The sequence below is a fragment of the Azoarcus sp. Soil_N_20 genome, from assembly GCF_057656155.1.
The window spans coordinates 1-230,686 of the sequence record NZ_JBDGKX010000003.1 but is presented as its reverse complement, the minus strand read 5'-3'; the positions used below and the strand labels follow the sequence as shown (position 1 = coordinate 230,686).

Sequence of the window (230,686 nt, the reverse complement as noted above, 5' to 3'; positions counted from 1 at the left end):
CGGACTGTCGCCTAGCAACAGTGCTACCAGCTTAGACAGCTGAGGCCGCGAGTGCCAAGACTAATCTTTACCGTTTGATGAAATCATTTTTTGCGTAACAGAAGCGATTTCCCGTGATCACGCTGTGCCGTGATATCGCTCCCCACCGCCTCAGAACACACCCATTGCAGGCCAGCAGATCGTCGGTGCCGGCATCGAAGGCGCGCAGCATCACGGTGTCGGCTTCATCCACCCGTTGGGCGCCGCGCGATACGGCGTGGGCGAGCGTGCCGGTATTGCCCGGCTGGGTGTGATAGACGATGAGCAGACGTGCGCGGGCAGTCATGACAGACCCCGCGTAGCGCCACGCAGGCGTGCCTCGCCTGCGGCCGGGTCGAGCCCGTAGTATGAACTCAGCTGCGCATAGACGGCGGGGAAGGCCGCCTGCAGCACGCCCGGGGTTTCGAAGAAGGCCTCCGAGGCGACTGCAAAGAACTCGCCGGGATGTTCGGTCGCATAGGGGTCGAGCGCGGTGGGCTCGCCCGCGTCGACCTGGGCGCAGAGGGTCTCGTAGGCGGGGGTGAAGGCCGCGGCCCAGTCGCGCCGCGACATGTGCTCAGGCAAGGGAGGCAAACCGTCGACGCCGCCATTTTCCATGTCGAGCTTGTGGGCGAATTCGTGGATCACCACATTCACCCCGGCAGGCGCGTCGTCTTCGCCGAACCAGGACACCAGCACCGGCCCGCCCTCCCACGCCTCGCCCAGTACCTCGTCGTCGTATTCATGGACCACTCCGGCATCGTCCATGTCCTTGCGCGGCACAATGAAGTCGCCCGGATAGACGATGATCCCGACCCAGCCGCGGTAGGCCTGCAGTCCGATATTGAGCACCGGCAGACAGGCCTGAACCGCGATCCCGAGCATGATCTCGTCGGTCAACACCAGGCCCTGCGCGCCATGAAATTGTTTCTCGGCCAGGAAACCGTGCGCCATCAGGCGCAGACGCTTCCGATCTGCGGGGTCGAGGAAGTCGAGCAAGGGGAGCCTTGCCTCGACCCGCGCCCACAGTGCATCCGGGATGGCGATCGTCGGTTTGCGGAAACCGAGCCAGTGTTGCAGGCGCTCGAGCACGGGATCAGGCGGCCGGGCGCCGGGTGGTCAGCACGATGCCGAGGAACACCAGGCCGATGCCGATGAAGTGGTAGGCAGAAGGGCGCTCGCCGAGAAAGATCGCGGCAAGGATGATGCCGAACACGGGCATCAGGTGGATGAAGAGCGACCCCCGGCTCGGGCCCACCGCCGCGACCCCGGCATTGTAGAAAACGTAGCCGAGGAAGCCCGGAAAGATGCCTGTGTACACAATCCCGCTGATCGCCGCAAACGACGGTTGAATGCGACGTCCGCTGTCCAGTTCCCACCAGTAGATTGGCGCGAGCACTGTCAGGCCGACCACGGTCATCGCCGCCAGCATCAGCATCGGATCGACGCCTGGCGGTCGCCACTGGAGACCGACGGTGTACAGCCCCCAGGTGACCACCGCCATCAGCATCCACAGGTCGCCGGCGTTGAGGCTGAGCCCGAGCAGGGTATCCAGGTTGCCGCGGCTGACGATGGTGATGACGCCGGCAAGGGATAACACCACTCCGCTGCCTTCGAGGGCGCTCAGCCGCTTGCCGAACAGCAGAAAAGCAAGCGCGATGGTGGCGATCGGGATGAAGGAGTTGAGCAGGGTCGCGTTGGTTGCCGTGGTGTATTGGAGTGCGATGTAGGCAAAGGTGTTGTAGCAGCCGACGCCGAGCGCGCCGAGCAACAGGATCGGGCGCCAGGCCGCGCGCAGCTTGGGCCACTGCTCGCGCAGATGCGGCAGTGCGAACGGCAGGACCAGTGCGAACGCGATCGTCCACCGCCAGAACGCCAGCGCGATCGGCGGGACATCGGCGCGGATGCCGCGCCCGAGCACCATGTTGCCCGCCCAGAACAGCGCGGTGAGGGTGAGCAGCAGGTAGGGGTTGGCCGACAGACGTTTCATTGCGTCAGGCTTGTGGTTGTGGAGGCCGGATGATGGCACACCCCGCGGGCCGGCCAAACAGGAGAATTCCTGACCGCCGGCGCTTCAGCCGGCGTTGCCCTCGGCCGCCGGCGACGGGCAGGATCCGGCGCCGGTCAGCATGGGTTTGAGCAGGGGCGCAATGCCTTTCGCGAGCAGTTGCACTGCAAGCGAACTGGTGAACTGGTAGTCGGCCGCATGTGGCTCGCCCGCGTAGGCGGTGAGCGTGCCGTAGAAGCGGTCGCCGACCAGGAACACAATCGTTGCCGACCGGGTGACCACGCGCGAGTTGAGCAACTGCCCGCCGCGTCCATAGGTGTCGAAACGATGGTCGCCGGTACCGGTCTTGCCGCCCACTGCAAGCGCGGTGCCATCATCGGTGACGAATGCCCCCGCGAGGCGACGGGCAGTGCCGAGGGTCGCGACGTCGATCATCGCGTCGCGTGCTACCTGCGCCACTTCGGGAGGCAGCACCTGTACGGCTTCGCCCGGCACCCGGGTCAGCTCGGTCTCGTAGGGGGTGTCGGCGGCGAAGTGGAGGCGCTCGATACGAACCACCGGAAGGCGGCGGCCCTCGTTGATGAGGATCCCGGTCAGCTCGGCGAGCGCCGCCGGACGATCCGCGGAACTACCGATCGAACTGGCATAGGAAGGGGTCAGGGTTTCGAACGGATAGCCCAGACGCCGCCATCTGCGGGCGATATCGATGAAGGCCTCGACTTCGAGCAGACTGCGGATGCGGACATCCTGGGCGTTGCGATGCCGGGTCCGGAACAGCCAGGTGTAGACCTCGATGCGCTGATCTCCGCTCGCTTCGATGATCTGGGTCTGGGTGGCGCCCGGATGATCCTGCAGGAAACCGACCAGCCACAGTTCGAGCGGGTGTACTCCGGCAAGATAGCCGCGATCGGGCAGCGAGTGGCTGTCCGGGCCCAGGCGGGCGTAGAGCCCACGCAGGTCCGCGTCGCCGAACTGGGTGCTCTTGTCGAGATGGGTACGCATGGCCGTCTCGAATTCGGCTTCGCTGGCTTGCGGCCGGACCGAGCGCAGGATGACGGCGAGACGTCGCGGCGTGACCCGGATGCCGTCGAGCAACAGGGTGAGCGCTTCGTCGCCGCTACGCCCCTGATACTTGCGGAAGAAGCCGTTGAGGAAGACCTTCCCCTCACGGTCGGCGAAGCGCATCAGGTAGTCGCGGCGTCGCGGGTCGTCGGGATCGTCGAAGATGTCCGCCGCCGCCGGATTGCTGCCGATGGTATAGCGGACGATGTCGCGCATCATGCGGATGAAGACGAGGTTGACCGAGTGGCGGAAGGCGAGCCGCACACTCATGGTCTTGCCATCATCGTCGCGGCTGAAGTTTCCGAAACGATGCAGGCCGCCGCCGGTGAAGAACTGCTCGGCGGGGCTCGCCGAGTAGTTGCGTTCCATTGCCGCGTCGAGCATGGCCCGCAGCGAGCGGTCCTGCGCACCGATGAGATAGTCGAGCGCCCAGTTCGCCAACGGATTGCTGCCAGGGCGCGCGGTGTTTCGCAGTTCCGCAGTGGAATGGCTGCCATAGAGCGCATGCAACTCGGCCACGATCTCGAGATAAGTCACCATGGTGCGCAGCTTTGCGGTGGAGCCGAGGTCAAGCTTGGCGCCCTCGTTGATGTCGAATGGCTGGTCGTAGCTGTCGGTCTGGATGCGCAGAAGATTCGCCCCTGGCGTGCGCTCGTAGAGGGTGAAGCTGAGCAGCACGCGCGACGGATCCTGGCCCTGAGCGAACATGCGCGGACCGATCAGCCCGAGCTCGGCGGCGCGCGCCGGATCCGCGACGTCGCGGAGCAGCGTGGTGACCGCCGCCTGGACGTCGCCCCGCAGCGTGCTGGTTGCGCTGAGGTCGATCCGGTCGAGGTCGTAGAAGCGGGCAATGCCGAGCTGACTTGCCAGATGGGTTCTGAGGGCATTGCCTGCCTTGCGGGTTACGAATGCAGCCGGGGGGGGCATCGCCGGGCCTGCGCGCAACTCCAGCGGCAGCGCGAGTGCCGCGTCGCGCAGCGCCGGCTGGATGAATCCCGCTTCGGCGAGCAGACGGAGGTAGCTGTCGGTGAGGCTGCCGAGACTGCGTGCGTTGCCGGCGAGATAGAACGACGGCCGTCGCTGCGCGATCATCAGCGACAGTGCCTGCTTGTATGCAAGGGCACGTGCCAGCAGGTCCTCGGGTTCGCCCGTGTGGTTGTTGTCACCGTCTGATTCGGGTGTTGGCCGCCGTCCAAGGAGGCGGTTGACCTCGCCGAAATCGCGCCCGTACCAGGCCCATAGCCCGTCGCCGATGCCGTTGACTTCGCCGAAGCCGGTTTTCGCCGACAGCGGCACCGTATTGAGATAGTCGGTGACGATGCGTTGCCGTGCCGCGAGTGTCTCCTCGCCGTCGAGATAGGCACGCACCGACGCACTGGCCATCTGCTTGAGCTTTTCCTCGCGCGTGGCGGTACGACCATCCGGGGAGTGGCGATATTTTTCGATCTGGGTTGCCAGCGTGCTGCCACCGGGCGCGCTGCGGTCTTCATCGATCATGCCGATCGCCTGATCGACCGCGGCGCGGGCGAAACGGTCCCACTCCACGGCAGGGTTGCGGGTGGGCCGTGCCACGTCGAGCAGTTCGCGGTTCTCGATGAACAGCAACGCATCGACGAGCAGGGGCGGGATCTGGTCGAAGCTGGCATAACCCCGCTCGGGATAATGCGAGACATGCAGCGTCCGCGACTGACAATCGAGCAACTGGAGACCACCCTGATTTTTCTCGCGGTAGATCGGAAACAGGCCCAGGTCGGTCAGCTCGACCATCCGCGCAGTGGGGCGCGCCTGACGGGCGACCGCATAGCCACGTTCGCTCAGACGGCTGACGAACGCCGGCATCTGGGTGTAGCCCAGACGGGTGTCGTACGGCCCGCCAGGCGCCGGCAGCAAGGTGCCCACTCCGGCGTCGATGTGAAATCCGGTCTCGGCGGCAAGCGCGGAAAGGTAACGGGCCTGCAGTCGTGAGGTGCGGAGCTCCTCGGCGAGCAGCCAGCCCAGTACCGCGACCAGTGCGAGAATAACGGGGAGCACGAGCCACCGAAGGCGAAAACGGCGGGGGCGGGCAGGTAGGTTGGATGTTTGTTGCATGTGCAGGACCGGCAGGGCGTGAATGCGATGCTTAATGCATCGTCTTGAAGTGGTGCTGATCTTAGCACTGCGGCGCATCCGATATGGGATAATCCGCCGCATGGTCTCCGTCACACATGCGATTTCCCAGGATGCGGCCGCGCCGCCGGTCGACATGCTTGCCGAAGGGCTGTCCGTCAGCGAGCGTCGCAGGATCGAGCAGGCGCTCGAGCTCGCAGCCGAAGGCTACGAGGGCAGGGTGCTCGGTACCGGGGAGTCGGTGTGGACACACGCGCTGGGAATGGCGCTGATCGTCGCCTCGCTCAGGCTCGATGCCGATACCCGTATTGCTGCGCTGCTGTTCGCGATCTGTGAATATGTGGACGATGCCTCCGAGCAGGTCGAGGCGCGTTTTGGGGGGACGGTCAAGCACCTGGTCGAAGGGCTGCGCAGGCTCAATGGCCTGCGCGTGATCACGCGCATGACCACCACCGCATCCGCCCCCGAGATCCGCGCTCAGACCGAAACCCTGCGCAAGATGCTGCTCGCAATGGTCGAGGACATCCGGGTCGTGCTGCTGCGCATCGCCTCCCGCACCCAGACCCTGCGCTATTACACCGAAGTGCCTGGCGATACCCGCAGCGATGTCGCACGTGAAAGCCTGGATATCTACGCCCCGCTGGCCAATCGGCTCGGGGTGTGGCAACTGAAATGGGAGCTGGAGGACCTTTCCTTCCGTTTTCTCGAACCGGACACTTACAAGCGCATCGCCAAGATGCTCGACGAGCGGCGGTCCGAGCGGGAAGAGTTCATCCACAGCGCGATCGAACGCCTGCGCAAGGAGATTGCCGCGGTCGGCATCAAGGCCGAGATCTTCGGTCGGCCCAAACATATCTACAGCATCTACAACAAGATGCGCGCCAAGCGCCTGGACTTCTCGCAGGTTTACGACATCCGCGCCCTGAGGGTGCTGGTTTCCGAAGTCCGCGACTGCTACACGGTGCTCGGGCTCGTTCATCAGATCTGGCAGCCGATCAGCAAGGAGTTCGACGACTACATCACCAAGCCCAAGGGCAACAATTACCAGTCACTGCACACGGCGGTGCTGGCCGGTGACGGACGTGCGCTCGAAGTGCAGGTCCGCACCTACGACATGCATCGCCACGCCGAACTCGGTGTCGCTGCACACTGGCGCTACAAGGAAGGCAGCGGTCACGGCGGCGATTACGACGACAAGATCGCCCTGCTGCGCAATCTGCTGTCGTGGCGTGACGAAGTGGCCGACTCGGCACAGTGGCTGGAGCAGTACAAGCGCGCGTCGCTGGACGATACCCTCTACGTGCTGACACCCCAGGGACGGGTCGTGGACCTGCCGCGCGGTGCAACTCCGATCGATTTCGCCTACCGTCTGCACACCGATGTCGGCCATCGCTGCCGGGGCGCCAAGGTAGACGGCCACCTGGTGCCGCTCAATACCCCTCTCGAGAGCGGGCAGACGGTCGAGATCACTGCCGCGAAGGAGGGTGGGCCGTCGCGGGACTGGCTCGACCCGCGTCAGGCCTATGTCGCCACCTCGCGCGCGAAGACCAAGATCAAGCAGTATTTCAGTGCGCAGGACGAGGAAGACCTGCTTGCGCGGGGGCGCAGCTTCGTCACCCGCGAGATGCAGCGCGACGGACACGCGCAGGCGAACATCGAAGGCCTTGCCGGCAGATTGGGCTTCAAGAACGCCGATGCGCTCTTTCTTGCCGCCGGACGTGGCGAGATCGGGCCGCGTGCGGTGCAGATGGCGCTGCGTGAGGCGGATGCGCCGGTGGAACCGGTGGTCGAGCCCGAAATCGTCGTCAGCCGCAGCCGGTCGGGCGACAACTCGGACAAGATCCTGATCGTCGGTGTGGGCAAACTGCTGACCTCGCTATCGCGCTGCTGCAAGCCGGCACCGCCGGATGCGATCGAGGGCTTTGTGACCCGCGGTCGCGGGATTTCCATTCACCGGGTGGATTGCCACGATTTCCAGCTGCTGGCGCAACGGCACCCCGAACGGGTGATCGGCGCGGAGTGGGGCGATCAGGCCTACAACAACCGACAGGCCGTGTTCCCGGTCGATATCGCGGTCCAGGCCGGTGACCGCCAGGGGTTGTTGCGCGACATCTCCGAAGTGCTGTCGCGCGAGAAGCTCAACGTCACTGCGGTGAACACGCTAACCAAGAAAGGGACGGCCTACATGCGCTTCACCATGGAAGTGGGCGGGGTGACCCAGTTACAGCGCGCGATCACGCTGATTCGCGAGGTCAATGGCGTGATCGACGCGCAACGCAAGTAGGACGTCAGGTCACGCGCGCAGGCCTGGCGCCGAACGATGCCTCAGCCTGCAGACAGTTCTCCAAGCAGGATGAGTTGCGCCGCCCGCCGCGTACCCCGCGGCGTCTTGCGCCGGTAGCTGCCGCTGGGCAGCATTTCCCACGACTGACAGTTGTCGCCGAGGTAGGGGCGCAAACCTTCCTTCATCACCCGTCGCTTGAGGCGCGGGTCGAGCACCGGGAAGGCGATCTCGATGCGGCGAAAGAAGTTGCGGTCCATCCAGTCCGCGCTCGACAGATACATCTGGTCCTCGCCGTCGGCATGGAAGTGGAAGATACGGTGATGCTCGAGGAAACGGCCGATCACCGAGCGTACGCGGATGTTGTCCGACAGGCCGGGCACCCCGGGACGCAGTGCGCAGGGGCCGCGGATGATGAGATCGACTTCGACGCCGGCCTGCGATGCCTGGTACAGCGCTTCGATGGTTTCCGGTTCGAGCAGGGCGTTCATCTTGGCAATGATGCGCCCGCGCCGTCCGGCAGCGGCAATCTCCGCTTCGCGCTTGATCGCGGCGACGACGTTGGGTTGAAGCGAGAACGGCGCCTGCCAGAGGTGGGCCAGCGTGGTCGCCTTGCCCAGCCCGGTGAGTTGCTTGAAGACGTTGGCCACGTCCTCGCCGATTTCCTCGTTGCAGGTGAGCAGGCCGAAATCGGTATAGAAGCGGGTGGTGCGCGGATGGTAGTTGCCGGTTCCAAGGTGAAGGTAACGACGCAGGCCGTCCTCCTCGCGGCGCACGAGCATCAGCAGCTTGGCGTGCACCTTGTAACCGAACACGCCATATACCACGTGGACGCCGACTTCTTCCAGGCGGTTGGCCCAGGAGATGTTTGCCTCCTCGTCGAAGCGTGCCATCAGTTCGAGGACGACGGTGACCTCCTTGCCTTTCTGCGCGGCGCGCGACAGATGTTCCATCAATACCGAATCGGTACCGGTGCGGTATACCGTCATCTTGATCGCGACCACCTGAGGGTCGTCCGCCGCCGCCTGCAGCAGGTCGATCACCGGGGCGAAGCTCTGGAACGGGTGGTGGAGCAGGATGTCCTGGCTGCGGATGGCGGCGAAGATGTCATGGCGCTTGTCCAGCAGCTTGGGCAGGCCGGGCTGGAAAGAGCCATATTTGAGATCCGGCCGTTCGACCCAGTCGGGCACCTGCATCAGGCGGACGAGGTTGACGATGCCGGGGGTGCGGTAAAGATCGGTGCGACCGAGGCGGAAGTGCTGCAGAAGGAAGCTGGCCATGTCCTCCGAACAGTTGTCCGCCACCTCGAGCCGAACCGCATCGCCGAAATGGCGCTGCTGCAACTCGCCCTTGAGCGATGCGCGCAGGTCCTTGACCTCTTCCTCGTCGACGAACAGATCCGAGTTGCGGGTGACCCGGAACTGGTAGCAGCCGAGCACGTTCATGCCACTGAACAGCTCGCCCACGTGCGCATGGAGCACGGACGACAGGAAGACGAAAGTGTAGGCGTGATCGCCGATCGCATCCGGAAGGCGGATCACGCGGGGCAGGGCGCGCGGCGCCTGCACGATGGCGGCACCCGAATCACGCCCGAACGCGTCGCGGCCCTCGAGTTCGACCGCAAAGTTGAGGCTCTTGTTGAGCACACGCGGGAATGGGTGTGCTGGATCGAGCCCGATCGGGGTGAGGACCGGCATCACCTCGCGATGAAAATACTCCCTGATCCAGGCGCGCTGTGCATCGTTCCATACGCTGCGGCGCAGAAACACGACTTCTTCGGCGGCGAGCGCGGGCAGGATGTTGTCGTTGAGCAGGCTGTACTGCTCGGCGATGATCTGGTGCACTTCGGTGCTGACCCGGGCCAGGAGTTCTGTAGGCGCAATGCCGTCGTTGCCCGAGGCGTGACTGCCGAGTCGGATCTGCTCCTTGATCCCCGAGACGCGGATTTCGAAGAACTCGTCGAGATTGCTGGATACGATGCACAGAAAGCGCAGGCGTTCGAGCAGCGGCACGGTCTCGTCTGCGGCCTGGGCAAGCACCCTGCGCTGGAACTGCAGCAGGGAGAGTTCGCGATTGATGAAGTGTTCGGTAGGGAAATTGGTGTTATTGGCCGGTCTGTACATGTTTGTTCCACTGAAGTGCCATCACGTGATTATGTGACATTTCCATTTCATTTCAATGACAAAAGCGGTGTCAGTTCAAGTATTTTAGAGAAACATGGCTGCGCCGGTGCAGATGCTAGAATGCAGCCTTTCCGGCGCTTTCGGGGCGCAGCCACCTGCCCACCATGATGCAAGACTTGATCGCCGCGATTGACCTCGGTTCCAACAGTTTTCGCCTCCAGGTCGGGCGTATCGTCAACGACCAGATCTACCCGCTTGATGGGTTGAAGGACCCTGTGCGCCTGGCCGCCGGGCTGTCGCCTGAGAAGTGGCTGGACATGGCGTCCCAGCAGCGTGGGGTCGCTGCGCTGCAACGCTTCAACGAGCGCCTTAGCGGATTTTCCCCGGATGCGGTTCGGGTGGTGGCGACCAACACCCTGCGCGTGGCCAAGAATGCGTCCGAGTTTCTGATTCGGGCCGAGGCTGCGTTGGGTTTTCCGATCGAGGTCATCGCCGGGCGCGAGGAGGCGCGGCTGATTTACGTCGGTGTCGCCCACACCTTGCCCGACCCGCACAAACAGCAGTTGGTGGTGGATATCGGCGGCGGATCGACCGAGTTCATCATCGGCAAGAGCTTTGAGCCGCTGTTGCTCGAATCACTCTACATGGGGTGCGTCGGGTACAGCCTGAAGTACTTTCCGGACGGTCAGGTCGACAAGCGCGGCCTTAAGGAAGCAGAACTGGCCGCACGACGCGAACTGCAGGCAATCGCCCATGTCTATCGCGAAACGGGCTGGGAAGAAGCAGTGGGCTCGAGTGGCTCGGCCAAGGCCTTGCTCGAGGTGCTGGAGCAGAACGGTCTATCGCCCGGCGGAATCACCCGCGACGGGCTCGAGAAGCTCAGGACGATCTTTCTGCGGGCCGGCCACATCGAAGCGCTGGATATTCCCGGGCTGAAGGGCGACCGGATACCGGTCATCCTCGGCGGCTTCGCAATCATGAGTGCCGTGTTCAAGGAGTTCGGTCTGGAACGCATGGAGTTTTCCGAAGGGGCGCTGCGTCAGGGCGTGCTCTACGATCTGCTGGGGCGCTATCACCACCATGATCTGCGCGATGCGACCGTGACTGCGTTTGTCAGTCGCTACCGGGTGGATACGAAGCAGGCGGATCAGGTTGCCGCGACGGCCTGTCATCTGCTGGAGCAACTCGATCCGGCGGCCACCCAGTCCGATCACCCCGATCGCCGCTTTCTGCGCTGGGCGGCGCTGTTGCACGAGATCGGAATCTCGGTGGCGCACTCCAGCTATCACAAGCACAGCGCCTACATCCTGGCCAATGCCGATATGCCCGGTTTTTCGCGCATGGACCAGGGACGGCTGTCGCGTATCGTGCTGGCCCATCGCGGCAAGCTCGAACGTGTTGCCGCGATCGATCCGGCAAGTTCGGACTGGCTCTTGATCGCCTGCCTGCGTCTGGCGGTGGTCATCCATCGTGCGCGCGATTCCCGCGGGGTGCCGCCGATCACCATGGCGCGCGAGGGCCGGGGGTTTTCGGTCAATACGCCGGCGGGTTGGTTGCACAAACTCCCCTTGACGGCGGCTGCGCTCGATGAGGAGCAACGGCAGTGGATGTCGGTGGGGCGCGGCCTTTACGTACGCTCGATCAGCAGCCGTCCGCTGCCAGCCTGAGCCCGGATGGTCCGCATTACCCAGCCCGTGATTGCTGCCGACCCGGCATCCGGGCTGTGGTGCGTACGCGGCGACTGGACGCTCCGTGCGCTGTCGCCACATATCCGTTCGATCCGGGTGTTGCTGCGGACCCTGCCGGCGGATGCGCGCTGGAATCTTGATGACCTGGGTCGTATCGACAGCTTCGGGGCGAGCCTGTTATGGGGTGCCTGGGGACAGCGCTGGCCGGCCGACATCGAGGTGTCAGGCCCCCACCGGGTGACGATCGAGCGCGTAGCGACTGCTACCGCCAACCTGTTGCCGGCCCCGCCGGCCTACACCGTACTCGATGCGCTCGCCGGTCTGGGGCGCGGCGTGTTTGGCTTTCGCGACCATGCGCTCGCCTTTGTCGCCCTGCTCGGGCAGCTATGCCTCGATGTCGCGCACCTGATCCGGCATCCGCGCGAATGGCCGTTGCTCGAGATCTCGGCCAACCTGTTCAAGGTCGGGGTCAAGGCCATGCCGGTGACTGCGCTGGTCGGCTTCCTGATCGGGGTGGTGCTGTCCTATCTTTCGGCGCTGCAACTGAAGGCCTTCGGCGCGGATATCTTCATCGTCGATATCCTTGGGCTCGGCATCATCCGCGAACTCGGCCCGGTACTGGTTTCGGTGTTGGTCGCCGGGCGCTCGGGTTCGGCAATGACCGCGCAACTCGGGGTGATGCGGGTGACCGAAGAGATCGATGCCCTGGCCGCGATGGGCGTGTCGCGAACCCAGCGCCTGATCCTGCCCAAGGTCCTGGCGCTGACGCTGGCAATGCCGTTGCTGGTGATGTGGACCTCGGCGGTTGCGTTGTTTGGCGGTATGGTGTCGGCCTGGATCGAACTCGGGCTGAGTTTCGATTTCTTTCTCGCGACCCTGCCCAGGGTCGTCCCGATTGCCAATGTCTTTATCGCCCTGGCCAAAGGCGCCGTGTTCGGTTTGCTGATAGCGCTGGTAGCCTGCCACTTCGGTCTGCGTGTGCGGCCCAATACCGAAAGCCTGTCGGCCAACACCACGGCTTCGGTGGTGTCGGCCATCACCATCGTGATTCTTGCCGACGCATTGTTCGCCATTGCCACGCGCTCGATCGGGGTGCCGTTGTGAACGCCGGTGCTGAATCGGGTCCGGTGATCTCCCTCGCGGGCGTGGTGACACGGTTCGGTCGCAACCTCGTCCATGACGGTATCGATCTGGATATCGCGCGCGGCGAGATCGTGGCCCTGGTGGGCGGTTCGGGCAGTGGAAAGACGACGCTGCTACGTCATATCATTGGTCTGACCCGGCCTGTGGCAGGCACCGTGAGTCTGTTCGGCGAACCCCTGCATGGCGGATCAGTCCATGAGCAGATTGCGCGCAGACGGCGGTTTGGTGTGTTGTTTCAGCAAGGCGCCTTGTTTTCGGCCTTCAACGTGGGCGAGAACATCGCCTTTCCGGTCCGGGAGGAACGTGTTGCCACCGAGGACGAAATCCGGCAACTGGTCGCTCTGAAGCTGGCGATGGTCGAGATGGAGCCGCAACATGCGCTGTTGATGCCCGCCGAATTGTCCGGCGGCATGGTCAAGCGTGTCGCGCTCGCGCGCGCCCTGGCTCTGGAACCCGAGCTCCTGCTGCTGGATGAACCGACCGCGGGATTGGACCCCGATCGCAGTTCGAGCTTCGTGCAGCTGATCCTCGCCCTGCGGCGCGAACTCGGGCTGACCGTGGTGCTGGTCACGCATGATCTGGACACCCTCGCCGCGATGTCGAGCAAGGTCGCGGTACTGGCCGATCGGAAAATTGTGAGTTACGCCGCACTGGAAGATACGCTGGAGGTGCATCACCCCTTCATCGAGCGCTTCTTCCATGGCGAACAGGGCCGCCGTGCACTTGCGCGGGCCCGGGGAGAGAGCTGATATGGAGAACCGAGCCCACGCGATCGCGACCGGTTTGTTCGCTATTTTCATGGGGATTGCGCTCGTCCTTGCACTGTGGTGGTTCGCGGAGGACCGGGAGGCCACCCGTGACTACCTGCTGGTGTCCGACAGCTCGGTCGACGGACTCAATGTCGAGGCCAGAGTGCGCTATCGCGGTATCTCGGCCGGAAGTGTCAGCGACATCCGGATCGACCCCGAAGACCCGCGGAAGATCCTGGTGCAGATCCGTATCCGTGCCGACCTGCCGGTGACGCGCAGTACCCGTGCCTCATTGGGTACCCAGGGCGTGACCGGACTGGCGTACGTGCAACTCGATGAACGCGGAACGGATACGACGCCGTTGCAGGGCGAGAGCGGAGATCTGCCCCGGATCGTGCTCGAGGCCGGTCTGATGGATCAGATTGCGGACAGTGCGCTGGCCGCGGCGAAGCAGTTCAAGGAGGTCGCCGACCGCATCTCGGTGTTGTTCAACGATACCAATGCCGAACGTCTCCGGGTGTCGCTCGAGCGACTGGAGTCGGCAATCGCGGGTATCGATCAGACTTTTGGCGATGCGCCCGCCACGCTGGCCGCGATCAAGGCGGCGTTCAGCGACGACAACGTCGCGCGACTCTCGGAAACACTGGAGAACCTCGAACGCACAACCGGTGCGGCCGAGCCGGCAGTGGTCGAACTGCGCGCATTGCTCGAGCGCGTGTCGGGAATGGCGGAGCGGGTCGATCGCGCTGCGGTGGCCGCCGGCGATGGTCTGATCGATGGCACCCTGCCGAAGCTGAACGAACTGCTGCGCGAACTGACCGTCACCTCACGTCGAATCGGGCGTTTGGTCGAGGAGGTCGAGACCACTCCGCAAGTCTTGCTTACCGGCCCTGCCGACCGTATTCCGGGACCCGGTGAGCCCGGCTTTCAGCGCCGCGAGGCGCCGTAGGCACCTCGCCAACCGTCGCAATCCCGAAACAGTTACGAGACACCATGCAACGCTTCCTGAGCCAATTCATCCTGTTGACCTCGATCATGCTGTTGGGCGCCTGCAACGGCATCGGCATCCCGCCCAAACCGGTCGCCATCTACGACCTCGGGCTGGTTGCCGCCCAGCCATTGCCGGCCGAGGCGGTGCCATCCCAGATTCAGTTTCTGGCACCGACCTGGCTGGAGGTCAGGGCAATGCAATATCGGCTCGAGTGGGATCAACCGCTGCGTCGGCGCGCGTTTGCCGATAGTCGGTGGGCGGCCAAGCCGCCCGAGCTGCTGGCACGAACGCTCGACCGCGCCATTCGCAGCAATGGTACGAGCACCAGCGAGTGCAGACTGCGCATCGAGCTCGACGAATTCATCCAGGTTTTTGGATCGGAGGACGCCAGTCGGGTGGATATCGTCGCCCGCGCCAGCTGGTTGCCGGCGCGCACCGAGGCGGCGTTGGCGCGCAAGGAGTTCAGGCTGTCGCAGCGCGCCACCCCCCCCACTGCGGAGGGCGGTGTCGTTGCGTATCGGGAACTGGCCGAGGCGTTTTCGGTAGCGCTGTCGCAGTGGCTGACCGAGCTTGACCGGGCGCGTGCACAGGGGTTGAATAGGAGCACAGCCTGTCGTGCGTGAATGGTGACCGTGGACGCATGGCGACGGCATCACGAGTAGACCGTTTTCAATGGGAGCAATGATGGCCGAGAGCAAGCAGTCGCCCTACGATGTGGGCCTCGAGAAGAATGCCGCAAATCATGTTCCACTCACGCCGCTGACCTTCCTCGAGCGCAGCGCGTACATCTATCCCGATCGACTGGCGGTCATCCATGGCCGCCGCCGCTACACCTGGCTGGAGTGCTACACGCGCAGTCGTCGGCTCGCTTCTGCGCTGAAACAACTCGGAGTGGACAAGAACGATACCGTCGGCGTGATTCTGAACAACACGCCCGAGATGTTCGAGTGCCATTTCGGTGTGCCGGCCTGTGGCGGCGTCTTGAATACGATCAACACCCGACTCGATGCCGAAGGTGTGGCCTTCATCCTCAATCATGGCGAGTCGAAGGTCCTGATCACCGATCGCGAATATTCGCGCATGGTCAGGAAGGCGATTGAGCTGGCCAATCGGCCCGACATGATCGTGATCGATGTGGACGACCCGGAGTACACAGGGCCCGGCGAACGCGTCGGAAGCCTGGAGTACGAATCGGTGCTCGCCACTGGCAGTCCGGATTTCGTTTTCGAGCAACCCGGCGACGAGTGGGACGCGATCTCGCTCAACTACACCTCGGGCACCACCGGCAATCCGAAGGGTGTGGTCTATCACCATCGCGGCGCATATCTGAATTCGATGTCCAACATCGTTTCATGGGGCATGCCGCCACATGCGGTGTATCTGTGGACGCTGCCGATGTTCCATTGCAACGGCTGGTGCTTCACGTGGACGATGGCGGCCAACTCCGGCCTCAATGTGTGTTTGCGCAGAGTGGAGCCGCGGCTGATCTTCGACGCGATCCGCGAGCACAAGGTCACTCATTATTGTGGTGCGCCGATCGTGCATTCGATGCTGGCCAATGCCCCGCAGGAGTGGCGCAAGGGGATCAATCACAAGGTGGCCGGCCTGGTTGCAGCAGCACCGCCTCCGGCGGCGGTGATCGAGGGGATGGCGCAGATCGGCTTCGACCTCACCCATGTGTACGGATTGACGGAAACTTACGGCCCGGCGGCGGTGTGCGCCAAACATGACGAATGGGCCGATCTGCCGCTGGCGGAGCAGGTGGTGAAAAATGGTCGCCAGGGGGTGCGCTATCACGCCCAGGAAGGGATCACGGTGCTTGATCCGGAGACCATGGAGCCGGTGCCCTGGGACAACGAGACCATGGGCGAGATCATGTTCCGCGGCAATCTGGTGATGAAGGGCTACCTGAAGAACGAGAAGGCCACCGCGGAATCCTTCCGCGGAGGGTGGTATCACACAGGTGATCTCGCCGTCATGCAGCCCGATGGATATGTGAAGATCAAGGACCGCTCCAAGGACGTGATCATCTCCGGGGGCGAGAACATCTCGTCGATCGAGGTCGAGGATGCCTTGTATCGGCACCCTGCGGTGATGGCTGCAGCGGTGGTCGCGGCACCCGACGAAAAGTGGGGCGAGGTGCCGTGTGCCTTCATCGAACTCCGGGACGGATATACCGCCACCGAGGATGAGATCAGGGCGCATTGCCGCGAGCATCTCGCGGGCTTCAAGGTGCCGAAGAAAGTCGTGTTCTGCGCGTTGCCGAAGACCTCGACCGGAAAGATCCAGAAATTCGTGCTACGTGAGCAGGCCCGATCCACCGCTTCGTTCGAATAGGTGCGTTTGCGTTTGATGCGTGCCGGATGGTCCGCGTGGAACGTTCGCGTTACCATGGGCATCCGTTGACGTTAACGTAAACAAAAAGGAAGAGACATGAGCGCCATCTCACTGCAGGCCGATGCACCCATGCTGATGCGTCGCGACGAGGCCGGCGTCACCACCCTGACGTTGAACCGCCCGTCGCAGTTCAATTCGTTGTCCAAGCCGATGCTCGATGCCTTGATCGCCGAGATCGATGCCATCGCGCGCGACAGCAGCGTACGTGTGGTGGTACTGGCTGGCGAGGGCAAGGCATTTTGCGCCGGTCACGACTTGAAGGAAATGCGCGGCAATCACACGCTCGCGTTTCAGCAGGAGCTGTTCCGGCTGTGCGGCAAGTTCATGATGAAACTCACCGAGATGCCACAACCGGTCATCGCCCGCATCCACGGCATTGCGACCGCGGCCGGTTGCCAGCTGGTATCGATGTGCGATCTGGCGGTCGCTTCGGACGTGGCGCGTTTTGCCGTGTCCGGTATCAATGTCGGTCTGTTCTGCGCCACGCCCAGCGTCGGTCTGTCGCGCAACATGGGGCGCAAGCAGGCGTTCGAGATGCTCGTTACCGGAGACTTCATCGATGCGCACGAGGCACAGCGCCGCGGCCTGATCAACCGGGTGGTGCCGCTCGAGCACCTTGATGAGGAGGTTGCGCGCCTTGCCGCAGCCATCGTAAGTAAATCGCCGCTGGCGATCGGAATGGGCAAACAGATGTTCTATCGCCAACTGGAAATGGGCATGGATGCGGCCTACCAGATGGCGGCCGAGACCATGGCGTGCAACATGATGACCGATGACGCCGCGGAAGGCATCGATGCCTTTGTAGCCAAGCGCAAACCCGAGTGGGTGGGGCGCTGAACGGGCAACAACGGCGTCGATCATGCTGATCGATACCCACCTGCACCTCGATGCGGCCGAGTTCGATGCCGACCGCGACGGGGTGTTGGCCGCGTGTCGTGCGGCGGGTATTGGTGGTTTCGTGGTGCCTGCCGTGGACCGCGACAGTTTTGCCCGGGTCGCTGCCCTGGCCGAAGAGAATCCCGATGTCCATGCGGCATTCGGCATTCATCCACTGTATGTCGGTGACGCCGCGGATGCCGATCTCGGGTTGCTGGAAGCCAGACTGCAGGCCGGCGGATGCGTGGCGGTAGGCGAGATCGGGCTCGATCATTATGTGGGCGATGTCGACCCGGATCGGCAGTTGCAATTTCTTGCCGCGCAGTTGCACCTGGCTCAGCGTTTCGAACTGCCGGTGATCATTCATCTGCGACGTGCTCAAGACGAGGTACTCAAGCAGCTGCGGCGGATCACAGTGTGCGGCGGCATCGCACATGCCTTCAACGGCAGCCGGCAACAGGCAGATGCTTTCATTGGGTTGGGTTTCAAGCTCGGATTTGGTGGAGCGATGAGCTTCGAGGGCTCGCGGCGTATCCGGCGGCTGGCGACCGAATTGCCGCTGGAGGCGATCGTACTCGAGACCGATGCGCCCGATATGGCTCCGGCCTGGGGGCAGGGGCGGCGCAACGAACCGGCCAATCTGGTGCGTTATGCACAGGTGCTGGCCGATCTGCGGGGTCTATCGGTCGAAGAAGTGATCGACGCGACCGGACGCAACGCGGTCGCGGCCTTGCCGGCGATCCGGCCGGGCTGATGGTACTTCGCCCGAATCAGACGGTTGCGTGAGCCGAGCGGGCGATCAGGTCGGCGATGTCGCGCTTGAGTCGGGCCACATCGGTGTCGAACTTCTCGTAGATCATCAACGATACGCCAAATACATAGGCGTAGAGCAACATGCAGCGACTGGAGGCCTCCTCCATCGGTACGCCGCAGGCAAGAAACAGGGCGCGGGCGCAGCGTAAGCGCACATCGTCCACCTCGGCGACGATTGCCCCTGCTTCCGCATCACGGCGGGCCCAGTCACGTACGGCCAGTTCGATCATCATGCCGCGACGGCTACGGTTGGTGCTGTAGACGTCGATGACGTGATAGATCTGGGCAAGTTCGTTGCCCTTTTCGGCCGTTGTCTGCTTGATGATGTCGCGAATCCGGCCATCCTTCCATTGCTGCAGGACGGCGATCAGAAGATCTCGACGATCCTGGAAATGCCAGTAGAAGCTGCCTTTCGTAACCTTTAAACGCTTGGCCAACACCTCGACCCGCAGGCCGGCGATGCCTTCCTCGGCAAGAATCTCGGTGGCAGCATTGACCCAGGCGTTGCGGTCGAGCTGGATGCGTGGTTTATTGGGGTTTGTCTCCATACGGAATAGTATTGACGATTCTTCGTCCATACGCTACCGTATGCAAGCCATACCGAGCCGTATGGATGAGCTCTCGCGGGCATTCCGGAAGGGTGTCATTGGGCACCCGCGGTGACATAATGACCCGATTCGACTGTACCCGGTCGAGCGTGGAGACAACGAACATACAAAGGAGCGCGACATTGAAGATACTGGTCCCGGTCAAACGCGTGGTTGACTACAACGTGAAGGTCCGCGTGAAGGCGGACGGCAGCGGGGTGGACATCGCCAACGTGAAGATGAGCATGAACCCGTTCGACGAGATCGCGGTGGAAGAGGCGGTGCGGCTGCGCGAAGCGGGGGTTGCCACCGAGGTGGTGGCGGTGAGCTGCGGCGTCATCGCCTGTCAGGAAACGCTGCGCGCGGCGATGGCGATCGGCGCCGACCGCGGCATCCTCGTTGAAACGGATGTCGAACTGCAGCCGCTGGCGGTGGCCAAGCTGCTCAAAGCCCTGTGCGACCAGGAAGGCCCGGCGCTGGTGATCTGCGGCAAGCAGGCGATCGACGACGACGCCAACCAGACCGGCCAGATGCTCGCGGCACTCTTGGGCTGGCCGCAGGCGACCTTCGCCTCCAAGCTGGCGCTCGAGGATGGCCAGGCCAAGGTGACGCGCGAGATCGACGGCGGGCTCGAAACACTTGCGATCAAGCTGCCGGCGGTGGTCACCACCGACCTGCGCCTCAATGAGCCGCGCTACGCCACCCTGCCCAACATCATGAAGGCGAAGAAAAAGCCGCTCGACACCGTGAAACCGGCCGAACTGGGCGTCGACGTCGCCCCGCGCCTGACCACGCTCAAGGTCACCGAGCCCCCGAAGCGCAGCGCCGGGGTGCGCGTGCCCGATGTCGCGCAGCTGATCGACAAACTCAAGAACGAAGCGAAGGTGATCTGACATGGCAATCCTGGTCATAGCCGAACACGACAACCAGGCCATCAAGGCCGCCACCCTCAACACCGTCAGTGCCGCCGTCGCGATCGGCAGCGAGATCCACCTGCTGGTGGCCGGCGCGAACTGCGCCGCCGCGGCCGACGCCGCCGCCAGGATCGCCGGGGTGGCCAAGGTGCTGGTCGCCGACGCCCCGCACCTCGAATCCCAGACTGCGGAGAACGTCGCCGAACTGGTCAAGGGCCTGGTCAAGGACTCCGCCGCGGGCTATGGCCACGTGCTGGCGCCTTCCACCGGCGCGGGCAAGAACATGCTGCCGCGGGTCGCGGCGCTGCTCGACGTGGCCCAGATCAGCGACATCGTCGCGGTCGAAGGGGCGGACACCTTCGTGCGCCCGATCTATGCCGGCAACGCGCTGGCCACGGTCAGGAGCGCGGATGCGGTGAAAGTCATCACCGTGCGCACCACCGCCTTCGAAGCGGCCGCAGCCGAAGGTGGCAGCGGCGCGATCGAAGCCGCCGCCGCCGGCGCCGACCTCGGTCTCGCCACGCTGGTGAGCCGCGAGATCGTCAAGAGTGCACGGCCCGAACTCGGCGCGGCCAAGATCATCGTCTCCGGCGGGCGCGGCGTGGGCAGCAGCGAGCACTACCACGCGCTGCTCGAGCCGCTCGCCGACAAGCTCGGCGCGGCGCTGGGCGCGAGCCGTGCGGCGGTCGATGCGGGCTACGTCCCCAACGATTACCAGGTCGGCCAGACCGGCAAGATCGTCGCCCCCCAGCTCTACATCGCGGTCGGCATCTCGGGCGCGATCCAGCACCTGGCCGGGATGAAGGAGTCGAAGGTGATCGTGGCGATCAACAAGGACCCCGAGGCACCGATCTTCCAGGTCGCCGACTACGGACTGGTGGGCGATCTGTTCGCGCTGGTGCCGGAGCTGAGCGCGGCGCTGTAAGCCCCGCCCGGCAGGGCGTACTTCCTCTGGCGGGTAGTCTCCTCATCCTCTTCTGCCCGCCTGTTCCGCTCACCCGCCGCGTCTGTGGCGAGGTGGGCATTTTTTTCACGGTACTCCGCGCCTGCCTTTGCCGGTGACCACCGGCTGCCCTTCCGTGCACGCGCTATTCAGGCAAGCTGGCCGGGCTCTACCGGGAAGTCGCCCGGCGGGCCCTGATCTGCGACGAAGTGCCGGGCGCCCTGGGGACATCGACATGAAGTTCGGTGTGAGCTTCGGCATTCAGTCGCCGACGGGGCCGTTCCTCAATGCACCCCGTACTTCGTCGAGCAGCCCCTGGGCGTCGTACCCCTTGGCAGCGGTCTCCTTGACCCACTCGGTGACGACCTGCGCGCTCGCCTGCTGCCACCGTCCGGCTTCGTCGGCGGGCAGCACCTCGATCGCGTTGCCGCGTTCCCGTGCCAGCGTACGCGCCGCGTCGCGGCCCTGGTCGAGGACACGGCCGCCCCAGGCCGAAGTCTCGGCGCCGCTGTTGGCGTCGATCACCTGCTTCAGCTCGGGCGGCAGGGCGTTGTAGCGGCGCTTGTTCATTGCCAGCACGAAGACCATGTTGGTGAGCATCGGGGTCGGGGAGGCCGTTTCGGTGTGGTACTTCACCACTTCGTGCAGCTTGAGCGAGGGCATCACTTCCCACGGCAGCAGGGCACCGTCGACCACGCCGCGCGACAGCGCCTCGGTGACCTGGGGCACCGGCATGCCGATCGGCACCGCGCCGAGTGCGGTGAGCAGTTTCGTGCCGAGGCGGGTCGGGGTGCGAATCTTCAGGCCCTTGAGGTCGGCGAGGGTGCGCACCGGGCTGCCGTTGGTGTGCAGTTGGGCGCCATCGTGGACGTGGAAGGCGAGCGGATGCACCTGCTTGTATTCGTCCTTGGCACGCCGCGTCAGGATGTCCCAGGCGACCCGGCTGCTGCGCTCGCCATCAACGGTGATGAAGGGCAGGTCAAAGACTTCGGTGAGCGGAAAGCGGTTGGCCTGGTAGCTGGGGATGGTCCACACCACGTCGGCGACGCCGTCGCGCACCTGGTCGTAGAGCTGCGCCGGGGTGCCGCCCAACGTCATCGCCGGGTAGAGCTGGCATTCGATGCGGCCGGCGGATTCGGCCTTGATCTTGGCGCACCAGGGTTCGATGAAGTTCTTGTGGGTGCCTGAACTGGGCGGCAGCTGGTGATGGACTTTGAGCACCACTTCTGCGGCGCCGGCGGCGAAGGAAGTGTTCAGAATGGCGAGCGTCGCGGCAAGGCCGGCGAGCGGGCGGAAGCGGGCGGTGTGGGGGAAAGACATGGTTTGTCTCCTGTCGGGGCGGGTTGTGGGTGCCGGGCATGTCGGCGCGGTTGCGTCCGCTGCCGGCTTTGCAGGTGGTGGCCCGCTTGTGCTTGGAATGGGTTCGGGTCGTGCGTGGCCGCGACTAGGCGTCCACCACCAGCACCGGGGTTCGCGAGCGCGACACGCAGGGCGTGAAGCAGGTATTGGCGGCCTGCTCGGCGCTGCTCAGGAAGCTGTCGCGGTGGTCTGGGCAGCCTTCCACCACCCGGGTCACGCAGGTGCCGCAGACCCCGACCTCGCAACTGGTCTCGATCTCGACCCCGGCGGCACGCAGCGCGTCGAGCACGCTCTGCGACTCCCCGATCGCGAGTTCGCGGCCGCTGCGCTGCAGGCGCAGGATGAAGCGCGATCCGTTGCCGATCTCGATCGGGCCGAACGACTCCTGGTGGAACTGTGTCGCCGGCAGCGTGACGAGCGCCTGTTCGCGCACCGCGTTCATGAACGGTGCGGGGCCGCACGTATAGCAATGCGCATCCGGTGGCGCGGTGGCCAGCAGTCTGGCAAGGGCGGTGGCGCTTTCGGCAGGCGACAGGCCGCACAGGATGTCGCACCGGCCGGCCAGTGGCGGCGCCTGCAACTCGGCGGCGAAGGCCACGCTGGCCGGGCTGCGGCTGAAGCAGGCGAGGCGGAAGTCTTCGCCGCGCGCGGCCAGTTCGTAGGCCATCGCCAGCAGCGGGGTGAGGCCGATGCCGCCGGCGAGCAGCAGATGGCGACCGGCCGACGGTGCCAGCGCAAAGGCACAGCGTGGGCGGCCGATGGTCAGCACATCGCCCGTGCGCACCTGTTCGTGCAGTCGTCGCGAGCCGCCACGCGAGGCGGGCTCGCGCTTGACCGCGATGCGGTAGCGGCCGTCGTGGCGGTCCGCGCCGCACAGCGAATACTGGCGGGTGAGCCCGTCGGGCAGGTGCAGGTCGATGTGGGCGCCGGGCTCGTAGGCGGGCAGGGCGCTGCCGTCCGCCGCGGCCAGCGTGAACGCGCGGATGTCCTCGGCCTCGTCGTGCAGCGCGACGACGCGGACCGCGATGGTGTCGGTGCGCATGGTCTCAGCCCGCCGCGGCCTGGGTCAGGCGCTCGATGATGCGCCGCGCGCGGTTGGGGCCGGCGTCCACATGGATGTCGATCTGTGGCTTGCCCGGAAAGCGCCGCATGTTGGCGTACTGCGCCTCGATCACGGTCTTGTCCTCGTCGAAGGTGGCTGCGGTCTGGCGGTAGACCTCGTCGATGATGGACGGCCGGTCGGTGCAGCGATTGGACGCCATGGTCCACAGGTAGTGACAGCTGGTGTCGGTTTCCGGCGTGATGCAGTGCAGGCCGCGCATGTGGAAGCCGCCGCGCGCGGGATCGGTCACCGCATCGGTGCCGGCATCGACCGCGCCGGTCCAGATCCGCAGGTGGCTCGGGTGGAACTCGATCTCCTGCCAGCGATCGACGCGGTCCTTCAGCGGCCAGGCGGCGGTGTAGGTGGGGGGTGGTACCGAATCGAGCATGTGGCGCACCACGCGCACGCTGTCGCCAACGGATTCGACCGTGGTCGGCGCATTCATGTGCAGGCGGGCGTTGCCGCCGATAGTCTTCAGATGCACGTAGCCGAGGTGGCTGAGATCGAGCAGGTTGTCGTGGATCAGCTGCCACGGCGCGTCGTAGTGATACACCCCGCCGCGGAACTCGTAGCGCGCGTCGTCGTGGATCGGGTAGGCCGGCGGTTCGCAGTCCGGCGCGCTGGCGGGCGTGGCGCCAAACCAGATCCAGATCATGTGGTCCTGTTCGCGCACCGGGTAGGCGCCGACGCGGGCCTTGTCCGGCACCCTGGCCTGGCCGGGGATCTCCAGGCAGCGGCCGCCGCCGTCGAACAGCAGGCCGTGATAGCCGCAACGGATGCCGGCTTCCTCGACCGTGCCGCAGGACAGTGGCAGGTTGCGGTGGCAGCAGCGGTCTTCGAGCGCGCCGACCTCGCCGCGGGTGTTGCGAAACATCACCACCGGCTGGTTGAGCAGGGTACGGGCGAGCGGGCGGGTGTCGAGTTCCGACGAGAACGCGCCGACGTACCATTGGTTGAGCGGAAAGACCATCATCTCCTCCTGTCAGGCTGTTTGTCTGTCGCCAGCTCGATATCGGCTGGGCGTGAGCGCATGATTCAACAGCAGGCCGATGAGGCACAATCCATCAGTTTTGATATGGACGATCCAAATTTTGGATGACTTCGATCTCAACCTGCTGAGGATCTTCGGCGCGCTGTGGCAGAAGCAGCACGTCGGCCGCGCGGCGACCTCGCTCGGTCTCAGCCAGCCGGCCTTTTCGTATTCGCTCAAGCGGCTGCGCGTACAGTTCGGCGACCAGCTCTTCATCCGCACGCGCACCGGCATGCAGCCGACCGCCGAGGCCGAGCGCCTGGCGCCGACGATCGCGGCCATCCTGGAGCAGGTGCGCGGCCAGCTGCTGTCGGTACAGCCCTTCGATCCGGCAAGCTCGACGCGCACCTTCACGCTGAGCATGTCCGACCTCGGCGAGATGGTGTTCCTGCCCAAGCTGCTCAAGCGCCTGACGCGGGTCGCGCCGGGGGTCAATATCCGCACCTTCGCCGGGCGTCCGGGCGATCTGATGCTGGCGATGGAGAACGGCGAACTCGACCTGATGATGGGTTATTTTCCCGACACCCGCGGCTCGGACATGTTCCAGCAGCGCCTGTTCTCGCACGGTTTTGTCTGCCTCGCGCGCGCTGGCCATCCGGGCGTGGGCGACGGCATGGACATGGCGGCGTTCCTGGCCCTGCCGCACGCCTCGATTCGCGCCGAGGGCCGCAGCCAGGAAATCGTCGAGCAGTATTTCAAGGAGCATGGCATCCAGCGCCGCCTGCAGTTGCAGACCCATCACTTCCTGAGCATTCCCTTCGTCGTCGCGGCGACCGACATGGTGGTGACCATCCCCGAGGCGGTCGGCGAGATGTTCAGCCAGCTCGCGGGCATCCGCACCTTCCGCCCGCCGGTGACGCTGCCGAGCTTCGACATCAAGCAGTACTGGCACCGCCGCCAGCACAACGACGTGGCCAATCGCTGGCTGCGTGGCGTCACCCAGGACCTGTTCTCGGGCGAAGAGGCGTGGCATCTGGGCGAAGATCGATGAAGGGTGCCACTTAGGCAGGCGCGCCGAACGCCGTTGCCTGCCCGTTTCCGTGGGCGCCTGCTTGCGCTGCAGTCCGATGGATTATTTTCTGGCTTCACGCCGCAAGTGCGTCCTTGTGCTGTTCCCGATCGCCGGGCTCCGGTTTGCGTGCGGCACCGCGCAACAAATCGCCGGGCACTGATTGCGTGCGCCGTGGTCTAGATAAGCAAACAAGGAGGGGGCCATGACCACCGCCGGCCAGTTTGATATCGACTACACCCGTTATCTCGATCCCGACGGCGCCGCGACGCAAACCCTGCCCGACTTCGCGACCGCACCGGAGCGACTGATTCCACTCTATCGCGCGATGCATCTGACGCGCATCTTCGACGCCAAGGCGATCGCACTGCAGCGTACCGGCAAGATCGGCACCTTCGCGTCGGCGCTCGGCCAGGAGGCGATCGGCGTCGGCGTCGCCGCCGCGATGCGCACGGAGGACGTCCTGGTCCCCTCGTATCGCGATCACGCCGCGCAGTTCATGCGCGGGGTGACGATGACCGAGAGCCTGCTGTACTGGGGTGGCGACGAACGCGGCAGCGACTTCGCCGCGGCGCGCGAGGACTTCCCGATCTGCGTGCCGATCGCCACCCAGGTGTGCCATGCGGCGGGCGCGGCCTATGCGTTCAAGCTGCGCAAGGAGGCGCGCGTCGCGGTGTGCATCCTCGGTGATGGCGCGACTTCGAAGGGCGACTTCTACGAGGCGATGAACTTCGCCGCGGTGTGGCAGGCGCCGCTGGTGATCGTGATCAACAACAACCAGTGGGCGATCTCGGTGCCGCGCAGCACGCAGAGCGCAGCGCAAACACTCGCGCAGAAGGCGATCGCGGCCGGCATCGACGGCCACCAGGTCGACGGCAACGACATCGTCGCGATGCATCACGTCGCGCAGCAGGCGATCGACAAGGCGCGCGGCGGCGGCGGGCCGACACTGATCGAGGCGATTACCTACCGCCTCGGCGACCACACCACCGCCGACGACGCCAGCCGCTATCGCGACCCGGAAGCGGTCGAGCAGCAGTGGCAGTTCGAACCGATCTTGCGCCTGCGCAATCATCTGCTGCGCACCGACGCATGGGACAAGGCGCGCGAGGAAGCCCTCGTCAGGGAATGTGCCGATGCGGTCAACGTCGCGGTCGAGGCCTATTTCGCCAGCCCGCCGCCGACCACCGACGCGATGTTCGACCATTTGTTCGCGACCCTGCCGGCATCGATGGCGAGCCAGCGCGACACGGCACGGTACTTCGCGCCTGCGCAAGGAGACGACCATGGCTGAGCTCAATCTTGTCGAGGCGGTCAATCACGCGCTGGCCTGGGAGATGGCGCACGACTCCGCGGTGGTGCAACTGGGCGAGGATATCGGCGTCAATGGCGGCGTGTTTCGCGCCACTGTCGGCCTGCAGGCGCGTTTCGGCACGGAGCGCGTGATCGACACGCCGCTGGCCGAGACCGCGATCGCCGGCACCGCCATCGGCATGGCGGCGATGGGACTGAAGCCGGTGGCGGAGATCCAGTTCGCGGGCTTCATCTATCCGACCATCGATCACATCCTCAACCATGCATCGCGGCTACGCCACCGCACCCGCGGGCGCCTCGCCTGCCCGATGGTGATGCGGGCGCCGATGGGGGCCGGGATCCACGCCCCCGAGCACCACTCGGAAAGCCCCGAGACGCTGTTCGCGCACATCCCGGGGCTGCGCGTGGTGATCCCGTCGTCGCCGGCGCGTGCCTACGGCCTGCTGCTCGCGGCCATCCGCGACCCCGACCCGGTGATTTTTCTGGAGCCCACGCGGCTGTACCGCCTGTTCAAGGAAGAGGTCGCCGACGACGGTGCGGCGCTGCCGCTCGACGTGTGCTTCACGCTGCGCCCGGGCACCGACGTGACCCTGGTGAGCTGGGGCGCGATGTTGCAGGAAACGCTGGCCGCGGCCGACGCGCTCGCCGCGGAAGGCGTGATGGCCGAGGTGATCGACGTCGCCACGCTGAAGCCGCTGGACATGGAAACCATCCTCGAATCGGTGAGCCGCACCGGGCGCTGCGTCATCGTGCACGAGGCGGTGCGCAGCGGTGGCTGGGGCGCCGAGATCGCCGCGAATCTGGCCGAACATGCGCTGTACGTGCTGCTCGCACCGGTGCAGCGCGTCACCGGCTATGACGTCGTTGTTCCGCTGGCAAGGCTCGAGCACCAGTTCATGCCGAGCGTCGAGCGCATCCTCGCCGCAGTCAGGAAGACCCTGGAGGGATCATGAAGATCTTCAAACTGCCGGATCTCGGCGAAGGCCTGCAGGAGGCCGAGATCGTCGAATGGCACGTCAAGGTCGGCGACGAGGTGCAGGCCGACCAGCCCCTGGTGTCGGTCGAAACCGCCAAGGCCATCGTCGACATCCCCTCGCCCCACACCGGGCGTATCGCCAAACTGTTCGGCGACGGCGGGCAGCTCATGCATGTGGGCGCGCCGCTGGTCGGCTTCGAGGGCGCCGGCGACGAGGCCGATGCCGGCACCGTGGTCGGCCGGGTCGAGGTCGGCGACCAGCTGCGCCAGGAAGCCCCGGCTGCGATCGGACGCGCCGCTGGCGCGCTCAAGGCGACCCCGGCCGTACGTGCGCTGGCACGGCAGCTCAATGTCGAGCTCGCGATGGTAACGCCGTCCGGACCCGACGGCCTGATTACCGCGGCCGACGTACAGCGCGTCGCCAGGATTCTCGCCGCGGTCGGTCCGCCCGAGATCCTGCGTGGCGTGCGCCGCGCGATGGCGCAGAACATGGCCCTGGCGCAAAGCGAGGTTGCCGGCGCGACCGTGATCGACGACGCCGACATCGACGCCTGGCCATCGGGTGCGGACATCACGATCCGCCTGATCCGCGCCCTGGTCGCCGGCTGCCGCGCCTCACCCAGCCTGAACGCCTGGTACGAAAGCCACACCATGGGCCGCCGCGTACTTGAAAAGATCGACGTCGGTATCGCCGTCGACCTGCCCGAGGGCCTGTTCGTGCCGGTGCTGCGCGACGTCGCGAAGCGCGATGCCGCAGACCTGCGCCGGGGGCTCGATCGCATGCGCGCCGACCTTGCCGCGCGCAAGATCCCGGCCGAGGAACTGCGCGGGCACACGATCACGCTGTCGAACTTCGGCATGATCGGCGGCAAGTACGCGGCGCCGGTGGTGGTGCCGCCCACGGTTGCGATCCTCGGTGCAGGGCGCGTGCACCAGCAGGTGGTCGCGGTGGAGGGCAAACCCGCGGTCCACCGGGTGCTGCCCTTGAGCCTGACCTTCGACCACCGCGTGGTGACCGGCGGGGAAGCGGCGCGCTTCCTGGCGGCGGTGATTGCGGATCTGAATGCGGCCGCCTGATGCGCCGCTGGCCGGAGCGGCCAGGCGCGCGCGGTGTCGCCCGGGTCGCACCGACTTCGCGTTCGAATCGAGTTCGGCCTTCATCGCCGCCTTCCGCACGAGGCTCGGCCCGGCACGCTGCTGCACGCGGGGACAGCGCACGCGATCAGCGCCAGTAGCGTGGATAGCTGCCGCGTTGACGCAGGTTGTTCGCCAGCAGCGCCACCAGCACGATGGTCGCCGACCCGGCCAGTACCGGGGTCAGCAGGAAGTCGGCCCCGGCGTGGCTGGCCAGCACCACCAGCGGATCGGCGCCGGCCGGGGCGTGCACCGTGCGGGTCAGTTGCATCAACGCCAGGGCCACGCCGACCGCGATCCCGGCGGCCAGCCAGCCGTCGCCCAGGGTGTTGAGTACGATCAAGCCGACCACGCTGGCAACGAGGTGGCCGCCGACGATGCTGCGCGGCTGGGCCAGCGGGCTGTCCGGCAGGCCGAAGGCGAGCACGCAGCTCGCGCCGAAGGGCGCCATCTGCCACGGATAGCCGGACAGCTGGGTGAGCCAGCCGGTGATCGCGATGGCGGCAATGGCGCCGAGCATGGAGGTCAGCACGAAGGCGGGGGAGGGGGCGGCCGGGGCCGCGGAGGTGGCGAGGCGGGCAAGACGGGACATGGGCATCTCCGGTGAGGGTGGCGGGTGACCGGGTCAAAATGAAGTACACCGATCTGTCTACAAAGATAAACCGATCGGTGGACTTTTGTCTACCGATCGGTTTACTTTATTCTGGCCCGACCCCATACTGAAGTTGTTACCACCCGCCGGATCCGCCATGAACAAGCAGGAACAGCTCGTCGACAGTGCCATGCGGCTTTTCTACCGCCAGGGTTTCCACGCCACCGGGGTGGACCAGTTGAGCAGGGAGGGCGACGTCACCAAGCGCACGCTCTACCGCTACTTTCCGACCAAGGATGAACTCGTGCGGGCGGCACTCGAGCACCGCGATGCGATATTCACGGCGCGGATGCGCGCCCACGTCGAGGCCCTGCCGCTGAGGGCGCGCCCCGTCGGCTACATCGAGTTCATCCTCGCCTGGACGCAGGAGCCGGATTTCCACGGCTGCGCCTTCATCAATGCCGCTGCCGAATATCCGGCCAGGGGCGACGCGGCGCATGCCGTCGCCGCCGCGCACAAGGAGGCGCTCCGCGGCTACCTCGAGCGCATATGCGTCGAGGCCGGTCTGGCCGAAGCGAAAGCCGCCGCCTGCCAGCTCTTCCTGCTCGGCGAAGGCCTGACCGTGGCGGCGCAGGTCGGCGGCTACGATGATGAGTTGGCGAAATCGGCGCTGGCACTGGCGGCCACGCTGGGCGCCGGCTGAACCGGCGGGTGGCGATCAGCCGGCCTTTTCGAACAGGGTTTCGAGAAAACCCCGCCCCTCGCGCCGCAGCCGGCGGCGGGTGGTGACGTCGGCGATGACCTGGTGGTCGTCGTTGCGCACGATCTGGGCGTGGTGCCTGAGCTGTGCACCGTGGCGCTCGAATTCGCACAGCTGCAGGCTGAGGGCGCAGCCGACGTCGGCGTTGCCGTGATAGAGGGTGTGGCGCTCGGTGGTGACGCAGGGCGCCGCTGCCGGGCCGAACCAGGCGGCCTCGGCCTGATCGACCATTTCGTGGAAGCGGGCGAAGTACAGGAAGCCGGCGCCATTGAAGTGCACCGAAGGGCAGGGCCGCAGCAGCAACGGCGCGTAGCTGTGGTTGGGCCGGCCGTTGCGGGCCGCGTCCTGTTGGCGCCGGGTCTGCAGCCAGGCGCGGTTGTGCTCGGCGAAGCGCTCGCCTTCGTCCAGCTCCGGCACGGCGTCGAAGCCGGCCACCGCGCTGCGCACGGCCGAGGTGTTGACCCCGGCGGTCTCGCGCGCGACGAACACCGACAGCATGTCCAGCACCGCCCGCAGGCCATGTCCGGCAGATACCACGTGCTTGCTGTAGAACTGGGTGCGGCTGACGCGACCGAGGCTGCTGGCGATCTCCAGCACGTCGTTCTCGGCCACCGCATCGAGTTCGGCATGACGCAGCCGAACCGAGCGGAAGGCCGGATAGACCCGGCGCTGACGCGCGTCGCACAACTGCGCGATCGGCTGGCCGCAGGCCTGGGCCAGCAGCTGCCAGTGGCGGTCGCCGCACTCGGCCAGCAACCAGCTTTCCGACAAGCCGTTGAGGCCGAGCTGCGGCATGCCGACACGGTAGCGGCCAGGCAGGGCCGTCGGCACGGCGGGTGGTTCGACGAGGCGCGGTGCGAACGGCGGGGCGAATGCGGTGGCGTCTGACATGCTGCGGTCTCCTGGGGGCGGGGGTCAGGCGACCGCGGCCTGCGGGGTGTCGCCGGCACCGTCGCTTGTACTGTTGGACAGGCGCGCTGCGATCACATCGGCCAGATGACGCGCATCATCGGCGACGCCGAGGAAGCGACCCGAGCCCCAGGTATTGAGCCAGGGCAAACCGACGAAGTAGAGGCCCTCGACCGGTGCCACGCCGCGGGTGTACTTCGGATTGCCGCGGCCGTCGAAGGCGGGCAACTCGATCCAGCGGTAGTCGGGACGAAAGCCGATCGCCCACACGATGCAGGTGATCCCGGCGCCGTCGCAGTCGAGCGCCAACGGGTCGGCCCCGGGCGCCCACACCTTCTCGAACGGCGCCTCGACCGGTGCATCGATGCCATTGGCGGCGATGTACTTGTCGATGTCGCGACGGATGCTGACATACACCTCGTCGGCGTCGTCGAGGTTGCGGGTCAGGTCGGGCAGGAAGGCCACCCCGCTGCCCTGGATGTCGGCCATGCTGCCGTAGAGCCTGACCCCTTCGAGGGCGAACTTGCGCAGGTCGATCTCGTGGCCGCCGTCGCGCCCGGTCATGTAGTGGTTGGTCTTCTCGCGCGCCTTCTCGCCCAGCGGGTGACGGTCGATAGTGAGCTCGTAGTAGCCCATCTCCATCAACCACTCGGTGGCTTCGCGGCCGCGGTACATGCGCGGCGAACGCGGTGCCGGGCCGACGCACAGATGCACCTTGCGTCCGGCCAGGTGCAGGTCTTCCATGATCTGCACGCCGGACTGGCCGGAGCCGACCACCAGTACCTCGCCCTCGGGCAGGGATTGCGGGTTGCGGTAGTCGACCGAGTGGATCTGCCTGATGTGGGCCGGCAGGCTGGCGGCGTAGGCCGGCACGATGGGGATGTCGTAGCCGCCGGTGGCGACCACGATGTGCTCGGTGCTGAACTGGCCGGCGCTGGTCGTCACCTCCAGCTTGCCCGATTTGCCGCGGGTCACGTGCTGCACGCCGACGCCTTCGACGATGGGCGGCGCGATCCTGCGCGCGAAGGCCTCGACGTATTCGGCGATCGCGTCCTTGAGCATGAAGCCCTGCGGATCGTCACCCTGGTAGGGGAAATCGGGCAGGCGGCACTGCCAGTTCGGCGTGACCAGGCAGAAGGTGTCCCAGCGGTCATTGCGCCAGGAATGGGCGACGCGATTCTTCTCGAACACGATGTGCTCGATGCCGTTCTGCTGCAGGCAGTAGCTGACCGACAGGCCGGCCTGGCCACCGCCGACGACGATGACGGGGTAGTGCGAGCGTGACAGCAGCCGGGTGGATTGGGGGAAGAGGGTGTTCATGACGACTCCTGCATGATGCGAAGGTGGATGGGTATTTGCAGGGCAATCAACAGTGCGATGTCGGTTCCGACGCATAGGAGGGGGTGCGGCGTGCGTCTAACCCATCCCCACCCCAGCCCTCCCCTTGAAGGGGAGGGCGTGTCTGCGCCGCGCTCAACTCGACATCGCGTAGTCAATTACCGTGTTGACTCGGGCGCTCAGCGCGCGCCGGGCTTGAAGGCCTCGACGGCGACGCTGCCGTCGGGGGTGGATTCGAAATCGCGCGCGCGCTCGCGGATGCGGCCGAGCTGGTCCATCGCGCTGGAGCAGGTGTAGCCGTACTTCTGGCGGACCCGTTCGCTGGCTTCGGTGAGCGCCTGTTCGCAGCGGGAGACGAATTCCGGTACGGGATAGCTGTGGCCGGGCGCGAGGTAATCGCCGATCACCAGCGAGGGCGAGTAGCAGTTCTCTTCCTGGCCGTCGGGCCAGCGGACGTGGAAGTACATTTCAGGCATGGTCGAACTCCATTCGGGTTGCGGGGTTGAGCAGGGTGGCGTAGGCGGCGAGGTGCCGGCGGGCGCAGGCGGACCAGTCGTGACGGGCGGCGACGCGGCGACCGGCGGCGGCGAGTCGGGCGCGGGTGCCGGGCATCAGCGCGTGACACATCGCATTGGCAATGGATTCGGGATCGGTCGGCTCGGCCCATAGGCAGTCGTCGGTGCCGAGAAAATCGGTGAAGGGGGCGATCCGCGACACCACCACCGGCGTGCCGCTGGCCATCGCCTCGACGATGGCGAGGCCGAAGCCTTCGAGCAGGGAGACGAACACCAGTGCGTCGGCCAGGCGATAGAGCGCCGGCATCTCGTCATCGGTGAGCACGCCGGCGAGGATGACCGCTTCGCCCGGCCCGGTCGCGAGGCCCTCATCCTTGAGCGCGGCGTCGAACTGGCGGCGGTAGGCGCCGTGGTCGAGCAGACTGGCGCCGCCGGCGATCACCAGCTGCGCGGCGCCCAACGTGCGGTGCAGGCGGGCGAAGGCGCGCAGCGTGGCGATCGTGTTCTTGCGCGCCTCGATGCCGCCGACGGCGAGGAAGACCGGGCCCAGGTTCTGGCCATGGTCCGAACCCTGAGCGAGGCCGAGGCGGGCTGCCAGTTGCGCGTCGACGGTGCTGGCCACAGGCGTGAAGCGTGCCGTATCGACGCCGTTGCCGACAATGTCGGCGGCGAGGCCGAAACGTTCGCGCAGCTCGCACTGCCAGGTCGGACTGACGCATAGCAGGCGGTCGGCGCCGCGGATGGAGCGGGCCTCCAGCGCGTCGACCACGGCGTCGCCATAGCTCGCGTCGAGGTGGTGCACGGTGCGCACATAGCCGGGAATCAGGCCGCGCTGGCGCAGCTCGAGCAGCGCGTTGGCGCCGATGCCGTCGTGGGCGTGGAAGATGTCGAAGTCGGCGTTGCCGGGGGTGGCAAACCAGTCGATGAAGCGATCGATGCGGGCCTGGACCAGCGCGCGCAGTCCGCCCGTCGTCGGCTGCTCGGGAATCAGCCGGGTTGCGCAGCGGGTTTCGCGGAAGAAACCGGCGCCCGCCGGACCGGGTGCGTGCACCGTCACCGCGTGGCCGAGCGCAGTGAGCGCCTCGGCGAGTTCGAGACAATGCACCACACCGCCGCGCGGGTTGATCGAGTGGGTCAGCAGCGCGATGCGCAGCGGGCGCTCAGCCGGCATGGCAGGCCTCCTCGCAGCGCCGTGCAGCGGGCGCGACGCCCATCAGCGGGGCCTGCGCCAGATCCCAGAACAGCGCGTGCGCGGTGAGGTCGCCATCGACGAGGCTGAGTTCCAGGCGGCTGCCCGGGGTGATGTCGCCGATCGCCGCGGCGCCGATGTCGCGCGCACGGAAGCGCTCGACCAGCGCATCGGCCTGCTCCGGGCGGCAGGCCAGCAGGTAGCCGAAGCTCGGAAAGCTGCGCAGCCAGCGCTTTAGGTCGATGCCCTCGGGGCGGGGAATGTGGTCGAGCGCGATGCGGGCGCCGACCCCGGAGCACTCCATCAGCATCAGCGTGGTGCCGAGCAGGCCGGCCTGGCTGATGTCCTTGGCGGCGTGCGCCAGCCCGGCCTCGGCGATCGCCGGCAGCAGCGCGAGATCGGCGCGCAGGCGTGGCGGCGGTGCGCTGGTGGCGGCGTTCCAGTTGTCGAAGGGTTCGCGGTAGGCGCCGCGCAGGTCGATGGCGGCGACCAGTCTGTCACCCGGGCGGGCGGCAAAGCTGCTCAGCAGCGGGCCGGCTTCGCCGAGCACCGCCACCGCGAGCTGCATCTGCGCGCTGCGGGTATTGCTGTGGCCGCCGACGATGGGCACGCCGAAAGCCTGCGCCGCCGCCGCCATGCCGGCCATCACCGCCCGGGCCTGTTCGTGGCCGTCGCTCCATAGCGCATCGACCACCGCCAGCGGCCGGCCGCCCATCGCGGCGATGTCGGACAGATTCACCATCACCCCGCACCAGCCGGCGAACCACGGATCGTGGGCGACGAACTCGTTGATGAAGCCTTCGATCGCGAACAGCAGGTGGCCATCGTCACGGGCGATGGCGGCACAGTCGTCGCCGAGCCAGGCGTTGGCACCGGGCAGTGCCGGGGTGCCCAGCGCCTGCAGCACGCTGTCGATGTCGCGCTTGTGGGCGATGCCCTTGTGCGCGCGCAGGTTGGCTGCGAGGGTGGCAAGGTGGTCGCGGAGGGCGGCGGATGTCATCAGCGTCCCCGCCGCAGCTCGACCTGCATCGCTTCGCCCGCCGCAAAAGCCGGGTAGTGGGCGAGCTCGGCCTCCATCAGCCGGTGCGGTTGACCGTGCAGCGTGATCGCGTCGACACTGCGCCAGTGCAGGCGCTCGAACAGCGGCACGTTGCGTTCCTGTACCTGGGCGACGAAGCGCTCGCAGCCGAGCGTGTTGGCGCTGCGCACCGCAAGCTGGATCAGCGCACCGCCGATGGCGCCGATGCGGCGAAAGTCCGCCGCCACCGCCAGCCGCGAGCCCTGCCATACGCGGGCTTCGAGGCGGTGGATGCGCACCGTGCCGACCACCGGGCCGAGCGTGTCGGCGGTCTCGTTCTGCACCGGGCGCGCGACCAGGGCGATGGCGTGGTCGTCGATCGCATCGACATCGTCGCCGGCGAACAGGCCCTGTTCGTCGCAGAACACGGCGCGGCGCAGGCGCAGCGCGTCGGCGCGGGTGGCGGCGTCGGCGTGAGTCACCCGGTAGTGGCGCGGCAGCTGCAGCCGGGTGGCGAGTGGCAGCGGCGCGTTCATTTGCGGACCTCGTAGCTCGACAGCGCCGAGCACGCCCCGCACTTGCCGCAGCCGGCCTTCATCGCGCCGGCGGAGAGGCCGCCCCGGTGCAGCAGGTCGGCGAGCGGCGCGAGCACCGAATCCATGAAGGCGGCGTCGGGGGCCGGGTGGTCCTCCAGCGGCGTGCCGGAGATCGGCACGAAGGGCACGACGAAGGGATAGACGCCGATGTCCACCAGGCGCCCGCACGTGTCGAGGATCGCTTCCCTGCTGTCGCCCAGGCCGGCAAGGATGTAGGTGGACACCTGGCCACGGCCGAACACCTCCACCGCGGCGGCGAAGGCGTCGAAGTAGCGTTCGACCGGGATCGTCGCCTTGCCCGGCATGATGTGCTGGCGCAGCGCCGGGGTGACCGCCTCCAGGTGCATGCCCAGGCTGTCGACCCCGGCGTCGCGCACCCGGCGGAACCAGGCGAAATCGTCGGGCGGCTCGAACTGGGCCTGCAGCGGCAGATCGACCGCGGCGCGGATGGCCTCGGCGCTCTCGCACATGATCTGCGCGCCGCGATCCGCGGTGGGCGGGGTGCCGGTGGTCATCACCATGTGGCGCACGCCGTCGAGCAGCACCGCCGCGCGGGCGACTTCGGCCAACTGTTCGGGCGTCTTGCGCGCCACCGTGCGACCGGCAGCGAGCGACTGGCCGATACTGCAGAACTGGCAGCTCTTGGTCCGGCTCTGGTAACGGATGCAGGTCTGCAGCACGGTGGTGGCGAGTACGTCGGTGCTGTGCAGGGTGGCGATCTTGCTGTAGGGAACACCGTCCAGCGTCTGCAGCCGGTAGAAGCGCGGCGGGCGGGTGAAGGCGATGCGCGCCACGGTGTGGCCGTCGCGGCGGATCGTGGCGTGGCCGTCGGCGTCCGGCTGCGAGGCCTGGTAGGGCGAATTCAGCGCGCGGGCGGTGTGGATCGGGATCATCAGCGGGCGCCCGTCCATGACGATCGCGGCGTGATCCGACGGCCCGGCGCCGCCGCGCCGGCTGTGGACGTCGCCGGGTACGCCTTCGAGGCGGAAGCCGTGGCTCTGCAGCTCAGAGATCAGCTGATGCGGGCGCAATGCGGTCATCGTCGACATGCTCGGCTCCTGTCGGTTGGGGGAAGGGGAGGGATGGCTGCTGGGCGTACAGTGGCGTCTTGGGCGCAAGGTCGGCTTGCAGCGACAGCAGTTCCGGCCGCGCGTAATGGCCGACCGAATCCATCATCCGTTTGCGCTTGGTGATCAGCGCCATGTCGAGGTCGGCGATCAACATGCCTTCGCCCTCGGTCAGCGGCGGGCACAGGTAATTGCCTTCCGGCGACACGATGGCCGTGTGGCAGCCACCGCGCAGCGCCCGCTGCATGGCCGGATCGGGGGTGATCGATTCGATCTGCGCGTTGCTCAGCCAGCCGGTGGCGTTCACCACGAAGCAGCCGGATTCGAGCGCGTGGTGGCGGATGGTGACCGCCATCTGGTCGGCGAAGATCTGGCCGACCATCGAGCCGGGGAATTGCGCGGCGTGGATTTCCTCGTGCTGCGCCATCAGCGCATAGCGCGCGAGCGGGTTGTAGTGCTCCCAGCAGGCGAGCGCGCCGATGCGGGCGATGCCGGTTTCGACCACCCTCAGGCCGCTGCCGTCGCCCTGGCCCCAGACCATGCGTTCGTGATAGGTCGGGGTGATCTTGCGGCGCTTGAGCACCAGTTCGCCGGTTTCGTCGAAGATCAGCTGGGTGTTGTAGAGCGAACCGTGGTCGCGCTCGTTGACCCCGAGCACGACGACCGCAGCGGCCCGCCGCGCCGCTTCGCCGACAGCCTGGGTGACCGGGCCGGGCACGGTCACCGCCCGCTCGTACAGCACGAGATGGGCGGCGCCCATCGTCACTGCCGGCTGAACGAAGGAGAAATAGGGGTAATAGGGCACGAAGGTCTCGGGAAAGACCACCATGCGCGCCCCCTTCTCGCCGGCTTCCCGGATGGCGCGGCAGACCTTGTCCACCGTGCCGTGAGCGGATTCCAGGTCTGGCGCCATCTGCACTGCGGCGACGCGGACGATGCGTGCGGTCGTCATGCTCAACTCCTCGCGGCCGCTCAGAGCGTCCAGGTGTGGACGACGAAGGCGTCGTCGCGCTTGTGCAGCAGCTGGATGTCCATCACGTCGAGTGGACTGATCGGGCGGATGCCGGGAATCAGCGCCGGTTCGCCGTGGCCGTAGAGCGCCTGCAGGGCGAAGCGGCACGCATAGACCTTGCCGCCCTCCTCGATGAACTTGGCGATCTGCTTGTTCATCGCCAGGTGGCCGGGGAAGGCTTCGTCGCCGAGGCGGGGGAAGCCGCGCTGCACGCCCAGCGTCACGCCCGGGCCGTAGAGCAGGATGGTGGTCTCGAAGCCCTTGCGCTGCAGGCGCGTGGCCTGAAGCAGGTTGACCAGGCCGATCGAACCTTCGAAAGCCACGGTGTGGAAGGTCACCAGCGCCTTCTGGCCGGGTTCGGCCTTGACGTCCTCGAACACCTTCTCTTCGTAATCGACGAAGAAGTCACCGGCGGCATGGGGGGGCAGGGTCACAGCAGGCATGTCAGTTCCTCTATCAGTTGGGGTTGGATGCGTGCCGCGAGCGGTGCCCGGTGAGCTTGTTGGCGGATCCCGCTGGCGGTGCGCAGGATCAATTTAGCAATCAGCGTGCCATCAAGGGTGCTTTATTGTATGCATACAATAAATCGCAGTGCTGGTAAGGGAATGGGTCGGCGAAGGTGGCGTGTCCTACGCTCAAAGGCTTTCCGGTAAAGGAGGGCGACGCACTTCGAGCGTGCATGAAGGGGGTGTGGACGCACATCGATTGTGCATGCATTGTATGCATGCAATCAGATGTGGCCGTTCTGGAGGCGCGTGCGCAAGGGGAGGCGAGGGCGAGCTATTGGCCCGGCAATCGGGAAGCTGAGGTCAGTGTTGGCACTTTATTCCTCCCCCTTCAAGGGGGAGGTTAGGAGGGGGATGGGTTAGGGCGACGCCTGCTAAACCCATCCCCACCCCAGCCCGGGAGTCTTCGCTGCGCTACGCCGCTCCGCAGGCGGCGAGCGATGCTCGCCGAATTCCCTGCTCCGCCCCCTTGAAGGGGAGGGAGTCGCCGCGCCCCACTCCACTCGGCATCGTCCGATTGACTGTCGGGTTAATAGGAGACGGCGAGCGAGGGGCGCAGGGCGGCGATGCCGCCTGCGCCGTCGCGGTCAGACGATGGAGGAGTAGATCGCCGGCGGGTGGGACAGCGCCGAGCCGACGAGATCCATCGCGTGGCTGACGTCCGCCCGCGTGGCGGTGCCGCCGAGGCAGATGCGCACCGCTTCCACCGCGGCGCCGCCGACCAGGAAGGCGTCGCTGGTGACCACGCCGATGCCGCTGGAACGCAGGTGAGTGGCGAAGCTGACCCGGCTCCAGCCCTCGGGCAGCGGCAGCCACAGGTGGAAGCCGTCGGCTGCGGCGAGGTAGTCCACCGCGCCCAGCGCCTGCGCCGCGAGGTGCTGGCGGGCGCGCGATTCTTCGCGGATGAAGTGCACCAGCGCGTCGGCGGTGCCGTCCATGATCCACTCGCTGGCGATCGCCATCGAGATCGGCGGCGCCATCACCGAAACCGCGCGCAGCATCGCGCCGAGGCGCGGCGTCTGGCGCGGATCGGGAATCACCAGATAGGCCACGCGCAGACCGGCGCCGACTGTCTTGGACAGGCCGCAGACATGATAGGTGAGCTCCGGCAGCAGGCTGCAGAAGCTGGGCGGCGGGTTCTCGGGCAGCAGTCCGTAGGGGTCGTCCTCGATGATGGGCACGCGATGGCGCGCGGCGACCTCGGCCAAGGCCTCGCGCCGAACGAGCGACATGGTGACGGTGGTGGGGTTGTGCAGCGTCGGGTTGCAGTACAGCGCGGCCGGTTTGTGGTCGCGGCAAACAGCCTCGAAGGCCTCGGGCAGGATGCCGTCGCGGTCCGCGGCCAGCCCGATCAGGCTGATCCCGTGCAGCGCGGCGAGCGCGCGCACGCCGGGGTAGGTGACGTTGTTGCAGCAGATGCGCCCGTCGCCATTGCCGACCAGCAGGGAGAACAGGGCGTTGAGCACGCTGTGGGTGCCGGGGCACACCAGCACCCGTTCCGGCGTGGTGGCGATGCCGCGCCGCGCCAGCCACTGTACCGCGGCCGCGCGATCCTCCGGCCCGCCGCCGAAGGGCTGGTAGCGCAGCAGCGCACGGATGTCGCCGCACAGGGTCTTCATGCCGGCTTCCATGCGCGCCAGCAGTTCGGGCCGGTCGGGCTCGGGCGGCAGGTTCATCGACATGTCGATCAGCGGTGCGCGGGCTGCTGCCGGGCGCGCGCGCGGGCAGGCGTCGGCCCGCACGAAGGTGCCCTGGCCGACCCGGGCGTCGAGCAGGCCGCGGCGCTGCGCCTCGGCGTAGGCTCGGCTGATGGTGGTGAAGTTGTAGCCGAGCGCGTCGGCGAGCTGGCGCTGCGGCGGCAGTTGCGCATTGGCAGCCAGCCGCCCCTGGCGCACGTCATCGCCGATGGCGTCGGCGATCGCCAGGTAGGCGGGCTTGTCGGCGGCGATTGCCGTGGGGGTCCAGATCGGTTTGGAGAGACGCATCGGGGCATACAAGTGGATGGATTGCTGACATTGTATGCATCGATTGCGCACAAGTCATTGCCTTCGGCGAGGCCGCGCCTGTCGGCGCTCTCGCCGGCCTGCCGGTGGCAGATCCACGCCCTCCCTGGAGCAGGTCCGAACTGCCGCGGCCTATTCGCGGGGGCCGTGGCGCTCCGTCCCGCGGGACATTCGACGGAAGTCGGGGCCGAAGTGCACGGCGAGCACCAGCAGCGCGAGCGCTGCGGGCAGCCAGGACAGATCGGTTGGCACTGGTACGCGTCGCGCGAAGCGGGTATCGCGCATCGCCTGACCAAGTGAGGCTTCGTCCGTGAGGTGCCCGTACTCCAGGCCGAGCTCGCGGGCCAGTCCGCGCAGGTACGCTTCGCGCAGCGCCGACAAGTGCTCGCGGCTCAGGCCCGGCGTGTCTTGCGAGGGGTCGTGATCGGGCTGGATGACCTCGTCGGCGCTCCAGAAGCCCAAAGGCCGTCCGTCCGGGTCGGTCTTCGGAATCGGGCGGGGGGTATGCTTGCCGACCCCCAGCAGCCAGCCCCGAATCGCCCCCGGCTTCAGATCGTCGAAACGAGGCAGGCCGGACCCCCTCAGCGGCGGCGCCTCGTGTCCGTCGGTGAGGAAGACCAAATTCGCCTCATCGCCCAGATCGCGGGTCGCGCGCAAGGCCCAGAACAATCCCTTGCTGACCTCGCTGGCATTTCCCCATCGCATTCGGGCGTTGATGTTGTCGAGGGAGGCTAGTAGATCGTGATAGCCGCCGCACACCTCGATCGGCGCAAGGACGACCACGGTCCGGTACTCGGCGAAGGCGCCCAGCCCGACCCGTGAGCCGCAGGGCAGCGTGTGCAGGATGGTCCGCAGGCTATGGCGCGCATACGCGAGCCGGCTCGCGGGGGCGCCATCGAGTTCGTAGTCCTCGACGTTCATGCTCTGGGTGAGGTCGAACACGACGACGTAGCGGAAGGTGTCGCGCGCAAGCTGGATGCTCGGCATCCACAGCGCGACGAGCAGAAGCAGCAGCGCGATGCCGATTCCGGCAGCGTCCTTTCCGAGCACAGCGCGCAGCAGCCGTCGCGCCCTCATGGCAGTTCGATCTTGTCGCGCTGCATGGTGGTCAGCGCGCGCTCCCGTTCCGGGGACTTCTCCTGCGCGAACTCGGCAACGTACTCCGGCGCGAGCCACAAGGCACGTTCCAGGTTGTAGCGGGCGTCCCAGTCGTTCGGGGCCTCGCGCAGCGCATTGCGATAGCTTTGCTTGGCCAGCTCGATCAGTGGCAAGGACTGGGCTGCATTTCCCGGGCCGTTCCTGATGGCCTCGCGCAGGCGCAGGTTGCCGAGGTTATAGCGCGCAGCCGGACGAAGGTCGGCGCGGTCGCCTTGAATGATGGCTTGATATCCCTTCGCCGCGCCGTCGTGGTCGCCTGCCCGGGCGAGGGCCAGGGCCTGCGCGAAGCGAGCTTCCGGGAGGAGGCCGACGTTGGCCTGGGCTGCGTCGGCCCGGGCTGCGCCGGCCATCGCGCGGTTGGTGTCCTCGGCGCGCTCGAGGCGCACGAACTGGGAGGCCGCGAGCAGTGCGCAGGCCACGGCGGTGGTCGCGAAAGCGAGGTGGACACGGCGTCGTTTCATGACCAGCTCCGCAGTTGCACCGCGCGATAGGCGAGGAGCCCCACGCAGAAGAACGCCGCGGCGGCGAGGAAATGACGGCTGTAGTCCTGGCGCGGGATGCGCTCGAGGAATTCGAGGGGGAAATTCTGTTGCCGATCCACGTCGGCGACCGCCTCCGCCAGATCCTCCGGGCTTTCCGCCTGATAGGCGCGGTAAGGCGTCGGCAAGCCGGCGAAAAAGCGGTGCAGGGCGATTTCCGGGATGTTCTCGCTTCCGCGGTCGCGGGTATCGAGATCCGGGCCGGCGACCGACTTCAGGTAGAACCAGTTCAGGGTGATGCGGTTGCGCAGCAGGCCTTGCTGGATTTCGTGGCGTGAATCGGGATCGAGCCGGGCGCCGCCATCGGACACCAGCAGGATGATGCGGCTGCCCGAATACACCCGGCGGTCGAAGGTCTCGATCGCCGCGAGGAGCGCGCGGCCGACGTCGGTGTTGGAGAGGCCGCGGCCGATGCCACCGGCGGTGATGCCGGCCTGGACGACTTCATTGTGCTGGGTGAACGGGACGACGTGTAGGGGGCTGGCACTGAAGAACATGATCGAGAAACGATCGTCGGGCCGCCGTGCCACGAAGCTGGACAGGAGCTCGCGTGCGGCCTTGCCCTTCTGTTGCCCGCGCGCTTCGGTCTGCCCGCGCAGCAGGTGCGGATCGATGCTCTGCCAGTCGGCCGGCAGCATGTGCTCGTCCATGCTCCGACTGCGATCCATGAGCAGCAGAATCTCCGCGCCGCGCCCGATGCGCGGCACCTGCGTCTCGGAGCGGCCGGGCCCTGCCAGCGCCAGCACCACGCTCAGCATCGAGAGCAGCGCGAACGCGTGCCACAGGAAACCGGCAATGCGGCCTGCGCGATCCTGCGGCAGCCAGGGCAGGTGGGAGAATGCGAGCGTTTCACGCTTCCTGCGCAGCAGCGGGAGCAGTGCGAGGGGCAGCAGCACAAGCGCCCACGGCTGGGCGAGATCGAAGCCCGTGTTCATCGCTCGCGCCGTTTTTCGATGCGCCGCAGATCGCTGCATAGCGTACGCAGCGGCAGCGGGTCGGCGGGCAGCCCGGCGCCGAAGAAGCGCTCGCGCGACTGGAGATAGAACAGCTCGATGCGTGGGCGCAGCGCTTCGAGCTGCGGCGCGCGCCGGAACAGTTCGGGCAGGGTCGCGGTGTGGACGACGCGCCCGGCGGTGCGGTCGAACGCACGGTGCAGGGCCTGCCAGGCTTCGGGCGCGGTTTCATCGGTGCGCTGCATCTCGCGCAGCGCGCGGGCGAAAGGCTGCGTCGCCGAGGCGCGCCAGTTGCGCTGCAGCCACCACGCGAGCCATGCCACCAGGGTGAGCGCGAATGCGGAGGACCAGATCGCGATCTGGCGCCGGATCGGTTCGGTCGCTACCGTGGGCGCCGCGTGGTCGGGTCTCAACTCACCCAGGCCACCTACCGTGAATGCTGCGCGGGGCGTGAGCGGAGCCACGCTGATCGGCCACTCCCCGATCCTCAGTACGGCGGCGCCCGAGGCGGAGGCGATGTCCCAGGCTGGCAGGGTCACCGTCCGCAGCGCCTGCGGCGCGTTGATCACCTGGTACTCGACCACCATCCAGCGGCGCCCGTCCGCACTCGACTCGATGCGCGCGGGCCGCCGTTCGAACCACACGCCGATACGCTCCAGGCCGGGTAGGGCGGCGGGCTCGAAGTCGCGCTCCCCGGCGCTCAGCAACACGCGCTGGGTGAGCAGGTCGCCGATCGCGTAGCCGAAAGGACGCGGCTGCTCCACCGCCGCCTCGATCTGCACCGGCGCCGCTTCCCCAGCCGCGGGAGACGGCGTCGCGACGAGTGCTGCGGCGGCCAGGGCCACTGCCGCGAGCGCGCGCCCGGCGGCGCTTCCCGAGGTGAGGCGTGCTCGGGTCATGCGCCCGCCTCGAAGAAATGACGGGACATCGCCTCGCCGTCGAATGCGCCGCTCAGGTAGAACGGACGAATCCCCCGCGCCGCGAAGAATCGGTCGATTTCGGCACGTCGTTGCGCCACCGCTTCGCGCCATCGGGCACGCAGGCTCGGACGCATCCACAGCGTGCGGCGCACGCCGGACTCCAGGTCGCGCAAGGGGGCAAGGCCGTCGCGAAGCGGTGGCTCGATCTCGGCCGGGTCCCACGCCACGATCGGCACCACATGGGCGCGGGCGAGAAGATCGAGCACGGCGGCCAGACGATCGAGCGGCCAGTGGAAATCGGAGGCCAGGAAGACCAGCCCCCGGCGTCCCGCCAGATGCAGCACCGTCTCCTCCAGGCCTTCGATGCCGCCCGGCCGGCCTACGCAGTCTCGCAGCAGTGCCGCCATGATCTCGCCGCCGCCGCGGTTCAACAGCGCCGGCACGAAGAGATCGGCGCGCTCGGTGGCATCGAAGGCGAGCATGCCGAGTGGATCGCCGACGCGAAAGGCGCTGCGGCCGAGGGCTTCGGCGAAGTCGGCCACGACGTGGAGCTTGGGCCTGAGCCGTCCGAAGCACATGGAGGCCGAGCAGTCGACCACGACATGGACCGGAGTTACGGCGCGCTGGCGGTCGAGCCGCACCAGCCAGTCGCCGCGCAGATCGCGCACGCTGGCGCGCAGATCGAGGCGGCGCGGGTCCGGACGGTCGTGAAGACTGACGTGCGAGACGAATTCACCGCCACTGCCGAGGCCGGAGCCGGCATGCGAACCGGGACGGCCGCCGCCCACACGATGGGGCAGGCGATAGTGGAAGTCGTGGAGGGCATTCATCGCTAGCGCGGGGTGGGGACCTTCTCCAGGATCTGCGCCACCAGCGCGTCCGCGATCGGTCCGCGGCGCATCTCGTAGACGGGCGTGAAGAAGATCCGGTGCCCCAGGGTCCACGGAGCGATGGTGTGGATGTCGTCGGGAACCACGTGATCGCGGCCCGACAGCCAGGCGAGCACGCGCGCGGCGCGCATCAGCGTCATCATGCCGCGCGGGCTGGCCCCGGCGAGGATGAGCTTTTCCATGTCTACCCCTTCGATCCGGATCCCGAACTTCAGCGGGGTGTGGCTCGCATCCCACAGATCCATTACATAGCGCTCGAGCGCCGCGCTGGTGCGGATGCGGCGTTGAACGGTGCTCGCGATATCGTTCAGATCCCGCCACGGCAAGACGCCGGGCGATACGCGCTCGAGCAGTGCGTCGACATCGTGGAACTCGGGTTCGAACACCAGGGCGCGGCGGACCGCCTCGTCGGTGGGCGTGGTCATGCGCAGCTCGAACATGAAGCGGTCACGCGCGGCCGATGCGAGTTCGAAGGTCTCTTCCTTCTCCACCCGGTTGCGGTCCGCGAACACGGTCATGTACGGGAAGCGGTACTCCTGGTTGAAGGCGGATACGGTCCGTTCCGCCATCGCACGCAGCAGGAGCGACTGCACCTGCGGGCGGGCGCGATTGATCTCGTTGAAGAAAAAGGTCACCAGCCGGTCGCCGTGACGCAGCAGCGGGCCAGGCTCGATGCGCGGCTTGCCGTCCGCATCGACGTAGGTGTGATACACGAGATCGCCGGGCATCAGGTCGATCGTGCCCTCGACGCGCTCGAACTCACCCCCCACGGCGCGCGAGAACGCACGCAGGATGGTGGTCTTGCCGACGCCGACATCGCCTTCCAGAAGCACGTGGCCGCGGGCGAAGAGCGCCACGTTGATCGCCCGCACCGTTTCATGCTGGCCGATCACCGCCTTCGCGACCTCTGCCTCCACCTGTAGCGCGCGGCTGCGCCAGTCGTCCAGCTGCTCTTCGGCAATCATCCGGCTCTCTCGTCGGCAAGGCGGGCGGTCGGCTGCAAACGACCATGGCGCTCGGGCTCGTTCATGGATTTCCGCTGTCCCGGCACGATCGATAGTAGTGACCGTGGGGCGCGGCGGTCAAGCCGCAGGAAAGATCGCGGCCTCAGGCTGCGATCGGGATCCCGTCACGCAGGGCAGCCGGGTGACGGACGACGATGGCCACATGGATCTTCGTCAGCCCGAGGAGCTTGGCCATCGAGAGCCGGTGTTTCCCGTCGAAGAACAGAAGTTCACCGTCCCTGCCCAGATCCACCAGAATCTCGTTCTCCATGACTTCGAGAAAATCCCGTCTGTTCCGGTTCGCCGTGACGATCGCCCGGGTGGACTTGAAGCCATGGTCACGCATCGCGGTGAACACCCGATCGAGCGACTCCCATTTGCGGCGTATCGCCTCCGGGTTCGCATAAGAGGGCCAGTTGTGATGAGGTGCGGCGGTGATCATCTCGCGGATGAACGCGGTTTCTTCCCACGCCGCGCCCTCGATGAAGCGTTGTCGTAGGGAAGCATGGAGCAGCGTGTCATCGAAGGTCTGGGCCAGCGAGTCGTCGAACGCGTTCGCCAATCGAAGGGCGATGCACTCGGACTCCGACTGGCGTGCCTTCACGCCTGAACGGTCCCAGTCGCCGTCGAGAATTCGACCGAAGTCGCGAAAATCGTCAACTTCACTGCGGTTGCGTCCGGAAAACCGCCTGATGGTGCGGGGATCAACCTCGTACAGACGGTAAGGATTGATTCCCCACGCATCGACATCATGTGACCTGAGGCGATGGATGAGCTCCATCGCCCTGTAATAGGCTCGGAAGGTCGTCTCCCGTTTCATGGTGTGTTTGAGGGCGCTTAGCATAGGGCCGAGCGCTAGCGAAGCAGGGACCGGGTGCGGGCAATGGCGATCACGTTGTCCCGAAACCACGGCCACAGTGCGTAGATCACGGCCAGCGCCAGCGTGAATGCTGCGACGCCGACCGCAAGACGCCCGGGCAACGATTCGGCAAGGTGGGCGGACGCGAGCGCCGATACCAGGGCACACAGTCCGTGGGCTGTGATCAGCCGCAGGCCGTTAGTGAACATCGCCCTCACGGGCGCACCCGAGTCGCGTAGCCAGAATAGCCCCACTCCCCATTTTGTCGCCAGCGCACACACGTAGGCGATCGCGACTCCGCCGACGCCCCAGTTGGCACCCGCGAGAACCGCTGCGACGATAACCACGCGCGTCGTCAGCACATAACGCAGTTGGGAGCCGGTGAGGCCTTTCGACAGGAACACCCAGTAGCTGGCATAGGCCGCCGCCTGGAAGATGCCGCCTATCGCAAGAATCTGGAAGAGCGGAACCGCGGAGCCCCACTGCTCGCCGAGTACCAGCAGGATCAGCGGTTCGGCCTGTGCACACGCGAAAGCGAAGATGGCGATCACCAGATGCAGAAGGGCCGACTGGCCATGCAGGAGGAAGGCGTCGTAGCGCGCGGGGTCGGACTTGAGTCGGGACAGCACCGGCAGGGCGATCGTGGTTGCCGGGGCATTGATCTGGTTGAGCGGCATCATGAGCAGCTGATAGGCGCGGTTGTAAAGACCGAGCGCGTCGGTCCCGAACCGGTAGCCGATCACAAGCGCGTCCACGTTGCGGCTGAGGTACGCGATCAGTTGCGTGTTCATCAGATTCCAGCCGTAGGTCAGCAACCCACCCATTGGCACACGGCGGCGGGGCAGGCCCGGCCGCCAGCGGGCAAACGCCATCATCAGGATCAGCGCGATCGCGGCGTGGCCGATTTGTTGAACGACCAGCGCCCAATACCCGAATCCATTCAGCGCCAGTGCGAGGGCAGCGGCCAGTCCGCCGGCCTGGGCGCCGATTTCTGCGGCGGCGAGCTCGCCGAAGCGCATGTCGCGGTTGAGTTGCGCGCGATACTGGGTGGCAATGCCGGTGAGGACGAAGGTAAGCGCAAGCGCCTGCGCAACCGGGATCAGCAGTGCCTGGTCATAGAAGAGGGCGATCCACGGCGCGGCCAAGTAGGTCGCAGCGGCCAGGGCCGCTCCGATGGCGGTGTTGATCCAGAACAGATTGCTGCGTTGCTCCGGGGAAAGGCTTTCCGCCTGAATCGACGCCGCCGAAAGCCCGAAATCGCGCAAGACTTCGCCGAAGCCCACGATGGCGACGACCATCGCCAGAAGTCCGTAATCTGCGGGCGAGAGTAGCCGGGCGAGGATGACGATGCCGCAGAACTGGAGCAGGATCCTGCCCCCCTGACCACCCATCGTGACCAATGCGCCGCGGGCGGCCAATCTGCCGAGGGGTTTTGCCGGAGGCTTGGCTGTCGCGTCGCCGGCTGCCGATTCCGGTTGCATTCAGGCCCCGGAGACGGCGTTGTCGATGGGGGCAAGATCGGCCGGGTCGTGGCGCCTGTCCGTAGCGGACCCTTCGTGACGCGGCACATCGGGTGTCGGTGAGCCCTTGTCCTCGCGTACCCGTTGAAGAACGGACGCCGGGAGCTGATTCGATTGCAGCACGTGTACCGGCTGTGGTGAGCCAAGGCGGAGGTGTGTCGTAATGGCCATTTCGAACTTCCTGGTCATGCCACGATGGCGTTGCGTCCCATCCGTCCGGATGGTGCGCCGCAACAGATCGAATCATGTTACCGCGAGAGGTAATAAAAAATTCACGAAAACCCCCCGTAATTTACATTTCGAGCAGATGTTGGCGGACGCGCGCGTCGCCGGCCGCCGGGACGGATCGTGCCGCGTCCGTCGCGCCCGCGATGCTTCGGATCCGCCGCATCAGGACTGCCGCATCAGGACTGCCGCGCGGGCTCCGCACGTTGAAGCGCACCGAGCGCGGCGCCTGCCGATACCACCACGATCCCGATCCCGACCGTCAGGCTGATCGACTCGCCGAGCAGGAAGTAGGCGCCGATCGCCGAGACCGCAGGCACCAGCGCGAGCATCATCGATGCTTGGCTGGCGCCGATCTTCTGGTTGGCGTAGCTGTACATGCCGGCCGCGAGCAGGGCGGCGATCACACCCTGGTAGCCGCCCTGCAGCAGGAGGTCGTTCCACCCGGCCTGTTGGATCGTCTTCGGCAGCCACATGAAATAGACCGGCAGGTAGGTGATGGCGGAGAAACTGGCGATGCCGAGAATCGCGCGTTGCGGCTTGATCTGCCAGCGCCGCATCAGCAGGCCGAACACGGCCCAGGTCCAGGCGGCGGCGAGGAACAGTGCGTCGCCGATCCACTCGTTGCCGTCGCGTGGTGCGAGCAGGCTCGCGGATCCGATCAGCACCAGGCCGGTGGTGGACAGCAGCAGCGCGATCAGCACCCTGCGCGGGATGCGGAAACCGGCGCCGACTGCGAGCATGATCACGGTCCAGAACGGAATGCCGCCATTGACGAACACGCCTGCATGCGCGCTCGGCGCGAACTTGAAGCCCGAATAGACCAGCAGCCCGTAACCGAGCCCGCCGAACAGTGCCAGCACCATGTAGCGCGGCCACTGGCGTGCGGGCACCAGCCAGATGAAGAGCGGCAGTGCGATGAGCCCCGAGACCCCGTAGCGCAGCGCGGCCAGGTCGAAGGGCGTGAATGCGCCGGTGCTGCCGAAACGGGAGACGATGTTGAAGCCCGACCAGCACAGCACGACCACGACGCCCGCAAGGGCGCCCTTGTGTACGTCGGACAGCGCGGGCCGCGAGGGTGGGTGAGCCGCTTCAGCTTTCATGTTCGCCTTGTTCTTTGTGCTGCATGGAAGGCAGCGACATCCGGAATCGTGGATCCCGGACTGCAGGGGGTGAGGGGCCGCTTGATGACTTGGTCGTGTTTTGCCACCGATGATAGGGGCATCGCGATCCGCAGCCTATTGGTAACTCACCGAATAGTCGCTGAAGGCCCGCAGTGCCTGCTCCGCGTCCTGGTCGGCGCGCAGCGCGAAGGCGTCGAAGCCGCAGCGGTGCAGGAAGTAGAGCTGGTCGCGCAGCACGTCGCCGATCGCGCGCAGTTCGCCGCGGTAGCTGTGGCGCTCGCGCAGCAGGCGGGCGATCGAATAGCCGCGGCCGTCGGTGAAGACGGGGAAGTGGACCGCGATCAGCGCCAGGCGGTCGATGTCCGCCAGCAGCGGCTCGAAATCGTCGTCGGGCTGCATCCACACGCCGGTGTCGGGATGGGGCTCGACGCCCGCGGTGCGCCATTCCATCCAGCGCGCCAGCGACACGATGGCGGCGACGCCGCTGTCGGCCGGGGTTTCATCGGCGAGGACCGGACGCGGGTCGCAGAAGATGCGTTCAGCCTTGATCACGCGGCTCATGGGCGGCTCCGTAGAGGTGTTGCTTGAAGGGTTCGTGGCCGACGCGGCGCAGGGTGTCGATGAAGTTCTCGCCGTCATGGCGCTGCAGGCGATACACCCTGACCACCTTGTCGACGACGTCCGGGATGTCGCCGGCCTGGAACGAGGGGCCGACAATCCTGCCGATCGCCGGCGGCGCATCTTGGCTGCCGCCGAGGGTGACCTGGTACCACTCCTCGCCGTTCTTATCGACGCCGAGAATGCCGATGTTGCCGATGTGGTGGTGGCCGCAGGCATTGACGCAGCCGGAGATGTTGAGCTCGATCGGGCCGAGCGCATCGAGCGCTTCCTCGTCCGCGAAGTGCTGCTGGATGGCCTCCGCCACCGGGATCGAGCGTGCATTGGCGAGCGCGCAGAAGTCGCCGCCGGGGCAGCACACCACGTCGGTGAGCAGGCCGACGTTGGCGGTGGCGAGGCGGTGCTGCAGCGCCTGCTGCCACAGCGCATGCAGATCGGCGATGCGCACCTGGGGCAGCACCAGGTTCTGCTCGTGGCTGACCCGGATCTCGCCCGCGCTGTACTGCTCGGCAAGATCGGCGACCGCGTCCATCTGCACCGCCGCGGCGTCGCCTGGCGGGTTGCCGGCGGGCTTCAGCGACAGGGTGGCGATGGCATGGCCGGCGAGCTTGTGCGGGCTGACGTTGCGCGTCAGCCAGCGCCGGAAGGCCGGTTCCTGGTGGTGGGAAAGGCTGCTCTCGAGCGTGTCCTCTGCCCGCAGTTCGGGGCCGCGGAAATGACGCTCCATGGCCTCGAAGCGGTCGTCGGCGATCATCGCCGGGCCGCCGCGCAGGTAGGCCCATTCCTTGTCGACCTCGGCGGCAAAGACCGCGGGGCCGAGCTCCTTGACCAGGATCTTGATCCTCGACTTGTACTTCTTGTCGCGCCGGCCGTGGCGGTTGTACACGCGCAGGATGGCGTCGAAGTAGCCGAGCAGCTCGCGCCGCGGCAGGAAGGACTGGATGCGGTGGCCGACCATCGGCGTGCGCCCGAGACCGCCGCCGACGAAGACCTCGAAGCCGATCTCGCCATCGTCGCGGCGCAACGCGCGCGCACCGATGTCGTGGAAATTCACCGCGGCCCGGTCGTTCGGGCTGCCGGTGAGGGCGATCTTGAACTTGCGCGGCAGGAAGCTGTATTCCGGCGACAGCGTGGACCACTGGCGCAGGATCTCGCAGTAGGGGCGGGGGTCGAGCACCTCGTCGGCAGCGACGCCGGCGAAGGGGTCGGTGGTGATGTTGCGGATGCAATTGCCCGAGGTCTGGATCGCGTGCATCTGCACGGTCGCGAGCTCGGCGAGGATGTCGGGCGTGTCCTCCAGCCGCACCCAGTTGTACTGGATATTGCAGCGGGTGGTGAAGTGGCCGTAGCCGCGGTCGTATTCGCGGGCGATGCGGGCGAGCATGCGCAGCTGCGTGGCCGACATCGTGCCGTAGGGGATCGCGACCCGCAGCATCGGCGCATGGCGCTGGATGTAGAGTCCGTTCTGCAGGCGCAGCGGACGGAAGTCGTCGTCCGACAGCTGTCCAGCGAGGAAGCGGCGCATCTGGTCGCGAAAGCGCTCGACGCGCTCGTCGACCAGGCGTTGATCGGTTTCGTTGTATTGGTACATGGCGGGTCTCGTGTCGGGGGCGCGGACGCCCGGTTCAGGGCAGCAGGAAGGCGCTGCGCTCGGTGATCGCGGTCGGCGGGCCGTCGACGGCCTCGATATGGAAGCGGATCTCCTGCGCACCGGAGCGGGCCGGAACCGGGTCGGCGGCCACCGTCATCGGTACCGGCAGCACGCTGCCGCTGGCGACGTGGAAGGTGTCGGCGCCGACGATGCGCGCGCCGGCCGGGCCCTCGACCCGGATGCGGAAGACGCGCGGCGCTTCGAGCATGTTCATCAGCTTCAGCGTGTAGGTGTTCTCGATAGACCCGTCGGTGGCTTCGCGCAGCAGCGCGTGGCGGTCGCGCAGCACGTCGACCTGCAGCGGGATGCGCTCGGCGACCAGCCAGATGCCGGCCACGATGAAGGCCACGAGGAAGCCGAGATAGGCCATCGCGCGCGGCCGCCACAGGGCTGCGCGGATGGGCGAGCCGGGTTCCGGCGTGGCCGCCGGCGCGGCGAGCTCGCTTTCGGAAGCGAAGCGGATCAGGCCGGTGGGGCGGGCGATGCGGGCCATCACCTCGTCACAGGCGTCGATGCACAGGCCACAGTCTATGCACTGGTACTGGAGGCCGTCGCGGATGTCGATGCCGGTTGGGCACACCTGAACGCACAGGCTGCAATCGACACAGTCGCCGCGCGGGCTGGTTTCGCCACGGGCCGTGGTGCCGGGTGGCTTGGCGTCTGCCGTTGCCGTGGCAATCGTGGCCGTGGTACCGCCTGCAGCCTGGCTGCGCAGCTTGCGCGGTTCGCCACGGGCGCTGTCGTAGCTGACGGTGACCGTGTCGCGATCGAACATCACGCCCTGGAAGCGCGAGTAGGGACACATGTGGGTGCACACCATCTCGCGTGCAAAGCCGGCCTGCAGGTAGGCGAAGGCGGCGTAGAAGAACACCCAGAAACCTTCCCACGGGCCGGGCTCGCCCGCGCCGAGCTTGCGCAGCAGCTCGCCGATTGGGGTGAAATAGCCGACGAAGGTAATTCCGGTCCACAGCGCGATTGCCAGCCAGATCGCATGCTTGCCGCCCTTCAGCGCGATCTTGCGCAGGCCGGGGGGCGCCTGGTCCAGCCGCATGCGGGCGAGGTGGTCGCCTTCGACGCGTTCTTCGACCCAGCGGAAGATCGCGGTATAGACCGTCTGCGGGCAGGCGAAGCCGCAGAACAGGCGCCCGGCCACCGCGGTGACGAGGAACAGCGCGGTCGCCGAGATCATCAGCAGCAGCGCCAGCAGCATCGCGTCCTGCGGCCACAGCACCAGGCCGAACAGGTAGAACTTGCGCTCGGCGATGTCGAACAACAGGGCCTGACGGCCATCCCAACTCAGCCAGCAGCTGCCATAGAACACGAGCTGAGTGATCCAGACCATGGCCCAGCGCAGGCTGTCATAACGGCCGCGGGTACTGCGCGGGTGGATCTTGCCGGTCTTGCGGTAGAACTCGATGCGGGCACCCTGTGCCCGGGTCGATGGCGTTTGCATGAGAGCGTCCCCCTGCGACCCGCACCGTGCTTGGTTCGCGGTGTCCGGGGCAGTGATCGGAAGTAGACCACTCGGGCGCGGAGCGTAACAGTCTCAGTTCTCGTGATTCACAGGCGTAACAGTTCGGTGGGTTTGACCGTACACGTCGTTCGTGGCCCAAGTGTTCGGCGGCGCGCGGCCCCGACCCGAGATGGCATACCGGCAACAAGCGCTCCTCATCACCTTGCAGATCTTCGGGCCCGGATCGGGAGGCTGCGACAGTGGATACAATCGGTGTTTTGTGTGGTCATAGATGCCATGAATATCCATGCCGTGGACCTCAATCTGCTCAAGGTTTTCGAGGCCGTATACCTGGAGCGCAGCGTAAGTCGTGCGGCGGTGCGTCTCGAACTGACCCAGCCCTCGGTGAGCCACGGGCTGACCCGGCTGCGCCTGTTGTTCGGCGATCCGCTGTTCGTCCGCACGCGCGCCGGGGTCGAGCCCACCATGGTCGCCGAGCGTATTGCCGGCCCGGTGCAGCAGGCGCTGCGCGTGCTGCAGGCCACGCTCGACGAGCACACCCACTTCGACCCCGCCAGGTCGAGCCGCAGTTTCCGGCTGCACATGAGCGATTTCGGCGAGGTCATCTTTCTGCCGCAACTGATGCGCGCGCTGCAGCAGCGGGCCCCCGGGGTGCGCATCGAGACCCGCCAGCTCGCCGGCGCCGAACTGGCGGGCGCGCTCGACAGTGGCCAGATCGACCTCGCCATCGGCTATCTGCCGGCGCTCGAGGAGGGTTTCGACAGCCGCCACGTGGTCACCGACGAGTACGTCATCCTTGCGCCGCGGAGCCCGGGACGGACGGGCAGGGCCGCGGTAGACGCGCTCGATGGCATGGACTACATCGCGGTGACCTCGCATCCGCAGACGCTCGCAATCCTGCGCGAGTGCGGCCTGCTCGAGCGGGTGAAGCTGTGGGTACCCCACTTCATGGTGGTGCCGGCGATCCTCGCCGAGCGTGATTTCGCCGTGGTCGCGCCACGTCAGGTGGTGAACGCGTTCCGCCCGCGCGGACGGGTGCGCGCCTTTCCGATTCCGGTGCCGCGGCGGGCGATGGATGTGAACCTGTACTGGAACCGGCGCTATTCCGGCGATCCCGGCCATGGCTGGATGCGCGACCTGATCGCCGAACTGTTCGACAAGGGCTGATCCGCCCGACCTTGCGCCGTCGCGCGGTTCAACGGGTTCTTCGATGTTATCGATGCGGTCTATATCAGACGTATAGCCAGCCCAATTGCCGGCTCCGGCATGCCCTCCTAAGGTGGCGGTCACCCCGACCCAGCTTCCACCCAGGAGACGAAAGGCATGTACACCACGGGCACCGCATTTCTGGAGGCGCTCTACGAGCGCGGCATCCGCTACCTGTTCGCCAATCTCGGCAGCGACCATCCCGCGATCGTCGAGAGCATCGAGGAGGCCAAGGTCGCCGGCCGGCCGATTCCCGCCGTGATCACCTGCCCCAACGAGATGGTGGCGCTGAGCGCGGCGCAGGGCTATGCCCAGGTCACCGGCCAGCCGCAGGCGGTGCTGGTGCATGTGGAGTGCGGCACCCAGGCGCTGGCCGGTGCGGTGCACAACGTCGCCAAGGCGCGCGTGCCGGTGCTGATCTTCGCCGGCGCTTCGCCTTTCACCCAGGAAGGCGAACTGCGCGGCAGCCGCAACGAATTCATCCAGTGGATCCAGGACGTGCACGACCAGCGCGGCATCGTCCGCGGCTATACCCGCTACGACAACGAGATCCGCACCGGGCGCAACGTCAAGCAACTGGTCTACCGCGCGCTGCAGATCGCGTGCAGCGACCCCAAGGGCGCGGCCTACCTGACCGGCGCGCGCGAGGTGATGGAGGAGGAGGTGCCACGGGTGGAACTCGACCCCGCGTTGTGGCAGCCGATTGCCCCCTGCGCCCTGCCCGAGGACGGGTTGCAGGCGCTGCTTGCGGACCTGGTGACGGCGCGCAATCCGGTGCTGGTGACCTCCTTTGTCGGACGCAACACCGAGGCGGTAACCGAATTGGTGAAGCTGGTGGACCGGCTGGCGATTCCGGTGCTGGAGTCGGTGCCCTCGTATGTGAACATCCCCACCGATCACCCGATGTACCTCGGCAACCAGTGGAACGCGCCGCGCCAGAACGAGATCCTGGCCGAGGCCGACGTGGTGCTGGTGATCGACAGCGACGTGCCGTGGATCCCGCTGGTCAATCGTCCGAGCGAAGGCGCGCGCGTGTATTACATCGACGTCGACCCGCTCAAGGAGCAGATGCCCTTGTGGTACATCCCGTCGCGCTGTGTGTTCCGCGCCGATGCGCGGACCGCGCTCGCCCAGCTCAACGCCGGTGTCGGCGGCCTGGCGGTGGACGAGGCGCTGGTGGCAGCACGGCGCGACCGCATCGCTGCGCGCCACCGCCTGCGCGACCAGGAGCTGCGCGCCCGTGAGGTCCAGGGCGACACGATCACGCCCGAGTTCCTGACCGCCTGCGTGCGCGAGTTCATCGACGACGACACCATCGTCTGCAACGAGGGCATCTCCAACTACGATGTGATCATCAATCACCTCGGCATCCGCAGGCCGGGCGGGATGATCGCCAGCGGCGGCGGCTCGCTGGGCTGGAACGGCGGCGCGGCGATCGGGGTCAAGCTCGCCCATCCGGACAAGACCGTGGTCGCGCTGTGCGGCGATGGCAGCTACATGTTCACGGTGCCGTCGAGCGTGCACTGGATGGCACGCCGCTACGCCACCCCCTTCGTGCAGATCGTCTACAACAACGGCGGCTGGAAGTCGCCCAAGTTGTCCACCCTGGCCGTGCATCCCGACGGCCATGCCAGCCGCTCCGCCGACCTCGGGGTGAGCTTCGACCCCCCTTCCGATTACGCCGGCATCGCCGCCGCGGCCGGCGGCGCGCTGGCGCTCACCGTATCGAGCCCGCAGGCGCTGCGCGGGGCCCTGGCCGAGGCGTTTGCCGCGGTTCGTGCGGGCCGCTGCGCGGTGCTCGACGTGCACCTCGACCGCCTGTAGTCCGCCCCGGACGCAGGTGCCCACCCCCAAAACACCTAGAGGAGACACGAACATGAGCACCCTGATGAACCCGGCCCTGTGGCAGGGCAAGGTCCTGTCCGACGGATGGCAGACGGCGGACGACAGCGCGGCGGTCATCGACAAGGCCAGCGGCGAGCAGATCGGCACCATCGGCGTGGCCGACGCCGCGACGGTGAGCCGCGCCGCCGCGATGGCACGCGCTGCACAGCCGGGCTGGGCCGCGATGCCCTACGAGGAGCGCGCGGCGATCTTTCGCAAGGCGGCGCGCCTGGTCGAGGACAACCTGGATGATTTGGCCACCTGGATCATGCGCGAGACCGGTGCGATCCGGCCCAAGGCCGACGTCGAGTTGAAGGCCGCGATCGGTATCCTGCACGAATCGGCGGGCATGCTCACCGAACCACAGGGCCTGATGCTGCCGAGTAATGCAGGGCGGATGAGCTTCGCCCGGCGGGTGCCGCACGGCGTCGTCGGCGTGATCGCGCCGTTCAACTTCCCGCTGATCCTTGCGATCCGCGCGGTGTCCCCGGCGCTGGCCACCGGCAACGCGGTGGTGCTCAAGCCCGATACCCGCACCGCGGTCGCGGGCGGGGTGCTGATCGCGCGCATCTTCGAGGAGGCGGGCCTGCCGCCGGGCCTGCTGCACATGCTGCCGGGCGGGGCCGACGCGGGCAGCGCGCTGTGTTCCGATCCGAATATCGCGATGGTCGCGTTCACCGGTTCGACCGCAGTGGGCCGGATTGTCGGCGAGCAGTGCGGTCGCCATCTGAAGAAGGTGTCGCTCGAGCTCGGGGGCAAGAATTCCCTCGTCGTCCTCGAGGATGCCGATCTCGATCTCGCCGCCGGTTGCGCCGCTTTCGGCGCCTGGTTGCACCAGGGGCAGATCTGCATGGCCACCGGCCGCATTCTGGTGCACGAGTCGATCGCCGAGCAACTGATCGCCAAACTGACGGAAAAGGCCGATCACCTGCCGGTGGGCGACCCCACCACCGGCCGGGTCGCGCTCGGTCCGATCATCAGCGACGGCCAGTTGCGTCAGATCGATGCGATCGTCAAGGACAGCGTGGCCGCAGGTGCCCGGCTGTGCGCCGGCGGCACCCACGACAAGCTGTTCTATCGCCCCACCGTGCTGGCCGGCGTGAAACCGGGCATGCGTGCGTTCGAGGAGGAGGTCTTCGGTCCGGTGGCCACGGTGGTCACTTTCCGCGACGACGACGAGGCGGTGGCGCTGGCCAATGCGACCGAGTACGGCCTGTCGGCGGCGGTGATCTCGCGCTCGGTCGGGCGTGCGCTGGCGCTGGGCAACCGGCTCAACACCGGCCTGTTGCACATCAACGACCAGACCGTGGCCGACGAGCCGCACATCCCCTTCGGTGGTCGCGGCGCCTCGGGCAACGGCGGTCGCATCGGCGGGCCGGCCAACTGGGAAGAGTTCACCCAGTGGCAGTGGGTCACGGTCAAGGACACGCCGCCCGCCTATCCGTTCTGAGCCGCGTGCCCTGCACCGGCCGGTGCCGGGCGCACGCGGCCCCATTCATCACCCGGTTTCAGAACCCGGTCGCGCTCGTCCGTGGCCGGTATAACGCAAGGAGACAAAAAATGAACGTCATGAAGAATGCGGTCGTGGCTGCCGCGATGCTGGGCTGTTTCGCCGGTTCCACGTTTGCCGCGGACGAGGTGGTGCTGAAGGTGCATCACTTCCTGCCACCGGGCGCGACTGCGCACAAGCATTTCATCGAACCCTGGTGCGCGAAGATCGCCACCGAGTCGGCGGGCCGTCTCAAGTGCCAGATCTACTCGGCAATGTCGCTGGGCGGCACGCCGCCGCAACTGTTCGACCAGGCCAAGGACGGCATCGCCGACATCGTGTGGACGGTGCCGGGCTACCAGGGCGGCCGCTTCCCGGTCACCGAGCTGTTCGAACTCCCGTTCGTCACCCGCAACGCGGAACGCAGCAGCCCGGTGGTGTGGAACATCCTCACCAAGTACGCCGGCGACGAGTACAAGCCGGTCAAACCCTTGCTGTTCCACGTCCACGACGGTGCGCAGTTGCACACCACCAGCAAGCCGATCAAGGTTCTGGCGGATTTCCAGGGGCTGAAGCTGCGCGCACCCACGCGTCAGTCCACCCGCTTGCTGAAGGAGCTCGGCGCGACCCCGATCGGCATGCCCGCGCCACAGGTGACCGAGGCGCTTTCCAAGGGCGTGGTCGATGGCGCGATGCTGCCGTGGGAGGTGGTGCCGCCGCTTAAGGTGCACGAGGTGGTGAAGTTCCACACCGAGACCGACGAGGCCGTACCGATGCTGTCGAACACCGTCTTCGTGTTCGCGATGAATCCGGCGAAGTACAACAGCCTGCCGCCCGAGTTGAAGAAGGTGATCGACGCGAACAGCGGCGCCGAAGCGTCGGCCTGGGTCGGCAGGGTCTTCGACGAGGCGCGCGTAGTCGGACGCCGGCTGGCGCAGGAGCGGGGCAACGAGATCCATGTGGTGCCGCCGAGCGAGCTGGGCAGCTGGCTGGTCGCCGGCGACCGGGTGGCCGCGCAATGGGTCGAGGAGACGGCCGCCAAGGGCTATCCGGCAAAGGACATCCTGGCCGAGGCGAAGGCTGCGCTCAACGCCCGCAGGGCGCACTGAGCGGGTGGACCGCACCGGTAGGGTGTGGCCCACCGGCGCTGCCGGTGTAGACCGTACCTGCTTTCGCAGCGGCACCGAACGTCGCATCGTGCCGCTGCGGATCGTGAATCGTCGATGTCATTCCCGGGGGAACAGAACATGAAAAAAGAAGTGGATGCCGGCTCCGTGCCCGGTCCGCGCGTGCTGGTGCTCGGCGCAGGGGCGATGGGCTCGCTGTTCGGCGGCCTGCTGGCCGAAGCCGGGGTGGCGGTCACCCTGGTGGACATCAATGCCGCGCACATCGATGCGATTCGCCAGCGCGGCCTGAAGCTGGTCACCGACCGCGGCGCGCGCCAGGTCCGGCTCGCTGCGTGTCGGCCCGACGAGGTGCGCGAGCGGCCCGACCTGATCATCCTGTTTACCAAGGCGATGCACACCGAACCGGCCCTGGCCGGGATACAGCGCTGGATCGGGCCCGAGACGCGGATCCTCAGTCTGCAGAACGGCCTCGGCAACGGCGAGCGGATCGCGGCCTATGGGGCCTCTGACCGGGTGGCGATCGGCATCACCACCTGTCCCGCCGACCTGTGCGGACCCGGCCAAGTCGAATCGCACGGGCAGGGCAAAGTCCGTTTCACCCGGCTCGACGGCGTGAGCGACGAGGTCTTCGATCGCATTGCCTTGCTGATGTGCGAAGCGGGGCTCGACTGCGCGATCGACCCGATGGTGCACACCGCGATCTGGGAGAAGGTGGCCTTCAATGCGGCCTTGAACAGCATCTGTGCGGTGACCGGATGCGCGGTCGATGCCATCGGGCGCCTACCCGCGGCACAGGCCTTGGCGCTGGCCATCGTCGATGAGGTGCTCGCGGTGGCCGGTGCCGAGGGCGTCGAGGTCGATGCCGAGCGGGTCCGCGCGACGCTGCTGCATGCCATCGGGCATCACGTCGGCCACAAGCCGTCGATGCTGCAGGACGTGCTGGCCGGGCGCGCGACCGAAATCGAATCGATCAATGGTGCGGTCGTCGCTGCCGCGGCGGCGCGCGGCGTGGCGACGCCGAACACGCTCGCCATGCTGGCCCTGACCCGCATGGTTGAGGATCGGGGAGCGTGCGGATGAACAACGGTTGCCAGTGCGTGTGGTGCGTTTCTCCACATGCGCAAACCTCGAACAGACGGTGATCCAGCCAGGCCGGCGTCGATCGATCCGTTCCGCTGATCCACGACGTCGAAGCAGGGGGAGGCTCGATCCGTCTTACCCCATCATCGCCCCCAGCCGCTGCATCGCCTGCTCGATCTGTTCCGACCACGGATGGCCGAAGTTGAGGCGGATGCAGTTGCCGTATTCGCGCTTGGCCGAGAAGATCGGCCCCGGTGCGATGCTGATGGCGGCGTCGAGTGCGCGCCGGTGCAGGGCGAGGGCGTCGATCGCCGCCGGCAGTTCCACCCACACGAAATAGCCGCCCCGCGGACGGGTGATCCGGGTGCCGTGGGGAAAGTGGCGTTCGATCGCCGCGGCCATGCTGGCCTCCTGCACTTCCAGCGCGCTGCGCAAGCGGCGCAGGTGCGTGTCGAAGGCGCCCTGCTTGAGGAAGTCGGCCAGCGCGATCTGCACCGGGATGGTGGTGGCCAGGCTGGCGGAGAGTTTCAGACGCTGGATTTTCTGCGCGTAGCGCCCGGCCGCGACCCAGCCGACCCGGTAGCCGGGGGCGAGACTCTTGGAGAAGCTCGACACATGCAGCACCAGGCCGGTGGTGTCGAGCGCCTTGGTGGCGAGCGGCGCCTGGCGGCCGAAATACAGTTCGGCATAGGTGTCGTCCTCGATCAGCGGCACGTCGTGGCGGCGCAGCAGATCGAGCAGGGCATGCCGGCTCGGGTCCGGGACGAGGCTGCCCATCGGGTTCTGGAAATTCAGCATCAGCAGGCAGGCCTTCACCGGGTGATGGCGCAGCGCGTCTTCGAGCGCGGCGAGGCTGACCCCGTCGCGCGGGTGGGTGGGGATCTCGATCACGCGCAGGCCGCGGCGCTCGATCATCTGCAGGCCGGCGTAGAAGGTCGGCGATTCGACCGCGACCAGATCGCCGGGCTGGGTGGTGGCCTCGAGGCAGAGGTTGAGCGCCTCCATCGCGCCCGAGGTGATCACGATCTCGGCGGACGGCAGCGCCACCCCGTTGGCGAGGTAGCGCAGGGCGATCTGGCGGCGCAATTCGTCGTTGCCGGGCGGCAGGTCGGTGACCGTGGCGCGTGGATCCATGTGGCGCGCGGCCGCGGCGAGGAAGCGCCCGAGCTTGTCGAGCGGGTAGAGGTAGGGGCTGGCGAAACTGGAGCCCAGCGGCACCACTGCCGGATCCTTGACCGACTCGAGAATCTCGAAGATGAAGTCGCTGACCCTGAGTTCTGTGGAGGCGCCGACCGGGCGGGTCATCCCGGGCTCGGCCAGGGTGTTGGGCGGCCTGGCACGCACGTAGTAGCCGGACTGCGGGCGGACTTCGATCAGGCCACGGCTCTCGAGCAGGTAGTAGGCCTGAAGGATGGTGGACGGGCTCAGGCGCTGGGCGGCGCAGGCCTTGCGGATCGAGGGCAGGCGCTCGCCGGCGCGCAGCACGCCGTCGCGAATGCGCTGCTCGAGGTCGAGGGCGAGGCGGTCATAGAGGTTCATGCGGGCTCCCCGCGGGCGCCAGACGTGACGGAATCAGGCGCCGCAGCTGGGCGCCGAGCACTGCCCGGAAACGCGGGCTGTGCAGGCAGACGCCGCCGACCAGGCCGACCATGCAGCCGACGATGGTGTCGACCAGGCGCGCCTCGATCAGCGCGGCCGGCGCACTATGCCCGAGGGTGGCCGCTTCGGCGAGGAAGATCGTCAGCGGGGTGATGAAGATCACCGCGAAGCCGTAGTGGCGCACCACCATGGTCTCGATCACGAACACCAGCGCGATCACCAGCAGCGCCACGCTCCAGCCGTTCAAGGGCAACATCAGGAGCGCCCAGGCCAGCAGCAGACCGATGCCGGTGCCGACGACGCGGTGCACCTGCTTGGTCCACACCGCGCGCAGCGACACCCCCTGGATCACCGCCAGGCAACTCACCGGCACCCAGTAGGGCCGCTCCAGTTGCAGCGCCTGGGCGAGCGCCAGCGAAATGCCGACGAAGGCGCCGATCACCACCGCGTCGAACACGACGAAGTCGAAAGTCGGTGCGGGCAAGGGCGCCACCGGCTCGGGCGCCCGCAGACGCAGCGCGATCAGGCTGTAGAAGAACGCGATCAGGCAGGCCAGCAGGCAGCCCATGGTGAACAGCCCGACCTTGAGCGGTACTTCGTCGATTTCGCCCGGCGAGTAGGCCCCGATCGAGGCCGCCATGATGAAGAACAGGCTACCCGGCGGCCCCAGGCCGTAGAACCGGCACACCATGGTCACCAGCATGGCGGTGAAGGTGAGTACCCACATCATCAGCGGCGGGAAGAAATGGCTGATCACGCCCAGCGCATAGCAGGCAGCCAGGCCGAAGCCGCAGGCCATCAGCGAGACCATGCGGTGGGACATCGGCGTGTTGGGCAGATACAGGAACACCAGGCCGCCGATCGAGGAGATCAGGCCGTAGTCCATGCGACCGAAGAATGCGCCGACCAGCAGGGGCAGGCCGGACGCGAGCGCCGCGGCGAACGGCATCTGCCACAGCCGGTTGCTGGGGTTGATCGTCGCCAGCGCCTGCCATTCGGCACGCGCCAGCGTCTTCAGCCTGTTCCACCCTTTCAGTTGCGTCATCGATCGGCCCTTCTGCCGTGCCGCTTGCGCGCGGTGGGCGCGAAACGGTCAGAAGGGACGCACTTTACCAAGGGCCGCGGCAGAACTGTCAGTAGCCCACGGTAAAGCGTGTGCGCGAGTGCGCCGGGCGTTCGAGTTCGTCGATCATGGCGACGGCGTAGTCTTCGATCGAAATCCGGCTGTTGCCTTCGGCGTCCACCAGCAACTGGTCGGTGCCGAGACGGAACTTGCCGGTGCGCTCGCCCGGTTCCAGATAGGCCGAGGGGCTGAGGAAGGTCCACTCCAGCGTGTCTTCGGTGCGCAACATGTTGAGCGCTTCGCGCGCGCCAGCCGCGGTCTCCTTCCACTGCGCGGGGAACTCCGGGGTGTCGAGCAACTGTACGCCGGGCGCCACCTCCAGGCTGGCTGCGCCGCCGACCACGAGCAGGCGCGGCACGCCGGCGGATTTGACCGCGTCGATGATGGAGCGGATGCCGCGCACGTAGTAGTTGAACACCTCGCTCTGGGCGTGACCGCTGAACGCGCTGATCACGGCTTCGTGACCGCGCAGCTGGGCGCTCAGGCCGGCGCTGTCGAGCGCGTCGGTCTTGAGTGCGGTGAGGCCGGATTGGGTGGCGAGCTTTTCCGGGCGGGAGACGAGGGCGGTCACCTGGTGGCCGCGGGCGAGCGCTTCCTTGAGCAGGGCGGAGCCGACAAAACCGGTGGCGCCGATGAGGGCGATTTTCATGATGAGACCTCTTCCTTGGTTGAATGGAACAATCGGGTGGAGGCATCATCGCAGGCGGTATTGATACGATAAACGCCGACAGAGGCGATTTACCGTTATCGATTTATTGACAGTAGACTGCGAGTGTCCGGCACCGGAGGCGTCTTGCCCTGATTCCTACTTTGCGCCGCCATCCCTTTTTCATGCGAGTCCGCGATGTCCATTGCCGACAGGATCGACCTGAACAGCCTGCTCAGCTTCGCCGCGGTGGCCGAGGCCGGTGGCTTCACCGCTGCGGCGGACCGTCTGGGAACGAGCAAGGCCCGGATCAGCCTCGAGATCGGCCGGCTCGAAGCCCGGCTCGGCTGTACGCTGTTCAGCCGCACCACGCGCCGGGTGATGCTCACCGAGGCGGGCGAAGCGGTGTATGCGCGCTGCGTGCCGCCGCTGCGTGAGGCCCGCGATGCGCTCGCCGAGGTGGGCGAGGGCACGGCGGAACTCAGTGGCAGCCTGCGCATCACCGCATCGGTCGATCATGCCACCCAGTCGCTGGCGCGGGTGGTGGCAGAGTTCGCGCTGCGACACCCGCGGCTGCAGATCGAGCTGCGCACCAGCGACCGCGTGGTTGACCTGGTCAAGGAGGGGCTGGATCTGGGCATCCGCGTCGGCTGGTTGCGCGATTCGACCCTGCGCGCGACCAAGCTCGGCGACTTCGCACAATATCTGGTGAGTTCGCCCGCCTATCTGCAGCGCCACGCCCCGCCGCAGACGCCGGAAGATCTCGCCGCACACGCCTGGGTAGCGCTGACCCTGCTGCCCACCCCGCTGACCTGGACCTTCACCGCCGCCACCGGCGAAAGCCGCAGCGTGCGCATGAATGCCGCGCTGCGCACCGATTCCGCCAGCACCCTGCGCGCACTGCTGCGCCACGGCGCGGGGGTCTCCGTGCTCGACCAGCACAATGTCGAAGCGGGTCTGCGCAGTGGCGAACTGGTTCGTCTGCTGCCCGAGTGGACCCTGCCCAGCGGCGGCATCTACGCCGTGCATCCGCCGGGGCGGCACGTGCCGGCCAAGGTGCGCGCCTTCATCGATTTCTACCGTGCTGCAGTTGCGGCAGCGGCATGAAGGCGGTCTGCCTCGAACGTGCATTTCCGCGGCCGTACGCCTTTTTTGGCGTGGCGACATCCCGGGCTTTCATGGATGCGACGCGCAGGAACGCAATGCCCCGACGATGCTCCGGAAGCGCATGACCGGGGGGTAAGGTACCGGGGGTGACAGTCGTGCGACCGCTTTGCCTTTGAAGGCCTGTCCGTATCTGATCATTGGTGCACCGCATAATCCGTTCTAGACTGTGAAATATTCTGTTACCGGGAAGGTGAGCGACGATGATGCCAAATCGCGTTTTGAGCAGCACGCCCCGGGCCCTTCCCGCGCCGGGTGACGGTCGTGGCCGGACGGATCCGGTGGAGGCGGGGCGTGCCTGACGACTCCCGGGACGCAGGGGGTCCGGGATTGCCCGTTCGGGTGTACACCATGGGCCGCTTCGCGCTGCTCAAGGATGGTGTACCGATCGCGTTCTCCGGGAAGAAATCCCCGCGCAAGGCGCTGGAGCTGCTGCAGGCGCTGATTGCCCTTGGGGGGCGTGATGTCCATCTGAGCTACCTCATGGGCGCGATCTGGTCGGAAAACGAGAGTAGTGATCAACGCAAGCTCTTCGACAACACCCTCCACCGTTTGCGAAAGCTCCTTGGATGTGAAGACGCCATCACGCTTGGGAGCTCAAAGCTCACGCTGAACCATGAAACCTGCTGGGTGGACGCCTGGGCGTTCCAGCGCCTTGCGGGGAGTGCGCTTGCGGGCAAGCATCTGGCCGAGCAGACCGCGATGCGCGCGATCGGGCTTTATCAGGGGCATTTCCTTCACGGAGAACTGGAGCTCCCCTGGCTGATCGCCTATCGGGATCGCCTTCACAGTACCTTCCTGAGGCTTGCGCTTACCCATGGGCACGGTCTGGAGACCGCCGAAGCGTGGCGGAGGGCCGCGGACGTGTATGAGCTCGCGATCGAGAAGGACAACCTCGTCGAGCGGCTCTACCAGCGTCTCATGGTGTGCTATCAGGCGCTCGGCGAACATGCCGAGGCGCTCAGAACCTATCGTCGCTGCCAGCAAATCCTGTCCATCGTCTTCGGCGTCAAGCCGTCGGCCGAAACCGAGAGAATTCGCGCGCGCAGTCGGAGTCCCGGCAGCGACAGTGTGGAAGCCGCGGCCGCGCATTGAGCGAGCGGACGGCGCGCTGGCCCGACGGCGGAGCGCCCCATCCGTCGGGGGGTGTTCGAATCGGAGTCCGGACTGCTGGTGCTGCGACGCTCCCCCACGTGACCACGTCGGGGGAACGCCGGATCGGTTCAGGGCCAACGCTGAGCGCCAGGCAAGCGCCGCACCTTTTCGCTGGGATGCGCAGCGGTCGCGTGCATGCGAAGGCGCTTGAACGAAGTATCTTCAATCGCCGGTACATTGCTAGGGCATTGCTAGGAGGGTGTCAGCTACATTGGTATGCAGGTGCGGTTTCACATTGCTGAATCGGCTCTTGTATTGCGTTGGACGTTGACGCCGGGATGCGCTTCTCAGGTTTGCCCAGTGGTTTTCCCGATGTTTGGCGGTGGTCACGCGATTTCGTGTGTCGCGTGCTTTGAGGTTTAGCCCGAACGCTGTACGCCAGGGAGCCAGGCATGAAGACCACCGCATCAGAGACGCAGACGCGCGCGTTTCCTCCCGACTTTCTCCGTGGCTTGATGAATCGTGCCTTCGTGGTGTGCGGAGGCGTATGGCGTGCGCGTGCCCATAGGCCCACAACGCGTCCGACCCGCCGATCGCATGCGCTAGAGGCCCTGGAGCCGAGGCTGCTGCTCTCGGCGGACATTTCGGTCACCGCCGGAGCCCTGCAGGCGAACCTGACCGATGGGGCAGACACCGTCGTGATCGAGCAGACGGGCACGTCGGTCGATGGCGGCGTGATCGTCCAATTCACCTTGGATGGTGTGACAAGCTCGTATGGCGATGCCGCCACGGGGGTCACCAGTCTGACGGTGCTGGGCATGGGGGGCGATGATCACTTGACTCTCAAGACCGCGATCGACGTGGCCTTGGCGATCGATGGCGGTGACGGTGTCGATACCGTGGCCGCGGCGGATGGGGCGAATGCCTGGGCGATCACCGGCACCGGCGCCGGCACGCTCGACGGCGGTGCTTTCAGTGCGGTCGAAAACCTGATCGGCGGCACGGGCGTCGACACCTTGACGGGCGCCGATGTGAAAAGCTACTGGGTGCTCTCGGATGGGGCGGGCAGCGGTACTGTCAGCGGGATGGCTTTTGCCGGTTTCGAGAACCTGGTGGGCGGCAGTGCCGACGATATCTTCAAGATTACGGTCGGTGGTGGTCTGGACGGCATGCTCGATGGCGGGGGCGGCAATGACGCGCTGATCACGGACAGCCTTGAGAACACGTGGGCTATCGGCGCCGGCACCGTCAATGGCAAGAATCAGGGCACCCTGAGCAGCACCAATGGGCTCGTCGCGTTTCGCCAGATGGAGAACCTGATCGGCGGAAACGGCGACGACACGTTCCTCTTCGATGCCGGCGCATCCATTGATGGCGTCATCGATGGTGGCGGCGATGGCGACCGCAATGGTGATGGGCAGGTCACGTCTGAAGATCTGGCGGTCGACACCATCGATTATTCGGCTTATGGCGCGCCGGTCACGGTCAATATCGCAGCCCGAACCACCACCGGCACGACGGCTTACGCAAACGTCGATGTTTTCGCAGGCAGTACGTTGGCGGGCGATGAGATCGTCGGCCCGGTTGATGCCAGCGTAGTCTGGACGGTCAGCGAGCCTGACACGGTATCCGTGAGCGGGGTCGCCTTTTCCGGCTTCGAGAATCTCAGCGGCGCCAGCGACAACAGCGACCTGTTCCTGATCGAGGGGGCGGGGTCCATTTCCGGCACCGTCAATGGCGGCGCTGGTGGTAGTGACGGCCTGGTCTTCGTGGACCCGGACGACGAGAGTATGTCGAGTGCCTTCAATCCGGCGGGTGCAGATAGTTCGGGCACCGCCAGCGTGTTCTCGAAATCGATCGCCTATTTTGGCCTCGACAAGGTTGATTACCTGAACGCGAGCGACCCGGCCAATGTCGTGGTGACCGGGACCATCTTCAACGATTTGATTCGTGTCTTTGCCAACCCGAATGTCGAGGGTGGCCTCACGATCGAGTACGTGGGGGATGCGAGCAAGAACATCACGCTCGACGCGTTCCAGGTGATGCTCCTGGAGTCCCTGCGCATCGATGGCATCGAGGGCGCCGACACCATCATCGTCGAATCGCTGCCGGAGACCTTCGCCGCCAGCCTGTACCTCTACGGCAACCGTCTGCAGCGCAATGACCTGATCTATCCGGACATGCCCGAGGACGATCCCTATACGGACTCGGTCATCTTCAGCGGCGATGTTTCGCTCGGCTATCTGGAGGTTTTCGCCGACGACATCATCGTTCGGGACAGCGTCCATATCGACACGGGGGAGGAGGACATCTTCTTCAGGGCGCGCATGCTCGGTGTCGCCACCGTCGAGAACCTGCTGCCGGTGTTTGCGACGGCCAGATCGGTGTCGGTGGATATCGGGAAGAACGCAGTGCTCGAGGGCGGCAGCATCTACTTCGTGCTCCAGGCGGAAGACAAGAGTTTTGCCGACACAATCGGCGCTGGCCAGGAAGTGGCGAACTTCGTCATCGACCCGCTCACCGACTACATCGGCAGCGCGCTGGCCTTGCCGGCGAAGCTGTTGGTCAAACAGTCGTCGGCCGCCATCACCCTTCAGGAAGGCGCTCAATTCATCAGCAGTGGGACGATCGGTATGTACGCCACCGCCAGCGCCGATGCGTCGGGCTCGGCGTACAGCAGCATGGTGAGCGTTGCCTATGGCAGGGCAACCGCAACCGCGACGATCTCCATCGAGAATGGCGTCGTCATTGATGCCGCCGCCGCCGTGGTGATCACGGCGAGTGCCAGCGCGACGGCTGACATCGATGCAGTTTCCGAAGCACACAACGATTTCATCACCCATGTGAGCTCGAGCAACGTCCTCAGTGTCAGCAAGGATGCTGGTGCGCCGGTACTCGCCATTGGCGTGGCCGATGCCAATGTGACCTCGCACGTCAATATGGCCGCAGGTGCGTCCATCACCGCCGGCAAGACGGCCAATGTCACCGCCCAGGGCGAGGTCAGCGCCTCGGCGACCGGCGAATCCGGACTGGATGCCGACGGGGTGGCTGGCTTGAGTCTGGGTATCCAGATCTCGAACTCCGATATTCATGCCACGGTCGATGGCAACATTACCGCGCTGGCCGAGCCCGGCTACACGGTCAAGATCGAGATCGACCCGCTGGTGGCGAAGGCCGACTACACCAGCGACGAAACGGTCTTCGGGTTGAAGAGTGGCAAGACGGTCGAGTTGACCACCGATGTCGGGTCGCTGGTTGCCGGCACCGTCGTGAAGTACATCGGCGCCTCCGTGGCCGACACCGTGGTGCTCGCGACACAGGACTTCGATAACGAAAATGCGTGGGAGACGTCCGATCCTGCCTATGGATACATCGACTACGACACCCACCGCATCTTTCTGGGGGACATCTCCCTGGTGACCGAAGACGTCATCACCTATACCAACCGCCGCGGCACCAGTATCGGCGGTCTGGTGGACGGCACCTCGTACTACGTGATCGCCGACCTGGACGATCCGGGCTATTTCTGGCTGGCCGAGACCGAGACGCAGGCCATTCGCGCCAGTCTGGGCTACTTGCAGAACAACATCGTTCCGCTCAGCAAGGTCGGCGTACCAGAGACCGAGAACAATGATCGCCCCTTCGACAGCACCGATGTCGATGCCGACGCCAACACCATTGCGCTGCAGCGCGTGGCCGCCGTCAATAACACCTTCGAACTGGGCCAGGCGGTGGTCTTTCATGCCCCCAGTGTTGAATTTACGTCGGGTGAAGTCCTCAACGACACGATTCACATCGCCGGCCATGATTTTGCCACCGGCGATGTGGTGACCTACGACGGTGTCGGCCTGGGTGCGCTGGAGGATGGCGGCACTTACTACGTCATCGTCGTGGGCGCGAATGACGTCAAGCTGTCGAAGGCCCCCGGTGGGGCGTCTCTCGCGCTGAGGGCGGACACGAGCACGGCAGGCAGGGCGGCAGTCGAGCACAAACTGATCAGGACGATCGAAGGCCTGGTCGATGGCGGCACCTACTATGTGGCCGCATCGACCGGTCAGAACAACCTCCAGGGCAATACCCGCTTCACCGAAACGCAGGTCATCGGCTTGTCCGAATCGGAGAACGAGTCGCGCGGCGGCGTCTTGATTGACATTGGCGTGGTCACGGGCAGCGGCTACATCCTGTCAGCCAAGCATGTGCTTGATTCCGGTTTCGCCACCGGCCTCGGTGTGGTGGCCCAATTGACAGCGGAAAACAACGCTTCCGCCAGTACAAGCATGGGCAACAACGACCCGGTCACGACCCTGTGGTCCGAGTTCATCGACACGGTGAATACCAACGTGCCCGATTTGCTCTTCAGCAAACTGACCGCGCTGGCGGGCGGTCTGCTCAGCGAGTCACCGGTGTCGATCTCCGGCGCTTTGGCGCTCAGCGTCATCAACCACACGGTGCTTGCCGACGTGGGAAGTTCGGCGATCCTGAAGTCCAACGAGGATCTCGAAGTCAAGGCGTTGATCAGACAGACTTATGCGCTGGGCGCCGAGAGCGACTCCGAGTCCGATGCCGAGATCGGGGTCAGCGTGGCGGTGAATGTCGCCGTCATCAACAACACGGCCAAGGCGACGATCCAGTCGGACGCTCGGCTCGACGGTCTGCGGGCCACACGGGTCATCTCGGATGTTTCTTACCCGTTCCTCACGCGGCCGGACGAATTCATCCCGCTGTCGTGGGGCGAACTCGTGGACAGCCTCCGCTCGGAAGGCCCCGAGGCGATTACCAAGTATCTGACCAGCACCTTTGGCGCGAAGGAGGCCTTCTTCAATAGCTGGGCCACGAGCACCTCCGACGCGGAAAAGGCGTCCATCGCAGCGTCGGTGAATGTGATCGTGGAGAACAATGTCGCCGAAGCGATCGTCCGCTCGGGCGCGCTCATCAACCAGGACGCTGATTGGCACGACAACGCCAAGAACGAACATATCAACCAGGCGGCACAGCAGGGTGATCTGAAAGGCGAGGAGGTGGTGTCGATCGAAGCCACCAACTATGCACAGCTGATCAACATGACCGGTATTTTCTCGCTGCCCAGCCTGAGTATTGATCCGTCGACGCTGGAGGGAGAATTCAAGGGGCCGAGTGCATTCGGCGCCACGGACGGCAAAAAGGCTGGTGCCGGCGGTTCGGTATTCGTTAGTACCCGCAGCAACACCACGCATGCCATCGTTGAAGACGGCGCCGCGATTTACAGTGGCGCCGACGGCGGCTTCAACATGAAGGCCGAAGAGGCCATGCTGAACGTGAATCTGGTGCAATCCGGTGCATCGGGCGGCGACTACGTGTTGGCCGGTTCGGTGTCCACCGTCATCCAGACCAGCGACACCCTCGTGCAACTGGGGGCCGCCGCGCGGGTCACGGGACGCGATGTGCGGCTCTATGCCGGAGATCTGACCACCAACATCAATTGGGTTGGCGGCATCGCGGCCGGCGACAGCCTCGGCATCGGTTTTTCGCTCGCGATCAACGAGTTTGACCGCACGACCAAGGCCGTCATCGGCGACCCTGACGGGGCCGGAGCTGGCGCGCCCGCTGACGGCAACTCGATCAATGTGTCTGGCGTGGTGGATGTGCTGGCCAAGCAGGACGGCGATTTGTGGGCGTTCTCGATCGCGGGTGCGACGGCCGGCGTCACCCTCACGCAAAGTGAGTTTGCGATTGCGGGTGTTGCCGCAGGATCGTTCAACAAGATCCGTTCCGAGACGGTTGCGCTGGTGAGTTCGAGTTCGATCGATGCTGGCGGCGGGCTCTATGTGAAGGCCACCGATACAACGAAGATCATTGCGATTACGGGAGGAGGGGCGCTTGCGATCACGACCGGGCAAGGCGATGCCCTGGCGGTCGCCGTGGGTCTGGCGCTGGCGCACAACACTATCGAATCCGACATCACGGCCTCGATCGAGGACAGTGTGGTCAGTGGCGGAGGCAATGTCGTCGTCCAGGCCCTCGACAATGGATCGATCACGGCGGTGGCCGCGGCGGTCGCGGTGTCGATCGCGGGAGGGAGTAATCTGGGTTTTGCGATCAGTGGCGGTGGGGCCGAATCCACCAACGTGGTGCTCTCGCGCGCCAATGCATCCATTGTTGACAGCCAGATTGGCAGCGTCGGTGATCCGGTTGGCGACGTGACTGTCGACGCCGCCAGCGAGACCAACATCAGGGCCACCGTCGGCGCGGCGGCCGTGGCTGCCGGGATCGGCGGTAGCTTCAGCGGCGGCGTCGCCATCGGGGTGGGCGTCGCGCGCAACTTCATCGGCTGGAACCCCAGTGGCGACACCAGCGTGGCGGCGGACTACGACACCTATCACGCGCCGCTGACGACGCTGGAAAAAGGCAAGAAGGTGCTTGTTGCCGAAGGCGCATTTGCCGGCGACGTCTACGAGTACATCGGCGACACGGTGACCGTCGCCGACGATCCGGGCACGGATTACGTCGAGGCCATTTATCTGGCTTCCCAGCAATTCCGCGACCCCAGTCTCTGGAAGCACATCAATGCCGGCGTCGATACGGCGCAGATCCGGGCGTACATGGCCGATTCGAGCGTGCACAGTGCGGGCGACGTGACCATCCATGCGCGTGATACGGCCAGGATTGATGCCATTGTGCTGGCGGCTGCCGTCGGGGTGGGCGGGGGCGGGGATCTTGCCGTCGCGATCAGTGGAGCCGGTGTCTACGCGGAAAACAAGATCAACACCGAGGTCAAGGCCTTCATCGATGGCGATGGCGCCAGCGCGGCGAATGCCGGCATCACGGCCGATCGCTTGCAGTTGGGGGCCGTTGATTCGTCGAGCATCAATGCGGTCGCGGCGGCCGCATCGCTCTCCGTGGCGATCGGAAAACAGGCCGGGGTCGCCGCTGCGATCGGGTTGTCGCTGGCCTTCAACGAAATCGAAAACGATGTCGACGCCTCGATTCGGAACGCCGACCAGGGGATCTCCACCACGGGGAGCGTCACCGTCTCGGCGGTGACCCAGGGCCAGCACCTGTTCGATCTGGACCAGAGCGGTCCGCTGACCGCGACCAATCTGGATGATGCCGCCAAGGCGGATTCCCTCGCCGAGGTGATCTTCAATACCGACAGCGGGGTCCAGGACGTACGCCAGGACGATACCGTGCTGGTGCTCGATGGCTACGACGCGAGCAAGGGTGGGGCCGGCCACATCTACCGCTACCTGCCCGATACCATCGGCCCCCACGAGGCCATCGACCTGGGCAACCAGAACTACAACGATACCGGCAAGTGGCTGCTGGTCGAGGCGCCCAGGACAGATGCCATCTCGGACCGCCTGATCCTCGAGGCGCTGCGTGCGGCATTTGCCGCCCAGGGCGAAGACCTGGCGGTGTTCGACACCGTTGCTCCGGCCGCCCAATTCACTACGGAGGACGGAACCCAGTCGCTCGGCGAGGGCGCCTCGGTACAGATTGGCGAGGACTATGCCAATGGCGGCGAAGTGGGCCGTGTCTATCGTTACTTCGGAACCCCCGGGGATGTCGTCCTCGGCGCGCAGGACTACGCCAACGACCCGGACTGGGTGCTAGCGGACAAGCTCAGGATCTCCGCCCTGGAGCCCGGCCGGAGCTGGACCCTGGTTGCGCCCGACGGCGTCACCTTTGTCCTTGAACTGACCGACGCCGGCACCATCAGCGTCAGTCGCAACTCGATCAATGCGGTGGCGGTCGCCGCGTCCGTGGCGGTGGGGTTCGGCGGCGAGGTGGGCGTGGCCGTCAGCGGCGCCGGCGCCGTGGCGCAGAACGTGATTCTGTCGCGCGCCAACGCTTATGCGCAGGGCAGCATCATCGACAGCACCGGCTCGGTGAGCCTGAGTGCCACCAGCACGTCGACCATCTCTTCCGTCGTGGTGGCGCTGTCCGCCGCCATAGGCGGCGGCGTGGGCACCGCCGGTGTCGGCGCGTCGATCGGGGTCGCCGTGGCGCGCAACTTCATCGGCTGGACCCCGGGCGCCGGTATCGAATCGCCCGCGCAGGTGCGGGCCTACCTGATGGATTCGAGCGTCATCACCGATGGCGCGCTCACCCAGACCGCTATCGCGAGCGAGAAGATCAGCTCGGTGGTGGTCTCGGGCTCCGTCGCGGTCGGGGGCGGGTTGTGGGCCGGTGTCGCTGTCAGTGGCGCGGGGGTTTACGCCGAAAACAAGATCGGGGTGGACGTCAAAGCCTTCATCGCCGGCGATCGCAGCAGCGGGGTCACCGGCATCTTCGCCGACAGCGTCAACCTGACGGCGAGCGACAATTCCGGCATCCATGCCGTCGCCGCCGCGGTGTCGGTGAGTCTGTCCGGTGGGTTCGTGGGCGCTTCGGTTTCCGTGGGGGTCTCCCTCGCGCGCAACACGATCACCAGCGACGTGGATGCCTACATCCTCGATGCCGATGGCGCAGATGGCGATCCCGGCGATTTCGGCGTGGTCACGACCACCGCGGGCGGTATCACGATTTCGGCGTCCGAAGTGGCCAGCATCAGCGCGGTGTCGGCGGCGGCCTCCCTGGCCGCGTCCGGGGGATTCGTCGGCGTGGGGGTGAGTGGTGCGGGCGCCGATGCGTACAACGTCATCCTCACCGGCACCCATGCCTATGTGGACAGCAGCGCCGTCAGCAGCGGTGGCAAGGTGGACATCGACGCCCGCAATGACGCGTCGATCGGCGCCACGATCGTGGGCGTGTCGGTGGGCGTGGGGGGCGGGGTCGTCGGCGTGGGCGCGTCCATCGGCGTGGCCGTGGCGCGTAACACCGTCGGCTACGGCACGGACGAGAACCTCCCCTCCGATTACAAGACCGGCGACAATCCGACCGCCATCGCCAACGGCAATACCGTCAAGATTGCCGGGGGCGCCAATGCGGGCAACATCTACCGGTATATCGGTCAGGCCAACATCGATCGCCCGGATGGCAATGACAACTGGCTGACGCGCATCGATTATTCCGACGTTTCGCTTTGGGAGCTGGTCAACCTGGAAAAACAGGCGGCCCAGGTCCAGGCCTATGTCACCGACTCGACCATCGATGCCGCCGGCGCGCTGACCGTCGATGCCCACTCCAGCCAGCAAATCCATGCGACGGTGATCTCCGTCTCGGTGGCGCTGTCGGGCGGGCTGGTCGGCGTGTCCCTGAGCGGAGCGGGCGCCGGCGCTGACAACCGCATCGCCACCGAGGTGCAGGCCTATCTGCAAGGCGACATGGATGGCCGTGGCATCCGCGCGGCCAGTGTCCACATCGACGCCGGCGATACCTCGACGATCGATGCTCACACCGGCGCCGTCTCGGTGGCCGCCACCGTCGGCATCGTGGGTGCGGCCGCCTCGATCGGCGTTGGCGTTGCCCACAATGCGGTGGACAACGATGTGGCCAGCTTCTTCCAGGATGTCGACGCCGGGGTGAGCGCCACCACCGGCGACATCCGCCTGATGGCCCACGAGACGGCGTCGATCCATGCCGATGCCTTCGCTGCCTCCGTGGCCGTGTCACTCAGTGGCGTGAGCCTGGCCGTCAGTGGCGCCGGCGTCTACGCTGGCAATACGATTCTCGGCAGTGTCGATGCGTATGCCGGCAACAGCGTGCTGACCAGCGCCGGGGATGTCATCCTGGCGGCCGGCAACCTGTCCGCCATCCACGCCAGGACCTTGGGGGTCTCTGCGGCGGTGGGTGCCGGGGGGGCTGCGGGGCTGGGTGTATCGATCGGTGCGGCAATCGCCGAGAACACCATCGGTTCGGGCGTCCATGCTTACCTCAAAGACGTGAGTGTCGACGCCGCGGGCGACCTGGGCGTCACCGCGACCGCGAACCAAGCAATCGAGGCGGGGGTCACCGCGGTCTCGGTGGCCGCCTCGTCCGGTTTCGTCGGGAGCGCTCTGAGCGGGGCGGGGGGGAGCGCGAACAACGCCGTGGCGGCCGATGTGCGGGCGTATATCGATGCCACCGACCCGGGCAGGGACGGGCTCGGCGCGATGGGGATCATCGCCGACAGCGTCGCATTACGTGCAAGCGATGTCTCGTCGATCGATGCCGACGTCGCCGCCGTATCGGTGGCCGCCAGTCTGGCGGTGGGCGGCGGGGCGATCTCGGTCGGCATCTCCAATGCCAACAACGCTATCGACAACGTCGTTGAAGCGTATGCCACCTCGGCGAAGATCGGCACCGTCACCGGCGATCTGAGCATTGCCGCCGTCGAGGACGCGACGATCACCGGCGGGTCCACCGCCGCGTCGGTGGCGGTCACCTCGGTGATCGCGGCGGCCGGCAGCGGTGCCGAGTCGCATGCCCGCATCAACACCATCACCCGGGCCTATGCCGACCCGGTCGAGCTGGATGTGGCAGGCGCCATCGATATCAATGCGAGTTCCACCAGCGCGGCAACCGCCGAGGCCAAGGGCACGGCCGCCGCCGCCGCCTTCATTCCCATCGCCGGCGCGGTCTCCAAGGCCTCCGTCACGGTGGCGCCGACGGTCGAGACCCGGCTCGGCGGCTACGCCGATGACCGGCTCGTTCAGGCGCAGGGCAACATCAACGTGATCTCGACCGTGACCGCCAACGCGTCGGCCACGGCCTTGGGCGACGCCTACGCAATCGGGTTCGGCGTTGCGGTGGGTGAGACGACCGCAACCGCGTCGATCGTGCCCATGGTCAGGAGCACGATCAGCGGCGGCCAGGTCGTCTCGACCGGCGGTGGGCTGGATGTCAAGGCATTCACCACCGAACATGCCAACGCCGATGCCCGCGCCGCCGCCGGCGCCGGACTGGTGGGTGCCAGTGGCGCCACCGCGTCGAGCATCGTCGCGCCCTACGTCGATGCCCACATCGGTAGCGGCGCAGTGGTCGACGTGGCCGGCGCTATCGTGGTCGAGGCCAAGGACAGTCCGGAAGGCGATGCCACCAACAACGTATCAGGGACGGGCTTTGTCGGTACGGCCGGGTCTTTGTCGTCGGTGACGGTGACGCCGATCGTGCAAGCCTTCATCGGCAGCGGTTCGCAAGTGAATGCCGGCGCCGTGTCGGTTACTGCGGTCTCGCAGGCCATCAAGTCACAGGATCTGATCAACAGTCTGCCGACCTACGACATCACCAGCGTCGACGCGAACAAGGACACGATCGCGGTTGCCAATCACGCGCTGCAGAGCGGCGACGTCATCGAGTATCAGAGTGGGGACCCCAACCAGCTCATCGGCGGGCTCCAGCAGACCTACACCGACCCGAACATCCTCGACGAGAACGGCAACCCCGTCTCGACGGCGCGTCAGTACGGTGTGCTTAACGTCGCGCTGGCATCCGACCCCTCCCAGATCGACCCGGACCGGATCGCCCTGGGCGCCGAATTCAGCGGCGCCGATGTGGATGCCGAAAAGGAAACCATCACCTTCGCGTCGCCGCACAAACTGCTCGACGGCGATCAGGTGGTCTACCAGCCAGGTGATCCGACCCTGATCATCCCGGGGCTGACCGCGGGGGCGACGTACACCGTACGGGTGATCGACGCCAATACGATTCAACTGGTGGCGCCGGGTGGCCTGAATCCGTTTGCGGTCGGCGATGTCGCCGGCGATACCACCATCAACGACGCCAACACCTTCACCGAGCATCAGGCCGTCACCTACCATGCGCCGCCGCAGCTGACATTTGCCAGCGGGCAGGTCGATGTGGTGGTTGGCACCGACGTCAACGGCAACCCGTCGCTGACGGACGATCCGAGCCAGGACAACATCCATTTCTTCGACGCCGCCGGCAACGACCTGGCCCATGGTTTCGCCGATGGTGAACGCGTCGTGTACAGCGTTCAGGGCGGCAGCCCCATCGGTGGACTGGTCGATGGCCAGATCTACCGGGTCTTGCGCATCGATGCGAGCAACCTGGGACTGGCCGCGACGGCGACGGCAGACGTGAGCTTCACGAAGGCCGTGAGCGGCGGCGCCAAGGCGTACATGACCGGCGTCAACTGGTCGGCTTACGGGTTTGCGGTGGGTCAGACCTTCACCCTCTCGGGTGGCGGTGCCAACAATGGCACTTATACAGTGGCCGGCATCGATGGCGGCAAGCTGGAGATCACGACCGACTTTGGTTCGGCCGGGACGCTCGCGAAGACGGTGGATGGCAGTACGGCCATCGCCTTGTCGCCCGACAAGACCCGCAATGCGACCCACAGTCTGGTGCGGCCGGGGGAGCGAGGTTTTGCCAATCTGGTGGATGGTCAGACGTACTACGTCCTGAACCGGACCGCGAACAGCTATCAGCTGACCACAAGCCCGACCGGCAACACCGCCCTGGCCCTGGGCAGCGCGGGTCTGAGCAGTACCGCGACCCACTGGATCGGGACGGAAAGTGTCGACCTGTCGGCGGCCAGCGGCGGCCAGCAGTTCCGCATCGATCTCACTTCCTCGATCCTGCCGGGCATGTCCCAGAAGATCGTCGGCGCCGGTGGCGTGTCCCTGGTCGAGCGCCTGCCACTGCTGGGCGATGGCGTTTCCACGGCGAACGCCGTCGGCTCCGGCAATGGCTTCGTCGGTGCAGGCAACAACAGTTCGACGGTCACGATCATCACCCAGGTGACGGCCTACATTGCGTCGGACGCCTTGTCGACGACCCGGGACGCGGGCTCGCTCACGGCCACGGGGGATGTGTCGGTGTCCGCCGTCTCGGTGACGAACGCGAAGACGAAGGCCGCCAACTCCGCGGGCGGCTTCGTCGGCGCCGGAACCTCAGGCGGAACCACCGTCCAGATGAGCATTACCGAGGCCTACATTGCCGCCGGCACCAACATCGGCGCTGAAGGCGACGTGACCGTTCGGGCCACCGCGCTGCACAAGACCGCCGGCCTCAGCCAGGCCGTGGCCGGCGGCTTTGCCTCCGACGTCCATGCCAACATGGACTCGACGGTCACCTACCAGACCCTGGCGGATCTGCGCAGCGGGGCGAAAATCGTCGCCGGCGGCCATGTCGATATCATCGCCATCAGCGATCTAGATGCTTTGACCCGGACCTACGCCGACGGCCGCGGCTTTGGTGGCGGCGGCTATGCCAACACCACCTACGCCGTGACCAACGGCAGCCGCAGCCTCGTGACGATCGGCGACAACGCGATCGTGACCGCGGACGCGCTGGCCTTGCGCGCCCTGACCACGACGATGACCGTGCGCACCGAAGCGGTAGGCGTGGGTGCGGGCTTCGTCGCAGTGTCGAAGAACAATTCGAACCTGACGGTGAACGCCACCAACAAGGTGCTGATCGGCAGCGGCGCAAACCTGACTGGCTACAAGGGCGTCGACATCGCGGCCCGGTTCACCGGCGTGGATACCTTCGCCTATTCCGACGCCAAGGTGATGGGCGTGTTCGGCTACCTGGAGTCCAATCCGACCAATCTGACCACCCTGGTTTCCAGCGTGGTGGCCGACCCACGCACATTGGTGCCGCGCGCCCAGGTGTCGGCGGGGCCGCGCGATGCGCTCGACGGTGACCTCGATCACCCGGCGGGCGACGCCGGCGCGCTCGATACCCTGGCGCTGCATGTGGACACCACGAACCAGATCACCAGGATCGATCGCCAGGCCGATATCCATCGCTATGCGCTGGCCGGCGGCGGTGACAACGGCGAGTTGCAGGACAACCAGACCCGTACGGTCACCTGGAATGCCGATGTGCATATCCTCGGGCAGAGCCCGGAGCTGGTGATCGGCGCCAACGGCGAGATCCTCAAGGCGGTCAACGTGAGTGTGAAGACCGCCGCGAACCCCTACCAGACCAGCGGCACGATCGCCGCCAGCGAGGCGGAGGTGTTCGTCAATGACCTGCGCAACAGCAGTTCGGGTCAGGTGTATTTCAACGATGGCGGGGAGGCGACCGGCAGCGGCGTGGTGCTGATTAGCGGTAGTGGCAGCACCTGGGATTTCTCCGACACCTACCGCCAGGTGCTGATCACCAACTACTCGGGCAAGACCCTCCGGATCAACGACGTCGACGTGGTCAATACCGTGGCCGACCCCCTGGTGGATCTCAACGGCAAGAATGTCTCCCTGACCTTCGCGATCGACCGCACGGTGGCGCCGACCCTGGTCCAGGTCGAGAACCTGAGCGCCTCGAACGTGGTGCTCAACGGCACCATCAACGACCCCATCGGATCCACCATCATCCACAACAGCGGCGGCGACATCACCGCCGCTCGCGGCCGGGATGTTCCGGAGGCCGGCACCGGCCGGATCTCCCTGATCACCACCGCCATCCTGGATCTGCGGACGCCCGCGTCCGACATCGGCAATGCCGCGTCGCGGGTCAATGTGGACATGATCTACAGCGCCAACGCCTTGCCCACGACCCAGTTCCGCACCACCGATGTGGCCGACCTGGCCGACGCGGTGTTCCTGGGCGGCGGTTCGCTGTTCGACGGCCAGCTGGTGAAGTACGAGACCAGCGGCACCGCGATCGGCGGCCTGGTCGATGGCAACTACTACGTGGTGGTGCGCGCCGACAACGGCGCCAGCATCCAGCTGGCCAGCCGCGATGTGGACGGCACGCTGCATGTGCTGGCGCTCGATCCGACCACCTCGGGCGCGGCGACGGTGCACACCCTGACTGCAGCGCAGCAGGTGGTGGGCGAAGCCGGCGGCGACATCTACCTCGACCTCAAGGCGCGCCTGCGCGCCGAGGCGCCGGTGAGCGAAATCACCGCCACCGTCGATTCCCTGCGCGCCGGCGGCACGATCGATCTGCTGCTCGAGGACTCGGTGCAGGAATCGACCGCCGGGGTGTCCGCCGGCGTGCGTGTGACCACCTTGAACGAGACCACCATTCCCGCGCCCAACGTAACCCGGGACAAGTATTTCTCCAGCTTCTTCCGCCCCGACGGCTCGGCCGTGCTCCATGAGGATCTGGGCGCCTTCGGCGGCACCATCACCACCGCGCGCGACACGGTCTACGACTTCCGCGACCTGGATGCCAACGGCGAGCGCACGGTCGCCGGCCTCATTGCCGGCCAGATCGACGGCAACATCATCGTCACCGCCAGGCAGCCGCTGCCGGCCGACATCCAGATCAGCGTGCTCGGCATCACCGACATCCTGGGCAGCGGCCACATCGATGTGCTGACCAATGGCTTCATCACCCTGACGGAACAGGCCGGCGACATGCGGGTGGGGGACATCACCTCCACCGCCGATGACGTCACCCTCACGTCTCCCGCGGCCATCGTCGATGCCCTCGGGGACAGCGCCGCCGACGTGACCGGCGTCAACATCACCCTCACGGCCATGAGCGGCATCGGCAGCGCCGGCAACTTCCTCGAAACCAACCTGCTCGATACGGTGAGCGGCGTGCCCCAGTCCGGCGTGCTGCGCGCCCAGGCCAACCAGAGCATCTTCATCGAGGAGACCCAGGGCGATCTGCGCGTGTATCGCGTGGTGTCCGTCCTGGGCAACGTGAGCCTGGTGACCCGCGCCGGTTCCATCCTCGATGCCCATGACGATGTGAACACCGACCCCGCCAGCGACGGTGCCTTCCATGACGCCGACGGCCGGGTGCGGGATGCCATCAACGTGATGGCCATGAACATCGACCTGGACGCCAACGGCGGCAGCATCGGCACCGCCGGCGACGATCTGGACATCGACAGCGGCGTGGTGGACGGCAACCACACCCAGGGCCAGGGGCGGCTCTATGCCGAGGCGGACCAGGATGTCTATCTCACCGAGGTGAACGGGGAGCTGAACGTGCTGGCGGCACGTGCTCTCGGTGGCAGCCTGCGCCTCACGACGCCGGACACCAGCGCGGCCGACACCGAGAACCTGGTGCTGCTCGCCAGCGGCAGTGCGCGCGTGAAGGAAAGTGGCGACACCGAGGTGCCGCTGGGCGAAATCACGGCCTTCGCCACGGTGGCCCTGTGGGTCGGCGACAACGTGACCACCGCCGCCAACAGCCGCATCGTGGCGGGCGCCGGCATCACCATTCGCGGCGACACCCGGCGTGTGGGCAAGACCGATACGGTGGACCCGGACGAAGCGGACGACGGGCGGGGCACGCAGATGCTGCTCAGGGGCGTCATCGGCGCGTCCCAGGCGCCGGCGGATCTGTCCGTCTTCAACGACAACGCCAAGACCTTCACCCGCATCTACGGTCATGACGACATCGACACCTTCGTCTTCGACCAGACCCGTCTGGACGCCAACACCACCGTGTACGGCAGCTGGAAGTCGGATGGCGAGACCCTGCTGGCACAGGATGGCGAAGACCGTTTCATCGTCGATCACCTGCGCTCCATGCATGTGGACCGCAATGGCATCGGCGACACCCTGACCCTGGACGGCCAGAGCGAGACCGACTACTACGAGATCCGCACCGACGGCAGCCAGGCGGCCGATCCGCAGAACTACGTCATCAACGTGCTCGACACCGGGGCCAAGGACAATGGCGTCGATGAACTGAAGATCCTCGGTTTCGACGGCAGCGCCAACGGCGCCGGGCAGGGCACCGACGACATCTTCCTGCTGCGGGCCATGGTCGGGATCCCGTCCGAGACCAGCGATTCGCCGGCCTTCGTGGCGGTGCTGCACGGCAGCATCGAACAGGCCATGGCCGGCACCTCGCCGACCCAGGTGGCGCGGGTGAACTACGACGCCAACCTCAATGGCCGGCTCATCGTCGAAGGCCTGGGCGGCAACGATTACTTCGCGGTGGACGACAATAGCGCGATCACCACGCTGGACGGCGGTGCCGGCGACGACACCTTCCAGATCGGCCAGATCTACGGCGCGCAGCGCAACGTGGGCAGCGCGCTGGCGTCGTCCGACGTGTTCGGCACCGTGGCCACCACCCGCGGCTACCTGAGCCGCGGCAACAGCGCGCCCCTGGTGGCACAGGGGGGCAGCGGCAACGACACCTTCCAGGTGTACAGCAACCAGGCGGCCCTGCGTCTCGAAGGGGACGCGGGCGACGATCTGTTCGTGGTGCGCGCCTTCGCGCTGGCCGAAACCCATCCGGACGGCACCATCATGACCGATGGCGACGGCGTGGCGATCCGCAAGGGCGGCAGTACCGCCGCCGCCTTGCTCGGCGGCGCCGGCAACGACGATATCCGATACAACATCAACGCGCCGGTGTCGGTGGACGGTGGCGACGGTTTCGACAAGCTGCTGGTGCTGGGCACCGAGTTCGGCGACAGCTTCGTCATCACCGACCAGGGCGTGTTCGGCGCCGGCCTGAATGTCACCTTCACCACCGTCGAAGTGCTGGAGGTGGATGGCCTGGAAGGGGACGACCACTTCACCATCCAGAGCACGGCCTTCGGCGTGGCGACCCGCGTCGTCGGCGGTCTGGGCAACGACATCTTCAACGTGGCCGGTGACGTCACCGATGTCATCACCACCCAGGAGCTGGAAGGCCAGAGCGGATTCATCAATCACGAGGCCGCCTCGATCGGCGACATCGGCTATGACGGCCTCTCGATGCCGGGCATCAACCTCAATGTGGCGGGCCTCCCCGGCGGTGCCGGCGGCACCGTGAGCGGCGGCGTCGTCATCGACGAATCCGACGGCATGACCCTGGTGCGGGAAACCGCCGTCGGCGAATGGGGCACGGTGGACAGCTACACGGTGCGCCTGGCGGTGCCGGTCGCGGCCGGCACCCGGATCTACGTGACGGTCAGCGCCGCGCGTTCGCCGCAGGAAGAGCAGGACGATGCGGGCCAGGGCGACTCGGTGCTGGTGTCCACCGACCCGAACTTCGTGCGCGACATCGTCGACAACGGCATCGCCACCACCGAGCGCAGTCGTGCCGTGGTGCTGGTCTTCGATGCCAGCAACTGGGACCAGGCCCAGACCGTGTTCGTCGCGGCAGCCAACGATGCCCAGGAAGAAGGAAAGCGGGTCGTGGCCGTGAGCCACAGCGTGAAGGCGGTGCTCACCGACGCCGGCGATGTGGCGCAACAAGCCGCGGTGGCGGCCTATGACGGCATCCAGGTGAGGAACGTGCTGGTGACGGTGATCGACAACGACACGGCCGCCATCCTGCTCACCGAAAACCGCAAGGACGCCTACGACAACGGCACCACCGTGCTCGAAGGCGCCGCGCCCTATGGGATCACCGACAGCTACACGATCGAGCTGACCAAGGCGCCCACCGCGCCGGTGATGATCCAGCTGAACTACGACCACGCCCAGCTGCAGCTTTCCCAGGATGTGGTGACCTTCACCGCGGCCAACTGGAATATCCCGGTCACCATCCAGGTCTCGGCCATCGACGACACCCTGCGTGAAGACCAGAAGCTCTCCCTCATCAGCCATACCGTGATCAGCAGTGCCGACGCCAGCTATTTCGCGGCGGGCGCAAGCCTCGTGAGCGAGACGCTGGCCGTTACCGTGGCCGACAACGACGTCCCCGGCGTGCTGGTGCAGCAAAGCAACGGCAGCACCCAGGTGATCGCGGGCACCAGCCCGGTCTCCGATACCTACACGGTGCGCCTGAACGCAGCGCCCACCGGCACGGTCATCCTCACGCCCCACAATGACGGCACCACCACCTCGGCCACGCTCAGCTTCGATGAGAGCAACTGGTGGATTCCGCAGGTGGTGACGGTCACGGCGGTGGAGATCACCGATCCCGATTCGCCGCTGCTGCACCCCGGCGTCAAGCAGTTCGCGGTGCAGCCGCATCTGCTGTCCGAGCTCAAGGGGCCACTGGAGATCGAAGGCGGCCTGGGGGGCGCGGTCCATCCGCTCATCAACGCCGTCATGCTGCCGGGCGAAACCAACGTGCCGGTGCTCGGCATCACCGCGCAGCCGCCCGAGACCGAATCCATCGACATCCTCAATGTGTTCGACGATGCCAGTCAGGAAGACAAGCAGGGCGTGCTGTCCGGCACGCAACTGACCGGCTTCGACCTGGCGACCGGCCTGCATTTCGACCATGTGGCCTACGGCGAGAACGCCGACTTCGCCGGCGGCATCACCTATGGCAAGGATGGCCAGTCGAATATCGAGGTCTTCAACCTGATGATGGGGTCGGGCAACGACGAGCTGACCATCACCAGCACCCTCAGCACGATGGCGGATCACGGCGGCATCACCACCATTCACGGCGGCGGCAACATGGCGGTGCAGGCCGCCGTCGCGGGAGCCTATACCGGCACCATCGATGGGGATCGCATCACCGTCGAAGGTGGTGGCGGGCCGACCTCACCGCTGGTGATCTATGGCGACACCTCGCAGGACGCCGCCTGGTACGCCGGCCGACCCTATGACGCGGATACGGCGGACACCTTGCTGCTCGGGCCCAATCCGGGCCAGGCGCTGAGCTTCTACCGCATGCCCCGCGCCAACCCCTTCGACCGGGACGGCAACGACGTCATCGATGCGCACCTGGACACGCCGGCCACCGGCACCCTTGGGGACGACGCCCTCGGCATCGTGATCTACGGCGGCGGCGGAAATGACACGATCATCGGTACCCAACTCGGTGACGTCCTGGCGGGCGGTTCCGGTGACGACATCATCTTCGGGCAGGCGGGCGACGACCAGATCTACGGAGATTCAGGGGTCAATGTGGATGTCATTTCCCGGGTGTTGGCCGTGCCCACCGCGGACGCCCCGCGCCCTGCCAACGACAATCCCGAGTCCAACCGGGACACGCTGCTGGCGGGCAAGGACACGATCTTCGGCGACACGGGCAATGACATCATTTTCGGCGATCACGGCATCGTCACCCAGATGCTGCCCCTGGCCCAGAAGATCCTCAATGTGCGCACCATTGCCGAGTTGCACACCGACCAGCCCCTCAACGGCGCCGACGACCTCATCGAGGGCAACGCGGGACGCGACCGGATTCTGGGCGGCAACGGCTCGGACAAGATCGACGGCGGTGCGGATGCGGACGTGATCTTCGGCGACCAGGGCCGGTTGAGCTACATCGACGCGGACCACTTCGGTGCGGCCGATACTGATCTGAGCACCCTTGACGTGATCGAGAGCATCTATACCGATGCGATCTACGGTACCTCGGACACCATCACCGACGATGCCGCGGACGACATCATCCTGGGTGGCCAGGGCGATGACTCGATCTTCGCCGGTGCCGGCCAGAACATCATCTTCGGCGATCACGGCAAGCTGCTGGGCGTCGATAGCGGGCTCAACGCGCCGGTGGGCAGCACCAAGGCCGACGACGACTACCAGATGCAGGTGCTGGGTCTGGTGAGTTCCATCGCCACGGGCAGCACCAACGGCGCGGCCAACGAAGCGGGCAACGGCAACGACGTGATCGTCACCGGCATCGGCCGCGACATGATCTTCGGTGGCGGCGGCGACGACAGCATCGACAGTTTCTCGGACGCCGGCGGCACGGCCGTTCTGGATGGCAACAACATCGTGTTCGGCGACCACGGGCTGGTGGACTACCTGGCCGAGGAGATCGCCCAGGCCGAGCCGCTGGTCAATCCGGTGCGGACCAACGACATCGACCGCGTCTGGTCGATCGATACCGCCATGGGTGGCAAGGACAGCATCACCACCGGGGACCGCAACGACATCGTGCTCGGCGGCCAGGACGCGGATGTGATCGTCACCGGCCAGGGCTCGAACATCGTGCTGGGCGACAGCGGACGGCTGACCTCCGCGGAGTTCGACGTTGCGCAGGACCTGATCGTGTTCGCGGTGCACGAGTTCATCGTGTGCGAGATCGAGACCACGGGCTTTGCCGACGGCGGCGCGGACATCATCACCGGCAGCGACCTGAACGACGTGATCTTCGGCGGTGCGGGCGACGACGTGATCTACGCCGGCGACGGCGATGACCTGGTGTTCGGCGACCAGGGCCGCATCGAATGCAAGAACGGCGTGCCCTTCATTCCCGAGATCAGCCTGCCGCCGGTGTGCTGGGACCTCTTCCCGGAAGACGGCTTCCTCGAGTTCGAAGCGATCAACGTCGACACCATGACCGGCGCGGGCAACGACCTCATTTTCGGTCAGGGCGGCGACGACCTCATCATGGGCCAGCAGGGTGACGACGTGCTCTACGGCGGCGACGACGACGACGTCCTGATCGGCGGCAGCAACGTGGCCGGTGCGCTCGACGGCGACGACCGCCTCGACGGCGGCGCCGGCGCCGACGCGATCGCCGGCGACAACGCCGAGATCTGCTACCGGCCGGACGACATCGACGTGCGCTTTCGCGTGCTGTCGGGCACGCAGATCCACTGCGTGCCGGGGGTGCCGAATTCGCCCGATGCGGCGACGCTCAGCGCGCGTCAGTTCACCACCATCGATAGCCTGGCGACGCTCGTGGCGCAGGCCGACCCGCGCCAGCACACCCAGTTCCACATCGAACTCCTCGACCACAGCGACGACATCGAGCAGAACCATCCGGAGCTGTTCGGCGACGACTACATCGCGGGCGGCGCGGGCGAGGACGAGATCTTCGGCCAGCTCGGCGCCGACGTCATCCAGGGCGACGGCACCATCGGCCTGGGCAGCACCCTGCCGGCCCGCCTGAGCTACGCGGACAACCTCGCCGCGGCCCAGCTCAGCCTCACCCGCAGCGACGGCAGCACGGTCCCGGTCACGGACTTCACCGCCTTCGGTGCCCAGCGTGACGTGGCCGCGAGCGGCGTGGGCGACTTGCACGTGGCTGCCAGTTTCGAAGGCGCGGGTGACGCCGACGACTACATCGAAGGCGGCGGCGGCAAGGATGTGATCTTCGGCAACCTCGGCCAGGACGACATCCTCGGCGGCAGCTCCGACCTGTTCGGACTCACCGCGGCCGAGCTGCGCCCCGACGGCGCCGATCTCGTCTTCGGCGGCGCCGGCACCGACATCGCGCGCAACGACTACGGTGATGCCACGGTGGACGCCGAAGGGGTGGTCACCGTCAATGCAGGTGGCCACGCCCTCGATTCGGACACCCTCGTCGGCGACAACGGACGCATCCTGCGCTTGGTCGGCGTCAATGGGATGGCCCGGGGCATGGGCGAATACGCCGCCACCGAGGCCAACGCCTACGTCGCCAGCAGCGCCGGGCTGCTCATCTACAACTACGACACCGCGGCGGTGGGCGGGCAGCACATCGTGGTGCGCGCGGTCGAGCACCTGGACTACACCCCGGGCGGCGTGCTCTACAACGAAGCGGCGCAATACGACCGCGGCGGCAGCGACGAGTTGCACGGCGAGTCCGGCGACGATTTCATCTACGGCCAGCTCGGCCATGACATCGTATTCGGCGAAGGCCAGGACGACGACATCATCGGCGGCACCGGCAACGACTGGATCTCGGGTGGCACCGGCAACGATGGGGTGATCGGCGACGACGGTCGCATCATGACCAGCCGCAACTCCACCATCGGCGAAGCGCTCAACGGGGTGGCGGGCCTGAAGGACAGGGACTCCGACCTCAAGAACGCCAACGGCGACGTGCTCAACGAGTACATCAAGACGCCGGGCTCGATCCAGCAGGCCACCATCAACATCGCGGGCGAACTCAAGAAGGCGGTGAACATCACCCCCTTCAGCGTCGATCCCGCCTGGGACGGCCGCTACGACGAGTTCGTCACCTCCGGGCCCAAGCAGAACGATCCGTTCGAGTTCTTCAATAACGGCCACTACTCCAACGACATCGTCTTCGGCGGTCTGGGCGATGACTGGCTGCACGGCGGCTCGGGCGACGACGCGATTCTCGGTGGTGAAGCGCTGGAAGAGGCCTGGACCCAGGTCTCGAACACCGATGGCACCCTCGCCGGCGTCGAGCGCAGCGACTATGCGCGCCCCTTCAACCCGGGCGATGCGCTGCGCTTCAACCCGGACGACGCGGACGGCTGGCACTTCGACCGGCTGCGCCGCGCGGGCGAGTTCGCCCTCTACGACGAGTACGACCCGCGGCGCAAGATCGAACTCATTGTCGCGGCGGCCGACGCCGCGCTGGTGGGCACGGCCTACAAGGGCCAGGCAGACGTCACCGTGGGCCAGTTCTTCCTCAACTTCGACACCAGCGAAGGCGTGCATGTGCCGGCGGGCACCATAGACAAGGCCACCGGGCAGACCCCGGACAGCTACCCCGAGGCGTGGAACGACGGCAACGACCGCATCTTCGGCGACCTGGGCAACGACTGGCTGGTGGGCGGCACCGGCAACGACAACCTGTACGGCGGCTTCGGCAACGATCTCATGAACGCCGACGACAACCACGCCACCAATGGCGGCGCCAACGACGCCCCCGACACCCAGCCAAGCTACGAGGACCGCGCCTTCGGCGGGGCGGGGCGCGACATCCTGATCGGCAACACCGGCGGCGACCGCCTGATCGACTGGGTCGGCGAGTTCAACAGCTACCTGGTGCCGTTCGCACCCTTCGGCATGGCCACCGTGAGCCGCACCCTGCAGCCGCAGCTGGCCGAGTTCCTGTACGCGCTGTCGGGCTCCGACGGCGCAGATCCGACGCGGGCGGCGGATACCGGAGCCGATCCTGCGCGCAACGGCGAGCCCGAGGGCGAACTCGGGGTGATCCGTCAGAAGGACTTCGCCTGGCACGATCAGACCGGTGCGCCGACCGACCCGCAGGCGGGCAACATCCCCGGCGGCAAGCGCGACGTGCTGCGCAGCGCCAACTTCAACAGCGGGGCGACCGAGGCGCTGGCGGCCGACAGCGGCAGCTGGACGGTTTCCGGCGGCAGCATGCAGGTGGCGGCGGGCTCGCTGCACGGCGACGCGGTGGCGATCTACCAGGTCGGCGATGCGCTGCCCTCGTACTACGAGGTCCAGGCCTCCATCATGGGCTTCAAGCCGACCGCGGGCTGGAAGGCCAACAGCTACATCGTCTTCGACTACCAGAGCGACACCAACTTCAAGTTCGCCGGACTGGACATCTCCAATAACAAACTGGTGATGGGCCACCGCGACGCGAGCGGCTGGATCGTGGACGAGCAGGCCGCGGTGAAAGGCGGGGTGAAATCCGACACCTCGTACAACATGCTGCTCGCGGTCAATGGCCTCAACGCCACGCTCGTGATCAACAACGTCACCGTGTTCAGCCACACGTACGCAGCCACCGTGGTCGACGGCTGGAGCTACGGGCTGAACTGGGGTCTGGTCGGTTTCGGCTCGGACAACGCCCGCGGCGCGATCGACAACATTGCGGTGCAGGTGTTGCCGCCGGCGGTGACGCTGGACACCCGCGAGAGCTTCTCCGATGCGGTCAACATCCTCTTCGCCGGTGGCGCCGACGTGGCCGCAGGCAGTTTCGTGCAGGGCGGCGGGCGCTATGTGGGCACGCCGGCGGGCAGCGAGGCGGTGACGAGCCTGGCGAACCTGCAGGGCGTCACCCAGCTTGCGCCGGCCTCCATCCTCGACCTGTCGGCCACCTTCAACACCGGCGGGCAGGCGGGCTTCGTTTTCGACCACTACAGCGACACCGACTACAAGTTCGTGATGGTCGACGTGGCGAACCAGCAGCTCGTCATCGGTCACCGCCAGGGCAACCAGTGGACGATCGATGCGGCAGTGGGCAAGACACTGGGGGCGGGCACCGACTACGTGGTGGACGTGACGCTGCGCGGCGCGTCGGTGAGCGTGAGCCTGAACGGGCAGGTCGCGGTCGGCTTCGCCTACAACGCCATCACCATCGACGGCCGCTTCGGTCTCTTCGCCAAGGGCGCGACGGCATCGTTCGACACGGTCGGCTTCAGGACCAACGACCCGGTCTTTGCGCCCGACACGGTGATCACCAGCACGCTGATGGCGGCGGAGGCGGCGGACAGGGGGTACATTGCGGCGCCCCGATCGCTTACCGATGCCAGGCTCGAGCCGCTCGTGGCGGAGGTGATCCGGCGCTGGTCGCTGATCGAGGACGAGGACTTCGTCGAGGCCCTGCGCACGGTGGACGTGCGGATCGCCGACCTCGCTGGGCTGGAGCTGGGCGCATACCGCGACGGCGTCGTGTATATCGATGTGGATGCGGCCGGCTACGGCTGGTTCGTGGACCCCACCCCCCAGGACGACCGGGAGTACGTGCTGGACGACGGGCTGCTCGCGGCCGCGCACGGCCCGGCGGCGGGGCGCATGGATCTGCTGTCGGTGCTGGCGCACGAGTTGGGCCACGCGGGCGGATTGCCGCACGCGGACGGAAGCGTCATGGGTGAGGCACTCGCGGCCGGCACGCGCAGCCTGCCCGCGGTCGAGACCGCGGCAAGCGGTGCGCGGCAGCCGGCGGCGGACGACGTGCAGATGCCCGACATGCCCTGGCAGCATGCGGCCCAGACCGAATCGTTCGCGCCACTCGTGCCGCCGGTGATCGACTGGCAGTCGTCCTTCCCGGCGACGGAGCGTTCGCGCGCGGCGGGCGTCACCTCCGGCGCGGGCTGGCTGGCCGATTTCGTCAATCACCTCGGCCGCAGCGAGGCCGAGCGCAGTCCGAACGCCAGTCTGAAACTTCACATCCCGACCACCGCGAAAGTTACTTCGGACATGGTGAGTCTGCTTTGAGGGGAGAACCATCGCCGGTATCCAAAAGACGCCACGCGGCGAGTCATGCACGGATCGTCGCGCGGTCAAGTTTGTTGCTCACCAAGGAGGAAGTGGTATGGCTACCCAGTTGTTGATCTACGAGACGGCTGTTCCGGTGTCGAAAACGCGTCATGGCGACTGTTCGGTGGAGATGGCAGGCGGGTACGAGTTCACCCGCCACGTCAATGCCGTGCCACTGATGGCAATCGAATTCCCCGCCGCAACGCAGGAGTACGCGATCGTGTTTGCGGGCAAGGACGACGTGATCATGCCGTCGGTCATACTCGGGATGCGCGGGCAGGAAAATGCCTATCTGGATAGCGCCGGAGGGTGGCGTGCCAAGTACATTCCGGCCTTCGTACGGCGTTACCCGTTCGTCTTCTCCTCCAGCGACGATGGCAAGACCTTCACGCTGTGCATCGACGAGGCGTATGCAGGCTTCAATCGCGCGGGACGCGGCCAGGCGATGTTTGCCGAGGACGGCAAGCCGAGCGTCTATGTGGACGGGGTACTGAAGTTCCTGCAGGAATACCAGGCCCAGTTCCAGCGCACCCGGATTTTCTGCGACAAGCTGCGCAAGCTCGACCTGCTCGAGCCCATGCAGGCGACGCTTGCACTCGAGACCGGGGAGCGGATTTCCCTGACCGGTTTCATGGCGGTGAGCCGGGACAAGGTCAAGGCGCTCTCGGGCGAGGCCCTTGCCGAGTTGGCGAAAACGGACGAGCTGGAGCTGCTCTACCTGCATCTGCAGTCGATGCGGAACTTCAACGTGATGCGTGATCGCATGATGGCCGCCCCCGCGGCGTTGCCTGAAACATCGGCGCAGACGGATGAGCCGGGGACCACGGAGGACGGATCGGCAGAGCACGCGACCCTGCGATGAGGCCCATGTGGGTGGATGCGGGCGGAGGGGCGACCGCTCGCCCGCGGGCAACCCTCTGCCGTCCTGAAATCGATTCGAGCGGAGTCCGAGCACGATGACGCAGACGGCCTCCGTCCATTCCATCGCCGCCGAGGATCATGCACGCGCGGAATCGGCGGCGTGGGCCCAGTTCTCGGAGCCATCCGATAGCGCGGCGTTCTGCCGGAGTTGGCTGGTCATCCTGTGCACCCAGGTCGATCGGGTCAACGGTGCGCTGCTCCTGACCCGCTCCGATCAGCAGGGGGCCTATGCCGTCGCCGCGGTGTGGCCCGATGCCGGGCGGACGATGCAGTACCTTGCCCAGGTCGCCGAACGGACCCTGACCGAAGGCCGCGGCATCGCCTCGGCGCCCGACGGCGTGTCGCCTCCCGCACCGAATCAGCCGGCCTATGTCGGCTATCCGGTGCAGGTTTCGGGGGCGCTCGAGGCTGCGGTGGTGCTGGACCTGGCACCGCGCAGCGAGGCCGAGCTCAAGCGCGCGCTGCGGCAGGTCCATTGGGCGACTGCCTGGCTGGTCGATGATTTTCGCCAGCATGCCATGGCGCGACTTCAGGGGCGACTCGATCGCCTCGGCGTGGCGGCCGATCTGGTCGCGACCGCCCTGCAGGAGCGCCGCTTCGGCTCCGCAGCGCTGGCGGTGGCCAATGAACTGGCCGCACGGCTGGAGTGCGAGCGGGTCAGCCTGGGGTGGGAGACCGCGGGCAGCATCAGGGTGGAGGCCATTTCCCATACCGCCAACTTCGACCCCAAGGCGGAACTCGTGCGCGGCATCGGCGCGGCGATGGACGAGGTGCTCGATCTCGATGTGCCCATCACCTACCCCGTTGCCGAGACCGACGACCTGGGCTTGCTGGCCCACGCCGATCTGGCGCGCCAGTGCCGCGACAGCGGGATTGTTTCGGTGCCCCTCGTGGAAGCGGGCGTGACCTGCGGCGTGCTGACCCTGGAGCGTACCGGCGAGACGCCCTTCGATGAGGGCGCGGTCGAACTCGTGAAGACCGTCGGTCTGCTGCTGGGGCCGATCCTGACGCTCAAGCGCGAAAACGACAAGAACCTCCTGGCGCATGCGGGTGCGACTGCCTCCGGGCTCGTTCGCAGCGTGTTCGGTCCGCGCCACCCCGGGGCCAAGCTGATCGTGCTCGTGCTTGCGGCGGTGACCCTCGTCCTGACCCTGGTGGAAACCGACTACCGCGTCAGTGCCAGGACGGTGATCGAAGGCGCAGTTCAACGCGCCGCGGTCGCGCCTTTCGACGGCTATGTAGTCGAAAGCCTGGTCAGGGCGGGCGACCGGGTGAAGCAGGGGCAGGTGCTGTGCCGGCTGGACGACCGCGAACTCCGGTTCGAAACGACACGCTGGCTGTCCGAGCGCGAACAGCTCCTGCGCAAGCATCGGCAGGCCTTTGCGGCCGGCGAGCGCGCGTCGATGACGGTGCTGGCGGCCCAGGTCAGCCAGGCCGAGGCCCAGCTTGCGCTGGTGGAGGACAAGCTCGCGCGTGCGACGCTGGTCGCACCCTTCGACGGCATCGTGGTGTCCGGCGACCTGAGCCAGTTGCTCGGCTCGCCGGTGAAGCTCGGCGAGAAACTGTTCGAGGTCGCGCCGCTCGACGCCTATCGGGTGATCCTGCAGGTGGACGAGCGTGACATCACCAACGTCGGCCTCGGCCATTCCGGCAATCTCGTGCTGTCCGGGATCGCGCACGAGATCATGCCGTTCAAGGTGGAGCAGATGACGCCGGTGGCCACCGCCGCCGACGGACACAACTACTTCCGCGTGGAGGCACGTCTGCTGCATCCGTCCACGCGCCTGCAGCCCGGCATGGAAGGCGTGGGCAAGGTCGACGCCGGCAAGCGCCGCCTGCTCTGGATCCTGACCCACAGCCTGGTCGACTGGCTGCGTCTGTGGGCGTGGAACCGGCTCCCATGAACCGGGGCGAGCGTCCGGTGGCAGGCCGATGACGGCGCCACTCCTCAGCAGCATCTGGTATCGCGTCGCGGCGCTGAAGCCGGCGCTGCGCACCCAGGTGCGTCTGCACCGACATCGCTACCGGGGCGAAGTGTGGTATCTGCTGCAGGATCCTGCGTCGAACCGGGTTCATCGGTTCACGCCGTCCGCGCGGCTGGTGATTGCGGCGATGAACGGCGAGCGCACAGTCGCCGACCTGTGGGCCCTGGCCGGGCGCCGGCTGGGGGACGACGCCCCGACCCAGGACGAGATCATCCAGTTGCTCGCGCAGTTGCACGGCGCCGACCTGTTGCGCGCCGACGTGACCCCGGACGTAGCGGAGATCTTCGAGCGCGGCGAACGGCAAAGCCGGGCGAAGCGGAAGCGCTCCTACGCCAACCCGATGGCGCTGCGCATGCCGTTGTGGGATCCCGACGCCTTTCTCAATCGCATCGACCCCTTCGTTCGGCCCTTGTGGGGGCGGTGGGGCGCGCTCCTGTGGCTGGCCGTGGTGTTGCCCGCCCTGTTCCTCGTACCGGTGCATTGGCTGGCGCTCAGCCACAATTTCTCCGACCGAGTCCTCGGTGCGGACAATCTGGTGCTGTTGTGGCTGGTCTTCCCGGTCATCAAGATCCTGCACGAACTGGGGCACGCGACCGCGACGAAGACCGGTGGCGGCGAAGTGCACGACATGGGCCTCATGCTGCTGGTGCTTTTCCCGGTGCCCTATGTCGAGGCGTCTTCGGCCACGGTCTTTCCCTCCAAGTACCGGCGTGCCCTCGTCGCCGCGGCGGGCATGATCGTCGAACTCTTCATCGCCGCCATCGCGTTCTATGTGTGGTTGCTGGTGGAACCGGGCATGGCGCGCGCCGTGGCCTACAACGTGATGGTCGTGGCGGGGGTGTCCACCGTGCTGTTCAACGGCAACCCCTTGTTGCGTTACGACGCCTACTACATCCTTGCCGACCTGATCGAGATCCCCAATCTCGCCCAGCGTTCGCTGGCCTACTGGGGCTACCTGCTGGAGCGTTATCTGCTGAGGGTGGAGGGGCTGGAGCCGCCCGAGGCCTCGCGTGGCGAAAAGATCTGGTTCGTTTTCTACGGCTTCGCGTCGTCGGTGTATCGGGTTCTGGTCACGGTGGCGATCGCGCTGTTCATCGCCAGCCGGTTCTTCGTCGTGGGCGTTGTGCTCGCGATCTGGGCCCTGATCGCCACCGCGGTGGTGCCGCTGGTCAAGGGCATGCGCCACCTCCTCACCCATCCGCGGGTGCACCGCCGGCGCGGTCGCGCGCTCGGTATCGCCGCGGGGATCGCGGGCGCCGCGGTGCTGCTCCTCTTGCTCGTTCCGGCGCCGTTTCGCAGCCAGGCCGAGGGCGTCGTCTGGCTGTCCGAACAGGCCACGGTGCGGGCCGGCGCCAACGGCTTCCTGCGACGCTTCGTGGTCGAACCCGGCACCCGTGTGGTAACAGGTGACGTTCTGGCGCAGAGCTACGATCCCGAGTTGGATGCCCTGATCCGGCAGGGCGAAGCCCGCGTGACCGAGCTGGAGGCAACCTATGCCGCCTATTACGTCGAAGAGCGTGTGCGGGCGCAGCTGATCGGCGAGCAACTCGCGGCGGAACGGGTCGGGCTCGCGCACCTGCGCGCGCGCTCTGCAGACCTGGTGGCGCACAGCACCGCAGAGGGTGTTTTCATCGCACCGGGCTGGCGTGACATGGAGGGCCGCTATTTCGCCAAAGGGGAGCCGCTCGGCTACGTGACCGACAGGATGAGGCCCCTGGCCCGGGTGGTGGTCAGCCAGGATGAGATCGATCAGGTCCGGCTCGCGACCGACCGGGTGCAGATTCGGATGGCCCACAATCTCGCCGAAGCGCTGGACGGTCGAATCATACGGATGGTGCCGGCCGGCGAAGCGGCGTTGCCCAGCCGCGCCCTGACGACTGCGGGCGGTGGACAGATCTCGGTCGATCCCCAGGATCCCCGGGGGGACAAGGCGCTGGCGCGCATGTTCCAGCTCGACGTCGTGCTCGAGGGCGATACCCACGTGGCCTTCTTCGGCCAGCGCGTGCAGGTGCGTTTCGACTTCCGCCCCGAGCCGCTGGCCCGCCAGTGGTATCGCGCCGTGCGGCGGTTGTTCCTGGCCCACTTCAATGTCTAGGACGGCGGTGTTTGCCGACGTACTCGACTTCGCGCCATCGCGGCCCTACCCGGAGCGCGCCGAAGACGAGGGGCGCTGGCACGACCAGGCTGCGGAATTCCTGATCGCCCGCGCCACCGGCGCCTTGCCCGAGCGCGTCCGGCGTCCGTCCCGCCAGCTCGAGAATCTGGTGGAACGGGTCGATCGCGAGGGAGAGACGCTGCGTTCCGATAGCGACGCCCGCCTGCTCGAACGGGCGAAGGGCCTGCGCCGTCGGCTCCGGCGTGAGGGATTCGGCCCCGAGCTGGTTGCCGAGACCTTCGCCCTGGTTCGGGAAGGCGCCGCGCGGGTGCTGGGCCGGCGCCATTATCCCTCGCAACTGATGGCGGGGGCCGCGCTGCTCGAGGGCCGCCTGGTGGAGATGGCCACCGGCGAGGGAAAGACCTTCGCTGCCACGCTCCCGTCCTGCGCCATGGCGCTGGCGGGGTATCCGGTGCACGTGATCACGGTGAACGACTACCTTGCCGCGCGTGATGCCGAGGAAATGGGGCCGCTATACGAGTTCTTCGGTTTGGGTGTCGGCCAGGTGGTACAGGGCATGCCGCCGGCGGCACGGCGCGAGGCCTACGCCCGGTCGGTCACCTACTGCAGCAACAAGGAGCTCGCCTTCGACTACCTGCGCGATCGCACCCAGTCGGGCGGCCGCACGAGCCGGCTGCATCTTGCCCTCGATGGGCTGGGCGGTGCGGCCGCACGCGATGGCCAACTGGTCTTGCGCGGGCTCTGGTATGGCCTGGTGGACGAGGCCGACAGCGTGTTCGTGGACGAGGCGCGCACGCCTTTGATCCTGTCCTCGTCGGTGCCTTCCAGAGGGCACGAGGAGGGCTGCCGGCGGGCGTTCGAGCTTGCGCGGGCGCTGGTGGCCGGCACGGATTACCGGGTGGACGTGGGCGAACGGCGCGTGAGCCTCACCGCCGACGGCGAGGAGCGACTCGAGTCCCTCGCGGCCGGCCTGCAAGGCGCGTGGGCGCTGTCGCGCGAACGCGAGGAGCGGGTGAGCCAGGCCTTGTCCGCGCTGTGCCTCTTCCATCGGGACCAGCACTACGTCGTCAGCGACGGAAAGGTCCAGATCGTGGACGAATCTACCGGACGGGTGATGCCGGACCGTTCGTGGGAGGGGGGCTTGCACCAGATGATCGAGACCAAGGAGGGCTGCGAATTGAGCGAGCGTCGTGAGACGCTCGCGCGCATTACCTACCAGCGCCTGTTTCGGCGCTACCTGCGCCTGGCCGGGATGAGCGGCACGGCGCGCGAAGTGGCGCCGGAGATCCGCAAGGTCTACCGTCTCGACGTGGTGACGGTTCCGCTCAACCGGCCGTCGCAAAGGCAACGTCTTCCCGACCGCCTGTGCCGGACACAGGAAGAAAAGTGGCGTCTCGTGGCCGAGCGGATGAAAGAGGTGGCCGTTCGCGACGCCCGGCCGGTGCTGATCGGCACCCGTTCGGTGCAGGCCTCGGAAGAACTGAGCCGGGTGCTCGCGGAACACGGGATCGAGCATGCCCTGCTCAACGCCAAGCAGGACAGTGCGGAGGCGCGGATCGTCGCCGAAGCGGGCCAGGGCGGGCGGGTGACGGTCGCGACCAACATGGCCGGGCGGGGCACCGACATTCGCCTCGGCGTGGGCGTCGCGGAGCGCGGCGGGCTGCACGTCATCCTCACCGAGTTTCATGAGTCGCGCCGGGTGGATCGCCAGCTCTTCGGGCGCTGCGCCCGCCAGGGAGATCCCGGCAGTTGCGAGGTGATCGTCTCGCTCGAGGATGAAATCTTCGCGGTGCATGCCCGCCGCCTGACCGCCTGGTTCAGGCGCCTTGCGGCCCAGGGCGACGGCGTGCCGCAGTGGGGATTGCGCAGCCTGCGGCGCAGGGCGCAGGCTGCCTCCGAGCAGCGCAGCGCCCGCGTGCGGATGGAGAACCTGAAGCTCGATCGTCGCATGGAAAAATTGCTGGCCTTTTCCGGCCAGGGGGAATGAGGCGATGTCGGCGAGGAGAGTGCGAATGCGAACGATAGGACGGCGGATGGTCTTTGGGGGCGGGTTGGCGGTGGTGTTCTGCTTCGGTGCGGTGGCGGCGCATGCCGCCGCGCCCTACGAGTGCCTGATCGAACCGGTTCAGGTCGTCGAACTGCGCAGCCCGGTCGAAGGGCTGATCGGCAAGATCAACGTGCAGCGCGGCGACCCGGTGATACGGGATCAGGTGCTGGTGGAGCTGCACTCGGAAGTGGAGCGCTCGACGGTGGAGCTTGCCCGTTACCGGGCGCAGATGGGCGCCCGCATTGCGGCGGCCCGCGATCGGCTCGACTATGCGCGAAAGAAGGTCGCGCGCCAGCGCGAGTTGCACAACCAGAATTTCGTCGCCGCCCAGGCGCGCGACGAAGCCGAGACCGAATGGCAGCTTGCCGAGTCGGAACTGCGTGAAGCGACAGAGACCCGGGAGGTCTCGCAACGGGAATACCGGCGTGCGCTCGAACTGCTCAAACAGCGTGTGCTTCGCAGCCCGTTCGACGGCGTCGTCATGGATCGCATGCTCAACCCCGGCGATCTGGCGGAATCGGGCACCGGCCGCAAGCCGATCCTGACGCTGGCCCAGATCGACCCGCTGCGCGTCGAGGTCGTGCTGCCGGTACAGGCCTACGGCCGACTGAAGGTCGGCATGACCGGGGAGGTCAGCCCGGAGGGCTTCGGCGGCAATTATCGCGCGACCGTCTCCGTCATCGACCCGGTACTCGACGCGGCCAGCGGTACTTTCCGGGTGAGGCTCGAACTGTCAGGCAAAAAAGGGGGACCGCCCGCGGGCGTGCGTTGCAGCGTGGTCTTCCCCCAGATGCAGGCCGATGCGGCCGGGGCCGGCCTGTAGATGCTGCGGGCAGGGCGGGACTGACGATGCCCGGTCATTGCGTTGCGCGCGACATGATGAATGTCCGACGCGGCGGGTTGCACTGCTGCCAGGTCCAATCCCACAGGAGCCCGACATACCAATGCAGCAGCGCATACCAGGAGGCACTCGAGTGTCATCGCAGCCTGGTGATCGTCATACGGCGGACTAACGCGCGTTAGCCGACGTCATCGCCCGCACTTTACGATCGTGATCCGCCCTTGTCCCGCAGCATTCATTTTGAATCCCGACTAGAATTCATGCTGTGTCCGGAGGCACGTTGCTGAGATTGGAGTCCACCCCGCAGCATCCAAACAAATAATGATCTCGTCTGAAGGGACGCCGGAAAGATGTATCTCGATAGCAAGCTCGCATGCCCCGAGTGCGGATCGACCCAGGTGCGGGAATCGAAATGGCAGTCTCGGACCGAGAAGCAATCGAACCCTGACACGCATCCCTACCGGTGCGTGAGCTGTTCGCACCGCTTTCTCGCTCGGGCGCGCAAAGAGAGGGTCAATACGACACTACCGGTCCTCACTGGCAGTTTCGTATTGCTCGGACTGATCGGCGTTGCGCTGCTGTTCAGCGGCGGCCCCGACCGCGACGAACAGGAAACGCGTGTCGAGCCCGACGCCTACGTGCAGCTGAACGCCGAGACTTTCGCTGCAGCCGGAGCCGGCGACGCGGAGGCCCAGTTCAGGGTCGGTCGAAAGCTGTTGGTGGACGCGGCACTGGACGGACACGATGGTGCTGAAGCGCTGACATGGCTGACCAGGGCTGCCGAGAAGGGGCATACGGGCGCGATGATCAAGCTCTCCCAGGTGTTCCGCACTGGCATTGGCGCGGTGCAGAACTACGCATTGGCAGCCCGTTGGGTTGAGCGTGCGGCGTACGCGGAGGACCCGGAAGGCATGCTCGAGCTCGGGCGGTTTTGGCGCGACGGAGTCGGCTTCGAGAGAAGTCCGGTGTACGCCTATGTCTGGATGAACCGTGCCGCGGCCAAGCACAATCTGGACGCCGCACGAGAACGCGAAAACGTGATTCGCAACCTGTCAGCCGACGATCTCAAGCTCGCGCAGCGACTGTCGCTCGAACCGATACCGAAGCTCGTCACCAATGACGATGATATGCCGGCGGCGCGGACTGACGCGCACGCTGCTCCCCGCGTGAGCTCGTCAGTCCAGGATCTGGAACGAAAACCTAAGCCATGAAAACAGGAGCATGGTCCGTGCCGGCCAAGGTGCGCGCCTTCATCGTGGGGTGAAGGCGGTCCGCCCTGGCTGTGGCGTACCGTTCATCAGCGAGCAGTGACGCCGCCTGCAGGCGGACGGCAGCCGAGGAAGTGCTATACCTCCAAGGGGGCGAGCGGGACACGTGCGGGCGCCAGGTCCAACCCCCACAGGAGGCCGACATGCCGATGCAGCAGAGCATACTGTTTTCGCCCATCGCCATCGGCAAGCTCATGCTGCCCGGGCGCCTGATCAAGACCGCCACCGCGGAGACGCGGGCAGACGACCAGGGCTTCGTTACCCGCGAACTCATCGATTTCTACCTGCCCATGGCCAGGGGCGGGACGCCCCTGATCATCACCGGCAACATCTATGTCAGTGCGGACGGCAAGTCGGCACCCAGGCAGGTCGGCGCGGACGACGAAGACAAGATGCCCGGGCTCACGCAACTGGTCGCGGCGGTGCATCTGCACGGATCGCGAATATTCGCCCAGCTCAATCATTGCGGCCGCCAGGTCGTGCCACGCTTCGCGGGCCTGGACGAAGCGGTGTCGGCCTCGGATTGCACTGAACTGGTGACGGGCACCCGGCCCCGCCCGCTGACGATAGACGAGATCGAGCGCATCGTCGGACAGTACGCCGACGCCGCCGAACGCTGCCAGGACGCAGGTTTCGACGGCGTGCAGATCCATGCCGCCAACGGCTATCTGATGAGCCAGTTCCTGACCCCATACACCAATCGACGCACCGATGCCTACGGCGGCTCGGCGGAAAACCGGATGAAACTGCTGCGGGACGTGATCCGTGCCATCCGCATGCGCGTGGAGCCCGGCTTTCCGCTCATCGTCAAGCTGAACGGTTCGGACTACCTGCCGCTCCGGCCCGGCCTCAAAACGCCCGAGCTGGTGGCGATCGCAGCGATACTGGAGGGAGAGGGCGTCGATGCGATCGAGGTCTCGGTCGGCCACTACGAATCCGGCTTTCCCATGGTGCGCGGCACCTTCGGACGCTGTCTGCGCAACATGGTCCGGGGCAGCATGCGCGAGCTGCCCTTTGGCCGCCGCTGGGGCTTCCGCCTGCTGTGGCCGCTGATGGCCGTGGCTTTCAATCTGTTCTGGCCCGCGCGCGAGGGCTTCAACCTGCGCTACACGGGAGCGTTCAAGGACAGGCTGTCGATACCCGTCATCTGCGTCGGCGGCTTTCTCACCCGCGAGGCGATGCAGCGCGCCCTCGAACAGGGGCTGTGCGACATCGTCTCCGCCGGCCGTGCCTTCATCGCCGACCCCTTGCTCTACCACCACCTGCGCAACAACGAGCGCGGCCCGCGCTGCGTCGACTGCAATGCCTGTGTCGGCCACCTGGGCGCGCAACCGGCGGACTGCTACCACCCCATCGTCCGCGCGGAAAAGGACGCAATGCTGATGCGACTCGGGCTCGCATCCGAGGGGCGGTCGCTGGACGAGTGAGGCCCCGGAGCGCGTTCGAGGGGATTGCCGGCGGGCCGTTGCGCAGCTTGCGGCGGGTGTTTTGCCCGGGACGCGGTGAATCTTCTCTTCCTAGAATCTGCGGGTCGAATGCGGGGGAGATCATGAAACGAACCGTGGTAGCGGGAATGGCAGGCGCCGTATTGTCGCTTCTGACACTCGAAGCGGGGGCGACGACGATGGAGCGCATGTTGACGGCCGGCCCGGAGCGGGTCTGGAATGCAGTGCTGGGCAGTGGCGTCCGTGTGCTCGACGCCGATCCGGCGCGTTTCGAAGCCACGATCAGCCTGGAGGACGCCCGACCCATCAGTGTGTCCGTGGACTGGGACGAGACGCATGGCGGCTCGCGCCTGGTGTGGTCGGGCGCAACAGCCGATTCCACGGGGTTTCGGCTGTGGGCGGACGGTGTTGCGGCCACCGCGCTGGAGCAGCTGCATCGCAACCGTTACTGTCGCGGATTGCAGCCGGACCCGCGTCATGACGAGGTGCCCGAACCGAGTCTGGAGGCGGCTACGGATTGCGGCCTGAGCACGGGCAATTTCTCGTCCGCGCTGCTCGAGCTCGAGAAGTGCGGCGATCACGAGACCACGCTGAAACTGCTCAGTCTGTGCGCGCGTCAGAACCACGCCATTGGTTTGGTCCGGATATCGCAGCTTTACGAGACGGGGGCGGGTGTGCCCCAACGCGCAGAGCGGGCCGTCCATTTTCTCGCGCGGGCGGCCGCGGCAGACAATACCGAGTACCACATCGTGGCCAAGACGCTTTATGCCACCGCACTTTATTTCGGCGTGGGAACGCCGGCAGACCGTGTCCGTGCGCTGGCGCTTTTCCAGACGGCGGCGAACCTGGGTGACAGCGCCGCAGCGGAGTTCTTGCGCACCGGATCGCATACTGCCTGGCGACGGGTGGATGGCAGTTTGTTCCGCGATCCCGATTTCGCGGGCGTGCGACCATGAGGCGGCGGGCTCGCGTGGGCCTGGCGGCTACGCTCATGTTGTTGCAGCCACAGATGGCGTCGGCCGGCGACGAGGGCGATCTGAGCTATCGCCATTTCGTCGATAGTCCACGGCGGATCAAGTGCCTCTACGGCTATGTCGCCGAAAAAACGGGCGATCACGCATCGGCGATCCGGATCTTCGAAGATTGCATTGCGCGCTGGAACGATGTGTATTCGATGATCTGGCTGGCGCAGATCCTGGAGTCGGGCATCGGCGTGGCGCGCGATGAAGGCCGTGCCGCACGCCTGATGGAGCGCGGCGCGATGACGGACGAGCAGGGCGGGTATGCGACCCTGGCCCGGTACCACTGGGGTGTGGCGCTGGCCGAAGGCCGCGGCGTGGCCGCCGACCCGGTGCGTGCACGCTACTGGCTGCAACGGGCGGCGGACGAGGGGGATGCTCAGGCTGCAGACTATCTGCGCCGTCGGGACCCAGGCCACTGAAGCTTTGCCCATGGGTTGTCAGCGAACCGGGCCGGTGCGGGGTCAGGGATCAAAGCCGATCCTCCGGGCGGCGCGCACGAGCTCGAAGTCGTTGCCCGCACCGAGTTTGGCCTTGATCTGGTAGTGCGTGTTGTGCACGGTCTTCGGGCTGAGTGACAGGATGCGGGCGATATCCGCGGCTGTGCGACCGTCGAGCAGCAATCTCAGGATTTCGGTTTCGCGCGGCGTCAGTGCGTCGGCCATCTGCCCGTCGCCTTCTCCACGCAGGCGTCGGACGTCCCGGGCGAGGTCGGGGCTGACGAACGAGCGTCGTCCGGCAAGCTCGTTCACCGCCTGGAGCAGAACTTCGGGAGGACTGCTCTTGGTGACATAGCCGAGGGCGCCGGCTTCCAGTGCGCGGCACGCCCATAGCGCGTCGCGGTGCATGCTGAAGGCCAGCAGGCGGGCTTCGCGATCGCGTTGCCGGATGCGCGTGATCAATTCAAGACCGCCAAGGTCAGGAAGGGCCAGATCGATGATGCACAGATCGGGTTGGCGCTCGCGCCACAGATGCATGCCGTCCGCGCCGGTGCCGGCTTCGCCCACCACCGTCATCGTGCCCTGTAGTTCGAGCAGGCGGCGATAGCCCTGGCGGACGACTGCGTGATCGTCGATCAACAGGAGACGGATCATGGCGCCTCGGTACCCAGGGACCGGGACGGGAGTTCGACGACGAGATGCGTGCCCATTCCCGCAGCGGTTTGCCACGCGACTCGGCCACCCAGGGCGGATACGCGTTCGCGGATGCCCACTCGGCCGTGTCCGTCCGGCGCTGGACAGGCGTCGTCGTCGCCTTTGCCGTCGTCGCGGATGGACAGCGTAAGCCGATCTTCGTCCACGCCCAGGTCGATCTCGATGAGGCTGGCTGCAGCGTGACGAAGGGCGTTGGTGAGCCCTTCCTGCACGATGCGATAGAGATGGGTTGCCAGGGCAGGGGGAAGGGTGTCGAGTGGTCCGTGATGGCGGAATTCGATACAGGGGGTGCCCGTAACAGGGGCACGTGCGCAGGCGGAGACCAGGTGTTCCAGGCTGGCGCTGAGGCCGAATGCGTCCAGCCGGGCCGGACGCAGGCGGTGGACGATGTTCTGGATACTTTCATGCATGCGCGCAAGGGCGTCACTGAGACTGTCGAGTACCGCGCCAAGGGGCGACGCCGGCGCGGCGAGAGACTGCCGCAGATAGGCGGTGTCCGCCCGCAGCGAAGTCAGGTGCTGGCCCATGTCGTCGTGCAGCTCGCGTGCAAGGTAGTGGCGTTCGCGTTCGCGTACGTCGAGCAGCCTTGTGGCCAGCCTGCGTTCCGCGGCGCGGGTTTCGGCCAGTTGGGCGGCGAGGCTGTTGAATTCGTTCGCGATCTTGCGGAACTCGTGAAGCTCGAAGGGCGGCAGGCGTACCTGGGTGTCTCCCGCCTCAAGGCGGCCGATCGCCGCCAGGATTTGGTCGGCCGGGCGCAGGGCGCGGCGGACCGGCAGCACGATGACTGCCGCCAAAATACCGAGCGCCACCCAGCTTGCCACGACCACGTAAACCGCGGACAACCAGCGCGACGCTTCCGCCTGCCAATCCGGGCGTACGCGGACTTCGCCCACAGTGACGCCAGGCGCTCGCAGCAAGGGTCGTCGCGCCGCATCGGTCGCAACGTGGGCGGCTTCCAGCCAGCGTGCGAGTGTTGCGGCGCCGGGGCGCGGCGGCGAGGGGCGCATGCACGTCGCCGCGATGATGCGCACCCACAGGTCTTCGACCTCGACGCAGAAGGCCAGGCGGCGTGCCAGGGGCTCGAGTATCGCAAGATCCACCCGGATCGACTCGCGGTTGAATGTGTCGGCCTGACGGGGCTGATCCTGGTTCAGTAGTTGCTGGACGATGGCCGTGGTCGGGGATACATCGGCAAGCGCGTCGCGCCGCACCTGCCAGGCGTGGAGGGCGAGCAGGACGAGCGCCGAGATCAAGGCAAAAACCAGCAGGCGTAACAGCAGGCTGCGCTGCAGATCGAGCGCAGCGGCGGTGGGCCCGACGGGCGGCGCATCCGTCACCCCATTGCATGGAAGTCGGGTGCTTGAAGCGTCAGGGCTGGCGGTGTCGGCATGCATGGTGCGCTATCTTCCCGCCTGCGCCTCGCTGACGGAAGCCCCCTGTGCCATTCCGGGCAAATTGCCCGCTGTCGGGTCGCTCGGCGCTTGCGGGTCGTGGCCGGCGCTACCATGCGCCGCAGCTCGGATGCATATCGCTTGCAGGGCCGAGCCCACGATCAAGGAGACGCCTGGTGTCACTACATGAGAATATCGCCCCGGCCGCCGATGGGCAGCCAACGGGAGCGTGCGCAACATCCCCAACGGCTTGTGCTCACGATCATGGTCGGCACGGCCTCATCAATGCCGGACGTCGGCAATGGGTGAAAGGGCTGGTGGCCGCGCCGCTTCTTGCCGGACCGTGCGCGTTGGCCTATGCGGACATGCAGTCGCCGGCGCCCGACGCCGGCGCCAGCGCCGCAGTCCTGGCGTCGGGTTTTGCGCGGCTGGCCGAAGGGATCGCCGCGGTGGCCCGGATCGAGCATTTCACGATCACGCCGGCGACCCTGCCCTGGAGCCAGACACTGGGGGCGCTCGAGGCCGGTCAGCAGGTGTCGTTCTTTCTCGACGGCGTATGGTGGTTCAGCAAGGACCATGGGCGTTGGCTGGAGCCTGGCTTCGTGTTCTTCGCCCGGGTGGCGGGGCACACCGAGAACAGTGCCATCCACAACTGCATGCAGAACACGGGCACCTTGACCGCAGATCGGGACGGTAGCTTGCAGATCGCGCGTTCCGTGGGCGAGTTTGCCAGTCCGCGGGGCGAACTGTGGGTGCCGGTCGAGCAGTATCTCGCCGCGCAGGGGCAGGTGGAGGGGGTGGCCGTCGTGTGGAATGGCGAAGCGCAGGACGGGCTGCTGGCCCTGTCGGCCCAGGGCGATGTGAACGGCATGGTGCGCGCCGAACTGCAGCGCATGCGACAGGCGCGCTTGATGCCGGCCGGCTGGCACAATTTCTTTGCCTTTGGCGACGGTGGCATCTTTACCGAAGCGCCGGGCGGCGACATCGCCTGCGAGACGCACAAGAACGTCGGCATCCTGCAGTACCCGCTTGCCGATCAGCCCTTGCGGCCAGGGCTGCAACTCGACTGGCGCTGGGTGGTGGATCGTCTGCCATCGTCCGTGCCCGAAGACCAGCTGCTCAACCATGACTATCTGTCGATCGCGGTCGAGTTCGACGACGGTCAGGACATCACCTATATGTGGAGTTCGAGCCTGCCGGTCGGCAAGGTGTTCCGTTGCCCGATCCCGGGCTGGGATGCGGTCGAGATCCATGTGGTGCAGCGTAGCGGGGTGAGCGAGCTGGGCGTGGAACTCAATGAACGCCGCGACCTGTTCGATGACTACCGGCGCATCGTCGGCGGCAATGCGACGCGGGTGGTAAGAGTCTGGCTGATTGCGAATTCGCTGTTCATGCGTCGGCATGGTCGTTGCGCATACCGCAGGATTGCGATCGGTCAGTCTGGCCGGCAGCAGGTGGTGCTCTAGCCGGCCCTCGGCGGCGACGCCTTGTCGAAGTCGATGCGCGCGACCTTGTGGCTCGGAAGAATGCCCTATGGAAAACACCTACGCATAAGGACAGATGCTTACCGGATGTCGCCGATCTAGTGATATCCATAGCGTGCCCATGGATAAAGACCAGCAATGGAAGAGACAATCGCGTCCGTGGTATCTGGGGAGGGCGCATCCGGGTGGCTCGCGCACATCGCCGACATGCTCGGCGCCGCGGCCAGCGGCATGCTCGCGCTGCACCCGGACGCCCCAATTGAACAGGTCTGCATGAGGTCATCGGTCTTCTATGAAATTGTCTGGATGCAAGATCAGCAGTCAAACTCCGCATCCCATGCCGAAAAGCTTCCGTAACGGTGAAAGTGGCTTGCCGCCCAGACCAATGCCCCAGCCATCGGCGCATCGAACGGGTTGTGTCCCGCGTCGTCAATAAACCGGAGTTTGCTACCCGGCAGCGCACGACTCAGCTTTAGCGCATTCTCCGGCCGGCACACCAGATCCAGCCTGCCATGCAGAATCGCCGTCGGTATCCCGCCAATTGCCGCAGCAAACTTCAGTGCCGCGTCTTCGCCAATGAAGCACTCATGTGCGAGGTAATGCGCCTGAACGCGATACTTGTCGAGCGCGGCCTCGATCGCATCGCCTTCCAGTCTGGGCAACTCGGGCGCCCGGCGCCCAGGACTCGATAGCGCTGCCTCCCAATGCATCCACCTCTCGACCGCGGCAATCGCCGCGTGGCGCTCCGGAGCGCGAACTGCGTTCAGATAGTGCTCGGCAACGTTCGCCCGCTGCACGTCGCTCAAAGGCGCAACGAGACGCGCCCAGGCCTCGGGCCGCACTGCACCCGCACCGCGAAAGAACCAGTCAATGTCCGCACGCCCGGTCAGGAAAATCCCGCGCAGGATGGCGCCGAGGCAGGCGGCCGGGTGTTGCGCGCAGTAGGCCAGCGCCAGGCTCGAGCCCCACGAGCCGCCGAACACCAGCCAGCGTTCGATCCCCAGGTGTGCGCGCAGGCGCTCGATGTCGGCGACCAGGTGGGCGGTGGTGTTGGCCGTCAGTTCGCCACGCGGGGTGCTGCGCCCGCAGCCGCGCTGGTCGAACAGCACGGTGCGGAAACGCTGGGGGTCGAGGAGCTGGCGGTGGCGGGGGCTGCAGCCACTTCCTGGGCCGCCGTGCAGGAACAGCACGGGCATGCCGTCGGGGGTGCCGCATTGTTCGAAGTACACGCGATGGCCGTCGCCAACGTCGAGCATGCCGTGGTCGTAGGGTTCGAGCGGCGCGAACAGCGCACCTTCCGCGCGCGGAGAGGCGGTGGCGGTCGGGGCCACTGGTAGCGCGGCAGACGTCGTGCCGGGGAGCGAGGTGGGTTCTGGGGCGGGTTCGGAGGTGGGTTTGGCGGAGCGGGTCATGGTCCGATGATAGTCCGGGGAACCGGTGCAGCGCGACGCCGTCCACTCGATTGACGGCGCGGGCGATACCGCGACCGTGATCTCATGAAAATCATGAGGCGATTCCGGTCGGATTCCTGATGCGCCGGGTGCGACGTCGAATGCACACTCGGGTCGTGAGCGGTCATTCAGGAACGCCACGTCGCTTCATCATCCAATAGGAGACAAGTCATGAAATGGGAAACCCCTGCAGCCTGCGATTTTCGTTTTGGTTTTGAAATCACGATGTACATCGCCACCCGTTAAGGTGATCCGGCGGGGTGGCGCGTACAGCGTCGCCCCGCGCGCAGGGAGGCAGTGTGAGAATACGCGTACTCGGTGCCGCAGCAGGCGGTGGATTTCCGCAGTGGAACTGCAATTGCCCCAACTGCGACGGGTTGCGCAAAGGGACCATCCGTGCGCAGGCGAGGACGCAGTCGTCCATCGTCGTGTCCGGCGACAACGAACATTGGGTCCTGTTCAACGCGTCTCCCGACGTGCTGCAACAGATCCGCAGTTTCCCCGAATTGCAGCCGGCGCGCGCGCTGCGCGACACCGCGATCGCGGCGATCGTGCTGATCGATGCGCAGATCGACCACACCACCGGGCTCTACATGCTGCGCGAGCATCGGCAGCCGTGGCCGGTATGGTGTACGTCGGGCGTGCGTGAAGATCTGTCGGTGGGCAATCCCGTGTTCGGCGTGCTCGGCCACTATGCCGGCATCGACTGGCGCGAGGTGCCGTTGGCCGGTGCGTTCGCCATCGACGGTTGCCCGGGGCTGGGCTTCGAGGCGCTGGCGCTGATCAGCAATGCACCGCCTTATTCGCCGCACCGCGACCGTCCGCAGCCGGGCGACAACATCGGTGTCAGCCTGATCGATGCGGCAAGCGCCAAGCGCGTGTTCTATGCGCCCGGGCTGGGGCAGATGGAACCGCACGTGTGGGCCGCGATGCAGCAGGCAGACTGCGTGCTGGTCGATGGCACCTTGTGGACCGATGACGAGATGATCCGCCTCGGCGCCTCGCCCAAGACCTCGCGCGCCATGGGTCACCTGCCGCAGTCGGGCGCGGGCGGGCTGCTCGAATGGCTCGACCAGCTGCCGGCGACGACGCGCAAAGTGCTGATCCACATCAACAACACCAACCCAATACTCGACGAAGACAGCCCGCAGCGCGCCGAACTGACTGCGCGCGGCATCGAGGTCGCCTTCGACGGCATGGAGATCGAGCTGTGAACACCTTTCAAACCGCGAACACCATCGAACATATCGCCGACCTCACCGTCACCCCGCAGGAGGCGCCGTGGAGCAAGGAGGTGTTCGAGGGCATGCTGCGCGAGAAAGGCACCAGCTACCACATCTACCACCCCTTCCACGTGATGATGGCCGAGGGCAAGCTCACCCGCGAGCAACTGCAGGGCTGGGTGGCGAACCGCTTCTACTATCAGATCGCGATTCCGGTGAAGGATGCGGCGATCCTGTCGAACTGCCCGGACCGCGAGATCCGCCGCGAATGGATCCAGCGCATTCTCGACCACGACGGCTGCGAGATCGGCGGCATTCACGATGCGGGCGGCATCGAGGCCTGGATCCGGCTCGGCGAAGCGGTCGGTCTGAGCCGCGACGACGTGACCTCGCTGCGCTACCTGGCGCCGGCGGCACGCTTCGCGGTCGATGCCTACATCAACTTCGCCCGCCAGCGCCCGTGGCAGGAGGCGGTGGCATCGAGCCTCACCGAGCTGTTCGCACCGCACATCCATCAGCAGCGCATCGACACCTGGCCCACGCAATACCCCTGGGTCGATAGCGCCGGGCTGCAGTACTTCAAGAACCGGCTGACCCAGGCGCGGCGCGACGTGGCCCACGGCCTGCGCTTCACGCTCGATTACTTCAGCCAGAGCCGGGCGATGCAGCAGCGCGCGCTCGACATCCTGCAGTTCAAGCTCGACGTGCTGTGGGCGCTGGCCGACGCGATCATGCTCAGCCAGTGCGAGATCGAGATCAAGGGGCCGCGCGTGCGTACAGGGTCGGCGCAATGAATGCGGTGCCCGAGATCCGCCCCGAGATGCAGCCCAGGGTGTCGCGAAAGTTCCGCCTGCAGTGGGAAGACGCCCAGCAGGCCTGGGTGCTGCTTTACCCCGAGGGCATGGTCAAGCTCAACCAGAGCGCGGGCGAGATCCTGAAGCGTTGCGACGGCGTGCGGTCGGTGGACGCGGTGGTGGCCGATCTGGAGCAGGCCTTCGGCGCCACCGGCCTGCAGGCCGACGTCATCGCCTTTCTGGCCATGGCAAGACAACAGCATTGGGTCGAGGTCTGACATGAACGCGCCTGCTCCGGTTTCGGCACAGCCCGGCCCGCCACTGTGGCTGCTGGCCGAGGTCACCTACCGCTGTCCGCTGCACTGCGTGTTCTGCTACAACCCGGTCGATTTTGCCCATATCCCCGACGAACTCTCCACCGACGACTGGCTGCGCGTGCTGCGCGAGGCGCGGGCGGCGGGCAGCGTGCAGTGCGGCTTTTCCGGCGGCGAGCCGCTGCTGCGCGACGATCTCGAGGTGCTGGTGGCTGAAGCGCACCGGCTGGGCTTCTACACCAATCTGCTGACCTCGGGGGTCGGGCTCACCGCGACCCGCGCCGCCGCGCTGAAACAGGCGGGGCTGGACCACATCCAGCTGTCGTTCCAGGACTCGACCCGCGAACTCAACGATTTCCTGTCCCACACCCGCACCTTCGAACTGAAGCAGCGGGTGGCCGCCATCATCAAGGACAACGACTGGCCGATGGTGATGAACTGCGTGATCCACCGGCTCAATATCGACTACATCGGCGAGATCATCGACATGGCGGTGGCGCTCGATGCCGAGTACCTCGAGCTGGCGAACAGCCAGTACTACTCGTGGGCGCTGTTGAACCGCGACCAGCTGCTGCCGTCGCGCGAGCAGATCGAACGCGCCGAACGCGTCACCAACGAGCGCCGCGAGCGTTATGGCGATCGCATCCGGATATTCTTCGTGGTGCCGGACTACTACGAGAACCGTCCCAAGAAGTGCATGAACGGCTGGGGCAACGTGTTCCTGACCATCACCCCGGACGGCACCGCCTTGCCCTGTCACACGGCGCGGATGCTGCCGGGGCTGAACTTCCCCAACGTGCGCGATATGGACGTGAAGCGCATCTGGTTCGAGTCCGAAGGCTTCAACCGTTACCGTGGCCATGGCTGGATGAAGGAGCCGTGCCAGAGCTGTCCGGAGAAGGAAAAGGATCACGGCGGTTGCCGCTGCCAGGCCTACATGCTGACCGGCGATGCGGCCGCGGCCGACCCGGTGTGCGACAAGTCGCCGCGCCACGACGTGGTGATGGCGGCCGTTGCGCGTGCGCAGGGCGGCGAAGTCGTCGCCCGTGATATACCATTGGTGTTCCGTACGCCCGAGGAGTCGCGCCGCAGACCGGTGCTGGCGAGCGCGCCGTCGGCGGAGCCCGTGCACGAGCCCAAGTAGGGTGATGATTAGCTCCCTCCCCTTGAAGGGGAGGGAGCCCACCAGCAGGCTTCATCAAGGGCCGAGCGGGCACGGAATAAGAGCGCTATGCGACCCTCGGGCGCACAGCGAACAAGAACGGAGGAGAGCACCATGAAGTCGTTTCTGAGAGCCGGCCTGGCGCTCGTCGCGCTGCTATGCGTCGCGGCCGCGCCCGTTGGTGCTGCCGAACCGCCGGCGCTGCGGGTAGGCGTGCTGCAGTTCGGCACCGTCAGCTGGGAACTCGAGGTGATGCAGAAGGGCGGGTTCGCCGAGCGCGAGGGCGTGCGTATCGAGGTCGTCCCGCTCGCCCTGAAGGATGCGGCCAATATCGCCATGCTCGGTGATGCGGTCGATATCGTGGTCAATGACTGGATCTGGGTCGCGCGTCAGCGTGCCGAGGGGCAGGACTTCACCTTCGTGCCGTATTCGCTGGCGGTGGGCGGGGTGATGGTGCGTCCCGACGCCGGGGTGAAGCAGTTCTCCGACCTGAAGGGCAAGCGCCTGGGCGTGGCCGGCGGGCCGCTCGACAAGAGCTGGCTGCTGCTGCGCGCCTATGCCCGCCGTACCGTGGGTGCGGACGCCGCAGACTGGCTGGAACCCAGTTTCGTTGCGCCGCCGCTGCTCAACGAACTGATGCTGCGCGGCGAGCTGCCGGCGGGGCTGAACTTCTGGCATTACAGTGCGCGCCTGCAGGCCGCCGGCATGGTGCCCTTGCTGAGCATGAGCGAGATTCTGGGCACGCTCGGCGTGCACAGCGAACTGCCGCTGGTGGGCTGGGTCTTTCGCGAACAGTGGGCGGCGAAGAATCCGGAGGCGATCCGCGGCTTCCTGCGCGCATCGGCCGCGGCCAAGCAGCACATGCGTGAATCGGACGAGGTGTGGACCACGCTGCGGCCGATGATGAAGATCACCGACGATGCCACCTTCATTGCGCTGCGCGACGGCTTTCGTGCCGGAATTCCGGCGGCGACGATGGGCGAGGCCGAGCAGGTCGCGCGCCAGGTGTTCGATATCCTCGCCGCCGAGGGTGGGCCGGCCCTGGTCGGCAAGGCCGGAACGCTCGCCGAAGGCACCTTCTGGGCCGGGGGCAAGGATCGGTGACCGGCAAGGTTCAGCGCGCCGGCCATGACACCGCTGCACTACGCCTGGCCGCGGCACCTGCGGGGCCGCGCTTGAGGCGGTTCTGGCATGGAGGCGACGCGGGCGTGCGCCTCGCGTCCTTGCTCGTGTTCGTGGTGTTGTGGCATGTGCTCGCGGTCGTGCTGCAGAGCAATTCGCTGCCGCTGCCGCTGACGGTGTTTGGCCGTGTCGTCGACGAGACCGTGTCGCTGGCGATGCCGTATCACCTCGGCATCACCCTGTCGCGGGTGGTGATCAGCTTCAGCGCCGCGATGGTGATCGGAACCGTAATCGGCATCGCCATGGGGCACTGGCGCAAGCTCGATCTGTTTCTCGACGGCTGGCTGGTGCTCGGACTCAACGTGCCCGCGCTGGTCACGATCATCCTGTGTTACGTGTGGTTCGGCCTCAACGACACGGCCGCGATCATCGCGGTGGCGATCAACAAGATCCCCACCGTGATCGTCACCGTGCGCGAGGGCGCGCGCGCGATCGATCCGCGCCTGATGCAGGTCGCCCACGCCTACCGCCTGCCACGCTGGCGGACGCTGTCGCGGGTGTATCTGCCCCAGCTCTATCCCTATCTGATGGCGGCCGCGCGCACCGGGCTGTCGCTGATCTGGAAGATCGTGCTGGTGGTGGAGCTGCTCGGTCGCAGCAACGGCATCGGGTTCCAGCTCAATGTCTTCTTCCAGTTCTTCGACATCGCCGGGATTCTCGCCTACACCCTGGTGTTTGCCGCCATCGTGCTGGTGGTCGAGGCCTTTGTGCTGCGCCCGCTGGAGCGCCGGCTGACGCGGTGGAGGGGCTGAACGATGCTGGATATCGACATCGCGCGCAAATGCTATCCGGATCGCGGCGGGCGCTCGCACGTCGCGCTGGCCGACCTGAGGCTGCAGCTCCAGCCGGGTGAGTTCGTCTGCGTGGTCGGTCCCTCGGGCTGCGGCAAGAGCACCTTGCTCAACGTCGTCGGCGGACTCGACCACGAGGTCGAGGGGCGCGTCACCCTCGATGGTCAACCACCACGGGACGGCATCGGCTTCATGTTCCAGGAGCCGCGTCTGATGCCGTGGCTGACCGTGCTCGACAACGTGCTGCTGGTGGCGGGCGACGACCCGAGCGCGCCCGCGCGGGCGCGCGAGCTGCTGCAGGCGATGGAGCTCGGCGACGTGTTCGATGCCTATCCCGGGCGGCTGTCCGGTGGCATGCAGCGCCGGGTGGCGCTGGCCCGGGCCTTTGTCATCGAACCCCGACTGCTGCTGATGGACGAACCCTTCGTGTCGCTCGATGCGCCCACCGCCGACCGCCTGCGGGCGATGCTGGTCAATCTGTGGCGTCGGTGCAGTTCGACCGTATTGTTCGTGACCCATGATCTGCGCGAGGCGCTGGCACTCGGCGATCGGGTGTGTTTCATGTCCGGCGCGCCGGGCAGGGTGGTACTCGAGTGGTCGACCGGGCTTACCGGTCAGCGCTCGCCGAACGACGCCAGCGTGGTCGCCCTGCAGCGGGAGCTGCTGGAGCGCTATCCGGAGTTGCTCGCCGGGCTGCCGGATCACGCCGGCAACACGGACGACAGGGAGGTGGGTGCGGATGCATGACCAAGCGGGCGTGGCACAGTGGTCGCTGCAGGTAGAGGATGTACGCAAGTCCTACGGACCGCGCGAAGCGCTCAAGGGCGTCAGCCTGGCGGTGGCGCCGGGCGAGTTCGTCGCCTTGCTGGGGCCGAACGGCGCAGGCAAGAGCACGCTGTTCCAGTTGCTGACCGGGTTGTTCAACGCCGACGGCGGCATCGTGCGCGTGTGCGGCCACGACATGCGGCGCGAGCCGGTACGCGCACTCGGCCGCATCGGTGTGGTGTTCCAGCAGATGACCCTGGATCTCGACCTGAGCGTGGAGGCGAATCTGGTTTTTCACGCGCGCCTGCATGGCATCGGCGGACGCGAGGCCAGGCTGCGCATCGCCGACGCGCTGCGGCGACTGGGTCTCGCCGAGCGCGCGCGCGACCGGGTGCGCGAACTCTCCGGCGGCAATCGGCGCAAGGTCGAGCTGGCCCGTGCGCTGGTGCATAAACCCTCGGTGCTGCTGATGGATGAGGCCACCGTGGGGCTCGACCCCGCATCACGCCGGCAGTTGCTGGAAGAAGTGTTGGCGCTGCGCGAGCAGGGCGTCGGCATCCTGTGGGCGTCGCATCTGGTGGACGAGGCCGAGGTGGCCGACCGTGTCATCGTGCTGCACAAGGGGAAGATTCTTGCCGAAGGGACGCCGCAGACGCTGGTGACTGCATCCGCGACTGCTACGCTGGCGGAGGCCTTTCTGCAGATGACCGGCGGTGGCGAACCCTCGGCAGGACCACCGCAGTAGTTGACGCAGTAGGTAAAATAAATAACCAACAGGAGACGACCAATATGCGACTGAATTCGCTCAGTGCGGCACTTGCCGCCACTGTGTTGCTATCCCTGCCGATGACCGCCGCGTACGCCAAGGGTACCGGCCAGATCTTCGTCAGCAGCGAGAACGACAACGCAGTGACCGTGCTCGATGGCAAGACCTACGCGGTCGTGAAGACCATCCCCACCGGCGAGCGGCCGCGCGACATGAGGTTCAGCACCGACGGCGAGAAGCTGTTCGTGGTCGCGAGCAATTCCGGACGCGTCGACGTGATCGACATCGCCAAGCTGGCGGTGGAGCGTTCGATCGAGGTCGGCGAAGATCCGGAGATGTTCGCCTTCAGCCCGGACAGCAAGCGCTTCTATGTCTCCATGGAAGAAGATGCCAAGGTCTCGGTGATCGATGTTGCGGCCGGCAAGGCGGTGGCCGAGATCGAGGTCGGCGAGGAGCCCGAAGGCGTCATGATGAGCCCGGACGGCAAGCGCCTGTACGTGACCTCGGAGGTCGCCAACATGGTGCATGTGATCGATACCGCGACCAACGAGATCACCGCCAACATCGTGGTCGGCAACCGGCCGCGCCGCTTTGCCGCCACCCCCGACAGCAGCGAGATCTGGGTCACCAACGAACTCGGCGGGTCGGTCACCGTCATCGATGCCGGCAAGAACGAGATCAAGGGTACGGTGCCGTTCACGCCCAAAGGCTTCCGTGCCGACGACGTGACCCCGGTCGGCATCACCATGACCCGCGACGGCAAGACGGCCTACGTCACCCTCGGGCGCGCCAATCACGTCGCGGTGGTCGATGTGGCCAGCCGCAAGGTCAGGGAGTATGTCCTGGTCGGACAGCGCGCCTGGGGCGTCACCCTCAGTCGTGACGAAAGCAGGCTGTTCGTGGTGAACGGGCTGTCGGACGACCTGTCCATCGTCGATACGAAGTCCAACAAAGTCTTGCGTTCGGTGCCGGTCGGGCGCGTGCCTTACGCCGCGTTGATCGACGACTGATGCATACGCCGCTTGCGCGACCCATGGGCCCTTTATTTACCCGGCAATTGATGACGTGAAGTCAGTGTCGGCACCTTATTCCTCCCCCTTCAAGGGGGAGGGAGTAGTTGCCACCTCCAGGGAATTCCTCGTGACTCTATTGAATCTGCTCCGCCAGGCCTTGGCCATCGTTGCCGTGCTATTGGTCAGCCTTCCTGCGGCGGCCGAAACCATCCGCTTTGCCTTTCTCGAGCTCGACAAGGATGTGCGCTATGACGAGAAGCGGAGCTTTTATCGGACCCTGTCGCAGCCGTTCGGCCAGCCCTTTGCCGGCGCCGAGGTGGCGATGCGGGAAGCGCGCTTCGTCGGCCAGGCGCTCAAGCTCGAGTTCGCGCTCGAGCGGGTGAAGGGCGCCGACGCCGCGGCGCTGCTGGCGCAGGTGAACACGCTGCAGGCCGGTGGAGTGCGCTATTTCCTGGTCGATGCGCCAGCCGTGGTCGTGGCCGAACTGGCCAAGGCAACCCGCGGCAAGGAAATGCTGCTGTTCAACGTGTCGGCCGCGGACGACGTGCTGCGCCAGGAACAGTGCCAGCCGCATCTGTTCCACACCTTGCCCAACCATGCCATGCAGACCGACGCGATGGCGCAGTACCTGGTGTCGCGCAAATGGCGTTCGGTGCTGCTGCTCGAAGGGCCGCTGGCGGCCGACAAGCTGCTGAGCGCGGCCTTCGAGGCCTCGGCAAAACGCTTCGGCCTCAAGATCGTGGACAAGCGCGGCTTCGTGCTCAGCAACGACCCGCGCCAGCGTGATCAGGGCAATCCCTTGCTGCTGACCGGCGGGTCCGATCACGATGTGGTGTTCGTCGCCGACAGCGAAGGCGAGTTTGCCCGTGGCCTGCCGTATCGAACCGTGCGCCCGCGCCCGGTGGTCGGCAGCGAGGGGTTGGTTGCCGAAGGCTGGCACTGGGCCTGGGAGCGTCACGGTGCGCCGCAACTGTCGAGCCGGATGCAGAAACAGGCCGGGCGCCAGCCGTCGAGCCCCGACTGGGCGGCGTGGATTGCGATCAAGTCGGTGGTCGAGGCCGTGGTGCGCACCAATAACGCACCATTCGCAAAACTCGTGAGTTACCTCGGCGGCGACGAGATCACGATCGATGGCTTCAAGGGCAACCGGCTTGGCTTCCGTTCCTGGGACCGGCAGTTGCGCCAACCGATCCTGCTCGCCACCCACAACGCGGTGATCGAGCGCGCGCCGATCCAGGGTTTCCTGCATCAGCAGAACAACATGGATACGCTGGGTTTCGATCAGCGCGACAGCCGCTGCAAACCCTGAACCCATCGGTCGCACCGGAGCCCCTCATGAAATTGCGCCATGCGCTCCTCGCCCTGCAGGCCGTCACCAGCCGCGAAGTGGCCAAGTTCGTCCGCCAGGGCGGCCGTTTTGCCTCGGCCCTGGTGCGTCCGCTGCTGTGGCTGGTGGTGTTTGCCGCCGGCTTCCAGAATGTGTTCGGGGTCTCGATCATCCCGCCCTACGACACCTACATTCCATATCAGACCTACATCGTGCCCGGCCTGCTCGGCATGGTGCTGCTGTTCAACGGCATGCAGTCGTCGCTGGCGATGGTATATGACCGCGAGATGGGGGTGATGCGTCTGCTTCTCACCGCGCCCTTGCCGCGCTCCTACCTGCTGTTCGCCAAGTTGTTGGCGGGCACGTTGCTATCGGTGCTGCAGGCCTACGTGTTCCTCGCCATCGCGGTGCTATTCGACGTCGGGGTGCCATGGTCGGGCTGGCTCTATGCACTGCCGGTGCTGGTGCTGTCGGGGATGATGCTCGGTGCACTCGGCCTGCTGCTGTCGGTCCATGTGAAACAGCTCGAGAACTTCGCCGGCACCATGAACTTCGTCATCTTCCCGATGTTCTTCGTGTCGCCGGCGCTGTATCCGCTGTGGAAGCTCGAAGAGTCCGGCGCCACCGTGATCCACTTCATCGCCGCCTGGAACCCGTTCACCCACGCCGTGGAAGCGACCCGTTTTGCGCTCTACGGGCAATGGGCACCGCAGTCGCTGGCGATCGTCATCGGCTGCCTGGCGGGCTTCTTCCTGCTTGCCGCATGGGGCTACGATCCGCAGCGCGGGATCGTCAAGCGCGCCGGGAAACCGGGCGGGGGCTGATCGGGCGCCATCCGCAGCCCGGCGTGGCGTGTTACGGTGAGCACCTGCCCATTGTGGAGAAATGACCCATGAGTGTCCTCGTTCTCGGCCTTGTCCTGTTCCTCGCCGTGCATTCCCTGTCCATCGTCAACGAGCCGTGGCGCAACCGCATGGTCGCGAAAATGGGGGAATGGCCGTGGAAGGGCGTGTACTCCGTGGTCGCGATCGCCGGCTTCATCCTCATCGTGCGCGGCTACGAACTCGCCCGCCTCGATCCGGTGATGCTCTACCTGCCGCCCGCATGGCTGCGCCATCTGGCGATGCTGCTCCTTGTTCCGGTGTTCCCGCTGCTGCTTGCGGCCTACCTGCCGGGACGAATCCGCACCGCCACCCGGCATCCGATGCTGCTTGCCACCAAGCTGTGGGCGCTGGCCCACCTGCTCGCCAACGGCATGCTGGCGGACGTGGTGCTGTTCGGCGCCTTCCTCGCCTGGGCGGTGGCGGACCGCATCTCGATGAAGCGCCGCAGCCAGCGCCCGATCCCGGCCGCACCGGCATCCCGGGCCAACGACGTCATTGCCGTGGTCGGCGGCCTCGCGCTCTATGTCGCTTTCGTGCTGTGGCTGCACAGCTGGCTGATCGGGATCTCGCCAATGGGGCGCTGACCTATGACGTCGGCCACTTCCGGCTGGTTTCGGCTCAGGGCGCAGCGCTGAAGTTGGCGGACGCCTTCGCGGCGAGCAGGCGCCACAGGTGCGCGGCGAGCAAGGCGCGCCACGGCGAGAACTCGGCCAGCCAGGACTTTGCCCGCTCTTCGCCGATCTTCTCGTCGGAGCCGAATAGCGCCTGCATCGCTCTGCGCACGGCGACGTCGCCATGGAGCGAACCGTCCAGCCAGCCGAAACCTCGCAGCAAGGTGTAGCTCACCGTCCACGGACCGATGCCGCGCACGGCGAGGAGGCGTTGCTGGATTTCGTCCACCGGCAGGGTATGCAGCCACGCATCGAGCGGGAGCGCGTGGTCGGTAACCAGTCGCGATACGGTGAGCAGGGTGGCGGCCTTGCTTGCCGAGAATCCGAGCCGGCGCAGGGCTTCTGCGTCGAATTCGGCGATATCCCGGGCTTGCGGATAGCACAGCAGTCCGTCGGAATGGCGCGCCGCGCTGGCAAGAATCAGCCTGCGCCGGATGGAAACCGCGGCCCCGACGCTGATCTGCTGGCCGATGATGGCCCAGCTCAATGCCTCGTAAGGGGTCGTGGCGAGCGGTACGCGCAATCCACGCTGGCTTGCGATCAGCGTGCCGACTTCGGGGTGGTCGAGCAGACCCTCCTCGAATGCTTCGACGCGCTGATCCAGGCCGAGGATGCGGCGGACCATGGTAGCGAGCCGTGCCTCGTCATCGGCAGACGCCACCCCGTCAATGGCGAGTTCCGCGTCGGCCTGCCCCGATTCAAAGCGAATGCTCAAACAAGCCGGCGCATCGTTCCATCGCAGGCCCTTGTGCAGCGCGGTCGCGCTTACCCGTTCCGCAACTTCCGCCGGGTCGCGGCGATGGAAGGCGAGGATGTCTTCCGGTCGAAACGCCGTCGGCAGCGCGAAGGAGCAGGACAGTCGCGTGCTCACGGCAAGGATGCGCCGAAGTCGGCTGACGGCGTTGGCCGCGCGTTGCCGGCGCCCCGGCGACAATCAGCCGGCATGGCGACCCTGGACCCCGGACAGTGAGGTCGAACGCCGGCGTTCATGCGTGGGCCTCGCGCTCCAGCAGCGCACGCTTGCGTTCGACACCCCAGCGGTATCCGGACAGCGCGCCATCGGTGCGCACCACCCGGTGGCAGGGGATGGCGACCGCGAGCGCATTGGCGGCACATGCCCGGGCGACCGCGCGCACCGACGTGGGCGATCCGATGCGGCGGGCGATCTCCGTATAGCTCGCCGTCGTTCCGGGCGGAATTTCGGCCAGGGCCTTCCACACCCGCTGCTGGAATGCCGTGCCGCGAACGTCGAGCGGGAGCTCGAGCCCCAGTCTGGGCGACTCGACGAAGCCGACGACCGTGGCGACCCATTCCTCGAACTCGGCATTGCCGCCGATGAGGTCGGCCTTCGGGAAGCGGTCCTGAAGATCCCGGGCCAGGGCGTCGGGATCGTCTCCCATCAGGATCGCGCACACCCCGCGTTCGCTCGCGGCGACCAGGATCGAACCCAGCGAGCATTCGCCCACCGCGAACCGGATCACGGTGTTGGCACCACCGGTGCGGTAGTTCTTCGGGGTCATGCCGAGGCGTCCGTTCGACTGTTCGTAGAAGCGGCTGCTGGAACCGTAGCCTGCCTGGTAGATGGCCTCGGTGACGGTGCCGCTGTGCTCGAGTTCGCCTCGCATCTTCCGGGCGCGATGGGCGGTCGCATAGGCTTTGGGCGTCACCCCGGTGACCGCCTTGAACACCCGATGCAGGTGCGAGGCGCTCATCTGCGCCATGCGGGCCAGTTGCTCCAGCCCCGGCGCCGGTTCGGCGTGCTCGATGTGGCGGCACAGGCCGGCGATCAGGGCAGCATGAACCTCGGCCAAGGGCGCTTGATCGGGCTTGCACCGCTTGCATGGACGGAAACCCGCGTGCTCGGCCGCAGCGGTCGTCGGAAAGAAACGGACGTGCTCCGGTCTTGGCGTACGGGCGCCGCAGGACGGGCGGCAGTAGACCCCCGTGGTGCTGACCGAATAGAAGAACTGGCCGTCGGCCACGGCGTCGTGCGCCACGACCGCTGCCCAGCGCGGGTCGGCAATCGTGTTGGCTGCGATTTCGGCTTTGGTGGACATTTGATCGTTCTCTCGGCGTGTTCGACAGGTCCCACTTTAACGATCACGACCCCGCCCCACACTCCGGGTCTTGCTTTTGAATTCGTGCTGCACTGTACGCCGGGCCGCGGCGTCGCGGCAATCCGGCGGGCGGGCACCAACCCCCCGTGCGCAAGAAAATTCTGGCCGGTGATGCGGGCATGGTATTTGATGAAGTACGGGCGAGATCCGACCCACGACTTGCGCCAGCCGTTTCGCGATCGCGCGCGGAGTGCGACGTCCGCGCGTCCGACCTGTTTTCACCTGAGCCGACGAGGCCCGAATGTCCGAACCCGCGAACAGCCAGTACGATCTGATCACGCGCTGGCAATTCAATGCCCCGATCGATGCCGTGTGGGAGGCGATCATGGATGCCGAGGGGTGGCCCGCCTGGTGGACCGGGGTCGAGCGGGTCGACACCCTCACGCGCGGCGACATCAACGGGGTCGGCGCTCGCCGGCGTTATGTGTGCAAGAGCGTGTTGCCCTTCCGTCTGAGCTTCGTCACCCGGGTGACGCGGGTCGAGCCCTTGTGTCTGATCGAGGGCCGGGTCGAGGGCGAACTCGAAGGCGTCGGCTGCTGCTACCTTGGTCGCGACGGGGGCTTGACCACCGTGCGCTACGAATGGCACGTGCGTACCACGCGGCCGTGGATGAACGCGCTTGCCCCGCTGTTGAAGCCCCTGTTCCGCTGGAATCACGACGCCATCATGCGCGCCGGCGGCATTGGTCTCAGCCGACATCTCGGCACCGGCGCGGGGGCGGAAATTGCCAGACCGTCCTGAGCACGGCGTCGGGGCGCGCCCCCGGGTCGTATTGACGGGCGCCTCACCGGCGATGGCCTGCACTTCGTCACCGGCCGCTGCTGCCGTAGGGCCGAGTCAGGATCTCCAGCAGATGGCCGTCCGGATCCTCGAAATACACCCCGCGGCCCCCATCGCCATGGTTGATCTGGCCCGATCGCGACTTTCCCGGATCGGCCCAGAACGGAAGGCCGCGTTCGCGAATCCGCCCGAAGATCTGGTCGAACTCCGCTTCGCCGATCAGGAAGGCGTAGTGCTGGGGGACGATCCCGGCGTCGGTATCGAGAAAGTCGAGGCTGACGCCGTTGTCGACCTCGACCACCAGGAACGGACCGAAACGACCCGGCGCGGGGAGGCCGAGGATGTCGGTCAGAAACGCGGCCGACGCCTGGCTGTCGCGGGCATGCACGATGGTGTGATTGAGCTCGACGGTCATCGCGGGGATCCTCGGGGCAGCGTCGTCAGGGGCGAGGTGGCGATCGGCATGGCAGCGGAAATCGAAACCGGTCCTCGCCGCGCGGCGAGAACCGGCATGTGCGCTCGCTGTCAGGGTCAGCGCAGGCCGACGATCATGCTGAGCGCGAGGGTCAGGATGACGAGCAGGGCGGCCCATGCAATGACGCCGGTGGTGAGCACGAAGGTGCCCATCAGGTGCGCCTTGCTCGGGTCCTCGAGTTTGAACAGCGGCGGCACGCCGTGGTAGATCAGCGCGGCCGAGGCGACCCATGCGAGCGCCACCACCGCGACGTTGACCCACAGGAAGGGGGCCAGCAGCGCGAGCGGCGCGAGCCACAGCGGCGTCGGCGCGATCGCGGCCAGCATGAAGGTATCTTCGTAGCGCGGGGTGATATCCACGACCTCTCCCATCTGCTGGATCATCGAGGCCATGAAGGGAACCATCACCAACTGGGTGAGGTAAAGCGTGATCATGACCGCAATTGCTTCGCCCATCGTCATCTGCGGCACGAGTTCCGGGAACACCGCGCCCGGCGTGACCATGCTCGAATACATGAACATCACCGGCGGAATCAGCGACATCGGCATCACGTACAGGGTGAAGAGCCGCATCACCGACGGATGGATGCGAATCAACTCAGGCCACCCTTCGGTGTAGGAGTACAGCATCTTCGGCAGATTGTGCAGCGTCATATCGACCTCCTTGCGCGCCGGAAACTCCGCGGCTCGCTTCGTCAGGATGAGCAGGTGCCGGATCACCGCCTGAACCCGGGGCGGCCACTTCACTGGGGCGCCACCCCGTCGCGAAACACGGGGATCCGGCACTTGGGTGGACAGCCTTCCTGCGCGCAGGTGCCCGAAGCGGTGCAAAAACTTGTCCGGACCGCAGCGGGCGCCCAGGCTGCGCCGGTTCCAGCGGACCGGTGTCGGCGGCATCGCCGTGCCGTCGATCGCGCACCCGTGCCGGTCGGGAGCGGAATGCGGGCGCGCGAGCCTGCCCCGAGCGGGAATCATCTGCCGCCGCGGCAGTCGACCCTCATTCCAGACCTCGTCGTGCGGGCGGAACCGATCGCCGGCGGATGGAGCAGTGGATCGCGCCCGATGCGGTCTCGTCGCGGAACCGGAGAATGCAGGCTTGAGACGCACCACCAAATTGATCGCCGGAATCGGGTTGACGATCGTGCTGCTGCTTGCGGCAGCGCTGATCTTCATCGCCACGGCCGACTGGAATCGGCTCAAGCCCACCCTGAACGAGCGCGTCTCCGGTGCGCTCGGCAGGCCCTTTGCCATCAACGGCGAGCTGACGGTCGACTGGCGGCGCGATGCCGACACGGCGGGCTGGCGCCGGCTGGTGCCGTGGATGCATGTAGGCGCGACCGACCTCAGACTCGGCAATCCGGGCTGGGCCACAGCACCCGAGTTCGCCGTGTTCGAACGGGTCGATCTGCGCCTCGCGCTGTTGCCGCTGCTCCGGCGCGAGGTCCTCATCCCGCGCATCGATGTGCGCCAACCGGCACTTGCGCTCGAACGGCTCGCCGACGGGCGCGCGAACTGGGTTTTCGACCAGGACGACGAGCCCGAGGCCATGCGCTGGAAACTGGATATCGGCGAAATCGCCTTTGACCGCGGCCGCCTTGCCGTTGCCGACGCGATCGGCCGGATCCAGCTGGAGGCCACGATCGAGCCGTTGGGAGCGTCGATTCCGTTCAGCGACATCATGGGCAAGGACGGTGCGGCGCCGACCGAGGGGGCAACCGGGACGCCTGAGTCGGTGCCGCTGGAGTACGTATTCGGATGGCAGGCAAAGGGGCGCTATCGGGACGAGGCCTTCACCGGCAGCGGCCGGATCGGCGGCCTGCTCGCGGTGCATGACCCGAGCCGTCCGTTTCCCCTGCAGGCCGACCTGAAGATCGGCAGCACCCGCATCGCCGTGGTCGGCACCCTGACCGATCTGCGCAATCTCGCCGCCCTCGACTTGCAGCTGCGTCTGAGCGGCGCCAATCTGGCCGATCTCTATCCGCTGACCGGGCTGACCCTGCCCGACTCCTCGGCCTATTCCACCGACGGCCGCCTCAGCGCGGCACTGCGCAAACCGGAAGGGGCGGTCTATCACTACCGCGACTTCAACGGCCGCATCGGCGACAGCGACGTCCGTGGCAGCCTGAGCTACACGGACGCCGAGCCACGGCCGCTCCTCAAGGGCGAAGTCAGCTCGCAACTGCTGCGTTTTGCCGATCTGGCGCCACTGATCGGGGCGGACTACGACGCACCACGCGCGGGCCGCCCCCGCCAGCCGCCGGACCGCGTGCTGCCGGTGAGCCCGTTCCGTACCGAGCGTTGGCGCGACATGGATGCCGACGTGCGCCTGAGCGGGAAGCAGCTCGACCGTGGCGATGAACTGCCCTTCTCCGACATGCAGACGCAGCTCTTGCTCACCGATGGCGAACTCCGGCTCGATCCCTTGCGCGTCGGCGTCGCCGGCGGCAGTCTGGAGGGCATGGTGGTGCTGGACGGGCGCAAGAAGCAGATGCGGGGGCATGCCCGCCTCAAGGCCCGGCGACTCGGCTTGAAGAAGCTCTTTCCCGGCTTCGAACCGATGCAGACGAGTCTGGGCGAAGCCAACGGCGAGGTAGATCTGCGCGGCACCGGGAACTCCATCGCCGCGCTGCTCGGCAGCGCCGACGGCGAGATGCGGCTGATCGTCAACGACGGGACCATCAGCCGCGGCCTGATGGAGATCGCCGGGCTCAACGTCGGCAGCTATCTGGTCACCCAGATCTTCGGCGACGAAGAGGTGAGGATCAACTGTGCGGTGGCCGACTTCGGGGTCGAGGCCGGGCTGATGAACCCGCGCGTGTTCCTGTTCGACACCGAGAACGCCCGTGTCGACATCGGCGGCACGGCGGGCCTCGCCGACGAACGCCTGGACCTCGACGTACGCACCCGATCCAAGGGTATGCGCATCTTTTCGCTGCGTTCGCCGCTGTATGTGCGCGGCACCTTCAAGGATCCCGACGCTGGCGTGCAGGCCGGGCCGTTGTTGGCGCGCGGGGCAGGGATGGTGGCGCTGGGTGCGGTCATGGCGCCGATTGCCGGACTGCTCGCACTGGTCAGTCCGAGCTCCGATCGCCCCAATCCATGCATCCCGCTGCTGGAGCAACTGCGCACCGAGAAGCGCTGAGCGGGCGCCGAGGTCCGCCCCGCTGCACCGGCGACCACCGCGGTACGACGCGCCCCGGGCGCTCGCCAACTGCCACGTGACCGCAACGCACGCTCTCCTTGTATCTATGTCTTAAGTACTAGAATGAACAATACGAGTGGGGTCTTTGCGAGAAGGTGAATCCGATGGGCGAGCCTGGCGCTCCAGTAATACCGGACTTTCGCGCGCTGTTCGAAGGTGCCCCGGACCGCTATCTCGTGCTCGATCCCGACTTGGTCATCATCGCGGTCAGCGCGGCGTACGCCCGGGCCACGATGACCCGGCGCGAGGACATTCTCGGCCGGGACATCTTCGACGTCTTTCCGGACAATCCGGACGACCCGGCGGCAGATGGCGTGCACAACCTGCGCGCATCCCTCGGCCGGGTGCTGCGCACGGCAGTGCCGGACGCGATGCCGGTGCAGAAGTACGACATCAGGGTTGCAGAGGGCGAGGCCGGGGGCAAAGGCGGCCGCTTCGAGGAACGTTACTGGAGTCCGCTCAACACCCCGGTACTGGGGCCGGACGGCAAGGTGATCTACATCATCCACCGGGTCGAGGACGTGACCGAACTCGTGCACGCCAGGCGGCAGGGGCAGGAGGAGCACCGGCTCAACGCGGCGCTGCGCGAGCGAACGGAGCGGATGGAAACGGAGATCTTCGAGCGCTCCCGCGAGGTCGCCGCGACCAGCGCAGCGTTGAAGCTCGCCAACGAGGAGCTGGCCCGCCTGCACAAGGACACCGACACCCGGCTGCAACGCCTCGAAGTGAGCTTTCGTGCCACCTTCGAACAGGCCGCGGTCGGCATCGCCCACGTCGCTCCGGACGGACGCTGGTTGCGGGTCAATCAGAAGCTGTGCGACATCCTCGGCTATTCGCGTGCTGCGCTGTCGCAGCTCACCATTCAGGACATCACCTGCCCCGACGATCTCAACGCCGTCCCCCGCATCACGCTTGCCTTGCCGGAAAAAGTGCTGTCCGGGGAACTGCTGACCTACACCACCGAGACGCGCTTCGTCCATCGCGAGGGGCGGTTCGTGTGGATCAGCCTGACCGTATCGCTGGTGCGCGACGAGGGGGATGAGCCGGACTATTTCATCGCCGTCATCGAGAACATCCAGCGCCGCAAGGAGGCCGAGCTGGCGCTGGCCGAAGAGCGCGAAGTGTTCCGCAGTCTGACCGAAATCGCCTCGGACTACTTCTGGGAACTGGACGAACAGTTCCGCTTCAAGGCCATTTCCCGAACCATCATGGAGCGCTCCGGTCTCGATTTCGAGCACTACCTCGGCAAGAAGCGCTGGGAGATTCCGTCCTTCGGCATCTCGGCCGAGGGCTGGGCGCAACACCGCGCCACGCTGGAAGCCCACCTGCCTTTTCGCAACTTCGAGCTGGGCATCTTCAACATCAGCGGTGAGCCGCGCTGGTTCCTGATCAGCGGCGATCCGGTGTTCTCGCGCACCGGCGAGTTCAAGGGCTACCGCGGAACAACGCGGGACATCACCGAGCGCAAGCACGCCGAGGATCACCTCAGGCTGCAGGCGATGGTGTTCAACGGCGTCCAGGAAGGCATCGTCATCACCGACGCGAAGGGCTGCGTGGTGGATGCGAATCCGGCTTTCGTGCGCAGCACGGAATACCCCCTGGAGGAAATGCGCGGCTGGAACATGCGCTTCGTGCAGTCCGGGCGGCAGGACCGGTCGTTCTACCAGCAGATGTGGCGATCGATTCGCGAAACCGGCAACTGGCAGGGCGAGATCTGGAACCGTCGCAGGAGCGGCGACATCTACCTCGAATGGATCAGCATCAGTGCCGTTCATGACGACACCGGCAAGGTGACCAACTATGTCGGCATCGCCGTCGACCTCAGCCGGATGCACCACCCGCAGAGCGAGCTGGAAAGGATGGCGCACCACGATGCGCTGACCAATCTTCCCAACCGCCTGCTGCTCATGTCCCGCCTGGAACACGCCATCGAGCGCTTCAAGCGCTACGGCGGGGTCGGCGCAGTCCTGTTCATCGACCTCGATCGCTTCAAGCCGGTCAACGACACCCTCGGGCACAAGGCCGGCGACGAGCTGCTGCAAACCGTGGCCGAGCGCCTGAAGGCGCGCCTGCGCGACATCGACACCCTGGCCCGCTTCGGCGGCGACGAATTCGTGGTCGTCCTCGAAGAGATCCCCGACCCCCATGCCGCCGCCGCCGTCGCAGTGGATCTCATCGACCAGCTGAATATCCCCTTCAAACTTTCCTGCGGGGGCACGGTACACATCGGCGGCAGCGTCGGTATCACCGTGTTCCCCGACGACGGAGAGTGTCCAGCGCAGCTCATCGAGCAAGCCGACCAGGCGCTGTACGACGCCAAGAGTGCAGGGCGGGGGCGGTACCGGTTCTTCACCCAGCCCAACGCGCCGTTCGGGCATTGAGTCCGCGCCGATGGTGGGTACGGGGGCGACATCCGGTCATCGCACGCTGGAGCACTGAGTAGTGGGCCGAAGGCAGCGGCCTTCCGGGTCACTCGATCAGTGCGTTGGTCCATGCGTAGCGAAACATCTCCAGCGCGTTGTTCAGTCCGGTCTTCTGCCGGATCGCGGTCTGGTAGTTGGCGACGGTCTTGGCGCTGACGCAAAGCCGCGCGGCAATCTCGTCGACCGCCAGTCCCTGCGCGAGCATCGTGAACACGTGGAATTCCCGCGGCGACAGCACCTGATGGGGCGCCTGGCTGTCGTTTCCGGCTTCGCCCAAGGCGCGCTTGGCTTCCTCCGACAACGGCTGCCCGCCTGCGCCAAGGTCGAGCACTGCTGCGATCAGCGCATCCGGGGCACTGCTCTTGGTCAGATAGCCGTCGGCACCCGCCTGCATGGCTTGACTGACCGTCGCCGGCGCGCCATGCATGCTGAAGACGAGAACCTTCAGTGTCGGCACTCGGGCTTTGAGCCGCCGCAGGGTTTCGAGACCGCCGCGCCCGGGCATGGAAAGGTCGAGAATGAGAATGTCGGCATGATTGGCGCTCAGCCAGGTGTATGTCGTTTCGCAGTCGGCGAATTCGGCTACGACGCTGACATTCGGCTCCAGTTCCAGCAGCCGCCGGTATCCGGTGCGCACCACGGCGTGATCGTCGGCAATTGCCACGCGCAAGCTGGTCATTCGACTGTCCTCGCGTACGTCATTGCCGATGCGCGGTCGGCTCGCTCGCGTGCCGCTTCCGGCCACGGAAAGCGTGCCTGAAGGCATAGCCCCCGCGGCCCTCCCGCCGGGCCTCGATCGAGCATTTCCAGTTCGCCTCCGTGGGCCCAGACCCGCTCACGGATGCCGGCCAGGCCATTGCCCTGCTGCAAGGCCTCGGAGTAGGAGGCAATGCCGGTGCCGTCGTCGCACACCGACCACTGCACGCCCTCCCCGAGGCGAGCGGTGAGGGCGACTGCCACCGTTTTCGCGCCGGCGTGGCGGGCGACGTTGGTGAGCGCCTCCTGCGTCATGCGGTACAGGTTCAACGCCAGACCTTGGGGGATATCGTTGCCGTCAAGGTCCACGGCCAGCTGGTAGTGGATGGTTTGTCCCGGGCGCTGGCGCCAGCTCTGGACCAGGGTTTCGATCAGGTCGCAGATCGGAACCGATCCGCGGCTTCTTTCGTCGCACGGCTTGCCAAGCCAGCCAAGCAGATTGCGTATGTCCTGCTGGACCCGGGCGCATTGCTGCTCCAACTCTGCCGCCACGGTGTGCAGCTCCGGCTGCTGCTCGGTCCGCCGCAGCAGATAGGTCGCATCCGCGCGCATCGCGGTGAGCGATTGGCCGAATTCGTCGTGCAATTCGCGGGCGATGTGGGCGCGCTCGTCTTCCTGCAGGGTCAGCACCTTGAGGCTGAGCAGGCGTCGCTCCTCCTGGGTCTGCCCCAGCGCTGCCGCCAAGTGGTTGAGGGCACGGGCGATCACATCGAGTTCGCGGATGCGCAGGGCGGGCAGGCGTGCCCCATAGTCCTGGCGCTCGAAGGCGGCAATGGTGTCGAGGATCTGGCGCAGTGGCGCAAAGGCGTGCCGCACCGCCCAGTACAGGGCCGCCAGCAGGCTGAGGCTATAGAGCAGCAGGACCCCGGTGACGCCGAGGATTTCGTCGAACGCCTCTCGTTGCTCGCTGAACGGATGCGTGGTCAAGGTCACGCGAAACGTGCGGCCATCGGCACGCTCCAGCAGCCAGGCCGATTCCTCCGCCGCGTGCGGGCGCGCAAACAGGCCCAGCAGCCACAGAAAGGGTCGCATTGCCGGCGGGGAAAGTTCCTCCGCCACGGATTGTGCCAGCACTTCTCCGCTTCTATCATCCTCGAGCCGGAACTGGAGATGACGCAAGCGGCCCAAGCGGCCCGCTTCGCGCAAAGCCTCGATCCGCTCCGCGAGCGCATTGTCCGGCGCGTTCTGCAAGGCGGCGAGCTGGCTGCTCAGGAGTGCGAGCTGCCCGGCACCCTGCCCTTCGCGGCGGACATCGGATTGAGCCCGCCACACCGCGAGGAGCAGGACGCAGAGCAGACAGGCGAGCGAAATCGCCGCCGCGCGGCGCAATAGTACGTAGGTCAGTTCCATGTGGGCAGTATCACATCAGCCGGGGGGTTCGCGCACCGGATCAAAGTCGGGAATTTTTCCTATGGAAGACGACGCGAGGCATACGTACCCTGCTCCGTGCCATGTATCCGGCGGGATTTCGGCACACGCGAGTTGCAGCTGCGTCGAAGACCGCCAGAACGATCAACTGATCCATACCAGAAAACTACAAGGAGCATCATGCTGCATGATAGCCGGGCACCAATCCGCAAAGCGCTGGCCCTCTTCGTCGCCTCACTCGGACCGGCCGCCGCGGTTCTCGCCGCCGAGACCGTCGAACTTGCGCCGGTGGAGGTCATCGGTACCACGCCCCTGCCCGGTATCGGTCTGCCGGTCGAAAAAGTGCCGGCCAATGTGCAGACGGTCAAGGGCAAGGCCCTGGAAGACCAGCGCAGCCTCACCATCGCGGATTACATGGCGCAGAACATGGCCGGGGTGAACGTCAACGAAACCCAGAACAATCCGTTCCAGCCCAACGTGAATTTCCGCGGCTTCACGGCCTCGCCGCTGCTCGGGACCCCCCAGGGCCTGTCCGTGTACCAGGACGGCGTGCGGATCAACGAGCCGTTTGGCGACGTGGTGAGCTGGGACCTGATCCCGGTGAACGCCCTTGCCAACATGACGCTGATGCCGGGCTCCAATCCGCTGTTCGGCCTCAATACCCTGGGCGGCGCCATTTCGATGCAGACCAAGCGCGGCTACACCCACCGGGGCGGTGCCGTGGAACTTTCCGGCGGCTCCTGGGACCGTTACAACGCCCAAGCCGAATATGGCGGCGTGGCGGCCAACGGCGTGGACTACTTCATCGCCGGCAATTATTTCGACGAGGATGGCTGGCGTGATGCGTCGCCCTCCGAAGTGCGCCAGATGTTCGGCCAGCTGGGCTGGCAGAACGAAACCACCGATCTCAGTCTGACCATGTCGCTGGCCGATAACGACCTCATCGGCAACGGTCTGGTACAGAAGGAATTCCTGCGCGCCCAGGGATGGGATTCGATCAACACCAAGCCGGATCAGACCGAGAACAAGCTCGCGTTCTTCAATTTCAACGGCAGCCACTGGCTCAATGACGCCACCATGCTCAGTGGCAATGCCTACTACCGCAACGCGCGCACGCGCACCCTGAACGGCGATGCCAACGACGACATCGATCCGGACGATGGCGGTTTCGATCTGACCGATTGCGTGGCCGGGGCCGACGAGGACGATGCCGAAATCTCCTGTAGCGGTGCGCTCAATCGCAGCAAATCCAGGCGCGTCGGCTATGGGGTCACGGGGCAGATCAATTTCAGCCAGGACTTGCTGGGCCACCAGAACCTGTTCATCGCCGGACTGGGCTATGACCGCAGTCGGACCGACTTCGAACAGGCTACCGAGTTCGGCACCATCAATGGCGGCCGCGGTGTCGACGGCATCGGCGTGTTCGGCGACGAGGGCGAAGTGGACCTGCGCGGAGTCAACCGGACCTGGAGCCTGTTCGCGACCGATACCTTTTCGTTCAACGACGTCTATCACCTGACCTTGTCCGGCCGCTACAACCACACCCGGGTGAAGAACCGCGACCAGCTGATCCCGGATGCCAGCAATCCCGAATCGCTGACCGGCGACCACAGTTTCAAGCGCTTCAATCCGGCGATCGGTCTGGCGATCACGCCGAGCAAGAGCCTGTCGTTCTACGCCAGCTATAACGAAGGCAGCCGCGCGCCGACCGCCATCGAACTGGGCTGCGCCAATCCGGACCAGCCGTGCAAGCTGCCCAACGCCATGGCCGGCGACCCGCCGCTCGACATGGTGGTGTCCAAGACCTTCGAAGGCGGCGTGCGCGGCAAGGTCACGAACGGGATCGGTTATAGCGCCAGCCTGTACCGCACCCAGAACACCGACGACATCCAGTTCATCGCCGCCAATTCCAGCGGTGCGGGTTACTTCTCCAACGTCGGCAAGACGCGCCGTCAAGGGGTGGATCTTGGCGTGAATGGCGAGATGGGCAGGTTCCGCTGGTCCGCCGGCTACAGCTATATCAAGGCCACCTACCAGTCCAATTTCTCGATCGCCAATGAAGTCAATTCCAGTGCGGTGGATACCGATTCCGATGGCGAAGAGGATACGATTTTCGTCAGCAAGGGCGACACCCTCCCCGGCATCCCGCGTCATCAGTTGAAATTGCGCGGCGAATGGCAGGCGCTGCCGCAGTGGACCATCGGTGCCAACATCGTGGCCTTCTCCAACCAGTATTCCCACGGCAACGAGAACAACGATCATCAAGGCGCCGGCGGCAAGGTGAGCGGCTATACCGTCGTGAACCTGGATACCCGCTATAACTTCGGCAACACCGGCTGGCAGCTGTTCGCCAAGGTGAACAACGTGTTCGACAGGGAATACCACACCGGCGGCATGCTGGGTGAGACCTTCTTCGAGGCCGACGGGACCTTCATGGGCGGAGATGACGAGTTCTCCGCGCTGGTGGCGCCGGGGGCTCCCCGTGCGGCGTGGATCGGCGTGCGCTACGCATTCGACCAGCCGGCCGGACGCTAGACGCGCTCTGGAAACACGCCCTGGTTTCCTGTCCAGCGCCCTCTTCGGAGGGCGTTTTCCTTCCCTGGCCGTTCGCCGATCGGTTCACTCAGTTCCAGACGCGCCGACGGTTCATGAAGAGCACAGCGTTTACGAAAGAACTACGTCGTCATGCCCGAACGCCGCTGGAGCCTATAGGCCCAACAGCGCACTGAAGCGATCCGCTCACGACATTCCGTGGCGCCGCATCCAGGCGTGAAAAGGCTCCTCGCTGCCGGCGGCGCGCAGCCGGTGGACGTGAAGTACGAGGTTCTCGGTCATGGTGTGGGCGGCGATCGCGGCCATGACCTCGAGCCGGGCTTCGGTATCGAGCCCGTGTTCCGCAAGGCGCTGGTCGAGTTCGCAGAAGTGGTTCGCCATCAGGCGCCGCGCATCGTCTTCGTCGAGGCTCAGCGCGCCGAAATCGAGCGGATCTTCCGCTCCGATGTCGGCCAGCAAGGTTTCGATGGATTGCGGGGTCATGTCCGGCCTCCCTGTCGGTTACGACAACTATACCTTTTCGACATGGAATTGCACCGTGAGTGCCGTTCCGGTGCGCCATTGCCGATGCGCCGTTCAAGTTCGAGGGGCGAGGGTCGTAAACGAGGGCATGGGGGCACGATTCCGCGTGCATGCCCGACCGCGTCGTTGCGGATATCCACATGTCGGTGCAGCGCCCTTATTCCCTAGAATCGCGCCACTACAACCGCCGGCAGGCTGCGGCCGACAAGAAACATCGAGGAGATGACCCAATGCAGTTTCTTTTTGCTCCGGCGGTCCGGATCATGAACAGCCTGCGCTTTGCCCCGCGCTTCATCCTGATCGGGGCCGCCGGCGGAGTGCTGATCGCCGGTTTGCTGTTCCAGTTTCTCGGTGCGGTCGGCGAGCGGCTTCATGCCACCGAAGCCGAGCAGCGCGGGGTGGCCCATGTCGTGGCCTTGCGCGCGATCAGCCAGTTGGTCGATCAGCATCTGCTTGCCGCGTCGCTGTATTCGCTCGGCGAGTCTGGCGCGGAACAGGAGGCGGCAAAGCTGCGTAAATCGATCGGCACGGCACTGGGCGCGGCGCACCAGGCTGCGCTGGAGCAGGGCGGCGAGGCGCTGGGCGAATCGTGGGCGGCGCTGGACAAGGAGTGGGAGGTGTTCACTTCGGTCATCGGCGCCTCCTCGACCCCGGAGATCCGCGAGCTGCATCAGCGCTTCGGCGACAAGCTCGCGGCCCAGGCGCGGCTCACCGCCGACCACGCCGGCTTGCCGCTGGATCCAGAGGTCGCGACCAACTACCTGTACGACACGCTGGTCAACCGCCTGCCGCAGCTGTTCGAGGCGATCGTGCAGATCCGGCTCAAGGCCGCGGCCATTGCCAGCATTCAGATGATCGATGGCGCCGATATCGGGCGTCTGGAGCGCCTGACCGCCGACGCGCTCGCCCAGCTGACCCGTATCCGCGAGAACACCGAGAAGATCGGCAAGGCGGCACCCGCATTCAAGCCTGCCCTGGACAAGGGGCTGGCCGACATCCAGACCGGCATCGACCAGGCCCGTCGCCTGCTCGATGGGCGTCTGGTCAATACCTCGAATATCGATGTGCCGGTCGCCGAAGTCCTGCAAAGTACCGACGCCCCCCGACTTGCGGCCGGTGCGCTCGAGAAGGAGGTGATTGCGGCCCTGAGGGCAAGGCTGGATGAGCGCGCCGGTCGGCTGTCCGGCCAGCGCACGTCGTATCTGGCGCTGGTGACACTCGGACTGGTGCTTGCCGGTTACCTGTCGATGGGCTCCTACCTGAGTCTGCAGCAGGGCACCGCGCGCTTGCTGGAGGGCGGCCGACGGCTGGCCGACGGTGAGCTCGGCTATCGCATCAACATCGGCTCGCGCGACGAATTTGCCGACGTCGCCGACAGCTTCAACCGCATGGCGGCTTCGTTCGGCGAAGTGATCAACACCCTCAGGACGAGTTCCGACTCGCTGGGCGATGCGGCCCGCGCGATGAACGAGGCGACCCGGCAGGTTGCCGGCGGTTCTGCCGAGCAGAACCGGTTGACCCAGGACACCGCCGCGTCGGCCAATGCGATGTCGGAGAGCATCGGCCAGGTGGCGGCCAATGCCGACGAGGTCGATCAGATCGCCCGCGAGGGCCGGATGAAGACCGACGAAGGTTGCAAAGGGTTGACCCGCCTGCTCGACGAGATCCGCATCGTGCGTGAGGCGGTGGGGCAGATCACCAGCACGGTGTCGGATTTCGTCGGCACCACGCTCGAGATCCGCGGTATGACCGGCCAGGTGCGTGCAATTGCCGAGCAGACCAATCTGCTCGCGCTCAATGCCGCCATCGAGGCGGCGCGTGCCGGCGAGCAGGGGCGGGGCTTTGCGGTAGTCGCCGACGAGGTGCGCAAGCTGGCGGAAAAGTCGGCCAGCTCGGCGAGCGAGATCGATCGCCTGACTCAGGCGATCAATTCCCGCTCCGAGGGAGTCACCGGTGCGATCCAGCGCGGGCAGGAGTCGCTATCGGCCAGCGAGGGCTTCCTGGAGCACGTGTCGACCCAACTCTCGTCAGCCAGCGATTCGGTGGCAAGGTCGTCCGAAGGGGTCGATCTGATTACCGCCGCGATGCGCACCCAGGCCGATTCGGTGCGCCAGATCCGCGACTTCGTTTCCCGCATCGCCGACATGGCGGGACACAACGACGCCGCGGTGGCCCGCGCCGCGGGCGAGGCGGAACAACTGCAGCGACTGTCGGACGAGCTGCGCAGCCTGATTGCGCGCTTCCGGGTGTGAGCGCCGGGCGGTCCCGCGCCCGGCCTTCCGGCTACGCGCCGTCAGCGGCGTGACCCCGCGGGCCGCGTGTCCACACCCAGCGCCGCGCGCGCATTCTCCGCGCTGACGACCCCGGAAAACGCCACCACGGTGCCGCGGCCGTCGAAGAACAGCGTGCGCGGCAGCTCGCCGCGCCAGTCCGGGTCGATCGCGTGGGCCAGGCGCTCGGGGGCCTCGGGTCCGTAGGCAAAGCGGGCGCCGGGTACGCCGAGACGATCCAGCGGCGCGCCATGCCCGGCGTCGGCCGGTTCCGCCGCGAGCGTGATCAGGCGCACGCCGGGATGCACTTTCACCAGGCTGGCAAAGAGGGCGAGATTCTTCTTGCAGTGGATGCAGTCGATCGACCACAGCGCGAGGATGGTCGGCACCGTGTGGGCGGCGGGGTCCACCAGCTGTCTGGCTGCGGCGCGATCGAGGCTGACGAAGTCCGGCGTGCCGGCATCGCCGGCCGGTGCGGCGGCCGCTCCGGCCGCGGCGAGCGTGATGGCCCCGGACAGCAGTGCGGCGGCGACGAGTTTCAGTGCGTTCATGGTAGTGCGTACCCCTTCATGCCTTCGTTTTCGGTGTGCCAGAACACGAACAGCGCGGCGCCGCGGCGAACCAGCTGCGGTTGGTCGGAAGCGCCCTCGGTGGCGGCCAGTGGATGGGTGTCGAAGGTCTGCCCGCCGTCGGCAGAGACCTCGGCGAACAGTCGGGTTCGTTCGCCGTCGAACTCCTTCCACACGATCGCGACCTGCGCCCCGCCGACCGCGATGTCGGCATGCGCCGCACGGCTGCCGCCTACCGTGCGCTGCGCCTCGACCGTGTTGCCGGCGAGCCGGCCGTAGAACACGCGTCCATCACCGTCGCGCTGGTTGAACCATACGGCATGGCGGGTGCCGTCGGCGCCGATCGCGAGCGCGGGGCCGTGGTGCGGGCAGGCGTCGATCTGCCAGCGATCGAAGGTGGCACGCATCACCGACAGCGGGCGCCCGTCGGCGTCCAGTGTGGCCACGGCATGGTCGCGCTCATTGGGTTCGAACACATGACGCCACAGCAGCAGCGGCCGACCGTCTGCATCCTCGGCGATGGCAAGCCGGCAGCACTGGCACGAGTGGTCGGCCACCTTGACCTCGGGCCGGAAACTGCGCCCGCCATCATCGGACAGGGCGGCATAGATTGCCGAGCCGCGATAGTCGGTGCCCGCCTGCTTTGCTGCCAGGCTCTCGCGGCCGTCGATCCACGCCAGCACCAGTCTGCCGTCGCCCAGCACCCGCATCGCGTTGAAGCTGTGCGCGGTGACGCTGCGGTCGCGATGCACAGTGACCGGCTCGTCGAAGTGCACGCCGTCGGCGGCGCGGGCGAAGCGGACGTCACCGGTGAAGCGTTCCTTGAAACGGCGGGCCCACGACACCAGTACCGCGCCGTCGGCGGCGAAGGCGAGCCGCGGGCGGTTCTCGCCGTCTGCCGCAATGGCCTCCGGTTCGCGATTGACCACCGCCACGTCGCCCCATTGCCGGCCACCGTCGATGCTGCGGTAGAGCACGATGCGCGCGTCCCGCAGCGCCACCGCGTACCACGAACCGTCGGGCCCAATTGCCGCACTCGCGCCGAGTTCGAGGCGGGTAGCCTTCGGCGCACCGGCCTGGTCCGGCGCCGCGTGGATGCCATGCGCGGCGACGTGGGTCGCGATAGCGAGCGTCAGCATGGCGCCGAGCAGGGCGACGCGTCCGCGTACAAGACAGTTCTTGATCATCTTCATCCCCCAAGAGGCCCAATCCGGCGAGCCGCGCCGTCCGGCCGGCAAAAGTGTGGCACCGCGCCTACCATTTCGCCTGCACGCCGGCATACACGGTACGCGGCAGACCCGCGGTATAGGTGGGCGCGCCGCTCGACAGCGCCGAGGTCTCCGCATGGCGCCGGTCGAGCAGGTTGGTGACGCTGCCATACAGCGCCAGTCCCTTGCCAAATGGGTAGCTCGCGCGCAGGTTGAACAGGTCGTGGCCGCCGTGCTTGCTGGTGTTGTCCGCATCGCGCCAGAAGCTGCCAAGACGGAACCATTCGAGCTGCACGCGGCCGCCGTTCAGGATCGCCGGCGCATAGCCGAGGCGGGTGTTGGCCAGCACCCTCGGTGCGGATTCGATCTCCTTGCCGCTGAAGTCCGCGGTCCCCGACACCACCCATTTTTCATAGCTGTGGATGGCGTACGACAGGCTGGTGTCCACCCGCCAGTCGCGGGCGAGCGCCATCCCCGCACCGACCTCGAGGCCGCGATGCAGGGTCTTGCCGGCGTTGACTGCGGTTCGCTGGTTGGTCACCGGATCCTGGTAGCTGACGATGTCGTCCTTCTTGGTCATGTGATAGAGCGACACCTCGTAGTTTGCGCGCGCGCTTCGGCCGCGCAGGCCGAGTTCGATGTTGTCCACGATCACCGGCTTGAGGCTCAGCAGGGATTCGGCCTGGGCCTGAGCCCGCGCCGCGGTCGATTCGCGGCTGCCGCGAAACACCTGACCCTCTGACGGCGCGCGGAAGGCATTGCTGTAGGCGAGGAAGCCGTTGAGCTGCTCGCTGAAGGCGTAGGTGGCACCAAGCTTGGGACTCAGCCGATGGTAATTGACCTTGGTGCTGGCAGCATGGCCGTACCAGCCGTTGCCGGGGAAGGCCCCCGCGACGCCCTGGGTGGGGGCCGCGGCGCCGCCGTTGAAGTTGTTGTCGTAGTCGTACTGCATGTCGTCGTAGCGCAGCCCGGCGGTGATCCGCAGCCGCTCGGTGGGCGAGATTTCGCCATGGACATAGGGCGAGAGGCTGCGGAAAGTGACGTCGTAATCGTAGATCTGCACCGGCGCGGCGACTTCGTCGAGGCGGTAGGTCGTGCCGCCGAGCGCGTTGGCACTGCGGATCAGTGCGATCGACTCCTCGTCGCGCGAGCCCGGGCTGTAGTCGACGTCCAGGCCCACGATCAGGCGTGCGCGCAGCGGCTCGAAATCGCGCCGGTACTTGCTCAGAAAGCCAAAGGACCGGTTCTCTGTCACGTACTGGTTGGGGTCGTAGCTGACCGTCCAGCTCGGGATGATCTCCATCCGGTTGTCGCGGAAGTAGGGGGTAATCGACAGCAGGCTGTTCTCCGTTTCGCGCTCGAACGCGGTCGACAGGCGGAAGGTGTCGACCTCGCGGAACGAGAACGGAATGTTGTTGGTGCGCGGGGCATGGTGATACTCGCCCGCGCTCAGGTTGCCGACATGGTCCTGGTCCACGGTGGAGAACGACATCACCGTTTTCAGCATCGCGTCGTCGGCCACGACCTTGTCCCAGCGCAGCGAACCGGTCTGCCGGTCGTAGCCGGCATCGTCCTGCCAGCCGTCGCTGCGGGTGAGGTTGAGGCTGGCGCGCCACGCATCGTCGTTGCCCGCATTGCCGCCGCTGATCATGACCCGGCCCCAGCCGTGCGATCCGGTTTCGCCGGTCAGTTCCAGTTCGGCCTGCGGCGGCGGGGTGCGGGTGAGCACGTTGATCGTGCCGCCGATCGCGTCCGATCCGTACAGCGCGCTTCCCGGACCCTTCGAAACCTCCAGCCCGCCCGACTGCGGCACGTTGATCTCGTACAGGGCGTTGTGGTTGAAGAAGCCGGTCGAGCGGGTCGGAATGCCGTCTTCCAGATACAGATAGACCGCGCCGGTGGTCAGCGGCTGGCGGATGGCGGTGGAGTGGCCTTCGCCCGACAGGTTGCTGATCCACACCCCCGGGATCTGGTTGAGGACGTCCTTCGGGTGCACCGGACGCGCGGTGGCGATGCTGTCTTCCTTGACCGTCGACACGGTGCCCGGTGTTTCGCCGAGCGGACGCGCTTCGCGGGTGGCGGTCACGCTGACTTCGCCGAGCACGGCAGGGGCGTCGGCGACCGCGGCGGCCGCGGCGCCGATCGCGGCGACAAGAACGGCAAGCTGCTTGTATTTCATCGAAGTTCCTTTCCTTGGTGCGAAGGCGGACGGGTCACCGGTCGGTTCCGTCTCCGCAGCGACTTCGGGATTGCCGGGCGCTGGGGCCCGGACACGCTTCAAGGGACCGTCACTGCAGGCAGAGGCCAATGTCGAGCCGGATCCTGATGGCCGCCACCACGCGCCGCAATTCATCGCTGCCGCCCGCGGTCGGTGCCATCGATGTCGGCCCTGCGGTTCAGACGCGGGGGCGCAACGCGGCACGACCGGTAAGGGGTCGAGGTGGGTTCAAGCCGGTACTCGGAACAAAGGCACCGCGGTGGGGCGGCGCAACGCCAACGCCTGCAGCGTCAGGTGCGCACGGGAGGCGCGCGGGCGCGCGATGCGGCCCAGGCGAGGCGAGGCCGCGGAACGAGGACAACGAATTCGCCGATGACGTCAGTGCCGCTGCGCACGGACGGAACCGTCATAGGTTGCGACAGCGGCGGCAGGGTGGAGGCGACCAGGCTGCAATAGACGCAAGGCTTGGCAAGGCGCTGCGCCGAGTCTCCGACCGGGTCGGGAGCGGGATCCGGGCTGCCCCGTTCGATGCCATACGCTGTGCAGATCTCCAGCCACATCGGGTCGCCCGAGGCGCGATACGCGGCCTGCGAAATCGCCGGCGCGAGCGCAGCCATCAGGATCGCGAAGATCGCGATCCACGAGGTGACGGAGCGGTTGAGCCGGGACAGTGGCATGGGCTGGGTTGCGGAACGGCCGGGGGGTGAAGTCGGGACGAATTCTAGACGGCCGCGGTCAGCATGCCTTGATCGTCATCAATCGCTAATCCGTAACCTGCCGGCAGTGGCAAACCGGCGTCAATGCGCCCGAAACTGCCGGGCGGCGAACGCCCACACCATGCGCGACGCGTCGGGTCCGCCCGCGTCGCTGAACGGCAGCTTTGCCGCGCCGCCGCTCCATGCGTGACCCAGTCGCCCGACCTCGATCAGGGTTGCGACAAGCCTGGGCCCGCGCTTGAAGTCGGTCACCACCATCGGGTGACGCTTGCCGCGCTGCATGCTGCGACCTTCGCACCTGCGCGCGCCCGCGGCGTCGGCCCACACCTGTACCGCGGCGTGGCCGTTGCTGGTCGCAACCACGCGGTCGATTCCGCCGTGGATCACCAGCAGCGGGGGCCATGCGCTGGCCATCAGGTGGGGCGTGGTCTTCAGCGGGATCGACGTGCGATGGCCATGCATTGCGCCGATCGCCGACAGCGTGGAGTGTGCAGTGCCGGGCGGGATGCCCGAGTGCATCACCACCGCCCTGAAGCGCTCGGGATGGCGGGTGACGAGCAGCGCCGCCATGCTGGCGCCGGCCGACAGCCCGGCCACGGCAATGCGCGCGTGGTCGGCTGGGTAGAGCAGGCAGACCTGATCGATGGCCTTCATGATCAGGCCCGCCTCCCCGTAGGCGCGACCGGCGGTGGTGTCGAACCAGTTCCAGCAGCCCTGCGGGTTGGCGAGACGGTCCTGCTCGGGGTAGAGCACGAGGAAGCGTTCGCGGGCGGCGACCTGGTTCATGCGCGTGCTCATCGCAAAGCTCTTGGCGTCCTGCCCGCAGCCGTGCAGCATCACCATCAGCGGCAGACGCTCGCCGAATTTCACGTTGGGGGGACGGTAGAGGCGATAGTTGCGCGCGCCGGCCGGTCCGACCACCACGCCGCGAATCCAGTCGCCGTCCCCCGGCGGAGGCTTGCGTTTGTCGACGGCAGGCTTGAGCGCCTTGCCCACCGCGCGGGTGCCTGCACGCACGGTACTGCGCGTAATCGTCGAGATGCTGCGCGACAGGATTCTTGCCCACGCCGCGGTCGGGGTACGCTTTGCCATTGGGGATGTTCCGGATTCTGCCCGGGTGAGCGGGCCCGATATTGAAAAAGCCCCGACACGCGGGGCTTCACCGTCAATGCAATTCGACGGATCTTATGCAGACTTCTTCGACTGTGCTGTCGCCGCGGCAGTCATCTTGTCGCCGGCTTCGGTGGCCGTCTTGAGATTGGACTTGGTCATGTCGCTTGCTTGCTGGCTGACCAGCTCGGTGGCTTCAGCGACGGTCTTGAAGCTGGCCTTCGTCATCTCGGTCGCCTGTTGCGTGACCTTGGTGAAGATGTCGATCATCGGGTTCGGGCCTGCCGCGCCCGACATCTGCTTGGTCATGACATCGGCGATCTCTTCCTGCAGTTCGGCGGCAATCTGCTGCACGTTGCGGAAGTAGGCCACGACCCGCTCGGTCATGTGTCCGCTGAACGGGCTCGGCAGCTCTTTCAGTTCGCTGACGTCCTTGACCTGGGCTAACGACTGGGCGGCAGAGATGCCGTCCTCGAACGTGGCGCGGGCCATGTTCAGGTTCAGCGCGGAGAGGCGCTCGAAACCGGAGAACGCGACTTCCGACAGGGTCATGAAGGCCTCGGTGCTGGTCTTGAATGCGGCGGCCTGGTCAATGGAGGGCTTGGTCTTGGTCATCGTCATGGTGTTCTTCCTTGTGGGATTTGCTGCGTGGACAGACAGAGCGCGTGATCCGCGGTGGATGATCGTGCGGGCCATCTGGTGGGGGTTGGTGCGTTGCAGCACGACCACTTCAGTGTGGCCCCATCAAACTGAGAGTCAAGCAATATCGACGGGAAACAGGGCCGCATTTGTATCGTCATAAGTCGCGGTGCACCAGCCGCAGGCTTTCCTCGTCGGAGGCCGGGAATCGATCGCCGGATCCTCACCGGCGGATGCTCCGGCAGGCGCTATTGAACGCGTCTGCGCCATGCCGCCGGTGTGGTGCCGAAGGCGCGCTTGAACGCCCGGTTGAAGGCGGCGTCCGATTCGTAGCCGACCTCGCAGGCGACCTGCGCGGTCGAGGTGGCGCTCTCCCGCAGCCGGATTGCGGCCAGTTGCAGCCGCCAGTTGGTCAGGTACTGCATCGGCGGCACGCCGATCAGGCCGGTGAAGCGTTCGGCGAAGGCGGAGCGCGACAGCCCCACCTCGCGGGCCAGCTCCTCGGTGGTCCATGGATACGCGGCACGGGCGTGCAGAAGCCCGAGCGCGCGGCCCACCATGCGGTCGCCAAGTCCGGCGAGCCACCCGGTCTGGCCTTCGGGCAGGGTCGCAAGATAGCGCCGCACGACCTCCACGAACAGCAGTTCGGCCAGTTTGCCGAGCACTGCGGCCGAGCCGATGCCGCCGCCCGCGAATTCCTCTGCCGCGTGGCGGAACGACTGCTCGATCCACTCGCCACCGGCGCCCTTGCGCACACCCAGTTTCAACATCTGGGGGAGGGTGGCGACGAGTGGGTTGTGCGGTGCGTCGCAGCCCAGGTACCCGCACACGATGCGGGTCGGTTCGCCGCCGCCACCGTAGCGTAGCGAGGCCGGTGCGCTGTCGGTCGGCGCCTGCACCAGGGCGTCGATGACGACCGGTTCGAGCGCCGGGGCACTGGCCAGTACATGCTGGTCGTTGCGTGGCAGCAGCACGATCTCGCCTGCGCACACTTCGAGCGCCGGGGCATCGGCCACGCGTACGAACAGCCGACCGGCGACGACATAGTGATAGGCGATGAGGTGGGCGGGCATCTCCCCCTGGGAGCGGAACTCCTCCGGTCCGACCTGCGACACCACGCTCCAGGGCGCGGTGAACTCGGCATCGAGAAAGACCCCGCCCGAGAGGCGTACGGCGGAGAACACATCGGAAAGCGCGTCCATCTCTCCCCCTCGGAAAAAGCCCGGCGTCCCGGTCAAATCTTCCGGCGCCACGGGCATGTCGGGATGACTTCCATGGGATTACCTTAGCACTGCGCGCAGGTTTGAGCCCGGTCGGCCTGACCTGACGCCGACAAACCACAAACACCCCACCCCGAGAGGAGATACAAGATGACCCTACACGACGACCTGGGCCTTTCGCTTTCCGGCGCCGACGCCGACAGTCTGGCCCATTACCGGCGTGCGCTGCGGCAGTTCCAGTGCTACATCGAAGACCCGGTGGCGAGCGTCGATGCCGCCATCGGCCAGCGCCCCGATTTCGTCATGGCCCAGGTGCTGAAGGCCTACCTGCACCTGTTGGGCACCGAGCCCGAAGCCATTGCGGTGGCGCGCGACTGTCACGCCGCGGCGACACGGCTGACGGCGAACGCCCGCGAGCGTGGCCACATCGAGGCCATCGGTCATTTGCTCGAGGGCCGCTTCCACCGCGCGGGGCGGGTGCTCGAAGATGTCTCCATCGAGGATCCACGCGACATCCTGGCCTTGCAGGCCGGGCACGTGACCGACTTCTACGTGGGCAACTCGCGCATGTTGCGCGACCGCATCGCCCGCGCGCTGCCGGCATGGTCGCGCACCATGCCCGGTTACCACGCGGTGCTCGGGATGCATGCCTTCGGCCTCGAGGAGACCGCCGACTATGGCCGTGCCGAGGCCCAGGGCAGGGCGGCGGTCGAACTCGAGCCCCGCGACGGCTGGGCGCAGCACGCGGTGGCGCACGTGATGGAAATGCAGTGCCGCCAGCGCGACGGCATCGCCTGGATGCGCACCAACCCCGATGCCTGGTCCACCGACAGCTTTTTCAAGGTGCACAACTGGTGGCATGTGGCGCTCTACCACCTTGAGCTGGGCGAGATCGACGAAGTGCTGGCGTTGTTCGACGGCCCCATCCACGGCGACCGCTCCACCGTGATCCTGGACATGATCGACGCCTCGGCGATGCTGTGGCGCCTGCACCTGCGCGGCATCGACGTCGGCCAGCGCTGGGAGACGGTGGCCGATGGCTGGCTGCCGTTCGCCACCGCGGGCAACTACGCCTTCAACGATGTGCACGCGGTGCTGGCCTTCGTCGGCGCGCGCCGAACCGACGCCATCGAAGCGGTGCTCGCGACCCAGCAGGCGGCAATGCAGGGTAGCGGCGATAACGCGGCCTTCACCCGCGAGGTCGGCCATCCGGTCACGCTCGCGCTCAAGGCCTTCGGCGAGGCGCGGTACGACGACTCCGTGCGCCTGATCCGTCAGGTGCGCGAAATCGCCCACCGCTATGGCGGCAGTCACGCCCAGCGCGATCTGCTCGACCTGACCCTGATCGAGTCCGCGCTGCGGTCCGGGCAGCGGGCACTGGCCTCGGCGCTGTGCGCAGAGCGTGTGGTCGTACGCGGGCACAGCCCGCTGACCCGGCAGCTCGTCGCGCGCGCGGAGCCGCTGCGTGCGGCGGCCTGAACGGCCGACGCTGATCCCGCCACCGGGGGGCTTGTCCGGTGGCGGGATCAGCCGATGCCCGGCACCGCGGTAGTGCGAAGGCTGTTCGGTCGTGCACTGGTGCAGTGCGTCATGGCTTCGGGCTGGATCGGTGATTTGTTGATTAACCATTAAAAAACAGTAAATTGTAATAACTGGCACGCTGCTCGCTTTGAGTCGCTTAAACCGGACCAATGTGGGTCTGGAGAATCGAAGCGGTAGCAGACAACGGCGTCTGTCCCCCACTGCAATGCGTGCATTGTGTGGGAGGCATGCGCCGTTTTTTTTAGACTCGACGTTCGAGACGGCGGCGCTGACCGCGCGGCCGAACCGGTCCGATCTGTCCTGTCGCTTCGATCGATTCCAGGGAGAGGATCGAAGGATGGATGCGCGTGCCGGTTTCGTCGATGTCGGGGAGGACGATCCTGTCGTCGTGGTCGGTAGCGGCCCGGTCGGGAGCCGGGTTGTGCACGAACTCGTGCGGGCCGCGCCCGGGGTGAGCATCGTCTGGTATGGCGACGAAGCGTGCCTGCCGTACAACCGGGTCAGGCTGTCTTCCGTGCTCGCCGGCGACGCGAGCTGGGACAGCCTCGAAGAGACCTCCCCGCTGCCGCCCAGCGTCGACTGCCGATTCGGCTATCGGGTGGAGGTGCTCGATCGTGCCCGGCAACGGGTCGTCGATTCGACCGGTCGTGTCCAGGCCTATCGCAAGCTGATCCTCGCCACCGGCTCGCGTCCGCACATCCCTTCGATTCAGGGCGTCGGACTGAACGGGGTGTACACCTTCCGCAACCTCGACGATGCGCAGCGCCTGCAGGCGCGTACGGTGCGCAGCCGGGTGTGCGTGGTCATCGGTGGCGGCTTGCTCGGGCTGGAGGCCGCGCGGGCGATGCGGCGCTATCACACCGAAGTGTGGGTGATCGAGCACGCCACCCAGCTGATGGCAAAGCAGCTCGACGAGGCGGCAGCCGACATCCTGCGCGCGCAGATCGAAGCCATGGGCATCCGGGTCAGGGTCGGCACCGGGGTCAGGGCCATCCTCGGTGAGGGGCAGGTGCGCGGCGTCCAGTTGCGCGACGGCATGGTGCTGTATTGCGACACGGTCGTCATTTCCACCGGGATCCTGCCCAACGTCGAGCTCGCGCGCGCGAGTGGCCTGGCGCTGGGGCGCGGGATCCGGGTGGACGACCGGATGCTGAGCTCGGACCCGGCGATCAGTGCCGTGGGGGAGTGCGCGGAACACCGTGGCGAAGTGCATGGGCTGGTGGCCCCCGGTCTGGAGCAGGCCGCGGTGGCGGCGACGGTGCTCGCCGGCGGCCAGGCGCGCTACCTCGGGTCGATTTCGGCAACCAACCTCAAGGTGATGGGGTGCAAGGTATTCAGCATCGGCGAGCGCGCACGCAGCGGGCCGGCCGACCCGGCGCGCGAGATCCTGTTTCGTGACCGCGACGACAAGGGCGCGCCGGTCTATCGCAAGTTGCTGGTGCGTCGGGGGCGGCTCGCGGGTGCGATCGGCATCGGCGGATGGCCCGAATGTTCGCGCGTCCAGGAAGCGGTGCGCACCGGCCGCCGCCTGTGGCCCTGGCAGCAATGGCGTTTTGCCCGCGCGGGGCAGCTGTGGTCGGGCGAAGATGCCGGTGCGGTCGGGCTGTGGCCGGCCGATGCCACCGTGTGCAACTGTACCGGCGTCACCAAAGGGCGTCTCGACGCCGCAGTGCGCGAAGGGTGCGCGTCGGTGGAAGGCCTGTGCGGCGCAACCGGTGCCGGCACCGTGTGCGGCTCCTGTCGTCCGCTGCTGGCGGAACTGGCCGGTGGCACCGGTCTGCCCGCGCTGAACGGATGGCGCGTGCTGTTCGGCCTGGCCGCGGTGGCGGCCCTGCTCGCCGCGCTCTACGCGCTATTCACCATCCCTTTTCCGCAAACAGCGGATCTGGCCTGGCGCTGGGACGCGATCTGGCGCGACGGCCTCTACAAGCAGATCAGCGGCTACACCGCGATCGGCCTGATGGCGCTGCTCGCTGTGCTGTCGCTGCGCAAGCGCTGGGCCCGGCTGGCACTGTGGAACTTCGACGGCTGGCGCGTGGTGCATACCGCGCTCGGCGCCGGTCTGGTGCTGGTGCTGTTTGCCCATACCGGTGGCCGTTTCGGCGAGCGCCTCGACTTCGTGCTGTCCTTGTCCGCCGTCGTCGCCCTGCTGTCGGGCGTGGCCATCGCCTCGGTGCTTGCCCGCCAGCAGGATCTCGCCCCGCGCACGGTGCGCAGCGTGCAACGCGGCGCGACCTGGACCCACATCCTGAGCCTGTGGTTGCTGCCGGCCCTGCTCGGCTATCACATCCTCAAGTCCTACTACTTCTGAGCGGAACATGACTCAAGGCCGCAATCGAAAATCCCTGTGGAGTCTGTGGCTGGTGCTCACGCTGGTGCTGGCGGGCGCGATCGGCGCCGCACTCTACAGCCTGGGCAAACCGCAGCCGAATGCGCTCGATCTCCAGCTGCGCGCCCTGCTGCTTCCCGGGAGTACCACCCACGGCCACCACCAGATCGAGCTGGCGTGCAATGCGTGCCACAGCAAGGCCTTTCCCGACCGTGAAGAGGTGCAGCAAAGCTGCGAGAACTGTCACGCGGCCGCGCTCAAGGAGGCGCGCGATACCCATCCCAAGAGCAAGTTCACCGACCCGCGCAACGCCGAACGTGCCGCCCTGCTCGACGCCACCTGGTGCGTGACCTGCCACGTCGAGCACAAACCGCACATCACGCTTGCCGCGGGCGTGACCCTGCCGGCCGACTACTGCGTGATCTGCCACGAGGAGGTGGCGAAGGACCGCCCGAGTCATCAGGACATGGCATTCAATACCTGTACCAACAGCGGTTGCCACAGCTACCACGACAACACCGCGCTCTACGAAGACTTCCTGCTCAAGCACGGTCACGGCGACTTCCTGACGCCCAAACCGGAGGTGCCGGCGCGCGACTTTCGCGAGGTGATCGAGGAACTCGGCGACTACCCGTCGGAGCGCTATCCGGTGGCCGAGCTGGGCGCGGGCGACGCCGATCACGGTTCCGACCTGCGCAGCGACGACACCATCCGTGGCGACTGGCTCGGCACCGCGCATGCCCGCGCCGGGGTCAATTGCAGCGCGTGTCACGTGGAACCCGGTGCGGAAGGCGAAGGCAAGCGCGGGAACTGGGTCGAGAAGCCCACGGAACAGGTCTGCGCGAGTTGTCACAAGCCCGAGGTCGAGGGTTTTCTCGGCGGTCTGCACGGCATGCGCCTGGGCCAGGATCTCGCACCGATGACCCCGGCCGACGCCCGCCTGCCGATGAAGAAGGACGCGGCGCACGATGCCTTGAGCTGCACCTCGTGTCATGGCGCGCACCGCTTCGACACGCGGGCTGCGGCGGTCGAATCCTGCGTCGCCTGCCACGACGACGGCCACACCCGCAACTACAAGGCGTCGCCGCACTACGCCGCCTGGCAGGCGGAAATCGCGGGTACGGCACCGGCCGGCAGTGGCGTGTCGTGCGCCACCTGTCATCTGCCGCGGGTGGAGTTCCGCACCCCCGACTACGTCAAGCGCGTGCTCGTGCAGCACAACCAGAACGCCAACCTGCAGCCCTCGGTAAAGATGTCCCGCACCGTGTGCCTGAGCTGTCACGGCCTCGGTTTCTCGCTCGATGCGCTCGCCGACGGTGCGCTCGCAGCACGCAACTTCAAGGGACGGCCTTCGATTCATGTGAACAGTATCGAGATGGCGCTGGAGCGCGACCGCGCCAGCAGCCAGCCCAGCGCGGCCGCCGAAGCCGCTGCCACCGAACCCGGGCCGGAGCGCTGAGCGCCGGTTCGAGTATTGCCACCCCAACCCCAACCCCAAACCTAAACAGACGGAGCCATAACCATGAAATCAGCATACGCCAGCCCCCTCCGTGCCGCAGTCGTCACCGCGGCCGTCGCCTCCACGCTCGCGATTGTGGCCGCGCCGGCCCATGCCGAGGTGTGGACCCACAAGGAAATCGCCGACGCCCTGCATGCGGTGCTGGAGTCGGACCGCACGGTATATACCCGCCTGATCGTCAACCGCCTGCAGAACGAGGAGAAGGTGATCAAGGCGAGCGAGCACTGGAAGGACGACAAGGCCCTGGTGCTGCCGGCGCAGATGTTCCGCTACGGCTCCGAGATGGTCGCGGAGAAGGGGGCGAAATTCTCCTACGCGCTGCTCTCCGAGTGGCCGGTAAATAAGCAGAACGCGCCCAAGACCGAGGTCGAGAAGGAGGGGCTCAAGGCGATCGCCGCCAATCCCGCGCAGCCGTTCTACAAGGAGGAAACGCTGGGCGGCAAGAAATACTTCACCGCGGTGTACCCCGACCGCGCGGTGGCCAAGGCCTGTATCAGTTGTCACAACGACCACAAGGACAGCCCGCGCAAGGACTTCAAGATGGGAGACGTGCTCGGCGGCGTGGTGCTGCGCCTGCCGATGTGAGGCAAGCCATGCCCGACATTCGAGCCATCGGTGCCGTCGTGGGGGTGCTCGTGCTGGGCGTGGCGCCCGCGTTGGGCGCGCCCCCGCCCCGGATTGCGGGCCTCGAGGCCGGCCGCACGGTGTGGCTCGGCACCTGCCAGGTCTGCCACGCCGAGCCCGACTCGGGGGCGCCGCAGCTGGGGGATGCCGCGGCCTGGCGTCCGCGCGCCGGGCAGGGCAGGGAGCAGCTCTATGCCCACGCCTTGCAGGGCTTCAGCGGCCGGGACGGCAGCGAGATGCCGGCCCGTGGTGGCAATGCCGCCCTCAGCGACGGCGAGGTGCGGTCGGCTGTGGATTACATGCTTTCCGCGTCCGGCCAGTGAGGCGGCGCGCTTATTTTTTTCTTCAACCCGCAGTACCACTACATTCAACCCAAGGAGCATCTCATGAGCACGCTTTACGAACGACTCGGCGGCGCCGGCGCAATCGACCTCGCAGTGGACAAGTTCTACGACAAGGTTCTGGCCGACGGCCGCATCAAGCACTTCTTCGTCAACACCGACATGAAGAAGCAGCGCCACCACCAGAAGCTGTTCCTGACCTATGCGTTCGGCGGCGGCAACGGCTACAACGGCCAGAACATGCGCGCCGCGCACGCCCACCTGGTCGACAAGATGGGCCTCAACGAAGGCCACTTCAACGCCGTGGTGGAGAACCTGGCGAGCACGCTGACCGAGCTGGGGGTGCCCGACGAGCTCATCGGCGAGGTGGCCGGCATCGCAGCGACGGTCAAGAGCGACGTCCTCGGGCTCTGAGCGCGCGCACGGAGTCGGGCCTGCGTCCGGCCGGCGCCACGTTCGTCCGTGGTGCCCGGCCGCCGCTCGCCCGGACCGAGCGCGCTTTCTGTCGTCATGACAGGCCGAACATCATCGCCAGGTAATCGAAGAACACGCTGTAAAGCGCGATCGGCAAGGGTAGGCCGAGCACTGCGGCGACGAAATAGTCGCGCAGACGCAGGCCGGACAGGGCCAGCGCATAGTTCAGTGCGGGGGCGGTCTGGAACAGCGTGCGCAGCCAGAACTGGCTCCACACCGGCCGCGCATCGAGCTGCGCCAGCAAGCGTTGCGCAAGCCGGCCCTCCAGGGCGCGCAATGCGTCGCCGCCGAGCACGCGGATGACGAAGAAGGTCACCACGCAGGACACGCAGGCGGCCAGGTACGTGACCGCCGCCCCGCGCAGCTCGCCGAGCGCGAGCACCGCCGCGGCGAGAAAGATCCAGCCCGGAATCTGGATCAGATTTCCGAGCGCGAACAGCAGGATGAAGATCAGCGTGGCGGACAGCCAGTGGCGTTCGAACTGCGCCCGCACATAGTCCAGGCCGATATGGTCGCGAATGCCCGCGACTTCCATCGCCATCGCCAGCGCACCCAGGAAGGCGAGGACGAGCACCAGCCGCAGGTGCCGGTGCAGCCACCCGGACATGACATTCGGGCGCACCCGGTCAGCGCGCGTAGCCGTGCTCCGCCAGCACCGGAATCCAGCAGTGGTCGATGATCTGGTCGAAACCCCGTGCACTCGGGTGCAGCTCGTTGTCCCAGTCCTTGCGGTAGTCTTCCGCGCCCAGACAGCCGGTGGACTTGATGCAATAGACCCGCTCGTTGGTCGCGGCAAGCCCTTCATACAGGGCGGACACGCGATCGATCAGGATGCGGCAGATCTCGCGGCGGAGCGGCATCGCGTCCTCCACATGGCGGGTCTTCATCGCCGGGGACAGCCAGGGACCGGTCACCTTCAGGTCGGCCAGCTTGAAGCCGCGCCCGTCGGGAATCGGATAATCGTAGGTATGCAAGAAGATGTCGGGGCGATGCGAGCCCGCGTAGGCCACGGTGATCTGCTGCAGCAGGGCGCCCATCGCCGCTGCGAGCTTGCCGATGAACGCGCTCATCGTGTCCTCGTCGATGCAGTCCGCGGCCGAGCTCGCGCCGGCGCAGGAACGTTTGATCCCGAGCTTGTAGTCCACCGCATCGTTGCCCGCGCCACTGATCAATACCGCCGAGTAGGTCGAGCGGAACCCTGCGGAAAGATGTTTCTCGAGCTGCTTCGCATACCGTCCGAACACGTACTGCTCCAGTTTCGCGCCGTTGTATCCCAGCATCTGGATGAAGCGGTAGGGATCCTTCAAGCGCGGGTGACGAACCAGCGCCTCGAGGACATTGTTGCGCGGATACCAGAACCAGGAATCGCCGATCGCGAGCAGAGCCGGAAATTCACCCGGCTCCCAGCTGTCGGTGGGCTGATAGACACGTGCGGTGCTCATGATCGGCTCCTCGATGCGGTCGTGTGTCGCGCTACTGGGGCTCCCGTCCCGCGGTGGAAAGGAGGTCGGCCAGCTCGGCGGCGGTGACGGGGTGCCCGAACAGATAGCCCTGGCCGCCGCCGCAACCCATGCGGAGCAGGGTGGCGGCCTGCTGCGGGGTCTCGATACCCTCGACGATGATCTCCATGCGCAGCGACTCGGCGAGTGCGACCATGGCTTTGACGATGGCGATGCCGTCCGGATTGTGGAGCATGTCGTGAATGAAGGAGCGGTCGATCTTGATGCGGTCGATCGGCAGACTGCGCAGCACGCTGAGCGAGGAATAGCCGGTGCCGAAGTCGTCGATGCTGACCGCGATCCCCAGTGTCTTCAGTTCGTCGAGGATCTCGATGCTGCGCTCGATCACCTGCAGGGTGCTCTCGGTGATTTCCAGCTCCAGCGCCGCGGGGGGAAAGCCCGTGCGCGCGAGCGTGGTGCGCACGGTATCGACGAATTCGGCCCGCATGAACTCGCGTGCCGAGACATTCACCGCCAGGCGCAACTGTTGCCCGGTCGCGTCGTGCACGCCCGCGATCTCGACGCAGGCGCGTTCGAGCACCCAGCGCCCGAGGCGTTCGATGACACCGCTTTCCTCCGCGACGGGGATGAACTGCAGCGGCGAGATCATGCCGTGCTCGGGATGCTGCCAGCGCACCAGCGCCTCGACCCCGACGATGGCACCGGTCGCGAGCACGACCTGCGGCTGGTAGTGCAACTGCAGTTGATCGGTTTCGATGGCGCGGCGCAGACCCTGCTCGAGACGCAGGCGCCGGGTGCTGAGCTCGGCCATGTCCTGCGAATAGAACTGGTAGCGGTTGCGTCCGCCCGCCTTGGCCGAATACATGGCGATGTCCGCGGCCCGCATCAGTTCGTGACGATCGTCGCCGTCGTCCGGAAAGGTGGCGATGCCGATGCTGCCCGACACGGTGATGGCGTCGGGCATGAGTTCGACGGGTACGCTCAGGGCATCGAGTATCTTCTGTGCGAGGTCGGCGGCGTACTGCGGACTGCTGCTGCCGGCGAGGATGACGAATTCGTCGCCGCCCAGGCGGGCGATGGTGTCGGTGGCGCGCAGGGTGTCGCGCAGGCGGTCGGCGACCACGCACAGCAATGCATCGCCCTGGACGTGGCCGAGGGTGTCGTTGATGACCTTGAAGCTGTCCAGATCGACGAACAGCAGCAGGCAGTAGTGCTGCTCGCGACGCGCGAACTCGATGGCCTGCTCGAAGCGGTCGTCGAACAACAGGCGGTTGGGCAGACCGGTCAGCGGATCGTGGTGGGCAAGGTGATCGAGTTTCTGCTCGACGGCGTGGATCTCGCTGACATCGGAGAACGCGATCACGAAGTTGGTGAGCTCGCCGGCGGTGTTGCGCACCGCGCTCAGGCTCTGCCAGGCCGGAAAGTGTTCGCCGTTGCGGCGGTGGCAATCGACCTCGCCCTGCCAGTAGCCCTCGTCGCCGGCGGCGAGCTCGGTGTAGAAGCGTTCGTTGTCCGCGGCGTCGCGCCGTACGCGCAGCAGCATGTCGGCATCGAGGCCGCGCGCCTCGTCCTCGCTGTAACCGGTGATCCGGGTGAAGGCGGCATTGACGGTACCGATGCGTCGCAACGGGTCGACGATGGCGATGGCCTCGGCTGCGTTGTGGAAAACCACGCTCGACTTGCGCAGGCTGTCTTCGGTGCGGTGGCGCTCGGTGACGTCGCGCAGGACGCCGATGATGCGCTGCCCCGCGTTCGGTGCCGGGTAGGCCTTGACGTTGGCTTCCAGGACATGCGCGCCGCGGTGACGCGCGGTGCGGAACTCTACCCGGACCGCTTCGCCGGTGGCCTGGGTGTGTTCCAGGGTGGCGAGCATGCGCGCGCGGTCGTCGATGTGGACGCGGCTGAGGAAGGTCACGCAAGGCTCGTCGAGCGGAACCGCGGAATTGCCGAGCAGGGTGCCGAGATGCCCGTCGCAGCTGAGCCGGTTATCCTGCGGCCGCCATTCGAAGACGCCGAGCGAGGCGGCGTCGAGCGCCAGCTTGAGCCGTTGTTCGCTCTTTTCCACCGCCCGTTCGACCTCGCGCCGGGCGAGCGCCATCTGGATCGTGGCGTGGAGCTCGCGGGCGTCCCAGGGCTTGACGAGGTAGCCGAAGGGGCGGCTGGCAAGCGCACGATTGAGCGTGTCGTCCTCGGCGAAGGCGGTCAGGAAGATCACCGGGACCTGGTGCCGTGCCTGGATCTCGAGCGCCGCGTCCACGCCGTCCATTGCGCCTTCGAGGTGGATGTCCATCAGCACGAGGTCGGGGGCGACGTCGGCGACACGCAACAGGGCCTGTTCGCCACTCGCCACCATCGCGCCGACGTGGTAGCCGAAGGACTGCAGCTGGTTCTTCAGGTCGAAGGCGACGATGCGTTCATCTTCGACGAGCATCAGCCTGGTTGGTGCGGCAACGGTCATGGTGTAGCCCTCTTTGACGGGTCGTCCGGAAAGCGCAGGATGAAACGGGTGCCGGGCTTGCCCTCCACGGTGAGGCGTCCGCCCAGCTGGTCGACGAGGAGAGGGACGAGCTGTAGTCCGAGCGAGGTCACCCCGCCGAGTTCGAATCCCGCGGGAAGGCCGGCACCGTCGTCGGCGACGACCAGTTCGAGCTCACCGTCGGCGGCGTGCAGCGCGATGTGGATCTCTCCGCCGCGGGCGTCGGGAAAGGCGTGCTTGAACGCATTGGTGACCAGTTCGTTGACCACCAGGCCGCACGGAATGACCCGCTCGAAGTCGAGATACTGGGTCTCGGACGGCAAGGTCTTGCGCACCGTAATGTGAGCGTTGCGCTCGCGGTAGCTGCTGATCAGCAGTTGCACCAGGCGGCCGAGGTAGTCGCCGAGGTCGATGCGCGAGTAGTCCTTGCGCTCATAGAGGAGCTGGTGGGTCAGCGCCATCGCGCGCACGCGGCTCTGGCTCTCGCCGAGGATGGCGCGCAGCTGGGGGTCGGCGGTGTGGGTGGCCTGCAGGTTGAGCAGGCTGGACACGAGCTGCAGGTTGTTCTTCACCCGGTGATGCACCTCGTTGAGCAGCACGGTCTTTTCGCGCAGCGCGTTCTGCAGGTGCCGTTGCGCCCGCAGTCGCTCGGTGATGTCCACGATGGACGCCAGCACCATGACCCCGTCCACGGTCTCGATCGGATTGAGTCCGATCTCGACCGGGAACTCGCTGCCGTCGCGATGTCGCGCGTAGAGGTCGCGCCCGCTGCCCATCGGCCGTGGATGCGGATTGGAAAAAAAGCTGTCGCGCTCGCCCGGATGGGCGCCTGCGAAGCGCTCCGGCACCAGCACTTCCACCGGTTGCCCCTGCAGCTCGTCACGGCGGTAGCCGAAAACCTGCTCGGCCTGGGCGTTGATCAGCACGATGCGTCCGTTACCCGCGATCAGGACCATCGCCGTCGGCGCATATTCGACCACCCGGCGGAAGGAGTCTTCGCCCAGTGACGCAATGTCCGCGCGTACCTTTGTGTCCAAGAGTCTGTCCTCGCGTACAGGGAATTCACCGACCCGCTTCGCCCCTTGCGCCTTGCGCTGCTCCGACCCCGCGCACGATCAGGGAAGTTTCGCGGTCACGCACTGGATGCTCGACAGCCCGGAGCCGGAGGTGACGGTCTGGCAGGCGAGTGCCTGACGGGTGGCGGGCTGGTGGAACCATGCGGTGCTGGTACTGCCGCTCGACGACACCCCTATCGGCACATAGCTGGGCGCCACATCCAGCTGCGATCTGGCCGCAGGCGAAAGGAGTAATGCCAGCGCGAGACCCACACCGGCGACGAGGATCGATAGGCGAACGGACGGCATACTCATGCTGTTCTCCCGAAGGCGCCGGACATCTGGATGAAAGGGTGTCGCAGACTCGTCCGGCCTGGCCGGCGACACGTCTGACCATGGTGCTGGGCTGGACGGCACGGCGCCGGTGCGCCTGCTGGCGCACCATCCTTTTGCGGTGTCGTGCAACCCAGGCCGCGCACCGTCAGCCGCCCCGCCTGCCGGCAATGCGATTCCGCCCGCCCGAGGGCAGAACAGGGTGCGGGAAGCAGCGGATGGCGGGCCTGTGCCCGGGTGCGGGGCTCACCGATCCAGCATAGCCGATGGCAGGCGCAGCGCAAGCCGTGCGTTGCGCCTCAATCGCCCCAATGGGGCTTCCGCGCGCTGGATCCCGCGGCCGATCCATCCTAAGCTGGGGCATGGATACTTTCCCGCACGCAGGGGCGCCCCGATGACTGCCCCGACCGGATGGCAGATTCCGCTGTCGACCCGTCGCTGGCTCGCGGAGGTGCCGGCGGATCGCGCGGTCGCGCTATTGCTGCGACACTCGGTGCGTGACCCGCTCACGGTTGGCGACATCGGTTATGCGCGGCCGATCAACGAGGCCGGAGTCGGGCTCGCGCGAAGCTTCGGCGCAGGGCTCCGCGGCCGCCTGAAGACGCTGCATTCCAGTCCGGTGCAACGCTGCGTGCACACCGCCGAGGTCCTCGGCGAGGCGGCGGGTGGCGGCCTGTCAGTGGTGCAGGACCGATTGCTCGGCGATCCCGGCGTGTTTGTGAACGATGAGAACCTGGCGAGAAACAACTGGGACACCCTGGGCAGCGAAGGCATCATGGAGCATCTCGCGCGTGCCGATCACGCCCTGCCGGGCACCGTCCACCCCGATGCCGGGGCGCGCGCGCTGGTAGGGCATATGCTGGCAATCGCCGCCGACCAGCCCGGGATCCACCTGTTCGTGACCCATGACATCCTGCTCGCGATCACTGCCGCACGCTTTCTCGGCTACCCCCGCGGGGGGGAGCGCTGGCCGCGCTACCTTGAAGGCGCTTTTTTCTGGCGCGATAGTGCAGGCCTGCATGCGGCGTATCGGGACGACTGCCGACGGGGCATTCCGGAGCCGGGCTGAGCCCGGCCGTGCGGGGATGGCGGGCATTTCGAATCCGGCACGAATGACCGAACACCAGGAGACGAAGCATGACTTACAAGGGAAGCTGTCACTGCGGACGGATCGCGTTCGAGGTCGAGGGAACACTGAGCGGAGCGATGTCGTGCAACTGCTCCATCTGCCAGCGCAAGGGTTCGCTGATGTGGTTCGTGCCGCAGGAGAGTCTGCGCCTGCTGACCCCCGACGAGAACGCCAGCACCTATATGTTCAACAAACACGTGATCAAGCATCGCTTCTGCCCGGTCTGCGGCATGCATCCGTACGGCGAAGGCACCGATCCGAAAGGCAACCGGATGGCGGCGATCAACATCCGCTGCCTGGAGGGGATCGACCTGGACAGCGTCGCCGTCACCCGATTCGACGGCCGCTCACTGTAGGAACCCTCATTCCCATGGGGGTACGGGCTGAAACCGCCGTTCCAGCTCTTCCAGAAAAACCCGCACCTTCGGCGCGCGTACCCGGCTCGGCGTGTAGCACGCGTACAGATGGCGGCCGAAGACGGTGACCGGCTCGTACTCTTCGAGCACACGTCGCAGGCGCCCGTCGGCGAGTTCGGTGCTGCACAGATAGGTTGGCAGGATGGCGATGCCGTGGCCGGCGAGGACCGCCTCGCACATGCAGTCGGCGTTGTTGTACTGGAAGCGGCTGCGCACTTGGATGGCGATCTCGATGCCCTCGCGGTCCACCAGACGCCACCGCTGGTCATCGCGCATCACGTAGCTGAAGCATTGGTGCTGTACGAGCTCCTGCGGTGAGCGCGGGGTGCCGTGGGCGGCGAGGTAGGCGGGGGCGGCGCAGATGACGCGGCGCAGATCGGCGACCTTGCGCGCCACCGCATCCTCGGGCGGGGCCTTGGTCATGCGCAGGGCGAGGTCGATGTTGTCGTCGACCAGATCGATCACCTGATCGGTGAGGATCAGCTCGCAGTTGAGTTCGGGATGGCGGGCGCAGATATCGGGCAGCAAGGGGGCGATGTACTTGCGTCCGAAGGTGATCGTGGCACTGATGCGCAGGACGCCGCGCGGGACTTCGCCGAGGTTCTTGACCGCGACGCGGGTGTCTTCCACCGCTTCCAGTGCACGCCGCGCGTGCTGCAGGAAGACCTCGCCGGCCGGGGTGAGGGCGAGCCGGCGGGTCGAGCGTTCGAACAGGCGCACACCGAAAGCCCGTTCCAGTTCGGCGACCTGCTTGCTGATCTGCGCCCGGGTGCAGCCCAGGCCGCGTGCGGCGGCGGCCATGCTGCCGCCTTCGACGACTTTGACGAAACTGTCCCAACCGTTGAGCCAATCCACTTGTGAGCCACTCCGATCCGATCGACCGCCCGGCGTTGTGGCGGAGATATGCCGAGCCTAAAGGCGCAGGGCTGCGATCCGCGCCGAGGCGCACACCAACGCCGCCTCGGCGGGGTTCGTCGTCAACGATCCGTTGACGTGCTGGATCGGATTATGGGCTTTTTGGCATACGATCCGGAAACTATCCTCGCTTATCCGCTCTTGCCACATCAATCGATCAGGCCGTCCTCATGTTCTATACGCTCCGCAAGCCGGAAATCCTCTTCGTGACCCTGGCCGCCGCCGGCATCCTGGCGATCACCATGGGCGCGCGCCAGTCGCTCGGCCTGTTCGTGAGCCCGCTCAACACCTCCACCGGGCTGGGCATTGCCGCCATCAGCCTGGCGCTGGCGATCGGGCAATTTACCTGGGGTGCGATCCAGCCCATTGCCGGCGCCGCGGCCGACCGCTACGGTCCGAGCGCGGTGCTGATCGGCGGCGTGCTGATGCTGGCGGTGGGCAGTGTGCTCACGCCGTTCATGGATTCCACCTTCGGCCTGATCGTGTCGCTCGGATTGCTGTCTGCGATCGGTTCGGGGGCGGGCAGCTTCTCGGTGCTGATCGGCGCCGCGGCGCAGCGCCTGCCGCCGGAGGCGCGCGGGGCGGCATCGGGGGTGATCAACGCGGGCGGCTCGTTCGGCCAGTTCGTGTTTGCGCCGGTGCTGCAGAAGCTGATCCAGGTATTCGGCTGGATGGGCGCGATGTGGTCGATGGCGGCAATGACGCTGCTCGCGCTGCCGCTGATCGGCAAGGTGACCCGCGGCGGGCACGCGCCGGTGCATCACCACGAGGAAGATACCGGCGCCCTGAGGGCGATCCGCACGGCGCTCAAGGATCGCAGCTATCTGCTGCTGCATGCGGGCTTTTTCACCTGCGGCTTCCACATCGCCTTCCTGGTGACCCATCTGCCGGGCGAGGTGGACCTGTGCGGCCTGCCGCCCTCGGTGGCGAGCTGGTCGCTGGCGATCATCGGCCTGGCCAACATCTTCGGCAGCCTGTACGCCGGTTCGTGGGTGTCGCGCTACCGCAGCAAGCATGTGCTGGCGGCGATGTACGGGTCGCGCGCGGTGCTGATCGTGCTCTATCTGATGGCGCCGAAAACCGAATGGACCTTCTACCTGTTCGCCGCCGGGCTGGGTTTCACCTGGCTGGCTACGGTGCCGCCGACCGCGGCCATCGTCGGCAAGCTGTTCGGGGTGCGCTACCTGGCGACGCTGTTCGGCCTCACGCTGTTGTCGCACCAGGTGGGGGGCTTTCTCGGCGCTTACCTGGGCGGGCTGAGCCTGACCTACACCGGTGACTTCAGCTGGATGTGGTACGCCGACATCGTGCTCGCAGCCCTTGCCGCGATCGTCAATCTGCCGATTCGCGAGGCGCCGGTAATGCGGGCGGTCGCCCCCGCCTGAGCGCGGCGGAGAGCCGAAGACGGGCGCCGCACCGGGTGTGTCGGTGCATTGCGCGCGCGCCTCAGTTCGGCGGTCTGTCGTCGCAGCTGGCCATGCAGCGTTGGTGGGTGTCCTCGCAGGGGTCGGCGCCGGCATGGCGCCCGCCGTGCTGACAGGCATACAAGGTATCGCCGCATCGCCGCGCACAGGCATTCCAGGCTTCCTGCCCGAAGGCGGGGGCCTGCAGCGACGGTGAAAGGTGCCGCGGGCAGGACAGCAGGTCAATACGGCGGACGGGGCCGGGCAGCCTGCTCCAGTCGGTGGCACCGGGCTCGAACGCGGACTGCAGCGCGGCGAGCCCTTCCAGCTGGACGAGCCCCGAGCGCAGCAGCATGTCGCCGGCCCAGCAGTCGGCACGGCGCGCGTCGTCGCGGCTGCGCGCGCCGGTCGGTGACATGCCGAGGTTGAGCCGGGCGCATTCGTGGGCGAACAGGAACAGCTGGCCGCGTTCGCCGATGCCGGGGAGCGCATTCGGGTTGTAGCGGATCACCGTGCGCCCCTGTTCGACGCCGGTTGCGACCGGACCGGGCAGGCTCGGGTCGGGAACGGCGGCAACCGGATGGCCGGCGGCGTCGACGCAGCCTCCGTAGAAGGTCTGATCCTGGGCATGGCTTGCACCATTGAGCGCGACGCTACACCATAGCGCTGCGGTCAGCATTGTCCTGCGCATTGTCGTATCTCCCTTGCATTCGGGCCGGAATCGGCTTCTGCTATCGAGCATACGCCGGTGGCTTGCCCGATTGAAGGCCGCGGGACGTGCGTTCGCATGGTCCGCCACTGTTTTGGGAGTGATGGGGATGAAGCTGGAGAACCTGCTCGGCATCACGGTGCCGATCATTCAGGCGCCGATGGCCGGTGCCCAAGGCAGTGCCCTGGCGATTGCGGTGTCGAACGCCGGCGGCCTGGGTTCGCTGCCGTGCGCCATGCTCGATGCGGCGACAATGCGTAATGAATTGGCGGCGATCCGGGCGCAGACGCAGGGGCCGTTCAACGTCAATTTCTTCTGCCATACCCAGCCTGACGAGGACGCCGCGCGCGAGGCGGCGTGGCGGGCGCGGCTGGCGCCGTACTACGCCGAGTTCGGGGTCGATGCGACGACGATTCCGGCCGCGCCGGCGCGTTTGCCGTTCAGCCAGGCGGCGCTCGAGGTGGTGCGCGAGTTTCGTCCGCCGGTAGTCAGTTTCCACTTCGGCCTGCCGGCGGACGATCTGCTCGGGCAGTTGCGGGCGTGGGGGGCGAAGATCCTGTGCTCGGCGACGACACTGGAGGAAGCGCTGGCCTTGCAGGGGCGCGGTGTGGACGCGGTGATCGCGCAGGGGCTGGAGGCGGGCGGTCATCGCGGCATGTTTCTGAGCACCGACCTGAACACCCAGATGGGGACCCTGGCGCTGCTACCGCAACTGGTGCGGGCGCTCGACCTGCCGGTGATCGCCGCCGGCGGCATTGCCGATGCGCGCGGCGTGGCCGCGGCGATGGCGCTCGGCGCAGCCGGGGTCCAGGTGGGCACCGCCTACCTGCTGTGCCCGGAATCGACGATCGGCCCGCTGCACCGCGCGGCGCTGAAAGGCGAGACCGCCCATCGCACCGCGTTGACCAATCTGTTTACCGGCCGTCCGGCGCGCGGCATCGTCAATCGCTTCATGCGCGAGTGCGGACCGATCAGCGCGGAAGTGCCGGCCTTCCCGCTGGCGGCGTCGGCCGTGGCGCCCCTGCGTGCAGCGGCGGAAGCGCGCGGCAGTGGCGCGTTCTCGCCGTTATGGGCGGGGCAGAACACCACCGGCTGCGCCGAGGTTCCGGCGGCGGAGATCACCCGCAGGCTGGCGGCCGGGATCGGGCGCTGAGCCGCTTCGCCACAACTTTGTCGGCCAATCGGAGGTGGATGGATGGAATCGCTGTATCTGGAAGACCTTACCCCGGGCCAGTGCTTCGCCTGCGCCGGCGTGACCCTGACCGAGGCCGAGATCATCGGTTTCGCGCTGCACTACGATCCGCAGCCTTTCCATCTGGATTCCGGCGCGGCGTCGGAGTCCATCTACGGCGGCCTGATCGCCAGCGGCTTCCAGGTTGTGTCGCTGTGCTTCCGGATGTTCATCCAGAAGGGACTGCTCGTCCGGTCGAGCATGGGCTCGCCCGGGGTCGATGAGGTGCGCTGGTTCGCGCCGGCCCGGCCGGGCGACACCCTGCGTACCGAGGTCGAGGTGATCGAGCTGCGCCCGTCGCGTTCCAAGCCCGACCGTGGCATCGCCCGGCTGCTCTATCGGGCGATCAACCAGCGCGGCGACCTGGTGTCGAGCTTCTGCGTCATTCACCTGCTGCGCACGCGGGCCGGTCTGGATGGACCGGAAGGTGGCGGGTAAGGAAGCCCCGCGGGCGCGGGCTCGCGGGCGGCGGGCCGGCCTGACGCGTCTGCCGGGGGAGATCGCAATTGATCCGCGTCATTTTCATTGCCGACCCTGCACGTTGTAATCGGGGAACAACTACATTTCCCCCTGAGAGCGACATGGCCCTGATTCCCCTCGAAGAGCCGACCACAAAGCGGATTCCGCCCGGTACTTTTTCTCTGCTGGCGCTCGGCTTCCGGCCTTTCTACCTGCTCGCGGCGCTGCTGGCCGCGGTGGCGGTGCCGGTCTGGGTGCTGGTGTTCGTCGGCGTGATCTCGACCCCGATTCCCGGCATCTGGTGGCATGCGCACGAGATGATCTTCGGTTTTGCGGCCGCGGTGATCGTCGGCTTCCTGCTCACCGCCGGACGGGCATGGACCGGTCTGGATACCCCGTCCGGCCGATTGCTGGGGGGGCTGGCGCTGTTGTGGCTGGCAGGGCGCCTTGCGATGGCTTTCGGTACCGGCGCCTGGGTGGCGGTGATCGATATCGCCTTTCTGCCGCTGGCGGCGGCGGCGTTGCTGCGTGTGCTGATCAAGGCTCGCAGCTGGCGCAATTACTTCGTCGGCGTATTGCCGGGCCTGCTGGCGGTGGCCAATCTGGCCTTTCATCTGGCGGTGAATGGCGTGGTCGAAGTCGATCCGCTGGCGTCCATGCATCTTGCACTCGGCCTGGTGGTGGTGCTGGAGACCATCGTCGGCGGCCGGGTCATCCCGATGTTTACCTTCAACAGCTTGCGCGGCGTGCGGCAGTGGCGCAATGCGCGCTTCGACATGGTCGCGGCGGCGGTGACCGGTGTCGCGTTGCTGTTGTGGGCGATCGGTACGAGCGGGTGGGCGACGGCCGTGTCCCTGCTCGCCGCGCTGCTGCAACTGGTGCGCTGGGGTGGCTGGAACCCGTGGGCCACGCGGGGCACGCCGCTGCTGTGGGTGCTGCATGCGTCGTATTTGTGGATTCCGCTGGGCCTTGCGCTGCTTGCCGCGGCGCAGTGGGGGCTGATCCCGCGCTCAGCAGGCGTGCACGCGCTGGCCATCGGCGCCACCGGCGGGCTGATCATCGGCATGATCACCCGCACCGCGCTGGGGCACACCGGGCGCATGCTGGTGGCGGGGCGGATCGAGACCGCGGCCTATGCGCTGGTGCAGATCGCGGCGGTGGCGCGGGTGCTGACGGTGGCGGTGATTCCGGCCGCCGCGCTCGGCGGCATCCACCTCGCGGCCACCGCATGGACGCTGGCATTCGCGCTTTACCTGTGGCGCTACACGCCTTTCCTGTTCTACTCGCGGGTCGACGGCAAGGCGGGTTGAGAGCGCAGGTCCATGCCAGACCCGGCCCGGTAGATACCGTTATCCGGGTCAAGCACCCGCTTCCAGCACCGCACCGTGGGGCGGACTTCAGTCCGCCAATGACAGGTGATCGGCCATTCCTGCCCTTGAGTCCTCAGAGAATGAGCGGCAGGAATACTCGCTACTGCGGCCTGTCGACCTCGGGGCGCCGACTGAAAGTCCAATTTCCTTCTCGCGACGACCCAATCAGCCCTCAGGCGCCTCCGACGATGCGTCGTTTTCCACCAAGCGGGATGATCCAACCGCCTGCGCGATCAGGCCGAGCGAGTTCGTCCACATTTGCGATATTGGCTAGACGGCCTCGGATGCTTAGCGCCTCGCCGTCGATGGCCGCCCGGATTAGATCACGTTCGATACCCACGAAAACTGGGCGGAGATTAAGCCGGGCGAGCTATCTCCTGATCGGCAGCTCCGACGTTCGAGTGAGCTATCGGACCTGCCCGGGCACACGTTTAAATCCAGGGTGCAGCACCTGGCTCAATGAACTAATCGATTAACCCAAAGGAGGAAAAAATTTTCAAGCATATTTTACTGCCGACTGATGGCTCTCCATTATCCGAGGTTGCGATTCAAAAAAGCATCCAGTTCGCGAAAGGTATCAACGCCACAGTAACGGGCATACACGTGAGTCGGGGATACCATGCGTTCACCTACCAGACGGAGATGTTGGCGGATGCCACGGAGCGGTTCGCAGAAGATGGCGAAGCCGGCGCGGCGCAATATCTTGCGATGATAGAAAAAACCGCAGGAGAGGCCGGCGTAGCGTGTGACACCGTTTATGTGATCAGCAATCACCCGTATGAGGCGATTATCAAAATCGCCGAGGAAAAAGGGTGCGACCTCATCACGATGGCATCGCACGGTCGGAGAGGTGTGCAGGGTCTGCTGATCGGCAGCGAAACTCAGAAGGTTTTGACCCATAGCCATATACCGGTGTTAGTGTACCGTTAAGAAATCTCTTATCAATTGATGTTTTGAACAATGGCCCCCCACTCTCAGCACAATCGCGCCACTGCGTTGTCCTTGAAGGCTTGTCCATATTTCGCCACTTCGTTCTTCCGTCATCACCCCTGGGTTTGTGATTCTAACGAGGCGACAACTAATCTGACCCAGGGGGGCTCCCGACCGGCCGACACAGAGGCAGCTGCTCCATGAACTTGTTTGTTTCCCTCAAGTACTTGGTCGCTCTGGACGATCATCGACACTTCGGTCGGGCTGCGCTGGCGTGCTACGTGACACAACCGGCTTTGTCGAACGCCCTCAGGGGGCTCGAAACGAGTTTCGGAACGGCGATCGTCAAGCGCGGCCGAAACTTCGCCGGCTTTACCACCGAGGGCGAGCGCATTCTCGTCAGCGCGCGGCGCATTCTGCGCGAGCATGAGTTGTTGCAGCAGGACCTGCATAGCGGTGCAAACGATCCGAAGGGCCATCTGGTGATCGGCGCGGTGCCCACCGCCATGCCGATTGCGGCAAGATTCGCGGCCATACTGCAGGATCGTCATCCGGGCATCGTACCCACGGTGCGCTCGATGAGTTCGGTCGAGTTGGAAACGGGGCTGGAGAGCCTGGCGCTCGACATGGGCCTGGGATACACAGAGCGGGTGGACAGCAAGCACTCGCAACTTCGGGTCGTGCCCCAATACACGGAGCACTATTATCTGCTGCGCAAGGCGTCCCGCTTAGGTGCCCAAACCTTGCAGATCGGCCCCACGATCACTTGGGGCGAGGCTGCCACCTTGCCTCTGTGTCTGCTCAGTTCCGAGATGCACAACCGCACCATCGTGGATCGCGCATTCGTGACGGCCGGCGCGCACCCGAGCCCCGCAATCGAGACCAACTCGATTCTGACATTGGCATTGAGCGTGGTGGCGGGTCGGATGTGCAGCATCATGCCAGGTGCGCTCGTGGGCGCTGTGCAAGGCTATCGCGAACTTGAAGCAATGCCGTTGGTCAGCCCGCAGGTTGAGGTTCCGATCGCCTTCATGGTGCAAGACACGAGCCGCCCTTCGCGGACCTTGGAGGCCGCGTTGGCCTTTTCCCAGGACTCGGTCTGGTTGCGCCACGTCGCCCAGCATTCGGGCTTGTTGGCGCGCTGAAGGCGAGGCCCGCACGGGTGTGAGACTGCGTGGCGCGAACGGCATCTGGTCGTATTTGATCGCCAACCGGGCAATCCCTGATTTCGTAATTGCATCGACCCATTCACCGAAGAAATTGGACCGACCTCCAATCACTGCTGATACTTCGTCTCGCACCGTTTGAGTGTTGCGACAACGAAGGAGACACGTATGTCAGCTGTTTTGACCGGATCAGGGGTCTCAGCCGGCAATGCCAATTGGTTGGAGAAGGAACGCACGATCGCCGGCCCGGGATTCAACCGTTGGCTGGTACCGCCGGCGGCTTTGGCGATTCACTTGTGCATCGGCATGGCGTACGGATTCTCTGTGTTCTGGCTGCCAATGTCGAAAGCCATCGGCGTGACTGCGGCGCAGACCTGCCCGAAGGACATGAGCCTGCTGGCTGAGTTGTTCACCACTGCCTGCGACTGGCGCATTTCCAGCCTGGGGTGGATGTACACGCTGTTCTTCGTGCTGCTCGGCTCGTCGGCGGCGTTGTGGGGTGGCTGGCTCGAGCGGGCAGGTCCGCGCAAGGCAGGCGTGGTGTCGGCGCTGTGCTGGTGTGGCGGCCTGTTGATCTCGGCCTTCGGTGTCTACACACATCAACTCTGGCTGATGTGGTTGGGCTCTGGCTTCATCGGCGGCATCGGGCTAGGGCTGGGTTACATCTCGCCGGTGTCGACGCTGATCAAGTGGTTCCCGGACAAGCGCGGCATGGCCATCATGGGCTTCGGCGGCGGCGCGATGATCGGCGCGCCGCTGGCGGCCGAGTTGATGAAGGTCTTTGCGTCGTCCGCCAGCACGGGCGTGGTGCAGACCTTCCTCGTGATGGCGGCGATCTACTTCGTCTTCATGATGGGCGGTGCGATGGGTTATCGCGTGCCACCCGGCGGCTGGAAGCCAGCCGGCTGGGTCCCCCCGCTGTCGCACACCAGCAACGCGATGATCACACAGCACCACGTGCACGTGAAGAAGGTCTGGAGCATTCCGCAGTTCTGGCTTGTCTGGATGGTGCTGTGCATGAACGTGAGCGCCGGCATCGGCGTAATCGGCATGTCCAGCCCGATGCTGCAGGAGGTATTCGGCGGCAACCTGATCGGTGTGGCCAAGGAGTTCGGCGAGCTCGACAAGACCCAACTCGCGGCTATTGCCGGCGTGGCTGCTGGCTTCACGGCGCTGCTAAGCCTGTTCAACATCGGCGGGCGCTTCGTCTGGGCCAGTGCGTCCGACAAGCGGGGGCGCAAGATGACCTATGTGGTCTTCTTCGTGCTCGGCGGATTGCTGTACGCCAGCATCCCCACCAGCGCGGCCGCAGGCAGCAAGCTGCTGTTCGTGGCGTCGTTCTGCATCATCCTGAGCATGTACGGCGGCGGCTTCGCCACAGTGCCGGCTTACCTGGCCGACCTCTTCGGCACGCAGATGGCGGGGGCCATCCACGGGCGCCTGCTCACCGCCTGGGCGACGGCCGGCATTCTGGGCCCGGTGGTGGTGAACTACATGCGGGGTACCAGATCGACTTGGGCATCCCGAGGGAGCAGGTCTACAACCAGACGATGTACATCCTGGTCGGCATGCTGGTGATTGGGTTGATCTGCAACTTGATGATTCGCCCGGTAGCCGATAAGTGGTTCATGACGCCGACGGAACTGGCCGAGGAGAGGCGCCTCGCCCATGACCGTGCCGTGGCGAACGAAGTCGGCAACGGCCCGGGCTCGATCGGCAGGACGCCAAAGGCGCTGGTGATGCTGGCCTGGGCGGCAGTGGGTATTCCGCTGGCCTGGGGGATCTATCGCCCGCTACTGAGTGCGTCGAAGTTCTTCAACTGACACACATACCACGACAATGAACAATCCTATCATCACGATTGCGGTGCAAGAGGTTTCCAAACAGCGAAAACGCCAGGCCCCCAAGGGACGCCGGGTGGAGCCGGGAGCGCTGGCCGACGTGCAACGCCTGCTGGGCTCCCAGTCGCGCCAGCCTGATCTGCTCATCGAGCACCTGCACAAGATCCAGGATTACTTCGGTCACCTGTCGGCGGCGCACCTGGCGGCGCTGGCGCAGGAGATGCGCCTGGCGCAAACGGAGGTGTATGAAGTCGCGACCTTCTATCATCATTTCGATGTGGTCAAGGAAGGCGAAGCCGCACCGGCCGCACTCACCGTACGGGTGTGCAACGGACTGTCCTGCGAGATGGCCGGCGCGCGCGATCTCCTCGCCAAGCTCCCCGACCTGCTGGGTCGAGAGGTGCGCGTGATTGCTGCGCCTTGCATCGGCCGCTGCGAGCAAGCGCCTGCCGTCGTGGTGGGACAGAACCCGGTGCCGAATGCAAGTTGCGAAACCATTGTGGCCACCGTCGCGGTGGGAGCCGTGCAGCACGCGCCCGAGGGCTTTGTCGATTTTTCCAGCTACCAGGGCAATGGGGGCTATGCCCTACTCAGGGACTGCGTCTCGGGACAGCGCGAGGTTGAATCGGTCATCAAGACCATGGAAGATTCCGGCCTGCGCGGCTTGGGCGGCGCCGGGTTTCCGGCCGGCCGCAAGTGGCGCATCGTCCGCGCCGAAGCCGGCCCGCGCCTGATGGCGGTGAACATCGACGAAGGCGAACCGGGAACCTTCAAGGACCGCGTCTATCTCGAACGCGACCCGCACCGCTTCCTCGAAGGCATGTTGATCGCCGCCTGGGCGGTTGGCATCGAGGAGATCTACATCTACCTGCGCGACGAATATCACGGCTGCCGCGCAATCCTGGAAACGGAGCTCGACAAACTGCGGCGGACGCCGCCGATGGCCGGCATGCCGCGCATCGAATTGCGCCGCGGCGCGGGAGCCTACATCTGCGGCGAAGAGTCGGCCATGATCGAATCGATCGAAGGCAAGCGCGGCATGCCGCGCCTGCGCCCGCCCTATGTGGCGCAAGTCGGCCTGTTCGGGCGCCCGACGCTGGAACACAATTTCGAAACCCTGTACTGGGTGCGCGAGGTCCTGGAAAAAGGCGGTGCCTGGTTCGCCTCGCAGGGCCGCAACGGGCGCAAGGGATTACGCTCGTTCTCGGTCTCGGGCCGCATCAAGCACCCAGGGGTCAAGCTGGCGCCGGCGGGCATCACGATTCAGGAACTGATCGACGAATACTGCGGCGGCATGCAGGACGGGCACAAGCTCTACGCCTACCTGCCGGGCGGCGCATCGGGCGGCATCCTGCCGGCCACGATGAACAACATCCCGTTGGACTTCGATACCTTGCAGCCCTATGGCTGCTTCATCGGCTCCGCCGCCGTGATCGTGCTGTCCGACCAGGACACGGCCACCGGCGCGGCGCGCAACCTGATGCGGTTTTTTCACCACGAGTCATGCGGCCAGTGCACCCCCTGCCGCGTGGGCACCGCCAAGGCGGCCCACTTGATGGCGCAGCGCAAATGGGATCTGCCGCTGCTGGCGGACCTGTCGCGGGTGATGCGTGATTCGTCGATCTGTGGGCTGGGGCAGGCGGCGCCCAACCCGATGGACTGCGTTGTCAAATACTTCCCGCACGAACTGGCCTGACCGCCACACGGCAAACAAGACAAAGGGCAACGTTATGAATGCAATCACCCGACACGAACTCGCCGAACTCGATACGCCGCTGGTGAGCTTCAGCCTCAACGGTCGTGAAGTGACGGGCCGGGCTACGGAGACGCTGCTGCAGGTGGCCCAGCGCGAAGGTGTGGAGATTCCGCACCTTTGCTACAAGGAGGACATGGAGGCGGTGGGCAACTGCCGTGCCTGCATGGTCGAGATCAATGGTGAACGCGCGCTGGCGCCCTCGTGCTGCCGGGCGCCGACACCGGGCATGAAGGTCGTCACCGACAGCGAACGTGCCTTGACCTCGCAGAAGATGGTGCTCGAACTGCTGCTGTCCGACATGCCCGAAACCTGTTACACCCTCCACAACGAAGTGGACCAGTGGGCCAAGAAGATTGGCGTTGGCAAGCCCCGTTTCGAAGCGCGCCAGCAGGTCCGCCAGGACCTGACGCACCCGGCCATCGCTGTCAACCTGGACGCCTGCATCCAGTGCACGCGATGCCTGCGCGCCTGCCGTGACGAGCAAGTCAACGACGTGATCGGCCTGGCCTTCCGCGGCGACCAGGCCAAGATTGTGTTCGACATGGACGACCCCATGGGCGCCTCCACCTGCGTGGCCTGCGGAGAATGCGTGCAGGCCTGCCCTACCGGCGCCTTGATGCCGGCACGCGAGGCTGCGCTAGTGGTGCCTGACAAACAGGTGGAGTCGGTCTGTCCGTATTGCGGCGTTGGCTGCCAGCTGACCTACAACGTCAAGGACAACAAAATTCTTTACGTCGAAGGCCGCGACGGGCCGGCCAACCATGGGCGGCTGTGCGTCAAGGGTCGCTACGGTTTCGACTATGCGCACCATCCGCAGCGCCTCACCCAACCGCTGATCCGCCGTCCCGATGCGCCCAAGGCAGGCAGCTTCACGATGGACCCGGACCGCGTGATGGACGTGTTCCGCGAGGCCAGCTGGGAAGAAGCGCTGGCATTCGCCGGCGGCAAACTCAAGGCCATCCGCGACCGATATGGCAGGAAGTCGCTCGCCGGCTTCGGCTCGGCCAAGGGCAGCAACGAGGAAGCCTACCTGTTCCAGAAGCTGGTGCGCACCGGTTTTGGCAGCAACAATGTGGACCATTGCACGCGCCTGTGCCACGCCTCGTCCGTCGTCGCACTGCTCGAAGGCATTGGTTCCGGCGCGGTGTCGAATCCGGTGATGGACGTGACGAAGGCCGAGGTGGTCATCATCATCGGCGCCAACCCGACGGTGAACCATCCGGTCGCCGCGACTTGGATCAAGAACGCCACGAAGAACGGCACCAAGCTGGTCGTGCTGGACCCGCGCCGCTCGGACCTGGCGCGCGTGGCGCACCGCTTCCTGCAGTTCAAGCCCGACACCGATGTGCCGCTGCTCAATGCGATGATGAATGTCATCGTCACCGAAGGCCTGGTCGACGAAGCCTTCATCGCCAGCCGTACCATCGGCTACGAGGAACTGCGCAAGAATGTCGAGGGCTACAGCCCCGAAGCCATGGCGCCGATTTGCGGCATCGACGCCGACACCATTCGCTATGTGGCGCGGCTGTACGCCACGTCGAAGGCGTCAATGATCCTGTGGGGCATGGGCGTGTCGCAGCACGTGCACGGCACCGACAACGCGCGCTGCCTGATCGCATTGGCACTCATGACCGGCCAGATCGGCCGCCCGGGCACCGGACTGCATCCGTTGCGCGGCCAGAACAATGTGCAAGGCGCCTCCGACGCAGGCCTGATCCCGATGATGTACCCCGACTACCAGCGCGTGTCCGACAGCGCGGCGCGCCAGCGCTTCGAACAGGCGTGGAAGCTGCCAGCAGGCACGCTCGACGACAAGCCCGGCCTCACCGTGGTCGAAGTGATGCACGCCATCAAGGTGGGCGAAATTCGTGGCATGTACGTGATGGGCGAAAACCCGGCGATGTCCGACCCCGATGCCAACCATGCGCGCGAGGCTCTGGCGGCGCTCGATCACCTGGTGGTGCAGGACATCTTCCTCACCGAGACCGCCTACCTGGCAGACGTGATCCTCCCGGCCAGCGCCTTCCCCGAGAAAAGCGGGACTTTTACGAACACCGACCGGCTGGTGCAGATGGGGCGCCAGGCGATCGATCCACCGGGCGATGCGCGCCAGGACCTGTGGATCATCCAACAGATCGCCAGGCGTCTCGGCCTCGACTGGCAGTACGACCATGTCAGCGAGGTGTTCGACGAGATGCGTCATACCATGCCCAGCATCGCCGGCATCACCTGGGACCGGCTGGAGCGCGAGCATGCCGTCACCTACCCGTGCCAGAAAGAAGGCGACCTCGGCCAGTCGGTGGTATTCGTGGACAACTTTCCGCGCGACACGGGCCGCGCGCGCTTCGTGCCGGCCGACATCATCCCGGCCGACGAGCGCCCGAACACCGAGTACCCGATGGTGCTGATCACCGGACGCCAGCTGGAGCACTGGCACACGGGCAGCATGACTCGACGCGCGACGGTTCTGGACGCGATCGAGCCCGACCCGGTGGCCCTGGTCCACCCGCTGGATCTCGCTGGCCTGGGCGGCAAACCGGGCGACATTGTGACGATCGAGTCTCGTCGCGGCGAAGTCTCGCTGTATGCGCGCGCCGACGACAGCTCGCCGCGCGGCGCCGTGTTCGTGCCCTTCTGCTACTACGAAGCGGCGATTAACAGGCTGACCAACGCGGCGCTAGATCCATTCGCGAAGATCCCCGAGTTCAAATACTGCGCCATCCGCGTCTCATTGGGCGGCGAGGCGCCGGCACAAGGAAGCTACGGGGGCGGCCAGGCGTTGCGCATGGTGCTGGAGACAACAGCGAATTGATCTAGCGTTTCGTCGGGGCTCAGGCCACCGACGAGGCTGCGACCCTTTTCGCTCCATCCTTATTCGATCTCGATGAGCCACATCTGCAAGATGAGTACGATAAGCGAGGTATCACGGCCGATGCAGTCGCAGGAGCAACGTGTGAGGCGTCTCCCGCGGCTGACGCAGACCCGCGTGCCGCTGACGCGCGAAGTCGAGGTGCTCGATGAATACGGCGAGACGCGCCACATCCATATTCCCAACGAGCGTGCGCTCACCGTGTTCGTCGATAGGCGCGAACTGGTGACGCTGATGACGCTCGGCAGCGCCCCCGAGCTGCTAGTGCTTGGCTATTTGCGCAATCAGCGACTGGTGTCGACAGTCGACGAAGTGGCGTCCATCACCGTGGACTGGGACGTCTCTGCTGCGGCAGTAAAAACACGCGGCGGCATCGATGCCTTGGAGCAAAAGACCGCGCACCGGGTGGTCACGACCGGCTGCGGCCAGGGCACCGTGTTCGGCAACCTGATGTCGCAGATCGACGCCGTGCAACTGCCGACCGCCGCGCAGGCGCGCATTCGACAGTCGGCGCTGTACGCCATGCTCGAGGTGATGCGCCAGCGGGACAGCATTCACCGCAAGGCAGGATCGGTTCACGGCTGCGCCCTGTTCCACAACAGCGAGCTGCTGACGGTCGTCGAAGATGTTGGCCGCCACAACGCAATCGACACCATTGCCGGCTGGATGTGGATGCAGGGTGACGGCTCCAGGCCGATTTCACGTGACGGCGCTTCGACCGCCAAGTTTCCTCTTTAACCGTATCCGCCGGGTTGCCCCACGGCGGGCTGCCCGATGGGACCGATGAGAGTCTCATCATGATTCAAGATCTGCCATTCGACCGCGGGCCGACGAGGTTGCCATGGAACACATGCAGCCGTTGCGGGGCGCGCTCCTCACACGCGGCAATCCGGACCTCGGCCAGGATCCCGGCCTGCCGCTGCTGGGGATTGCCAACCGACTGGCACCGGTCGCCTCGCTACACGAGGCGCGTTGGTGCGTGCGTACTTTCATCGAGGAGCACGCGCGCTTGGCGCCGGCAACTGGGCCGGAGGTCAGGTGCTGGACAGCGGCGACCATCAGGGCGGTAATTCAAACGCTGTGATCCTCACTGACCGTCGCACGTCGCATGACTCTTAATTCAAATACCCCTGCGTCGGTGGACGCGTTTAAGTTTCGAAGCGGATTGCCCCCGAACCCACGTTACTTAGAAAATGTCCGGGCTCAGAGGCCCGGACCTAAACCTCCTTGGAAAGGGAGGGGGAGAGAACTCAATATGCTTGGCGCTGCAGTTCGCGCAGCATCTGGCATCACGCGCGATGCGGGTTAAAGACACGCTGCGGAGCGCTGTGAGAAGGGGCCCTGATCTCCTTCCTTAACGACCATGTATCCTGAATTGACCTCTATTTCCCGGCGGGTGGCAATTCGGCCGATGCAATTGGCAGGATAGACGATGCCGATCGCGCAACCGGCATCGTCTTAGCGTTCATCCGGCGACACCCCATTCACATGCTCCATGGGCGATCGTCTCGGTGAGCGCCGAAGCGCCAGTCGCGACGTGAGCCATGTAGAAGTGGGCGAGTTCGATTTGCTCGCGATGGAAACCCGCATCCCCCATGCCTTCGCCGAGCCGCCGGCTCGCAACCACTACCGCCTTCCCCCATTGCCAGGCGCCGCAGACTGTTCCGGCAAGCATGAGGAACGGAACCGCAACGAACATCGCGGCGCCGAGGTTGGCCTTGCCGCGCTCGATCAGGAATCGGGCGGCCGATTCGAAGTGCGCCAGGCTTGCTTCCATGCGAGGGATGAGGCTATTGATGCGGTGGTCATCTATCGAGCTCAAGCGATCGAGATCTGCGCGCATGCATGCCAGAAGCTGTTTCATGCTTGAGCCGTCGTCGCGCAATAGTTTCCGCACAAGCAGGTCATTGGCCTGGATGCCGGTGGTGCCTTCATAAATCGTCTGGATGCGTGCGTCCCGCATGTGCTGGGCTGCGCCGGTTTCCTCGACGAAGCCCATCCCCCCGTGTACCTGCACGCCGAGGGATGCCGAATCGTTGCCCACTTCGGTGCTCCAGCCCTTGACGATGGGGATCAGAAAGTCGATGAGCCTACGGGCTTTTTCCCGAGTTGCCGCGTCCGGATGGGCTCGGCTTATATCGAACTGAGCCGCGACCCAATAGGCCAGCATCCGCGCGGCCTGCGTGCGCGATTGCATCATCAACAGCATGCGTCGCACATCGGGGTGGTGGATGATCGTGACGTTCGGTTCGCCGGTGACCGCATCACGCCCCTGGCTGCGTTCTTGGGCATATGCCAAGGCTTGCTGAAAGGCTCGTTCGCCGATCGCGATTCCCTGCATGCCGACACCGAAACGGGCCTCGTTCATCATGATGAACATGTATTCCAGTCCGCGATTGGGTTCGCCGACAAGGTAGCCAATCGCACCGCCGTTGTCGCCATAGGTCATGACGCAGGTCGGGCTGGCGTGGATGCCGAGCTTGTGTTCGACCGAAACGCAGTGCACGTCGTTGCGCTCTCCGACCGCCCCATCGTCATCGACGAGGTACTTCGGAACGAGGAAGAGCGAGATGCCCTTCACGCCGGGCGGTGCGTCTGGCAGGCGCGCGAGAACCAGGTGGAGGATGTTTTCGGTAAGCTGGTGTTCGCCGTAGGTGATGAAGATCTTCTGCCCGAAGACGCGGTAGCTGCCGTCGGGGGCCGGTTCGGCGCGGGCCCGCAGGGCAGCGAGGTCTGAACCGGCCTGTGGCTCCGTGAGGTTCATGGTGCCGCCCCATTGCCCGGAGACCAGCTTTGGCAGGTATTTCTGCTTGATCGTCTCCGATGCGGCGATTTGCAGCGCTTCCGCGGCGCCGGTGGACAAGAGGGGCATCAGAGAGAAGGCGAGGTTTGACGCCTGCCACATCTCCATGACTGCGGCAGCCACCAGCTTGGGCATGCCTTGGCCGCCATACGCATGGGAGGCGGCGATCGTGGGCCAGCCCCCGGCGCGAAATGCCCGATAGGCTTCCTGCCAGCCCACGGGCGTCGCGACATTGCCGTCCTCCAGGCGGCAGCCCTGGATGTCGCCCACCCGGTTCAGTGGGGCGAGCACCTCGCCGGCGAACTTCCCTGCCTCTTCCAGAATCGCGGCCGTAACATCCGGGCTTGCATCTTCGTAGCCCGGTAGGGCGGCGATCCCGTCGATGCCGACGACGTCTTCAATGATGAAGCGCATGGCCTGGATTGGCGCAGCATAGTGACTCATCGTGACTCCTGGTGTCGGTTCAGCATTCGTCAGAGCGCTTCGAAGATTCCTGCGGCGCCCATGCCGGTCCCGATGCACATGGTGACCATTCCGTACTTCTTCTTCTCACGGCGCAGGCCATTGAGCAGGGTCGCCACGCGGATCGCGCCGGTTGCGCCGAGAGGGTGGCCGAGCGCGATGGCGCCGCCTTGCGGGTTCACCTTGGAGGGGTCGATGTCGAGGCTGCGCATTACCGCAAGTGCCTGCGAAGCGAACGCTTCATTGAGCTCGAACCAGTCGATGTCGGACTGTTTCAGCCCCGCCGCCTTCAAAGCGCGGGGAATCGCTTCGATCGGGCCGATGCCCATCACTTCGGGGGGCACACCGGCGACGGCGAAGCTCACGAAGCGCGCCAGCGGTTCGACGTTGTATCGCTTGAGGGCGGCCTCGCTCATCAGCACGACGGCACCGGCGCCGTCGGACATCTGCGAGGCGTTGCCTGCCGTCACCGAACCTTTTGCGGCAAACACCGGCCTGAGCTTGGCAAGGCTCTCCCTGGTTGTGCCGGGGCGCGGGCCTTCATCGGTGCTGCACACTGTCTCCACCGTTTTGGGGGCGCCGCATGTGCCGACCAGCTGGGCCGTGACCGTGTATGGCGCGATCTCGGCCTCGAACCTGCCCCCGGAGATGGCCGCCAGGGCCTTCTCGTGACTCGACGCACCGAACGCGTCCTGGTCGTCGCGGGAAATGTTCCAGCGCTCGGCGACTCGCTCTGCAGTGAGTCCCATGCCGTAAGCGATGCCGATGTTTTCGTCGAGCATCCATTTGGGATTGGCGTAAAGTCCCTTGCCGAACATTTGAGGCATGACGGACATGGATTCGGCGCCCGCGCCGATCGTCACGTCGGCTTCGCCGAGGCGGATGCGGTCGGCGGCCATGGCGACTGCGTTGAGGCCCGACGAGCAGAAGCGATTGATCGTGACCGCCGGCACGCTGTCCGGCAGGCCTGCCAGCAGGACTCCGACGCGGCCGACGTTCATGCCTTGCTCGCCTTCAGGCATTGCGCAGCCGACGTAGACGTCGGCGATCTCCCGGGGATCGAGTTGGGGTACCCGGGCTACGGCGTTTTTGAGCACGTGGGCCAGCATGTCGTCCGGACGGACGTGACGGAACATGCCGTTGCGCTTTGCAACCGGGGTACGGGCGACGGCAACGAGATAGGCGTCCTGATATCGAGTATTCATGGAAGGAGTCTCCGGATCAGTTGTGCGGATCAGTTGCGCAAAGGCTTGCCGTTGTTGAGCATGTGTTCGATTCGAGCCCGCGATTCGGGAGTCCGGGCAAGGGTCATGAATTGCTGACGCTCGACGTCGAGCAACCATTGCTCGTCCACCAGCGAGCCGGTTTCGACTTCGCCGCCGCACAAGGCGACGGCGATGGCGTGAGCGACGCGATAATCGTGTGGAGAGATGAAGCCGCCGTCGCGCATGTTCACCAGCGCGTGATCGAGTGTGGCGATGCCGCCGCGTCCGGCGACCTTCACGCCGCGCGGGCGCAGGGGAGGGCGGTGGCCGCACTCGTTCAGGGCTCGCGCCTTGCGAATGGCGACGTAGAGGACTTCGTCCGGGTTGAACAGAATGGTGTCGGTCGGCGACAGAAGTCCCATGCCTTGGGCCTCCAGCGCATTCTTCGCGGCCTTGCCGGTGGAAACGTGCTGGAAGGCCGCATACACGGCCGGGTTCGGTTCGCCGTACTGTTGTTGGCCGGCCAGGAAGGCGGCGCGGAGGGCGAGCTCCTTGCATCCTCCGCCGGAGGGGATCAGGCCGACACCGGCTTCGACGAGCCCGATGCGTGACTCGAGGGCAAGCACCCGATGCGCGCATTGCATCTGGAACTCGCATCCCCCGCCGAGGGCCGTCCCCTGCACCGCGGCGACTGTCGGTACTTGGCTGTAACGCAGCAATCCCGCGGTCCGCTGGAAGTCGGCAACAAAACGGTCCAGCTCGTCGAATTTGCCGTCATCGATCAATGCGAGCACTTCGACGAGATTCGCACCTACGGCGAAGGGCGGTTCGTTCCAGAGCACCAGCCCGTCGTAGTCGCGCTCGGCCCGCATCACGCCCTCGCAGAGGCCGGCAAGCGCCGCCTTGCTCACCGCATGTGACTTCGTTTGCAGACTCGCGATCAGGATGCGGGGATCAACGGCGGGCAGCGTCCACAGCCGCACTGCCTCGTTCTCCCATACCGTGTCGCCATGGTTCCTTGACTCGCCCAACAGTTGGGTGGGGAAGATCTGCCGATGATAGACCGGCAGCGAGGAGCGCGGCACGAGCCGTCCGGCGGCCGCCGACCATGATCCCTCTGCCTCATGGACCCCGTTGCGGGTCGCTACCCATGCCGGCAGCGGCGCAGCGGCCATGGTCTTGCCCGCCTCGATGTCTTCCCGGATCATGTTCGCCACCGTCTGCCAGCCGGCCGCCTGCCACATTTCGAACGGTCCTTGCTTCCATCCGTAGCCCCAGCGCATCGCGTAGTCGACGTCTCGGGCGCAGTCGGCGATCTCGGCCAAAGTCACTGCGCAGTAATGAAAGATGTCGCGCAGGCAGGACCACAAGAGTTGAGCCTGCGGGTGATCGCTGCTGCGCAAGACCTTCAGGCGCGCCGCAGCGTCGCCGATCTTCAGGATGGCGTCGACTTCCGGGGCGATCTTGCCGCCTGCGAGGCGGAAGTCGCCTGTGGCGTGATTGAGAACCCTGGTGTCGCGTCCCTCTCTGCGGTAGATGCCGCCGCCGGTCTTCTGTCCGAGTTGCTTCCGGCCAATCAGCGCGGCAGCCCAGACCGGTACGCTGAAATGGGGAGCCCAGGGATCGTCAGGCAAATTGCGGCGCATTCCCTCGATGACGTTGGCGATCGTGTCGAGGCCGACGACGTCCAGCAGGCGATAAGTGGCGCTTTTCGGCAGGCCGATCTTCGGCCCCGTGACGGCATCCACCTCGTCGAAATCCAGGCCGAGCCGTTCGGTGTGGTGGATGACGGTCAGCATCCACATCACGCCAATGCGGTTTGCGATGAAATTCGGCGTGTCCTTTGCCCTGACGACCCCTTTGCCGAGGCGTGATACCAGCCACGGCTCGAGGCGGTCGAGTACATCCGCATCCGTCTGCGGACCGGGAATGAACTCGACCAGCGGCATGTAGCGTGGCGGATTGAAGAAGTGCACGCTGCAGAATCGGTTCCGGAGGTTTTCCGGAAGCATTGCGGACAACTGGGCGAGCGGCAGGCCGGAGGTGTTGGTGGCGAGGACCGCGCCGGGCGAAACGAAGGGCGCGATCCGCTGGTAAAGGCGTTCCTTGAGTTCCAGCTTCTCGGCAATGGCTTCGATGATCAGGTCGCACTCCCGAAGCCGGTCGAGATGCTGGTCGTAGTTGGCGGCATCGATGTAGTTCAGCCGTTCGCGCGTGACGAACGGTGCCGGCTCCATCTTCTGCAGGCCCTGAAGCGCTTTGAGGACGATCCCGTTCGGATTGCCTTCGGGTGCCGGGAGATCGAACAGGAGCACTGGAACGTCGGCGTTCGCGAGGTGCGCGGCAATCTGCGCACCCATGACCCCGGCCCCGAGCACCGCTATGCGACGGAAGTTGGAGTTCATCACATCTCCTTTCTGAATGATGGGCATGAGACGCGCCGCCCGATCGTTTGGGTGGGCGCTGCTTGTCTCCATCATCGAGTGTGCGTTGGAGTGCGCCTACCCCCTGAATGGGGGAACCGGCGGCCTGTCACTCCTCGCGAGGTTCTGCTTCCACTTCGTCGCGAAAGGCGTCGGGCGACTTGCCCGTTCACTAACAAATGCGCGGGACAGTTGGCAGTATTTGCAACTTTCATGGGCGGGTACGCTCCTCAGGCTGTGGCTGCAGATAGCCTTCTGCACCCATCGTCGAGCGCAAATCCGGAATTTGCTATCCCCCGAATGGGGGAGAAGATTGGCGAGTTACGTCCGGGTGGCTGTGCGGCGTGTGAGTGCCGCGTGGCGTAATATGCAACCTCATTGGCGCACGCGGTTGCTCCGTGCTGCTTATTCTTCCCTCAGCAGGCAAGAGGAGACACCATCAAATGCAAACCGAACCCATCATCATGCATCGCCGCGGCGAACCCGCAGCTCAAATGCGCGATTGCCATACCGCCCGCTGGTCGGTGACGGATGTGGCCGCACTACTGGATCTGCCTCTACCGGATCTCCTGTTCCGCGCCCAGGAGGTTCACCGGCAACACTTCGACCCCAACGAGATCCAGCTTTCCACGCTGCTGTCGATCAAGACCGGCGGATGCGCGGAGAACTGCGGCTATTGCTCCCAGTCGGCCCACCACGACGGGCGAGTACCTGCCGAGCCGATGCTCGACGAGGCGGCCGTCCGGGCTGCCGCCGTCGCCGCCAAGGAGGCGGGGGCGACGCGTTTTTGCATGGGGGCTGCCTGGCGCCAGGTGCGGGACCGGGATCTTCCCGCGCTCGGCCGCCTGGTCGAGACGGTCGTAGGCCTCGGCATGGAAAGCTGCCTCACCGCAGGGATGCTCAAGCCCCACCAGGCACAAGTCCTCAAGGACGCGGGGCTCGATTACTACAACCACAACCTGGATACCGATCCGGGCTACTACGGGCAGGTGGTCACCACCCGCAGCTATCAGGACCGCCTCGACACCCTTGCGACGGTGCGGGAGGCCGGTCTGAAGGTCTGTAGCGGCGGCATCCTCGGCATGGGCGAAAGCCGTGTGCAGCGAGCGGGTCTGATCGCCGAGCTGGCCAATCTGGAGCCGTATCCCGATTCGGTGCCCATCAACAACCTGGTGGCCATCCCGGGCACGCCGATGGAGGATGCACCGCCCATGGATCCGATCGAATTCGTCCGAGTCGTCGCGGCGGCGCGGATCACGATGCCCAAAGCCCGGATACGCCTGTCGGCTGGCCGCCGGGAACTGGGGGAAGGAGTACAGGCGCTTTGTTTCCTGGCGGGCGCGAATTCCATCTTCTACGGCGACAAGTTGCTTACGACCGGCAATCCGGACTTCGACGAGGATCGGCAGTTCTTCCTGCGCCTGGGACTCAGGGCGGAGGCCGCCGCGGACAGTTGAGCGGGACTGCGCGGGGAGGTGAGCGAACAGTGAGCGGAGTTGCGTTCGTGGAGAGGAGCGGCGGAGGTGCCCAAGCCTGACAAGCAGAGCGTCCGCGCGGCTTTCGACCGCGCGGCCGAAACATATGATGCCGCAGCCGTGGTTCAGCGGGAGGTGTGTCGACGCCTGCTGGCCTTTGCCGACCGCCATCCCGTGATCGGCAGCGCCCGGCGTGTCGTCGATGCCGGCTGCGGTACGGGCTACGCCTTGGGGCTCCTGGGCGCCCGATTCCCCGATGCGGAAATCATCGCGATGGATTTTGCGCCTGCGATGCTGCTTCGCATGCCGGCAACCTATGCGGATGGCTGCATCCCGCTATGTGCGGACGCCGAGCAGCTCCCGCTGGCCACCGAGTCGGTCGATGTGCTCTGGTCGAGTCTCATGCTGCAATGGTGTGACTCGCAACGCAGCCTGGCGGAGATTGCCCGGGTATTGCGGCCGGGAGGGTGCGCATGGCTTGCGACCTTGGGGCCGCGTACCTTGTGGGAATTGAGCGAGGCCTTTTCCCATGTCGACGACGCGCAGCATGTGATCCACTTCGAGCCGCTGGAACAGCTTATGGCTCGGGCGGCTAATGCAGGGCTGGAGGTCGCCGGGCATGAAGTCGAGACAGTCTTGGCCCTGGCTCCCGATCTGGGCAGGCTTTTGAGAGACATCAAAGCCATCGGCGCCCATCAAGTGGGTCCGGAGCGTCGCCATCAACTGCTGGGGAAGGGCGTCTGGCGCACCCTTGTCGGCCGCTACGAAAGGCATCGGAGAGCCGATGGCTTGTTGCCTGCGACCTACGACGTGAGCTTGTTGGCGCTGGCTAAGCCCGGCTGAATGGAAATCAGCCGGCTCAACGAGTCTTGTCTGAGCGCTCAGGGACGCCTGTGAGCCAGTCGACCAGGTCGTCGGCGATCTGCTCGGGCGACAGCGCGCCACCCGGCCTGTACCACCTTACGACTCCGTGAAGGGCGCTCAGAAAGTACGCCACTGCCCGTGTGTCCGCACGCGGGACGAGTCCAGCCTCCTTCGCCCGCTCGAAAGCTCCATGCCACAGCCGCTCGAACCGCCGCCGGATGGTGATGACTTTTTCGCGCTGCTCGCCGTCCAGATGCCTCCATTCATCGACCACCATGGGGACGACACCGCTGTCCGTGTCGAGTAGGCGCCCGAGGTGCAGGCGGGTGAGGGTGCGGAAGTAATCCAGCGGAGGCATCGACGTCGGATCGACCGCCTCGAGCGTGGAAAGGCAGTCCAGGAGGCTGGATTCGACCCCCGCGAAGAGCAGGTCCTGCTTGCTCGCGAAGTGGTAGAAGGGGCTGCCGGCCGTCATGTTCGACGCTTTTGCGATATCCCGCGTCGTCGTCGCGTGGAAACCCTTTTCCTTGAATAGCTTCGCCGCCGAGGCGATGAGTTCGTTGCGCCGGTTTACGTCGCTGATGTCGGCGCGTTTCGGTCTCGCCATGTTTTCCGTTCCTTCAGTCGATTTTGCGAATGCGCGAAATATAGCTCATCGTCGCTCCGTTAATAAACCAAGCGCTTGCTTTTTTAATTCGACGTACCTAGACTGGCACCACATTGGATGGACGCCGATGTGGCGACAGGAAGACCTTGGAGGAGCACGAAATGACAATCCGGGTGGCACGGGCGGGCCATATTCTTGAGTTGCGTCTTGGCGAGTCGGGGCGGCGCAACGTAATGAACGAAGCGTGGTTCGACGCCCTGGAGGAACATCTGCACGAGGCGCAGACCGATGGCGATGTGCGCGCCGTGCTGCTGTACTCGGAGGCCGATGGCTTCTGCGCCGGTGGTGACCTCGATGCCTTCCGCGAAGGCCCGCTTCCCGACGGCTATCTGCGCTCGCGCTTTGCCCGCCTGGTAGCGCGTCTGGTGGATTTCGACAAGCCCATCGTGGCTGCCGTGCATGGCTACGCAATCGGTGGTGGCACCACGCTGCTGCTGCATTGCGACTTCGTGTACGCGGCGGAGGGAACCACGTTCCAGATGCCCTTCGTCCGGCTCGGCCTCGTGCCGGAGTTTGGCTCCAGCTACCTCGCGCCGCTTTATGCCGGGATACGTCGGGCCACCGAGATGGTGTTGCTCGGGCGCTCCTTCGATGCCGATCTGGCGCTGCGCGCCGGAATCGTGACTGCGATCACCCCTGCGCAAGACGTACTGACCAAGGCGCGCGAGACGGCGCGAGCCCTCGCGGACATGCCGCCGCGCTCGATGAGGGAGAGCAAGCGCCTGCTGAAAGCGGGTCATCGCGCTGCCATCGAAACCGCACTGGTGATGGAAGGCAAGGCGCTCGAGGCGGGCTACGAGTCTGCCGAACTGCAGGAGGCGATCGCCGCCTTCTTCGAGAAGCGCCCGGCCGATTTTTCGAACTTCAAGTGATTGCCGGAAGGAGATCCCGTGTCTGAATCCTTGCTCATCGAGCGCCGGGGCGCTGCCCTGTGGCTCACCCTCAATCGTCCCGAAGCGCACAACGCGATCAACCGGGCGCTGACCGACGCCCTGGTCGATGCATTCGAACTGGCCGCGAGCGACGAGCTCGTGCGGGTCGTCGTCCTGACGGCCGGCGGCGACAAGACCTTCTGTGCCGGTGCGGACCTCAAGGATGCCGGCGGCGCCAGCACCTTTTCGGCGGCCGGCGGCGAAAACCCGCTGGTGCGGGTCTTTCGTGCGATGCGCGCCTGCCGCAAGCCCGTCGTCGGTCGCATTGCCGGCTCGGCCTTCGGCGGCGGCTTGGGTCTGGTGGCCGCTTGCGACCTTGCCTACTGCGCGGACGACGTGCGCTTCGGAACGCCCGAAGTGAGGGTCGGTGTGTTTCCGATGATGATTTCGGCGCATCTGATCCGCCAGCTCCCGCGCCGGCGCTATTGGGAGATGGCCTTCCTTGGTGATCCGCTGACCGCTGCCGAGGCGCAGCAATGTGGATTGGTCAATCGCGCGATACCGCGGTCGGAGTTGGACGCCGAACTCGGCGTGGTGGTCGACAAGTTGCTGCGCAATGCGCCCACCGCGTTGCGGATGGGCAAGCAGGCACTGGATGTGATGCAGGACATGTCGTTCGATCAGACGCTCGTTTACGCGGATCTGATGATCGAAAAGCTTGCCGCCACCGAGGAGGCCCGCGAGGGGCGGGCGGCATTCGCGGAAAAGCGCGCGCCGCGCTGGGCGGAAGGGGTGACGCAATGAAGCCGCGCAAGGACACGATCGCCATCGGCTGCTCATCCGGTTTCTGGGGCGACAGCAGCTACGCCGCCGCGCAATTGGTGAGGAGCGGCAAGATCGACTATCTGGTCTCCGACTACCTCGCCGAGATCACGATGTCGCTGCTCGCCCGTGCCAGGGCGAAGAACCCGGCCGGTGGATACCCGCCGGATTTCGTCGAGTCCCTCGTCCCCTTGCTGCCCGAAATCCGGGCACGCAGCATCCGCGTGGTGTCCAACGCAGGGGGTGTTAACCCGCGCGCCTGCCGCGAGGCGCTCGTGGCTGCGGCCGACAAGGTCGGCATTTCCATCCGCGTGGCGGTGGTGGAGGGCGACGACCTGATGCCGAGGGCGGAAGCGATTCAGGCCATGGCGCCGCCGGAAATGTTTACCGGCGAGCCGTTGCCGTCTCAGCTGGTCAGTTGCAATGCCTACCTGGGGGCGCGTGGGATCGCGCTCGCCCTCGATGCAGGGGCCGATGTCGTGCTGACCGGCCGCTGTGTCGATTCGGCGGTGACATTGGGCATCCTCATGCACGAGTTCGGGTGGCGCGACGGCGACTACGATCTGCTCGCCGCCGGCAGCCTGGCCGGCCACGTGATCGAATGCGGGCCGCAGTGCACCGGCGGCATCTTCACCGACTGGGCCGACGTGCCGGGCTGGGAGGACATGGGCTACCCGATCGTCGAATGCTCGGCGGATGGCAGCTTCGTCGTGACCAAGCCGGAGGGTACCGGCGGCCTGGTGTCGACGGCAACGGTCGCCGAGCAGATCGTCTATGAGATCGGCGATCCCGCCAACTACATCCTGCCCGACGTGGTTTGCGACTTCACCGAGGTCGAACTCGAGCAGCTTGGCGAGAATCGGGTGCGGGTCAGCAAGGCGCGTGGCCACGCGCCGACGCCGAGCTACAAGGTGAGCGCGACCTGGAGCGACGGCTGGCGGGTGATCGCCACCATGATGGTGGCCGGCCGCGATGCAGCCGCCAAGGCGCGTCGCATGGGGGGCGCCATCATCGACCGTAGCCGAAAGCTCAATCAGGCGGCCGGTCGTGGCGACTACCGTGAGACCTCCATCGAGGTCATCGGCGCGGAGGATACCTACGGCGCGGCAGGCCGTTTCACCGACAGTGCGCGCGAGGTGGTCCTGAAGATGGGCTTGCGCCACGACGACAAGGCGGCGCTCGATCTGTTCGCGAAGGAAATGACCCAGGCGGGTGTCGCCATGGCCCAGGGCACGACAGGGCTCTTCGGCGGCCGCCCCACGCCCTCGCCTGTGGTGCGCTTGTTCTCCTTCCTGATCGACAAGACCGAAGCACCGGTGACGGTGGATGTGGGCGGGGAAATCCTGTCCGTCGATGTGCCTCGCGGGACAAGGCTGACACCGCGCAGCGCGCCCGAGGGCGCCGTCGAGAGCACGGAAATGAGCGCGTCCGGCGAGACGTTAGAGGTTCCCCTGATCGCCCTGGCATGGGGACGTAGCGGCGACAAGGGCAACGACTCGAACATCGGGATCATTGCGCGACGTCCCGAATTCCTGCCGGTTCTGCGCCGCGAGCTTTCCGCAGAGCGTGTCGCGGCTTTCTTTGCCCACTACGTCACCGGAGAGGTGCGGCGATGGGAGTTGCCGGGGATCCACGCGCTGAATTTCCTGCTCGTGGGGGCGCTCGGCGGTGGCGGTGTTGCTTCGCTGCGCTACGACCCGCAGGGCAAGAGCTGGGCGCAAATGCTGATGGACTTGCCAATCCAGGTGCCGGTCTCGTGGTGTGCGTCCGGCTGCTTGCTCGATAGCACAGCGGCTTCGGCCTGATACGGATCAATCATGGAATTTGGACACATGACCCCCATCAACACGGTCTTGATCGCCAACCGCGGCGAGATAGCGGCCCGCATCATCCGCACCTGCCACCGTCTGGGCAAACGCGCCGTCATCGTCTATCACGATGCCGACCGTGACTCATTGCCTGTTCAGCTTGCCGATGCGGCCTTCCGCATCGACGGCCCCACGCCGGTCGCGGCTTACTTGTCGATCGACAACATCCTGGCCGCCTGCACGGCACTCGGCGCCGATGCGGTCCACCCCGGATTCGGCTTCCTTTCCGAGAATGCCGAGTTCGCGCGCCGCCTGGAGGCAGCCGGCGTGCGCTTCATCGGCCCGGGCGCGGGCGCGATCGCCGCGATGGGAGACAAGATCGAGTCGAAGCGCCTTGCCCTGAAGGCGGGCGTCAACACCATCCCCGGCTTCGACGGTGAGATTGTTGATGCCGACCAGGCGTACGAAGTGGCGCGCGAGATCGGCCTGCCGGTCATCATCAAGGCGAGCGCCGGGGGGGGCGGCAAGGGCATGCGCGTCATCCACGACAGTGACAAGGGCGTCTGCCATGCAGCATTCGAACGTACCCGTGCCGAGGCATTGGCGGCGTTCGGTGACGCGCGCGTTTTCATCGAGAAATACATCGAGCGCCCGCGCCATATCGAAATCCAGATCCTGGCCGACCAGCACGGCAACGTCGTGCATCTTGGCGAGCGGGAGTGCTCGATCCAGCGCCGCCACCAGAAGATCATCGAAGAGGCGCCTTCGCCCTTTGTCGACGATCGCCTGCGCGAGGAGATGGGCAGTCAGGCGGTGGCATTGGCCAAGGCCGTGGGCTATGCCTCCGCGGGCACCGTAGAGTTCGTCGTCGATGCGAAGGGCGGCTTCTACTTCCTTGAGATGAATACCCGGATCCAGGTCGAACACCCGGTCACCGAGATGATCACGGGCCTGGACCTTGTCGCGGAGCAGATCCGGGTCGCGGAAGGCGAAGCGCTGGGTTTTGGGCAGGAGGACGTCAAGCTCAATGGCCACGCCATCGAATGCCGCCTCTGTGCCGAAGATTCCGCTCGCGACTTCATGCCGGCCACGGGGCGCCTCGAGTGTTTCGATTCGCCGGAGATGGACGGTTTTCGTCTCGACTCGGGGGTCAGGGAGGGGGACACGATCGGCTCGTCCTTCGACTCCATGCTGGCCAAGCTGATCGTCCATGGTACGACGCGCGAGGACGCCATTGCCAAGATGCGCGCGGTGCTCAAAGAGATGGTGGTGTTGGGTGTAACGACCAACGCGACCTATCTCGGGCGGGTGCTGGCCCACGATGCCTTCGCTGCGGGCGACACGACGACCAGTTTCCTTGAGGAATACAAGGCAGCGCTCGAAGATCTCGTGCCGACGCCCGAGCAGCTCGCGGTCGTGCTGTCGGCCGCGCTTCTTACCAATCGAACCTTGGCCGATGCGCGCTTCACGCCGCCGGCCATCTACGCCGCCATGGGCGCCTGGAGCAATCAATGAGCCTTATCGCCGAAGTCGTAGGAGTCGGCAATCGCAAGGTCGATCTCGTGCGCGATGCGTCGGTGGCCCGCATTCAAATCGATGGTGTTCCGTACCGGGTGGCCGCGAGCCGGCAGGCCGATGGAAGTCATGAAGTCGTTCTTGAAGATCGGAAGTATTCCGTTCGGGTCGTTCAACGGGGCGATAAGGCCCTGGTGCATGCCTTCGGCCGTTCCTGGACCGTCGTCCTGCACGATCCGGTACGTGACGCTTCGGCAGAGGCAGACGCCAGCGACGCCTGCATTGCGCCCATGCCGGGCACGGTGGTCGAGCTGCGGGTGGCGGCAGGCGACGCAGTGACGGCGGGACAAGTCTTGATGGTGATCGAGAGCATGAAGATGCAGATGAATCTGGAAGCGGCAAGGGATGGGGTCGTGGCCGAAATCAACTGTGCCCGGGGCGAGGTCTTCGACCGCGACGCGGTGCTGATCCGTTTGGCGCCTAAGGAGGACTGAGCATGCGCCGCATTGAATCCCGGGTGAACACCCGTTCAGAGAGTTACAAGGCCAACCGCGATCACAACCTGCGCGTGCGTGACGAGTTTCGAGCCAAGCTGCATGAGGTGCGCTCCGAACGTCCTGAGCGCGACATCAAGCGGCTGCGCGATCAGGGCAAGCTTCTGGTGCGCGAGCGTGTCGATCTGCTCCTCGATCCCGGCGCGCCTTTCCTTGAGCTGTCCGCGCTCGCCGCCAACCTCGCCGACTACGATACCCACATCAAGGGCGCCGGGATGGTGACCGGCATCGGAGTCGTCAATGGCCGGGAAGTCATGGTCGTGGCCAACGACTCGAGCATCAAGGGCGGCGCGGTGTATCCGCTCGGCGCGAAGAAGACCATCCGCGCGCTGAAGGTTGCGCTCGAGAACCGCATCCCGGTGGTGCACTTGGTGGATAGCGCCGGGGCCTATCTGCCGATGCAGATGGATATCTTCCACGAGGGCGGCCATCTCTTCTACAACCTGTGCCGTCTTTCGGCGGCAGGTGTGGAGCAGGTCGCAGTGGCGCTCGGTCACTGCACCGCCGGCGGGGCCTATGTGCCTACGCTGTCGGACTATTCGATCATGGTGCGCGGTACCAGCGGCGTTTTCCTCGGGGGGCCGCCGCTGGTGAAAGCAGCCACCGGCGAGGACATCGGGGCGGCCGAATTGGGCGGCGCCGACGTGCACACGCGCATTTCCGGTACTGCCGACTATGCCGTCGATTCCGAAGCGCAGGGCATTGCGCTCGCTCGTGAGATCGTCGGGACCCTGCGCCGGCGCGACAAGCAAAGCGTCGACATGCGCGAACCCGAGGCCCCCTATTACGACCCCGAAGAGCTCTACGGGATCATTCCCGACGACATCAAGAAGCAGTTCGAGATGCGCGAGGTGATCGCCCGCCTGGTGGACGGCAGCCTGTTCCACGAATACAAGCCCGACTACGGCACTACCCTGGTCTGCGGATATGCCTACCTGTGGGGCTACAAGATCGGCATCCTCGCCAACAACGGCGTGCTGTTCAGCGAAGCCGCGGAGAAGGCGACCAACTTCATGGAGTTGTGCGACCGCGACGGCGTGCCGGTACTGTTCCTGCATAACATCACCGGCTTCATGATCGGGCGCGACTACGAGCATCGCGGGATCACCAAGGACGGCGCGAAGATGATCATGGTGCAGAGCAATCTTCGCGTGCCCAAGTTCAGCGTGCTGTGCCACGCCTCGTTCGGTGCCGGCAATTACGGCATGGCCGGACGGGGTTACGAGCCGCGTTTCCTCTTTGCCTGGCCTCATTCACAGTGCGCGACGATGGGGGCCGAGCAAGCCGCCAAGACGCTGTCGCAGATCAAGATCGCTGCGCTGGCACGCGAAGGGAAGAAACTCGAGGCGGATGCGATCAAGGCCATCCACGAGCAGATCCAGAACGACTACACACGCAGTAACAGCGTGTATCACCAGACCTCCGAGCTGCGCGATGACGGCGTGCTCGACATGGTCGATACGCGCAACGCGCTGGGCATCGCCTTGTCGGCTTCGCTCAATGCGCCCTTCGGCGAGCGCCGGCAGGGAATCCTGCGGATCTGAACGGCTTCCAGATGCAAAAAAAAGGGAGACAACGTGAGCAAGCAATCCAGGCAGTTCGAACTGACCGCGGACCAGCGCGGGATCTACGACCAGGCGTTCCGATTCGCCCGGAAGGAATTGGCGCCTTTGTTGGCGCGGATGGACGACGAGGACTGGTGTCCGCCGCAATTGATGAAAATGCTCGGCGAGAACGGTTATCTCGGCATTACCGCACCGGAAGAGTACGGCGGCGCGGGCATGGACCTCTTTTCCGCGGGCTTGGTCGCCGAAGCGTTCGGTTATTGGAACCACAATGCCTCCTTCGTCTGGGGGCCGCACGAAAACCTCTGCCTCAACAACATCCTGCGCAATGGCAGCGCCGAGCAGAAGCAGCACTACCTTCCCAAGCTGTGTTCCGGCGAGTGGGTGGGCGCACTCGCGCTGACCGAGCCGGGTGCCGGTTCGGATGCCATGAGCAGCATGCGGACGACAGCGCGCAAGGAGGGCGACCATTACGTGCTCAATGGCCGCAAGATGTTCATCTCCAACGGCCCGATTGCGGACGTGATCCTCGTCTATGCCAAGACTAATCCGGAAGCGGGCGCCAAGGGGATTTCCACCTTCATCGTGGAAAAGGGCATGCCGGGTTACTCGGTCGCCCAGAAGCTCGTCAAGATGGGCTGGCGCGGCTGCCCGACGGGCGAGTTGGTCTTCGACGATTGCCGCGTTCCGGCGGCGAACCTCATCGGCGGCGAAAACGCCGGGGTGGCGGTGGTCATGAGCGGGCTGGACATCGAGCGCGCCTTTCTCGCCATGCCCTTTCTCGGCACGGCCCAGCGCTGTCTGGATCTCTCCATCGAGTACGCCAACATGCGCCAGCAGTTCAACAGACCGATCGGCAGCTTCCAGCTGGTGCAGGGGATGCTGGCCGACATGTATGCGGAGATCGAAGCTTCGCGCGCCATCGCCTACCGGGCGCTGATGGCTTGCAATGATCTGGAAATAGGCGGTGGTGGCCGGGGCAACCTTCATAAGCTTTGTGCTGCCGCGATCCTGACCGTCAGTCAGATGGCTCTTAGCGTGGCGGACAAGGCCGTGCAGATCCATGGCGGCAATGGCTTCATCTGGGAAACTGAAGTCAACCGAGCCTACCGCAACGTCAAGATCGGAACGATCGGCGGCGGCACCAACGAGATCCGTCGCCTCATCATCGCCGAAGAACTATTGCGCGCTGCGCGCTGAATACGGAGACATACATGAACGTCAGTTTCGATTTTTCCGGTCGCCACGTCTTCGTTTTCGGTGGCACCACGGGGATCAACCTTGGCATCGCGACGGCCTTCGCGCGCAGCGGTGCGCGCGTCTGCGTGGCTAGCCGCAAGCAGGCGAACGTGGATGCAGCCGTCGAGGCGCTGCAACAGTATGGCGGTGAAGTGCTGGGCGTCACCGCCGACGTGCGCGATTTCGAAGCGGTGGGGCAGGCGTTGGCGCAGGCCCATGAACGCTTGGGCCCGATCGACGTGCTGGTCTCCGGTGCAGCGGGCAACTTCCTCGCGGAGGCCAACGATCTCTCGTCGAATGCCTTCAAGGTCGTGGTCGACATCGATCTGAACGGCACATTTCACGTCATGCGCCAGGCGTTTCGGTATCTCGCCCGGCCGGGGAGCTCGGTCATCAACATCACTGCACCGCAGTCCGTGATTCCGATGCGCTACCAAGCTCATGTCTGCGCGGCCAAGGCCGGCGTCGACCAGCTCACCCGCGTGCTGGCGATCGAGTGGGGGGCGGCGGGCGTGCGGGTCAACGCCATCTCTCCCGGGCCGATCGCCGGCACGGAGGGCATGCGCCGTCTGGCGCCTCAAGGCGAAGAGGGCGATGCGATGGTCAACAGCGTGGTCCCGCTCGGGCGCATGGGCACGCCCGAGGATATCGCTCAACTCGCCATGTTCCTCGCTTCGTCGGGAGCCTCCTATATCTCGGGCGCAATCGTTCCCTGCGACGGTGGCGGTGCATCCGAGAGTGTCAAGTCGATGGTGGAGGCGGCGGCTCGGGAGCCGAAGGCGCGGACTGCCTGATCGCGAGAGTCTGGACCAATGCGAGGAGACAAGGATGATCAACATTCAGAAGAGCGCGGAGGCCAGGCGCATCGGCCGAATTGCGCTAGGGGACATAGTGCATCGCAGTGCGCAACGCGCAGGTGAGCGCATTGCAGTTATCGATGGTGACGAGCGCCTGACCCACGCAGAACTCAATGCACGGAGTTCGCAGTTCGCCCATTTTCTCTGCGCCTCCATGCCAAGCGGCGCGCACGTTGCGACCTTCTGTGCGAATTCAGCCGAAATGCTTGTTGCGATGAACGGCATCCACAAGGCGGGCGGCGTTTGGGTCCCGGTCAACATCAAGCTCGATGTGGAGCAAGTTGGCTACATCCTTCGCCATGCGGAAGTCGTTGGCATCGTCGCGGACGAGGACGTCTGCCTCAAGCCGAAGATGGCTGCGCTATTGAGCGAGCTCGGCCTGCCGGTGGTGATCACGCGGGCTACAGGCAAGACCCGCCTCTCGGCGCTGACGTTTTCCGAGGCGCTCCGCGGGCGTCCGGATCAGCTGCCAGAGGTGGACATCGATGCGGACCAGCCCGCCCTGATCATGTACACCAGCGGCACCACCGGAAATCCCAAGGGCGTTGTGCACTCACATGGATCGGTGCACTGCGCTCTGATCGCCAACATTGCGACCTTCGGCTACAGTCAGAAGGATGTTGTCACCTGCATGTTGCCGTTGTTCCACTGCGGCCAGCATAACGCCAGTGCCGCCGCGTTGGCCGCCGGTGCGAGCCTCGTCATCGCCCGGGGCTTCAACCCCGGCGATCTCCTTGCCGACATCGTCGAGCGGCGTGTCTCGGTGATCATCGGTCTGCCGATGATGTACGGGGCGGTCCTGGCTCTTCCGTCGGCCCAGACCGCAGATTTTTCGTCGCTGCGCTTATGCGTCTATGCCATGGCGCCGATGTCGCAAGAGCTCGTTGCCGCGATCAGTCAGAGAATGTGTCAGAACCTGATGCTCGCCACCGGACAGACGGAAATCTACCCCGTCACGATGTCCTATCGACCTTCCCCGAATGACGGGCGGAATGCCAATTATTGGGGCGTTTCGTCGTCGATCATCGAGACGGCCATCATGGATGACGAGGGGAATCTGCTGCGGCCGGGGGAGGTCGGCGAGATCGTCCATCGAGGTCCGAACGTGATGCTCGGCTACTTCAAGGACCCCGAGGCGACCGCGGCGGCACAGAAGTTCGGTTGGCATCATACCGGTGACATCGGCATGTTCGATGACGGTGGCCAACTTCAGTTTCTCGATCGCAAGAAGGACATGATCAAGACCGGCGGGGAGAACGTCGCGAGCATCAAGATCGAATCGGCCATCCTCGGTCACCCGGCCGTGGCAAGTGTGGCGGTGGTCGGCGTGCCACATCCGCACTGGAGTGAGGCGATTTGCGCGGTGGTTACGCTCAAGCCGGGCATGCAGTGCAACGAGGCGGAACTGGACGCCTGGTGCCGGGAGCGCTTGGGCAAGTTCGAGGTGCCGAAGGCCATTCGCTTCGTTGAGCATCTGCCGCTCACGGCAACCGGCAAGACCCGGAAGCTGGTGCTGCGCAAGAAGTTCGAAGGATTGTTCAGCGCCTGAGCACATCGGCCCGTGTGAGCGGCCAAAAATACTAAGGAGTACTACCATGTTCGCCACAATCGCACAGATCGTACGTCACTGGGGCCGGTGCACGGATGGGGCAACGGCTGTAATCTCGCCCTTCCGCGACTGGACTTATGCACAGCTCGACCAAGAGAGCAACCGCATTGCCCAAGGTCTGCTTTCGCTCGGGATATCTCCTGGCGATCGCGTGGGCTGCCTGACCCGGAACAGCACAGAATGCCTCTTGTTGCTCCTGGGGGCCGCCAAGATGGGCGCTGTCTGCGTCCCGATGAACTGGCGCCTCGCACCGGTCGAACTCGAATATGTGATCGCGCACAGCGAGTCCAGGCTGCTTGTCGTCGATAGCGCGCTTCGTCCTGCGCTCGAGAAACTCGATTCGCCGCGCGTCGAGACGGTGCTGATGGCCGAGCCGGACCACGATGGATCGTTGACTGGCTGGGCGTCGGCTTTCCCCGCGGTCGATCCCGAGTTTGCCGCGCGTAGCGACGAGACGGTGTTGCAGCTTTATTCCTCGGGCACCACCGGCAAGCCCAAGGGTGTCGAGATCACTCATGCCGGCCTGTTGTACCAGTGCACCGCCATCGGTGGCTGCTTTGGCTATGGAAACGACCGTTCGGCGGTTTTTCTCGACGTGCTGCCCAACTTTCACGTGTCCGGGACCGTCGTCTTCCTCTCCGTCCTGCACGCCGGGGCCCGGGTTGTGACGCGCCCGGAGTTTGCGCCGGACACAATCCTGGATGCGATGGAGCACCACGGCGTCAGCCATGCGGTCATGGTGCCGACGATGATCCGCATGCTCGTTCAGGCCTTGCTTGCAAAGCGCAGGAGCTTGCCGGCCTTGCGTGTCCTTGCTTACGGCGGGTCGCCAGTCAGCGAAGCCGTGTTGAGGGAGGTTCAGGCGGTGTTGAGCAGTTCGCTGGTACAGATCTACGGGATGACGGAGCTTTCCGGGCTCGCCACCTGTCTTGGCTCAGACGACCACGCAGATCCGGAATTGCTGCGTTCCGCCGGACGTGTCTTGCCAGACGTCGAACTGAGCATAAGGGATACGGCCGACGGGCACGTTCGTGAAGAGGGGGAAGTGGGTGAGGTCTGGGTCCGATCGCCCTCGGTGATGAAGGCCTATTTCCGCAACCCGGAGGCGACGTCTGAAGTCATGCCGAAATCCGATGAGCGATGGCTACGCAGCGGCGATATCGGCTATCTGAAGAACGGCTATTTGTTCATCATCGATCGCGTGAAGGACATGGTCATTTCCGGGGGGGAGAACGTTTATCCCACGGAGGTGGAGAACGTTCTGAGCGCACATCCGGCCGTTGCCGACGTGGCCGTAATCGGTGTCCCGGACCAGACCTGGGGCGAGGCGGTCAAAGCCTGCGTCGTATTGGAAGAGGGGGCACAGGTGGACGCTGCCTCCTTGCTTGCGTTCGCGCGCGAGCGCCTCGCTCATTACAAGTGCCCAAAATCCATCGATTTCTTGCCGGCGTTGCCGCGCAATCCATCCGGCAAGTTGATGAAACGCGTATTGCGCGGGCCGTATTGGGAAGGAAAGGATCGGGCGATCGGTTAAGGCGGGTGCCGGCTGGACGGCGCCTGTTCAGTCGGGCGCATGCCCCCTGTTCTTGACTGTTGAGTGGAGCGCTGCAGTGAGCATATCCCCATTCGTTTCAATGGCGACCACCACGGAAGCTCCCCCAGTCATGCGATCGCGCATCGAGCGACCACGGCTGATCGAACTGCTCGCACGCAGCGAGGCTCGTCTGCTGATGATCAAGGCGCCCGCAGGCTATGGGAAGACGACTCTCGCCGTCGATTGGAGTCTCCGGCTCCGGGCATCGGGGCTGGCGGTGAGCTGGTTGCGCGCCGAGGCGGAGCATAACGATCCGGGCATTTTTCTGCATTATCTCGCGCGTGCCATTGAGGCTGCCTGCCCGGGGGCAGCTTCGACGGCGCTGGAGATGCTTCAAGAACGCCGTCCGGCTGCGGTTTATGCGGTTATTGCGGCTCTGGTCAACGGTATTGTCGAGAGTGGTGAAGAGTTGTGCTTGTTCGTCGACGACTATCACCTGCTGGAAAGGGACGAGATTCATTGCGCATTGCGATTTCTCTACGGTCACGCGCCGAGCCACTTCCGCCTTGTCGTCGCGACGCGCGAAGAGCCAAAGCTGCCATTGGGGAGCCTGCGTGCGGCCGGAGAGCTATTGGAGATTGACGCCAGTCAGCTGCGCTTCTCCCTTGAGGAAGCGGGACGGTTCTTTCGTCTGGAGCCGATCGGTTTGTCCGACGCGGAGGTCCACGCGTTTCAACACGTGGCTGGCGGCTGGGCGGCAGCGCTGCGGATTGCCAGCACCTCCCTGCGTTCAGGGGCGTCTCCGGCAGAAATCGTGCGTGCCATGCGCGGCGGCGGGCGCGATATCGAATCGTATCTTGTGGACGTCTTTGCTCGATTTCCTGTCGCCTTGCGCGACTTCATGGTGAAGAGTGCAGTTCTCAAATCGCTTACGCCCGAGCTGTGCAATGCGACCCTGGTCATCGGCGATTCCGTGACGATTCTGGAGACCCTGCATTACCGATATCAGTTGATCGAAGCGGAGAGTCCCGGTGAGCCAGCCTTTCGCTACCATCCGTTGATCGCCAAGTACCTGCGGCGCCAGCTGAAGAATTTAGCGGCCGAAGAGATCGGGGTGCTGCACCGGCGGGCGGCGCTATGGTTTGAAGAGCAGGGGCGGCATCCAGAAGCGATTCGTCATGCGATCGAGGCAGGCGACTTCGAGCTGGCGACTGCATGGACCGAGGCATGTGCCATGCGCATGATCAAGGCCGGGGACGTCCGCGAAGTGTTGAGCTGGCGAAGCTGGCTTCCCAGGGATCTGATGCGTCGACAGCTTCCCTTGCGCCTGGCCATTGGCTGGTCGCTTGCGATGGCGCCCAGACGCAGCGACGTGTTCGCCTGGATCGACGAGATCGAAGCTGATGCCGTGGGCGATGAACGGGAAGACGTCATCCGGCGAGAGTGCCTGGCGATCCGTACCGTCGCCCATGGCCTGTCCGATGCCCCGAACGCTGGGGTGAAGTACGGACTCGCGTACATGCAGAATCCGCTTGCCGATCCGTGGGCGAAAAACACCGTCGGCAACGTCATCTGCTTCGGTTATCTGATGGCCGGCCGCCATAATCGGGTAGACGAGATGCCGTGGTACGCGATGGACCACGGCGACAAGCTGCGTGCCGCGCCGACGGAGGTATACCGCTACATGGTCAGGGGGCTTGCCCTGTCCCGTCGCCTTGAGCTCGCCGAGGCACAGGGGTGCTTTATCCAGGCGCGTGCGGTCGCCATGCGCGACTTGCGGCCGAAGTCGAGTCTTGCGGCGACGCCGGAGGTCCTGCTCGGGCAACTCGCTTACGAATCCGGTCGGTTGGACGAGGCCGAGCGGCTTGTCGCCAGCCGGCTCGATGCAGTGAACGCCGCCGGCTTTGTCGAGATTCCGCTTCGCGCCTATACCACTCTGGTCCGTATCGCCCGCTGCAAGCAGGATCGCAGGCTGGCGCGCGAACTGATCGAGCAGGGCGAGGCGGTTGCTGCAAGCGAACCCTGGCCCAGGATGCGGTCGGCATTGCTCGTCGAACGCGTGCGGCTGTGCCTGGAAGAGGGGGACGAGTGGACGATGTCGCATGCACTGGCAACTTTGGAACGTCTTGCGATGGCGGCTCCAGGTGGCGAGTGCGCCATCGCAGATCGTCTGCGAGCCTACCACGCACTCGCACACGCCCATGTCGAGCTGACGGGAGGACGCTTCTCTGCCGCGGCGGCGTTCCTCCAACCGGCGTGGGACGATAGCCTCAAGGCCGGAGACTTGTACTTTGCGTGCAGGGTCGGCAGCCTGCTTGCCGCGGCGGAGTTCGGATGCGGTGAGCGAGACCGCGGCTACGAGCGGCTGGTTCAGGTGTTGGAGTGGGGACGAAAGGGCACTCTCGTTCGTACCATCGTCGATCATGGCTTTGTGCTGGAGCCGGCACTCGAGTACGTGCGTGATCGCTTGGCCGGCCTGCCGGACGGTCGCCGCCTGACCTCCTACGCGGAACAGCTGCTTGTGCATGTGCGGGCGAGGGAAGAGGATTCCACGACCGGTGTGGCGAGCTCACGGAGCACCGACACGCCCCTTTCGCGGCGGGAGACCGAAGTGCTGCAACTCATGGGCACCGGAAGCTCCAACAAGCGCATCGCTGCGGCGCTCGGGGTGAGCCCGGAAACGGTCAAGTCCTATATCAAGAGCATTTTCATGAAGCTCGAGGTCGATAACCGCACCCGCGCGGTAATCGAGGGACGGCGCCTGAATCTGGTGCCTGCCGATTGATCTCGCGAGTTAGCCGGATTCGGAACTGCCCCGTCGGAAGCCATCACGCCCCGCCGAAATCGCTCCCCCCAACCGGGGGAATGCGGGCGCACCAGCGTGTTGATATGGTCCTCGTCGGGTTGAGGCTGTGTTGGCCCGGTTCCAAGGCCGGGCGCGCGCTTAAGGGGCCACCAGTACGACAACCCCGTCCCGCAATCGGACAGCATAGCCCGGTGCGGAGCAGTCATCCCAACACCCAGGAGAGATCATGCGTATTCCTTGTACTCGTAGCCTGATTGCCGCCTTTGCCACGTCTGTTGCCATCGTCTCGATGGTCATGCTATCCAAGCCGGCACGGGCCGGTGTCCTGGGTGGCTTCTACGACCCGCCGTCGCCACTGGCGCCCTATTGTGTGAATGATGGCGATGTCATCAAGGACGAGCCGTCGATTTTCGTGCTCCCGACCCAGACACCTTATTCGGCCCGGCGCATCATGTATTGCAGTCGGGATACCAACGGCGCGCGCATGGCGGTCACCGGGACGGTAATCACGCCTGAGTTGCCGTGGGCCGGATCCGGACTGCGCCCGATCATCGGCTTTGCCGTCGGCACGCAGGGAATGGGCGACCAGTGCGCGCCCTCATATCAAGTCACCACAGCGAACCCGACGGAGTATGAACTCGCTGCGATTGCCGCACTGTTGGACGCTGGCTACGGCGTGACAATTTCCGACTATCAGGGGATGGGCACGCCAGGTGTACCGAGCTACCTCAATCGCAACGCCCTGGGCTACGCGGTGCTGGACTCAATCCGTGCAGCGCAGCGCCTGACTTCGGCCTTTCTGCCCTCGGTGGGGCCGGTTGCCCTGTGGGGCTATTCGGAAGGCGGCCTGGCGTCGGGCGCTGCGGCTGAACTGCAGACGAGCTATGCGCCCGAGCTGCAGCTGGAGGCTGCCTATGTCGGTGCCGCCCCCGCCAACCTCCAGCTACTGGCGCAATACCTGGATGGCAAGCCGGCCGCCGGTGTCCTGCTGTACATGCTGGACGGTATGAACGCAGCCTATCCGAAAGCGGGCTTCCTCAACATGCTCAACCCGGCCGGCCGGCTGGTCGCGGCCCAGGTGCTCAATGAATGCTGGGTCCAGACGCTGGCTCAGCACGCCCTCCTGCAATCCTCGACACTGACCAATGACGGTCGCCCGATTCCCGCGCACTTGGCCGAGCAACCGCTCGCTTCACCGGTTACTCAGCAGCTGTTGGGGCTCGTCGCGCCGACCGTACCGGTTTTCGTCGTGCACACCCCGTTCGACGATATCGTGCCGTACCAGATAGGGCACGACATGGCCGTCAGCTGGTGCGACCGTGGCGCGACCGTACAGTTCACCGCGCTGACGGCACCCACGCACCTCGCCGCGATCATTGCGTCGATACCGCTGGCCCTCTCCTACCTTCAGAACCGATTCGCCGGACTCCCGCCGCCGTACAACTGTGGCAATTTCTGAAGTTCCCGGTTCGAGTTTCAGGGCCAAGCCGGTCGCGCCCTGACCATCGCCGTGTGGACCAGACTCATCGTGGTTTCGCGTTGAGCCTACACGGCAGACGACGTGCTGGATGGGGCGACGCAGGAGGGGGCCGTTGTCGGGTGCCGGCGTTTGAGCGTCCGGGTAAAAACGTAGGTCAACGGCCGGCCTCAGGGTCGAACGAGCGGCATGTCTGCAGGACTCTCTCGGCGAGGCGTGAAATCCACTGTACTGCCATCAAAGCGTTCGCTGATGGAAGCGTGCCGGCCAGAAGCCACTCGATACAACGATCGACGAACACGCGCGCAACATGTACCTCCGTCCGTATCTCATACAGGCGGCGGCCGGCGCTCGTCAGACTCCCGGCAGCGCTTGAGCAGGAGCCACCTTCACATGCGCACGGGCCCAGGCTCTCGAGCGCGGCCTCCATCCGGGCAACGGCCGAGATTGCGGCTTCCATGCAGTACCCCGGCCTTTCTTGCTCCAGATAGCGGCCACCGAGGTTCTCCTCGCCGAGCAGATTTTCGACAGGCACGGCGACCTCGTCGAAGTGCAAGTCGGCAAGGCCAAGAGATGCGTGTCCCGGGTTATCAACGCGTGGACCCTTGCTGAAACCGGGCATGGAGATATCCACCACCAGCAAGCTCGCCGATTCGGCGCACCTAGACGGATCGGTGACGACAAGGATCACCGCATCGGCTGGATGCCCGTTTGCCACGAGTCGTTTGACGCCATTCAACACGTAGTGATCACCCCTGCGTACCGCAGTGACAGCCGGCGCCGCGTGAGTCAAGGCGTCGTGCGAGTCGTCATCGGCCAACGCGCCAATCAACTCGCCTGAGGCCATCCGCGGTAGGTACTTTCGCTTCAGCGCGTCGCTGCCATGACGGGCCATGAGGCTCGCTACCCGGTCCGAATGGCGCAGCATGCCTAGCAACTCCGGAGTGTCGGCTCGTCCGAGCTCCTCGAGAAGGACGACCCTACGAAGCGCGTCGGCCAGGTCGTCGCCGCATGTCTGCGAAAGTGCCGTGCCCAGCAGGCCGTTCGCACCGGCCTTGCGCCATGTCTCGCGGTCGACATGAGCCTGATCGCGAATGCGGCGGTACTCGACTGCCAATTCGGTCTCGATAAAGCTCCGCAGGGCCTCACGGAACCGCCGATGCTCCTCGCGAAAGAGGGTGCGCGCAATCATTCTGGTTTCCTCAATGGTCTGACCGATTCGGTGCAAACGCTGATCGGAAGTACGCCTTGAGCGGACCGCCCGACCATGCTGCCGTATGGCTCGCCCACGCCTTCGCGGTTGGTGCGACTCCCGACAGATATCTTCCCCTTGTACACCGGATGGAATCACGCCCCTTGTTGGGGGAGGGACGCACTGAAATCACTCCCCCCAACCGGGGGGATGCAGACACATCATAGCGTTCGATAAGGTTCGCTTCGGGTTGGGCTGGATTGGCCGAGTTTCGATAGCGGCCCGAGTGTGTTGTCGGATGTTCCGACGAGCATTTTGGGCAAGCGGTCCCCGCGGAACCGGCCTCAGCCCATTCGCCGATAACAATGACGAGGAGACCACGGTGAAGAAGCGAAATCAGCGAGCAGCGCGAGGCACGCAGAGAAGGGCGGGCATCGCATCAGCGTTGGTGCTGGTATTCAGTGGCCCTGTCGCGGCGTTCGAGTTCGAAACGGACGGCGGCTGGCGGGGGAGCTTCAACAATACGGTATCGATCGGCGCAAGCTGGCGCGCCCAGTCGCCGGATTCGAAGCTCTACAGCGCCGGAGATGGGGTAGCGGCTGGTTACTCGAAGCCGGGCAGGGGAGGGTCGAACACCGATAGTGGCAACCTGAACTGGGACAAGGGCGACCGCATTACCACTCTGGTCAAGCTCGTGTCGGAACTGTCGGTGAATAAGGACGACATGGGCGGCTTCCTACGCGCCAAGGCTTGGTACGACCAAGCGCTGAAGGACGAGGACGTTCGCCTGGGCAACGGCGCCAACGGCTTTCGACCCGGGCATCGGCTGTCCGATGCAAGCCAGCCTGCACTCAACAAGTACGACGGTGTGGCACTACTCGACGCCTATGTATTCAACACCTTCGATCTTGGCGACCGGCCTCTCCAGGTACGTGTTGGACGTCAGGTGGTGAATTGGGGGGAAAGCCTCTTCATTCAGGGGCTCAACCAGCTCAACCCGGTCGATGCCCCTGCCTTGCGAAAGCCTGCCACGGAGATCAAGGAGGCACTGCTGCCCGTCTGGAGCCTTTACGGCAACCTTGGCCTCGGTGGCGGGATGTCGCTGGAGGCCTTCTACCAGCTCAAGTGGGAAGAGACCGTCGTTGACAGCTGCGGCGGGTACTGGTCGGCGGCGGAATTTCAGATTACGACATCGGCGGGTTCGGGATGTCGGGCGGTGGCGACGACAGTCAATGCTGCGCTCGGCAACGCCGGGTCCCTTGCCACGGGTCAATTCGTTCCCCTATCTGACGGAAAGGACGGCAAGGACGGTGGGCAATGGGGGCTGGCGCTGCGGATTCCGGTGGACGCGATCGACGCGGAGGTCGGCGTGTACGCAATGCGTTTCAATTCACGCACGCCGATCATCTCGACGCGGACCGGAACTTGGGGCGCCAGCGGCATCGCACCGATTCTGAACCCATTGGCCGCTCATGAAATGGCGCTCGGCGCAGCGGGGGTAAGAGCCGGAACCGGGTTTTGGGAATACCCGGATGGCATCAATCTGTATGGCGTGAGCCTGTCCACCAATCTCGCGGGCTGGTCTCTCGGCGCCGAATTTAGCCATTCCCCGAATCAGCCCATACAGATCAACGGCAATGACCTCGTTGCTGGACTTCTGCGCGGTATTGGCCCCGTCGGTCCCGAACACGTTGCCGCGTCGAGCAATGGCGTCGGCAACGACGTTCACGGATACGAGCGCGTCAAGAAGAGTCAGTTCCAGTTCAACACGGTCAAGGTTCTCCCTGCCATGCTCGGCGCACAGCAGGGGGTGCTCGCCGCAGAGTTGGGAATGCAGTGGAACGACCTGCCGAACGATGGCCGCCGGTTCGGCCGTGGCTTCATCTTTGGCGCCGGCTCGCATCCGACCTACGGGGGAACTACGTGCGTCGCCGATGGCGGCACCAATCCCCAGCCGGATGGGTGCAAGAACGATGGCTATGTCACCGATTTCGCATGGGGCTATCGCGTGCGCGCCGCGCTCTCCTACGGCAACGCGTTCGGGAGCGGCTTCACCATTTCTCCAGGCATTTTCCTGGCGCACGACGTCAAGGGCTATTCGAGCGACGGGCAGTTCCTCGAGGATCGTACCGTGATCGGCTTGGGTGTACAGGCTGACTATCTCAAGAAGTACTCCATCAATCTGGGATACACCAAGTACGGAGATCGCGCGAAGTTCGACCCCTTCCGCGACCGTGACTACTACAGCGTCTCGGTGAGCACGACATTCTGAGACTGAAACAGCCAAGAAAACCAGGAGACAAGGTATGAAACTCGCGATCGCAAGACTCACGCTGGCTGTCCTGCTCTGCGTCACCGGCGGCACGGCAGCCGCCGCCCTTACGCAAGCGGAAGCGGACAAGCTTGGCACGCAACTTACCCCTACGGGAGCCACCAAGGAGGGGAATGCGGACGGCACGATTCCCGCGTGGTCCGGAGGCCTGACCGCTCCGCCCGCGGAGTGGAAGCCCGAACTGGGCTACATCGATCCGTTCGTGAACGAAAAGCCGACAGTCACCATTGCGGTGGCCAATGTGGATCAATACAAGGACAAGCTGCCTGCCGGGTTGATGGCGTTGCTGCAAAAGTACCCGAACTTCACGATGCCGGTCTATCCAACACACCGGACGGCTGCCTTGCCGCAGGCTGCCGTCAATGCAATCAAGGCCGAAGCCACGAAGATCTCCATGAATGACGGTTACATCGAGGAGCGCGAGAAGTCAACTGTTCCGTTCCCGATTCCGAAAACCGGAGAGGAGGCCATGCAGAACCACATCCTTCGATACATGGGGGGAGGGTTCCAGCGTGAGTACGCGTGGTTCCCGGTGCGCGCAAATGGCGATACCTACAAGGTCAGCTTCGCCGAGCGCCTGGTGACGGCAGGCAACGTCGAACCGCCGCGGGGCGGAAACCTGAGCTTCGTCTTCGCGGGGGGCTTCACTTCTCCCGCTACCCTCGATGGCACCGTATATCTCGTGCACGAAACGGTGGATCAGGTGAAGGAGGCAAGGTCGGCGTGGATCTACAACTCGGGCCTGCGCCGAGTGCGCCGTGCGCCGGATCTCGTCTACGACAATATTTCCGACGGTGTGGAGGCGATGCGGGTGACCGATCAGTACCTCGGGTACAACGGAGCGACCGATCGTTACGACTGGAAACTGGTCGGGAAGAAGGAAATGTACGTGCCCTACAACACGTACAGGATCGGCGACAAGAGCCTGAAGTACGCCGATATCCTCGACAAGAACACGGTCAAGAGCGAGCTGATGCGGTACGAACTGCACCGTGTGTGGGTCGTCGAAGCGACCCTAAAGGCCGGCCAGAAGCACATTTACGGCAAACGCACCTTCTATCTTGACGAGGACAGCTGGATGGTCCTGGTGGAGGATGCCTACGACACGCGCGGGCAATTGTGGCGCATTGGCGTCCATGGATTCCGTCAGAACTACGACGCTCTGGTGCCTTGGCACAGTGTCCAGATCTGGCATGACCTGACGAACGGGAATTACCTTGCTTCGCACCTCGACAACGAGGTCAAGGCGCCGATCCGCTTTGGAATTCAGGGCAAGTGGTCCGATTTTCAGCCCGATGCCCTGCGTCGCGCCGGCACCCGCTGATCGCCATTTTTCATTCACGTCGATGTGCAGGGCCGTTCTGACGGATGGCCTTGCTGCCTGGGGCTGATTGTGACGAGGAAATCGGAATGAGGTCAAAGAACCGAGCTGCCGTGCTGCTTGCTGCGGTGTTGGCGGTCCTGCAGTGCGATGCGAGCGAATCGGCGTTGATTCAGGCTGACGTCGCTCTACACAGCGATCGGACGGTTGTGCTTGACGCAGAGAGAGTCGGAAAGAGGGTGGTTGCTGTGGGCGAGCGCGGGGCGGTGTTCCTGTCGGCGGACGGTGGCGCAAGTTGGCGTAGTCGCCGCGTGCAGTCGACGCGAACATTGACCAGCGTGCTGGCCCTGGATGAGTCGAACTGGATCGCGGCCGGCCATGGCGGAGTGCTGTTCCGCAGTGGCGACGGGGGCGAAAGCTGGGATGCCGTGGATGTCGATGCGGGGCCCGATCCCTTCATCGGACTGACCGCCGTCGACGGCGAGACGGTCTTGGCCTACGGCGCGTTCGGCATGTTTTTGCGCTCGAGCGATGCCGGGCGTAGTTGGTCGCGTGCGCGCGTGGTCGACGATGACTTCGATCGCCATATCAACCGGGTGATCGTGCTCGCGAACAAGGATCTGCTGTTGTTGGGCGAGTCAGGAACGATTGCGCGATCGTCCGACGCTGGCGGGACCTTCACTGCGCTGGAGAGCCCTTACGGTGGCTCGCTCTTCGGCGGCCTGCAGACCTCAAGCGGAAGCTTGGTCATCTTCGGGATGCGCGGCCAAGTCTTCCGCTCCGAGGACCAGGGGCAAACCTGGCAGAAGGTCCCCATGACCTCGGAAACACCGTTCTTCGGCGGCACCGCTCTCGGCGACGGAACGATCCTCCTGACGGGCAACGCAGGCTGGATTGCCGTGAGCCGCGACGACGGAAGGAGCTTCACGCTCGATAAGATCGGAGGCAAGGGGATTGCGGGCGTGTTCGAACGCCCTGACCGTGCGTTGGTCAGCTTTGGCGCGCAAGGACTGCGTCCATTGCCCGTGTTGGACAATGAGTGCCGGGCACACCTTGGATTCCTGGAGAAACCTTGTGAGCAGAGATGAAATCCTGACCGACGAGCGTGGGCTGGAGGAGCGAAGGTTCGGCCACAATCTGGTGGGCAGGGTCTCCTATTGGATCTTTCACCTGCGTAACCCGCTGCTCGCAGTGTTCGTGCTGATCACAATCCTGCTCGGATACTCGGCAAGCCAGTTGTCCATCGGCGCCGGCTTTTCCAAGATGGTGCCGCTGGAACACGAGTACATGAAGACCTTCCAGGAGTATGAGACCGACTTCGGTGGCGCGAACAAGATGCTGGTGGCCGTCAAGGCGCGTCACGGGGACATCTATACCAAGCCGTTCTTGGAAACGCTGCGCCAGGTGACCGACGAGGTCTTCTACATCAAAGGCGTCGAGCGTAGCGCTGTGACTTCGCTGTTTTCCTCCAACGTGAGGTATTCGGAGGTCGTGGAGGACGGATTCCGCGGCGGGAATATCATCGCTGCCGACTATTCAGGCACCGACGAGCAGCTTCGCGAGGTCCGAGCGAACGTCGCGAAGTCTGATTGGGTCGGACGTATCGTTGCCCCCGATGGTACTGCGGCACTGGTCGTCGCGACGCTTCAGGAGCGAGACGCCGATACCGGCGAGCGGCTCGATCTGCAGGAAGTCGCGCGCAGTTTCGAGGCAATTCGGGCCACCCACGAGAATGATCAAGTGTCGGTGCACATCGTCGGCTTCGCCAAGTCGATCGGCGACGTTGCCGAAGGTACCAGCGGCGTGATCGGCTATTTCGCCGTGGCGTTCGCCATAACGGCCGTCCTGCTGTACTGGTATTCCGGTTCCGCAATGCTTTCGGCGTATGCCCTGATCTGCGCGGTCATTCCAGTGGTGTGGCTGCTCGGCTTGCTGCCCTTGCTGGGGCTGGAACTCGATCCGATGTCGATCCTGGTTCCGTTCCTCATCTTCGCGATTGCCGTATCCCACGCCGTACAGATGACAAGTGCCTGGAAACAGGAGGTGCTGAGGGGCGCGGATGGCGTCAGCGCCTCACGAATCGCGTTCCAGAAGCTGTTCGTTCCCGGTGCGGTGGCGCTGCTCGCCAACGCCGTGGGTTTCGTGGTCATTGCCTTCGTGCAGATCGAGATGGTGCAGGAGATGACCATGACCGCGACACTCGGTGTGACGGTTATGATCATCACCAACAAGATGCTTCTCCCCATTCTCTTGTCCTATCGACGCCTCTCGCCGGCGGCGGTCAAGAAGACGGGAGGGCACGAGGGAATCGCCGACGCATACTGGGGAAAACTTGGTGTCCTCGCAACGCGGCGAGGCGGCGCCGTGGCGATTGCCGTCGCGTTGCTTGCGCTTGGGTGGGGGTGGCAGATGGCCAGGGGCCTCCAGATTGGCGATCTGGGGGAGGGGGTGCCCGAACTGCGTCCGGAGGCCCGCTACAACCGAGATGTCCAGCAGATCACGAGCGACTTTGCCATTGGCGTAGACGTGCTGCAGATCATCGTCGAGGCCAAGGGGCAGGACTCACCTTGCGTTGATCGTGCAGTGATGGACCGCGTCGAGGAGTTCGAACTGATGCTCCGGCAGAACGGCGGCGTGGCCGCCGTCCGGGGACTTGCCGGTTTCGTCAATTCAGTAACGCAGTCGTACGCTGAAACGTTCATCAAATGGTACGCCTTGCCCGAGAACAGGGCGCAAATCGCTCAAGGTGTTGGATTCGCGACTCGTCTCGGCAACGAACTGATGAATTCGACGTGCACCGCGATGCCGATTTCGGTCTATACGCGAGATCATCAGGCAAAGACGATCGAGTCCATCATCAATGACGTCAAGGCGTTTCAGGCTCGGTTCGACGATGACGGCGTACGCTTTCGGTTGGCTAGCGGGAACGTGGGGGTGATGGCAGCCACCAACGAATCGGTCGCCAGCGCAGACAAATGGGTCAATCTTGCCCTGTTCGCAGCGGTTGGCGTGCTGTGCTTGATCATGCTGAAGTCGATGCGGGCAACACTGTGCATCATTCTGCCCTTGGCGCTGGTGACACTGTGGTGTCAGGCGGTCATGGCTTGGCTCGGAATCGGCATGAAGGTAAACACGCTGCCGGTGGTGGCGCTGGGCGTAGGCGTGGGGGTCGACTACGGCATCTACCTCTTCGAGCGGATCCGGCATGAGATGGAGTCGCGCAGCCATGGATTGCGCGATGCATTCATAGAGGCCCTTCGACAGCGGGGAACCGCCTCCTTGTTTACAGCGGTGACAATGACGATTTCCGTGGCCACCTGGGTGTTCTCGCCACTCAAGCTCCAGGCCGACATGGGCATCCTGTTGGCCTTCATGTTCCTGGTGAATGTGTTCGGGGCGATTTTGCTTCTCCCCGCGTTGGCGAGTTTCCTCATAAGGACGAAAACCTAAGTGCAGCCCAGCGGCCAATCGGGACGTATTGCGGGCAAGTTCCTCATGAACCGACCGACTCCGCTTCAACAACATGTCGCGAAGGGTGCTTCCACCCGCTTCATGTGGATCACGCCGGGCCGCGTGTTCTACGGCGGTCCCCTGGGGGCACCGACGTTGCGCCGGCTCGGCTCATGGACCCTCTACTTCTCGTGCGACACGACGCTGCGCCTATCCATCGAAGCTGGCGGCGATGCCGGATGGCACGAAGGTCGGCTGGCCGTGGTACCGCCATACCGCTCTCACCGCCTGGCGAGCGCGGCACGCCACGTGTGCGACATCCTGATCGAACCGGAAACGATCGATGCGGCACGACTTGACGATCCACTGCGGGCGGTGCTGCAGGGTGAAGGGATGCTCGACACGGCGCAGCCGGTTTTCGGCGGACTGCTGGAGCGCCTGTGTGCAGCACATGAGCGCCTTGCGTCACAGGTCGACCTGCTGCCCGCCGATGACGTGGCCTTCGACGCGCTCGTGTTCGGCGCGACGATGCCCAAGCCGGCGCTCGATCCGCGGATCATTGCGGCGCTCGAGACATTGGAGGACGACGAGAACTTGGACGCTAGCGCTCACGAACTGGCAGATCGCGCGCGACTGTCCTTCCATCGGTTTCTGCATCTCTTCAGCAATGAAGTCGGTGTCCCGCTGCGCACCTTTCGAAGCTGGAAGCGTGCGCGGGGCTGGCTGAAGCATGTCACCGAGGAGACAAACCTGACCGACATTGCTCTTCGCATCGGCTATGCGGACTCTGCGCACTTCAGCCGATCGGTGCGGCAAGTCTTTGGGCTGCAACCGAAAGAGTTTATCGCCGGCTGCCGCCGCCTTGCGTTGCACCGCGAGCCGAGGAAGCCGTCGGAAGGGTGACGGCCGCGTCCCGGCACCCCGTTGGCGCAAGACTCGCACTCTGCGCAAGTCAATACGCTGAGGAGATACGACTACCATGAAGAATGACACCGCGCTCGACCTGCTGGCCGAGTACCGAGAGCTCGCCGCTCTGTGCGACACCCTCACGCCGGCGCAATGGAGGGCCCCGAGTGCCTTCTACGACTGGACGCCATGGGACGAAATTGCGCACCTGTGCTACTTCGACGAGACCGCATTGCAGGCCGTGCGCGAACCCGAGCGCTTCGCGTCCGAGGCGGCGGCCCTGAACGCCCGCATCTCGGGCGGCGCGGAGTTCAGCGCGATCCAGCGTGAGACCTTCGGCCAACTCGACGGTCCGGCCCTGCTCGCACTCTGGCGCGAACGCCACGAGGCGCTGGCCCACGAGTTGTCCCTGCTCGCCCCGACGGCGAGGCTGCCTTGGTACGGGCCGCTCATGAGTGCGCGCTCATTCGCCAGCGCCCGGCTGATGGAGACCTGGGCGCATGGGCAGGACGTGTGGGACGTGATGCGCCGCCGACGCCCGGGGACGGCGCGCCTGAAGCACGTCGCGCATCTGGGTTTCACCACCTTCGGTTGGACCTTCGCGAACCGGAGGCTGCCCGTCCCCGAGATCGTTCCTCACGTCGCCTTGCGGGCGCCGGACGGCAGCATCTGGGAATGGGGCGATGCCGGGTCCCCGCATCGCGTGAGCGGCACGGCAGAAGACTTCTGCCTCTTGGTCACCCAGCGTCGCCACGTTCACGACACCTCTCTGCAGTACACCGACGGGCCGGTGAGTGACTGGCTGCACATGGCGCAGTGCTTTGCCGGGCCGCCCGCTGAGGGCCCGAAGCCGGGCGTTCGACAGCTTGTCTACGCAGGTTGAGCGTGGCCGACCTTGCCGCTGGCCGCGACCTCGATTGCACAGGCGAGCCGCTTTCGTTGGTGCATCGCGCCAGGGTAGAGCCATTGCTGACGGCGCGCTGGGCGGAGGAGGGGCCGCCGGAGCGAACGCTGTCCGACCCCTGGTTCGCCAACCTCTACCTCTTCCGGCGCATCCACGATTGGCGGCTGCTGCGCGCGCCGCTGCCATGCATCGCGGGCCGCGGCTACGATGGCGCGCGTCTTCTGATCCCGTTGTTTGACCTGCAGTCCGCGCGGCACGAATTGCTCCGGGAGCGGCTCCGCGGCCACGATGCCTTTGGCCCACTGAGCGAGCTCCAGGCGGCCCGACTGGACACGCAACGCTTCGCCTTGCATAGCTCCCGCGACGATGCGGACTATCTCTATCCCGCGGAGCATTTCCGCCACTATCGCGGCACCGGGCTGAACAAGAAGCGCAATCTCGTCAAGCAGTTGCATGCCGCTCATCGCGTGGACGCCACGCCCTACCACGAGGCCATGGCAGACGAGGCCCAGCAGGTGCTCGAAGCCTGGATGGCCGCCAAGGGCAAGCAGCGGGGCGAGGCTGACGACGCTCCCTGCCTGGAGGCGCTCGCGCTCTGCGGCACGTTGGGTCTGCACGGCTTCTTGCATCGCATCGCAGGGCGTGCGGTCGGCTTCATGCTCGCGCAGCCGATGCGCCCTGGCGTGTCGGCGATCCGCTTCGCCAAGGGAATGGACGGGTTCAAAGGTCTCTATCAGCACATGTTCCAGCACTACTGCCAAGCGATGCCAGAGCTGGCCTGGCTCAACTTCGAGCAGGACCTCGGCCTGGCCAACTTCCGCCGTACGAAGCTCTCGTACAAGCCGGTGGCGCTGCTCTCGAAGATGCGCGTCACGCTACGCTGAAACCGACTATTGCCGAGCGCCGGACCGGGCCGAGTAGCAAGCTCGCGCAAGACTCCGGTCCATGCGCCGTCTAACCTGTGTTCGCGTGACACCAAGGCCGCGCCCAACAGGCGGAGCCCCCCACACCAGGAGACAAACGCATGCATTCCATTGCCTCACACCACGCATCCAGCCGCCGGATGGGAGAATTGTCCAATGCACCATTGCACGGCTCGGTGCCCTGTCCGCACCTGCTGAGCCCGATCGAGCTTCCAGGCGGCATCGTCCTGCCGAACCGCGTGCTTATGGGGTCCATGCACACTGGCCTGGAAGAGGCGCCGAACGGCTTCGAGCGCCTGGCGGCGTTCTACGCCGAGCGGGCCCGCGGTGGCGTAGGGCTCATCGTGGCGGGCGGCCTGTCGCCGAACGCCGAGGGCAACATGTTCGAAGGCATGGCCACGCTGGCAGACGCCACCAACGTTGCCGGCCACCTGCACATCACCGGTGCCGTGCATGCCGAGGGCGGGCGGATTCTCATGCAACTGCTGCACGCCGGCCGTTATGCGCGGCATGCTCAAGGGGTGGCACCGTCGGCCATCCGTTCGCCACTGTCGGCCTTCACCCCGCGTGAGATGGGCGAAGACGACATCGAGCGCACCATCGGCGACTATGCCAAGGCGGCGCAGCTGGCTCGGGACGCCGGGTACGACGGCGTGGAGATCATGGGTGCCGAGGGCTACCTGATCAACCAGTTCCTCGCCCCGCGGGCGAATCAGCGGACCGATGCGTGGGGCGGCAGCGCCATCAACCGCATGCGCTTCGCGGTGGAGGTGATGCAGCGTGTGCGCCGGCAGACGCCGGCGCCGTTCATCGTCGCGTACCGGATCTCGATGCTCGATCTCGTGGAGGGCGGCTGCACCTGGGACGAGATCGTGACGCTCGCGCACGCGATACAAGACGCCGGCGCGACGATGATCAACCCCTACGTGGGCTGGCATGAGGCGCGCATCCCGACCATCGCGACCCTGGTCCCACGCGCAGCCTTTGTGCCCCTCACCGCGCGCCTGAAGCGCGAGCTGCAGATCCCGGTGGTCGCGAGCAACCGCATCAACGATCCGGACGTGGCCGAGGCCATCCTCGCGCGCGGCGACGCCGACATGGTCTCGATGGCGCGGCCACTGCTGGCCGACCCGGACTTCGTGCGCAAGGCCGCCGCCGGCCGTGCCGACGAGATCAACACCTGCATCGCGTGCAACCAGGCCTGCCTCGACCAAGCCATCACCGGCGGCCAGACCTCGTGCCTAGTCAACCCACGCGCGGGCCGGGAGACCGAGCTTCGCATCGAACCCGCGCCGCGCCGCCGCCGCGTGGCCGTCGTCGGCGCGGGTCCGGCCGGAATGGCGTGCGCGGTGACCGCGGCCGAGCGCGGCCATGAAGTCGTGTTGTACGACGCGTCGGCCACCATCGGCGGCCAGTTCAACTTGGCCCGCCGCATCCCGGGCAAGGAGGAGTTCCAGCACACGCTGCGCTACTTTTCGCGCCGCCTCGAAGTCACCGGCGTCGATCTGCGCCTCGGGCGTGCCATTGCCGCCGACGAGTTGGCGGACGCGGGCTACGATCACGTGGTGATGGCGACCGGTGTCATGCCACGCCTGCCGGACATCGTCGGCATCGACCATCCATCGGTCGTCGGCTACGCGGACCTCATCACCGGACGGGTCGCGGCCGGCCGCCGGGTGGCCATCATTGGCGCGGGCGGCATCGGATTCGACGTCGCCGAGTTGCTGACCCATGCCGACCCGGAAGGCAATACGCCGGCGGAGCGGTTCGCGGCCGCGTGGGGCATTGACCTCAGCGTGCAGGCGCGCGGCGGCCTCGTGCCGGCGCGCGACGCGGCTTCTCCCCGCGAGGTGTGGCTGCTGCAGCGCAAGCTGACGCGGCTGGGCCAAGGGCTCGCCAAGACCACCGGCTGGATCCGCCGCGCGATCCTCGAGCGCAAGGGAGTGCACATGCTGGGCGGAGTACGATACGAACGCATCGACGAAGCCGGGATCCACATCATGGTGGGCGATGAACCGCGCCTGATCCCTGCGGACACCGTTGTTGTCTGCGCGGGCCAGCAGTCACGCTCCGACTTGCTGGAGCCGCTGCGGCGACGAGGCGTCGAAGTCTCGATTATCGGCGGCGCATTGAAAGCTGCCGAACTCGATGCCATGTGCGCCATCGATCAGGGTGTGCGCGTCGCCATCGACCTGTAATCCGCTATCCGGACTCCGCGCACTTCAGCCGATCGGTGCGGCAAGACGGTGCGCGCGCATCGGTGCGGATCATGTCGGCGGCCTTCTCGCCAATCATGATGCATGGCGCATTTGTGTTGCCGCTCACGAGCGTGGGCATGATAGACGCGTCCGCGACGCGCAGACCTTCGATGCCGCGTACCCGCAAGCGTGCGTCCAACACTGCCAACGGGTCGCTCTTCGGGCCCATTCGACAAGTGCCGACCGGGTGATACTGGGAGTCAGCCCGGTTGCGGATGTCGGCCTCGAGCTGCACCAGCTTGTTGCGCTCGACCGGGTAGAGCATCTTCTCGCTGCGAAACGGCGCCAGCGCGTCGTCCGAGAGGATGGCTTGCATCTTCTGCGCGCCCGCGATCATCGCCGCCATGTCCGCGGGGTCGCTGAAAAAGCGCGGGTCGATCAACGGCGGGTCGCGCGGGTCTGCGCCGGTGAGTCCGACATGGCCGCGACTGCCGGGCCGCAAGACCGTCACGTGGCAGCTGATGCCATGGCCCAGATGCATCTTGCGCGCATGGTCGTCGACGATCGCGACGACGAAGATCAATTGCAGGTCGGGCACCGCGACATCGGGCGCCGAGCGGAAGAAGGCGCCGGATTCGGCAAAAGGGCTCGTGATGGGGCCGATGCGCTTGTTGCACCACTCGACGACGGCGCGGGTCATGCGTGCCGCGCCGCGCATCGAGATACCGAAGCTCTCCGTGTCGCTGGGGCACAGGTAGGTCTGCACGTAGTCGATGTGGTCCTGCAGGTTCTGCCCCACGCCGGCCACCGCATGAACGACTTCGATGCCGTGGCACTTCAGCTCGTGCGCCGGGCCGATGCCGGACAGCATCAGCAACTGCGGCGAACCGAACGCGCCGGCCGAGAGAATGACCTCGCGCCTCGCCCGAACCTGCTTCAGCTCGTTGCCCTGGTAGTACGCCACGCCACGCCGCGCGCGCGCCGTCCTTCGAGCAGGACGCGTGCCGACACGGCGTGCGTGACGACGCTCAGGTTGGCGCGCGACAGGTTCGGCGTCAGGTAGGCCTTGGCCGCGCTGAAGCGCTCGCCGTTCTTCTGCGTCACCTGGTAATGGAAGCAACCGAATTGCTCGGCGCCGTTGTAGTCCGGCGCGCGCGGCAGGCCGTGGCGCTCGGGCTGGCGAGGTTCGCCACGTTGAGTGGGCCGTCGTTGCCGTGGAAGGGGTCGTTGCGGAAGCGTTCGTTGTTTTCGGAGCGCTTGAACAATGGAAGCACATCGTCGTACGACCAGCCCGGGTTGCCGAGCGCGGCCCAATGGTCGTAGTCCCAGCGGTTGGCGCGTACGTAGAGCATGGCGTTGATCGAGCTCGACCCGCCGAGGGTCTTCCCGCGCGGCTGATAGCCGTGCCTTCCGTTCAGGCCGGGCTGCGGCGCCGTCTCGAAGCCGTAGTTGTTGATCCTGGTCGGCAGCATGGCCACCATGCCCACAGGCGCGTGAATCAGCACGCTCTTGTCGGGCGCGCCCGCCTCGAGCAGGCAGACGCTGACGGTCGGATCTTCGGACAGGCGGCTCGCAATGGCGCAGCCGGCCGAGCCAGCGCCGACGACGACGTAGTCGAATTCGAGATCGTTCATGGTTGTCTGTGGCCTTCATCCCGCTCACCCAGTCGGTGTTCTGGGGCACCTTGGCCTACACCCTGATCGGCGGCACCTTCGCCGGGACCGTGCTGACCCTGGTGTTCCTGCCGGCCATGTATTCCATCTGGTTCAAGATCAGGCCTGCGGCGGGGGGGCGGGCCGCTCCTGCGATGCGAGCGGAACCTGTCACGGTCTAGCACAAGGAATCGGCGCGCCGGCCCCGCAGCTGACAACCGGCGTGCCCCCACCGTTACTGCGCCGCAGGGTTGTCGGCACCCTACGCTGGTTCAGTCTATGGTCGGGCATATCGACGCTTTGCTTTGCGGAGCACTCCACCGCTTTTTTGATCCGGGCCGAACGCCCTTTAGGGTCGGCAGTCGACCGTGAAGCATGGCAGTTCGAGTGCCGTCTTGGGCCGATGCGCTTCCGTAGGCGGTCCGGCAGCTTCCAAAGTGGAGCGGACTTTCGAATCGCTGCTTCAGAAAACAGGGGCCAGTCCGGTCATGGCCGGTACCGACCTCGGCGAACGACACGCCAATGGCCGGTGCCCCCACAAAGCAGCCCGCTGCGCGCGAAAATTGACATCGCCAAGCGAATGGCCGCTTGCGGGTGAGCGGTCCGCTCAACGTCGGCTTTGGAGAAAAATCGCCACCGTCCGCTCGTGGCCGAGGCCGTGTAAAAACGGTCGCTGATGTATGATGTCGGCATTGACATTAGCGTGATCAGTGGCCATGAAGCGATTCATCGAAGGTCAGAGCCGCACACAGGGGGCCTTGCTTCCCGAGAGGCTGGATGACTTCGTCGCCGAGACCAATCCGGTTCGGGTCATCGATGTCTTCGTCGATGAACTCGATCTGCGCAAGCTGGGGTTCGTTGGCGTTGATTCAGCAGCGACTGGCAGACCGGCCTATCATCCGGCGGCGCTGCTCAAGCTCTACATCTACGGGTACCTGAACCGGATTCAATCTAGTCGGCGCCTAGGTGACTTGGGTGTCGATAGCCTGGTACGCAGGGCTGACCGGCCCCAGGCAGAAGTAGTTTGCCCAGCCAGTCAGCTTGGGCGGCCAGCAAATCGTCGGTGCCCTCCAGCGTGTAGCGCCCGGGGCCGAGGCTTTCGGGCAGCTTGTCGGAATCGCCGTGACCGATGAGATCGGGCGCGATGACGCGACCGAGGCTCGCCAGCGGCGGCATCACCTCACGCCACAGGTAACTCGATGTGGGGTTGCCGTGTAGCAGCACGATGGGGTCGCCGCTGCCCACCTCTACATGCGCGAGGCGGTGGCCCTTGACGGTGGTGAACTGTTTGGGCGGGATGGGCGTGTCGGTGCTCATGCGATGGCGCTTCGGACCAGGCGGAAGGTGGTGGCGATGGGTTGCAGGTGCTGCACGTCGGGCAGACGGCGGCGGCTGGAGACGCGGATGCCCTCGTTGAACAGCATTAGCATGGCGGCCAGCTCCTCGGCGCGCTCCGGCGCTGCGCCGGCATCCTGCAGATAGGCCTGGAAGACATGCTGCATCTCGCCCAGGTGGTCGCTGGCGCGCGCGGCGAGTTCGTCATCGACGCCGGACATCTCGAGCACGGTATTCACCAGCATGCAGCCCCAGTGGCCCCTCACGGCGCCGGCACCGCGCGCGCCGATGAAGTTGCGCTCGAAAAAGCTCTGCAGCGCATCGACCAGCGGCATCTCGGCACGGGCGCGTTGCAGCATTTCCAAGGTGCGCACGGAGAACAGGTCCATGCACTCGACGAAAAGGCTGCGCTTCTCCGTGAACGCGGCATAGAAGCTGCTGCGACCAATGCCCATGGCCGCCAGCAGGTCGGCCAGCGACGTGGCCTGATAGCCCTTGCGCCAGAACCGCACCAGCGCTCTATTGACGGCTTGGGGTCGGTCGAATTCAATCGGGCGGGCCATACTTGAGTGCTGTACTGAATGGTTCATAATTGCAAGCCATCGGCTACCTGCATCGCCAGCCCCCATCCGCTGATCCATCCAAGCAAGGGACAAGACCATGGACAAACCCGTCTGCCTGATCCTCGGTGCCGGTGCCGGCATCGGCGGCCACGTGGCCAAGCGCTTTGCCCGCGAGGGCTACCACGCCTGCCTCGCGCGCCGTAGCGACAAGGCGGGGCTCGACAAGCTGGTGGCCGAGATCGAGGCCGAGGGTGGCTCGGCCAGCGGCTTCATGCTCAACGCGGTGGAAGAAGGCAGCATCGAGCAACTCGTCACCCACATCGAGGCCTCGGTCGGCCCGATCGCGGTGGCGGTGTTCAACCTGGGCGCACAGATCGGCGACCGGGGCCTGGCCAGCACCACACTGAAGCAGTTCGAGATGGGCTGGCGCATGGCCACCTTCGGCCTGTTCCGCCTCGCGCAGGTGCTGTTTCCGTGCATGGAACAGCGCGGCAAGGGTGTGCTGCTGGTGACATCGGCCACCGCGGCGATGCGCGGCAACGCCGGCCAGCATTCGCACGCCTCCGCCATGGGCGGGCGGCGCATGCTCTGCCAATCGCTGAACGCCCAGTTTGCAAGCAAGGGCATCCACGTCGCGCACATTGTCAACGACGGCGCCGTGGATGCGCCGGACACCCTGGGCAAGATGCTCGGCCCCGAGCGCTTCCAGGACCTGCGCGAGAAGAAGGGCTTGGAGCGCGACGGCCTGCTGCTGCCAGCCGAAGTGGCCGACACCTACTTCTACATCGCCCATCAGCACCGCTCGGCCTGGACATTCGAGCTGGACCTGCGTGCCCATTCCGAACAGGCCTGGTGGAACAGTGCCAGCAACCCCGACCTGAAATAGAGCACCCATGCTGAAGCTGCACCATGCCCCCGACACGCGCGCCGGACGTGTCGTCTGGCTGCTGGGGGCTGCAACTGCCTTACGAACTCAACCGCATGGAGTTCCACCCCAAAGCGCTGAAATCCGACGAGCACCGCGCGCGCCACCCTCTGGGCCGCGTGCCGGTGCTGGAGGACGGCGAGGTGATGCTGTATGAATCGGGCGCGATCGTCGAATACATCATCGCGCGCCACAGCAACGGCGCGCTCAAGCCGGCCGTCGATTCACCGCTCTTCCCGCGCTACCTGCAGTGGTTCCACTACTGCGAGGGCATGGTCATGCCCCCGATCAACACCATCATAGGGCAAACCTTGTTCCTGCCGCAGGAGCGGCGCAACGCGGAGATCCTCGGCCAGGCCAAGCACCTGCTGATGAAAACGCTGGAGCCGCTGAAGGAGGCACTGGCCGGGCGCGACCACATGCTGGGCGAATTGTCCGGCGTGGACTTTATGCTCGGCCACGGCTGCTACATGGCGCGCCAGCTGGGCTGCATGCCCGAGGAGATGACCCATCTGCATGCCTATGTGAAACGCCTGGAGGCGCGGCCCGCGTTCGACAAGGGCATCAAGAGCTGAAGCACACTATGAACGCCGCCGCGCCACGACGATGGACCACAGACCACTGGAGGCAAGCATGAGCAGCAAGACCCTGGAATTCCACTTCGACTTCGGCAGCCCCACCACCTATCTGGCCTACACCCAGGTGCCGCGCATCGCGCAGGAGGCGGGCGCGATGCTGGTGTGGCACCCGATGCTGCTGGGCGGCGTGTTCAAGGCCACGGGCAACGTCAGCCCTGTGACCGTGCCCGCCAAGGGCCGCTGGATGGCCTGGTTGTCCATTCCATTTCTCCGCACCTCAGCGCGTCCGGTCGGCGTCGTCCGCGATCGCTGGCCGGCAGCGGGCTGCCGCGCGCGCGTCATAGTCGACGACCTGCCCGGCGCCTGACAGCTCGACGCGGCAGCAGCTCACCAGTTCGGCCTGCAGCAACCGGCGGCCGCGGCTTGCCCGCGTCTTGACCGCAGACAGGGACAGCCCCTGCGCTTGCGCCACCGCCTGCAGGGGCAGGCCGTCGAACTCGGCGGCGAGCAAGGTGTCGCGGTAGGTCGGTGGCAGGCGCTCGGCCATCGGCCGCAGGCAGTGCGCCAGCTCGATCAAGGCGGCCTGTGGGGCGTCGCCGGTATCGTCGGCGAGATCTTCCGGCAGCGCCTCGGTCGGCCGCCGGCTGCGATGATGGTCCATCGCCGCGTTGCGTGCCACCGCGTACAACCAGCCGGTGAGGTTCTTCGGTGCGCGGGTTTCGTCGGCCACCGCGGCGAGCGCCTTGACCACGACGTCGTGCAACAAGTCCTCGGCGACCTGTGGGTCGCCGGTGTGCTTGCGCAGGAAGGCAAGCAGCGCACCGCGCACTTCGCCGTAGATTTCCGCCACGCCGCGCGCGGCCTGGGTAGCTTGGTCCATGGTCATGCTCCAGACAGAAGAGGGTGTGCGGTGCGTCCGGCATCAGGCGCCGGCGGCCGGCGCGCAGCAGGCCCCTGCCGCATTGTCGCGCGGATTGCGGTCGACGCCATAGGTTGTGGACTCGCCGCGGGTAACGAAGGCCTCCCAGGGAATGCCCTGCGGGTCGTGCACCCAGCCTTTCCGCGACCGGGCGTAGCAACAGGTTTTTGCGCCCTCGTCGATCACCACGAGATTGGCGTCGCGCAGGGTGGTGGTCATGACCTGCAGTTCCGCTTCCGATTCGACCTGGAAGCCGAGGTGGTCCAGCCCCGCTGCATGACCGAGCCGGGAGATCGCGAAATTCACCGGCGGGTCGTCGAGCATCCACTTGGCGTAGTCGTCATGCCTGACTGCCGGCTGGGTGCCGAACAGGGCACTGTAGAAGGACACGGACGGGAGGAGGTCCGGTACCGACAGATGGATGTGAAGGCGCTTCATGGTGGTTCTCCTGGATGACCGGGTCGGGATGTCGGCCGCTCACCGGTATAGACGCCGCGGGCTCGGAAAGGTCGCGAGGAGAATTTCTTGCCACCTTCGCCGGGGGACTCCGTCTTTGCAATCGCGGCGCCTACGACCGCGACAATGAACCCCACAGGAGTCCATCCATGAAGCTCAACCCCCTCACCGCCATCGGCAGTTCCCGCACACGGAACGACGAATCCGGCCGCCCCGTGTCCGATGCGCGTCGCGTCGCACGCCGTTCTGGCGCCGTGCTGGCCATGCTCGTTGCCGGTTTCGGCGCTGCCGCTGCCCAGCCGCCGGGCGCACCGCCTCCGGCACCAGAGGTCCAGCGCGGCCGCTATCTGGTGCAGGTTGCCGGGTGCAACGACTGCCACACCCCGGGCTATCCGGAATCCGGCGGGAAGGTCGACGAGAAGCTGTGGCTCACCGGAAGTGCGCTGGGCTGGCGCGGGCCGTGGGGTACCACCTATCCGCCCAACCTGCGCCGCGTTGCGCACACGCTTACCGAGGTGCAGTGGCTGGCGCATGCGCGCAAGGCGTGGCGGCCGCCGATGCCGTGGTTCAACCTGCGCGACATGACCGATGCCGACCTCGGCGCGATCCACCGCTACCTACGCCATCTCGGTCCGGCGGGCGAGCCGGCGCCGGCCTACGTCCCGCCCGGTCGGGCGCCGGCCGCGGCCGTCGTGAGCTTTCCCCTGCCGCCGCAGTGAACCGGCACCGGATTCGCCGGGGCCGGCCATGACCAAGCATTGGGCGCGGCAAGCCCGCTCTTCAAGGTGCGGTGGAAGACTTTCGTTCGATGGCACACTGACGGAATACCGCAATCCGGCCTGGCACCCGCCATCAACCGAAAAGGAAAGGAAATTCAACGCCCCCACAGGAATTATCGGCGCGCGTTTCGCCCCATGTCAAACGAGAATTGCGCCCGGAAATCTCGCTTGCCCAGGCAGATCCATCGCCCGAAGGCTCAAGGCCGACCGAATTTGGCCGGCCTTGAGCCTTCGGGCACGAGTCGTCCCGCGACCAGTCCCAACCCTTGTCTCGGTCTTGGCCGTCCCTACCAGGCGACGCGCTGATCGAATTCGTAGTCCGGTGCCGGCTGGGCCTGCGGATCGGTTTCCCGCTCGGGCTGGCCAGCCACCGGCAACTCCCAAAGCGGCGGACGGCGCGCTGGCGCCAGGCTCGGGGCCAAGGTCGGCTCGCCCAGGTGGCCGAGAATCTCGAAAGTCACCGGGCCTTCGTTGATGAAGGGGTCGTCTCAGAAAACGGAAAAAATCGTACGCTAAGGCGCGCCACGCCCTTGCGCGTGAGCGTTCTCGCCAGGATCTACCTCGTACTGTCGAAACGTGCGCCAGAGCGTCAGGTCATAGGCGATCTTGAGTAGGCCGCAGGCTACCAGCGGCGCAGCCAGCCAACCGGCGGCAAACAGCGCACCGCCGATAGCCGGGCTGGCTGCGGCCGCGAGGCTCCTGGGAACGGCGGTGAAGCTCGCCGCCGCGGCACGCTCCGCCGGTGTAACCACCGCCATCACGAAAGCCGAGCGCGTCGGCACGTCCATCTGCGACAGGGCGCTGCGCAGAAACAGTAGCGTGAGCGCCACCGGCAGGCTGTCGGCGAAGGCGGCAAGGATCAGGCAGACGCTCGACGGGATGTGCGTGAACACCATCGTGTTGATGAGCCCGATGCGGCGCGCCACCCAGGGTGCGGCGAGCTGGGAGCCGGCCGAGAGCAGCCCCGCCCAGAAGAAGAACTGCCCGGCGGCGGCGAGCGAGAGGTCGAAACGCTCGAACAGCCAGAGCGCGAGCAAGGTATTGACGATCAGCCCGCCGGCGAAGGCGTCGACCGAGAACAACGCGGCGAGACGGACGACGATGCCGCGCGAAGGCCCCAGGGGCACGGGCGGCGCCGCCTGCGCGTGGACTGGGTGGTTCGGTAGCGTGCGGTAAAGAAAAAAGATCGCGATACCGGTCAGCCCATAGGCCACGAACATGAGGCGCAGTGCGTCGAGCTGGGCCATGCCGGCATCGGTCAGGGTTTGCGGAATGGCGGTTGCCAGCGAGCCGATCGCCGCGCACAAAGCGCCGATGAAGGTGTAGCGCGCGAAGAGGAAGGTGCGCGCCTCGCCGTGCGCCGCCTCAGCCAGCCGGGCGTGCTCCAGCGGCAGGAAGACGCTGACGTCGCCGGAACTCGGGTTCATCGTGCCGACGAAGGCGACGAGCAGCAGCGGCCAGAAGTCGCCAGCGCCGCCAAGGCCGGCCAGCAACAGGCCGGTCAAGCACATCAGCCAGGCGGCAGCGAGTAGCAGCCGGCGCTGCGGAAAGCGATATCCCCACTGGCCGACCGCCAGGGTCGCCAGCGCCGAGCCGAGCAGCGTGGCGGTGCTGATCAGCCCGACTTCCCACTGGCCCAGCCCCAAGGCCAGCAGATAGACGGGAAGCAAGATGGCCACAAAGCCATCGGTGAAGGCCCGCAGCGCCCGGCCGATCAGCAGCAGGCGCGCTTCGGGCGCGGTCCCGGCGGGTACCAGCATCACTTCAGGCCGAGCAGGCGGGCAATCTTCGTCAGCGGCGTATCCGCGCACCAGGCGTAGAGCGCGTCGTACATCACGATGCCGTGCCTGAGCATCTCGTGGTCGTCGGCGAAGTTGAACGACAGCCCTTTCGAGATGGCGAGCAGGCCGGCCGCCTCCTTCGCGAGTTGGGGCTGGCCGCAGTCGGCGGCGCGCACGATCAGCGCCAGCTTGTTCAGGGCCGGATCGTCGAGCTTGTACTTCTCGATGAAGACGTCGAAGCCGCAGAATTCGCCGTGGTGGCCGAGCTCGACATTCGGCACGTCATAGGGGATGGCGCCGGTGTCAGCGGCGACCTTCAGGACGTCGCCGGCCGGCACGTAGAGGAACTCGGGGGCCTCGTCGATGAAGCGCGTCACCAGCCAGGGGCAGGCGATGCGGTCGATCTTGGGGCGTTCGCGGGTGATCCCTTTCATGCTCAGCCCTCCACTTTGGCAAATTCAGCCTCGGCTGCCGTCCAGGATAGGTTCTGTATGAAGGCGTCCACATAGCCCACGGCCTTGGCGCCGAAGTCCATATGGTAGCTGTGCTCGGACATGTCGAGGGCGACGAGCGGCGTGGCACCAGCGAGGTTGTGGGCGTGGTCAGCGGCCCAGACGTTGACGAGGCGGGCACGGCGTGGGCTCCAGACCAGAAGAGTCCAACCGGAACCGCCGCCTGCGCCCGTTCGACAGGATTACGAGTACGTGCGGGGTGGCACATGCAAGCTGTTTGTGGCAGTCGAGCCCAAGGGCGGACGAAGGACCATGCAGATTACCGATCATCGTGCCAAGACGGATTTCGTGGCCTTCGTCCGATACCTGCTCGAACAGATCTACGCGACGGCGCGTCGCATTCATCTTGTGCTCGACAACCTCAACACCCATTTCCGTAAGTGCTTCGAGCAAGTGCTCGGAATCAGGGCGGCGAACAAACTGCTGCGACGAGTGGTCTTTCACTACACCCAAAGCACGCCAGTTGGTTGAACATGGCGGAAATCGAAATTGGCATTCTTGACCGCCAATGTCTCGATCGGCGCTTGCCTGATCGTGACACGCTCGCCAGTGAAGTCGATGCATGGCAACGACGCCGAAACGACGAGCGGCGACGTATCGAGTGGACGTTCTCTCGGCAAGACGCGGATCTGAAAATGGCCCGGCATTACGTTTCGTAATTAATGGGTCGTGATACTAGTCGGTGCTGCGATTCACAAACGGGTAGCCGTACAGGCGCAGCAGGTCCTTGAACGCGCGGGCACTGAGCGCGGGGTCGTAGCACGCGAAGATCGCCGTCTGTCGTGCGTGCCGCTCGCTGGGCAGCAGGGAGAGCAGCATCTCGCGCTCATCCAGGATGTCATCGCACATCTGGTCGCTGACGAAAAGAAAGGAAATCGGGTGATACAGGCCATCCTCGTTGAGGAGGTGGAAGTGCGGGAGTGCGATCTGGATGCGGTCAGCGACGTGGCTTCTCATTGGCGTACAGAAAAAGATGACTCGCGCAGCTTACCCGGAAGATGTAACGGCCGCATTTCAGGCGTGCCGACTAATGCAAATGCCATGGGCGCAGTACGCCCGCGCTCAGCTTAACCCCAAAAGATCCAGGTGACGTCCAATTCAACGGCGTGCAAAAGCGCCCCGAGGTCGCGCGCCGTGTCTGCGTGCTTGTAGACGAACCAGCGCCCATTCTGATCGCAGCAGTAGAGCGTCCATTCGTTGCGCTCGGGATCGAACCGGAACTGGGCGATGGGCACGCTCACCCACTGATCGGGTTGGCCGTGCACGACCCGATTTTCAAAGAGCGTGACCGACTTGCCGCGCACTTTGAAGCTGAGCCGCACCAGATGGCGCACGTCCAGCGGTACGCGGCGTTCGCAGTAGGCCGCCAACTGCTTCTCGACACGCGCTTTGACCAACTCGGGAAATGCCACCCGGTTCTCCCCGGATAACGAATTCATGATGTTACCCCACCTGGCTGCGCGCCTGTATGGCACGCCACGTCTGATCGCACGCGCGAAGCTCGATGTGATCCTCGCCGTGCTGGGCACGCGGATCGGCCGTCAGCAGCACGGCTCTATGCCGTTTCCAGTGGAAATTGACTTCTCAACATACATGACGGTAGCGCCCGTAGTCGCGGGCAGGGCAATGAAGACGAGGATATCCACCGCCGCGCGCGCTGCCTGCGTATGAGGCGCCGCACGCGCGCGACCGTGGATAACTTGCTGCCGCAGCGCCATTCTTGGCGTCCATCAAACGGGGACAGCTCCACTTTTTTTTGGCATCGAGGTCCGGTCGTAGCGGTAGATTTGAAGGTGTGCATGGATGGTTGTCTCATAGGGGACCTAGGACTTCACCAGCCGCAGCATCCAGTCGAGCAACACGGTGGGTAACGAGGCAGGCGTTTGAAGCAATGCGTAGTGCTGGACGCCAAACACGGCAGGCAGGTAGCTGGCGGCCTGCCGGTCTACGGCCAGGCAAAACGGCGAGATGCCCTGCAGCTTGGCTTCAGTCACAGCCTGGCGGGTGTCTTCGATGCCATAGCGGCCTTCATAGACATCACAGTCGTTGGGCTTGCCGTCGGTCAACAGCAATAGCAGCTTGTGGGTGGCGCCTTCGCGCATGAGCGAGGCACTGGCATGGCGCAAGGCGGCACCCGTGCGCGTGTATTGATCGGGTTCCAGCGCGGCGATGCGTAGCGCCACGGCGGGACTATAGGGCTCGTCAAACCGCTTGATGTCCCACAGGCTCACCGATGTGGGCCCGTTGCCGGAGAAGGCCTGCACTGCGAACGGTTCGCCCATTGCCGCCAAGGCAATGCACACCAGCAGCAAGGCTTCGCGTTCGACGTCGATGACCCGGCGGCTGTTCGAGAGCCAGCCATCGGTGGATCCGCTGACGTCGATGAGGAGCAGGACGGCCATGTCGCGCCGGGTTCGCTGTTGCGCGCAGTACAAATCCTGGGCCATTGGCCAACCGGCGCGCATGTTTGCCATGCCCTCAACGCAGGCTTCCAGGTCAATGTCGTCGCCGTCTGTCTGGCGGCGCCGCAGCGTGCGATGGGGGCGGAGTGCAGCGAAGTGCTGGCGTATGGCGACGAGCAGAGCGCGGTGCTCGGCCAGGGTGTCGTCCACCCACTTCTGCGTGCCGACCGGTGCCTCCAGAAGCCGCACCGTGGCGCCGGGATGGAGGTAGGCCTCGATCCGGCAATTCCACTCGGGGTAGCAGAACGCTTGCGGCGCGTCTGACGCAGCGGCGTTCGTATGCCTGGGCTTTGCTGTCGGCGGGTCGTCGGACAAAAGCACCTCCGGGGCTTGCCCTGGGGTCCAGATCAGACGCGCCTGCGCAAGCTCGGAGACCAGGTCTGCAAATTCGTCGGCACCCGCAGACTGGTCACGATCGGTTGGCCGCTGCATCCCAAAAGGATCCTCGGCCTGTTCGTGCGGCACATCGGGCGGGATCATCCACGCACCCTGCGTTTTCCCGTCTTCCTGATCACTGCCTTCGCGCACCTCAGGGCGGCGGGTCAGGCGTGCACTGCGCGGTGACCGGGTGGGGGAGTCGCCGACCCCGTCACTGCCTGCAAGTCCAGCGTCCGTGGCCGAGCTGGGCCTGCGCAAGTCGCCGGTCCAAGTGTCCCGAAACAGGGGCGATGGGCCCAGGCGCGCGGCGCCGGGGTGCTCGCGCACCATGCTGGCCGCGAGACGCTGAGCGACGAGAACCGAGCCTTCTGGGGACGAGGCTATGTGCGCATTCGGCTGGTCGCAAGGCTGCGCCATCCAGGCACGCACCAGGTCCTCCAGCGGCCGGCGTGACGCTGCGAATTGCGCCCATGGCGGGCGGGATGCGAGCGCTGCGCTGCGCAAGCTGTTCAAGGACCTTGCCATGCCGGGCAACAGTTGCGTTAGAGCCGCATCGGCCGCAACGGCTTCCACCAGCAGGTAGATGTCGAGCACCAACGGAGAGGCGCACAGATCCAGGCCGGCGGCGCTGCCCCGGCTCGCTCGCATGGCTTGCACCAGGGCCAGGGTACGAAAGCGGTCCATGGCCAGGTCGGCATCGGCAAGGCCGGTTTCAGGTGGCAACCAGATGCACTGGCCATCGGTGGCTGGCAACGCGATGCGCGCGCGCGGGAAGGTTTCACGTTGGAACGTATGGGCGAGCAAAGTGGGGCGCGCCGGCATTTGCGCTGTCCGCAAGCGGTATGAGGTACCGAACACCGCCTCGATCAGCAGGTCGAGACGCGGCGCCACGTCCGCGAGCAGAGTTACGGACTGAGATGGCACCTTGGCCTTGTGCCGCTGCCACAGCGCTTGCGTGAAGACCGTCGCGTGCCGGGCTACGTCGGTGATCACGTCCTCGGCTTCGGCCATGGGGCGGTGCCTCAGTCAAACAAAGGTGGCGTCGACCAGATCGCGCATCGCGTCCACCAGCGCTTCGTCATCCGACAGCGGTGACACGACCGCGCTGAGGCAAGCCTGCCGAATGGGTATGCCACTGACGACCAGCGCGGCCGCTGCGATCAACAAGCGGGTGCTCGGCACTTCCGCAAGCCCCCGGTCGCGCAGAGCGCGCAAGCGTTGCCCGAGCGACACCAGCGCCATGGCGATGTCATGCTCTGCTCCGGCCTCACTCTCGATGATCGCCGCCTCGCGCAATGCCGGTGGAAAGTCGAAGTCGAGCGCCACGAAACGCTGCCGCGTGCTGGGCTTGAGGTCCTTGAGCATGCGCTGATAGCCCGGGTTGTAGGAGATGACCAGCTGAAAACCGGGTGCTGCCACCAGCGTCTCGCCCGTCTTGTCGATCGGGAGGATGCGACGGTGGTCGGTCAAAGAATGCAACACCACCATGGTGTCTTGGCGGGCTTCGACCACTTCGTCCAGATAGCAGATGGCGCCCTCGCGCACGGCGCGGGTGAGTGGCCCATCCTGCCACGCGGTGCCATCGTGGCGGATCAGGAAACGGCCAATCAGATCACTGGCACTGAGGTCGTCGTGGCAAGAAATCGTGATCAGGGGGCGCCGCAGTTTCCAGGCCATGTGCTCGACAAAACGGGTCTTGCCGCAGCCGGTGGGCCCTTTGAGCATCACAGCCAGCTGCAGGGCATGGCAGTGTTCGAAGACAGCCACTTCCGCACCCGATGGCAGGTAGTAAGGTTCGCAAGCGGGTGGCCTGACCGAGCTGTCCAGAGGGGTAACAGTGTGGAATAACGCAGCGGCCAAGGGTTCGCTCACCGGGTTGACAGCACTGGTTCGGCGTTGGACGAATGTGGTGCGGTGGCGTCAGGCTCGACATCGAAGCGAGGCACATGGCGGAAGAAGTCGTAGATGAACAGCCCCACGCCGATCGCGAACAGCGAACCGGTGGCGACCAGCATCACGAAGTGCACTTGTATCTTCAACTGCGCATCGAGATAGCCCATGCCCATGATGCGCTCCAGATACACCTGTGCAATGCCGGCGGTGGCGAACGACAGCGTCATTCCAAACATGCCGCCCAACTGCATCCAGAACGCCCAGTAGCCCAGGCTGCTGCCTTCTTCGTTGCGTTGCGGCACCATCGCCGGCAACGCGTAGGTGATCATCGCCAGCACGATCATCGCGTAGGCACCGTAGAAGGCGGCATGTCCGTGCATCGCGGTGATCAGCGTACCGTGGGTCCATTTGTTGACGTCTGGGAATGTGTGCGCCAGACCCAGCAGACCGGCCCCGAAAAGGGTGAACAGTGCGCTGCCGATGGTCCAGTGCAAAGCCAGTGTGTTGGGATGCGAAAAGCCCGCTCGGCGCATGGCCGAATACGCGAACATCGCCATGCCCACCAGCGCTGCCGGCTCCAGGGCGCTGAAGATGCCACCGATCGGCAGCCAGTACGACGGAACGCCCACCCAGTAGTAGTGGTGCGCCGTTCCCAGAATGCCGGCGATGAAGACCAGACCCACGATCACATACAGCCACTTCTCCATGACCTCCCGGTCGGCACCGGACAAGCGGATCAGCAAGTAGGCCAGGAAACCACCCTGGATCATCACCCACACGCCCTCGACCCAGAGGTGGATCGTCCACCAGCGGTAGTAGATGGAGACGGTGTAGTTCTCGTACTCCAGCAGCGCGGGCAGGTACAGGAGCGCGGCCAGACCCAGGCCGAGCACGAGCACGCCTTCTGTGGTGGTGAAGCGTTTGGAGCGCCAGATCGTCATGCCGATGTTGTAGAGAAAGATCAACATGCAGATCACGATCACAATCTTGTGCGGCAGGGGTTGTTCCAGCAGCTTGTTGCCCGTGCCGTAGCGAAACAGATAGCCCACCACAGCGGTCACGCCCATCAAGGTCCACAGGACCAGCTGGACATAGGCGAGCTTGGTGCTGTAGAGCTCGGTGCGCGATTCGTCGGGCACCATCCAGTAGGTAGCGCCCATGAAGCCAGTCAGCACCCACACGATCAGTAGGTTGGTGTGGATCACCTTGGTCACATCGAACGGCAGGATGTTCAGCAGCGGATCGGGGCCAAGGTACTTGGCGGCCGACAGCAGCCCGAAAACCAGTTGCAGCCCGAACAACACCATTGCCACGGCGAAATACCAGTAAGCGACCGACTGAGACCTGTAGCGCATTTCAAAACTCCTGCAGGAGTGGCGGCGGTGGACCGCTGCCCGTGTGGGCTGAACCGCTTCAAAGCCCGTTACTTGAAGGTCGACAGGTAGGCAGCGAGGTTAGCGACCTGCTCGTCTGTCAGGTCCTTCTCGTAGGTGTTCGGCATGAACGAGACCCCGTTGGCCGAGTACATCGCGCCCTCGACCAGGTGCGCGCTGGGCTGGGTGATGGACTCCCGGATGAAGCTCTCCAGGTCGGTGGCAGAACCCTTGTAAGTCGGTGACGCCAGGGTCTGCTGCGCGCGTGTGGCGATGCCGGCCAACGAGGGGCCCGCCATGTCTGCTCCCGCCGTGAGGGAATGGCAGGCGGTGCAGGCGGGTACGGCAGATCGGAACACACGCTCGCCCTGGGCCACCGGGTCTTTGTCTGAAGCGGTTGCGGCGGTGGTCGATCCCGCTGCGCCTGCGGGGGGTGTGGCGTTGCCTCCCGTTGCGCCCAGGCCGGTGACCATGATCGGTCGCGGTGGCCAGTCCTGGTTGTCCACCTTGCTCACCCAGTCCAGAAACGCGATCAGGCCGTCAATGTCGGCATCGCTCAGGTCCTGCTGGGGCATCAGCCTGCGATGGCGCTCTTCGTCGTAGAACTTCGAGGGGTCTTTCAGGAAGGCGCGCAGGTAGGGCGCGCCGCGCTGCTGCGCGATCTTGGTGAGGTCAGGGGCGTAGTACGCACCTTCACCGAATAGTGTGTGACAGTTGATGCAGTTGTTCTTGTGCCAGACATCCTTGCCCAGGGTGACTGCGGGCGTGATGTTCTGCGCGTTCGTCAGTTTCGGAAACTGGCGGTGGCTGTCAACGGTGAGACCAAGAAAAATCAGCGTGGCGACCAGAGTTGACCCGATCGCGAAATAGCGTGCCTGGCGCTTGTTCATGTGTCTGCTCCCGCGTCAGACGCTGATGCCCGTCCAGTAAATCACGCTGATCGCGCTTGCGTACGCGATGCCAGCGAGCATTAAACCGAGCACGACATGGCTGAACACTTTGAGACTTCGATACGCAGTCATGGGTGGCCCCTCGACAGTTGCGCTCGCGTTCCCCCGGAGTAGAGAGAGGCCAGCAGACGGCGGCATAGTGACGAGTCCGCTGCTCTGCATCTGTGCGGCAACGAACATAGACAAGAACTTTCTGTGCGTGCGTGTTCCTTACCACCTACTGAGATCGCTCGATGTGCGTCAAATGACTTAAAAGCAAGCGACTGGCTTGCATTATCAAACGCGTTTCAAAAATGATCGATTCCGTCTAGATTTGCCGCTCACGGAGTCGCGATTCGATTCCGGAATGCGCGACGGTGAGCTCCAGTGGCGATGGTCAGGGCAACGACAGCCAGAGCTGCAGCGACCGCGAACGTGATCCGCATGCCAGTTGCAACGGCATCGGAGGGCGCCGTAGCAATGTCGCTCGACGCCGATCCGAATGCGAAGACTGCGCCCATAACCGATGCGCCGGTGATGAGCCCCAGGTTGCGCGACAAGTTAAGCATGCCGGAGATGGCATCCAACCGCGGGATCCACTATGCACGATCGATGCTACATGGCGGCGCGGTTGCTCTGAAAGTTGGAGAGTCTTAACAAGGTCGCTTTGCGGCGCTTGATAGTTATACTCCTAGGGCGTATATTTACGCCATGCTAACCGTCGTCGAAACGTCTCTCTTCCAACGGCAGTGGCCGGTGTACTGGACTGAAGAGGAAAGAGGCGCCTTCGCCGCCTATATCGCAGAGCACCCAGCAGCCGGGAACGTTGTGCCGGAGTCCGGTGGCATCCGCAAGGTGCGCTGGAGCCGCGCTGGCTCAGGCAAATCAGGAGGCGTGCGCGTGATCTATTTCACTCGCACGTCTGAGGGTGAGGTTGTCTTACTCACACTCTACGCGAAGGCCAAAACCGACAACATTACTGGTGCCAAGCTTAAGGAGATCCGCCGTGCCCTCGAAGAGTAACCCCCTCACCGACAAAGAACTCGCTGCTTACGAAGCTGAGCGCGACCTTGCTGCTGATCTGCTGCAAGCGGTACAGGAGATGAAAGCCGGCCAAGTCCGCGTTGTGTCATCGCCCGTTATCGAAGCGCGCAAAAAAACAGGTCTATCGCAGTCTCAGTTCGCTGCCCTCATGGGTGTGTCTGTTCGCACACTGCAGGGCTGGGAGCAGGGGCGAAAGCAGCCGAGTGGCGCTGCTCGGACATTGCTTGCGATTGCCAGCACAAATCCAAAGGCGGTGCTCGCTGTAGCGGGCAAGTAAGCTCGCCGCAAAAGTCTTCGGTTACACGTTCCACTCGGGCGAGATAGAGTTCGCTGAACGACAGCTTCCCAGCGGTGCCAGCGGCAGCAATGGTCAGATCCTGGCGCCCGGGCCTGGAAGCCTCGAGGACCTCTGACAAGCGACGGCTGAAGGGCCGGTGTCGGCCATCACCGGCCGTTGGAGATCCGGCCAGGATTTTCCTCGCTGGATCGTCTTGGGTAGCCGGTTTACGGCGGCCAACTTGAACCCCGGCTTGGCTCGACCCGGCCAACAACTGCCGCACGTCATTCCGACAAAGCGGCCGTTCGAATGGCTCCTTCGCTCGGAGAGCAGCCGGCCCCCTACCCGAAGACCCTGCCCGAATCAGCAATCAACTCGCGCTGCCAGACGAGCCGCTTTCCAAACGAGAGCGTATCCGGAGCGCCTCGTGATGCGCCACACCGGCGCCTTTGGACGACGGTGTGGATTGAGCCCTATTCCGCGAGCTTACGCATCTCGCAGATCAGGTCGGACTTGCCCTCGAAGCCGATACCCGGCAACTCCGGCAGGGTGACGTAGCCGTTCTCCACTTTGACCCCATCGGGGAAGCCGCCGTAGGGCTGGAACAGGTCGGGGTAGGACTCGTTGCCGCCCAATCCGAGGCCGGCCGCAATGTTGAGCGACATCTGGTGGCCGCCGTGCGGAATGCAGCGACTGGCCGACCAACCATGTTGCTTGAGCATGTCCAGGGTGCGCAGGTACTCGACCAGTCCATAGCTCAATGCGCAGTCGAACTGCAGCCAGTCGCGATCGGGGCGCATGCCGCCGTAACGGATCAGGTTGCGTGCATCCTGCATCGAGAACAGATCCTCACCGGTCGCCATCGGCTTGTCGTAGTAGTTGCGCAGCGTGGCTTGCAGTTCGAAGTCCAGCGGGTCGCCCGGCTCTTCGTACCAGAACAGGTCGTATTGCGACAGCGCCTTGGCGTACTGGATGGCGGTATCCAGATCGAAACGCCCGTTGGCGTCCACCGCCAGCTTCTGGCCGTCCTGCAGCACGCTCAGGATCGAGTCGATCCGGCGCAGGTCTTCATCCAGCGATGCGCCGCCGATCTTCTTCTTCACGACCGTGTAGCCACGATCGATGTAGCTGCGCATCTCGTCCTTCAGTTTTTCATGATCCTGGCCGGGGTAGTAATAGCCGCCGGCGGCATACACGAAGATCTTGCGATTCGCCTTGCCGTCGCCATAGCGATCGGCCAGCAACTGGAAGAGCGGCTTGCCTTCGATCTTGGCCACCGCATCCCAGACCGCCATGTCGATGGTGCCGATTGCCACCGAGCGCTCGCCATGGCCGCCCGGCTTTTCATTGGTGAACATGCAGTTCCAGATCTTGTGCGGGTCCAGATTGTTGCCGGTGGCATCGACCAGACTCTCCGGGTCGGCCTCCAGGATGCGTGGAATGAAGCGCTCGCGCATCAGGGTGCCCTGGCCATAACGGCCGTTGGAGTTGAAGCCGTAGCCGATGACCGGTTTGCCGTCGCG

The 230,686-nt window shown here is 65.7% G+C and carries 186 protein-coding genes and 3 pseudogenes; 106 read left to right on the top strand and 83 right to left on the bottom strand.

From position 1 onward, the window contains the following. Positions 1-67 precede the first annotated feature (67 nt). From AC3A35_RS08360 to AC3A35_RS08345, 4 genes are all read right to left on the bottom strand, one after another. Positions 68-325, bottom strand: a complete 258-nt coding sequence (locus tag AC3A35_RS08360; protein WP_487435578.1) for a hypothetical protein — start codon at positions 323-325, stop codon at positions 68-70. Further along, positions 322-1,110 (bottom strand): M90 family metallopeptidase, encoded by a 789-nt coding sequence (locus AC3A35_RS08355; protein WP_487435577.1) that lies wholly within the window; start codon positions 1,108-1,110, stop codon positions 322-324. Before AC3A35_RS08355 ends, AC3A35_RS08360 begins: the two co-directional genes overlap by 4 nt. Positions 1,111-1,114: 4 nt before the next feature. Then, entirely contained in the window at positions 1,115-2,008 is an 894-nt protein-coding gene (locus AC3A35_RS08350) for a DMT family transporter (RefSeq protein ID WP_487435576.1), read from the bottom strand. An 84-nt stretch (positions 2,009-2,092) separates the two neighbouring features. Continuing rightward, positions 2,093-5,119: a transglycosylase domain-containing protein gene (locus AC3A35_RS08345; protein ID WP_487435575.1), complete on the bottom strand. Its 3,027-nt coding sequence runs from the start codon at positions 5,117-5,119 to the stop codon at positions 2,093-2,095. A 157-nt stretch (positions 5,120-5,276) separates the two neighbouring features. On the opposite strand from AC3A35_RS08345, the gene AC3A35_RS08340 reads away from it, so the two are divergent. Continuing rightward, positions 5,277-7,478, top strand: coding sequence for a RelA/SpoT family protein (locus tag AC3A35_RS08340; RefSeq protein ID WP_487435574.1), 2,202 nt, complete (start codon positions 5,277-5,279; stop codon positions 7,476-7,478). Between the two features lie 41 nt (positions 7,479-7,519). Here the strand turns inward: AC3A35_RS08340 and ppk1 are convergent, their stop codons facing one another. Next, entirely contained in the window at positions 7,520-9,598 is a 2,079-nt protein-coding gene (ppk1, locus tag AC3A35_RS08335) for a polyphosphate kinase 1 (RefSeq protein WP_487435573.1), read from the bottom strand. 164 nt (positions 9,599-9,762) lie between these two features. Here ppk1 and ppx point away from each other — a divergent pair, with 164 nt between their 5' ends. The 8 genes from ppx (at position 9,763) to AC3A35_RS08295 (ending at position 18,196) form a co-directional block, all read left to right on the top strand. Next, entirely contained in the window at positions 9,763-11,265 is a 1,503-nt protein-coding gene (ppx, locus tag AC3A35_RS08330; RefSeq protein ID WP_487435572.1) for an exopolyphosphatase, read from the top strand. 6 nt (positions 11,266-11,271) lie between these two features. Continuing rightward, on the top strand, positions 11,272-12,390 hold the full coding sequence (locus AC3A35_RS08325) for an MlaE family ABC transporter permease (RefSeq protein WP_487435571.1): 1,119 nt from the start codon (positions 11,272-11,274) through the stop codon (positions 12,388-12,390). After that, positions 12,387-13,178, top strand: coding sequence for an ABC transporter ATP-binding protein (locus tag AC3A35_RS08320; RefSeq protein WP_487435570.1), 792 nt, complete (start codon positions 12,387-12,389; stop codon positions 13,176-13,178). The genes AC3A35_RS08325 and AC3A35_RS08320 overlap by 4 nt, the downstream gene beginning before the upstream one ends. A gap of 1 nt (position 13,179) precedes the next feature. Next, positions 13,180-14,127, top strand: coding sequence for an MlaD family protein (locus AC3A35_RS08315; protein ID WP_487435569.1), 948 nt, complete (start codon positions 13,180-13,182; stop codon positions 14,125-14,127). Positions 14,128-14,171: 44 nt separating this feature from the next. Beyond that, on the top strand, positions 14,172-14,792 hold the full coding sequence (locus AC3A35_RS08310) for an ABC-type transport auxiliary lipoprotein family protein (protein WP_487435568.1): 621 nt from the start codon (positions 14,172-14,174) through the stop codon (positions 14,790-14,792). Positions 14,793-14,853: 61 nt separating this feature from the next. Beyond that, the gene (locus AC3A35_RS08305) at positions 14,854-16,506 is read left to right on the top strand and encodes an acyl-CoA synthetase (protein ID WP_487435803.1); all 1,653 of its coding nucleotides are present in this window, start codon (positions 14,854-14,856) and stop codon (positions 16,504-16,506) included. 96 nt (positions 16,507-16,602) lie between these two features. Next, on the top strand, positions 16,603-17,403 hold the full coding sequence (locus tag AC3A35_RS08300) for an enoyl-CoA hydratase (protein ID WP_487435567.1): 801 nt from the start codon (positions 16,603-16,605) through the stop codon (positions 17,401-17,403). Positions 17,404-17,425: 22 nt separating this feature from the next. Then, positions 17,426-18,196: a TatD family hydrolase gene (locus AC3A35_RS08295; RefSeq protein ID WP_487435566.1), complete on the top strand. Its 771-nt coding sequence runs from the start codon at positions 17,426-17,428 to the stop codon at positions 18,194-18,196. Positions 18,197-18,212: 16 nt separating this feature from the next. Here the strand turns inward: AC3A35_RS08295 and AC3A35_RS08290 are convergent, their stop codons facing one another. Next, positions 18,213-18,803 carry a TetR/AcrR family transcriptional regulator gene (locus AC3A35_RS08290; RefSeq protein ID WP_487435802.1) on the bottom strand — a complete coding sequence of 197 codons (591 nt, stop codon included), beginning with the start codon at positions 18,801-18,803 and terminating at the stop codon, positions 18,213-18,215. Between the two features lie 182 nt (positions 18,804-18,985). On the opposite strand from AC3A35_RS08290, the gene AC3A35_RS08285 reads away from it, so the two are divergent. Next, positions 18,986-19,735: an electron transfer flavoprotein subunit beta/FixA family protein gene (locus AC3A35_RS08285; RefSeq protein ID WP_487435565.1), complete on the top strand. Its 750-nt coding sequence runs from the start codon at positions 18,986-18,988 to the stop codon at positions 19,733-19,735. A gap of 1 nt (position 19,736) precedes the next feature. Beyond that, positions 19,737-20,681 carry an electron transfer flavoprotein subunit alpha/FixB family protein gene (locus AC3A35_RS08280; protein ID WP_487435564.1) on the top strand — a complete coding sequence of 315 codons (945 nt, stop codon included), beginning with the start codon at positions 19,737-19,739 and terminating at the stop codon, positions 20,679-20,681. Between the two features lie 279 nt (positions 20,682-20,960). On the opposite strand, the gene AC3A35_RS08275 is transcribed toward AC3A35_RS08280, so the two are convergent. The 3 genes from AC3A35_RS08275 to AC3A35_RS08265 all read right to left on the bottom strand — a co-directional run bounded on the left by AC3A35_RS08275 (position 20,961) and on the right by AC3A35_RS08265 (position 24,133). Further along, on the bottom strand, positions 20,961-22,019 hold the full coding sequence (locus tag AC3A35_RS08275; RefSeq protein WP_487435563.1) for a TRAP transporter substrate-binding protein: 1,059 nt from the start codon (positions 22,017-22,019) through the stop codon (positions 20,961-20,963). A gap of 124 nt (positions 22,020-22,143) precedes the next feature. After that, complete coding sequence (locus tag AC3A35_RS08270) at positions 22,144-23,100, bottom strand: PDR/VanB family oxidoreductase (protein WP_487435562.1); 957 nt, start codon at positions 23,098-23,100, stop codon at positions 22,144-22,146. 4 nt (positions 23,101-23,104) lie between these two features. Then, positions 23,105-24,133, bottom strand: a complete 1,029-nt coding sequence (locus tag AC3A35_RS08265; protein WP_487435561.1) for a Rieske 2Fe-2S domain-containing protein — start codon at positions 24,131-24,133, stop codon at positions 23,105-23,107. A 118-nt stretch (positions 24,134-24,251) separates the two neighbouring features. Between AC3A35_RS08265 and AC3A35_RS08260 the strand changes: the two genes are divergently transcribed. The 4 genes from AC3A35_RS08260 to AC3A35_RS08245 all read left to right on the top strand — a co-directional run bounded on the left by AC3A35_RS08260 (position 24,252) and on the right by AC3A35_RS08245 (position 28,566). Next, positions 24,252-25,181 carry a LysR family transcriptional regulator gene (locus AC3A35_RS08260; RefSeq protein ID WP_487435560.1) on the top strand — a complete coding sequence of 310 codons (930 nt, stop codon included), beginning with the start codon at positions 24,252-24,254 and terminating at the stop codon, positions 25,179-25,181. A gap of 223 nt (positions 25,182-25,404) precedes the next feature. Continuing rightward, positions 25,405-26,493, top strand: a complete 1,089-nt coding sequence (gene pdhA / locus AC3A35_RS08255) for a pyruvate dehydrogenase (acetyl-transferring) E1 component subunit alpha (RefSeq protein WP_487435559.1) — start codon at positions 25,405-25,407, stop codon at positions 26,491-26,493. Next, the gene (locus AC3A35_RS08250) at positions 26,486-27,466 is read left to right on the top strand and encodes an alpha-ketoacid dehydrogenase subunit beta (protein ID WP_487435558.1); all 981 of its coding nucleotides are present in this window, start codon (positions 26,486-26,488) and stop codon (positions 27,464-27,466) included. Before pdhA ends, AC3A35_RS08250 begins: the two co-directional genes overlap by 8 nt. Then, entirely contained in the window at positions 27,463-28,566 is a 1,104-nt protein-coding gene (locus AC3A35_RS08245; RefSeq protein ID WP_487435557.1) for a dihydrolipoamide acetyltransferase family protein, read from the top strand. The genes AC3A35_RS08250 and AC3A35_RS08245 overlap by 4 nt, the downstream gene beginning before the upstream one ends. A 145-nt stretch (positions 28,567-28,711) precedes the next feature. Here the strand turns inward: AC3A35_RS08245 and AC3A35_RS08240 are convergent, their stop codons facing one another. Next, positions 28,712-29,215, bottom strand: a complete 504-nt coding sequence (locus AC3A35_RS08240; RefSeq protein ID WP_487435556.1) for an HPP family protein — start codon at positions 29,213-29,215, stop codon at positions 28,712-28,714. Positions 29,216-29,372: 157 nt separating this feature from the next. Between AC3A35_RS08240 and AC3A35_RS08235 the strand changes: the two genes are divergently transcribed. After that, positions 29,373-29,918: a TetR/AcrR family transcriptional regulator gene (locus AC3A35_RS08235; RefSeq protein ID WP_487435555.1), complete on the top strand. Its 546-nt coding sequence runs from the start codon at positions 29,373-29,375 to the stop codon at positions 29,916-29,918. A gap of 15 nt (positions 29,919-29,933) precedes the next feature. On the opposite strand, the gene AC3A35_RS08230 is transcribed toward AC3A35_RS08235, so the two are convergent. The 22 genes from AC3A35_RS08230 to ccoG all read right to left on the bottom strand — a co-directional run bounded on the left by AC3A35_RS08230 (position 29,934) and on the right by ccoG (position 53,042). Continuing rightward, positions 29,934-30,866, bottom strand: coding sequence for a Pnap_2097 family protein (locus AC3A35_RS08230; RefSeq protein WP_487435554.1), 933 nt, complete (start codon positions 30,864-30,866; stop codon positions 29,934-29,936). A 24-nt stretch (positions 30,867-30,890) separates the two neighbouring features. After that, positions 30,891-32,204: an MSMEG_0569 family flavin-dependent oxidoreductase gene (locus AC3A35_RS08225; RefSeq protein WP_487435553.1), complete on the bottom strand. Its 1,314-nt coding sequence runs from the start codon at positions 32,202-32,204 to the stop codon at positions 30,891-30,893. Between the two features lie 197 nt (positions 32,205-32,401). Then, positions 32,402-32,698, bottom strand: a complete 297-nt coding sequence (locus AC3A35_RS08220) for an MSMEG_0570 family nitrogen starvation response protein (RefSeq protein ID WP_487435552.1) — start codon at positions 32,696-32,698, stop codon at positions 32,402-32,404. Beyond that, complete coding sequence (locus tag AC3A35_RS08215) at positions 32,691-33,908, bottom strand: MSMEG_0565 family glycosyltransferase (protein WP_487435551.1); 1,218 nt, start codon at positions 33,906-33,908, stop codon at positions 32,691-32,693. Before AC3A35_RS08215 ends, AC3A35_RS08220 begins: the two co-directional genes overlap by 8 nt. Then, positions 33,898-34,926: a sll0787 family AIR synthase-like protein gene (locus AC3A35_RS08210; RefSeq protein WP_487435550.1), complete on the bottom strand. Its 1,029-nt coding sequence runs from the start codon at positions 34,924-34,926 to the stop codon at positions 33,898-33,900. The genes AC3A35_RS08215 and AC3A35_RS08210 overlap by 11 nt, the downstream gene beginning before the upstream one ends. After that, entirely contained in the window at positions 34,926-35,480 is a 555-nt protein-coding gene (locus tag AC3A35_RS08205; protein WP_487435549.1) for an MSMEG_0567/Sll0786 family nitrogen starvation N-acetyltransferase, read from the bottom strand. Before AC3A35_RS08205 ends, AC3A35_RS08210 begins: the two co-directional genes overlap by 1 nt. Beyond that, complete coding sequence (locus AC3A35_RS08200; protein ID WP_487435548.1) at positions 35,477-36,589, bottom strand: MSMEG_0568 family radical SAM protein; 1,113 nt, start codon at positions 36,587-36,589, stop codon at positions 35,477-35,479. The genes AC3A35_RS08205 and AC3A35_RS08200 overlap by 4 nt, the downstream gene beginning before the upstream one ends. Further along, a complete protein-coding gene (locus AC3A35_RS08195) occupies positions 36,546-37,559 on the bottom strand; it encodes a Nit6803 family nitrilase (protein WP_487435547.1) in 1,014 nt (337 codons plus the stop codon). The genes AC3A35_RS08200 and AC3A35_RS08195 overlap by 44 nt, the downstream gene beginning before the upstream one ends. 20 nt (positions 37,560-37,579) lie before the next feature. Further along, positions 37,580-38,062: an MSMEG_0572/Sll0783 family nitrogen starvation response protein gene (locus AC3A35_RS08190; protein WP_487435546.1), complete on the bottom strand. Its 483-nt coding sequence runs from the start codon at positions 38,060-38,062 to the stop codon at positions 37,580-37,582. A 650-nt stretch (positions 38,063-38,712) separates the two neighbouring features. After that, positions 38,713-40,110, bottom strand: a complete 1,398-nt coding sequence (locus AC3A35_RS08185) for an aminotransferase-like domain-containing protein (RefSeq protein ID WP_487435545.1) — start codon at positions 40,108-40,110, stop codon at positions 38,713-38,715. 150 nt (positions 40,111-40,260) lie between these two features. After that, a complete protein-coding gene (locus AC3A35_RS08180) occupies positions 40,261-41,205 on the bottom strand; it encodes a vWA domain-containing protein (protein ID WP_487435544.1) in 945 nt (314 codons plus the stop codon). Beyond that, positions 41,202-41,747: a hypothetical protein gene (locus AC3A35_RS08175; protein ID WP_487435543.1), complete on the bottom strand. Its 546-nt coding sequence runs from the start codon at positions 41,745-41,747 to the stop codon at positions 41,202-41,204. Before AC3A35_RS08175 ends, AC3A35_RS08180 begins: the two co-directional genes overlap by 4 nt. Next, complete coding sequence (locus tag AC3A35_RS08170) at positions 41,744-42,760, bottom strand: vWA domain-containing protein (RefSeq protein ID WP_487435542.1); 1,017 nt, start codon at positions 42,758-42,760, stop codon at positions 41,744-41,746. The genes AC3A35_RS08175 and AC3A35_RS08170 overlap by 4 nt, the downstream gene beginning before the upstream one ends. Then, positions 42,757-43,677, bottom strand: coding sequence for a hypothetical protein (locus AC3A35_RS08165; RefSeq protein WP_487435541.1), 921 nt, complete (start codon positions 43,675-43,677; stop codon positions 42,757-42,759). Before AC3A35_RS08165 ends, AC3A35_RS08170 begins: the two co-directional genes overlap by 4 nt. Then, positions 43,674-44,528 carry a DUF58 domain-containing protein gene (locus tag AC3A35_RS08160; protein WP_487435540.1) on the bottom strand — a complete coding sequence of 285 codons (855 nt, stop codon included), beginning with the start codon at positions 44,526-44,528 and terminating at the stop codon, positions 43,674-43,676. Before AC3A35_RS08160 ends, AC3A35_RS08165 begins: the two co-directional genes overlap by 4 nt. Before the next feature lie 2 nt (positions 44,529-44,530). Then, positions 44,531-45,553, bottom strand: coding sequence for an AAA family ATPase (locus AC3A35_RS08155; RefSeq protein ID WP_487435539.1), 1,023 nt, complete (start codon positions 45,551-45,553; stop codon positions 44,531-44,533). Between the two features lie 142 nt (positions 45,554-45,695). After that, the gene (locus AC3A35_RS08150) at positions 45,696-46,412 is read right to left on the bottom strand and encodes a hypothetical protein (protein ID WP_487435538.1); all 717 of its coding nucleotides are present in this window, start codon (positions 46,410-46,412) and stop codon (positions 45,696-45,698) included. Positions 46,413-46,447: 35 nt separating this feature from the next. Then, positions 46,448-47,932, bottom strand: coding sequence for a lipopolysaccharide biosynthesis protein (locus tag AC3A35_RS08145; protein WP_487435537.1), 1,485 nt, complete (start codon positions 47,930-47,932; stop codon positions 46,448-46,450). A 443-nt stretch (positions 47,933-48,375) separates the two neighbouring features. After that, positions 48,376-49,299 carry a DMT family transporter gene (locus AC3A35_RS08140; protein ID WP_487435536.1) on the bottom strand — a complete coding sequence of 308 codons (924 nt, stop codon included), beginning with the start codon at positions 49,297-49,299 and terminating at the stop codon, positions 48,376-48,378. Positions 49,300-49,434: 135 nt separating this feature from the next. Continuing rightward, positions 49,435-49,881: a DUF934 domain-containing protein gene (locus AC3A35_RS08135; protein WP_487435535.1), complete on the bottom strand. Its 447-nt coding sequence runs from the start codon at positions 49,879-49,881 to the stop codon at positions 49,435-49,437. Then, positions 49,859-51,529: a nitrite/sulfite reductase gene (locus AC3A35_RS08130; RefSeq protein WP_487435534.1), complete on the bottom strand. Its 1,671-nt coding sequence runs from the start codon at positions 51,527-51,529 to the stop codon at positions 49,859-49,861. Before AC3A35_RS08130 ends, AC3A35_RS08135 begins: the two co-directional genes overlap by 23 nt. Before the next feature lie 34 nt (positions 51,530-51,563). Next, complete coding sequence (gene ccoG, locus AC3A35_RS08125) at positions 51,564-53,042, bottom strand: cytochrome c oxidase accessory protein CcoG (protein ID WP_487435533.1); 1,479 nt, start codon at positions 53,040-53,042, stop codon at positions 51,564-51,566. 297 nt (positions 53,043-53,339) lie between these two features. On the opposite strand from ccoG, the gene AC3A35_RS08120 reads away from it, so the two are divergent. The 5 genes and pseudogenes from AC3A35_RS08120 to AC3A35_RS08100 all read left to right on the top strand — a co-directional run bounded on the left by AC3A35_RS08120 (position 53,340) and on the right by AC3A35_RS08100 (position 59,849). Then, on the top strand, positions 53,340-54,230 hold the full coding sequence (locus AC3A35_RS08120; protein ID WP_487435532.1) for a LysR substrate-binding domain-containing protein: 891 nt from the start codon (positions 53,340-53,342) through the stop codon (positions 54,228-54,230). Between the two features lie 153 nt (positions 54,231-54,383). Then, positions 54,384-56,093, top strand: a pseudogene (locus AC3A35_RS08115) (thiamine pyrophosphate-requiring protein); the annotation flags it as partial. A 52-nt stretch (positions 56,094-56,145) separates the two neighbouring features. Further along, positions 56,146-57,603 (top strand): benzaldehyde dehydrogenase, encoded by a 1,458-nt coding sequence (locus AC3A35_RS08110; RefSeq protein ID WP_487435531.1) that lies wholly within the window; start codon positions 56,146-56,148, stop codon positions 57,601-57,603. Between the two features lie 110 nt (positions 57,604-57,713). Then, positions 57,714-58,751: a TRAP transporter substrate-binding protein gene (locus AC3A35_RS08105; RefSeq protein WP_487435530.1), complete on the top strand. Its 1,038-nt coding sequence runs from the start codon at positions 57,714-57,716 to the stop codon at positions 58,749-58,751. A 138-nt stretch (positions 58,752-58,889) separates the two neighbouring features. After that, a complete protein-coding gene (locus AC3A35_RS08100; RefSeq protein WP_487435529.1) occupies positions 58,890-59,849 on the top strand; it encodes a ketopantoate reductase family protein in 960 nt (319 codons plus the stop codon). A 135-nt stretch (positions 59,850-59,984) separates the two neighbouring features. Here the strand turns inward: AC3A35_RS08100 and AC3A35_RS08095 are convergent, their stop codons facing one another. The 3 genes from AC3A35_RS08095 to AC3A35_RS08085 form a co-directional block, all read right to left on the bottom strand. After that, the gene (locus AC3A35_RS08095; RefSeq protein ID WP_487435528.1) at positions 59,985-61,388 is read right to left on the bottom strand and encodes an aminotransferase-like domain-containing protein; all 1,404 of its coding nucleotides are present in this window, start codon (positions 61,386-61,388) and stop codon (positions 59,985-59,987) included. Continuing rightward, entirely contained in the window at positions 61,375-62,493 is a 1,119-nt protein-coding gene (locus tag AC3A35_RS08090; RefSeq protein ID WP_487435527.1) for an FUSC family protein, read from the bottom strand. Before AC3A35_RS08090 ends, AC3A35_RS08095 begins: the two co-directional genes overlap by 14 nt. A gap of 88 nt (positions 62,494-62,581) precedes the next feature. Beyond that, positions 62,582-63,220, bottom strand: coding sequence for an NAD(P)-dependent oxidoreductase (locus tag AC3A35_RS08085; RefSeq protein ID WP_487435526.1), 639 nt, complete (start codon positions 63,218-63,220; stop codon positions 62,582-62,584). A 195-nt stretch (positions 63,221-63,415) separates the two neighbouring features. Here AC3A35_RS08085 and AC3A35_RS08080 point away from each other — a divergent pair, with 195 nt between their 5' ends. The 12 genes from AC3A35_RS08080 (at position 63,416) to AC3A35_RS08025 (ending at position 103,081) form a co-directional block, all read left to right on the top strand. Continuing rightward, positions 63,416-64,324 carry a LysR family transcriptional regulator gene (locus tag AC3A35_RS08080; RefSeq protein ID WP_487435525.1) on the top strand — a complete coding sequence of 303 codons (909 nt, stop codon included), beginning with the start codon at positions 63,416-63,418 and terminating at the stop codon, positions 64,322-64,324. Between the two features lie 408 nt (positions 64,325-64,732). Further along, the gene (locus tag AC3A35_RS08075) at positions 64,733-65,476 is read left to right on the top strand and encodes an AfsR/SARP family transcriptional regulator (protein WP_487435524.1); all 744 of its coding nucleotides are present in this window, start codon (positions 64,733-64,735) and stop codon (positions 65,474-65,476) included. A gap of 452 nt (positions 65,477-65,928) precedes the next feature. Continuing rightward, positions 65,929-90,975 carry an LEPR-XLL domain-containing protein gene (locus AC3A35_RS08070; RefSeq protein WP_487435523.1) on the top strand — a complete coding sequence of 8,349 codons (25,047 nt, stop codon included), beginning with the start codon at positions 65,929-65,931 and terminating at the stop codon, positions 90,973-90,975. A 97-nt stretch (positions 90,976-91,072) separates the two neighbouring features. After that, a complete protein-coding gene (locus AC3A35_RS08065; RefSeq protein WP_487435522.1) occupies positions 91,073-91,879 on the top strand; it encodes a SapC family protein in 807 nt (268 codons plus the stop codon). Between the two features lie 94 nt (positions 91,880-91,973). Beyond that, positions 91,974-93,842, top strand: a complete 1,869-nt coding sequence (locus AC3A35_RS08060; RefSeq protein ID WP_487435521.1) for an efflux RND transporter periplasmic adaptor subunit — start codon at positions 91,974-91,976, stop codon at positions 93,840-93,842. Positions 93,843-93,870: 28 nt separating this feature from the next. After that, complete coding sequence (locus tag AC3A35_RS08055; RefSeq protein ID WP_487435520.1) at positions 93,871-96,018, top strand: site-2 protease family protein; 2,148 nt, start codon at positions 93,871-93,873, stop codon at positions 96,016-96,018. Further along, entirely contained in the window at positions 96,011-98,026 is a 2,016-nt protein-coding gene (locus AC3A35_RS08050; RefSeq protein ID WP_487435519.1) for a preprotein translocase subunit SecA, read from the top strand. Before AC3A35_RS08055 ends, AC3A35_RS08050 begins: the two co-directional genes overlap by 8 nt. 25 nt (positions 98,027-98,051) lie before the next feature. Then, positions 98,052-98,909 (top strand): efflux RND transporter periplasmic adaptor subunit, encoded by an 858-nt coding sequence (locus AC3A35_RS08045; protein WP_487435518.1) that lies wholly within the window; start codon positions 98,052-98,054, stop codon positions 98,907-98,909. A gap of 368 nt (positions 98,910-99,277) precedes the next feature. Further along, positions 99,278-100,138 (top strand): hypothetical protein, encoded by an 861-nt coding sequence (locus AC3A35_RS08040; RefSeq protein ID WP_487435517.1) that lies wholly within the window; start codon positions 99,278-99,280, stop codon positions 100,136-100,138. 200 nt (positions 100,139-100,338) lie between these two features. Continuing rightward, positions 100,339-101,622 (top strand): oxidoreductase, encoded by a 1,284-nt coding sequence (locus AC3A35_RS08035; RefSeq protein ID WP_487435516.1) that lies wholly within the window; start codon positions 100,339-100,341, stop codon positions 101,620-101,622. Between the two features lie 122 nt (positions 101,623-101,744). Beyond that, positions 101,745-102,596, top strand: coding sequence for a tetratricopeptide repeat protein (locus AC3A35_RS08030; RefSeq protein ID WP_487435515.1), 852 nt, complete (start codon positions 101,745-101,747; stop codon positions 102,594-102,596). A 35-nt stretch (positions 102,597-102,631) separates the two neighbouring features. Beyond that, entirely contained in the window at positions 102,632-103,081 is a 450-nt protein-coding gene (locus tag AC3A35_RS08025) for a tetratricopeptide repeat protein (protein WP_487435514.1), read from the top strand. A gap of 42 nt (positions 103,082-103,123) precedes the next feature. Here the strand turns inward: AC3A35_RS08025 and AC3A35_RS08020 are convergent, their stop codons facing one another. Together AC3A35_RS08020 and AC3A35_RS08015 are read right to left on the bottom strand one after the other, a co-directional pair. Next, positions 103,124-103,753 (bottom strand): response regulator, encoded by a 630-nt coding sequence (locus tag AC3A35_RS08020; protein WP_487435513.1) that lies wholly within the window; start codon positions 103,751-103,753, stop codon positions 103,124-103,126. Next, positions 103,750-105,207 (bottom strand): sensor histidine kinase, encoded by a 1,458-nt coding sequence (locus AC3A35_RS08015; protein WP_487435512.1) that lies wholly within the window; start codon positions 105,205-105,207, stop codon positions 103,750-103,752. The genes AC3A35_RS08020 and AC3A35_RS08015 overlap by 4 nt, the downstream gene beginning before the upstream one ends. Positions 105,208-105,521: 314 nt before the next feature. Between AC3A35_RS08015 and AC3A35_RS08010 the strand changes: the two genes are divergently transcribed. Both AC3A35_RS08010 and AC3A35_RS08005 read left to right on the top strand, forming a co-directional pair. Continuing rightward, a complete protein-coding gene (locus AC3A35_RS08010) occupies positions 105,522-106,670 on the top strand; it encodes a DUF3047 domain-containing protein (protein ID WP_487435511.1) in 1,149 nt (382 codons plus the stop codon). Between the two features lie 156 nt (positions 106,671-106,826). Further along, positions 106,827-107,045: a hypothetical protein gene (locus AC3A35_RS08005; protein ID WP_487435510.1), complete on the top strand. Its 219-nt coding sequence runs from the start codon at positions 106,827-106,829 to the stop codon at positions 107,043-107,045. Here the strand turns inward: AC3A35_RS08005 and pip are convergent. Next, a complete protein-coding gene (gene pip, locus AC3A35_RS08000) occupies positions 107,003-108,100 on the bottom strand; it encodes a prolyl aminopeptidase (protein WP_487435509.1) in 1,098 nt (365 codons plus the stop codon). The genes AC3A35_RS08005 and pip overlap by 43 nt on opposite strands. Before the next feature lie 210 nt (positions 108,101-108,310). Between pip and pqqA the strand changes: the two genes are divergently transcribed. The 13 genes from pqqA (at position 108,311) to AC3A35_RS07935 (ending at position 118,944) form a co-directional block, all read left to right on the top strand. After that, positions 108,311-108,385, top strand: a complete 75-nt coding sequence (pqqA, locus tag AC3A35_RS07995) for a pyrroloquinoline quinone precursor peptide PqqA (protein ID WP_108951310.1) — start codon at positions 108,311-108,313, stop codon at positions 108,383-108,385. A 53-nt stretch (positions 108,386-108,438) separates the two neighbouring features. Then, positions 108,439-109,353, top strand: a complete 915-nt coding sequence (gene pqqB, locus AC3A35_RS07990) for a pyrroloquinoline quinone biosynthesis protein PqqB (RefSeq protein ID WP_487435508.1) — start codon at positions 108,439-108,441, stop codon at positions 109,351-109,353. Between the two features lie 23 nt (positions 109,354-109,376). Further along, positions 109,377-110,156 (top strand): pyrroloquinoline-quinone synthase PqqC, encoded by a 780-nt coding sequence (gene pqqC, locus AC3A35_RS07985; protein WP_487435801.1) that lies wholly within the window; start codon positions 109,377-109,379, stop codon positions 110,154-110,156. Then, positions 110,153-110,434, top strand: coding sequence for a pyrroloquinoline quinone biosynthesis peptide chaperone PqqD (gene pqqD, locus AC3A35_RS07980; RefSeq protein WP_487435507.1), 282 nt, complete (start codon positions 110,153-110,155; stop codon positions 110,432-110,434). The genes pqqC and pqqD overlap by 4 nt, the downstream gene beginning before the upstream one ends. 1 nt (position 110,435) lies before the next feature. Next, positions 110,436-111,614, top strand: a complete 1,179-nt coding sequence (gene pqqE, locus AC3A35_RS07975; RefSeq protein ID WP_487435506.1) for a pyrroloquinoline quinone biosynthesis protein PqqE — start codon at positions 110,436-110,438, stop codon at positions 111,612-111,614. 132 nt (positions 111,615-111,746) lie between these two features. Continuing rightward, positions 111,747-112,736, top strand: a complete 990-nt coding sequence (locus AC3A35_RS07970; RefSeq protein WP_487435505.1) for an ABC transporter substrate-binding protein — start codon at positions 111,747-111,749, stop codon at positions 112,734-112,736. Beyond that, a complete protein-coding gene (locus tag AC3A35_RS07965; protein ID WP_487435504.1) occupies positions 112,733-113,566 on the top strand; it encodes an ABC transporter permease in 834 nt (277 codons plus the stop codon). Before AC3A35_RS07970 ends, AC3A35_RS07965 begins: the two co-directional genes overlap by 4 nt. Positions 113,567-113,569: 3 nt before the next feature. Continuing rightward, complete coding sequence (locus tag AC3A35_RS07960) at positions 113,570-114,352, top strand: ABC transporter ATP-binding protein (RefSeq protein WP_487435503.1); 783 nt, start codon at positions 113,570-113,572, stop codon at positions 114,350-114,352. Then, positions 114,345-115,115 (top strand): ABC transporter ATP-binding protein, encoded by a 771-nt coding sequence (locus AC3A35_RS07955; RefSeq protein WP_487435502.1) that lies wholly within the window; start codon positions 114,345-114,347, stop codon positions 115,113-115,115. The genes AC3A35_RS07960 and AC3A35_RS07955 overlap by 8 nt, the downstream gene beginning before the upstream one ends. 44 nt (positions 115,116-115,159) lie before the next feature. Further along, positions 115,160-116,146 (top strand): PQQ-dependent catabolism-associated beta-propeller protein, encoded by a 987-nt coding sequence (locus AC3A35_RS07950; protein ID WP_487435501.1) that lies wholly within the window; start codon positions 115,160-115,162, stop codon positions 116,144-116,146. A 130-nt stretch (positions 116,147-116,276) separates the two neighbouring features. Continuing rightward, on the top strand, positions 116,277-117,458 hold the full coding sequence (locus AC3A35_RS07945) for an ABC transporter substrate-binding protein (protein ID WP_487435500.1): 1,182 nt from the start codon (positions 116,277-116,279) through the stop codon (positions 117,456-117,458). A 26-nt stretch (positions 117,459-117,484) separates the two neighbouring features. After that, a complete protein-coding gene (locus tag AC3A35_RS07940) occupies positions 117,485-118,300 on the top strand; it encodes an ABC transporter permease (RefSeq protein WP_487435499.1) in 816 nt (271 codons plus the stop codon). Positions 118,301-118,368: 68 nt separating this feature from the next. Beyond that, the gene (locus AC3A35_RS07935) at positions 118,369-118,944 is read left to right on the top strand and encodes an NnrU family protein (protein WP_487435498.1); all 576 of its coding nucleotides are present in this window, start codon (positions 118,369-118,371) and stop codon (positions 118,942-118,944) included. A 34-nt stretch (positions 118,945-118,978) separates the two neighbouring features. Here the strand turns inward: AC3A35_RS07935 and AC3A35_RS07930 are convergent, their stop codons facing one another. Both AC3A35_RS07930 and ada read right to left on the bottom strand, forming a co-directional pair. Then, positions 118,979-119,902 carry a DNA-3-methyladenine glycosylase family protein gene (locus AC3A35_RS07930; RefSeq protein ID WP_487435497.1) on the bottom strand — a complete coding sequence of 308 codons (924 nt, stop codon included), beginning with the start codon at positions 119,900-119,902 and terminating at the stop codon, positions 118,979-118,981. 115 nt (positions 119,903-120,017) lie between these two features. Further along, positions 120,018-121,088, bottom strand: coding sequence for a bifunctional DNA-binding transcriptional regulator/O6-methylguanine-DNA methyltransferase Ada (gene ada, locus AC3A35_RS07925; RefSeq protein ID WP_487435496.1), 1,071 nt, complete (start codon positions 121,086-121,088; stop codon positions 120,018-120,020). A 301-nt stretch (positions 121,089-121,389) separates the two neighbouring features. On the opposite strand from ada, the gene AC3A35_RS07920 reads away from it, so the two are divergent. Beyond that, positions 121,390-121,890, top strand: a complete 501-nt coding sequence (locus AC3A35_RS07920) for an SRPBCC family protein (RefSeq protein WP_487435495.1) — start codon at positions 121,390-121,392, stop codon at positions 121,888-121,890. Between the two features lie 67 nt (positions 121,891-121,957). Here the strand turns inward: AC3A35_RS07920 and AC3A35_RS07915 are convergent, their stop codons facing one another. Continuing rightward, positions 121,958-122,344: a VOC family protein gene (locus AC3A35_RS07915; RefSeq protein ID WP_487435494.1), complete on the bottom strand. Its 387-nt coding sequence runs from the start codon at positions 122,342-122,344 to the stop codon at positions 121,958-121,960. 116 nt (positions 122,345-122,460) lie between these two features. Further along, positions 122,461-123,576 (bottom strand): Yip1 family protein, encoded by a 1,116-nt coding sequence (locus AC3A35_RS07910; protein ID WP_487435800.1) that lies wholly within the window; start codon positions 123,574-123,576, stop codon positions 122,461-122,463. On the opposite strand from AC3A35_RS07910, the gene AC3A35_RS07905 reads away from it, so the two are divergent. Together AC3A35_RS07905 and AC3A35_RS07900 are read left to right on the top strand one after the other, a co-directional pair. Then, entirely contained in the window at positions 123,545-125,545 is a 2,001-nt protein-coding gene (locus AC3A35_RS07905) for an AsmA family protein (RefSeq protein WP_487435799.1), read from the top strand. The two genes, AC3A35_RS07910 and AC3A35_RS07905, sit on opposite strands and share 32 nt — an antisense overlap. A gap of 164 nt (positions 125,546-125,709) precedes the next feature. After that, on the top strand, positions 125,710-127,986 hold the full coding sequence (locus tag AC3A35_RS07900; protein ID WP_487435493.1) for a sensor domain-containing protein: 2,277 nt from the start codon (positions 125,710-125,712) through the stop codon (positions 127,984-127,986). Between the two features lie 88 nt (positions 127,987-128,074). On the opposite strand, the gene AC3A35_RS07895 is transcribed toward AC3A35_RS07900, so the two are convergent. Together AC3A35_RS07895 and AC3A35_RS07890 are read right to left on the bottom strand one after the other, a co-directional pair. After that, positions 128,075-128,692, bottom strand: a complete 618-nt coding sequence (locus AC3A35_RS07895; protein ID WP_487435492.1) for a response regulator — start codon at positions 128,690-128,692, stop codon at positions 128,075-128,077. 11 nt (positions 128,693-128,703) lie between these two features. After that, positions 128,704-130,134, bottom strand: a complete 1,431-nt coding sequence (locus tag AC3A35_RS07890) for a HAMP domain-containing sensor histidine kinase (RefSeq protein WP_487435491.1) — start codon at positions 130,132-130,134, stop codon at positions 128,704-128,706. 198 nt (positions 130,135-130,332) lie between these two features. Here AC3A35_RS07890 and AC3A35_RS07885 point away from each other — a divergent pair, with 198 nt between their 5' ends. Next, complete coding sequence (locus tag AC3A35_RS07885) at positions 130,333-132,687, top strand: TonB-dependent receptor (RefSeq protein WP_487435490.1); 2,355 nt, start codon at positions 130,333-130,335, stop codon at positions 132,685-132,687. Between the two features lie 204 nt (positions 132,688-132,891). Here the strand turns inward: AC3A35_RS07885 and AC3A35_RS07880 are convergent, their stop codons facing one another. After that, positions 132,892-133,188 carry a hypothetical protein gene (locus AC3A35_RS07880; RefSeq protein WP_487435489.1) on the bottom strand — a complete coding sequence of 99 codons (297 nt, stop codon included), beginning with the start codon at positions 133,186-133,188 and terminating at the stop codon, positions 132,892-132,894. A 269-nt stretch (positions 133,189-133,457) separates the two neighbouring features. Between AC3A35_RS07880 and AC3A35_RS07875 the strand changes: the two genes are divergently transcribed. Continuing rightward, the gene (locus tag AC3A35_RS07875) at positions 133,458-135,479 is read left to right on the top strand and encodes a methyl-accepting chemotaxis protein (RefSeq protein WP_487435488.1); all 2,022 of its coding nucleotides are present in this window, start codon (positions 133,458-133,460) and stop codon (positions 135,477-135,479) included. 41 nt (positions 135,480-135,520) lie between these two features. On the opposite strand, the gene AC3A35_RS07870 is transcribed toward AC3A35_RS07875, so the two are convergent. The 7 genes from AC3A35_RS07870 to AC3A35_RS07840 form a co-directional block, all read right to left on the bottom strand. Beyond that, positions 135,521-136,048 (bottom strand): TlpA family protein disulfide reductase, encoded by a 528-nt coding sequence (locus tag AC3A35_RS07870; protein WP_487435487.1) that lies wholly within the window; start codon positions 136,046-136,048, stop codon positions 135,521-135,523. Beyond that, positions 136,045-137,253, bottom strand: coding sequence for a sialidase family protein (locus tag AC3A35_RS07865; RefSeq protein ID WP_487435486.1), 1,209 nt, complete (start codon positions 137,251-137,253; stop codon positions 136,045-136,047). The genes AC3A35_RS07870 and AC3A35_RS07865 overlap by 4 nt, the downstream gene beginning before the upstream one ends. 67 nt (positions 137,254-137,320) lie before the next feature. Next, positions 137,321-139,453: a TonB-dependent receptor gene (locus AC3A35_RS07860; RefSeq protein ID WP_487435485.1), complete on the bottom strand. Its 2,133-nt coding sequence runs from the start codon at positions 139,451-139,453 to the stop codon at positions 137,321-137,323. A 329-nt stretch (positions 139,454-139,782) separates the two neighbouring features. After that, complete coding sequence (locus AC3A35_RS07855; RefSeq protein WP_487435484.1) at positions 139,783-140,169, bottom strand: DUF2946 domain-containing protein; 387 nt, start codon at positions 140,167-140,169, stop codon at positions 139,783-139,785. 120 nt (positions 140,170-140,289) lie between these two features. Next, entirely contained in the window at positions 140,290-141,300 is a 1,011-nt protein-coding gene (locus AC3A35_RS07850; RefSeq protein WP_487435483.1) for an extracellular catalytic domain type 1 short-chain-length polyhydroxyalkanoate depolymerase, read from the bottom strand. Positions 141,301-141,393: 93 nt separating this feature from the next. After that, on the bottom strand, positions 141,394-142,041 hold the full coding sequence (locus AC3A35_RS07845; RefSeq protein ID WP_487435482.1) for a phasin family protein: 648 nt from the start codon (positions 142,039-142,041) through the stop codon (positions 141,394-141,396). A 164-nt stretch (positions 142,042-142,205) separates the two neighbouring features. Next, entirely contained in the window at positions 142,206-143,159 is a 954-nt protein-coding gene (locus AC3A35_RS07840) for an AraC family transcriptional regulator (protein WP_487435481.1), read from the bottom strand. A 168-nt stretch (positions 143,160-143,327) separates the two neighbouring features. Between AC3A35_RS07840 and AC3A35_RS07835 the strand changes: the two genes are divergently transcribed. From AC3A35_RS07835 to AC3A35_RS07810, 6 genes are all read left to right on the top strand, one after another. Next, entirely contained in the window at positions 143,328-144,656 is a 1,329-nt protein-coding gene (locus AC3A35_RS07835; protein ID WP_487435480.1) for a tetratricopeptide repeat protein, read from the top strand. Positions 144,657-145,056: 400 nt separating this feature from the next. Next, positions 145,057-147,030: an FAD-dependent oxidoreductase gene (locus AC3A35_RS07830; RefSeq protein ID WP_487435479.1), complete on the top strand. Its 1,974-nt coding sequence runs from the start codon at positions 145,057-145,059 to the stop codon at positions 147,028-147,030. Between the two features lie 7 nt (positions 147,031-147,037). Next, the gene (locus AC3A35_RS07825; RefSeq protein WP_487435478.1) at positions 147,038-148,507 is read left to right on the top strand and encodes a cytochrome c3 family protein; all 1,470 of its coding nucleotides are present in this window, start codon (positions 147,038-147,040) and stop codon (positions 148,505-148,507) included. 63 nt (positions 148,508-148,570) lie between these two features. Next, the gene (locus AC3A35_RS07820) at positions 148,571-149,152 is read left to right on the top strand and encodes a Tll0287-like domain-containing protein (RefSeq protein WP_487435477.1); all 582 of its coding nucleotides are present in this window, start codon (positions 148,571-148,573) and stop codon (positions 149,150-149,152) included. 8 nt (positions 149,153-149,160) lie between these two features. Then, entirely contained in the window at positions 149,161-149,514 is a 354-nt protein-coding gene (locus tag AC3A35_RS07815) for a c-type cytochrome (protein WP_487435476.1), read from the top strand. A gap of 63 nt (positions 149,515-149,577) precedes the next feature. Next, positions 149,578-149,946 (top strand): group I truncated hemoglobin, encoded by a 369-nt coding sequence (locus tag AC3A35_RS07810; protein ID WP_487435475.1) that lies wholly within the window; start codon positions 149,578-149,580, stop codon positions 149,944-149,946. Positions 149,947-150,040: 94 nt separating this feature from the next. On the opposite strand, the gene AC3A35_RS07805 is transcribed toward AC3A35_RS07810, so the two are convergent. The 5 genes from AC3A35_RS07805 to AC3A35_RS07785 all read right to left on the bottom strand — a co-directional run bounded on the left by AC3A35_RS07805 (position 150,041) and on the right by AC3A35_RS07785 (position 155,312). After that, positions 150,041-150,613: a VTT domain-containing protein gene (locus AC3A35_RS07805; protein ID WP_487435474.1), complete on the bottom strand. Its 573-nt coding sequence runs from the start codon at positions 150,611-150,613 to the stop codon at positions 150,041-150,043. A gap of 19 nt (positions 150,614-150,632) precedes the next feature. After that, the gene (locus AC3A35_RS07800; RefSeq protein WP_487435473.1) at positions 150,633-151,448 is read right to left on the bottom strand and encodes a hypothetical protein; all 816 of its coding nucleotides are present in this window, start codon (positions 151,446-151,448) and stop codon (positions 150,633-150,635) included. Positions 151,449-151,479: 31 nt separating this feature from the next. Further along, complete coding sequence (locus AC3A35_RS07795) at positions 151,480-153,924, bottom strand: two-component system response regulator (RefSeq protein ID WP_487435472.1); 2,445 nt, start codon at positions 153,922-153,924, stop codon at positions 151,480-151,482. Continuing rightward, positions 153,921-154,979: a sensor histidine kinase gene (locus AC3A35_RS07790; protein WP_487435471.1), complete on the bottom strand. Its 1,059-nt coding sequence runs from the start codon at positions 154,977-154,979 to the stop codon at positions 153,921-153,923. Before AC3A35_RS07790 ends, AC3A35_RS07795 begins: the two co-directional genes overlap by 4 nt. Before the next feature lie 78 nt (positions 154,980-155,057). Further along, positions 155,058-155,312: a hypothetical protein gene (locus AC3A35_RS07785; RefSeq protein ID WP_487435470.1), complete on the bottom strand. Its 255-nt coding sequence runs from the start codon at positions 155,310-155,312 to the stop codon at positions 155,058-155,060. A gap of 412 nt (positions 155,313-155,724) precedes the next feature. On the opposite strand from AC3A35_RS07785, the gene AC3A35_RS07780 reads away from it, so the two are divergent. Both AC3A35_RS07780 and AC3A35_RS07775 read left to right on the top strand, forming a co-directional pair. Beyond that, complete coding sequence (locus AC3A35_RS07780; protein WP_487435469.1) at positions 155,725-156,399, top strand: histidine phosphatase family protein; 675 nt, start codon at positions 155,725-155,727, stop codon at positions 156,397-156,399. A 68-nt stretch (positions 156,400-156,467) separates the two neighbouring features. Beyond that, a complete protein-coding gene (locus AC3A35_RS07775; RefSeq protein ID WP_487435467.1) occupies positions 156,468-156,815 on the top strand; it encodes a GFA family protein in 348 nt (115 codons plus the stop codon). A 6-nt stretch (positions 156,816-156,821) separates the two neighbouring features. Here AC3A35_RS07775 and AC3A35_RS07770 read toward each other — a convergent pair whose 3' ends face one another. Continuing rightward, positions 156,822-157,730 (bottom strand): LysR family transcriptional regulator, encoded by a 909-nt coding sequence (locus AC3A35_RS07770; protein WP_487435466.1) that lies wholly within the window; start codon positions 157,728-157,730, stop codon positions 156,822-156,824. A gap of 230 nt (positions 157,731-157,960) precedes the next feature. Between AC3A35_RS07770 and AC3A35_RS07765 the strand changes: the two genes are divergently transcribed. After that, positions 157,961-159,175 carry an MFS transporter gene (locus tag AC3A35_RS07765; protein WP_487435464.1) on the top strand — a complete coding sequence of 405 codons (1,215 nt, stop codon included), beginning with the start codon at positions 157,961-157,963 and terminating at the stop codon, positions 159,173-159,175. Positions 159,176-159,236: 61 nt separating this feature from the next. Here AC3A35_RS07765 and AC3A35_RS07760 read toward each other — a convergent pair whose 3' ends face one another. Continuing rightward, positions 159,237-159,884: a hypothetical protein gene (locus tag AC3A35_RS07760; RefSeq protein ID WP_487435463.1), complete on the bottom strand. Its 648-nt coding sequence runs from the start codon at positions 159,882-159,884 to the stop codon at positions 159,237-159,239. Between the two features lie 127 nt (positions 159,885-160,011). Between AC3A35_RS07760 and AC3A35_RS07755 the strand changes: the two genes are divergently transcribed. The 11 genes from AC3A35_RS07755 (at position 160,012) to AC3A35_RS07705 (ending at position 172,608) form a co-directional block, all read left to right on the top strand. After that, entirely contained in the window at positions 160,012-161,055 is a 1,044-nt protein-coding gene (locus tag AC3A35_RS07755; protein WP_487435462.1) for an NAD(P)H-dependent flavin oxidoreductase, read from the top strand. Between the two features lie 42 nt (positions 161,056-161,097). Next, the gene (locus tag AC3A35_RS07750) at positions 161,098-161,571 is read left to right on the top strand and encodes a MaoC family dehydratase (RefSeq protein ID WP_487435460.1); all 474 of its coding nucleotides are present in this window, start codon (positions 161,098-161,100) and stop codon (positions 161,569-161,571) included. A gap of 143 nt (positions 161,572-161,714) precedes the next feature. Continuing rightward, positions 161,715-162,902, top strand: coding sequence for an NnrS family protein (locus AC3A35_RS07745; protein WP_487435459.1), 1,188 nt, complete (start codon positions 161,715-161,717; stop codon positions 162,900-162,902). Positions 162,903-163,433: 531 nt separating this feature from the next. Beyond that, complete coding sequence (locus AC3A35_RS07740) at positions 163,434-163,892, top strand: universal stress protein (protein ID WP_487435798.1); 459 nt, start codon at positions 163,434-163,436, stop codon at positions 163,890-163,892. Between the two features lie 200 nt (positions 163,893-164,092). Next, a complete protein-coding gene (locus AC3A35_RS07735) occupies positions 164,093-165,037 on the top strand; it encodes a LysR substrate-binding domain-containing protein (RefSeq protein ID WP_487435458.1) in 945 nt (314 codons plus the stop codon). Positions 165,038-165,226: 189 nt separating this feature from the next. Beyond that, complete coding sequence (locus AC3A35_RS07730) at positions 165,227-166,636, top strand: OFA family MFS transporter (protein ID WP_487435456.1); 1,410 nt, start codon at positions 165,227-165,229, stop codon at positions 166,634-166,636. Beyond that, on the top strand, positions 166,609-166,881 hold the full coding sequence (locus AC3A35_RS07725) for an MFS transporter small subunit (RefSeq protein WP_487435455.1): 273 nt from the start codon (positions 166,609-166,611) through the stop codon (positions 166,879-166,881). The genes AC3A35_RS07730 and AC3A35_RS07725 overlap by 28 nt, the downstream gene beginning before the upstream one ends. A gap of 16 nt (positions 166,882-166,897) precedes the next feature. Continuing rightward, positions 166,898-168,595, top strand: coding sequence for an NADH-ubiquinone oxidoreductase-F iron-sulfur binding region domain-containing protein (locus AC3A35_RS07720; protein ID WP_487435453.1), 1,698 nt, complete (start codon positions 166,898-166,900; stop codon positions 168,593-168,595). Positions 168,596-168,629: 34 nt separating this feature from the next. Then, positions 168,630-171,467 carry a formate dehydrogenase subunit alpha gene (fdhF, locus tag AC3A35_RS07715; protein ID WP_487435452.1) on the top strand — a complete coding sequence of 946 codons (2,838 nt, stop codon included), beginning with the start codon at positions 168,630-168,632 and terminating at the stop codon, positions 171,465-171,467. Positions 171,468-171,641: 174 nt separating this feature from the next. Beyond that, positions 171,642-172,262: a formate dehydrogenase accessory sulfurtransferase FdhD gene (locus tag AC3A35_RS07710; protein WP_487435451.1), complete on the top strand. Its 621-nt coding sequence runs from the start codon at positions 171,642-171,644 to the stop codon at positions 172,260-172,262. Positions 172,263-172,365: 103 nt separating this feature from the next. Further along, on the top strand, positions 172,366-172,608 hold the full coding sequence (locus tag AC3A35_RS07705; RefSeq protein ID WP_487435449.1) for a hypothetical protein: 243 nt from the start codon (positions 172,366-172,368) through the stop codon (positions 172,606-172,608). A gap of 381 nt (positions 172,609-172,989) precedes the next feature. On the opposite strand, the gene AC3A35_RS07700 is transcribed toward AC3A35_RS07705, so the two are convergent. The 3 genes from AC3A35_RS07700 to AC3A35_RS07690 are packed head-to-tail and all read right to left on the bottom strand — an operon-like array spanning position 172,990 to position 178,399. Beyond that, entirely contained in the window at positions 172,990-174,771 is a 1,782-nt protein-coding gene (locus AC3A35_RS07700; protein WP_487435448.1) for an acyl-CoA dehydrogenase, read from the bottom strand. A gap of 29 nt (positions 174,772-174,800) precedes the next feature. Then, the gene (locus tag AC3A35_RS07695) at positions 174,801-175,994 is read right to left on the bottom strand and encodes an acetyl-CoA C-acyltransferase (RefSeq protein WP_487435797.1); all 1,194 of its coding nucleotides are present in this window, start codon (positions 175,992-175,994) and stop codon (positions 174,801-174,803) included. A 29-nt stretch (positions 175,995-176,023) separates the two neighbouring features. Next, positions 176,024-178,399 carry a 3-hydroxyacyl-CoA dehydrogenase/enoyl-CoA hydratase family protein gene (locus AC3A35_RS07690; RefSeq protein ID WP_487435447.1) on the bottom strand — a complete coding sequence of 792 codons (2,376 nt, stop codon included), beginning with the start codon at positions 178,397-178,399 and terminating at the stop codon, positions 176,024-176,026. A 461-nt stretch (positions 178,400-178,860) separates the two neighbouring features. On the opposite strand from AC3A35_RS07690, the gene bioB reads away from it, so the two are divergent. Together bioB and AC3A35_RS07680 are read left to right on the top strand one after the other, a co-directional pair. After that, positions 178,861-179,874, top strand: a complete 1,014-nt coding sequence (gene bioB, locus AC3A35_RS07685; protein ID WP_487435446.1) for a biotin synthase BioB — start codon at positions 178,861-178,863, stop codon at positions 179,872-179,874. A 66-nt stretch (positions 179,875-179,940) separates the two neighbouring features. Then, positions 179,941-180,735 (top strand): methyltransferase domain-containing protein, encoded by a 795-nt coding sequence (locus AC3A35_RS07680; RefSeq protein ID WP_487435445.1) that lies wholly within the window; start codon positions 179,941-179,943, stop codon positions 180,733-180,735. Between the two features lie 16 nt (positions 180,736-180,751). Here AC3A35_RS07680 and AC3A35_RS07675 read toward each other — a convergent pair whose 3' ends face one another. Then, positions 180,752-181,363, bottom strand: a complete 612-nt coding sequence (locus AC3A35_RS07675; protein WP_487435444.1) for a TetR/AcrR family transcriptional regulator — start codon at positions 181,361-181,363, stop codon at positions 180,752-180,754. A 161-nt stretch (positions 181,364-181,524) separates the two neighbouring features. Here AC3A35_RS07675 and AC3A35_RS07670 point away from each other — a divergent pair, with 161 nt between their 5' ends. From AC3A35_RS07670 to AC3A35_RS07615, 12 genes are all read left to right on the top strand, one after another. Next, positions 181,525-182,295 (top strand): enoyl-CoA hydratase/isomerase family protein, encoded by a 771-nt coding sequence (locus AC3A35_RS07670; RefSeq protein ID WP_487435443.1) that lies wholly within the window; start codon positions 181,525-181,527, stop codon positions 182,293-182,295. Between the two features lie 18 nt (positions 182,296-182,313). Then, complete coding sequence (locus AC3A35_RS07665; protein WP_487435441.1) at positions 182,314-183,099, top strand: enoyl-CoA hydratase-related protein; 786 nt, start codon at positions 182,314-182,316, stop codon at positions 183,097-183,099. Further along, positions 183,096-184,922: an acyclic terpene utilization AtuA family protein gene (locus tag AC3A35_RS07660; RefSeq protein ID WP_487435440.1), complete on the top strand. Its 1,827-nt coding sequence runs from the start codon at positions 183,096-183,098 to the stop codon at positions 184,920-184,922. Before AC3A35_RS07665 ends, AC3A35_RS07660 begins: the two co-directional genes overlap by 4 nt. Positions 184,923-184,949: 27 nt before the next feature. After that, on the top strand, positions 184,950-186,440 hold the full coding sequence (locus tag AC3A35_RS07655) for an acetyl-CoA carboxylase biotin carboxylase subunit (RefSeq protein WP_487435439.1): 1,491 nt from the start codon (positions 184,950-184,952) through the stop codon (positions 186,438-186,440). Next, complete coding sequence (locus AC3A35_RS07650) at positions 186,437-186,934, top strand: acyl-CoA carboxylase biotin carboxyl carrier protein subunit (RefSeq protein WP_487435438.1); 498 nt, start codon at positions 186,437-186,439, stop codon at positions 186,932-186,934. Before AC3A35_RS07655 ends, AC3A35_RS07650 begins: the two co-directional genes overlap by 4 nt. Positions 186,935-186,936: 2 nt before the next feature. Beyond that, positions 186,937-188,538 (top strand): acyl-CoA carboxylase subunit beta, encoded by a 1,602-nt coding sequence (locus AC3A35_RS07645; protein ID WP_487435437.1) that lies wholly within the window; start codon positions 186,937-186,939, stop codon positions 188,536-188,538. 33 nt (positions 188,539-188,571) lie between these two features. Further along, on the top strand, positions 188,572-189,759 hold the full coding sequence (locus AC3A35_RS07640) for an acyl-CoA dehydrogenase family protein (protein WP_487435436.1): 1,188 nt from the start codon (positions 188,572-188,574) through the stop codon (positions 189,757-189,759). Between the two features lie 14 nt (positions 189,760-189,773). Further along, positions 189,774-190,592, top strand: coding sequence for an SDR family oxidoreductase (locus tag AC3A35_RS07635; RefSeq protein WP_487435434.1), 819 nt, complete (start codon positions 189,774-189,776; stop codon positions 190,590-190,592). Positions 190,593-190,626: 34 nt separating this feature from the next. After that, positions 190,627-192,204, top strand: a complete 1,578-nt coding sequence (locus AC3A35_RS07630) for a class I adenylate-forming enzyme family protein (protein WP_487435433.1) — start codon at positions 190,627-190,629, stop codon at positions 192,202-192,204. Between the two features lie 46 nt (positions 192,205-192,250). Then, positions 192,251-193,798 (top strand): long-chain-fatty-acid--CoA ligase, encoded by a 1,548-nt coding sequence (locus AC3A35_RS07625; RefSeq protein WP_487435432.1) that lies wholly within the window; start codon positions 192,251-192,253, stop codon positions 193,796-193,798. A gap of 130 nt (positions 193,799-193,928) precedes the next feature. Further along, positions 193,929-196,583, top strand: coding sequence for a LuxR C-terminal-related transcriptional regulator (locus tag AC3A35_RS07620; protein ID WP_487435431.1), 2,655 nt, complete (start codon positions 193,929-193,931; stop codon positions 196,581-196,583). Positions 196,584-196,830: 247 nt separating this feature from the next. Then, positions 196,831-198,063 (top strand): lipase family protein, encoded by a 1,233-nt coding sequence (locus AC3A35_RS07615; RefSeq protein ID WP_487435429.1) that lies wholly within the window; start codon positions 196,831-196,833, stop codon positions 198,061-198,063. A gap of 175 nt (positions 198,064-198,238) precedes the next feature. Here the strand turns inward: AC3A35_RS07615 and AC3A35_RS07610 are convergent, their stop codons facing one another. Beyond that, complete coding sequence (locus tag AC3A35_RS07610) at positions 198,239-199,273, bottom strand: acyl-CoA dehydrogenase family protein (protein ID WP_487435428.1); 1,035 nt, start codon at positions 199,271-199,273, stop codon at positions 198,239-198,241. A gap of 382 nt (positions 199,274-199,655) precedes the next feature. Here AC3A35_RS07610 and AC3A35_RS07605 point away from each other — a divergent pair, with 382 nt between their 5' ends. The 8 genes from AC3A35_RS07605 (at position 199,656) to AC3A35_RS07570 (ending at position 211,307) form a co-directional block, all read left to right on the top strand. Continuing rightward, complete coding sequence (locus AC3A35_RS07605) at positions 199,656-201,545, top strand: DUF1302 domain-containing protein (RefSeq protein WP_487435427.1); 1,890 nt, start codon at positions 199,656-199,658, stop codon at positions 201,543-201,545. A 34-nt stretch (positions 201,546-201,579) separates the two neighbouring features. Continuing rightward, positions 201,580-202,929 (top strand): DUF1329 domain-containing protein, encoded by a 1,350-nt coding sequence (locus AC3A35_RS07600; protein WP_487435425.1) that lies wholly within the window; start codon positions 201,580-201,582, stop codon positions 202,927-202,929. An 86-nt stretch (positions 202,930-203,015) separates the two neighbouring features. Beyond that, positions 203,016-204,014 (top strand): WD40/YVTN/BNR-like repeat-containing protein, encoded by a 999-nt coding sequence (locus AC3A35_RS07595; RefSeq protein WP_487435424.1) that lies wholly within the window; start codon positions 203,016-203,018, stop codon positions 204,012-204,014. Continuing rightward, positions 204,001-206,376 carry an efflux RND transporter permease subunit gene (locus tag AC3A35_RS07590; RefSeq protein WP_487435423.1) on the top strand — a complete coding sequence of 792 codons (2,376 nt, stop codon included), beginning with the start codon at positions 204,001-204,003 and terminating at the stop codon, positions 206,374-206,376. The genes AC3A35_RS07595 and AC3A35_RS07590 overlap by 14 nt, the downstream gene beginning before the upstream one ends. 45 nt (positions 206,377-206,421) lie before the next feature. Continuing rightward, positions 206,422-207,279 (top strand): helix-turn-helix domain-containing protein, encoded by an 858-nt coding sequence (locus AC3A35_RS07585; RefSeq protein WP_487435422.1) that lies wholly within the window; start codon positions 206,422-206,424, stop codon positions 207,277-207,279. 76 nt (positions 207,280-207,355) lie between these two features. After that, the gene (locus AC3A35_RS07580; RefSeq protein WP_487435421.1) at positions 207,356-208,165 is read left to right on the top strand and encodes a TIGR03084 family metal-binding protein; all 810 of its coding nucleotides are present in this window, start codon (positions 207,356-207,358) and stop codon (positions 208,163-208,165) included. Between the two features lie 2 nt (positions 208,166-208,167). After that, the gene (locus tag AC3A35_RS07575) at positions 208,168-209,070 is read left to right on the top strand and encodes a phosphatidylglycerol lysyltransferase domain-containing protein (protein WP_487435419.1); all 903 of its coding nucleotides are present in this window, start codon (positions 208,168-208,170) and stop codon (positions 209,068-209,070) included. A gap of 140 nt (positions 209,071-209,210) precedes the next feature. After that, the gene (locus AC3A35_RS07570) at positions 209,211-211,307 is read left to right on the top strand and encodes an oxidoreductase (protein ID WP_487435418.1); all 2,097 of its coding nucleotides are present in this window, start codon (positions 209,211-209,213) and stop codon (positions 211,305-211,307) included. A gap of 4 nt (positions 211,308-211,311) precedes the next feature. Here the strand turns inward: AC3A35_RS07570 and AC3A35_RS07565 are convergent, their stop codons facing one another. From AC3A35_RS07565 to AC3A35_RS07555, 3 genes are read right to left on the bottom strand one after another with little or no spacing between them, the layout of a single operon-like run. After that, the gene (locus AC3A35_RS07565; RefSeq protein ID WP_487435417.1) at positions 211,312-212,271 is read right to left on the bottom strand and encodes a GMC family oxidoreductase; all 960 of its coding nucleotides are present in this window, start codon (positions 212,269-212,271) and stop codon (positions 211,312-211,314) included. Next, complete coding sequence (locus AC3A35_RS07560; protein ID WP_487435796.1) at positions 212,244-212,468, bottom strand: GMC family oxidoreductase N-terminal domain-containing protein; 225 nt, start codon at positions 212,466-212,468, stop codon at positions 212,244-212,246. Before AC3A35_RS07560 ends, AC3A35_RS07565 begins: the two co-directional genes overlap by 28 nt. Continuing rightward, positions 212,408-212,941, bottom strand: coding sequence for a GMC family oxidoreductase (locus AC3A35_RS07555; RefSeq protein WP_487435416.1), 534 nt, complete (start codon positions 212,939-212,941; stop codon positions 212,408-212,410). Before AC3A35_RS07555 ends, AC3A35_RS07560 begins: the two co-directional genes overlap by 61 nt. Positions 212,942-212,943: 2 nt before the next feature. Here AC3A35_RS07555 and AC3A35_RS07550 point away from each other — a divergent pair, with 2 nt between their 5' ends. Both AC3A35_RS07550 and AC3A35_RS07545 read left to right on the top strand, forming a co-directional pair. Continuing rightward, a complete protein-coding gene (locus tag AC3A35_RS07550) occupies positions 212,944-213,141 on the top strand; it encodes a hypothetical protein (RefSeq protein ID WP_487435414.1) in 198 nt (65 codons plus the stop codon). 534 nt (positions 213,142-213,675) lie between these two features. Continuing rightward, a pseudogene (locus AC3A35_RS07545) lies at positions 213,676-213,924 on the top strand (transposase); the annotation flags it as partial. Here AC3A35_RS07545 and AC3A35_RS07540 read toward each other — a convergent pair. Then, positions 213,911-214,276 (bottom strand): alpha/beta fold hydrolase, encoded by a 366-nt coding sequence (locus tag AC3A35_RS07540; protein ID WP_487435413.1) that lies wholly within the window; start codon positions 214,274-214,276, stop codon positions 213,911-213,913. The pseudogene AC3A35_RS07545 and the gene AC3A35_RS07540 overlap by 14 nt on opposite strands. Beyond that, positions 214,273-214,857 carry a TetR/AcrR family transcriptional regulator gene (locus AC3A35_RS07535; protein WP_487435411.1) on the bottom strand — a complete coding sequence of 195 codons (585 nt, stop codon included), beginning with the start codon at positions 214,855-214,857 and terminating at the stop codon, positions 214,273-214,275. Before AC3A35_RS07535 ends, AC3A35_RS07540 begins: the two co-directional genes overlap by 4 nt. Positions 214,858-214,954: 97 nt before the next feature. Between AC3A35_RS07535 and AC3A35_RS07530 the strand changes: the two genes are divergently transcribed. Genes AC3A35_RS07530 through AC3A35_RS07520 form a run of 3 tightly spaced genes read left to right on the top strand, consistent with a single transcriptional unit; the run spans position 214,955 to position 216,727 of the window. After that, the gene (locus tag AC3A35_RS07530; protein ID WP_487435410.1) at positions 214,955-215,743 is read left to right on the top strand and encodes an SDR family NAD(P)-dependent oxidoreductase; all 789 of its coding nucleotides are present in this window, start codon (positions 214,955-214,957) and stop codon (positions 215,741-215,743) included. Positions 215,744-215,766: 23 nt separating this feature from the next. Beyond that, entirely contained in the window at positions 215,767-216,357 is a 591-nt protein-coding gene (locus AC3A35_RS07525; RefSeq protein WP_487435409.1) for a glutathione S-transferase family protein, read from the top strand. 58 nt (positions 216,358-216,415) lie between these two features. Next, complete coding sequence (locus AC3A35_RS07520; RefSeq protein ID WP_487435407.1) at positions 216,416-216,727, top strand: DsbA family protein; 312 nt, start codon at positions 216,416-216,418, stop codon at positions 216,725-216,727. Here AC3A35_RS07520 and AC3A35_RS07515 read toward each other — a convergent pair. Beyond that, a complete protein-coding gene (locus tag AC3A35_RS07515) occupies positions 216,638-217,240 on the bottom strand; it encodes a sigma-70 family RNA polymerase sigma factor (RefSeq protein WP_487435406.1) in 603 nt (200 codons plus the stop codon). The two genes, AC3A35_RS07520 and AC3A35_RS07515, sit on opposite strands and share 90 nt — an antisense overlap. Before the next feature lie 42 nt (positions 217,241-217,282). Further along, complete coding sequence (locus AC3A35_RS07510) at positions 217,283-217,717, bottom strand: ArsI/CadI family heavy metal resistance metalloenzyme (RefSeq protein WP_487435404.1); 435 nt, start codon at positions 217,715-217,717, stop codon at positions 217,283-217,285. 167 nt (positions 217,718-217,884) lie between these two features. Between AC3A35_RS07510 and AC3A35_RS07505 the strand changes: the two genes are divergently transcribed. Beyond that, positions 217,885-218,454 carry a cytochrome C gene (locus AC3A35_RS07505; protein ID WP_487435403.1) on the top strand — a complete coding sequence of 190 codons (570 nt, stop codon included), beginning with the start codon at positions 217,885-217,887 and terminating at the stop codon, positions 218,452-218,454. 347 nt (positions 218,455-218,801) lie between these two features. On the opposite strand, the gene AC3A35_RS07500 is transcribed toward AC3A35_RS07505, so the two are convergent. The 4 genes and pseudogenes from AC3A35_RS07500 to AC3A35_RS07485 form a co-directional block, all read right to left on the bottom strand. Continuing rightward, positions 218,802-218,975, bottom strand: a complete 174-nt coding sequence (locus tag AC3A35_RS07500; RefSeq protein WP_487435401.1) for a hypothetical protein — start codon at positions 218,973-218,975, stop codon at positions 218,802-218,804. Positions 218,976-219,026: 51 nt separating this feature from the next. Next, a complete protein-coding gene (locus AC3A35_RS07495) occupies positions 219,027-220,274 on the bottom strand; it encodes an MFS transporter (protein ID WP_487435400.1) in 1,248 nt (415 codons plus the stop codon). Beyond that, entirely contained in the window at positions 220,274-220,729 is a 456-nt protein-coding gene (locus AC3A35_RS07490; RefSeq protein ID WP_487435399.1) for a chromate resistance protein ChrB domain-containing protein, read from the bottom strand. The genes AC3A35_RS07495 and AC3A35_RS07490 overlap by 1 nt, the downstream gene beginning before the upstream one ends. Before the next feature lie 2 nt (positions 220,730-220,731). Further along, positions 220,732-220,956: pseudogene (locus tag AC3A35_RS07485) on the bottom strand (Fe-Mn family superoxide dismutase); the annotation flags it as partial. Here AC3A35_RS07485 and AC3A35_RS07480 point away from each other — a divergent pair. Further along, a complete protein-coding gene (locus AC3A35_RS07480; protein WP_487435397.1) occupies positions 220,850-221,278 on the top strand; it encodes a transposase in 429 nt (142 codons plus the stop codon). The pseudogene AC3A35_RS07485 and the gene AC3A35_RS07480 sit on opposite strands and share 107 nt — an antisense overlap. A gap of 27 nt (positions 221,279-221,305) precedes the next feature. Next, positions 221,306-221,440: a hypothetical protein gene (locus AC3A35_RS07475; protein WP_487435396.1), complete on the top strand. Its 135-nt coding sequence runs from the start codon at positions 221,306-221,308 to the stop codon at positions 221,438-221,440. A 42-nt stretch (positions 221,441-221,482) separates the two neighbouring features. On the opposite strand, the gene AC3A35_RS07470 is transcribed toward AC3A35_RS07475, so the two are convergent. Beyond that, positions 221,483-221,764, bottom strand: coding sequence for a hypothetical protein (locus tag AC3A35_RS07470; RefSeq protein WP_487435395.1), 282 nt, complete (start codon positions 221,762-221,764; stop codon positions 221,483-221,485). Positions 221,765-221,874: 110 nt separating this feature from the next. Then, positions 221,875-222,246 (bottom strand): DUF3024 domain-containing protein, encoded by a 372-nt coding sequence (locus tag AC3A35_RS07465; protein ID WP_487435394.1) that lies wholly within the window; start codon positions 222,244-222,246, stop codon positions 221,875-221,877. Between AC3A35_RS07465 and AC3A35_RS07460 the strand changes: the two genes are divergently transcribed. After that, positions 222,245-222,478 carry a hypothetical protein gene (locus AC3A35_RS07460; RefSeq protein ID WP_487435393.1) on the top strand — a complete coding sequence of 78 codons (234 nt, stop codon included), beginning with the start codon at positions 222,245-222,247 and terminating at the stop codon, positions 222,476-222,478. The two genes, AC3A35_RS07465 and AC3A35_RS07460, sit on opposite strands and share 2 nt — an antisense overlap. Positions 222,479-222,630: 152 nt before the next feature. Here the strand turns inward: AC3A35_RS07460 and AC3A35_RS07455 are convergent, their stop codons facing one another. From AC3A35_RS07455 to AC3A35_RS07435, 5 genes are all read right to left on the bottom strand, one after another. After that, a complete protein-coding gene (locus tag AC3A35_RS07455; RefSeq protein ID WP_487435392.1) occupies positions 222,631-224,658 on the bottom strand; it encodes a nitric oxide reductase activation protein NorD in 2,028 nt (675 codons plus the stop codon). A gap of 15 nt (positions 224,659-224,673) precedes the next feature. Then, positions 224,674-225,414, bottom strand: coding sequence for an AAA family ATPase (locus tag AC3A35_RS07450; RefSeq protein WP_487435390.1), 741 nt, complete (start codon positions 225,412-225,414; stop codon positions 224,674-224,676). Positions 225,415-225,515: 101 nt separating this feature from the next. Then, complete coding sequence (locus AC3A35_RS07445) at positions 225,516-226,895, bottom strand: cbb3-type cytochrome c oxidase subunit I (RefSeq protein ID WP_487435388.1); 1,380 nt, start codon at positions 226,893-226,895, stop codon at positions 225,516-225,518. 68 nt (positions 226,896-226,963) lie between these two features. Beyond that, positions 226,964-227,803 carry a c-type cytochrome gene (locus tag AC3A35_RS07440; RefSeq protein WP_487435386.1) on the bottom strand — a complete coding sequence of 280 codons (840 nt, stop codon included), beginning with the start codon at positions 227,801-227,803 and terminating at the stop codon, positions 226,964-226,966. Between the two features lie 380 nt (positions 227,804-228,183). Beyond that, positions 228,184-228,429, bottom strand: a complete 246-nt coding sequence (locus AC3A35_RS07435) for a hypothetical protein (protein WP_487435385.1) — start codon at positions 228,427-228,429, stop codon at positions 228,184-228,186. Between the two features lie 124 nt (positions 228,430-228,553). On the opposite strand from AC3A35_RS07435, the gene AC3A35_RS07430 reads away from it, so the two are divergent. Both AC3A35_RS07430 and AC3A35_RS07425 read left to right on the top strand, forming a co-directional pair. Next, positions 228,554-228,865, top strand: coding sequence for a type II toxin-antitoxin system RelE/ParE family toxin (locus AC3A35_RS07430; protein WP_487435384.1), 312 nt, complete (start codon positions 228,554-228,556; stop codon positions 228,863-228,865). Then, positions 228,849-229,163: a helix-turn-helix domain-containing protein gene (locus AC3A35_RS07425; RefSeq protein ID WP_487435383.1), complete on the top strand. Its 315-nt coding sequence runs from the start codon at positions 228,849-228,851 to the stop codon at positions 229,161-229,163. The genes AC3A35_RS07430 and AC3A35_RS07425 overlap by 17 nt, the downstream gene beginning before the upstream one ends. Positions 229,164-229,636: 473 nt before the next feature. On the opposite strand, the gene AC3A35_RS07420 is transcribed toward AC3A35_RS07425, so the two are convergent. Then, positions 229,637-230,686 (bottom strand): mandelate racemase/muconate lactonizing enzyme family protein (locus tag AC3A35_RS07420; protein ID WP_487435381.1); only part of this gene is annotated, 1,050 nt, incomplete at its 5' end.

What these genes read in the sequence shown, in the direction of transcription:
- AC3A35_RS08360 (WP_487435578.1), bottom strand. Translation starts at nt 325, where the DNA reads ATGACTGCCCGCGCACGTCTGCTCATCGTCTATCACACCCAGCCGGGC.
- AC3A35_RS08350 (WP_487435576.1), bottom strand. Translation starts at nt 2,008, where the DNA reads ATGAAACGTCTGTCGGCCAACCCCTACCTGCTGCTCACCCTCACCGCG.
- AC3A35_RS08340 (WP_487435574.1), top strand. Translation starts at nt 5,277, where the DNA reads ATGGTCTCCGTCACACATGCGATTTCCCAGGATGCGGCCGCGCCGCCG.
- ppk1 (WP_487435573.1), bottom strand. Translation starts at nt 9,598, where the DNA reads ATGTACAGACCGGCCAATAACACCAATTTCCCTACCGAACACTTCATC.
- ppx (WP_487435572.1), top strand. Translation starts at nt 9,763, where the DNA reads ATGATGCAAGACTTGATCGCCGCGATTGACCTCGGTTCCAACAGTTTT.
- AC3A35_RS08325 (WP_487435571.1), top strand. Translation starts at nt 11,272, where the DNA reads ATGGTCCGCATTACCCAGCCCGTGATTGCTGCCGACCCGGCATCCGGG.
- AC3A35_RS08315 (WP_487435569.1), top strand. Translation starts at nt 13,180, where the DNA reads ATGGAGAACCGAGCCCACGCGATCGCGACCGGTTTGTTCGCTATTTTC.
- AC3A35_RS08310 (WP_487435568.1), top strand. Translation starts at nt 14,172, where the DNA reads ATGCAACGCTTCCTGAGCCAATTCATCCTGTTGACCTCGATCATGCTG.
- AC3A35_RS08305 (WP_487435803.1), top strand. Translation starts at nt 14,854, where the DNA reads ATGGCCGAGAGCAAGCAGTCGCCCTACGATGTGGGCCTCGAGAAGAAT.
- AC3A35_RS08300 (WP_487435567.1), top strand. Translation starts at nt 16,603, where the DNA reads ATGAGCGCCATCTCACTGCAGGCCGATGCACCCATGCTGATGCGTCGC.
- AC3A35_RS08295 (WP_487435566.1), top strand. Translation starts at nt 17,426, where the DNA reads ATGCTGATCGATACCCACCTGCACCTCGATGCGGCCGAGTTCGATGCC.
- AC3A35_RS08290 (WP_487435802.1), bottom strand. Translation starts at nt 18,803, where the DNA reads ATGGAGACAAACCCCAATAAACCACGCATCCAGCTCGACCGCAACGCC.
- AC3A35_RS08280 (WP_487435564.1), top strand. Translation starts at nt 19,737, where the DNA reads ATGGCAATCCTGGTCATAGCCGAACACGACAACCAGGCCATCAAGGCC.
- AC3A35_RS08275 (WP_487435563.1), bottom strand. Translation starts at nt 22,019, where the DNA reads ATGTCTTTCCCCCACACCGCCCGCTTCCGCCCGCTCGCCGGCCTTGCC.
- AC3A35_RS08270 (WP_487435562.1), bottom strand. Translation starts at nt 23,100, where the DNA reads ATGCGCACCGACACCATCGCGGTCCGCGTCGTCGCGCTGCACGACGAG.
- AC3A35_RS08265 (WP_487435561.1), bottom strand. Translation starts at nt 24,133, where the DNA reads ATGATGGTCTTTCCGCTCAACCAATGGTACGTCGGCGCGTTCTCGTCG.
- pdhA (WP_487435559.1), top strand. Translation starts at nt 25,405, where the DNA reads ATGACCACCGCCGGCCAGTTTGATATCGACTACACCCGTTATCTCGAT.
- AC3A35_RS08250 (WP_487435558.1), top strand. Translation starts at nt 26,486, where the DNA reads ATGGCTGAGCTCAATCTTGTCGAGGCGGTCAATCACGCGCTGGCCTGG.
- AC3A35_RS08245 (WP_487435557.1), top strand. Translation starts at nt 27,463, where the DNA reads ATGAAGATCTTCAAACTGCCGGATCTCGGCGAAGGCCTGCAGGAGGCC.
- AC3A35_RS08240 (WP_487435556.1), bottom strand. Translation starts at nt 29,215, where the DNA reads ATGTCCCGTCTTGCCCGCCTCGCCACCTCCGCGGCCCCGGCCGCCCCC.
- AC3A35_RS08235 (WP_487435555.1), top strand. Translation starts at nt 29,373, where the DNA reads ATGAACAAGCAGGAACAGCTCGTCGACAGTGCCATGCGGCTTTTCTAC.
- AC3A35_RS08230 (WP_487435554.1), bottom strand. Translation starts at nt 30,866, where the DNA reads ATGTCAGACGCCACCGCATTCGCCCCGCCGTTCGCACCGCGCCTCGTC.
- AC3A35_RS08225 (WP_487435553.1), bottom strand. Translation starts at nt 32,204, where the DNA reads ATGAACACCCTCTTCCCCCAATCCACCCGGCTGCTGTCACGCTCGCAC.
- AC3A35_RS08220 (WP_487435552.1), bottom strand. Translation starts at nt 32,698, where the DNA reads ATGCCTGAAATGTACTTCCACGTCCGCTGGCCCGACGGCCAGGAAGAG.
- AC3A35_RS08215 (WP_487435551.1), bottom strand. Translation starts at nt 33,908, where the DNA reads ATGCCGGCTGAGCGCCCGCTGCGCATCGCGCTGCTGACCCACTCGATC.
- AC3A35_RS08210 (WP_487435550.1), bottom strand. Translation starts at nt 34,926, where the DNA reads ATGACATCCGCCGCCCTCCGCGACCACCTTGCCACCCTCGCAGCCAAC.
- AC3A35_RS08205 (WP_487435549.1), bottom strand. Translation starts at nt 35,480, where the DNA reads ATGAACGCGCCGCTGCCACTCGCCACCCGGCTGCAGCTGCCGCGCCAC.
- AC3A35_RS08200 (WP_487435548.1), bottom strand. Translation starts at nt 36,589, where the DNA reads ATGTCGACGATGACCGCATTGCGCCCGCATCAGCTGATCTCTGAGCTG.
- AC3A35_RS08195 (WP_487435547.1), bottom strand. Translation starts at nt 37,559, where the DNA reads ATGACGACCGCACGCATCGTCCGCGTCGCCGCAGTGCAGATGGCGCCA.
- AC3A35_RS08190 (WP_487435546.1), bottom strand. Translation starts at nt 38,062, where the DNA reads ATGCCTGCTGTGACCCTGCCCCCCCATGCCGCCGGTGACTTCTTCGTC.
- AC3A35_RS08185 (WP_487435545.1), bottom strand. Translation starts at nt 40,110, where the DNA reads ATGCGTCTCTCCAAACCGATCTGGACCCCCACGGCAATCGCCGCCGAC.
- AC3A35_RS08180 (WP_487435544.1), bottom strand. Translation starts at nt 41,205, where the DNA reads ATGAGGGCGCGACGGCTGCTGCGCGCTGTGCTCGGAAAGGACGCTGCC.
- AC3A35_RS08175 (WP_487435543.1), bottom strand. Translation starts at nt 41,747, where the DNA reads ATGAAACGACGCCGTGTCCACCTCGCTTTCGCGACCACCGCCGTGGCC.
- AC3A35_RS08170 (WP_487435542.1), bottom strand. Translation starts at nt 42,760, where the DNA reads ATGAACACGGGCTTCGATCTCGCCCAGCCGTGGGCGCTTGTGCTGCTG.
- AC3A35_RS08165 (WP_487435541.1), bottom strand. Translation starts at nt 43,677, where the DNA reads ATGACCCGAGCACGCCTCACCTCGGGAAGCGCCGCCGGGCGCGCGCTC.
- AC3A35_RS08160 (WP_487435540.1), bottom strand. Translation starts at nt 44,528, where the DNA reads ATGAATGCCCTCCACGACTTCCACTATCGCCTGCCCCATCGTGTGGGC.
- AC3A35_RS08155 (WP_487435539.1), bottom strand. Translation starts at nt 45,553, where the DNA reads ATGATTGCCGAAGAGCAGCTGGACGACTGGCGCAGCCGCGCGCTACAG.
- AC3A35_RS08150 (WP_487435538.1), bottom strand. Translation starts at nt 46,412, where the DNA reads ATGAAACGGGAGACGACCTTCCGAGCCTATTACAGGGCGATGGAGCTC.
- AC3A35_RS08145 (WP_487435537.1), bottom strand. Translation starts at nt 47,932, where the DNA reads ATGCAACCGGAATCGGCAGCCGGCGACGCGACAGCCAAGCCTCCGGCA.
- AC3A35_RS08140 (WP_487435536.1), bottom strand. Translation starts at nt 49,299, where the DNA reads ATGAAAGCTGAAGCGGCTCACCCACCCTCGCGGCCCGCGCTGTCCGAC.
- AC3A35_RS08135 (WP_487435535.1), bottom strand. Translation starts at nt 49,881, where the DNA reads ATGAGCCGCGTGATCAAGGCTGAACGCATCTTCTGCGACCCGCGTCCG.
- AC3A35_RS08130 (WP_487435534.1), bottom strand. Translation starts at nt 51,529, where the DNA reads ATGTACCAATACAACGAAACCGATCAACGCCTGGTCGACGAGCGCGTC.
- ccoG (WP_487435533.1), bottom strand. Translation starts at nt 53,042, where the DNA reads ATGCAAACGCCATCGACCCGGGCACAGGGTGCCCGCATCGAGTTCTAC.
- AC3A35_RS08120 (WP_487435532.1), top strand. Translation starts at nt 53,340, where the DNA reads ATGAATATCCATGCCGTGGACCTCAATCTGCTCAAGGTTTTCGAGGCC.
- AC3A35_RS08110 (WP_487435531.1), top strand. Translation starts at nt 56,146, where the DNA reads ATGAGCACCCTGATGAACCCGGCCCTGTGGCAGGGCAAGGTCCTGTCC.
- AC3A35_RS08105 (WP_487435530.1), top strand. Translation starts at nt 57,714, where the DNA reads ATGAACGTCATGAAGAATGCGGTCGTGGCTGCCGCGATGCTGGGCTGT.
- AC3A35_RS08100 (WP_487435529.1), top strand. Translation starts at nt 58,890, where the DNA reads ATGAAAAAAGAAGTGGATGCCGGCTCCGTGCCCGGTCCGCGCGTGCTG.
- AC3A35_RS08095 (WP_487435528.1), bottom strand. Translation starts at nt 61,388, where the DNA reads ATGAACCTCTATGACCGCCTCGCCCTCGACCTCGAGCAGCGCATTCGC.
- AC3A35_RS08090 (WP_487435527.1), bottom strand. Translation starts at nt 62,493, where the DNA reads ATGACGCAACTGAAAGGGTGGAACAGGCTGAAGACGCTGGCGCGTGCC.
- AC3A35_RS08085 (WP_487435526.1), bottom strand. Translation starts at nt 63,220, where the DNA reads ATGAAAATCGCCCTCATCGGCGCCACCGGTTTTGTCGGCTCCGCCCTG.
- AC3A35_RS08080 (WP_487435525.1), top strand. Translation starts at nt 63,416, where the DNA reads ATGTCCATTGCCGACAGGATCGACCTGAACAGCCTGCTCAGCTTCGCC.
- AC3A35_RS08075 (WP_487435524.1), top strand. Translation starts at nt 64,733, where the DNA reads ATGGGCCGCTTCGCGCTGCTCAAGGATGGTGTACCGATCGCGTTCTCC.
- AC3A35_RS08070 (WP_487435523.1), top strand. Translation starts at nt 65,929, where the DNA reads ATGAAGACCACCGCATCAGAGACGCAGACGCGCGCGTTTCCTCCCGAC.
- AC3A35_RS08065 (WP_487435522.1), top strand. Translation starts at nt 91,073, where the DNA reads ATGGCTACCCAGTTGTTGATCTACGAGACGGCTGTTCCGGTGTCGAAA.
- AC3A35_RS08060 (WP_487435521.1), top strand. Translation starts at nt 91,974, where the DNA reads ATGACGCAGACGGCCTCCGTCCATTCCATCGCCGCCGAGGATCATGCA.
- AC3A35_RS08055 (WP_487435520.1), top strand. Translation starts at nt 93,871, where the DNA reads ATGACGGCGCCACTCCTCAGCAGCATCTGGTATCGCGTCGCGGCGCTG.
- AC3A35_RS08050 (WP_487435519.1), top strand. Translation starts at nt 96,011, where the DNA reads ATGTCTAGGACGGCGGTGTTTGCCGACGTACTCGACTTCGCGCCATCG.
- AC3A35_RS08045 (WP_487435518.1), top strand. Translation starts at nt 98,052, where the DNA reads ATGCGAACGATAGGACGGCGGATGGTCTTTGGGGGCGGGTTGGCGGTG.
- AC3A35_RS08040 (WP_487435517.1), top strand. Translation starts at nt 99,278, where the DNA reads ATGTATCTCGATAGCAAGCTCGCATGCCCCGAGTGCGGATCGACCCAG.
- AC3A35_RS08035 (WP_487435516.1), top strand. Translation starts at nt 100,339, where the DNA reads ATGCCGATGCAGCAGAGCATACTGTTTTCGCCCATCGCCATCGGCAAG.
- AC3A35_RS08030 (WP_487435515.1), top strand. Translation starts at nt 101,745, where the DNA reads ATGAAACGAACCGTGGTAGCGGGAATGGCAGGCGCCGTATTGTCGCTT.
- AC3A35_RS08025 (WP_487435514.1), top strand. Translation starts at nt 102,632, where the DNA reads ATGTTGTTGCAGCCACAGATGGCGTCGGCCGGCGACGAGGGCGATCTG.
- AC3A35_RS08020 (WP_487435513.1), bottom strand. Translation starts at nt 103,753, where the DNA reads ATGATCCGTCTCCTGTTGATCGACGATCACGCAGTCGTCCGCCAGGGC.
- AC3A35_RS08015 (WP_487435512.1), bottom strand. Translation starts at nt 105,207, where the DNA reads ATGCATGCCGACACCGCCAGCCCTGACGCTTCAAGCACCCGACTTCCA.
- AC3A35_RS08005 (WP_487435510.1), top strand. Translation starts at nt 106,827, where the DNA reads ATGGAAGAGACAATCGCGTCCGTGGTATCTGGGGAGGGCGCATCCGGG.
- pip (WP_487435509.1), bottom strand. Translation starts at nt 108,100, where the DNA reads ATGACCCGCTCCGCCAAACCCACCTCCGAACCCGCCCCAGAACCCACC.
- pqqD (WP_487435507.1), top strand. Translation starts at nt 110,153, where the DNA reads ATGAATGCGGTGCCCGAGATCCGCCCCGAGATGCAGCCCAGGGTGTCG.
- pqqE (WP_487435506.1), top strand. Translation starts at nt 110,436, where the DNA reads ATGAACGCGCCTGCTCCGGTTTCGGCACAGCCCGGCCCGCCACTGTGG.
- AC3A35_RS07970 (WP_487435505.1), top strand. Translation starts at nt 111,747, where the DNA reads ATGAAGTCGTTTCTGAGAGCCGGCCTGGCGCTCGTCGCGCTGCTATGC.
- AC3A35_RS07960 (WP_487435503.1), top strand. Translation starts at nt 113,570, where the DNA reads ATGCTGGATATCGACATCGCGCGCAAATGCTATCCGGATCGCGGCGGG.
- AC3A35_RS07955 (WP_487435502.1), top strand. Translation starts at nt 114,345, where the DNA reads ATGCATGACCAAGCGGGCGTGGCACAGTGGTCGCTGCAGGTAGAGGAT.
- AC3A35_RS07950 (WP_487435501.1), top strand. Translation starts at nt 115,160, where the DNA reads ATGCGACTGAATTCGCTCAGTGCGGCACTTGCCGCCACTGTGTTGCTA.
- AC3A35_RS07940 (WP_487435499.1), top strand. Translation starts at nt 117,485, where the DNA reads ATGAAATTGCGCCATGCGCTCCTCGCCCTGCAGGCCGTCACCAGCCGC.
- AC3A35_RS07935 (WP_487435498.1), top strand. Translation starts at nt 118,369, where the DNA reads ATGAGTGTCCTCGTTCTCGGCCTTGTCCTGTTCCTCGCCGTGCATTCC.
- ada (WP_487435496.1), bottom strand. Translation starts at nt 121,088, where the DNA reads ATGTCCACCAAAGCCGAAATCGCAGCCAACACGATTGCCGACCCGCGC.
- AC3A35_RS07920 (WP_487435495.1), top strand. Translation starts at nt 121,390, where the DNA reads ATGTCCGAACCCGCGAACAGCCAGTACGATCTGATCACGCGCTGGCAA.
- AC3A35_RS07915 (WP_487435494.1), bottom strand. Translation starts at nt 122,344, where the DNA reads ATGACCGTCGAGCTCAATCACACCATCGTGCATGCCCGCGACAGCCAG.
- AC3A35_RS07910 (WP_487435800.1), bottom strand. Translation starts at nt 123,576, where the DNA reads ATGAAGATCAGCGCTGCCGCAAGCAGCAGCACGATCGTCAACCCGATT.
- AC3A35_RS07900 (WP_487435493.1), top strand. Translation starts at nt 125,710, where the DNA reads ATGGGCGAGCCTGGCGCTCCAGTAATACCGGACTTTCGCGCGCTGTTC.
- AC3A35_RS07890 (WP_487435491.1), bottom strand. Translation starts at nt 130,134, where the DNA reads ATGGAACTGACCTACGTACTATTGCGCCGCGCGGCGGCGATTTCGCTC.
- AC3A35_RS07885 (WP_487435490.1), top strand. Translation starts at nt 130,333, where the DNA reads ATGCTGCATGATAGCCGGGCACCAATCCGCAAAGCGCTGGCCCTCTTC.
- AC3A35_RS07880 (WP_487435489.1), bottom strand. Translation starts at nt 133,188, where the DNA reads ATGACCCCGCAATCCATCGAAACCTTGCTGGCCGACATCGGAGCGGAA.
- AC3A35_RS07875 (WP_487435488.1), top strand. Translation starts at nt 133,458, where the DNA reads ATGCAGTTTCTTTTTGCTCCGGCGGTCCGGATCATGAACAGCCTGCGC.
- AC3A35_RS07870 (WP_487435487.1), bottom strand. Translation starts at nt 136,048, where the DNA reads ATGAACGCACTGAAACTCGTCGCCGCCGCACTGCTGTCCGGGGCCATC.
- AC3A35_RS07865 (WP_487435486.1), bottom strand. Translation starts at nt 137,253, where the DNA reads ATGATCAAGAACTGTCTTGTACGCGGACGCGTCGCCCTGCTCGGCGCC.
- AC3A35_RS07860 (WP_487435485.1), bottom strand. Translation starts at nt 139,453, where the DNA reads ATGAAATACAAGCAGCTTGCCGTTCTTGTCGCCGCGATCGGCGCCGCG.
- AC3A35_RS07855 (WP_487435484.1), bottom strand. Translation starts at nt 140,169, where the DNA reads ATGCCACTGTCCCGGCTCAACCGCTCCGTCACCTCGTGGATCGCGATC.
- AC3A35_RS07850 (WP_487435483.1), bottom strand. Translation starts at nt 141,300, where the DNA reads ATGGCAAAGCGTACCCCGACCGCGGCGTGGGCAAGAATCCTGTCGCGC.
- AC3A35_RS07840 (WP_487435481.1), bottom strand. Translation starts at nt 143,159, where the DNA reads ATGGACGCGCTTTCCGATGTGTTCTCCGCCGTACGCCTCTCGGGCGGG.
- AC3A35_RS07835 (WP_487435480.1), top strand. Translation starts at nt 143,328, where the DNA reads ATGACCCTACACGACGACCTGGGCCTTTCGCTTTCCGGCGCCGACGCC.
- AC3A35_RS07830 (WP_487435479.1), top strand. Translation starts at nt 145,057, where the DNA reads ATGGATGCGCGTGCCGGTTTCGTCGATGTCGGGGAGGACGATCCTGTC.
- AC3A35_RS07825 (WP_487435478.1), top strand. Translation starts at nt 147,038, where the DNA reads ATGACTCAAGGCCGCAATCGAAAATCCCTGTGGAGTCTGTGGCTGGTG.
- AC3A35_RS07820 (WP_487435477.1), top strand. Translation starts at nt 148,571, where the DNA reads ATGAAATCAGCATACGCCAGCCCCCTCCGTGCCGCAGTCGTCACCGCG.
- AC3A35_RS07815 (WP_487435476.1), top strand. Translation starts at nt 149,161, where the DNA reads ATGCCCGACATTCGAGCCATCGGTGCCGTCGTGGGGGTGCTCGTGCTG.
- AC3A35_RS07810 (WP_487435475.1), top strand. Translation starts at nt 149,578, where the DNA reads ATGAGCACGCTTTACGAACGACTCGGCGGCGCCGGCGCAATCGACCTC.
- AC3A35_RS07805 (WP_487435474.1), bottom strand. Translation starts at nt 150,613, where the DNA reads ATGTCCGGGTGGCTGCACCGGCACCTGCGGCTGGTGCTCGTCCTCGCC.
- AC3A35_RS07800 (WP_487435473.1), bottom strand. Translation starts at nt 151,448, where the DNA reads ATGAGCACCGCACGTGTCTATCAGCCCACCGACAGCTGGGAGCCGGGT.
- AC3A35_RS07795 (WP_487435472.1), bottom strand. Translation starts at nt 153,924, where the DNA reads ATGACCGTTGCCGCACCAACCAGGCTGATGCTCGTCGAAGATGAACGC.
- AC3A35_RS07785 (WP_487435470.1), bottom strand. Translation starts at nt 155,312, where the DNA reads ATGAGTATGCCGTCCGTTCGCCTATCGATCCTCGTCGCCGGTGTGGGT.
- AC3A35_RS07780 (WP_487435469.1), top strand. Translation starts at nt 155,725, where the DNA reads ATGACTGCCCCGACCGGATGGCAGATTCCGCTGTCGACCCGTCGCTGG.
- AC3A35_RS07775 (WP_487435467.1), top strand. Translation starts at nt 156,468, where the DNA reads ATGACTTACAAGGGAAGCTGTCACTGCGGACGGATCGCGTTCGAGGTC.
- AC3A35_RS07765 (WP_487435464.1), top strand. Translation starts at nt 157,961, where the DNA reads ATGTTCTATACGCTCCGCAAGCCGGAAATCCTCTTCGTGACCCTGGCC.
- AC3A35_RS07760 (WP_487435463.1), bottom strand. Translation starts at nt 159,884, where the DNA reads ATGCGCAGGACAATGCTGACCGCAGCGCTATGGTGTAGCGTCGCGCTC.
- AC3A35_RS07755 (WP_487435462.1), top strand. Translation starts at nt 160,012, where the DNA reads ATGAAGCTGGAGAACCTGCTCGGCATCACGGTGCCGATCATTCAGGCG.
- AC3A35_RS07750 (WP_487435460.1), top strand. Translation starts at nt 161,098, where the DNA reads ATGGAATCGCTGTATCTGGAAGACCTTACCCCGGGCCAGTGCTTCGCC.
- AC3A35_RS07745 (WP_487435459.1), top strand. Translation starts at nt 161,715, where the DNA reads ATGGCCCTGATTCCCCTCGAAGAGCCGACCACAAAGCGGATTCCGCCC.
- AC3A35_RS07735 (WP_487435458.1), top strand. Translation starts at nt 164,093, where the DNA reads ATGAACTTGTTTGTTTCCCTCAAGTACTTGGTCGCTCTGGACGATCAT.
- AC3A35_RS07730 (WP_487435456.1), top strand. Translation starts at nt 165,227, where the DNA reads ATGTCAGCTGTTTTGACCGGATCAGGGGTCTCAGCCGGCAATGCCAAT.
- AC3A35_RS07725 (WP_487435455.1), top strand. Translation starts at nt 166,609, where the DNA reads ATGTACATCCTGGTCGGCATGCTGGTGATTGGGTTGATCTGCAACTTG.
- AC3A35_RS07720 (WP_487435453.1), top strand. Translation starts at nt 166,898, where the DNA reads ATGAACAATCCTATCATCACGATTGCGGTGCAAGAGGTTTCCAAACAG.
- fdhF (WP_487435452.1), top strand. Translation starts at nt 168,630, where the DNA reads ATGAATGCAATCACCCGACACGAACTCGCCGAACTCGATACGCCGCTG.
- AC3A35_RS07705 (WP_487435449.1), top strand. Translation starts at nt 172,366, where the DNA reads ATGGAACACATGCAGCCGTTGCGGGGCGCGCTCCTCACACGCGGCAAT.
- AC3A35_RS07700 (WP_487435448.1), bottom strand. Translation starts at nt 174,771, where the DNA reads ATGAGTCACTATGCTGCGCCAATCCAGGCCATGCGCTTCATCATTGAA.
- AC3A35_RS07695 (WP_487435797.1), bottom strand. Translation starts at nt 175,994, where the DNA reads ATGAATACTCGATATCAGGACGCCTATCTCGTTGCCGTCGCCCGTACC.
- AC3A35_RS07690 (WP_487435447.1), bottom strand. Translation starts at nt 178,399, where the DNA reads ATGAACTCCAACTTCCGTCGCATAGCGGTGCTCGGGGCCGGGGTCATG.
- bioB (WP_487435446.1), top strand. Translation starts at nt 178,861, where the DNA reads ATGCAAACCGAACCCATCATCATGCATCGCCGCGGCGAACCCGCAGCT.
- AC3A35_RS07675 (WP_487435444.1), bottom strand. Translation starts at nt 181,363, where the DNA reads ATGGCGAGACCGAAACGCGCCGACATCAGCGACGTAAACCGGCGCAAC.
- AC3A35_RS07670 (WP_487435443.1), top strand. Translation starts at nt 181,525, where the DNA reads ATGACAATCCGGGTGGCACGGGCGGGCCATATTCTTGAGTTGCGTCTT.
- AC3A35_RS07660 (WP_487435440.1), top strand. Translation starts at nt 183,096, where the DNA reads ATGAAGCCGCGCAAGGACACGATCGCCATCGGCTGCTCATCCGGTTTC.
- AC3A35_RS07655 (WP_487435439.1), top strand. Translation starts at nt 184,950, where the DNA reads ATGACCCCCATCAACACGGTCTTGATCGCCAACCGCGGCGAGATAGCG.
- AC3A35_RS07650 (WP_487435438.1), top strand. Translation starts at nt 186,437, where the DNA reads ATGAGCCTTATCGCCGAAGTCGTAGGAGTCGGCAATCGCAAGGTCGAT.
- AC3A35_RS07645 (WP_487435437.1), top strand. Translation starts at nt 186,937, where the DNA reads ATGCGCCGCATTGAATCCCGGGTGAACACCCGTTCAGAGAGTTACAAG.
- AC3A35_RS07635 (WP_487435434.1), top strand. Translation starts at nt 189,774, where the DNA reads ATGAACGTCAGTTTCGATTTTTCCGGTCGCCACGTCTTCGTTTTCGGT.
- AC3A35_RS07630 (WP_487435433.1), top strand. Translation starts at nt 190,627, where the DNA reads ATGATCAACATTCAGAAGAGCGCGGAGGCCAGGCGCATCGGCCGAATT.
- AC3A35_RS07625 (WP_487435432.1), top strand. Translation starts at nt 192,251, where the DNA reads ATGTTCGCCACAATCGCACAGATCGTACGTCACTGGGGCCGGTGCACG.
- AC3A35_RS07620 (WP_487435431.1), top strand. Translation starts at nt 193,929, where the DNA reads ATGCGATCGCGCATCGAGCGACCACGGCTGATCGAACTGCTCGCACGC.
- AC3A35_RS07615 (WP_487435429.1), top strand. Translation starts at nt 196,831, where the DNA reads ATGCGTATTCCTTGTACTCGTAGCCTGATTGCCGCCTTTGCCACGTCT.
- AC3A35_RS07610 (WP_487435428.1), bottom strand. Translation starts at nt 199,273, where the DNA reads ATGATTGCGCGCACCCTCTTTCGCGAGGAGCATCGGCGGTTCCGTGAG.
- AC3A35_RS07600 (WP_487435425.1), top strand. Translation starts at nt 201,580, where the DNA reads ATGAAACTCGCGATCGCAAGACTCACGCTGGCTGTCCTGCTCTGCGTC.
- AC3A35_RS07595 (WP_487435424.1), top strand. Translation starts at nt 203,016, where the DNA reads ATGAGGTCAAAGAACCGAGCTGCCGTGCTGCTTGCTGCGGTGTTGGCG.
- AC3A35_RS07585 (WP_487435422.1), top strand. Translation starts at nt 206,422, where the DNA reads ATGAACCGACCGACTCCGCTTCAACAACATGTCGCGAAGGGTGCTTCC.
- AC3A35_RS07580 (WP_487435421.1), top strand. Translation starts at nt 207,356, where the DNA reads ATGAAGAATGACACCGCGCTCGACCTGCTGGCCGAGTACCGAGAGCTC.
- AC3A35_RS07570 (WP_487435418.1), top strand. Translation starts at nt 209,211, where the DNA reads ATGCATTCCATTGCCTCACACCACGCATCCAGCCGCCGGATGGGAGAA.
- AC3A35_RS07555 (WP_487435416.1), bottom strand. Translation starts at nt 212,941, where the DNA reads ATGAACGATCTCGAATTCGACTACGTCGTCGTCGGCGCTGGCTCGGCC.
- AC3A35_RS07540 (WP_487435413.1), bottom strand. Translation starts at nt 214,276, where the DNA reads ATGAGCACCGACACGCCCATCCCGCCCAAACAGTTCACCACCGTCAAG.
- AC3A35_RS07535 (WP_487435411.1), bottom strand. Translation starts at nt 214,857, where the DNA reads ATGGCCCGCCCGATTGAATTCGACCGACCCCAAGCCGTCAATAGAGCG.
- AC3A35_RS07530 (WP_487435410.1), top strand. Translation starts at nt 214,955, where the DNA reads ATGGACAAACCCGTCTGCCTGATCCTCGGTGCCGGTGCCGGCATCGGC.
- AC3A35_RS07525 (WP_487435409.1), top strand. Translation starts at nt 215,767, where the DNA reads ATGCCCCCGACACGCGCGCCGGACGTGTCGTCTGGCTGCTGGGGGCTG.
- AC3A35_RS07520 (WP_487435407.1), top strand. Translation starts at nt 216,416, where the DNA reads ATGAGCAGCAAGACCCTGGAATTCCACTTCGACTTCGGCAGCCCCACC.
- AC3A35_RS07515 (WP_487435406.1), bottom strand. Translation starts at nt 217,240, where the DNA reads ATGGACCAAGCTACCCAGGCCGCGCGCGGCGTGGCGGAAATCTACGGC.
- AC3A35_RS07510 (WP_487435404.1), bottom strand. Translation starts at nt 217,717, where the DNA reads ATGAAGCGCCTTCACATCCATCTGTCGGTACCGGACCTCCTCCCGTCC.
- AC3A35_RS07505 (WP_487435403.1), top strand. Translation starts at nt 217,885, where the DNA reads ATGAAGCTCAACCCCCTCACCGCCATCGGCAGTTCCCGCACACGGAAC.
- AC3A35_RS07495 (WP_487435400.1), bottom strand. Translation starts at nt 220,274, where the DNA reads ATGCTGGTACCCGCCGGGACCGCGCCCGAAGCGCGCCTGCTGCTGATC.
- AC3A35_RS07490 (WP_487435399.1), bottom strand. Translation starts at nt 220,729, where the DNA reads ATGAAAGGGATCACCCGCGAACGCCCCAAGATCGACCGCATCGCCTGC.
- AC3A35_RS07480 (WP_487435397.1), top strand. Translation starts at nt 220,850, where the DNA reads ATGTCGAGGGCGACGAGCGGCGTGGCACCAGCGAGGTTGTGGGCGTGG.
- AC3A35_RS07470 (WP_487435395.1), bottom strand. Translation starts at nt 221,764, where the DNA reads ATGAGAAGCCACGTCGCTGACCGCATCCAGATCGCACTCCCGCACTTC.
- AC3A35_RS07460 (WP_487435393.1), top strand. Translation starts at nt 222,245, where the DNA reads ATGATGTTACCCCACCTGGCTGCGCGCCTGTATGGCACGCCACGTCTG.
- AC3A35_RS07465 (WP_487435394.1), bottom strand. Translation starts at nt 222,246, where the DNA reads ATGAATTCGTTATCCGGGGAGAACCGGGTGGCATTTCCCGAGTTGGTC.
- AC3A35_RS07455 (WP_487435392.1), bottom strand. Translation starts at nt 224,658, where the DNA reads ATGGCCGAAGCCGAGGACGTGATCACCGACGTAGCCCGGCACGCGACG.
- AC3A35_RS07445 (WP_487435388.1), bottom strand. Translation starts at nt 226,895, where the DNA reads ATGCGCTACAGGTCTCAGTCGGTCGCTTACTGGTATTTCGCCGTGGCA.
- AC3A35_RS07440 (WP_487435386.1), bottom strand. Translation starts at nt 227,803, where the DNA reads ATGAACAAGCGCCAGGCACGCTATTTCGCGATCGGGTCAACTCTGGTC.
- AC3A35_RS07430 (WP_487435384.1), top strand. Translation starts at nt 228,554, where the DNA reads ATGCTAACCGTCGTCGAAACGTCTCTCTTCCAACGGCAGTGGCCGGTG.